This window comes from Longispora fulva (assembly GCF_015751905.1).
Classification (GTDB): Bacteria; Actinomycetota; Actinomycetes; order Mycobacteriales; family Micromonosporaceae; genus Longispora; species Longispora fulva.
Map to the genome: position 1 here is coordinate 5,479,409 of NZ_JADOUF010000001.1, position 230,686 is coordinate 5,710,094.

204 protein-coding genes, 3 tRNA genes and 7 pseudogenes (2 of these 214 cut by a window edge) are annotated in these 230,686 nt (G+C 70.8%); 89 read left to right on the plus strand and 125 right to left on the minus strand.

Annotation, left to right across the window (positions count from 1 at the left end; all coding sequences use genetic code 11):
- Together IW245_RS24665 and IW245_RS24670 are read left to right on the plus strand one after the other, a co-directional pair.
- On the plus strand, positions 1-132 hold the end of the coding sequence (locus tag IW245_RS24665) for a DUF1003 domain-containing protein (protein WP_197005539.1). The gene continues 342 nt to the left of window position 1, outside the view; the window shows 132 of its 474 coding nt (coding positions 343-474); the start codon falls outside the window, past its left edge; it ends in the stop codon at positions 130-132.
- Positions 133-184: 52 nt separating this feature from the next.
- Complete coding sequence (locus IW245_RS24670; RefSeq protein ID WP_197005540.1) at positions 185-976, plus strand: hypothetical protein; 792 nt, start codon at positions 185-187, stop codon at positions 974-976.
- A gap of 12 nt (positions 977-988) precedes the next feature.
- Here the strand turns inward: IW245_RS24670 and IW245_RS24675 are convergent, their stop codons facing one another.
- Positions 989-1,510 (minus strand): GNAT family N-acetyltransferase, encoded by a 522-nt coding sequence (locus IW245_RS24675; RefSeq protein ID WP_197005541.1) that lies wholly within the window; start codon positions 1,508-1,510, stop codon positions 989-991.
- A gap of 93 nt (positions 1,511-1,603) precedes the next feature.
- On the opposite strand from IW245_RS24675, the gene IW245_RS24680 reads away from it, so the two are divergent.
- Complete coding sequence (locus IW245_RS24680; RefSeq protein ID WP_197005542.1) at positions 1,604-2,746, plus strand: P-loop NTPase; 1,143 nt, start codon at positions 1,604-1,606, stop codon at positions 2,744-2,746.
- Positions 2,747-2,853: 107 nt separating this feature from the next.
- Here the strand turns inward: IW245_RS24680 and IW245_RS24685 are convergent, their stop codons facing one another.
- Positions 2,854-3,255, minus strand: coding sequence for a Sec-independent protein translocase subunit TatB (locus IW245_RS24685; RefSeq protein WP_197005543.1), 402 nt, complete (start codon positions 3,253-3,255; stop codon positions 2,854-2,856).
- Positions 3,256-3,331: 76 nt separating this feature from the next.
- On the minus strand, positions 3,332-4,564 hold the full coding sequence (locus IW245_RS24690; protein WP_233472913.1) for a S1C family serine protease: 1,233 nt from the start codon (positions 4,562-4,564) through the stop codon (positions 3,332-3,334).
- 237 nt (positions 4,565-4,801) lie between these two features.
- On the opposite strand from IW245_RS24690, the gene IW245_RS24695 reads away from it, so the two are divergent.
- Complete coding sequence (locus tag IW245_RS24695; protein ID WP_197008666.1) at positions 4,802-5,377, plus strand: O-methyltransferase; 576 nt, start codon at positions 4,802-4,804, stop codon at positions 5,375-5,377.
- A 22-nt stretch (positions 5,378-5,399) separates the two neighbouring features.
- Here IW245_RS24695 and IW245_RS24700 read toward each other — a convergent pair whose 3' ends face one another.
- Complete coding sequence (locus IW245_RS24700; RefSeq protein WP_197005544.1) at positions 5,400-6,836, minus strand: leucyl aminopeptidase family protein; 1,437 nt, start codon at positions 6,834-6,836, stop codon at positions 5,400-5,402.
- A 102-nt stretch (positions 6,837-6,938) separates the two neighbouring features.
- Complete coding sequence (locus IW245_RS24705) at positions 6,939-7,106, minus strand: DUF3117 domain-containing protein (protein ID WP_197005545.1); 168 nt, start codon at positions 7,104-7,106, stop codon at positions 6,939-6,941.
- Positions 7,107-7,288: 182 nt separating this feature from the next.
- Here IW245_RS24705 and IW245_RS24710 point away from each other — a divergent pair, with 182 nt between their 5' ends.
- From IW245_RS24710 to IW245_RS24730, 5 genes are all read left to right on the plus strand, one after another.
- Positions 7,289-8,080 carry a PaaX family transcriptional regulator gene (locus IW245_RS24710; RefSeq protein ID WP_197005546.1) on the plus strand — a complete coding sequence of 264 codons (792 nt, stop codon included), beginning with the start codon at positions 7,289-7,291 and terminating at the stop codon, positions 8,078-8,080.
- Positions 8,077-8,868: an enoyl-CoA hydratase/isomerase family protein gene (locus IW245_RS24715; protein ID WP_197005547.1), complete on the plus strand. Its 792-nt coding sequence runs from the start codon at positions 8,077-8,079 to the stop codon at positions 8,866-8,868. The genes IW245_RS24710 and IW245_RS24715 overlap by 4 nt, the downstream gene beginning before the upstream one ends.
- A gap of 100 nt (positions 8,869-8,968) precedes the next feature.
- Positions 8,969-10,153 carry a DUF1800 domain-containing protein gene (locus IW245_RS24720; RefSeq protein ID WP_197005548.1) on the plus strand — a complete coding sequence of 395 codons (1,185 nt, stop codon included), beginning with the start codon at positions 8,969-8,971 and terminating at the stop codon, positions 10,151-10,153.
- Positions 10,154-10,170: 17 nt separating this feature from the next.
- Positions 10,171-10,374, plus strand: coding sequence for a hypothetical protein (locus IW245_RS24725; RefSeq protein WP_197005549.1), 204 nt, complete (start codon positions 10,171-10,173; stop codon positions 10,372-10,374).
- Positions 10,362-11,540, plus strand: coding sequence for a DUF1501 domain-containing protein (locus tag IW245_RS24730; protein ID WP_197005550.1), 1,179 nt, complete (start codon positions 10,362-10,364; stop codon positions 11,538-11,540). Before IW245_RS24725 ends, IW245_RS24730 begins: the two co-directional genes overlap by 13 nt.
- Positions 11,541-11,575: 35 nt before the next feature.
- On the opposite strand, the gene IW245_RS24735 is transcribed toward IW245_RS24730, so the two are convergent.
- The 7 genes and pseudogenes from IW245_RS24735 to dapE form a co-directional block, all read right to left on the minus strand.
- Complete coding sequence (locus IW245_RS24735; RefSeq protein WP_197005551.1) at positions 11,576-11,965, minus strand: tautomerase family protein; 390 nt, start codon at positions 11,963-11,965, stop codon at positions 11,576-11,578.
- 2 nt (positions 11,966-11,967) lie between these two features.
- Positions 11,968-12,156, minus strand: a pseudogene (locus tag IW245_RS24740) (hypothetical protein); the annotation flags it as partial.
- A 197-nt stretch (positions 12,157-12,353) separates the two neighbouring features.
- On the minus strand, positions 12,354-12,917 hold the full coding sequence (locus tag IW245_RS24745) for a DNA-3-methyladenine glycosylase I (RefSeq protein WP_197005553.1): 564 nt from the start codon (positions 12,915-12,917) through the stop codon (positions 12,354-12,356).
- A gap of 99 nt (positions 12,918-13,016) precedes the next feature.
- Complete coding sequence (locus IW245_RS24750) at positions 13,017-13,484, minus strand: DivIVA domain-containing protein (protein WP_231398920.1); 468 nt, start codon at positions 13,482-13,484, stop codon at positions 13,017-13,019.
- A gap of 40 nt (positions 13,485-13,524) precedes the next feature.
- Positions 13,525-14,055, minus strand: coding sequence for an LOG family protein (locus tag IW245_RS24755; RefSeq protein ID WP_197005554.1), 531 nt, complete (start codon positions 14,053-14,055; stop codon positions 13,525-13,527).
- 4 nt (positions 14,056-14,059) lie between these two features.
- Complete coding sequence (locus IW245_RS24760; protein WP_197005555.1) at positions 14,060-14,800, minus strand: LOG family protein; 741 nt, start codon at positions 14,798-14,800, stop codon at positions 14,060-14,062.
- Positions 14,797-15,861: a succinyl-diaminopimelate desuccinylase gene (dapE, locus tag IW245_RS24765; RefSeq protein ID WP_197005556.1), complete on the minus strand. Its 1,065-nt coding sequence runs from the start codon at positions 15,859-15,861 to the stop codon at positions 14,797-14,799. Before dapE ends, IW245_RS24760 begins: the two co-directional genes overlap by 4 nt.
- Positions 15,862-15,880: 19 nt before the next feature.
- Here dapE and dapD point away from each other — a divergent pair, with 19 nt between their 5' ends.
- A complete protein-coding gene (dapD, locus tag IW245_RS24770) occupies positions 15,881-16,789 on the plus strand; it encodes a 2,3,4,5-tetrahydropyridine-2,6-dicarboxylate N-succinyltransferase (RefSeq protein WP_197005557.1) in 909 nt (302 codons plus the stop codon).
- Positions 16,790-16,829: 40 nt separating this feature from the next.
- Here the strand turns inward: dapD and IW245_RS24775 are convergent, their stop codons facing one another.
- Entirely contained in the window at positions 16,830-17,675 is an 846-nt protein-coding gene (locus IW245_RS24775; RefSeq protein WP_197005558.1) for an alpha/beta fold hydrolase, read from the minus strand.
- Positions 17,676-17,757: 82 nt separating this feature from the next.
- Between IW245_RS24775 and IW245_RS24780 the strand changes: the two genes are divergently transcribed.
- On the plus strand, positions 17,758-18,405 hold the full coding sequence (locus tag IW245_RS24780) for a TetR/AcrR family transcriptional regulator (RefSeq protein ID WP_197005559.1): 648 nt from the start codon (positions 17,758-17,760) through the stop codon (positions 18,403-18,405).
- On the opposite strand, the gene IW245_RS24785 is transcribed toward IW245_RS24780, so the two are convergent.
- The 3 genes from IW245_RS24785 to fdxA form a co-directional block, all read right to left on the minus strand.
- Positions 18,402-19,136, minus strand: a complete 735-nt coding sequence (locus IW245_RS24785) for a TIGR00266 family protein (RefSeq protein WP_197005560.1) — start codon at positions 19,134-19,136, stop codon at positions 18,402-18,404. The two genes, IW245_RS24780 and IW245_RS24785, sit on opposite strands and share 4 nt — an antisense overlap.
- Before the next feature lie 147 nt (positions 19,137-19,283).
- A complete protein-coding gene (gene dapC, locus IW245_RS24790; protein WP_197008667.1) occupies positions 19,284-20,363 on the minus strand; it encodes a succinyldiaminopimelate transaminase in 1,080 nt (359 codons plus the stop codon).
- Positions 20,360-20,689 carry a ferredoxin gene (fdxA, locus tag IW245_RS24795; RefSeq protein ID WP_197005561.1) on the minus strand — a complete coding sequence of 110 codons (330 nt, stop codon included), beginning with the start codon at positions 20,687-20,689 and terminating at the stop codon, positions 20,360-20,362. The genes dapC and fdxA overlap by 4 nt, the downstream gene beginning before the upstream one ends.
- 90 nt (positions 20,690-20,779) lie before the next feature.
- Between fdxA and IW245_RS24800 the strand changes: the two genes are divergently transcribed.
- Both IW245_RS24800 and IW245_RS42720 read left to right on the plus strand, forming a co-directional pair.
- Positions 20,780-21,748 (plus strand): GNAT family N-acetyltransferase, encoded by a 969-nt coding sequence (locus IW245_RS24800; protein WP_197005562.1) that lies wholly within the window; start codon positions 20,780-20,782, stop codon positions 21,746-21,748.
- Positions 21,749-21,762: 14 nt separating this feature from the next.
- Positions 21,763-22,416 (plus strand): annotated as a pseudogene (locus IW245_RS42720) (glycoside hydrolase family 25 protein); the annotation flags it as partial.
- An 87-nt stretch (positions 22,417-22,503) separates the two neighbouring features.
- On the opposite strand, the gene IW245_RS40935 reads toward IW245_RS42720, so the two are convergent.
- From IW245_RS40935 to mshB, 3 genes are read right to left on the minus strand one after another with little or no spacing between them, the layout of a single operon-like run.
- Entirely contained in the window at positions 22,504-22,965 is a 462-nt protein-coding gene (locus tag IW245_RS40935) for a hypothetical protein (RefSeq protein ID WP_231398922.1), read from the minus strand.
- Positions 22,966-22,972: 7 nt separating this feature from the next.
- A complete protein-coding gene (locus tag IW245_RS40940) occupies positions 22,973-23,449 on the minus strand; it encodes a DUF6113 family protein (protein WP_231398923.1) in 477 nt (158 codons plus the stop codon).
- Positions 23,446-24,240 carry an N-acetyl-1-D-myo-inositol-2-amino-2-deoxy-alpha-D-glucopyranoside deacetylase gene (gene mshB, locus IW245_RS24810; RefSeq protein ID WP_231400183.1) on the minus strand — a complete coding sequence of 265 codons (795 nt, stop codon included), beginning with the start codon at positions 24,238-24,240 and terminating at the stop codon, positions 23,446-23,448. The genes IW245_RS40940 and mshB overlap by 4 nt, the downstream gene beginning before the upstream one ends.
- 90 nt (positions 24,241-24,330) lie before the next feature.
- Here mshB and IW245_RS24815 point away from each other — a divergent pair, with 90 nt between their 5' ends.
- Entirely contained in the window at positions 24,331-26,379 is a 2,049-nt protein-coding gene (locus IW245_RS24815; protein WP_197008668.1) for a prolyl oligopeptidase family serine peptidase, read from the plus strand.
- Between the two features lie 34 nt (positions 26,380-26,413).
- On the opposite strand, the gene IW245_RS24820 is transcribed toward IW245_RS24815, so the two are convergent.
- Both IW245_RS24820 and IW245_RS24825 read right to left on the minus strand, forming a co-directional pair.
- Positions 26,414-26,620 (minus strand): DUF397 domain-containing protein, encoded by a 207-nt coding sequence (locus tag IW245_RS24820; protein WP_197005565.1) that lies wholly within the window; start codon positions 26,618-26,620, stop codon positions 26,414-26,416.
- 1 nt (position 26,621) lies between these two features.
- Positions 26,622-27,485 (minus strand): helix-turn-helix domain-containing protein, encoded by an 864-nt coding sequence (locus tag IW245_RS24825; RefSeq protein WP_197005566.1) that lies wholly within the window; start codon positions 27,483-27,485, stop codon positions 26,622-26,624.
- Between the two features lie 279 nt (positions 27,486-27,764).
- On the opposite strand from IW245_RS24825, the gene IW245_RS24830 reads away from it, so the two are divergent.
- Positions 27,765-28,097 carry a hypothetical protein gene (locus IW245_RS24830; protein ID WP_197005567.1) on the plus strand — a complete coding sequence of 111 codons (333 nt, stop codon included), beginning with the start codon at positions 27,765-27,767 and terminating at the stop codon, positions 28,095-28,097.
- Between the two features lie 65 nt (positions 28,098-28,162).
- On the opposite strand, the gene IW245_RS24835 is transcribed toward IW245_RS24830, so the two are convergent.
- From IW245_RS24835 to IW245_RS24870, 8 genes are all read right to left on the minus strand, one after another.
- A complete protein-coding gene (locus tag IW245_RS24835) occupies positions 28,163-31,216 on the minus strand; it encodes an AfsR/SARP family transcriptional regulator (protein ID WP_197005568.1) in 3,054 nt (1,017 codons plus the stop codon).
- A gap of 70 nt (positions 31,217-31,286) precedes the next feature.
- Positions 31,287-31,574, minus strand: a complete 288-nt coding sequence (locus tag IW245_RS24840; RefSeq protein WP_197005569.1) for a DUF1905 domain-containing protein — start codon at positions 31,572-31,574, stop codon at positions 31,287-31,289.
- Positions 31,571-34,588: an AfsR/SARP family transcriptional regulator gene (locus IW245_RS24845; protein WP_197005570.1), complete on the minus strand. Its 3,018-nt coding sequence runs from the start codon at positions 34,586-34,588 to the stop codon at positions 31,571-31,573. The genes IW245_RS24840 and IW245_RS24845 overlap by 4 nt, the downstream gene beginning before the upstream one ends.
- An 80-nt stretch (positions 34,589-34,668) precedes the next feature.
- Positions 34,669-35,700, minus strand: coding sequence for an ABC transporter ATP-binding protein (locus tag IW245_RS24850; protein WP_197005571.1), 1,032 nt, complete (start codon positions 35,698-35,700; stop codon positions 34,669-34,671).
- Entirely contained in the window at positions 35,697-36,740 is a 1,044-nt protein-coding gene (locus tag IW245_RS24855) for an ABC transporter ATP-binding protein (protein WP_197005572.1), read from the minus strand. Before IW245_RS24855 ends, IW245_RS24850 begins: the two co-directional genes overlap by 4 nt.
- Positions 36,741-36,754: 14 nt before the next feature.
- Positions 36,755-37,747, minus strand: a complete 993-nt coding sequence (locus IW245_RS24860; protein WP_197005573.1) for an ABC transporter permease — start codon at positions 37,745-37,747, stop codon at positions 36,755-36,757.
- Positions 37,748-37,899: 152 nt separating this feature from the next.
- Entirely contained in the window at positions 37,900-39,648 is a 1,749-nt protein-coding gene (locus IW245_RS24865; RefSeq protein ID WP_197005574.1) for an ABC transporter substrate-binding protein, read from the minus strand.
- An 84-nt stretch (positions 39,649-39,732) separates the two neighbouring features.
- The gene (locus IW245_RS24870) at positions 39,733-40,773 is read right to left on the minus strand and encodes an ABC transporter permease (protein ID WP_197005575.1); all 1,041 of its coding nucleotides are present in this window, start codon (positions 40,771-40,773) and stop codon (positions 39,733-39,735) included.
- Between the two features lie 440 nt (positions 40,774-41,213).
- Here IW245_RS24870 and IW245_RS24875 point away from each other — a divergent pair, with 440 nt between their 5' ends.
- The 5 genes and pseudogenes from IW245_RS24875 to IW245_RS24895 form a co-directional block, all read left to right on the plus strand.
- Entirely contained in the window at positions 41,214-42,650 is a 1,437-nt protein-coding gene (locus tag IW245_RS24875) for a TldD/PmbA family protein (RefSeq protein WP_197005576.1), read from the plus strand.
- Positions 42,647-44,008, plus strand: a complete 1,362-nt coding sequence (locus IW245_RS24880; protein WP_197005577.1) for a TldD/PmbA family protein — start codon at positions 42,647-42,649, stop codon at positions 44,006-44,008. Before IW245_RS24875 ends, IW245_RS24880 begins: the two co-directional genes overlap by 4 nt.
- A gap of 127 nt (positions 44,009-44,135) precedes the next feature.
- Complete coding sequence (gene sdhC / locus IW245_RS24885) at positions 44,136-44,936, plus strand: succinate dehydrogenase subunit SdhC (RefSeq protein ID WP_197005578.1); 801 nt, start codon at positions 44,136-44,138, stop codon at positions 44,934-44,936.
- A complete protein-coding gene (locus IW245_RS24890) occupies positions 44,937-46,817 on the plus strand; it encodes a fumarate reductase/succinate dehydrogenase flavoprotein subunit (RefSeq protein WP_197005579.1) in 1,881 nt (626 codons plus the stop codon).
- A pseudogene (locus tag IW245_RS24895) lies at positions 46,807-47,559 on the plus strand (succinate dehydrogenase/fumarate reductase iron-sulfur subunit); the annotation flags it as partial. The gene IW245_RS24890 and the pseudogene IW245_RS24895, both read left to right, overlap by 11 nt.
- Before the next feature lie 549 nt (positions 47,560-48,108).
- Here IW245_RS24895 and IW245_RS24900 read toward each other — a convergent pair.
- A complete protein-coding gene (locus IW245_RS24900; RefSeq protein WP_231400187.1) occupies positions 48,109-48,489 on the minus strand; it encodes a (deoxy)nucleoside triphosphate pyrophosphohydrolase in 381 nt (126 codons plus the stop codon).
- A gap of 217 nt (positions 48,490-48,706) precedes the next feature.
- Between IW245_RS24900 and IW245_RS24905 the strand changes: the two are divergent.
- The 3 genes and pseudogenes from IW245_RS24905 to IW245_RS24915 all read left to right on the plus strand — a co-directional run.
- Positions 48,707-48,976: pseudogene (locus IW245_RS24905) on the plus strand (4a-hydroxytetrahydrobiopterin dehydratase); the annotation flags it as partial.
- Positions 48,977-49,211: 235 nt separating this feature from the next.
- The gene (gene cspE / locus IW245_RS24910) at positions 49,212-49,418 is read left to right on the plus strand and encodes a transcription antiterminator/RNA stability regulator CspE (RefSeq protein ID WP_197005583.1); all 207 of its coding nucleotides are present in this window, start codon (positions 49,212-49,214) and stop codon (positions 49,416-49,418) included.
- A gap of 231 nt (positions 49,419-49,649) precedes the next feature.
- Entirely contained in the window at positions 49,650-50,279 is a 630-nt protein-coding gene (locus IW245_RS24915) for a ribonuclease FAU-1 family protein (protein WP_197005584.1), read from the plus strand.
- Positions 50,280-50,324: 45 nt separating this feature from the next.
- On the opposite strand, the gene ychF is transcribed toward IW245_RS24915, so the two are convergent.
- Positions 50,325-51,410, minus strand: coding sequence for a redox-regulated ATPase YchF (gene ychF, locus IW245_RS24920; protein ID WP_197005585.1), 1,086 nt, complete (start codon positions 51,408-51,410; stop codon positions 50,325-50,327).
- Positions 51,411-51,481: 71 nt separating this feature from the next.
- Here ychF and IW245_RS24925 point away from each other — a divergent pair, with 71 nt between their 5' ends.
- A complete protein-coding gene (locus IW245_RS24925; RefSeq protein WP_197005586.1) occupies positions 51,482-52,057 on the plus strand; it encodes a Uma2 family endonuclease in 576 nt (191 codons plus the stop codon).
- Between the two features lie 101 nt (positions 52,058-52,158).
- On the opposite strand, the gene IW245_RS24930 is transcribed toward IW245_RS24925, so the two are convergent.
- Complete coding sequence (locus IW245_RS24930) at positions 52,159-52,524, minus strand: PH domain-containing protein (protein ID WP_197005587.1); 366 nt, start codon at positions 52,522-52,524, stop codon at positions 52,159-52,161.
- Between the two features lie 75 nt (positions 52,525-52,599).
- On the opposite strand from IW245_RS24930, the gene IW245_RS24935 reads away from it, so the two are divergent.
- The 5 genes from IW245_RS24935 (at position 52,600) to IW245_RS24955 (ending at position 58,777) form a co-directional block, all read left to right on the plus strand.
- On the plus strand, positions 52,600-53,988 hold the full coding sequence (locus tag IW245_RS24935) for an AlkA N-terminal domain-containing protein (protein ID WP_197005588.1): 1,389 nt from the start codon (positions 52,600-52,602) through the stop codon (positions 53,986-53,988).
- Positions 53,973-54,467 carry a methylated-DNA--[protein]-cysteine S-methyltransferase gene (locus tag IW245_RS24940; protein ID WP_197005589.1) on the plus strand — a complete coding sequence of 165 codons (495 nt, stop codon included), beginning with the start codon at positions 53,973-53,975 and terminating at the stop codon, positions 54,465-54,467. The genes IW245_RS24935 and IW245_RS24940 overlap by 16 nt, the downstream gene beginning before the upstream one ends.
- Before the next feature lie 9 nt (positions 54,468-54,476).
- The gene (locus IW245_RS24945) at positions 54,477-55,088 is read left to right on the plus strand and encodes a hypothetical protein (protein ID WP_197005590.1); all 612 of its coding nucleotides are present in this window, start codon (positions 54,477-54,479) and stop codon (positions 55,086-55,088) included.
- 66 nt (positions 55,089-55,154) lie between these two features.
- On the plus strand, positions 55,155-56,939 hold the full coding sequence (locus IW245_RS24950) for an ABC transporter ATP-binding protein (protein ID WP_372445236.1): 1,785 nt from the start codon (positions 55,155-55,157) through the stop codon (positions 56,937-56,939).
- Positions 56,936-58,777: an ABC transporter ATP-binding protein gene (locus IW245_RS24955; RefSeq protein WP_197005592.1), complete on the plus strand. Its 1,842-nt coding sequence runs from the start codon at positions 56,936-56,938 to the stop codon at positions 58,775-58,777. Before IW245_RS24950 ends, IW245_RS24955 begins: the two co-directional genes overlap by 4 nt.
- A gap of 106 nt (positions 58,778-58,883) precedes the next feature.
- Here the strand turns inward: IW245_RS24955 and IW245_RS24960 are convergent, their stop codons facing one another.
- Positions 58,884-59,690 (minus strand): hypothetical protein, encoded by an 807-nt coding sequence (locus IW245_RS24960; protein ID WP_197005593.1) that lies wholly within the window; start codon positions 59,688-59,690, stop codon positions 58,884-58,886.
- A gap of 38 nt (positions 59,691-59,728) precedes the next feature.
- Here IW245_RS24960 and IW245_RS24965 point away from each other — a divergent pair, with 38 nt between their 5' ends.
- Positions 59,729-60,874 carry a DNA recombination protein RmuC gene (locus tag IW245_RS24965; RefSeq protein WP_197005594.1) on the plus strand — a complete coding sequence of 382 codons (1,146 nt, stop codon included), beginning with the start codon at positions 59,729-59,731 and terminating at the stop codon, positions 60,872-60,874.
- 44 nt (positions 60,875-60,918) lie between these two features.
- Here the strand turns inward: IW245_RS24965 and IW245_RS24970 are convergent, their stop codons facing one another.
- Positions 60,919-62,442, minus strand: coding sequence for an ABC-F family ATP-binding cassette domain-containing protein (locus IW245_RS24970; protein ID WP_197005595.1), 1,524 nt, complete (start codon positions 62,440-62,442; stop codon positions 60,919-60,921).
- Between the two features lie 388 nt (positions 62,443-62,830).
- Between IW245_RS24970 and IW245_RS24975 the strand changes: the two genes are divergently transcribed.
- From IW245_RS24975 to IW245_RS24990, 4 genes are all read left to right on the plus strand, one after another.
- A complete protein-coding gene (locus IW245_RS24975) occupies positions 62,831-63,889 on the plus strand; it encodes a helix-turn-helix transcriptional regulator (protein ID WP_197005596.1) in 1,059 nt (352 codons plus the stop codon).
- Positions 63,886-64,419, plus strand: a complete 534-nt coding sequence (locus tag IW245_RS24980) for a hypothetical protein (RefSeq protein ID WP_197005597.1) — start codon at positions 63,886-63,888, stop codon at positions 64,417-64,419. The genes IW245_RS24975 and IW245_RS24980 overlap by 4 nt, the downstream gene beginning before the upstream one ends.
- Before the next feature lie 452 nt (positions 64,420-64,871).
- A complete protein-coding gene (locus IW245_RS42345) occupies positions 64,872-65,816 on the plus strand; it encodes a helix-turn-helix transcriptional regulator (RefSeq protein ID WP_197005598.1) in 945 nt (314 codons plus the stop codon).
- Complete coding sequence (locus IW245_RS24990; protein WP_197005599.1) at positions 65,813-66,370, plus strand: hypothetical protein; 558 nt, start codon at positions 65,813-65,815, stop codon at positions 66,368-66,370. Before IW245_RS42345 ends, IW245_RS24990 begins: the two co-directional genes overlap by 4 nt.
- A 37-nt stretch (positions 66,371-66,407) precedes the next feature.
- Here the strand turns inward: IW245_RS24990 and IW245_RS24995 are convergent, their stop codons facing one another.
- A complete protein-coding gene (locus IW245_RS24995) occupies positions 66,408-67,394 on the minus strand; it encodes a 4-hydroxy-3-methylbut-2-enyl diphosphate reductase (protein ID WP_197005600.1) in 987 nt (328 codons plus the stop codon).
- 57 nt (positions 67,395-67,451) lie between these two features.
- Between IW245_RS24995 and xseA the strand changes: the two genes are divergently transcribed.
- Both xseA and IW245_RS25005 read left to right on the plus strand, forming a co-directional pair.
- Positions 67,452-68,663 carry an exodeoxyribonuclease VII large subunit gene (gene xseA, locus IW245_RS25000; protein ID WP_197005601.1) on the plus strand — a complete coding sequence of 404 codons (1,212 nt, stop codon included), beginning with the start codon at positions 67,452-67,454 and terminating at the stop codon, positions 68,661-68,663.
- Positions 68,660-68,854 (plus strand): exodeoxyribonuclease VII small subunit, encoded by a 195-nt coding sequence (locus IW245_RS25005; RefSeq protein ID WP_197005602.1) that lies wholly within the window; start codon positions 68,660-68,662, stop codon positions 68,852-68,854. The genes xseA and IW245_RS25005 overlap by 4 nt, the downstream gene beginning before the upstream one ends.
- Positions 68,855-68,858: 4 nt before the next feature.
- Here the strand turns inward: IW245_RS25005 and IW245_RS25010 are convergent, their stop codons facing one another.
- A complete protein-coding gene (locus IW245_RS25010) occupies positions 68,859-69,428 on the minus strand; it encodes a DUF4245 domain-containing protein (protein ID WP_197005603.1) in 570 nt (189 codons plus the stop codon).
- A 143-nt stretch (positions 69,429-69,571) separates the two neighbouring features.
- Here IW245_RS25010 and glpX point away from each other — a divergent pair, with 143 nt between their 5' ends.
- Entirely contained in the window at positions 69,572-70,579 is a 1,008-nt protein-coding gene (glpX, locus tag IW245_RS25015) for a class II fructose-bisphosphatase (protein WP_197005604.1), read from the plus strand.
- Between the two features lie 276 nt (positions 70,580-70,855).
- Here glpX and IW245_RS25020 read toward each other — a convergent pair whose 3' ends face one another.
- The 6 genes from IW245_RS25020 to IW245_RS25045 form a co-directional block, all read right to left on the minus strand.
- The gene (locus IW245_RS25020) at positions 70,856-71,641 is read right to left on the minus strand and encodes a serine protease (RefSeq protein WP_197005605.1); all 786 of its coding nucleotides are present in this window, start codon (positions 71,639-71,641) and stop codon (positions 70,856-70,858) included.
- Between the two features lie 138 nt (positions 71,642-71,779).
- Positions 71,780-72,463 (minus strand): aggregation-promoting factor C-terminal-like domain-containing protein, encoded by a 684-nt coding sequence (locus tag IW245_RS25025; RefSeq protein ID WP_197005606.1) that lies wholly within the window; start codon positions 72,461-72,463, stop codon positions 71,780-71,782.
- 107 nt (positions 72,464-72,570) lie between these two features.
- The gene (gene phoH2 / locus IW245_RS25030; protein WP_197005607.1) at positions 72,571-73,866 is read right to left on the minus strand and encodes an RNA 5'-3' helicase PhoH2; all 1,296 of its coding nucleotides are present in this window, start codon (positions 73,864-73,866) and stop codon (positions 72,571-72,573) included.
- A gap of 120 nt (positions 73,867-73,986) precedes the next feature.
- Positions 73,987-74,757: an isoprenyl transferase gene (locus IW245_RS25035; RefSeq protein ID WP_197005608.1), complete on the minus strand. Its 771-nt coding sequence runs from the start codon at positions 74,755-74,757 to the stop codon at positions 73,987-73,989.
- A 70-nt stretch (positions 74,758-74,827) separates the two neighbouring features.
- Positions 74,828-76,228, minus strand: a complete 1,401-nt coding sequence (locus IW245_RS25040) for a M4 family metallopeptidase (protein ID WP_233472917.1) — start codon at positions 76,226-76,228, stop codon at positions 74,828-74,830.
- A gap of 155 nt (positions 76,229-76,383) precedes the next feature.
- Complete coding sequence (locus IW245_RS25045; RefSeq protein ID WP_197005609.1) at positions 76,384-78,216, minus strand: phosphoenolpyruvate carboxykinase (GTP); 1,833 nt, start codon at positions 78,214-78,216, stop codon at positions 76,384-76,386.
- Between the two features lie 257 nt (positions 78,217-78,473).
- On the opposite strand from IW245_RS25045, the gene IW245_RS25050 reads away from it, so the two are divergent.
- Complete coding sequence (locus IW245_RS25050) at positions 78,474-79,052, plus strand: CGNR zinc finger domain-containing protein (RefSeq protein WP_197005610.1); 579 nt, start codon at positions 78,474-78,476, stop codon at positions 79,050-79,052.
- Between the two features lie 62 nt (positions 79,053-79,114).
- Here IW245_RS25050 and IW245_RS25055 read toward each other — a convergent pair whose 3' ends face one another.
- Positions 79,115-79,558: a pyridoxamine 5'-phosphate oxidase family protein gene (locus IW245_RS25055; protein WP_197005611.1), complete on the minus strand. Its 444-nt coding sequence runs from the start codon at positions 79,556-79,558 to the stop codon at positions 79,115-79,117.
- A gap of 87 nt (positions 79,559-79,645) precedes the next feature.
- The gene (locus IW245_RS25060) at positions 79,646-80,161 is read right to left on the minus strand and encodes a YdeI/OmpD-associated family protein (RefSeq protein ID WP_231398925.1); all 516 of its coding nucleotides are present in this window, start codon (positions 80,159-80,161) and stop codon (positions 79,646-79,648) included.
- A gap of 251 nt (positions 80,162-80,412) precedes the next feature.
- Between IW245_RS25060 and abmR the strand changes: the two genes are divergently transcribed.
- Positions 80,413-80,955, plus strand: a complete 543-nt coding sequence (abmR, locus tag IW245_RS25065; protein WP_197005612.1) for an ATP-binding transcription factor AbmR — start codon at positions 80,413-80,415, stop codon at positions 80,953-80,955.
- Between the two features lie 101 nt (positions 80,956-81,056).
- On the opposite strand, the gene IW245_RS25070 is transcribed toward abmR, so the two are convergent.
- The 3 genes from IW245_RS25070 to IW245_RS25080 form a co-directional block, all read right to left on the minus strand.
- On the minus strand, positions 81,057-81,710 hold the full coding sequence (locus IW245_RS25070) for a TMEM175 family protein (protein WP_197005613.1): 654 nt from the start codon (positions 81,708-81,710) through the stop codon (positions 81,057-81,059).
- An 86-nt stretch (positions 81,711-81,796) separates the two neighbouring features.
- Positions 81,797-84,124: an asparagine synthetase B family protein gene (locus tag IW245_RS25075; protein WP_197005614.1), complete on the minus strand. Its 2,328-nt coding sequence runs from the start codon at positions 84,122-84,124 to the stop codon at positions 81,797-81,799.
- A 144-nt stretch (positions 84,125-84,268) separates the two neighbouring features.
- Positions 84,269-86,266 carry a thioredoxin domain-containing protein gene (locus IW245_RS25080; RefSeq protein WP_197005615.1) on the minus strand — a complete coding sequence of 666 codons (1,998 nt, stop codon included), beginning with the start codon at positions 86,264-86,266 and terminating at the stop codon, positions 84,269-84,271.
- Between the two features lie 181 nt (positions 86,267-86,447).
- Here IW245_RS25080 and IW245_RS25085 point away from each other — a divergent pair, with 181 nt between their 5' ends.
- Together IW245_RS25085 and IW245_RS25090 are read left to right on the plus strand one after the other, a co-directional pair.
- Positions 86,448-88,319 (plus strand): hypothetical protein, encoded by a 1,872-nt coding sequence (locus IW245_RS25085; protein WP_197005616.1) that lies wholly within the window; start codon positions 86,448-86,450, stop codon positions 88,317-88,319.
- Positions 88,320-88,468: 149 nt separating this feature from the next.
- Positions 88,469-88,927: a carboxymuconolactone decarboxylase family protein gene (locus IW245_RS25090; protein WP_197005617.1), complete on the plus strand. Its 459-nt coding sequence runs from the start codon at positions 88,469-88,471 to the stop codon at positions 88,925-88,927.
- A 49-nt stretch (positions 88,928-88,976) separates the two neighbouring features.
- On the opposite strand, the gene IW245_RS25095 is transcribed toward IW245_RS25090, so the two are convergent.
- The 8 genes and pseudogenes from IW245_RS25095 to mca form a co-directional block, all read right to left on the minus strand.
- Complete coding sequence (locus IW245_RS25095) at positions 88,977-89,366, minus strand: VOC family protein (RefSeq protein WP_197005618.1); 390 nt, start codon at positions 89,364-89,366, stop codon at positions 88,977-88,979.
- 76 nt (positions 89,367-89,442) lie between these two features.
- On the minus strand, positions 89,443-89,841 hold the full coding sequence (locus tag IW245_RS25100; RefSeq protein ID WP_197005619.1) for a G5 domain-containing protein: 399 nt from the start codon (positions 89,839-89,841) through the stop codon (positions 89,443-89,445).
- 243 nt (positions 89,842-90,084) lie between these two features.
- Positions 90,085-90,933: an ABC transporter ATP-binding protein gene (locus IW245_RS25105; protein WP_197005620.1), complete on the minus strand. Its 849-nt coding sequence runs from the start codon at positions 90,931-90,933 to the stop codon at positions 90,085-90,087.
- The gene (locus IW245_RS25110) at positions 90,930-94,055 is read right to left on the minus strand and encodes an FtsX-like permease family protein (protein WP_197005621.1); all 3,126 of its coding nucleotides are present in this window, start codon (positions 94,053-94,055) and stop codon (positions 90,930-90,932) included. The genes IW245_RS25105 and IW245_RS25110 overlap by 4 nt, the downstream gene beginning before the upstream one ends.
- Positions 94,055-97,081, minus strand: a complete 3,027-nt coding sequence (locus IW245_RS25115; protein ID WP_197005622.1) for an FtsX-like permease family protein — start codon at positions 97,079-97,081, stop codon at positions 94,055-94,057. The genes IW245_RS25110 and IW245_RS25115 overlap by 1 nt, the downstream gene beginning before the upstream one ends.
- A 118-nt stretch (positions 97,082-97,199) precedes the next feature.
- Positions 97,200-97,988 (minus strand): annotated as a pseudogene (locus IW245_RS42825) (EAL domain-containing protein); the annotation flags it as partial.
- 724 nt (positions 97,989-98,712) lie between these two features.
- Positions 98,713-98,898 carry a hypothetical protein gene (locus tag IW245_RS25125; protein ID WP_197005624.1) on the minus strand — a complete coding sequence of 62 codons (186 nt, stop codon included), beginning with the start codon at positions 98,896-98,898 and terminating at the stop codon, positions 98,713-98,715.
- 4 nt (positions 98,899-98,902) lie between these two features.
- On the minus strand, positions 98,903-99,787 hold the full coding sequence (gene mca / locus IW245_RS25130) for a mycothiol conjugate amidase Mca (protein ID WP_197005625.1): 885 nt from the start codon (positions 99,785-99,787) through the stop codon (positions 98,903-98,905).
- Between the two features lie 79 nt (positions 99,788-99,866).
- On the opposite strand from mca, the gene IW245_RS41760 reads away from it, so the two are divergent.
- Positions 99,867-100,277 carry a DUF4307 domain-containing protein gene (locus IW245_RS41760; protein WP_197005626.1) on the plus strand — a complete coding sequence of 137 codons (411 nt, stop codon included), beginning with the start codon at positions 99,867-99,869 and terminating at the stop codon, positions 100,275-100,277.
- 55 nt (positions 100,278-100,332) lie between these two features.
- Entirely contained in the window at positions 100,333-100,827 is a 495-nt protein-coding gene (greA, locus tag IW245_RS25140; RefSeq protein WP_197005627.1) for a transcription elongation factor GreA, read from the plus strand.
- A 127-nt stretch (positions 100,828-100,954) separates the two neighbouring features.
- Here greA and IW245_RS25145 read toward each other — a convergent pair whose 3' ends face one another.
- The 4 genes from IW245_RS25145 to IW245_RS25160 all read right to left on the minus strand — a co-directional run bounded on the left by IW245_RS25145 (position 100,955) and on the right by IW245_RS25160 (position 104,566).
- Positions 100,955-102,205: a M48 family metallopeptidase gene (locus IW245_RS25145; RefSeq protein WP_197005628.1), complete on the minus strand. Its 1,251-nt coding sequence runs from the start codon at positions 102,203-102,205 to the stop codon at positions 100,955-100,957.
- Between the two features lie 138 nt (positions 102,206-102,343).
- The gene (ilvA, locus tag IW245_RS25150; RefSeq protein WP_197005629.1) at positions 102,344-103,555 is read right to left on the minus strand and encodes a threonine ammonia-lyase; all 1,212 of its coding nucleotides are present in this window, start codon (positions 103,553-103,555) and stop codon (positions 102,344-102,346) included.
- Between the two features lie 46 nt (positions 103,556-103,601).
- The gene (locus tag IW245_RS25155) at positions 103,602-103,799 is read right to left on the minus strand and encodes a hypothetical protein (RefSeq protein WP_197005630.1); all 198 of its coding nucleotides are present in this window, start codon (positions 103,797-103,799) and stop codon (positions 103,602-103,604) included.
- A 5-nt stretch (positions 103,800-103,804) separates the two neighbouring features.
- Positions 103,805-104,566 carry a DUF4328 domain-containing protein gene (locus IW245_RS25160; protein ID WP_197005631.1) on the minus strand — a complete coding sequence of 254 codons (762 nt, stop codon included), beginning with the start codon at positions 104,564-104,566 and terminating at the stop codon, positions 103,805-103,807.
- 87 nt (positions 104,567-104,653) lie between these two features.
- Between IW245_RS25160 and IW245_RS25165 the strand changes: the two genes are divergently transcribed.
- Positions 104,654-105,175, plus strand: coding sequence for a DUF2269 family protein (locus tag IW245_RS25165; protein ID WP_197005632.1), 522 nt, complete (start codon positions 104,654-104,656; stop codon positions 105,173-105,175).
- A gap of 69 nt (positions 105,176-105,244) precedes the next feature.
- Here the strand turns inward: IW245_RS25165 and IW245_RS25170 are convergent, their stop codons facing one another.
- Both IW245_RS25170 and IW245_RS25175 read right to left on the minus strand, forming a co-directional pair.
- Positions 105,245-106,600, minus strand: a complete 1,356-nt coding sequence (locus IW245_RS25170) for an amidase (protein WP_197005633.1) — start codon at positions 106,598-106,600, stop codon at positions 105,245-105,247.
- Positions 106,601-106,837: 237 nt separating this feature from the next.
- Complete coding sequence (locus tag IW245_RS25175; protein WP_197005634.1) at positions 106,838-107,977, minus strand: cystathionine gamma-synthase; 1,140 nt, start codon at positions 107,975-107,977, stop codon at positions 106,838-106,840.
- 88 nt (positions 107,978-108,065) lie between these two features.
- On the opposite strand from IW245_RS25175, the gene msrA reads away from it, so the two are divergent.
- The 6 genes and pseudogenes from msrA to IW245_RS25200 all read left to right on the plus strand — a co-directional run bounded on the left by msrA (position 108,066) and on the right by IW245_RS25200 (position 112,920).
- Positions 108,066-108,713 (plus strand): peptide-methionine (S)-S-oxide reductase MsrA, encoded by a 648-nt coding sequence (gene msrA / locus IW245_RS25180; RefSeq protein ID WP_197005635.1) that lies wholly within the window; start codon positions 108,066-108,068, stop codon positions 108,711-108,713.
- A pseudogene (locus tag IW245_RS42725) lies at positions 108,710-108,793 on the plus strand (DUF6980 family protein); the annotation flags it as partial. The gene msrA and the pseudogene IW245_RS42725, both read left to right, overlap by 4 nt.
- A complete protein-coding gene (locus IW245_RS25185; protein WP_372445313.1) occupies positions 108,784-109,305 on the plus strand; it encodes a DUF6980 family protein in 522 nt (173 codons plus the stop codon). The pseudogene IW245_RS42725 and the gene IW245_RS25185, both read left to right, overlap by 10 nt.
- 87 nt (positions 109,306-109,392) lie before the next feature.
- A complete protein-coding gene (locus IW245_RS25190; RefSeq protein ID WP_197005636.1) occupies positions 109,393-109,677 on the plus strand; it encodes a hypothetical protein in 285 nt (94 codons plus the stop codon).
- Between the two features lie 100 nt (positions 109,678-109,777).
- On the plus strand, positions 109,778-112,405 hold the full coding sequence (locus tag IW245_RS25195) for a right-handed parallel beta-helix repeat-containing protein (protein ID WP_197005637.1): 2,628 nt from the start codon (positions 109,778-109,780) through the stop codon (positions 112,403-112,405).
- 74 nt (positions 112,406-112,479) lie between these two features.
- Positions 112,480-112,920 (plus strand): MarR family winged helix-turn-helix transcriptional regulator, encoded by a 441-nt coding sequence (locus IW245_RS25200; protein WP_197005638.1) that lies wholly within the window; start codon positions 112,480-112,482, stop codon positions 112,918-112,920.
- Between the two features lie 45 nt (positions 112,921-112,965).
- Here IW245_RS25200 and IW245_RS25205 read toward each other — a convergent pair whose 3' ends face one another.
- Positions 112,966-113,385 (minus strand): ASCH domain-containing protein, encoded by a 420-nt coding sequence (locus IW245_RS25205; protein ID WP_197005639.1) that lies wholly within the window; start codon positions 113,383-113,385, stop codon positions 112,966-112,968.
- 180 nt (positions 113,386-113,565) lie between these two features.
- Between IW245_RS25205 and IW245_RS25210 the strand changes: the two genes are divergently transcribed.
- A complete protein-coding gene (locus IW245_RS25210; RefSeq protein ID WP_197005640.1) occupies positions 113,566-113,877 on the plus strand; it encodes a hypothetical protein in 312 nt (103 codons plus the stop codon).
- Between the two features lie 192 nt (positions 113,878-114,069).
- Here the strand turns inward: IW245_RS25210 and IW245_RS25215 are convergent, their stop codons facing one another.
- Entirely contained in the window at positions 114,070-114,447 is a 378-nt protein-coding gene (locus IW245_RS25215; protein WP_197005641.1) for a hypothetical protein, read from the minus strand.
- A 152-nt stretch (positions 114,448-114,599) separates the two neighbouring features.
- Here IW245_RS25215 and IW245_RS25220 point away from each other — a divergent pair, with 152 nt between their 5' ends.
- Together IW245_RS25220 and IW245_RS25225 are read left to right on the plus strand one after the other, a co-directional pair.
- Positions 114,600-115,400, plus strand: coding sequence for an alpha/beta fold hydrolase (locus IW245_RS25220; RefSeq protein ID WP_197005642.1), 801 nt, complete (start codon positions 114,600-114,602; stop codon positions 115,398-115,400).
- Entirely contained in the window at positions 115,393-115,956 is a 564-nt protein-coding gene (locus IW245_RS25225) for a TetR/AcrR family transcriptional regulator (RefSeq protein ID WP_197005643.1), read from the plus strand. Before IW245_RS25220 ends, IW245_RS25225 begins: the two co-directional genes overlap by 8 nt.
- A gap of 257 nt (positions 115,957-116,213) precedes the next feature.
- Here IW245_RS25225 and IW245_RS25230 read toward each other — a convergent pair whose 3' ends face one another.
- Positions 116,214-117,578: a cystathionine beta-synthase gene (locus IW245_RS25230; RefSeq protein WP_197005644.1), complete on the minus strand. Its 1,365-nt coding sequence runs from the start codon at positions 117,576-117,578 to the stop codon at positions 116,214-116,216.
- Positions 117,579-117,717: 139 nt separating this feature from the next.
- Between IW245_RS25230 and IW245_RS25235 the strand changes: the two genes are divergently transcribed.
- Together IW245_RS25235 and IW245_RS25240 are read left to right on the plus strand one after the other, a co-directional pair.
- Complete coding sequence (locus IW245_RS25235; protein WP_197005645.1) at positions 117,718-118,479, plus strand: SGNH/GDSL hydrolase family protein; 762 nt, start codon at positions 117,718-117,720, stop codon at positions 118,477-118,479.
- Between the two features lie 159 nt (positions 118,480-118,638).
- Positions 118,639-119,412 carry an SGNH/GDSL hydrolase family protein gene (locus tag IW245_RS25240; RefSeq protein ID WP_197005646.1) on the plus strand — a complete coding sequence of 258 codons (774 nt, stop codon included), beginning with the start codon at positions 118,639-118,641 and terminating at the stop codon, positions 119,410-119,412.
- 188 nt (positions 119,413-119,600) lie between these two features.
- Here the strand turns inward: IW245_RS25240 and IW245_RS25245 are convergent, their stop codons facing one another.
- The 3 genes from IW245_RS25245 to IW245_RS25255 form a co-directional block, all read right to left on the minus strand.
- Positions 119,601-120,845, minus strand: coding sequence for an acetyl-CoA C-acetyltransferase (locus tag IW245_RS25245; RefSeq protein WP_197005647.1), 1,245 nt, complete (start codon positions 120,843-120,845; stop codon positions 119,601-119,603).
- Positions 120,846-120,918: 73 nt separating this feature from the next.
- The gene (locus IW245_RS25250) at positions 120,919-121,716 is read right to left on the minus strand and encodes a Bax inhibitor-1/YccA family protein (protein ID WP_197008672.1); all 798 of its coding nucleotides are present in this window, start codon (positions 121,714-121,716) and stop codon (positions 120,919-120,921) included.
- 67 nt (positions 121,717-121,783) lie between these two features.
- Positions 121,784-121,864 (minus strand) — tRNA-Leu (locus IW245_RS25255).
- A gap of 200 nt (positions 121,865-122,064) precedes the next feature.
- Here IW245_RS25255 and IW245_RS25260 point away from each other — a divergent pair.
- The 6 genes from IW245_RS25260 (at position 122,065) to IW245_RS25285 (ending at position 127,130) form a co-directional block, all read left to right on the plus strand.
- Complete coding sequence (locus IW245_RS25260) at positions 122,065-123,657, plus strand: hypothetical protein (RefSeq protein WP_233472934.1); 1,593 nt, start codon at positions 122,065-122,067, stop codon at positions 123,655-123,657.
- 56 nt (positions 123,658-123,713) lie between these two features.
- On the plus strand, positions 123,714-125,051 hold the full coding sequence (locus tag IW245_RS25265) for an aminopeptidase P family protein (RefSeq protein WP_231400207.1): 1,338 nt from the start codon (positions 123,714-123,716) through the stop codon (positions 125,049-125,051).
- Positions 125,052-125,284: 233 nt separating this feature from the next.
- Positions 125,285-125,734: a hypothetical protein gene (locus tag IW245_RS25270; protein WP_197005649.1), complete on the plus strand. Its 450-nt coding sequence runs from the start codon at positions 125,285-125,287 to the stop codon at positions 125,732-125,734.
- A 22-nt stretch (positions 125,735-125,756) separates the two neighbouring features.
- A complete protein-coding gene (locus IW245_RS25275; protein ID WP_197005650.1) occupies positions 125,757-126,191 on the plus strand; it encodes a hypothetical protein in 435 nt (144 codons plus the stop codon).
- A gap of 27 nt (positions 126,192-126,218) precedes the next feature.
- Positions 126,219-126,656 (plus strand): hypothetical protein, encoded by a 438-nt coding sequence (locus IW245_RS25280; protein WP_197005651.1) that lies wholly within the window; start codon positions 126,219-126,221, stop codon positions 126,654-126,656.
- A gap of 33 nt (positions 126,657-126,689) precedes the next feature.
- Positions 126,690-127,130, plus strand: a complete 441-nt coding sequence (locus tag IW245_RS25285; protein WP_197005652.1) for a hypothetical protein — start codon at positions 126,690-126,692, stop codon at positions 127,128-127,130.
- An 87-nt stretch (positions 127,131-127,217) separates the two neighbouring features.
- Here IW245_RS25285 and IW245_RS25290 read toward each other — a convergent pair whose 3' ends face one another.
- From IW245_RS25290 to IW245_RS25325, 8 genes are all read right to left on the minus strand, one after another.
- Positions 127,218-127,415, minus strand: a complete 198-nt coding sequence (locus IW245_RS25290; protein ID WP_197005653.1) for a DUF397 domain-containing protein — start codon at positions 127,413-127,415, stop codon at positions 127,218-127,220.
- Position 127,416: 1 nt separating this feature from the next.
- Entirely contained in the window at positions 127,417-128,304 is an 888-nt protein-coding gene (locus IW245_RS25295) for a helix-turn-helix domain-containing protein (protein ID WP_197005654.1), read from the minus strand.
- Positions 128,305-128,568: 264 nt separating this feature from the next.
- Complete coding sequence (locus tag IW245_RS25300) at positions 128,569-129,882, minus strand: NAD(P)/FAD-dependent oxidoreductase (protein WP_197005655.1); 1,314 nt, start codon at positions 129,880-129,882, stop codon at positions 128,569-128,571.
- 4 nt (positions 129,883-129,886) lie between these two features.
- Positions 129,887-130,453, minus strand: coding sequence for a hypothetical protein (locus tag IW245_RS25305; RefSeq protein WP_197005656.1), 567 nt, complete (start codon positions 130,451-130,453; stop codon positions 129,887-129,889).
- 28 nt (positions 130,454-130,481) lie between these two features.
- Positions 130,482-131,810 carry a DUF58 domain-containing protein gene (locus IW245_RS25310; protein WP_197005657.1) on the minus strand — a complete coding sequence of 443 codons (1,329 nt, stop codon included), beginning with the start codon at positions 131,808-131,810 and terminating at the stop codon, positions 130,482-130,484.
- Positions 131,801-132,820: an AAA family ATPase gene (locus IW245_RS25315; RefSeq protein WP_197005658.1), complete on the minus strand. Its 1,020-nt coding sequence runs from the start codon at positions 132,818-132,820 to the stop codon at positions 131,801-131,803. The genes IW245_RS25310 and IW245_RS25315 overlap by 10 nt, the downstream gene beginning before the upstream one ends.
- The gene (locus tag IW245_RS25320) at positions 132,817-133,383 is read right to left on the minus strand and encodes a hypothetical protein (RefSeq protein ID WP_197005659.1); all 567 of its coding nucleotides are present in this window, start codon (positions 133,381-133,383) and stop codon (positions 132,817-132,819) included. The genes IW245_RS25315 and IW245_RS25320 overlap by 4 nt, the downstream gene beginning before the upstream one ends.
- Positions 133,380-134,087, minus strand: coding sequence for a DUF4129 domain-containing protein (locus IW245_RS25325; protein ID WP_197005660.1), 708 nt, complete (start codon positions 134,085-134,087; stop codon positions 133,380-133,382). The genes IW245_RS25320 and IW245_RS25325 overlap by 4 nt, the downstream gene beginning before the upstream one ends.
- 77 nt (positions 134,088-134,164) lie before the next feature.
- Between IW245_RS25325 and IW245_RS25330 the strand changes: the two genes are divergently transcribed.
- Positions 134,165-134,626: an NUDIX domain-containing protein gene (locus tag IW245_RS25330; protein ID WP_233472922.1), complete on the plus strand. Its 462-nt coding sequence runs from the start codon at positions 134,165-134,167 to the stop codon at positions 134,624-134,626.
- A gap of 27 nt (positions 134,627-134,653) precedes the next feature.
- Here the strand turns inward: IW245_RS25330 and IW245_RS25335 are convergent, their stop codons facing one another.
- The 4 genes from IW245_RS25335 to eno all read right to left on the minus strand — a co-directional run bounded on the left by IW245_RS25335 (position 134,654) and on the right by eno (position 137,997).
- Positions 134,654-135,565, minus strand: coding sequence for a Ppx/GppA phosphatase family protein (locus IW245_RS25335; RefSeq protein WP_197005661.1), 912 nt, complete (start codon positions 135,563-135,565; stop codon positions 134,654-134,656).
- Positions 135,562-136,146 carry a DUF501 domain-containing protein gene (locus tag IW245_RS25340; RefSeq protein ID WP_197005662.1) on the minus strand — a complete coding sequence of 195 codons (585 nt, stop codon included), beginning with the start codon at positions 136,144-136,146 and terminating at the stop codon, positions 135,562-135,564. The genes IW245_RS25335 and IW245_RS25340 overlap by 4 nt, the downstream gene beginning before the upstream one ends.
- 4 nt (positions 136,147-136,150) lie before the next feature.
- Positions 136,151-136,657, minus strand: coding sequence for an FtsB family cell division protein (locus tag IW245_RS25345; RefSeq protein WP_197005663.1), 507 nt, complete (start codon positions 136,655-136,657; stop codon positions 136,151-136,153).
- Between the two features lie 62 nt (positions 136,658-136,719).
- The gene (eno, locus tag IW245_RS25350) at positions 136,720-137,997 is read right to left on the minus strand and encodes a phosphopyruvate hydratase (RefSeq protein WP_197005664.1); all 1,278 of its coding nucleotides are present in this window, start codon (positions 137,995-137,997) and stop codon (positions 136,720-136,722) included.
- 133 nt (positions 137,998-138,130) lie between these two features.
- On the opposite strand from eno, the gene IW245_RS25355 reads away from it, so the two are divergent.
- Together IW245_RS25355 and nudC are read left to right on the plus strand one after the other, a co-directional pair.
- Positions 138,131-138,715 (plus strand): hypothetical protein, encoded by a 585-nt coding sequence (locus IW245_RS25355; RefSeq protein ID WP_197005665.1) that lies wholly within the window; start codon positions 138,131-138,133, stop codon positions 138,713-138,715.
- Between the two features lie 61 nt (positions 138,716-138,776).
- Positions 138,777-139,568, plus strand: coding sequence for an NAD(+) diphosphatase (gene nudC, locus IW245_RS25360; RefSeq protein ID WP_197005666.1), 792 nt, complete (start codon positions 138,777-138,779; stop codon positions 139,566-139,568).
- Between the two features lie 32 nt (positions 139,569-139,600).
- Here nudC and IW245_RS25365 read toward each other — a convergent pair whose 3' ends face one another.
- The 6 genes and pseudogenes from IW245_RS25365 to IW245_RS25390 form a co-directional block, all read right to left on the minus strand.
- On the minus strand, positions 139,601-141,184 hold the full coding sequence (locus IW245_RS25365; protein ID WP_197005667.1) for a DUF885 domain-containing protein: 1,584 nt from the start codon (positions 141,182-141,184) through the stop codon (positions 139,601-139,603).
- Between the two features lie 9 nt (positions 141,185-141,193).
- Positions 141,194-142,243, minus strand: a complete 1,050-nt coding sequence (locus tag IW245_RS25370; RefSeq protein ID WP_233472923.1) for an LCP family protein — start codon at positions 142,241-142,243, stop codon at positions 141,194-141,196.
- 96 nt (positions 142,244-142,339) lie between these two features.
- A pseudogene (locus IW245_RS25375) lies at positions 142,340-143,029 on the minus strand (nucleoside triphosphate pyrophosphohydrolase); the annotation flags it as partial.
- A 3-nt stretch (positions 143,030-143,032) separates the two neighbouring features.
- Complete coding sequence (locus IW245_RS25380) at positions 143,033-143,740, minus strand: hypothetical protein (protein ID WP_197005670.1); 708 nt, start codon at positions 143,738-143,740, stop codon at positions 143,033-143,035.
- A 38-nt stretch (positions 143,741-143,778) separates the two neighbouring features.
- Entirely contained in the window at positions 143,779-147,270 is a 3,492-nt protein-coding gene (gene mfd / locus IW245_RS25385) for a transcription-repair coupling factor (protein WP_197005671.1), read from the minus strand.
- A gap of 67 nt (positions 147,271-147,337) precedes the next feature.
- Complete coding sequence (locus IW245_RS25390) at positions 147,338-148,351, minus strand: S66 peptidase family protein (protein WP_197005672.1); 1,014 nt, start codon at positions 148,349-148,351, stop codon at positions 147,338-147,340.
- Between the two features lie 128 nt (positions 148,352-148,479).
- On the opposite strand from IW245_RS25390, the gene IW245_RS25395 reads away from it, so the two are divergent.
- Together IW245_RS25395 and ppc are read left to right on the plus strand one after the other, a co-directional pair.
- Positions 148,480-149,952 carry a hypothetical protein gene (locus tag IW245_RS25395; protein WP_197005673.1) on the plus strand — a complete coding sequence of 491 codons (1,473 nt, stop codon included), beginning with the start codon at positions 148,480-148,482 and terminating at the stop codon, positions 149,950-149,952.
- 132 nt (positions 149,953-150,084) lie between these two features.
- A complete protein-coding gene (ppc, locus tag IW245_RS25400; protein ID WP_197005674.1) occupies positions 150,085-152,757 on the plus strand; it encodes a phosphoenolpyruvate carboxylase in 2,673 nt (890 codons plus the stop codon).
- 4 nt (positions 152,758-152,761) lie between these two features.
- Here the strand turns inward: ppc and IW245_RS25405 are convergent, their stop codons facing one another.
- Positions 152,762-152,911, minus strand: coding sequence for a hypothetical protein (locus tag IW245_RS25405; RefSeq protein ID WP_197005675.1), 150 nt, complete (start codon positions 152,909-152,911; stop codon positions 152,762-152,764).
- Between the two features lie 207 nt (positions 152,912-153,118).
- Between IW245_RS25405 and IW245_RS25410 the strand changes: the two genes are divergently transcribed.
- A complete protein-coding gene (locus IW245_RS25410; RefSeq protein WP_197005676.1) occupies positions 153,119-155,473 on the plus strand; it encodes a choice-of-anchor D domain-containing protein in 2,355 nt (784 codons plus the stop codon).
- Between the two features lie 48 nt (positions 155,474-155,521).
- On the opposite strand, the gene cysC is transcribed toward IW245_RS25410, so the two are convergent.
- The 3 genes from cysC to IW245_RS25425 form a co-directional block, all read right to left on the minus strand.
- Positions 155,522-157,039: an adenylyl-sulfate kinase gene (gene cysC, locus IW245_RS25415; RefSeq protein WP_197005677.1), complete on the minus strand. Its 1,518-nt coding sequence runs from the start codon at positions 157,037-157,039 to the stop codon at positions 155,522-155,524.
- A gap of 111 nt (positions 157,040-157,150) precedes the next feature.
- Positions 157,151-157,621 carry a DM13 domain-containing protein gene (locus tag IW245_RS25420; RefSeq protein ID WP_197005678.1) on the minus strand — a complete coding sequence of 157 codons (471 nt, stop codon included), beginning with the start codon at positions 157,619-157,621 and terminating at the stop codon, positions 157,151-157,153.
- Between the two features lie 67 nt (positions 157,622-157,688).
- On the minus strand, positions 157,689-159,596 hold the full coding sequence (locus IW245_RS25425) for a DNRLRE domain-containing protein (RefSeq protein WP_197005679.1): 1,908 nt from the start codon (positions 159,594-159,596) through the stop codon (positions 157,689-157,691).
- A 210-nt stretch (positions 159,597-159,806) separates the two neighbouring features.
- On the opposite strand from IW245_RS25425, the gene IW245_RS25430 reads away from it, so the two are divergent.
- The 6 genes from IW245_RS25430 to IW245_RS25455 are packed head-to-tail and all read left to right on the plus strand — an operon-like array spanning position 159,807 to position 167,191.
- The gene (locus IW245_RS25430; RefSeq protein ID WP_197005680.1) at positions 159,807-161,171 is read left to right on the plus strand and encodes a Wzz/FepE/Etk N-terminal domain-containing protein; all 1,365 of its coding nucleotides are present in this window, start codon (positions 159,807-159,809) and stop codon (positions 161,169-161,171) included.
- Positions 161,168-162,514 carry a hypothetical protein gene (locus IW245_RS25435; RefSeq protein ID WP_197005681.1) on the plus strand — a complete coding sequence of 449 codons (1,347 nt, stop codon included), beginning with the start codon at positions 161,168-161,170 and terminating at the stop codon, positions 162,512-162,514. The genes IW245_RS25430 and IW245_RS25435 overlap by 4 nt, the downstream gene beginning before the upstream one ends.
- Positions 162,501-163,700 carry a phosphotransferase gene (locus IW245_RS25440; protein WP_197005682.1) on the plus strand — a complete coding sequence of 400 codons (1,200 nt, stop codon included), beginning with the start codon at positions 162,501-162,503 and terminating at the stop codon, positions 163,698-163,700. The genes IW245_RS25435 and IW245_RS25440 overlap by 14 nt, the downstream gene beginning before the upstream one ends.
- Before the next feature lie 9 nt (positions 163,701-163,709).
- On the plus strand, positions 163,710-164,579 hold the full coding sequence (locus IW245_RS25445; protein ID WP_197005683.1) for a sulfotransferase domain-containing protein: 870 nt from the start codon (positions 163,710-163,712) through the stop codon (positions 164,577-164,579).
- Positions 164,576-166,051, plus strand: coding sequence for a polysaccharide biosynthesis C-terminal domain-containing protein (locus IW245_RS25450; RefSeq protein ID WP_231398931.1), 1,476 nt, complete (start codon positions 164,576-164,578; stop codon positions 166,049-166,051). The genes IW245_RS25445 and IW245_RS25450 overlap by 4 nt, the downstream gene beginning before the upstream one ends.
- 3 nt (positions 166,052-166,054) lie before the next feature.
- Positions 166,055-167,191: a glycosyl hydrolase gene (locus tag IW245_RS25455; RefSeq protein ID WP_197005684.1), complete on the plus strand. Its 1,137-nt coding sequence runs from the start codon at positions 166,055-166,057 to the stop codon at positions 167,189-167,191.
- Between the two features lie 162 nt (positions 167,192-167,353).
- On the opposite strand, the gene IW245_RS25460 is transcribed toward IW245_RS25455, so the two are convergent.
- From IW245_RS25460 to IW245_RS25470, 3 genes are read right to left on the minus strand one after another with little or no spacing between them, the layout of a single operon-like run.
- The gene (locus tag IW245_RS25460; RefSeq protein WP_197005685.1) at positions 167,354-168,262 is read right to left on the minus strand and encodes a DUF6183 family protein; all 909 of its coding nucleotides are present in this window, start codon (positions 168,260-168,262) and stop codon (positions 167,354-167,356) included.
- 60 nt (positions 168,263-168,322) lie between these two features.
- A complete protein-coding gene (locus IW245_RS25465; protein ID WP_197005686.1) occupies positions 168,323-169,039 on the minus strand; it encodes a class I SAM-dependent methyltransferase in 717 nt (238 codons plus the stop codon).
- Between the two features lies 1 nt (position 169,040).
- On the minus strand, positions 169,041-169,766 hold the full coding sequence (locus IW245_RS25470) for a WecB/TagA/CpsF family glycosyltransferase (protein WP_197005687.1): 726 nt from the start codon (positions 169,764-169,766) through the stop codon (positions 169,041-169,043).
- Positions 169,767-169,847: 81 nt separating this feature from the next.
- Between IW245_RS25470 and IW245_RS25475 the strand changes: the two genes are divergently transcribed.
- Both IW245_RS25475 and IW245_RS25480 read left to right on the plus strand, forming a co-directional pair.
- Positions 169,848-170,753, plus strand: a complete 906-nt coding sequence (locus IW245_RS25475) for a sulfotransferase (RefSeq protein WP_197005688.1) — start codon at positions 169,848-169,850, stop codon at positions 170,751-170,753.
- 3 nt (positions 170,754-170,756) lie between these two features.
- On the plus strand, positions 170,757-171,668 hold the full coding sequence (locus IW245_RS25480) for a glycosyltransferase family 2 protein (protein ID WP_197005689.1): 912 nt from the start codon (positions 170,757-170,759) through the stop codon (positions 171,666-171,668).
- Positions 171,669-171,740: 72 nt separating this feature from the next.
- Here the strand turns inward: IW245_RS25480 and IW245_RS25485 are convergent, their stop codons facing one another.
- From IW245_RS25485 to IW245_RS25530, 10 genes are all read right to left on the minus strand, one after another.
- Positions 171,741-172,568: an SCO6745 family protein gene (locus tag IW245_RS25485; protein ID WP_443673915.1), complete on the minus strand. Its 828-nt coding sequence runs from the start codon at positions 172,566-172,568 to the stop codon at positions 171,741-171,743.
- Positions 172,569-172,650: 82 nt separating this feature from the next.
- The gene (gene cysN, locus IW245_RS25490) at positions 172,651-173,895 is read right to left on the minus strand and encodes a sulfate adenylyltransferase subunit CysN (protein WP_197005690.1); all 1,245 of its coding nucleotides are present in this window, start codon (positions 173,893-173,895) and stop codon (positions 172,651-172,653) included.
- A 1-nt stretch (position 173,896) separates the two neighbouring features.
- Positions 173,897-174,820 (minus strand): sulfate adenylyltransferase subunit CysD, encoded by a 924-nt coding sequence (cysD, locus tag IW245_RS25495; protein ID WP_197005691.1) that lies wholly within the window; start codon positions 174,818-174,820, stop codon positions 173,897-173,899.
- Positions 174,821-174,837: 17 nt separating this feature from the next.
- Positions 174,838-175,662 carry a 3'(2'),5'-bisphosphate nucleotidase CysQ gene (locus IW245_RS25500; protein WP_197005692.1) on the minus strand — a complete coding sequence of 275 codons (825 nt, stop codon included), beginning with the start codon at positions 175,660-175,662 and terminating at the stop codon, positions 174,838-174,840.
- Complete coding sequence (locus IW245_RS25505; RefSeq protein WP_197005693.1) at positions 175,662-177,098, minus strand: sugar transferase; 1,437 nt, start codon at positions 177,096-177,098, stop codon at positions 175,662-175,664. The genes IW245_RS25500 and IW245_RS25505 overlap by 1 nt, the downstream gene beginning before the upstream one ends.
- Before the next feature lie 51 nt (positions 177,099-177,149).
- Positions 177,150-177,737 (minus strand): aminoacyl-tRNA hydrolase, encoded by a 588-nt coding sequence (pth, locus tag IW245_RS25510; protein ID WP_197005694.1) that lies wholly within the window; start codon positions 177,735-177,737, stop codon positions 177,150-177,152.
- A 64-nt stretch (positions 177,738-177,801) separates the two neighbouring features.
- Complete coding sequence (locus IW245_RS25515) at positions 177,802-178,389, minus strand: 50S ribosomal protein L25/general stress protein Ctc (RefSeq protein WP_197005695.1); 588 nt, start codon at positions 178,387-178,389, stop codon at positions 177,802-177,804.
- 455 nt (positions 178,390-178,844) lie between these two features.
- Complete coding sequence (locus tag IW245_RS25520; protein ID WP_197005696.1) at positions 178,845-179,828, minus strand: ribose-phosphate diphosphokinase; 984 nt, start codon at positions 179,826-179,828, stop codon at positions 178,845-178,847.
- 153 nt (positions 179,829-179,981) lie between these two features.
- Positions 179,982-181,409: a bifunctional UDP-N-acetylglucosamine diphosphorylase/glucosamine-1-phosphate N-acetyltransferase GlmU gene (gene glmU / locus IW245_RS25525; protein WP_267920010.1), complete on the minus strand. Its 1,428-nt coding sequence runs from the start codon at positions 181,407-181,409 to the stop codon at positions 179,982-179,984.
- Positions 181,410-181,460: 51 nt separating this feature from the next.
- Positions 181,461-181,532: transfer RNA gene (locus tag IW245_RS25530), tRNA-Gln, on the minus strand.
- A 178-nt stretch (positions 181,533-181,710) separates the two neighbouring features.
- Between IW245_RS25530 and IW245_RS25535 the strand changes: the two genes are divergently transcribed.
- Genes IW245_RS25535 through IW245_RS25545 form a run of 3 tightly spaced genes read left to right on the plus strand, consistent with a single transcriptional unit; the run spans position 181,711 to position 183,818 of the window.
- The gene (locus IW245_RS25535; RefSeq protein WP_197005697.1) at positions 181,711-182,661 is read left to right on the plus strand and encodes an acyl-CoA desaturase; all 951 of its coding nucleotides are present in this window, start codon (positions 181,711-181,713) and stop codon (positions 182,659-182,661) included.
- A gap of 53 nt (positions 182,662-182,714) precedes the next feature.
- On the plus strand, positions 182,715-183,314 hold the full coding sequence (locus IW245_RS25540; protein WP_197008678.1) for a TetR/AcrR family transcriptional regulator: 600 nt from the start codon (positions 182,715-182,717) through the stop codon (positions 183,312-183,314).
- 45 nt (positions 183,315-183,359) lie between these two features.
- Positions 183,360-183,818 carry a DUF4383 domain-containing protein gene (locus IW245_RS25545; protein WP_197005698.1) on the plus strand — a complete coding sequence of 153 codons (459 nt, stop codon included), beginning with the start codon at positions 183,360-183,362 and terminating at the stop codon, positions 183,816-183,818.
- 97 nt (positions 183,819-183,915) lie between these two features.
- On the opposite strand, the gene IW245_RS25550 is transcribed toward IW245_RS25545, so the two are convergent.
- The 6 genes from IW245_RS25550 to metG form a co-directional block, all read right to left on the minus strand.
- Complete coding sequence (locus IW245_RS25550; protein ID WP_197005699.1) at positions 183,916-185,733, minus strand: ABC-F family ATP-binding cassette domain-containing protein; 1,818 nt, start codon at positions 185,731-185,733, stop codon at positions 183,916-183,918.
- Positions 185,734-185,878: 145 nt separating this feature from the next.
- The gene (locus tag IW245_RS25555; protein WP_197008679.1) at positions 185,879-186,787 is read right to left on the minus strand and encodes a 4-(cytidine 5'-diphospho)-2-C-methyl-D-erythritol kinase; all 909 of its coding nucleotides are present in this window, start codon (positions 186,785-186,787) and stop codon (positions 185,879-185,881) included.
- Positions 186,788-186,816: 29 nt separating this feature from the next.
- Complete coding sequence (gene rsmA, locus IW245_RS25560; protein ID WP_197005700.1) at positions 186,817-187,674, minus strand: 16S rRNA (adenine(1518)-N(6)/adenine(1519)-N(6))-dimethyltransferase RsmA; 858 nt, start codon at positions 187,672-187,674, stop codon at positions 186,817-186,819.
- On the minus strand, positions 187,668-188,546 hold the full coding sequence (locus IW245_RS25565; protein WP_197005701.1) for a TatD family hydrolase: 879 nt from the start codon (positions 188,544-188,546) through the stop codon (positions 187,668-187,670). Before IW245_RS25565 ends, rsmA begins: the two co-directional genes overlap by 7 nt.
- Before the next feature lie 2 nt (positions 188,547-188,548).
- On the minus strand, positions 188,549-189,709 hold the full coding sequence (locus tag IW245_RS25570; protein ID WP_197005702.1) for a hypothetical protein: 1,161 nt from the start codon (positions 189,707-189,709) through the stop codon (positions 188,549-188,551).
- Between the two features lie 125 nt (positions 189,710-189,834).
- Positions 189,835-191,601 (minus strand): methionine--tRNA ligase, encoded by a 1,767-nt coding sequence (metG, locus tag IW245_RS25575; RefSeq protein WP_197005703.1) that lies wholly within the window; start codon positions 191,599-191,601, stop codon positions 189,835-189,837.
- Positions 191,602-191,691: 90 nt separating this feature from the next.
- Here metG and IW245_RS25580 point away from each other — a divergent pair, with 90 nt between their 5' ends.
- Entirely contained in the window at positions 191,692-192,345 is a 654-nt protein-coding gene (locus tag IW245_RS25580; protein WP_197005704.1) for a hypothetical protein, read from the plus strand.
- A gap of 36 nt (positions 192,346-192,381) precedes the next feature.
- Positions 192,382-192,801 (plus strand): DUF2795 domain-containing protein, encoded by a 420-nt coding sequence (locus IW245_RS42350; RefSeq protein ID WP_197005705.1) that lies wholly within the window; start codon positions 192,382-192,384, stop codon positions 192,799-192,801.
- A 90-nt stretch (positions 192,802-192,891) separates the two neighbouring features.
- On the opposite strand, the gene IW245_RS41770 is transcribed toward IW245_RS42350, so the two are convergent.
- From IW245_RS41770 to IW245_RS25600, 4 genes are read right to left on the minus strand one after another with little or no spacing between them, the layout of a single operon-like run.
- A complete protein-coding gene (locus IW245_RS41770) occupies positions 192,892-193,026 on the minus strand; it encodes a hypothetical protein (RefSeq protein WP_267920011.1) in 135 nt (44 codons plus the stop codon).
- A gap of 37 nt (positions 193,027-193,063) precedes the next feature.
- A complete protein-coding gene (locus tag IW245_RS25590) occupies positions 193,064-193,432 on the minus strand; it encodes a hypothetical protein (RefSeq protein WP_197005706.1) in 369 nt (122 codons plus the stop codon).
- Between the two features lie 42 nt (positions 193,433-193,474).
- Positions 193,475-193,774 (minus strand): hypothetical protein, encoded by a 300-nt coding sequence (locus IW245_RS25595; RefSeq protein WP_197005707.1) that lies wholly within the window; start codon positions 193,772-193,774, stop codon positions 193,475-193,477.
- A complete protein-coding gene (locus tag IW245_RS25600) occupies positions 193,752-194,945 on the minus strand; it encodes a helix-turn-helix domain-containing protein (protein WP_197005708.1) in 1,194 nt (397 codons plus the stop codon). Before IW245_RS25600 ends, IW245_RS25595 begins: the two co-directional genes overlap by 23 nt.
- A gap of 239 nt (positions 194,946-195,184) precedes the next feature.
- Here IW245_RS25600 and IW245_RS25605 point away from each other — a divergent pair, with 239 nt between their 5' ends.
- Both IW245_RS25605 and IW245_RS25610 read left to right on the plus strand, forming a co-directional pair.
- The gene (locus IW245_RS25605) at positions 195,185-195,472 is read left to right on the plus strand and encodes a hypothetical protein (RefSeq protein ID WP_197005709.1); all 288 of its coding nucleotides are present in this window, start codon (positions 195,185-195,187) and stop codon (positions 195,470-195,472) included.
- Positions 195,460-195,771, plus strand: coding sequence for a hypothetical protein (locus tag IW245_RS25610; RefSeq protein WP_197005710.1), 312 nt, complete (start codon positions 195,460-195,462; stop codon positions 195,769-195,771). Before IW245_RS25605 ends, IW245_RS25610 begins: the two co-directional genes overlap by 13 nt.
- A 58-nt stretch (positions 195,772-195,829) precedes the next feature.
- On the opposite strand, the gene IW245_RS25615 is transcribed toward IW245_RS25610, so the two are convergent.
- From IW245_RS25615 to rsmI, 4 genes are all read right to left on the minus strand, one after another.
- On the minus strand, positions 195,830-198,475 hold the full coding sequence (locus tag IW245_RS25615; RefSeq protein ID WP_197005711.1) for a PKD domain-containing protein: 2,646 nt from the start codon (positions 198,473-198,475) through the stop codon (positions 195,830-195,832).
- Between the two features lie 142 nt (positions 198,476-198,617).
- Positions 198,618-201,263 (minus strand): right-handed parallel beta-helix repeat-containing protein, encoded by a 2,646-nt coding sequence (locus IW245_RS25620; protein WP_197005712.1) that lies wholly within the window; start codon positions 201,261-201,263, stop codon positions 198,618-198,620.
- 164 nt (positions 201,264-201,427) lie between these two features.
- Positions 201,428-204,064 (minus strand): PKD domain-containing protein, encoded by a 2,637-nt coding sequence (locus IW245_RS25625; protein WP_197005713.1) that lies wholly within the window; start codon positions 204,062-204,064, stop codon positions 201,428-201,430.
- A 68-nt stretch (positions 204,065-204,132) separates the two neighbouring features.
- Positions 204,133-204,969 (minus strand): 16S rRNA (cytidine(1402)-2'-O)-methyltransferase, encoded by an 837-nt coding sequence (gene rsmI, locus IW245_RS25630; protein WP_197005714.1) that lies wholly within the window; start codon positions 204,967-204,969, stop codon positions 204,133-204,135.
- On the opposite strand from rsmI, the gene IW245_RS25635 reads away from it, so the two are divergent.
- Positions 204,875-206,530 carry a dolichyl-phosphate-mannose--protein mannosyltransferase gene (locus IW245_RS25635; RefSeq protein ID WP_197005715.1) on the plus strand — a complete coding sequence of 552 codons (1,656 nt, stop codon included), beginning with the start codon at positions 204,875-204,877 and terminating at the stop codon, positions 206,528-206,530. The two genes, rsmI and IW245_RS25635, sit on opposite strands and share 95 nt — an antisense overlap.
- Positions 206,531-206,659: 129 nt before the next feature.
- Positions 206,660-208,597, plus strand: a complete 1,938-nt coding sequence (locus IW245_RS41775) for a glycosyl hydrolase family 18 protein (protein ID WP_197005716.1) — start codon at positions 206,660-206,662, stop codon at positions 208,595-208,597.
- 252 nt (positions 208,598-208,849) lie between these two features.
- On the opposite strand, the gene eccD is transcribed toward IW245_RS41775, so the two are convergent.
- Positions 208,850-210,232 carry a type VII secretion integral membrane protein EccD gene (gene eccD / locus IW245_RS25645; protein WP_197005717.1) on the minus strand — a complete coding sequence of 461 codons (1,383 nt, stop codon included), beginning with the start codon at positions 210,230-210,232 and terminating at the stop codon, positions 208,850-208,852.
- An 86-nt stretch (positions 210,233-210,318) separates the two neighbouring features.
- Between eccD and eccCa the strand changes: the two genes are divergently transcribed.
- The 3 genes from eccCa (at position 210,319) to IW245_RS25660 (ending at position 216,160) form a co-directional block, all read left to right on the plus strand.
- Entirely contained in the window at positions 210,319-214,275 is a 3,957-nt protein-coding gene (gene eccCa, locus IW245_RS25650) for a type VII secretion protein EccCa (RefSeq protein WP_197005718.1), read from the plus strand.
- 147 nt (positions 214,276-214,422) lie between these two features.
- On the plus strand, positions 214,423-214,995 hold the full coding sequence (locus IW245_RS25655) for a CGNR zinc finger domain-containing protein (protein ID WP_197005719.1): 573 nt from the start codon (positions 214,423-214,425) through the stop codon (positions 214,993-214,995).
- On the plus strand, positions 214,976-216,160 hold the full coding sequence (locus tag IW245_RS25660) for a class I SAM-dependent methyltransferase (RefSeq protein ID WP_197005720.1): 1,185 nt from the start codon (positions 214,976-214,978) through the stop codon (positions 216,158-216,160). Before IW245_RS25655 ends, IW245_RS25660 begins: the two co-directional genes overlap by 20 nt.
- Before the next feature lie 132 nt (positions 216,161-216,292).
- Here the strand turns inward: IW245_RS25660 and IW245_RS25665 are convergent, their stop codons facing one another.
- The 3 genes from IW245_RS25665 to IW245_RS25675 are packed head-to-tail and all read right to left on the minus strand — an operon-like array spanning position 216,293 to position 219,529.
- Positions 216,293-218,458: a heavy metal translocating P-type ATPase gene (locus IW245_RS25665; RefSeq protein WP_197005721.1), complete on the minus strand. Its 2,166-nt coding sequence runs from the start codon at positions 218,456-218,458 to the stop codon at positions 216,293-216,295.
- 1 nt (position 218,459) lies between these two features.
- Positions 218,460-219,332, minus strand: coding sequence for a DUF8832 domain-containing protein (locus IW245_RS25670; RefSeq protein WP_197005722.1), 873 nt, complete (start codon positions 219,330-219,332; stop codon positions 218,460-218,462).
- Positions 219,329-219,529 carry a heavy-metal-associated domain-containing protein gene (locus IW245_RS25675; RefSeq protein ID WP_197005723.1) on the minus strand — a complete coding sequence of 67 codons (201 nt, stop codon included), beginning with the start codon at positions 219,527-219,529 and terminating at the stop codon, positions 219,329-219,331. Before IW245_RS25675 ends, IW245_RS25670 begins: the two co-directional genes overlap by 4 nt.
- A 116-nt stretch (positions 219,530-219,645) precedes the next feature.
- Here IW245_RS25675 and IW245_RS25680 point away from each other — a divergent pair, with 116 nt between their 5' ends.
- Positions 219,646-220,626 (plus strand): C40 family peptidase, encoded by a 981-nt coding sequence (locus IW245_RS25680; RefSeq protein WP_197005724.1) that lies wholly within the window; start codon positions 219,646-219,648, stop codon positions 220,624-220,626.
- A 26-nt stretch (positions 220,627-220,652) separates the two neighbouring features.
- Positions 220,653-220,725: transfer RNA gene (locus tag IW245_RS25685), tRNA-Arg, on the plus strand.
- A 1,155-nt stretch (positions 220,726-221,880) separates the two neighbouring features.
- Here the strand turns inward: IW245_RS25685 and IW245_RS42355 are convergent.
- The 5 genes in view from IW245_RS42355 to IW245_RS25710 are tightly spaced (at most 56 nt apart) and all read right to left on the minus strand, a layout consistent with a single transcriptional unit that may run on beyond the window.
- Entirely contained in the window at positions 221,881-222,921 is a 1,041-nt protein-coding gene (locus tag IW245_RS42355) for an HNH endonuclease (protein ID WP_197005725.1), read from the minus strand.
- A gap of 56 nt (positions 222,922-222,977) precedes the next feature.
- On the minus strand, positions 222,978-224,075 hold the full coding sequence (locus tag IW245_RS25695) for a hypothetical protein (protein WP_197005726.1): 1,098 nt from the start codon (positions 224,073-224,075) through the stop codon (positions 222,978-222,980).
- The gene (locus IW245_RS25700) at positions 224,072-224,602 is read right to left on the minus strand and encodes a DUF4365 domain-containing protein (protein WP_231398933.1); all 531 of its coding nucleotides are present in this window, start codon (positions 224,600-224,602) and stop codon (positions 224,072-224,074) included. The genes IW245_RS25695 and IW245_RS25700 overlap by 4 nt, the downstream gene beginning before the upstream one ends.
- 1 nt (position 224,603) lies before the next feature.
- Positions 224,604-225,815 carry a DNA cytosine methyltransferase gene (locus IW245_RS25705; protein WP_197005727.1) on the minus strand — a complete coding sequence of 404 codons (1,212 nt, stop codon included), beginning with the start codon at positions 225,813-225,815 and terminating at the stop codon, positions 224,604-224,606.
- Between the two features lie 46 nt (positions 225,816-225,861).
- On the minus strand, positions 225,862-230,686 hold the 3' portion of the coding sequence (locus IW245_RS25710; RefSeq protein WP_197005728.1) for a DEAD/DEAH box helicase. Its footprint extends 527 nt past the window's final position; only the last 4,825 of its 5,352 coding nucleotides appear in the window; the start codon falls outside the window, past its right edge; its stop codon occupies positions 225,862-225,864.

The window sequence follows — 230,686 nt, forward strand, 5'->3', positions numbered from 1 at the left end:
ACGGCGCAGAAGGCCGACACGGAGTACCTGGCCAGGGAGATCGCGTCGTTGCGGATCGCGCTCGGCGAGGTGGCCACCCGCGACTTCATCCGCTCGGAGCTGGCCAAGCTCGCCGACGAGCAGCGCAAGTAAGCTTGCCCACAATCAACCCCATTTTCCGGGTACGCCGGGGCAGGGTTGTTCGATGGCGTCACCCAAACTGGAACTGAACCTCGTTCAAGTTGTCGCCGGTACCCTCGCGGCGGTCTCCGCGGCGTTCGCCCTGTCGAAGCTCGGGATCGGTGGCACCCTGACCGGTGCGGCCGTGGCCAGCGTGGTGGCCGGCATCGGCAGCTCCCTCTACCAGCACTCGATCCACCGAGCCAAGGAGCAGCTGAAACGGGTCATCCCCGTGACGGAGCTGGCCGAGCAGCACCCGGAGAGCTTCCCGACCGACGACGACGGCCCGCACACGGGGGCGTTGCCCGGCGCGCCCGGCCTCCGGCCCGACGGCTCCGTGCCCGTGATCGGCGGGCGGCCCGAGGACGGGCCCGAGACCCGGGTGATCCGGCCCGCCGCGGTCGGCATGGCCCGGGTCCCGACCGGCACCCTCTACGCCCCGGCACCGGCGAAGCGCCGCACGATACCGACGTGGGCGAGCGTCACGATCGCCGTCGTGTCCACATTCCTCCTGGCCCTGGGCACGATCGAGGTCGTGGAGCGGCTCGTGTTGGGCGAGTCGATGGCCAGCGTGTTCAACAAGAGCGACCACCGGGGCTCGACCCTGTTCGGCGGGACCAACCGGCAGGACCCGGCCCCGGCTCCCTCGCCGACCCCGTCGGAGTCCCCGCACGACCGGGAGCCGCCCCCGGAGTCCCCCGGCCCGTCGCCGTCGACGCCCAGCCCCACCCCGTCGACCAGCCCGTCGGGCTCGCCCAGCCCGTCGGCCACCCCGACGCCGACGCCGAGCGGGAAGTCGGCCACCCCGAAGCCGTAGCTAGCCCGCCGGCTACGGCAGCACCCTCCCGAACAGCGAGGACTCCCCGTCCAGGTCCTCCACGAGCGCCGACCAGCCCCGGTTGAGGTACAACCTCCGGGCCGGGGTGTCGAACCGCCACGTGCTCAGCACCGCGCGCCGGTGCGGCAGGCCGGCCAGCAGCGCGTCGTGCAGCGCAGCGCCGAGCCCGCGCCCCTGGTGGCCGGGCAGCACGGCCAGTTCGACGAACTCGAAGTGGTCGCCCAGCCACTCCGCCGACAGTTCGGGGGCGATGAGGGAGGCGACCCGGTCGGTCCACCACTGGCCGTACCCGCCGGTATAGCCGTAGCCGAAGCCCAGCACCCGGCCCTTCTCGCGGACAACGGCGCACCGGAACCCTTCCCGGCCGGTGTGCCGGAGCGTGAACGTCTGCCGCCACGTCTCGGCCTGTTCGGCGTCCTCGAAGTAGGGCTCGGTGCCGAAGGCCGCCGCGTACACCTCGCGGAACTCGTCGGCGAGGCGGACGGCCGCGCGCCTTCCGACCAGCAACGTCACGCCCCACAGCCAAGCAGGTGGTGTGCGTCACGTCCAGCCCCGAGTACCGGAGGCCCCGGGAGGTGGCGCGGGCTCCGACGTAGCATGAGATTCATGTCAGCCCCAGCGATTCAGCTCAAGGACGCGATCCGCGCTGCCCTCGCCACCGTCAACGACCCCGAGATCCGGCGGCCGATCACCGATCTCGGCATGGTCCGCGACGTCACGGTGACCGGTGACGGCCTGGTGACCGTGGGCATCGATCTGACCATCGCGGGTTGTCCGCTCAAGGACAAGCTGACCTCGGACGTCACGGCGGCCGTGTCCGCCGTCGCCGGGGTGACCGCCGTCAAGGTCGAGTTCGGCGTGATGACGGACACCCAGCGCAAGGAGTTGCAGTCCTCGCTGCGCGGCGGCGCGACGGCAGAACCGGTCATCCCGTTCGCCCAGCCGAACTCCCGCACCCGGGTGTACGCGATCGCGTCCGGCAAGGGCGGCGTCGGCAAGTCCAGCGTCACGGTCAACCTGGCGGCGGCGCTCGCGGCGAAGGGCCTGGCCGTCGGAATCGTCGACGCGGACATCTACGGCCACTCGGTGCCCCGGATGCTCGGCACGGACGCCCGGCCCACCCAGGTCGAGGACATGATCATGCCGCCGCAGGCGCACGGCGTGAAGGTGATCTCGATCGGCATGTTCACCCAGGGCAACGCGGCCGTCGTCTGGCGCGGCCCGATGCTGCACCGGGCGCTCCAGCAGTTCCTCGCCGACGTCTACTGGGGCGACCTGGACGTCCTGCTCCTCGACCTGCCCCCGGGCACCGGCGACATCGCGATCTCCGTCGCACAGCTGCTGCCGAACGCCGAGATCGTGGTCGTGACCACCCCGCAGGCTGCGGCCGCCGAGGTGGCCGAGCGGGCCGGGGCGATCGCCCTGCAGACCCACCAGCGGATCGTCGGCGTCATCGAGAACATGTCGTGGCTCGACCTGCCGGACGGCAGCCGGATGGAGCTGTTCGGCTCCGGCGGCGGCCAGCAGGTCTCCGACGCCCTGACCCAGATCATCGGCGCCCCGGTGCCGGTCCTCGGCCAGATCCCGATCGACACCCTGGTCCGGTCGGGCGGCGACATCGGCGAGCCGGTCACGCTGAACCCGAACTCGGTCGCCGGCGCGGCCCTGCGCAAGGTGGCCGACAAGCTGGCCGTCCGCCGCGAGAGCCTGGTCGGCAAGCCACTGGGTCTCTCACCTTCATCCCGCTGACCTGCACAGAAAAGCCCCGCGCGATCCAGCGCGGGGCTTTTCCAGATCAAGATCATTAATCGGCTACGAGTGGGCCACCGACCCAGCAGCGTCGGCCGGGGCCTCGCTCAGGTCGCGTCGGCGTCGAATTTCCGCGCCCGGGGCTCGGTCGACGCCGGGGTCTCGGCGACCACCGGCACGTACTCATCCATCCGGACGTCCTTGCGCGGGTCCTTCAGCGCGTCGTTCAGCTCGCGGCGCAGGTCCTCGGCGTGGTTGCGGAACAGCGACTGGTCTTCGTCGCTGAGCACGTGCTTGCGGATGAACGTCTTCGGGTTCAGGTCCTCGAGCTTGATGTCCGTGCCGATCTCGCGGCTCAGGTCGGACGTGGCGTTGGTGGCCATCGCCCGCACGTTGCGCACGAACTTGAGGCCGTCGTTGATCGCCTTCGGCAGCTTCTCCGGCCCGAAGATGAACAGGCCGACGAGCACCAGGACGACGATCTCCATCCAGCCGAGATTCTCGAACACCGTCCCACTCCCCTCTTAGCGCGCCAGCGCCACGGTACCCGGGTCCGGCGCACGGGCGCCAGCCACCGGATGGTGACTATTTGCTGTCGGCCGCGAGCGTGAGCTGGGCCGTGCGCTTCCCGCCCTCGCGCTGGAACTCGATCGCGACCACCGCGCCCGGCCCCTGCTTGGCGATCTGGGCGATCAGGTCGGGACCGTCCTGAACGGGACGCCCGGCGAACACCGTGATCACGTCGCCGCTCTTGAGCCCGGCCTTGGCCGCCGGGCCGCCCTCCGTGGCCCCCAGCAGCTTCGCGCCGCCGGACGCACCCTGGAAGGCCGGGTCGATCGACGCGCCGATCACGGTCCGCCTGGCGGCCCCCGTGGTCATGATCTCGGTGGCGACCCGCCGGGCCTGGTTGATCGGGATCGCGAACCCGATGCCGATGTTGCCGGAACCGGCCGCCTTGTCGTCCTTGCTGCCCGTGATGATCTGCTGGTTGACCCCGATCACCCGGCCGGCGGCGTCGATGAGCGGCCCGCCGGAGTTGCCGTGGTTGATCGCGGCGTCGGTCTGGATGGCGGCGAAGAAGGCCGAGACGCCGCCGACGTCGTTGGCCGGGGCCGGCCGGGCCCGGTTCAGCGCGCTGACGATGCCGAAGGTGGCGGTGCGCTCCTGGCCGAGCGGGGTGCCCAGGGCGATGACGGGGTCCCCGGCCGCGAGCTTGTCGGAGTCGCCGAACGTGATCGGGGTCAGCCCGCTCCGGTCGATCTTCAACACGGCGATGTCGGACACGCCGTCCATCCCGATCAGGGTGGCGGTCACCTCCTCGCCGCTGTCGAGCAGCACCGAGTACTTCCCCTTGGGGGTCTCGGACACCACGTGCTGGTTGGTGACGATGTACCCGTCAGGGGAGACGATGAAGCCGGAGCCGGTGCTCAGCGCGCGGGTGTCCTGCGCGTGCACCGTCACGAGGCTCGGCAACGCCCTCTTCACGGCGCCGGCCAGGGACTCCGGCGCGCGGTTGGTCACCGGGGCCGGCTTGCTGTCGGACTGGCCGACCAGGGCCCCGCCGCCGCCGACCCCGTTGCGGGCGGCGAAGACGTAGCCCAGGGTGCCGCCGAGCGCGCCGGCGAGCAGCGCGGAGATCAGGGCCACGGTGAGGATCAGGCCGAGCCCGGCGCGGGCGGTGCCCTGGCGGGCGGGCGCCGGTGGCTCGAGGGCCGGCGCCGTGGCTGTCGGATGTGCGATCAGCACGGCCGGTGTGCTGGCGTTGCGCCACGGATCGTGCTGGCCGTCGGACCACCAGGGTGATTCCGGGCCGTACACACGGGGCGATTCTGTGCCATTCGGTGTATTCTGCGGCGCAGTTCCGGAAAGGTGCGGCACCCCAACTCCTCCCCTCAACGCGATCCTTTCCAGCATCGCACGTGGAGTCCAGTCCAGGGCCGCTGGTTACCGCGAACCATCTAGGCTGGGTCCGACCACAGGAGGTGTGCCATCGACAGGACCGTGCTCGCTCGCGAGGCGCGCGAGTTCGCGGAGTCGTACGTTGTCGAGGATGCCGTGTTGGCCGCCGCCAGGGCAAGGGGCGCCGAGCTGGGTCTCACCCCGATCCAGCCGGGCGGCGGGGCGGCGCTGCGGGCACTGGCGGCCGCCGCGCACGCGAAGGCGGTCGTCGAGGTCGGTACCGGTACCGGTGTGAGCGGCGTGTGGCTGCTGCGCGGCATGCGCCCCGACGGCGTGCTCACCACGATGGACGCCGAGGCCGAGCACCAGCGGTATGCCCGCCAGGCCTTCCTGGAGGCCGGTTTCGCCCCGGGGCGCACGAGGTTGATCACCGGCCGCGCGCTGGACGTGCTGCCCCGCCTGGCCGACGCGGCGTACGACCTGGTGTTCGTGGACGGCGAGAAGAGCGAGTACCCGCAGTACGCGGACGAGGCGGCCCGGCTGCTGCGGCCGGGCGGCGTGCTGGCCCTGGACAACGCGCTGTGGGGCGGCCGGGTGCTGGACCCGGCGGCCCGCGACACCGAGACGGTCGCGGTGCGCGAGACGGTGAAGTGGCTGCGGGAGTCCTCGGAGTGGATCTCCGCCCTGCTCCCGGTCGGCGACGGCCTGCTCGTGGCCGTGAAGGCCCTCTGAGAAACCCAGAGGGCCCTTCCGGTCACGCCGCTACGGTCTCCAACCAGCGGAGGAGGGTGCGCACGCCCCAGCCGGTCGCGCCCTTCGACAGGTCCTTGTCGACGCCGTCCGACCACGCCACGGACGACATGTCGAGGTGCGCCCACCGGGGCCGCAGCGCGCCGGCGAACTCCCGCAGGTACAGCGCGGCCATCACCGAACCGGCACCGACCTCTGTGGAGTTCACCCAGTCGGCGACGTCGCTGACCAGATCCTCCACATAGTCCTCTGGCAGCGGCAGCCGCCACATCCGCTCGCCGGCCTCCGCGCCCGCGACGGTGAGCGCCTCGGCGAGTTCGTCGCTGTCGGCGTACAGGGCGGCGGTGCGCTTGCCCAGGGCCACGTTCTGGGCACCGGTCAGGGTGGCCAGGTCGACGAGGACGTCGGGCTTGAGCTTCTTCACCGCGTACGCCAGCGCGTCGGCGAGCACGACCCGCCCCTCGGCGTCGGTGTTCAGGATCTCGGACGTGCCGCCGCCGTAGTGCCGGACGATGTCGCCAGGCCGGAACGCCGTACCACTCACGGCGTTCTCCGCGAGGGGGGCCAGGACCGTCACCTTGACGGGCAGCCCGAGCTGGGCCGCGCCGAGCAGGGCGCCGGTGACCGCCGCCGCGCCGCCCATGTCCTTGCGCATCAGGAGCATGCCGGCCGCCGGCTTGATCGAGATGCCACCGGTGTCGAAGGTGATGCCCTTGCCCACCAGTACCACATGCTTCGTGGCGTTCTTGGGGTTGTACGTGAGCTCGACCAGCCGGGGGCCGCGGGCGGACCCGCCGCCGACGGCCAGGATGCCGCCGAAGCCCTCGTCGGCCAGCTCCCGGGGCTCGCGGATCCGGACCTTGACGCCGGCGACCTTGGCCGCGGCCTTCTCCATCCGGCCGGCGAGCCACGCCGGGCTCTTCTCGGCGCTGTGCTTGTTCACCCAGTCGCGGGCCAGGAGGGTCACCTCGGCGGTGACCCGCCCGGCGGTGACGGCTGCCTCGTCGGTCGGGCCCGCGAGGTGCACCCTGCGCAGCCGGGGGGCCTTGTCGGCCGGCACCGGGACCTCACGGAACCGGTAGGAGGCCAGGTGCAGGCCCTCGACCAGGGCCCGGAGCCGGTCGCCGTCGAGGTCGGCGGGCAGCTCGACCGTGACGGACGTCTCCCGGGACGCCGACCTGGTCACAGCGGCACCAAACGCCCGCCAGCCGGCCGGGCCGCCGTCGCCGATCCCGATCAGATACACCTTGTGGGGCTTGCGGAGGGGCCTGGGCAGTGCCGCGGTCTCACCCGGCCCGCCCTTGTGCTCGGCATCGTGGAGGAAGGCGTTGAGCTCGTCCTCCCCGGGCAGGTTCACCGACTCCCCCTCCCCGGGCGGGGAGACCGGCCGCACGAGCGCCCCCTGGCCGCGTGGGGTGGTGAGACGGACGTCGAGCTGCACAGGGCCTCCATCAACTTCGAGCCAACGTTGTCAAGTGCCGGCGGCCCCGGCTCGCCACAGGTGGGTGTGGCAGGCTCGGGGCCGATCAGCCTGAGATGGGTACTACCCCACCACGTCCCGCAGTGCCTCTCCGAGCGCCTTGGCCTCGTCGGGAGTCATCTCCACGACAAGCCGACCGCCACCCTCCAGCGGAACGCGCATCACGATGCCGCGTCCTTCCTTGGTGACCTCCAGCGGACCGTCACCGGTCCGCGGCTTCATGGCCGCCATGCTGTCTCCCCTCAATCAAGCCGCCTAGTACCGCACACGTGGACGGCCCCGTACCCACTGGGCGTGCCGGCACACGTGCCAACCAATGATTTTCCCTGATAACTGCCCCTGATCCCAAACCGCCCCAGCGCAAATGTGACAGAAGTTTGGATTTTCGGGCGTCTAACTGTCACACTCTGCGGATGCAAGCGCGCTCGGCGCTCTTCGATCTGTACGGAGACCACCTCCGGCCACGCGGCGGAGCCGCCCCCGTGGCAGCCCTCGTGCGCCTCCTAGCCCCCCTCGGCATCGCCGCCCCGGCCGTCCGGACCGCCGTGTCCCGGATGGTGCGCCAGGGCTGGCTGCAACCGGTCAAACTGCCCGAAGGGCCCGGTTACCGGCTCACCCACAAGGCGTCCCGCCGGCTCGACGAGGCCGCCGCCCGGATCTACCGCACCGAGCGGCTCGGCTGGGACGGCCGCTTCGACTTGATAATCATCACGTTGCCGCTGGACCGGGCCGAGCGCGGCAGGCTCGCCGCCGACCTCGGCTTCCTCGGCTACGGTGCTCTGGACCCCGGCACGTGGCTGTCCCCCCGCCCCGCGCCCGATGTCGACGCGCTGCTCACCGATGCCGGAATCCGTTATGAAAGGTTCACCGCCGAGCACTTCGCCGGGGCCGGAGGCGCGGCGGCCCTGGTCCGGCGGGCGTGGGACCTGGAGGACCTCGGGCGCAAGTACGCGGAGTTCGTGTCGGGGCAGCAGCCCATCGTCCGGCTGGGCCCAGAGGCCCCCGACGAGGCGGCGTACGCGGCCCGGTTCCGGCTCGTGCACGCCTGGCGTACTTTTCTCTTCCAGGACCCGCAGCTGCCACCGGCCCTGCTCCCCGAGCGGTGGACCGGCACGACGGCCGCGGCGTTCTTCGACCGACACGCCGGGCGGCTGCGCCCGGCCGCCGACCGATTCGTGGACACGTGCCTCCAGGAGCTCACATGACCGACCCGCTGCTCGTCGAGTACGCCGACGGGATCGCCACCCTGACCTTCAACCGGCCGGAGGCGTACAACGCGCTGAACCTGGCCCTCAAGGAGAAGCTGCGCCTCGTCCTCAACGACGTGGCCGCCGACCGGTCGGTGCGCGCCGTGCTGATCACCGGGGCCGGCAAGGCGTTCTGCGCCGGCCAGGACCTGCGTGAACACCTCGCGACCCTGGAGAGCGGCACCGGCAACCCGCTGCAGACCGTGCACGACCACTACAACCCGATCGCCCAGCGGCTCGCCAGCCTGCCCAAGCCCGTCGTCGCCGCCGTCAACGGCTCCGCGGCCGGGGCCGGGCTGTCGCTGGCCCTGCTGGCCGACTTCCGGGTCGGCGGGCCGAAGACCAGCATGCTGATGGCGTTCGCGAAGGTCGGGCTGGCCGCGGACTCCGGCTCCTCGTGGATCCTGCCCCGGATGGTCGGGCACGCCAAGGCCACCGAGCTGCTGATGCTCGCCGAGCCGGTGAACGCCGCCGAGGCGCTGCGGCTGGGCCTGCTCACCAAGCTCGTCGAGGACGACGCGGACGTGGTGCCGGCGGCCCGGGAGCTGGCGCTGCGGCTGGCCGAGGGGCCGACGATCGCGTACGGCGCGATCAAGCGGCAGCTGTCCATCGCCGAGGCCAGCGTGCTCGCCGACTCCCTGGCCGTGGAGGCCGAGGCCCAGTCGATCTGCGGCCGGACCGAGGACCACCGGGCGTCGACCATGGCGTTCGTGGCCAAGGAGAAGCCGGTCTACCAGGGCAGGTAGCCCGGCTGCCCGGGCATGAGGTCCGTGCCGCCGTGCGGTTTACCGAGGCCGACGGTTTTTCCCACCGATTTCCCAGGGTTCGGGGTCTACCGTCGGCCGCATGTCCACCAGGACCGAGATCGCACGACTGCTCCGGCGCGCCACCTTCGGGCCCCGCGCCACCGACGTCGACGCCGCCGAGCGGGTCGGCACCGCCGCCACGCTGGAGGCGCTGCTGCACCCGCCGGCCGTCGACCCCGGCGCCTCCAGGACCCCGGCGCCCGTGCTGAACCCGGGCACGGAGAAGAAGGACAAGGAAGCCGTCCGCCAGGTCGTCGCGTGGTGGCTGGACCGGATGGCCGCCGCCGAACACTCCGCCACCGAGAAGCTGATCTTCTTCTGGCATGGGCACTGGGCCACCAGCGTCAAGAAGGTCGGCCCGGCGCTGATGCTCCGCCAGCACGAGACCCTGCGGGCCAACGCCTGGGGCGACTTCCGCCCGATGGCCCGGGCCATGGTCACCGACCCCGCGCTGCTCTACTGGCTCGACGGCCAGCAGAACACGAAGAAGGCCCCGAACGAGAACCTGGCCCGCGAGCTGATGGAGCTGTTCACCCTCGGGGTGGGCAACTACACCGAGGACGACATCAAGGCCGGCGCGCGGGCCCTGACCGGGTGGAAGATCGACAAGAACTCCGGGGACGTGTCGTTGCTGCCCAACCAGCACGACCCGTCCCCGGTCACCATCCTCGGCCAGACCAGCGCCTTCACCGCGCAGTCCTATGTGGATCTACTGGTGGACCAGCCGGCCTGCGGCAAGCACCTGGCCGACCGGGTGGGCCAGTTCTACGGCGCGACCCCTTCGCCGGGTACCGACATCCGTGCGCTGCTGACCTCCGCGTGGACCCACCTCGCCGACGACCACGTGAAGACCCCGGTCGACTGGTTCGTCGGGGCGTGCCGGCAGCTCGGGGTGCGGCCCAGCTCGTTGAAGGGCAACCCGCTCGCGGCGCTCGGCCAGGTGCCGATGGCCCCGCCCAACGTGGGCGGCTGGGCGACCGGCGCCGCCTGGCTGACCACCTCGGCCGCGCAGGCCCGGCTCCAGGTCGCCGGCATGCTCGCCGAGGCGGCCGACCTGTCGGCGTTGGACGGCGTGTCCCCGGGCCAGCGGCCGGAGGAACTCGCCAGGACCCTGGTCGTGGACGCCTGGAGCGACCGGACCCGCACAGCCCTCGCCGGGGTCTCCGGCAACCCGCGCCGCCTGGTGACGGTGGCGCTGGCCAGCCCCGAATACCTGATCTCGTGACCGGCGCAGGGGGCGACATGCCGAACCCGACGAGGAACCCGGCGACCCGCGCGCGGACCGCCGATTCGCGCCAGCCGGCCGGCGCGCCCGCTGCCGTGACGCTCCGGCCGGCCGCCCGGGCGATCGACATCCAGCTCCGCACGGCCGGCCCGGAGGCTCGGGTGACCGGTGCCCGGCTCGTCCTGACGACAGTAGTGAGGAGTCCAGCATGGACACTGTGACCCGGCGCCGGTTCCTGATCGGCAGCGGCGTCGTCGCCGCGGGGGCCATCGCCGCCGGTGGGGCCGCACTCAGCCTGCCCGAGCTGCTGTCCACGGCGAGCCCGACCTGGCGTGGCGGCCGCACCCTCGTCGTGATCACCCTGTACGGCGGCAACGACGGCCTCAACACCCTCGTCCCGTACGCCGACGACGCCTACCACGCGGCGCGCCCCGACCTGGCCTACAAGCCCGACCAGGTGATCGCGCTCGACAAGGAACTCGGCCTCAACCCGGCGCTCAAGGGCTTCAAGAAGCTGTGGGACGCCAAGAAGCTCGCGGTCGTACGCGGGGTCGGCTACCCGCGGCCCAACCGGAGCCACTTCAGCTCCATGGACATCTGGCAGACCGGCTCCCCGGAGACCCCGGTCCGCACCGGCTGGCTCGGCCGGTGGCTCGACGTGACGAAGCGGGCGCCGGTCGACGCGATCTCCCTGGATCCGGTGCTGCCGCCGATGTTGGCGGGGGCGGGGGTGGCGGGGGGATCCGTACCCCTCAAAGGGTTGAAACTGCCCAAGGACCTGCCGGTGGCGGCGCTCGCCAAGGCCGCCCCCGGCGAGTCGCCGCTGCGGTCGCGCGCCGCGGCCTCCTACGCCGACCTGCTGTCCGTGAACGCGCTGGTCTCGAAGGTGCAGGGCACCGAACCCGAGGACCCGGACGCGCTCGGCGTCCAACTGGACCTCGTCGCGCGCTGCGTCGAGGCCAACATCCCCACCAAGGTGTACTCCGTGAGCCTCGACGGCTTCGACACCCACGCCGTGGAGCACAACGTGTCCGAACGGCTCCTCGGGGAACTCGACACGGCGGTGACGGCGTTCCTGGACCGGATGGCGAAGATCCCGGCCGGGGAGGGGGTCGTCGTGCTGGTCTACTCCGAGTTCGGCCGCCGGGTGAAGGGCAACGCGTCGGAGGGCACCGACCACGGGACGGCCGGGGTGGCGTTCGTGGCCGGCACGCCCGTGAAGGGTGGCTTCCACGGCCGGCAGCCGAGCCTGACCGACCTCGACAACGGGGACCTGCGGGTGAGCACGGACTTCCGCGACGTGTACGCGACGCTCCTGGCGGGGGTGCTCGACACCGACCCGGGGAAGGTGCTGGCGGGCTGGTCGGGGCGGGTGCCCCTGCTGTGACCTCCGGCGACCCCCGGCCCCGCCGGCGACTGCGGTCAGACGTTGACCGGGTAGTTCAGGGTCAGCTCGTCACCCGGCAGCCCCCGGATCCCCCAGTCACTCGCCGGCGTCTCGAACAGCGTGATCTCCACGTCGTCCGGCGCCAGCCCACACCGCTCGCCGAGCCGCTCGAACAGCAACCGGATCAGCGTCTTCTTCGCCTCGACGGACCGACCTTCGAACATCGAGACCTCAATGATCGTGTACCGGTCCGTCCGCGGCTCCGGGAACACGAAGTCCCCGGCGGCCAGCGGGATGAACCTCTGGAACTTCTTCGACTCGGGCATCGACAGGCCGTCGACGATGCACGAGTGCACAGTGTCGGACAGCTCGGTGCGGGCGGTCGCCAGGTGGGTGGCGTGCGCGTAGATCTTGACCTGCGGCACGGCTACTCCTCCTCGGGGTCGAGGTTGACCTCGACACCGGACACGTACGCGGCCATGGCGAGCTCGTCGTCGGCCGGCGACACGAAGACCGGCAGCTCCGAGGGCCCGAGCTCGCGCAGGTACGCCCAGAACTGCTCGACGGCCGCCGCCGGACTCTCCGCCTCGATCGGCAGATCAACACTCACCAACCAGGAACGCATGCCCCCACTCTAAGCCGCGCGGAAATCCAGTCGATCAAGCGTCACGACGTGACCAGCACCCTGACCACAGAATGTCCACCTGACCGAAACACCCCACCTGGGGACGATGCTAGCAATTTTTCCCGAAATCGGACCCGGCATCGACCCGGCTCAGCCCTCGAGCACGGCACCAACGCACCCTGCGGAACTCAGCCGGGGAGCTCGCAGCCGACCAGGTGGTCGTTCGTCATCCCCGTGGCCTGCATCAGCGCATACGCCGTCGTCGGCCCGAAGAACTTGAACCCGGCCTTCTTCAGCGCCTTCGCCATCGCCGTCGACTCCGGCGTGATCGCCGGGACATCCGCCCCGGTCGCCGGCCTGGGCCGCTCCACGGCGAAGCCCCACAGCAGCGCCGAGAGCCCCTCCGGCAGGTCGAGGGCGACCCGCGCGTTGTTGACCGCAGCCTCGATCTTCGCCCGGTTGCGGACGATGCCGGGGTCGGCCATCAGCCGCTCGACGTCCTCGGAGGTGAACGCCGCGACCTTCTCCATCGAGAAGTCGACGAACGCCGCCCGGAAGGCCGGGCGTTTGCGCAGGATCGTGATCCAGGACAGGCCCGACTGGAAGGCCTCCAGGGTCAGCCGCTCGTAGAGCGCCTCGTCGCCCCGGATCACCTGCCCCCACTCGGTGTCGTGGTATTCCAGGTATTCGGGTGCCGAATAGGCCCAGTGGCACCGGGCCCGACCGTCGTCACCGACAACCAGTGAAGTCATTCCCCGACGGTAGAGGAGGGGTCCGACAACTTCACGGAACCGGAGGTCCCGGCATTTCCGCCAACCCGCGAACCGGGCCCGGCCCGCGAGGCCGCCGGGCTACCCGGCCGCGGAGTCGGTCGACGCGGGGTCCTCGGCGGCGTCGGAACCTTCCGGCAGGGCGTCCGCATCCGCGTCCGGCACAGTCGCGACGGAGGCCGCCGACGACACCGACGACTTCTGCCGCGCGTCCCGCAGCGCGTCGGCGTCGGCACCCCGCCCGGCCCGCAACGCCGACACCTCGGACTCCAGGACGCTGATCAGCTCCTGCTTGTAGCCGACGTCGTAGCTGAGCCGTTCGATGGCCGCGTCGACCTGGTCCGGCCGGTACCCCCGCAGGCCGGTGTCGAAGCGCAGCTCCGACAGGTCCGGCTCGGCGAGCGGCCGGTCGCCGGGCAGCGGCACGGCGTGGCCGTCGGGGTCCACGTCGGCGAGGCCCGGGTCTGAGCCGGTCATCAGGGCGGCGACGCCGAACACGATGCCGCCGGCGACGAGCGCCACCACGAGAAGGAGCAGAAGCTGGCTCATACGGCTGATGCTAGAGGAACCGGGGCCCCGAACACAGCACTCACAACAGTGCCAGCGCCGCGTCCAGGTCACCGACGACCGTGACGGCCTTGACCGCGTCGGCCCGGACCATGCCGTCGGCGACCGCCCGGTCGAGCCAGGCGAGCAGCCCGTCGTAGAAGCCGTCGGCGTTGACCACGATGATCGGTTTCGGGTGGAAGCCCAGGCCGGCCACGGTCCACACCTCGAAGAGCTCGTCGAGGGTGCCCAGGCCGCCGGGCAGCACCACGAACGCGTCCGACCGCTCGATCAGCAGGGTCTTGCGGTCGGCCATCGTCTCGGTGACGACCAGTTCGTCGGCGTCGAGGTCGGCGACCTCACGGTCCTGGAGCTGGCGGGGGATGATCCCGACGGTGTGTCCGCCGGCGCCCCGGGCCCCGGCGGCGACGGCGCCCATCATGCCGACCCGGCCGCCGCCGGAGACCAGGACGTGCCCGGCCTCGGCGAGCGCTGCCCCGGTGGCGGTCGCCAGGTTCAGGAACCCTGGCGCCAGTGTCGTCGAGGACGCGCAGAACACGCAGATCGCGGCCACCGGGTCAGCCTCCGGCCGCGAGGATGTGCCGGACGGCGTCGCCCACGTCGTCGGTCAGGTGGATGAGGTCGAGGTCCCCGGGGCTGACCTTGCCGTCGGCGAGCATCGTGGCGCGCATCCAGTCCAGCAGGCCCGTCCAGTAGTCGACGCCCATCAGGACGACCGGGAACTCGGTGACCTTGTGCGTCTGGACCAGGGTCAGGGACTCGAACAGCTCGTCGAGGGTGCCAAGACCGCCGGGCAGGACGACGAACGCCTGGGCGTACTTCAGGAACATCACCTTGCGGGCGAAGAAGTACCGGAAGTCGATGCCGATGTCGCACCACTCGTTGAGGCCCTGCTCGAAGGGCAGTTCGATGCCGAGGCCCACGGACAGCCCGCCGGCCTCCGAGCAGCCCTTGTTGGCCGCCTCCATGACGCCGGGGCCGCCGCCCGTGATGACCGCGTATCCGGCGTGGGCCAGGGCGGCGCCCAACTCCTCGGCCATCACGCACTCGGGGCTGTCGGGCTTGCTGCGCGCCGAGCCGAACACGCTGACGGCCGACGGCAGCTCGGAGAGGGTGTCGAAGCCCTCGACGAACTCGGCCTGGATCCGCAGCGCACGCCAGGCGTCGCCGACCCGCCAGTCCTGCCTGCCCCGGGAGTCCAGCAGCCGCTGGTCGGCGGTGACGAGCTGGTTGGCGGCCTCGCGGCGCAGGGTGACCGGGCCCCGGTGTCGCTCGGGACCCTTGTGGGAGTTTGTCATTTTTCCTTACCCAACCAGTTCCGCAGCAGGGCCGCACCATCGATGATCTTCGGGATCTCGACGTTCTCGTCACGCTTGTGCGCGAGGTTCGGGTCCCCCGGGCCGAAGTTCACGGCCGGCACGCCCAGCGTGGCGAACCGGGCCACATCGGTCCAGCCGAGCTTGGCCCGGGGTTGCTGCCCGACCATCGCGATGAAGTCGGCGACGGCGGGCGTGGTCAGGCCCGGCATCGCGCCGGGGGCGGAGTCCGCCAGCTCGACCTCGAACCCGTCGAACACCTCGTGCAGGTGGGCCAGCGCGGCCCGCTCGTCGCGGTCGGGGGCGAACCGGAAGTTGGCCGTGACCACGCACTCGTCCGGCACCACGTTGCCGGCCACGCCGCCGGAGATCAGGACGGCGTTGAGGCCCTCGCGGTACTCGCAGCCGTCGATCACGACCGTGCGCGGCTCGTAGGACTCCAGGCGGCGGAGCACTTCGCCCATGCCGTGGATCGCGTTGACGCCCAGCCAGGACCTGGCCGAGTGCGCACGCCGCCCCGTGGTGGTGACCCGGACCCGCATGGTGCCCTGGCAACCGGCCTCCACCAGCCCGTACGTCGGCTCCAGCAGCACGGCGAAGTCTGCGGCCAGCCACTCTGGGCGCTCCCGGGCGATCACGTTGAGCCCGTTGCGCTCGGCCTCGATCTCCTCGCAGTCGTAGAAGAAGTACGTCACGTCGTGGATCGGCTCGGTCAGGGTCGCGGCGAGGTGCAGGGCGATCGCGGTGCCGGACTTCATGTCGGACGTGCCACAGCCCCACATCAGGTCGCCGTCGAGCCGGGACGGGAAGTTGTCGGCGTGCGGGACGGTGTCGAGGTGCCCGGCCAGCACGACGCGGGTGCCGCGGCCCAGTTCCGTGCGGGCCATCACGGTGTTGCCCAGTCTGCTGACCGTCAGGTGTGGTTTCTTCAGCGCCGCCTCCACCAGGTCCGCAATATCTCTCTCATCGCCGGACACGGACGGGATATCGACGAGGGCGCGGGTGAGCGCCACCGGGTCTGCGAGCAGGTCATCGGTCAGCACCCCCGTAGACTAGCCCGTCGTGAGCAGCGAATTCCTGAATGAGACCGCGTGGGGCGTCGGCCTCGCCACCGTCACCGCCGAGGGCCAGGTCCTGGAGGTGTGGTTCCCGAAGCTCGGGTTCGGCACGCCCGAGGACGTCACCCTGCCCGAGAGCGAGCGGGCGCTGGGCATGCGCCGGGTCCGGGTGACCGCGACCGCGAGCCTGGCGGAGCCGCCGAAGGACACGGCGGACGCGTACCTGCGGCTGCACCTGCTCTCGCACCGGCTGATCAGGCCGCACCAGGCGAACCTGGACGGGATCTTCGGGATCCTGCCGAACATCGCGTGGACCTCGGCCGGCCCGGTGCTGCCGGAGCGGGTGGACGAGCTGCGGCTGACCGTGGGGCACCTGACCGTGTTCTCTGTCGACAAGTTCCCGCGGATGGTCGACTACGTCGTGCCGTCCGGGGTGCGGATCGCCGACGCGGACCGGGTGCGGCTGGGCGCGCACCTGGCTGTCGGTACCACGGTGATGCACGAGGGTTTCGTGAACTTCAACGCCGGCACCCTGGGCCAGTCGATGGTCGAGGGCCGGATCGTGATGGGCGTCGTGGTCGGCGACGGTTCCGACATCGGCGCCGGCGCGTCGATCATGGGCACCCTGTCGGGCGGCGGCAAGCAGGTCATCTCGATCGGTGAGCGCTGCCTGGTCGGCGCGAACGGCGGGATCGGCATCTCCCTCGGCGACGACTGCGTGGTGGAGGCCGGCCTCTATGTCACGGCCGGCACGAAGGTCACCCTGCCGGACGGCACGGTCGTGAAGGCGCTGGAGCTGTCCGGTTCCTCCGGCGTCCTCTACCTCCGCAACTCGGTCACCGGGGCGGTCGAGGCCCGGCCGCGCACCGGCGGCGGCATCACGCTGAACGAGGCGCTGCACGCGCACAACTGACGGCGGCGGGCCGCCCCCGCGGGCGGCCCGACCCGACCGCTCAAGCCTGGGCCGCGAGGGCCCGGGTGCGCTCGACGATGTCGGGCCAGAGCGCTTCGGGGAGGCTGTGTCCCATGCCCGGGTACGCGACGAACGTGGCTCCGGGGATCTGGCGGGCCGTGTCCCGGCCGGCCGCGGGGCGGACCAGCGGGTCGTCGGCGCCGTGGATGACGAGAGTCGGCTGGCTGATCGTCCTCAGTGGCGGGACCTTGAACCGCCGGCCGGCCACGGTCTGGCGCTGGGTCGCGCCGAGGTCGCGCGGGGCCCGGTCGTAGCTCTCCCCCGCCGCCTCGCGGGCCCACGCCTCGGGGAACGGGTAGCCGGGGGACGACATGGCCCGGTAGACGGTGACCACGTTGTCGATCTCCTCCTCGCGGGTGGTCGGCTTCGGCAGTCGGGCGAGCTTGACGACGGTGCCGATCCGGATCTGGGTCAGGGTCTTCAACACGCCGGCGGTGGCGGGCCCGCCCATGCAGCTGACCAGCGAACGGACCCGCTCGGGGTGCAGCAGCGCGAGCCCCTGGGCGATACTCGCGCCGAGGGACGCGCCGAACACGTTGGCGCTCTTCCAGCCGACGGCGTCGAGGACGGCCACGGTGTCGGCGACCATGTCGTTGCCGCGGTAGGAGTCGCCCTTGGCGAGGTGGGTGGACAGGCCCGCGTCGCGGTTGTCGAAGCGCACGACAGCGAACCCGGCGTCGACGAGCTGCTGGCAGAACGCGTCGGGCCACCAGATCATCTGGAAGTCGAGCCCCATGATCAGCAACAGCGGCACTCCGGTGTTCGGGTCGCCCAGCACCTCGTAGGCGATCCGGACGTCGTCGTTGGTCGTGTAGCGCACCGTCATGTCTCCGCCTTCCAGTTTCGCAATGCGACCGCATTGCGACCGCGTTTTTATAATACACTCGCATGGTGAAAGGGGTGGACCGGTGCCGAAGAAGGTCGATCACGAGGAACGGCGACGGGCTCTCGCCGAGGCGGTCTTCGCGGTGATCGGCGACCGGGGCGTCGAGGCCGTCAGCCTGCGCGACGTCGCCCGGGAGGCCGACGTGTCGATGGGCGCGGTCCAGCACTACTTCGCCAGCCGTAAGGAGATGCTGCTCTTCGCGCTCGGACACCTCGGCGAACGGGTCGGACGTCGCCTACAGACCCGGATGGCCCAGCTGCCGCAGCCGGACAGCCGGCGCGCAGCGATCCATCAGCTGCTGTGCGCCGCGATGCCGGTCGACGAGCCCAGCAGGCAGGAGGCCGTCGTCAACATCGCCTTCTTCACGTACGCGACCGTCGACGCCGCGTACGCCGACCGGCTGCGCGAGGGCTACACCCGGATCCTGTCCCTGGTCACCCAGCGGCTGGCCGAGGCCCAGGCCGCCGGGGAACTGCGCCCCGGCGTGGACGTGGCGATCGAGGGGCCCTCGCTGTTCGTGCTCAGCCAGGGGTTCGTCGGCCCACTGCTGATCGGGGTGTTCACCCCGGCGGAGGCCGTGGCGCGGGTGGACCACGCCCTCGACCGGATCTTCCGCGCGGACCCGGCCCAGAGCCTGTCCGGCCGACAGGACGCCACCGCCGGGCCCTAGTCGCTCGACCCGCTGTTCCCGCTCGGGAAGAACGGCCGCAGCACCCCGGCGAGAGCCTCGATGTTGCGGGTCTGCATCAGCAGCGTCCCGGGCCCGGTGAACGTCGCGACCAGCCCCTCCCCCGAGGTCACCGACCGGAACAGGCTCTTCGTGGCCTTGTTGATCGTGTACGCCATCCCCGCGTGCCACGCCACCAGATGCCCCGTGTCCACGACGTAGCGCTCCCCGTCGGCGAGCACCCGCCGGTGCAGGGCCCCGAACGCCGTCACCAGCAGCACCCCGGTCCCGCTGACCTGGAGCACGAACGCGCTGTCGCTGCTGAAGAAGCTCCTCGCCCCGCCCCAGCCGGTCTCCACGCCCAGCGAGAGCTCGGCGGCGAGGTAGCAGGACGCGGCCACGTTGTAGGTGTCCCCAGCGACGTGCAGCGGCACCACATCCCCCGGGGTGGCCGGCGCCAGGGTGAGCTCGCCGGGCCCGCCGCGCGCCGTGTACGTCGACACGAACGCGCTGCGCCCGCCGACCCCGCGCTTGACGGCTCCCCACAGCCCGCCCTCCATCTTGGACGCCAGCTCCACGTTGCCGGACATGCTGACCATCGCGCCGGCCTCGGCCTTCACCGACTGCTCGGGGCCGAGTACGAGAGTGGCCAGCGCGAACGCCGGCCGGTAGTCGATCCGGTAGCTGAACGCCCCGGCCTGGCCGGCATCCGGCAACACGTTCAATTCGGTCATCCGCCCAGGGTAGTGCGGGCCGCGCGCCGAAGCGGCGGGTTCGCCGGAAGGAGAGGGCCGAGCAGCGCGCCCGGCCGGCAGGAGCACCCGGGGGACCGCTGCGCGCCGGGGACGCCCCACCGTAACCGGAAAAAGGGTGTTCGGGTTTTACGACAGCCGGGTGGCGACCGCGGCGAACTGGGCGTCCGTGCCGGTCAGCGCGACCCGGACGTGCCGGTCGCCGGTCGGGCCGTAGGTCGAGCCGGCGGCCACCAGGATGCCGTGGCCTGCGAACCAGTCCAGGGTGGACCAGCAGTCCTCGTCGCGGGTGGCCCAGAGGTACAGCCCCGCCTCGGAGTGGTCGATCCGGAAGCCCGCGCGCTCCAGGGCCGGCTTGAGGACGGCGCGGCGCGCGGCGTACAGGTCGCGCTGGGCGGTCACGTGCGCCTCGTCGCCCAGGGCCGCGACCATGGCGGCCTGCACCGGGCCGGGCACGATCATGCCGGCGTGTTTGCGGACCGCGAGCAGCTCGCGGACGATCGCCGGGTCCCCGGCGACGAAGCCGGCGCGATAGCCGGCGAGGTTGGAGCGCTTGGACAGCGAGTGCACGGCGAGCACGCCCGTGTAGTCGCCGTCGCAGACCGACAGGATCGACCGGGGCGTGGTCTCCCAGCCCAGTTCGAGATAGCACTCGTCGCTGACCACCACGGCTCCGCGCTCGCGGGCCCAGGTGACGACCTTACGCAGGTGCGCCTCGGGCAGCACCCTTCCGGTCGGGTTCGACGGCGAGTTCAGCCAGACGAGCGACACCCGCTCGGGGCCCGCGGAGGTCAGCGAGTCGGAGCGCAGCAGCCGCGCCCCGGCGAGCTTCACGCCGATCTCGTACGTCGGGTACGCCAGCTCCGGGATCATCACCGTGTCGGAGGCCCCGAGCCCGAGCAGGGTCGGCAGCCAGGCGACCAGCTCCTTGGAGCCGATCGTGGGCAGCACGTCGAAGCCGTCCACGGCCCCGCACCGCCGCCCCACCCAGTCGGTGAGGGCGGCGCGCAGCGTCGGCGAGCCGGTCGTCACGGGATACCCGTGCGCGTCGGACGCGTCAGCCAGGGCCTGACGGACCACGTCGGGCACCGGGTCGACGGGCGTGCCGATCGACAGGTCGATCAGCCCGCCCGGGTGGGCCCGAGCTTTCTCCTGGTACGGAATCAAGACGTCCCAGGGAAACTCGGGCAAACCCTGCGAGACGGTCAGTGTCCCTCACCCATCGGGGGAAGGGCCGCGATGAACGCCGCGTCCTTCTCGATCTTGCCGACCTTGGAGGCGCCGCCCGGGGAACCGAGCTCCTCGAAGAACTCGTAGTTCGCCGGGGTGTAGGTGCCCTGCCACTGCTTCGGGACGTCGTCCTCGTAGAAGATGGCCTCCACGGGGCAGACGGGCTCGCACGCACCGCAGTCGACGCACTCGTCGGGGTGGATGTAGAGCATCCGGCCGCCCTCGTAGATGCAGTCCACGGGGCATTCCTCGATGCACGCCTTGTCCAGCACGTCCACACACGGTTCGGCAATGATGTACGTCACGGTCGTCCTCTCCGCACTGAATCCACGGCTTTACCCGCCGACGAGTAAGCCTAAGGTGTCCCCGGCGGGCAATCCACCGGGAGGGGCACCGTGCTTTCGAAAGACGATGTTGGGCGGAGGGTCGTTATTCGCCGCAGGTTGCCAGAAGGCCAGCTTACTGATGCTCTCGGCGAGCTGCGCGGGGTGGTTGACCTTGGTCTCATTCTACGGATCGACGACGGGGAGCTCTTTGTCCCATTCGCGGATATCGTTGCGGCGAAGGTGGTTCCGCCCCGGCCGGTGAGGTACTCCGAGATCGCGGCCCTGGAGCTTTCCGCGGCGGGTGGGTGGCCCGCCCCGGAGACCGCCCGGCTCGGGGACTGGCTGCTGCGGGCCGGCGGCGGGTGGACGAACCGGGCGAACAGTGCGTTGGCCGTCGGGGATCCCGGGATCTCGCTCGAGGAAGCGGTGGACCGGGTCGCCGACTGGTACCGGGAGCGGGGGCTCGTGCCCCGGTTCGCGGTGCCGTTGCCTCTCGCGCGGCAGACGGACCGGTTGCTGGAGCGGATGGGGTGGGAGGCGTACACGCCGACGCTGGTGATGACCCGGGACCTCGCGCGGCCAACGGCCGGCGCGGCTCCGGCCGCAGGCCAGGACCCGGCGGGCGGCGCGGCGGCCGGGGAGCCGTTGATCCGGCTCAGTGCCACCCCGGACCCCGCCTGGATCGCGATGATGGCCGGGCACAAGGGCGCGCTCCCCGACGTCGCGGCCCCGATCCTCACCGGCCCGGACAAGGTCGCCTTCGCCGCCCTGATCCTCGACGGCGACCTGGTCGCGATCGGCCGGGGCGCGGTCACCGACGACTGGCTCGGTCTGTCCCTGGTCCAGGTGCTGCCGGAGCACCGCCGGCGGGGCCACGCGGCCCGGGTGGTGGACGCGTTGGCCGCCTGGGGTGGCACCCGGGGCGCGACCAGGGCGTACCTCCAGGTGGAGGAGGGCAACGCCGCGGCGGTGGCGCTCTACGGATATCTGGGCTTCCAGGTCCACCATAACTACATACACCGTAAAATAGACATTTAAGTTAATATCGGGCGATGGTGCCCGCCCTGTTGACTCTCGTCCTCGCGTTCGGGCGGATCCTCAGCCCCGTGGAGCAGTACCCGGTGGACGGCGTGGACGTCGCGAGCTGGCAGCACCCCTGGGGCGCCCCGATCGACTGGGCACAGGTGCACGACGCCGGGGTGGACTTCGCCACCGTCAAGGCCACCGAGGGCTCACCCTCCGACGGCACGGCGTACGTGAACCCGTGGTTCCGCACCGACTTCGACGGGGCCAGGGCCGCCGGACTGCCCGTCGCGCCGTACCACTTCTACCTGGGCCGCACCTCCGGCACCGGGTCCGGGCAGGCGGCCTTCTTCGTCGGAGAACTCCGCGCGGCCGGCTACACCGGGCAGGGCCCGCTCGAACTGCCGCCCATCCTCGACCTGGAGTGGGACTGGCGGGCCCGGAGCTGTCCGGCCCACGGCACTGTCGACGACGCGCTGGACTGGCTGCGGACGGTCGCGGACGCGTTCGGCCGGCCACCGGTGGTGTACACGAACCGGTACTTCGTCGCCGACTGCCTCGGGGGCGGCACGGTACTGGGCGGCTACCCGTTACAGATCGCCCAGTACGGCACCGCGGAGCCCACGGACCTCCCCGCCGGCTGGACAGACTGGCTGCTGTGGCAGTGGACGGCCCGCGACTCGGTGCCGGGCATCCCGTCCGACCGGGTCACCCGCAGCGTCTTCCGCGGCACCCGGGCGAACCTGGACGCGCTGGCGAACCTGGATGGACTAGCGCGCCGAGCGGTTCCGCCGGGCGTTGAGGCTGTCCTCGTGCCGCTTCCAGGCCCGGGTCTTCCAGTCCTTGCCGAGCGCGATCACCCCGAGGATGCCCAGGCCGGCCCCGAGGCCGGCGAGCGCCAGATACATCACGAGCTGGCCGAGGACCATGCCGATCCCGCCGTCGAACACCGCCTTGCCGCTGAACAGCGGGCCGATCACCACGGAGAGCAGGGCCGCCGACCCGCCGGCGACGAGCAGGTCTGCCGCGACCCTGTCCAGCGGATACCGCAGCGCCCACCAGGCGGCGGCCGCGACGCACAGCACGGCGATCGCACCGAACGTGATCATGCCGATCCGGGTCTGCTCGGCGTCCTTCGCGATGTCGGCCTTCCACACGATCAGCCTCGCCACGGCGTTGATGACGAAGAGCGCCGCGGCGAGCACGCCGACCGGCATCCATCGTTGTCTCATCGGGAATTCATACCCCATCCACCGGGTACCGCTCAACAGGCCGGGGCGGCAACGGCGGCATCACGACCTTGTACGCGCCGTACGCCGCGGCGGCCGAGCCGGCGATCAGGTAGACCAGCCCGGTCCAGCTCCCTGTGATCACGTGGTCCCCCTCGCGCGGGGTCGTCGACCAGTAGACGGCGACCAGCAGCCACAGGACCGCCGGGATCATCGACATCCGGCGCAGCCCGGTCACCCGGTGGGTCACCGTGGACAGGAACGGGGTCACGACCAGCGCGGCGACCGCCGACACCGGGAGCAGCACCCCGAACAGCCGGAACGGGGTGAAGAACGCCTCGGCCGTCGAGGTCACCACAGCCATCCAGCAGGCCACGATCACGACGACCGTGTCGTGGAACGGCCGCCAGAGGGGCCGCAGCACCTCGAGCGCCGTGGACCAGAAGGACCGCTCGGACAGGCCAGGGACATGCTCCGGAACGCTCACTCCGACAGGGTAACGCCCGCGAACAGGTCGTTCTCCCAGCCGTAGGGTCCGACGCCCGGGCCCTTCTCCCCGACCGGCAGGGTGTAGAACTCCACGCCCATCATGTCCGAGCCCGAGCCCGCGGCCAGCGTGAACATCCACGACGTGGGCGGCACCTGGGTGGCGTGCGCGCGCAGGGCCGCCATCTTCTCCTCCGCGTACGGCGTCGCGTCGATCCGGGCGGCGATCAGCTCGTCCGGGGTGCCGAACGGCAGGTCGTCCACGTTCTCCACGCCGGAGAACGGGTTGTCGGTGGAGCCGGAGAACTCGGCCATCCCGGCCTCCATGACGCTGCGGGGCACCGCCGTCCAGTACACCTTCTGCGGGGCGGCGTCGCCGGCCAGCTCGCAGGCGCGCATCGTCACCCGGTGGGCCTGGATGTGGTCGGGGTGGCCGTAGAACCCGATCTCGTCGTAGGTGACGACGACCTGCGGCCGGACCTCCTCGAACACCTTCACCAGGTGCCCGGCGGCCTCGTCGAGGTCGGCGCCCCAGAAGGCGCGCGGGTGGTTGTTGGCCGGGGTGTCCATCATCCCGGAGTCGCGGTAGCGCCCCGCGCCGCCCAGGAACCGGACGTCCGACACGCCGAGCGCCCGGCAGGCCACGGTCAGCTCGGAGACCCGGAAACCGCCCAACTGGTCGGCTTCGGCGGCGATCAGCCCGGCCAGCTCGGGGACGTGGATCTCGCCTTCCTCGCCCAAAGTACAGGTCACCAGCGTCACGTTCGCGCCCTCTGCGGCGTATCGGGCCATGGTGGCCCCGGTGCCGATGGTCTCGTCGTCGGGATGAGCGTGCACGAATACGATGCTGCGGGAGGTCACTCGGCTACTTTAGACCGTATGGTGGACTTTCCCGAGCTCGCCGCACGGACCCACGGGTTCAGCAGCGGCACGCCCCGCGCCGTCACCGTTTCCCCCGACGGCTCACGGGTCGTCTTCCTGAGATCGACGGGCCCCACTGATCCGTACGACCAGCTCTGGATCATGGATCTACCTGCGGGAACAGAGCGTCGGATCGGCCCGAGGGTCACCGAGGACGCGCCGACGGCCGCCGAGGCCGCCCTGCGCGAGCGGCTGCGCCTGAACACCCTGGGCATCGGGGCGTACTCGACGGACGCCGCCGCCCGCACCGCCGTCTACACCGCGGCCGGGCGGCTGTACCGGGCGGATCTGCTCACCGGCGCCGCCGAGGAGGTGCCCACGGCCGGCCCGGTCACCGAACCCCGGCTGGACCCGACGGGCCAGCGGATCGCGTACGTGACGGACGGCCAGCTCCGGGTCATCCACCCCGACGGCACGGACGTGCTGCTCGCCGGGGAGGCCAACGTGACCTGGGGGCTGGCGGAGTTCGTCGCCGCCGAGGAGCTGGGCAGGTCCCGGGGCTACTGGTGGGCCCCCGACGGCGAGCGCCTGCTCGTCGCCCGGGTGGACGAGAGCCGGCTGACCCGGTTCGTGCTCGCCGACCCGTCCGACCCGTCGGCCGAGCCCCGGGTGGTGCGCCGGCCGGTGCCGGGCGGCGACAACGCCCAGGTGTCGCTGCACGTCCTCGACCTCGACGGGGGCTGGGTGGACGTGCACTGGGACCGGGCCGCGTACCCGTATCTGGTCTCCGCCGAATGGGGCGCCTCCGGCCCGCTGGTCACGGTGCTCCGCCGACTGCAACAGCACGGCCTGGCCCTGACCATCGACCCCCGGACCGGCGAGACCCAGGTGCACGCCGAGCTGTCCGACCCGCACTGGGTCGAGCCGGTGCCCGGCACCCCGACCCGACTGCCCGACGGCCGGGTGCTGCTGTCCGGCGAGCTGGTCCGCGACGGCCTGGACGCCCGGTGCCTGTTCGCCGACGGCGCGCTGCTCACCCCGCCGGCGCTGTACCCGCGCTCGATCTGCGGGCTGCTCGACGACGGGCTGCTGGTGGCCGCGAGTGAGGGCGAGCCCAGTGAACAGCACCTCTACCTGGTCAGCCTCGCGCCGAGCACCGCCCCGCGCCGGCTGACGTCCGCGCCCGGCTGGCACACCGGGGTGGCGACCGGTTCCACGTACGTGCGCTGCTCCACCTCCCTGGACCACCCGCGGCCACGGTGGACCGTCGTCACCCCGACCGGGGAGCACGAGCTGCGCAGCCTGTCGGCGGAGCACCCGTACCCGGCCCGGCCAGCGCTCGCCCGGGTCACCGACCGGGAGATCCCGACCTCCGTGCTGTACCCGACCGGGCACGTGGCCGGCCAGCGCCGGCTCCCGGTGCTGGTGAACAGCTACGGCGGCCCGTCCGGCCAGATGGTGCTGGCCCGGCGGGGCGTGTGGCAGGAGCGCCAGTGGTGGGCCGAGCAGGGCTTCGCCGTGGTGACGATCGACGGGCGGGGCACGCCGGGGTGCTCCCCGCAGTACGAGAAGATCATCCACCACCGGCTGGCCGACATCGCACTGTCCGACCAGTGCGACGCCCTCGCCGCGCTCGCCGCCAAGCACCCCGACCTGGACCTGGACCGGGTCGCGATCCGCGGCTGGTCCTTCGGCGGCTGGCTCGCCGCGGCGGCCGTCCTCCGCCGACCCGACGTCTTCCACGCCGCGATCGCCGGCGCGCCGGTCACCGAGTGGGAGCTGACCGACACGGCGTTCACGGAACGCTACCTGGGCCTGCCCGAGGAACAGCCAGAGGTCTACGCCCGGCACAGCCTGCTGGCCGACGCCGAGGCCCTGTCCCGCCCACTGCTCCTGATCCACGGCCTGGCCGACGACAACGTGCACGTCGCGCACACCCTGAAACTCTCGGCTGCCCTGACGGCTGCCGGCCGCCCGCACTCGGTCCTCCCCCTGGTGGGCGCCACCCACATGGGCCTGAACACCCTCCCGCTGGAACTGGACTTCCTCAGAAGAGCTTTCAACCTCTGACGGCTACGGAGGGGCCCGACCCGGCGCGCGCCGGTCAGGCCCCGGGGGCCCGGTCGAAGTCGCCGGCCTTGACCCCGCCGAGGAAGGAGAGCCACTCGCCTGACGGGTAGGTGAGGAGTGGCCCGAGGCCGTGCTGTTTGGAGTCCCGGACAACGGCGGCGCCATCCACAGTGCGCGCGACCTCAACACAGCCGTTGGGGTCGTTGCCGCTCCTGGTCGACTTCTTGAAGTTCAGCTCCATGTCATCCCTTACTCAGCCGGTCGTGCTCGTCCGCCACCTCCCTGATCAGCTCGACCGACGCGCGCGGCGACAGGGCCAGCGCCTGGAGGTGTGCATGGAGAATCCTAAACTCCGAGTAGTCGGCTTCCTCGTCGGATATTGAGCCGCCGGCCACGCCCGACGCGTAGACGTAGCGGTCCTGTTCGCCGAAGACAGTGAGAGCACCGACAGTCGTCAGGAAGCCCGCCTCGAAGCGCACGACTTGCAGTAGGACTCTCGGTCGATCCACGAGCGCCAGCAGATGTCGAAGCTGGTCAGCCATGAGTGCATGACTTCCCACCACTCGGCGAAGCACCGACTCGTCGATCACCGCGAGGTACTCGGGCGGCCCCTCCTTGCCCAACACCGAGTCCTGCCGCGCCAGCCTGATGTCGACAAATCTCCGGGTCATTTCCTCGTTGCCATGTGGATATCCGGTCTCGTAGACGGCCAGGGCATAGGCCTCGGTCTGGAGCAGCCCGGGCACGACGACCCCCGAGAACTCCTGGATGACCGTGGCTTCAGCCTCGATGTCGCAATAGAGCGCGTGCGTCGAGGACAGCAACGCCGCGTGCTGCTCCAGCCAGCCTGTCTTCTTGCTGTCGCGGAGCATCTGCTCCACTTTCGAGCGAGTCGTCTCGTCCATGACCTCATACGTATTCATCAGGTCACGCAGCCCGGCACGGGTCAACCGGGAATGGCCGTTCTCGAAGCGGCTCAGAGTCAGTCGGGTGATGTCCAGCTTCTCGGCAGCCTGGTCCTGGGTGAACCCGGCATCCTCGCGGAACTTCTTCAACTCCGCGCCCAACCGACGGAGACGGATGTTCGGTTTGGGCACGATGATCACTCCTCGACTCGTCCTTCCTAGATCGACTATTTTCCTGCGTGTCAGGGCTTTACACAAGTACCTGATACGTATCACACTCATACGCATCTAGGTGACTCGCCGCGCACACCGTGATCACCTAGTGCGAGGGGCTGGGCCGGGGCGCTGTCTTCCCCCGCCCCGGTTCGGCCCCCGCCCAATCGCCCTCGATCAACTACACGTAGTTGCGGTTTTCGACCCCGAAAAAGTGCAACTACGCGTAGTTGATCACTCGGATGAGACCCGAACTCAGGAGGACCCATGTCTGTCGTCACCCGGATCGGCACTCTCGACACGCTGCAGGAGGGTTCGCTGTCGGCGATCCTGCAGCTGCGGCTGGAGAACGACGGCTACCACGACTACTGGCTGTTCGACGGTGACACGTACGTGCTGCGCCACGACGAGCACCAGTGGCGGGTCACCGGTGGATCGTGGTTCGAGGACGGGCACGTCTACCGGCTCACCCAGGCCGGCCGGCCCGTCGCCACCGTGCCGACCAGCGACGGGATCGGCAGCGTCCTGTTGCTGCGGCCGTTCGAGTACCTCTTCCACCAGGGCGGAAACGGGGACTGGCTCGTGTCCCAGTGCGTGTGAACGCGTCGGACCGGCGCGCGCCGGGGACACCCCGCCGTAACCATCTGATGGTCTTGACGTGAGGGTCAGAAGATGTGGTGGGGCACCTCGAGTTCGGCGTGCAGGGCCGCGCTCTCCGCCGTGTGCGCCGCGTCCCCGGTGGCTTCGCCGAGAACCGCCAGGCTCCGGGCCAGCCCGAGCCGGTATCCGATGGTCCGACAGCCCTCGACGGCCTGCCGGGCCTGCGCGGCGGACCCGGCCCGGTCGCCCGTGTCGAGCAGCACCCGCGCCAGGACGATACGGGCCTTGAACTGCTCCAGGGGCATCTTCCCGCCGAGCCGGACCGCCTCGACGGCCTCGGCCAGCGCCTCATCGTGCCGGCCGTGCGTGCGGTGCAACAGGGCGAGGACCACCCGGGCCTCGGACTCCAGGCCGGACGCCGGCATCCGGGCGCAGTGCCCCAGTACCTCGTCGAGGCACTGCCCCGCCCGCTCGTGCTGGCCGAGCCGGTGGTGCACGCACGCCATCGCGATCAGGATCGGCAGCTCGGCGGTCAGTCGATGCGTCTCCTTCACCGAGCGCATCGCGGCATCGAGATGCGCCAGCGCCTCGTCGTGTCGCCCCAGATCGATGTGGATCCACGCGAGATGCGTCGTGTGGATGCCCAGCAGGTGCGGCCCCAGCTCGGCGAGGGTGGCCAGCGACGCGGTGATCAGCTCCAGCGCCTCGGGGAACCGGCCCAGGAAGCGGTAGATGACGGCCAGCATGCTCTGGGTCACGGCGTACCCGTCGCGGTCCGCTTCGCTCAGGGCGAACAACGGCAGGGCCGCCGCGTACCTGCGGGCGGCCTCGTCCAGGTCACCGGTGTTCCGCAGGGACCAGCCCGACCAGATCAGGTAGATGGCCTCCGCGGTCGGTTCCCCGCTCCGGCGGGCCCAGTCGAGCGCCAGGTCGAAGTACCGCTGGGCGTCCGCGTAGTTCTCCCGCTCCTGGAGTTGCGCGCCGACGCTGAAGTGCATGGCCGCCTGGACCCGGGGGTCGGGGCTGTCCCTGGCGATGGCCAACGCCGCGTACGCCATCTCCAGGGCCTGCGCCATGTACACCCGGAGCAGGAAGTAGAACCGCACCCCGTCGGCGAGCAGCCACACGGCCTCCGGGTCGGTACCCTCCGGCGGGTCGGTGACCGCAGCGAAGAACCCGTCCCGTTCCATGTCGCACCAGGCCAGGGCCTGTTCCCGGTCCGCGAGCGCCACCGGCTCCGACGTGGTGAACGAGTCCGGGATCGGCAGGTGCAGCCGGTCGGGGGACAACAGCCAGGCCGCGGCGTCGGCCGAGCGCACGTACCAGTGGTAGAACCGGCGGAGCGCCTCGTCCCGCTCGGGGTCGGTGGCGACCTGGTCCGCCGCGTACAGCCGCATCAGGTCGTGGAAGCCGTGCCGGTCCGCGCCGCGCGGCTCGATCAGGTGTGCCGTGGTCAGGATGTGCAGCAGCCGGGTCGCCTCGCGCCGGTCGACGCCGGCGAGCGCCGCCGCGGCCTCCACCCCGAACTCCGGCCCGGGGACCAGCCCGAGCAGCCGGAAGAGTCGGGCGGCCTCCGGCTTGAGCCCGGTGTAGGAATGGCCGAACGCCACCCGGACCGAGGCGTCGTCGTCCTCCGGCAGCGCCAGCGCCGCGAGGCGGTCGCCGGCCTCCAGGTCCTCGACGTGCCGGGCGAGGCTCAGCTCCGGGCGCTCGGCGAGCTGGGCGGCCGTGATCCGGATCGCCAGCGGCAGCCGGCCGCACAGGTCGACGAGCCGGGCCGCCGCCGGGCGGTCCGCCGCGACCCGGTCCGCGCCGATCACCCGGGCGAGGAGGTCCACGGCCTCGTCGACGGGCAGGGATTCGAGGGTGAGCCTGCGAGCGCCGTCGAGGGCCGTCAGGCCGGCGAGCCGGTCCCGACTGGTGATCAGGGCTAGGCTGCCCGGGCCGCTGGGCAGCAGTGGCCGGACCTGGCCGGCGTACCCGGCGTTGTCGAGGACGACGAGCATCTGGAGGCCGGCGATCCGGCTGCGGTACAGCGCCGCGGCCTCGTCCAGGTCCGCCGGCACCTGCTCCGGGGGCACCCCGAGGGCCCGCAGGAACCGGCCCAGCGCCTCGGCCGGGGACACCGGGGCGGAGGCGGAGTAGCCGTGCAGGTTGATGTGCAGCTGGCCGTCGGGGTAGGCGTGCCGGGCCCGGTGCGCCCAGTACAGCGCGAGCGCGGTCTTGCCCACGCCGCCCACCCCGCCGATCGTGCTGATCACCACCGCGCCCGGTTGCTCCGTGAGCCGGTCGAGGGCCTCGAGCTGGTCCTGCCGGCCGGTGAAGTCCGGCACCGCCGGGGGCAGCAGGGCCGGCACGACGATCCCGGCTCCGGAGGGCGGCCCGGTCAGCGCGGGATCGGAGCGCAGGATCTGGGCGTGCAGCTCCCGGAGCCCCTGGCCCAGATCGTTCTCGCGGCGGGCCGCGGCGTAGGCGTCCAGGGCCTCCTGCCGGCGACCCGCCCGGTACAGGCCGAGCATCAGGAGTTCGACCAGGCGGTCCCGATCCGGATGTGCCGCCGCCAGGATCGCCAGCTCGCCCGTCACCTCGCCGTGCTGGCCCAACGCGAGCCGGGCCTCGAAGGACAGTTCCTGCGCCACCAGGTACAGCTCCTCCAGCGCCGGCACCACCACCCGGCGGACCTCGTCGGTGGCCGAGTCGCCCAGCGGCGGACCCTGCCAGAGGGCCAGTGCCGACCGGAGCAGCACGAGCCGGTCCACGGGGTCGGACACCCCCCGCGCCTGTTCGCACAGCTGGCGGAACCGGTGGGCATCGACCCTGGCGGGGTCGCCCTCCAGCACGTAGCCGTCGCCGCGGGTCAGGAGCCGCACGCCGTACTCCTCGGCGCCGGCCGCCGCCAGCCACGCCCGCAGCCGGGAGACCAGCACCTGGAGGGCCGCCTTCGACCGCTCCGGTGGCCGGTCGCCCCACAGCAGGTCCGTCAGCCGGCCGACGGTGACCCTGGTGCCCAGGTCGAGGAGCAGGATCCCGAGCAGGCAGCGCTCCATCCTGCGTCGGCTCAGCTCGACCGGCGCGCCGTCGACGTGGGCGAGCACCGGACCCAATACCTGGAACTGCATGCCGCGAGGCTAGCTCGCCACGGTGACGGTCCGCGCGGCCGTCCCACAGTGGACCGGCCCCGGTGGGGACTCAGCCCCCGACCGTCAGGCGGACGGCCACCGTGTCGCCCACGTCGATCCCCTCGGCCTTGCGCACCCACGCCTTCACCGGCACGATGTACTGCCCATCCTTCGGCCACAGCGACGTCGTCCACTCGGTGTCCCCGATCCGGACGGCGACCGGGATCATGCCCCAGCCGTAGGTCACCGACGCGGCCGTCGCGGCCAGCTCACCGCACTCCTCCGCCGGAACCGTGACGAAGTGCCACGGCGCCGGCCCCCGCCAGAACCACATCTCGCCAGTGAATTCCAGATTCATGCGAACAGGATAGGAGCCGGGGCCCCGTTGGCGCGGATGGCGGCGAGCACCGCGCTGGCCCTGGCCTCGCGCAGCGGGAAGTTCGCCTCCCTCGCCAACCGGACGGCCTCCTCCGCCGGCGCGGGATCGGGTCGCCCCAGGCTGAGGAGCGTTTCGGCCACCCCGGTCAGGGCGTCGATCTCGCCGTGCCGGATGTTGTGCTGCCGCGACAGCGTGCGGGCCTGCTCGTGGCGGGCCAGCGCCTCGTGGAACTGGCCACGGCGGTGCAGGATCGTGCCCAGTGCGACCATCGACTGCGCCTCAGCCCGGTACTCGCCGACCTTGCGGGCCAGTTCCAGTGCCGCGTTGGCGTCCGTCCACGCCTGGTCGAGCCGCCCGGCGTCGCGGTGGACCTCCGCGAGACCGCGGAGCGCTTCGGCCTGCGACTCCTCGCTGCCGACCTCCCGGGCCAGCGCCAGGCACTTCGTGTGGCACTCGACGGCCAGATCCAGTTCGCCGCGGGCGTGGTACAGCTCCCCGAGGTTGCCGAGGATGGCGGCCTCCATGAAGCGCGCCCCGGCCGCCTGCGCCAGGGGCATCGCCTCCAGGAGATCGGCGAGGGCGTCGTCGAGTTGCCCCAGTTTCGTGTTGAGGCCGCCGCGGTTGGTGAGGTTGATCGCCGCGCCGGTCTCCCGGCCGATCCTGCGGTTGATGCCCAGCGCCTGGGTGTAGTACCCGACGGCGTCGGCGAGCCGGCCGAGCTCGTTGGCGCTGGTCCCCAGCGTGCCCAACGCGGCAGCCTGGTACTCGGGCCACTCCTCGTGCTCGCTCAGGGCCAGCGCCCTGGTGCTGTGCGCGATCGCCTGCTCGTGCCTGCTGGCGCTGGCGAAGGCCAGACCGAGACTCTGGTGCGCGGTCGCCTGCCCCTTCGCGTCCCCCTCGGCCTCCGCCGCGGCGAGCGCCGCCTGGGCCGCTGCCAGCCAGTCGACGGTGTGCCGCCGGATCCAGAAGTACCCGCGGAGCGCGTCGGCGATCCGCCAGGCGGCCTCCCGCTGTCCCGACTCCGCTCCCCCGACGACGGCGGCCACGAGGTTCCCGCGTTCGCCGTCCAGCCAGGCCAGTGCTTCGACGTGGTCGGCGAAGGCGAAGCTGTCGGACGGCGCCACCGGCAGCCGCAGGTTGTGCGGGTACAGCTTGCGGGCGGCGGCGTCGACCCCGCACAGGTACCACTCCATCAGGCTGCCCATTGCCGACTGGGCCCCGGCTGGATCGGCCTTCTCCCGCGCGTACAGCCTGAGCAGGTCGTGCAACGTGTACCGGTCCGCCCCCGCGACCTCGACCAGGTGCGCGGCGAGCAGCCGGCTGAGGTACCGCCGGGCTTCCGGCACGTCCGACCCGGTCAGCGCGGCGACAGCCTCCGGAGTGAAGTCCTGCCCCGGCACCAGGCCGAGCAACCCGAACGCCCACGCCGTCGCGGGGTCCAACGCCGCGTAGGACAGCTCGAACGTCGCCCGGATCGAGCTCAGCTCGTCACCGTCGACGGCGAGCGCGGTGAGCCGGTCGCCGGCCCGCAACTGGGCCAGGTAGTCGGCGATCGTGCGGGTCGGGTCGTCGGCCAGGTGCGCCGCAGCGATGCGCAGTGCGAGCGGCAGGTGCCCACAGGCGTCCGCCAGGTCGGCCGCGGCCTCCCGTTCGGCGTCGAGCCGGCCCCGGCCCAGGATCCGGCCGAACAGCGCGAGGGACTCCGCGCCGTCGAGCACCTCGAGGTCCAACCGCCGGGCGCCGTCCCTGGCGACGAGCCCGCCGAGCCGACTGCGGCTGGTGATGAGCGCCAGGTTTCCCGCTCCGCCCGGCAGCAGCGACCGGACCTGCTCCGGGCTGTGCGCGTTGTCCAGCAGGATCAGCATCCGCTTGTCGGCGATCTGGCTCCGGTACATGCTGCTGGCCTCCTCGACGTCCAGCGGAATCTGCTCGGCTGGAACTCCCAACGCGCGCAGGAACCGGGCGAGAGCGTCGATCGGGCGGGTCACGGGCGCAGGGGAGAAGCCGTGCAGATTGAGGTAGAGCTGCCCGTCGGGGAACCGGTCGCGCACCTGGTGCGCCCAGTGCACGGCGAGCGCCGTCTTTCCGACCCCGCCGACCCCGCCGATGGTACTGATCACCACGGCACCGGGGTTGTCCAGCAACCCGTCGAGGAACTCGATCTGCGCGCGCCGCCCCGTGAAGTCGGGCACGGCCTGTGGCAGCTGCGCCGGGCCGGTCTGCCTCGGCGGCCCGGGGTCGACCAGGGCCGGGTCGGACCGCAGGATTCTGCGGTGCAGGTCCGCCAGTTCCGGCCGGGGATCCAGGCCGACGTGTTCGGCCAGCGTGCGGCGGGTGTCGTCGTATACCGCCAACGCGTCCTTCTGCCGGCCGGCCCGGTACAGGCTGAGCATCAACTGTTCGGCGAACCGCTCCCGGAACGGGTACTCGGCGACGAGCACGCTGAGCTCACCGACCAGATCCACGTGCTGTCCGAGCTCGAGCTGGGCGTCGAATCGCAGCTCGGTCGAGTCCAGGTAGAGCTCCTCCAACGCCTGCCCGACGGCCTGGCGCACATACTCGGTGCCGACATCCGCGATCGGTGGCCCGTGCCACAGGGCGAGACCCTTGCGGAGCAGCGCCAGCCGGTCGACCGGGTCCGACGCCGACCGGCCCTCCTCGCACAGCCGCCGGAACCGGTGCGCGTCCACCCGCTCCGGGTCGCCCTCGAGGACGTACCCGCCGGCCCGGGTGACCAGGCGCACGCCGTACTCGTCAGCCCGGTGGGCCGTCAGCCAGGCCCGCAGGCGGGACACCAGTACCTGCAGGGTGCTCCGCGACTGCTCCGGAGGGTGTTCACCCCAGAGCAGGAAGGTCAGCCGGTCGATCGTGACCGGCGCGCCGATATTGAGGAGAAACAGGCCGAACAGGCAGCGCTCCATCCGGCGTTTACCCAGTTCAAGGGATTCACCCTCGATGCGGACGCCGACAGAACCCAGTACCTGGAACTCCATGCTGTGAGGCTAACTGTCCGTCAGTCCGGGAACGACTGTGCCCCGGTCAGCCTGGGGCTGCCGGGGCACGATCGGACTGACTACGCGCGCTCGACCTCCGGGAAGTGGCACGCCGCGGCCTGGGCCGGGCCGCCGACCTGGAGCAGCTGCGGCTCCTCGGTCGCGCAGATGTCCTGCGCCTTCCAGCACCGGGTGCGGAACCGGCAGCCGGACGGCGGGTTCAGCGGCGTCGGGACGTCACCCTTGAGCAGGATGCGGCCCTGCGACGCGCCGAGCCGGGACACGTCGGGCACCGCGGAGAGCAGCGCCTTGGTGTACGGGTGCGACGGGTTCTTGTAGATGTCCTCGCGCTCGCCGATCTCGACCATCTTGCCGAGGTACATGACGCCGATCCGCTGGCAGAAGTGCCGGACCACGGCCAGGTCGTGCGCGATGAACACGAACGCCAGGTTGAACTCGCGCTGCAGGTCCCGGAGCAGGTTGATGACCTGGGCCTGGATCGACACGTCGAGGGCGGAGACCGGCTCGTCGGCGATGATGATCTTCGGCCGGAGGGCCAGCGACCGGGCGATGCCGATCCGCTGGCGCTGACCGCCGGAGAACTCGTGCGGGTACCGGTTGAAGTGCTCCGGGTTCAGACCGACGATCTCCAGCAGCTCCTGGACCCGCTTCTTCACGCCACCGGGCGGGTTGATTCCGTTGACCTCGAGCGGCATCGCGATGATCTTGCCGACCGTGTGCCGCGGGTTCAGCGACGAGTACGGGTCCTGGAAGATGATCTGCATGTCCTGGCGCAGGGCACGCATGCCCTGGTTACCGACCCGGGTGATGTCGCGACCCTCGAAGGTGATCTTGCCCGAGGTCGACTCCAGCAGCCGGACGAGCATCCGGCCGGTCGTGGTCTTGCCACAACCGGACTCACCCACGAGGCCCAGGGTCTCACCGGCGTTGACGTGGAAGCTGACCCCGTCGACGGCCTTGACGACCTGCTTGGAGCCGAAGAAGCCACCGCGCACCGGGAAGTGCTTGGTCAGGTTCTCGACCTTGAGCAGCGGCTCCACCGAGGAGGCCGGGACGACGGGCGCCGGGGCGCCGTTCTCGATGGTTGTCACTTCGCCACTCCCGTGTGTGCCACGTCGCGCTGGTAGGTCTCGACCCGCTCCTGCTCCGGCAGGTGGCAGGCCACGAGGTGACCGCGCTCCTGCACCTGGAGGAGCTGCGGAACCTCGATGTCACAGGGCTTGCCGTCGCCCAGCATCGCGTACCGGCAGCGCGGGTTGAACGCGCAGCCCGACGGCAGGTTGATCAGCGACGGCGGGTTGCCCTTGATCGGGACGAGGTCGTCGTCGGCGTCACCGGTCAGGGACGGCACGCTGGAGAGCAGACCCCAGGTGTACGGGTGCTGCGGGCGGCGGAGCACCTGCTCCACGGTGCCCTTCTCGACGGCGCGGCCGCCGTACATCACGAGGACGTCGTCGGCGATCTGGCTGATCACGCCCAGGTCGTGGGTGATCATGATGATCGCGGAGTTGAACTCCTTCTGCAGGTCCAGCAGCAGATCGAGGATCTGGGCCTGGACCGTCACGTCGAGCGCGGTGGTCGGCTCGTCGGCGATGATCAGGTTCGGGTCGTTCACCAGGGACATCGCGATCATGGCCCGCTGGCGCATACCGCCGGAGAACTCGTGCGGGTACTGGTCCGCCCGCTTCGCCGGCTGCGGGATACCCACCCGGTCGAGCATCTCGATGGCGCGCTTCTTCGCGTCGCGCTTGTTCACCTTGTGGTGGACCTGGTAGGCCTCCACGATCTGGTGCCCGATCGTGTAGAACGGGTGCAGCGCGGACAGCGGGTCCTGGAAGATCATGGAGATCTGCTTGCCGCGCAGTTCGCGGAGCTTCTCCTCCTCCAGGTTCAGGATGTTGCGCCCCTCCACGAGGACCTCACCGGTCATCGCGGTGCGCTTGCGGTTGTGCAGGCCCATGATGGACAGGCTCGTCACGCTCTTGCCCGAGCCGGACTCGCCCACGATGCCGAGCGTCTTGCCGCGCTCGACGGAGAACGACACCCCGTCGACGGCCTTGACGATGCCGTCTTCGGTCTTGAACTGCACGCGCAGGTCCTTGACCTGGAGGTACGGGTTCTGGTCAGCCATTGGTGTCACTCCTCTCAGGCCAGCTTGACGCGGGGGTCGATGACCGCGTACATCATGTCGACGATCACGTTGAACAGCACCACGAACACGGCAGCGAGCAGCACCGTCGCCATGACGATGGGCAGGTTGTCGTCATTGACGGCCTTGACCGACAGCTTCCCGATCCCGGCCATGTCGAACGTGGTCTCCGTGATCGCGGCGCCACCGAGGAGGCCACCGAGCTGGAGGCCGAAGATCGTGATGATCGAGCTGAGCGAGGCGCGCAGCGCGTGCTTGATGTTGACGGCGCGCGGGGTCAGGCCCTTGGCCCGGGCGGTGCGGACGAAGTCCTCGGAGAGGATCTCGAGCATCTCGGCGCGGGAGAACCGGGCGTAGGTCGCGGCGCTCAGGAAGCCGAGGGTGATCCACGGCAGTGACATGCCCATCAACCAGCCGCCGAAGTCCTCCGCGGGGCTCACGTACTTGGGCCGTGGCAGCCAGCCCATCTGGTACACGAGGACCATCTGGAGGAGCAGGCCGAGGAAGAAGATCTGGAGCGACGCGCCGGTGAGCGCGAAGCTGATGGAGAACTTGTCGAGCCACCCGCCACGCTTGAGCGCGGAGGCCACGCCGAGTCCGACGCCCATCAGGACGGAGATCAGGGCGCCGCCGATGGCGATGCTGGCCGAGATGGGCACGCCTCGGGCCAGAATCGTCGAGACCGGCTCGTTGCTGCGGAACGACACGCCGAAGCACGGCGCGGGGCACTCGATGGCGTCTGCGCCCTCACCGATCGTCCGACCGGTGAAGATGCCGCCCATGTACTCGGAGTACTGGACATAGAGCGGGCGGTCGAGGCCGAGCGACTTCGTGATCCGCTCGATCTTGGCCTGGTCACAAGCCTTGCCGCCACACATCGAGGCGGCCGGGTTCGCGGAACCGGCGAAGAACAACAGGAACGTCGTCACGGAGATGACCGCGAGGGTGATCACCGCGATCAGAGAACGCTTGATGAAATACCGCAGCATTGGGGGCCTTCCAAGGTCCTGCCCGGGCGTCCGGTCGGAGCGGAACGGGGTTGTGCTTGGCATGCCGCGGGCGACCGGTGTGATACCGATCGCCCGCGGCGTGCGGCGCCTCCTACTCGGAGGAGACGCCGCACACCAGGGTCACCGAGTGACTACGCCTTGACGTAGACGTTGGTGAGGTTGACCTGGGCGTAGTTGGGGCTGAGGAACGCCCCACCCAGCTTCGAGCCCACCAGGGTGTAAGCCCGGGTGTAGACCGTCGGGATCAGCGGCGCGTACTTCTCCATGATCTCCTGGTCGAGGTCACCGTAGGCCTTGGCGGCCTTGGCACGGTCGGGCTCAAGCGCGAGCTCCTTGAGCTTCTTGTTGACCTCGGCGTTGTCGAAGTAGGAGTAGTTCTGGTTGCCGTTGTCCTTGATCTGCGAGCCGTCCATCAGGACACCCAGCGTGGACTGGTTGTCCGGGTAGTCGGCACCCCAGCCAGAGGCCATCAGGTCACAGGTCGTGCCCTTCTTGCCAATGGTGGTGTAGTAGTCCTTGCGGTCGATCGGGTTCAGCGCGATCTGGATCAGGTTCTCACGCTCGAGGCTGGTCTTGACGATCGCAGCGGCCTTCTGACCGTTCGCCGTGTTGGCGAAGCAGTAGGACAGCTTCGGCACGGTCTTGCCCGCGAGCAGCGCCTTGGCCTTGGCAACGTCACCGTTGGGGCCGGCCTTGTAGACGTCGTAGTCCTTGTAGCCCGGGACGTTCGGAGCGGTGATCGTCGTCGAAGCGATGGCGACCTTGCTACCGCCGGCGTTCTTGATCGCCGCGTCCTTGTCGTACAGGTAGATCAGGGCCTTGCGAACGTCAACGTCGGTCACCTTGGTGGTGTTGATGTTGATGTAGTTGTCGTACGGCGTCCGACCGGACAGAACCCGCTTGGTCAGCTCCGGGTCGGCGGCGACGGTGGCGATGTTCTCCTGCGCGACGTTGGAGGTCATGGTCGCGGTCGCGTCCTCACCCTGGCTCGCGATCAGACGCTGGGTCTGGGTCGCGCGGTTCGGGGTGAAGTCAGCCTTGATGGTGTCCACGTACTGGTGACGGATCGGGTCCGTCTTCGGGTCCCAGTTCGGGTTCCGCTCAAGGATGAGGTAGTTGTCGATCTTGTATTCCTTGCGCTTGTACGGGCCCGAGGAGATCCACTCGGTCTCGTACTTGTCCTTCGTGTCCTTCGCGGCCGGGACCGGGGTGGTGGTCGGGAAGACCGCCAGCTCCGGGAACTCCGGGTGCGGGTCCTTCATCGTGAAGATGATGGTCTTGTCGTCCGGGGTGGTGATACCCGGGACGTCGCCGTCACCCTTCTCGTCCGGGCCCTTGTACTTGCGGTCCGGGTCCAGAGCGTTCTGGATGTACTGCGGACCCTGCTCGCCGTACTTGCCCATCGCGCGGGCGACGCCGTGCTTGATGTCCGCGGACTTGATCGGGCTGCCGTCCTCGTACTTGAGGCCGTCGCGCAGGGTGTACTTCCAGGTCTTACCACCGTCGGTGGTCTCACCGGCGTTGACCGCGAGGTCACCGACGACCTTGAGGGTGCCGCCCTCCTCCGTCGGCTCGATGTAACCGGTGAGCGTCCGGTGGAACAGGTTCGTGCTGAAGCTCAGCGCGTCCCCGACGTATTCCTGACCCGGGTCGAGGTGCTCGAAGTTGCCGTCCGCCAGCCACAGGACCTGGCCACCCTTGCGGGCGTCCTTGACCTCCGGCGCGGGCACCGGGGTGGTGCCCTTGTAGTCGATCGAGATCGACTGCTTCTGGTCCTTGGCGGCTTCCTCGCCCTTGCCATTTCCAGTCTTGCTGCAACCAGCGGCGGCGAGGCCGATGGCGAGGGCGCTGATGGTCAGCACCCGTACGCGGTGTCGCACGGTATCTCCTCTCTCAGGCCCGACACTCAGGGCTCGCCCGGAAGGGCCAGTCCAGGTGTGGGACGTCTGTGGGTGGTGCAGCCGCTACTTCGTCGACTTGGGGTCGAGCGCGTCGCGGAGTGCGTCGCCGAACAAGTTGAAGGCGAGCACCAGGATGAAGATCGAAATACCCGGGATGAGCATGTACATCGGCTGCTCGCGGTACCAGGCGACGCTGTCGTTGATCATGCGGCCCCAGTCCGGGGTCGGCTCCACTACGCCGATGCCCAGGAAGGAGAGCGCCGCCTCACCGGTCACGGTCGCGGGCACCGACAGGGAGAACGTCACCAGGATCGGGGCCCACAGGTTCGGGAGGAGCTGGCGGAACAGGATGTGGTTGACGCCGGCACCGGCCGCGCGGGCCGCCTCGACGTACTCACGCTCGCGGAGCGAGAGGACCTGGCCCCGGACGAGTCGCGCGGTGCCCATCCAGCCGAACACCGAGAAGATCACGATGATCGTCCAGATCCGGCTGGTCTCGGAGACCTCGCCCTTCTCGTCCGCCAGCCAGGTGTTGACGATCGGGATGGCGGCGAAGGCGAAGATCAGGAACGGGAACGCCAGCATGTAGTCGGTGAACCAGTTCAGGAAGGAGTCGATCCAGCCGCCGACGTACGCGGCGACGATGCCGATCACGACGCCGATGACCAGGGAGATCACGGTCGCCGACAGCGAGATGAGCAGCGAGGTGCGCGCGCCGTAGACCAGCTGCATGAACATGTCCCGGCCGGTGCCCGGCTGCACACCGAGGATGTGCATGTGGTTCGACGCATTGTCCGAGCTGAACGTGATGCCGCCGAGGTAGCCCAGCGGGAGGCTGTCCTCGTTGAGCAGGTGGGAGTTGTTCGTCGTCGGGCCGTACCCGTAGATCAGCTCCACGAGCGGGGCCAGCATCGACACGACGAAGAACACCAGGACGATGCCCAGCGAGAAGACACCGACCCTGTCGCGCCTGAGTCGCAGCCAGGCCAACTGGCCCGGGGAACGGCCGATGATCGCGGCCTTCTTCTCCGCGGGCTTGTCCGCCACCAGGGTCGCGCCGGACTCGGGGGCCTGCCCCGTGCCGGTCGACGTCGTATCGCTCATGAACGTGCCTCCTCCAAGCGGGTGGGCCCGTCTCGCCCTCCCACGTCGGAAAAGTAGCGGGCGTCACGGACTTCGTGGACGCCGCGCGGCATCGTTCCGATAACAGCTCGGTCACGCGGGCCCAAATACCCGGTTGATTGGACCGGTTTTACCCGCGAAAGGCAATTATAGGAGCTTTGAAAGAATAGTGGTGTACTGGTGGTTTGTCCTGATTTTGCGTCACCATCAGTAGTGTTCGCTGTGCGAGGGGTAGCGCAATGCGCTCACGTTGAATCACGAGCTGGCTAGTCGCCACCCCGCCCCGTCGGCTCGCCCCCGCGTCACCACTTTCTGACAGGAGACTTTGCCGAACTGGAGGGCCCCGCGCAAGGCAATACGGGTACCTGACGGGCTCCCGACCGTGCAACGCTGGTCACAACGTCCATGCAGGAGGTTCACATATGGCACTATTCGACGTCGCCACCGCGGCAGTCGAGGCCGCTCTGGCCGCCGGCGCGCGGTACGCCGACGCGCGGGTCATGAGTCGGCGTTACGAATCCATGTCCGCACGGAACGGGGAGATCGAGGATCTGACCCAGCAGGCGGACGCCGGGATCGGCGTCCGCGCCCTCGTCGGCTCGTCCTGGGGCTTCCAGGCCGTGCCCGACCTGACCGAGAAGGCCGCGCGGGAGGCGGGGAGCGCCGCGACCGCCATCGCGAAGGCCAGCGGCCTGGTCGCCGGCCCGGCGCTCGACCTCGTCCCGACCGAGACCCGCCAGGACGCCTGGACCGGGCCGTGCCAGGTCGACCCGTTCGCCGTTCCGATGTCAGTGAAGGGTGACCTGCTCGTCTCGGTCACCCAGACGATGCGGGACCACGGGGCGGACCAGGCCGAGGCGCTCTACCAGCTCTGGGAGCAGCGGTCCTGGTTCGTGTCCAGCGCAGGGCACCGCATCGAGCAGAAGATCGTGAAGTCCGGGGGCGGGATCAGCGCGACGGCGAACGGGGAGTTCGAGACCCAGCGCCGGTCGTACCCGTGCTACCGGGGGCAGTACGGCACGGCCGGTTGGGAGCTGGTCGAACAGCTCGACCTGCCGGCGCACGCCGCGCGGGTCGCCGCCGAGGCGCGCGAGCTGCTCACGGCGCCGGAGTGCCCGTCGACCACCACGGACCTGATCCTGGGTGGCGAGCAGCTGGCCCTGCAGATCCACGAGTCCGTCGGGCACGCCATCGAGCTGGACCGGATCCTCGGCTGGGAGGCTGCGTTCGCCGGCACCTCGTGGCTGGAGCTCGACAAGCTCGGCAGCCTGCGGTACGGCTCGGAGCTGATGAACATCACGATCGACCCGACGATCCCCGGCGCGCTGGGTTCGTTCGGCTACGACGACGAGGGCACCCCCGCGGTCGCCCGCGACGCGGTGCGCGACGGGATCTGGGTCGGCGTGCTCGCCGGCCGGGACTCCGCCGCCGTCGCCGGGCTGGACTACGGCGGCAGCGTCCGGTCCGAGGGCTGGTCCCGGCTGCCCATGGTGCGGATGACCAACGTGGGGCTCGAACCCGGGCCGCACACACTGGCGGAGATCATCGCGGCCACGGACGACGGCGTGATGATGGAGACCAACCGGTCGTGGTCGATCGACGACAAGCGGCTCAACTTCCAGTTCGGCACGGAGATCGGCTGGGAGGTCAAGAACGGGGCGCTGGGCAGGATGCTGCGCAACCCCACGTACACGGGAATCGGTCCGCTGTTCTGGCGGTCGATGGACATGCTGTCCTCGGAGTCGGTGCCCTGGGGCACCCCGAACTGCGGCAAGGGGCAGCCGGGCCAGACCGGCCACACCGGGCACCCCGCCGCGCCGGCCCGCTTCAAGGGAGTACGAGTAGGAGTGCGCTCATGACGAACCTCCTTGTCGAGCAGGTGCTCGACCTGGTCGGGGGCCGCGCGGAGGCCGACGTGCACGTCGACGACGCCGTCTTGTCCCTGACCCGGTTCGCGAACTCGTTCATCCACCAGAACGTCTCCGACCGGGCCGTCACCGTGCGGCTCCGGCTGCACCTGGACGGCCGGACCGCCGGCGGCACCACCACGATCACCGACCCGGCGGCGCTCGCCGAGTTCGTGGAGCGGACCATCGCCGCGGCCAAGCTGTGCCCGCCGGACCCGACGTGGCCGGGGCTCACCCCGCCGACCGCGCCGACCGGCACCGGCAACTACGACCGGGCCACGGCGGAAGCCGACCCGGCGAGCCGGGCCGGGGCGGTCCGGGCGTTCGTGGACGCGGCCGGCGGCCTGTCCACCGCCGGGTACTGCCGGACCACCGCCAGCACGGTCACGTACGGCAACACCGCCGGCCACGTGCTGACCGGGGCCATCTCCTCGGCGGCCATGGACGGCATCGCCCGGGCGCCGGGCTCCGACGGGGTCGCCCGGTGGAGCGGCGTCTCCCTCGACGGCCTCGACGGTGGCCGGCTCGGTGCGGTCGCCGCGGCCAAGGCCCGCGCCGGCGTGGACCCGGTCGAACTCCCGCCGGGCCGGTACGAGGTCGTGCTGGAGCGCGGCGCGGTACAGGACCTGCTGTTGTTCCTGTCCACGTACGCGTTCAACGGCAAGGCCGTGGCGGAGGGCCGGTCGTGCCTGCGCACCGGCGAGGCACAGTTCGATCCGGCGCTGACGCTGCTCGAGGACCCGGTCGGGCCGCTGTCGGTGGGCACGCCGTTCGACCTGGACGGGACGCCGCGCGACACCCGGTGGCTGATCCGGGAGGGCGTCTCCCAGGGTCCGCTGCACGACCGGCGCACGGCGGCGGCGGCCGGCGCGGCGAGTACCGGCAGCGCCGTCACGGACAGCGAGCGCTGGGGCCCGCGCCCCTCGCACCTGTCCCTGGCGACCGGAGCCACCCCCGAGGTGCGCTCGGACGGCCCGGTGTCGGACGACTCGGTCGGCGGCCTGATCGGCGGGGTGAGCAGGGGTCTGCTGGTCACTGACTTCTGGTACACCCGGGTGCTCGACCCGCGCAGCCTGGTCGTCACGGGCCTGACCCGCAACGGCGTCTGGCTGATCGAGGACGGCGTGATCACCCGTCCGGTGCGCAACCTCCGGTTCACCCAGTCCTACCCGGAGGCCCTGGCCCCCGGTGCCGTGCTGGGGATCGGATCGGTCGCCGAGTCCACGCCGGTCAGTTGGTCGTTGGAGTCGGTGACCGCGCCGGGACTGCGCCTCGGGTCCTGGAACTTCACCGGCGGCGCGTCCGGGTAACCGCTCCCAGCGGCCACGGCGTAACGTGTGCGGGCGCGGGCGACGTGTTGATGATCACTGGGTGATGATCGACACGCCGCCCGATCCGAAACACGCCGGAAGCGCTGAATCTCAGGGAGCGCAGGGAATGACGACTACGGCAACGACGCCGCCGCGGCCACGGGCCGCCATCGCGGCCAAGACGTTGCGGACAGACCGCTGGTGGCTGGCGCCACTGTTGACCGTCCTCGGACTCGTCGCGTGGGTCACCTACGCCACGGTCCGGGTGTTCCAGCAGGACAACTACTGGGTGGACAAGTACCACTACCTCACCCCGTTCTACTCGCCGTGCGTGTCGCACGGGTGCGTCAAGGCGTCCTCGGAGTTCGGACAGTTCCTGCCGGACCACCCGCTGCTGCCGTACGCGGCGCTCACCCTGCCGTTCCTGCTCCTCTTCCGGCTGACGTGCTACTACTACCGGAAGGCGTACTACCGCAGCTTCTGGCTGTCGCCGCCAGCCTGCGCGGTGCCGGACGGGCACAAGAACTACAAGGGCGAGACCAAGTTCCCGCTGCTGGGCCAGAACCTGCACCGGTACTTCTTCTACGCCGCCGTCGCGATCTCCCTCATCAACACCTGGGACGCCGTCGTCGCGATGCACTCGCCGGACGGTTTCGGTTTCGGCCTCGGCAACGTGGTGCTCTGGGTCAACGTGATCGCGCTGTGGGCCTACACCGCCTCATGCCACTCCTGCCGGCACATCATGGGCGGCCGGCTCAAGCACTTCTCCAAGCACCCGGTGCGCTACCGCGCCTGGTCCTTCGTGTCCAAGCTGAACACCCGGCACATGGGCCTGGCCTGGACGACCCTGGCCACGCTGGCGCTCACCGACTTCTACGTGATGGCCGTCGCCGCCAAGTGGATCACCGACTTCAGGTTCGTGGGATAAATGACCAACATTGAGAAGTACCAATATGACGTGGTCGTGATCGGCGCCGGCGGCGCGGGTCTGCGCGCGGCCATCGAGGCGCGACTGGCCGGCAAGAAGACGGCGATCATCTCGAAGTCGCTGTTCGGCAAGGCGCACACCGTCATGGCCGAGGGAGGCGCGGCTGCCTCGATGGGCAACGTGAACTCCAAGGACAACTGGATGGTGCACTTCCGGGACACCATGCGGGGCGGGAAGTTCCTGAACCACTACCGGATGGCCGAGCTGCACGCCAAGGAGGCTCCGGCCCGGATCTGGGAACTGGAGACCTACGGCGCGCTGTTCGACCGCACCCCGGACGGCAAGATCTCGCAGCGCAACTTCGGCGGGCACGAGTACCCGCGGCTCGCGCACGTCGGCGACCGCACCGGCCTGGAGATGATCCGCACCCTGCAGCAGAAGATCGTGTCCCTGCAGCAGGAGGACTTCGCCGCGACGGGTGACTACGACTCGCACATCCGGGTGTTCCACGAGACCACGATCACCGAGCTGCTGCTGACCGACGGAAAGATCTCGGGCGCTTTCGGGTACGTCCGCGAGTCCGGCGAGTTCCTGCTCTTCGAGACGCCGGCGGTCATCCTGGCCACCGGCGGGATCGGCCGGTCCTACAAGGTCACGTCGAACTCGTGGGAGTACACCGGCGACGGGCACGCGCTCGCGCTGCGGGCCGGCGGCACCCTGGTCAACATGGAGTTCCTCCAGTTCCACCCGACCGGCATGGTCTGGCCGCCGTCGGTCAAGGGCATCCTGGTCACCGAGTCGGTGCGCGGTGACGGCGGGATCCTGAAGAACTCCGAGGGCAAGCGGTTCATGTTCGACTACGTCCCGGACGTCTTCCGCAAGCAGTACGCGGAGACGCCCGAGGAGGCGGACCGCTGGTACAAGGACCCGGACAACAACCGGCGGCCCCCGGAGCTGCTGCCCCGCGACGAGGTGGCCCGGGCGATCAACTCCGAGGTCAAGGCCGGGCGCGGCACGAAGGCCGGCGGCGTGTACCTGGACATCGCCAGCCGACTGCCCGCCGAGGAGATCCGCAAGCGGCTGCCCTCGATGTACCACCAGTTCAAGGAGCTGGCGGACGTCGACATCACGGCCGAGCCGATGGAGGTCGGCCCGACCTGCCACTACGTAATGGGTGGCGTCGAGGTCGACCCCGACTCCGCGCAGGCCCGCGTTCCCGGCCTGTTCGCGGCCGGCGAGGTGTCCGGCGGCATGCACGGCTCCAACCGGCTCGGCGGCAACTCGCTGTCCGACCTGCTGGTGTTCGGCAAGCGGGCCGGCGAGCACGCCGCGGCGCACGCCACGGCCCACGGCCCCGCCACGGTCGCGCAGGCCGATGTGGACGCCGCCGTCGCGCACGCCCTGTCGCCGTTCGGCAACGACGGGGAGAACCCCTACGCCCTCCAGCACGAGCTGCAGGAGGTCATGGGCGACCTGGTCGGCATCATCCGCACCGCCGCGGAGCTGGAGTCGGCGATCGAGCGGCTCGCCGTGATCCGGGAGAAGGTCGGGCGGGTCAAGGCGACCGGCGGCCGGCGGTACAACCCGGGCTGGCACCTGGCCCTCGACCTGCGCAACATGCTGGTGGTCTCCGAGTGCACGGCCCGCGCGGCCCTCGAACGCACCGAGAGCCGGGGCGGGCACACCCGCGAGGACTTCGGGAAGATGGACGCCAACTGGCGCAAGGTCAACCTGATCTGCTCGCTCGACGGCGACAAGGTCGCCCTCAACCCGCAGCCGCTGCCGCCGATGCCGCACGAGCTGCTGAGCCTGTTCGACACGTCCGAGCTGAAGAAGTACATGACCGCCGAGGAACTGGAGGGGCTCACCGATGGCAACTAAGCGCCAGTTCCGGGTGTGGCGTGGCGACGACACCGGCGGTCAGCTGGAGGACTTCGAGATCGAGGTCAAGGAGGGTGAGGTCGTCCTCGACATCATCCACCGCCTCCAGGCCACCGAGGCCCCCGACCTCGCCTGCCGGTGGAACTGCAAGGCCGGCAAGTGCGGCTCGTGCTCCATGGAGATCAACGGCTTGCCCCGCCTGGGCTGCATGACCCGGATGTCCACCTTCACCGAGGAGGAGACGGTCACGATCACGCCGCTGCGCACCTTCCCGGTGATCCGCGACCTCGTGACCGACGTGTCCTTCAACTACGAGAAGGCCCGCGAGACCCCGGCGTTCGCGCCGCCGGTCGGGGTGGCACCGGGTGACTACCGGATGCAGCAGATCGACGTGGAACGCTCCCAGGAGTTCCGCAAGTGCATCGAGTGCTTCCTGTGCCAGAACACCTGCCACGTGGTCCGCGACCACGAGGACAACAAGGAGGCCTTCTCCGGCCCCCGGTACTTCATCCGCGCCGCCGAGCTGGACATGCACCCGCTCGACGCGCGCACCGACCGCAAGGACTACGCGGTCGAGGAGCAGGGCCTCGGGATGTGCAACATCACGAAGTGCTGCACCGAGGTGTGCCCCGAGCACATCAAGATCACGGACAACGCGATCATTCCGATGAAGGAACGCGCCGTGGACCGCAAGTACGACCCGCTGGTGTGGCTGGGTTCGAAGATCTTCCGCAGGTCTGAGGCCAACAGCTAGCACCGCACTGTCGACGGCCCTGCCTCCCCAGTGGAGGTGGGGCCGTCGGCGTCCGGGCTCCTCTGATCGGGCGGCGCAGGGAACCGACGCGGAGCCGCTCGCGGTCGGGTGGGATGGGCGACAGCCACCTGCCGAGGCACCTCGCGGTCAGGCCGGCCGGCGTTCGCCAGGGGGTCGGGGTGGGCCGCCGTGCCGTTCGGCGAGGGGTCGCCGATGGAACCCGGGTCGGACCCCTCCGTAATCGGATGATGCGTTTGATCTGTGGCCTCGACCCGGCGCGTCACCCGGCGGCCGGACCGTCGCTACTCCCTGTGAGGTCTGACGGCCACCCCGGGCTCCCGTGTCACCGCACCGGGGAGGCTCGGCGCGGCCATCGGTGATGGGCATCGGCGGCACCAGGATGCGCCGGTCGCACCCTCTGAGCCCGCGCGCGGAACCAGGGCGCGGATGACCTCGCCGGACGGCGAGCGACGTGCGGGGCTGCCCGGAGCCCGACGGACAAGGGCACGCCAGCGGTGGCGCTACGGTCACGGACGGTCAGGGCACCAGGTACCCCCTGAGCGCCTCGACGATCGGCGCGTCCGCCGGCAACCAGTCGACGCTGTCCAGCTCGCCGGCGGCCAGCCAGCGCAGCTCCTCGTGTTCGACGGCCTGCGGCTCGCCCTCGACCAGACTCGCCAGCCAGACCCGGAGCACGGCCTTGCCGTGCGGGAGCAGCACATCGGGGCCGACCCGCTCGCCGACCTCCACCTTGACGGCGAGTTCCTCGTCGATCTCGCGGAGCAGGGCGTCGACCTCGAGTTCCCCGGGTTCGACCTTGCCACCAGGGAATTCCCACCGGCCGGCCAGCTCCGGAGGCTCGGCGCGGGCACAGGCCAGCACCCGACCATCCCTGACAATTGCCGCACCGACGATCAGCTGAAGCACGGGTTCACTCTGCACGGGGCCCAAGAGTGCCAGATCCCGCGAAAGATTGTTGTGCAGCCGCGTCCGGAACATCCGGACGTGCCGAATTTGTGTCCGTAGACACAGGTGGCCGTGACCTGAAGACTCTAGGCACCGCTGATGTACCTGGGACGTCCCTTGGGTCACGAACCCACAACACCGGAGGTGGACCGTTCACCCGCTCGATCGCGCAGCGTTGCGTGACGCGCTCTCCCAGCTCGACGGCTGGCGGGGGGACGCCGACCACATCCAGCGCTCACTCCCCCTGAACGAGGCCCAGCACGCCGACCTCACCGAGCGCGTGAAGGTGTTCGCTGACGCGCTCCAGTTGCGCCCGGAGATCCGGCGCGCCGACGGACAGACGCATATCCGACTCCGGAGCCCGGACGGCGTGTTGACGACCTCCGAGGTGGCCCTCGCCGCACGCATCGACGTGGCGTACCGAGCGGTCACCGAGTGAGGTTCATGCCCTGTTCACACGCGGTGTCCCGGGCCTCTGACATGCGCGGCCACAAACCTCACCACTTCGGCTGGGGACGTGCTACCGTTGCCGTGTTACGCATTCAGTTGTCATGAGATTCATGTGCGCCTGTGGGAAGTGACCACAGGCGTTTTGTTTTCTTATATGGCCGCTGCGGTGCGTGAGTAACCGGGATCCGCGCAGAAGCGGAACCCACAAGATTTAGAGGAAAAACATGGCTGTTCAGGGCACTGTCAAGTGGTTCAACGCGGAGAAGGGCTTCGGCTTCATCTCTCCCGACGACGGCGGCGCCGACGTCTTCGCTCACTTCTCCGCCATCGCGACCAGCGGCTACCGTAGCCTGGACGAGAACCAGCGGGTTGAGTTCGAGATCACCCAGGGCCAGAAGGGCCCGCAGGCGGACAACATCCGCCCGATCTAAGGGCTTATGAGACTGGCCCGGTTCGCTCACGCGAACCGGGCCAGTTTTGTGTCTGCGGAGAGGTCGGGGCGCGCGTCAGACCGGTCCCGGTGGGCCGGACAGGTCGCGGCGGGACTGCGGGCGGCGGTGAGTGGCGGCGAGGCTGTGGTGGCTGAGGAACTGCGGGCGGCGGCGAGGCTGTGGGTGGTTTCGGGGCTGCGGGTGGCCGACATCCCGGCCTAGGCTCGCCCGATGACCTTCGAAACCGGACAGGACATCCTGCGACGGGACGTGCACCGCGACGGCAGGATCGCCTGGGCCCAGACCGCCCGGGTCGTCAGCGACGACGAGCGCGGCGTCCTGACCTGGACGGCGGCGGGCTCCGAGACCATGGTCCGCACCACGCTGGCCGGGGACCTGATCCGCAGGATGACCCTGGCCGAGCGGTCCGCCGTCCCCACCATGCTGAGCCCCCGACCGTGGCGGGACACCAACGTCCTGATCCTCACCCCGCCGGGCGTCGCGCACTCGATCTGGTGGTTCTTCGACCTGGCCGGCACGTTCCTCGGCTGGTACGTGAACCTCGAGTCGCCAGCCGTCCGCTGGTCCGGCGGACTGGACGCCACCGACTTCGCGCTCGACGTCCGCGTGGAGCCCGACAGGTCCTGGGCGTGGAAGGACGAGGACGAGTTCGCCGAGCGCACCGGACACCGGGCGTACTGGACCGCGGCCGAGGCCCCCGGGATCCGGGCGGAGGGCGAACGGCTCGTGGCACTCGCCGAGGCGGGGGCCTATCCGTTCGACGGGTCCCTGGTCGACTTCAGGCCCGACCCGTCCTGGAAGCCGTCGGTCCTGGCCCCGGACTGGGACATCACCGCCTGAGGCACCCGGGCCGCCCTTCCGGCGGACCCGCGTGCCGGGCGCGCCCTAGACGTTGAACCGGAAGTCGACCACGTCGCCGTCGGCCATCACATACTCTTTGCCCTCGATGCGCACCTTGCCGGCGGCCTTCGCGGCGTTCATCGAGCCGGCGGCCATCAGGTCGTCGTACGACACGATCTCGGCCTTGATGAAGCCGCGCTGGAAGTCAGTGTGGATCACGCCGGCCGCCTCGGGCGCGGTCGCCCCGATCGGGATCGTCCAGGCGCGGACCTCCTTGGGCCCGGCCGTCAGGTACGTCTGCAGCCCCAGGGTGGCGAACCCGACCCGGATCAGCTGGTTCAGGCCGGGCTCGTGCTGGCCGACGGACTCGAGCAGCTCGCGCGCCTCCTCCTCGGGCAGGTCGATCAGCTCGGACTCGATCTTCGCGTCGAGGAAGATCGCCTCGGCGGGGGCGACCAGGTCGCGGAGCGACTGGAGGAACTCCTCCTCGCCGAGTTCCGTCTCGTCGACGTTGAACACGTAGAGGAACGGCTTGGCGGTGAGCAGGTGCAGCTCGCGGAGGAGTTCGGTCTCGATGCCCTTGGCCTTCGCGCCCGCGTACAGCGTGGTGCCGTCGTTGAGCAGCTCGGTCGCGGCCTTGGCGGCGGCGACCACCGGGACCTTGTCCTTCTGCATCCGGGCTTCCTTCTCCAACCGGGGCAGCGCCTTCTCCAGGGTCTGCAGGTCGGCAAGGATCAGCTCGGTGTTGATGGTCTCGATGTCGTCGGCCGGCGAGACCTTGCCGTCGACGTGCACGACGTTCGGGTCGGAGAAGGCGCGGACCACCTGGCAGATCGCGGCGGCGTCGCGGATGTTCGCGAGGAACGCGTTGCCCCGGCCCTGGCCCTTCGACGCGCCCCGGACCAGGCCGGCGATGTCGACGAAGTCCACGGTCGCCGGCAGCAGCTTCTGCGAGCTATGGATCTTGGCCAGCTCGGCGAGCCGGGGGTCGGGCACGCCGACCACGCCGACATTCGGCTCAATCGTGGCAAAAGGGTAGTTCGCGGCGAGGACATTATTCTTCGTCAACGCGTTGAACAGGGTGCTCTTGCCGACGTTGGGCAGGCCGACGATCCCGATTTGAAGACTCACGGTGACCGAGTCTACGGGGTGCCACGCCCCGCACTACGGCCGTGTATATACCTTCGGAGGAGGTGTCGTCGATGACGCAACGCGTGTGGGACTTTGACCGGATCACCCCCGAGGCCGGTAGGGAGGCAGTCGCGTTGATCACTCGACGCTGGCGCCCCGAGGACCTCTCGGCCCTTCCCCGGACCGACGACCGGTACGAGATCCTGCGGGGCAAACTGCTCGTGACCAAGGCGGCCTCGGAGGAGCACCAGTCCTGGTGCGCGTGGGCGCACGACGCGCTGCGGGCCGCCGCCCCGCACGGCTGGCGGGTGCACTGGAGCCTGGGCATCGCCATCGACGACGACCGACTCATCCCGGACCTGCTGGTCCTGTCCCCCGAGGCTCCCGGCGCCCACCGGGCGTACAACCTCGTCACCCCGGCACTGGTCGTCGAGGTCGAGTCCGACGGGACCAAGGGCGTGGACCGGACCGGCAAGCACGAGGCCTACGCGTTCGCCGGTATCCGGGCCTACTGGCGGATCGAGCGCACCGGCGTGCTGCACGTCTACCGGCTCCAGGGTTCGGAGTACACAGAGGAGAGGGTTCTGCGACCCGGCGAGTCCGCCACCCTCGACTGGCCCTTCCCCGTCACGGTCTCGATGCCCTGACAACCCGACAACCAAAGATCAGACGGTTACACCGTGTCCCTCCCCCGACGCGCATCGGCACCGCCCAGCGGGGCAGGGCCCCGCAACGTCGAGCCGCCCGGTCACCGGGCGATGTAGTGCAGGATCACGTTGTGGGCGTGCTGGGACTTGTCCGCGCCCCGGAAGTCGATCTCGTAGGTGTGCGTCCCCACGTGCACGGCGATGGAGCCGGTCGAGAAGTACGACCCCGCCCAGGACTTGTTGCTGACCACGCTGACGCTGGAGATCTTCGAGTACGGGATCGAGGTGATGGCCACCTTCTTCCCCACGAACGACTTGTCCTGGATGATCACCCGGCGGTTGGTGAGCCCGATGAAGCCCGTGCCGACGCCGATCGCGTCGTACACCGCGATGATCTCCTCGCCGGGCATCAGCCCGCTCTGGATCTGGGACAGTTGCTCCTTGCGGTCGTACACGATGTTGGCCATGTCCCAAAAATAACCGGTCACGTCCACGTCCGTTTTCCGCGAGCCGCGGCCCCTGACCGGGGGCATCATGGTCACGTGGACCTGGATTTCGAGCAGTGCTACCGGACGATCGAGACGCGCGACGCGCGCTTCGACGGCTGCTTCATCCTGGCCGTGCGCACGACGGGCATCTACTGCCGGCCGAGCTGCCCGGCGGTGAAGCCCAAACGGCAGAACGTCTCCTTCTACCCCTCGGCGGCGGCGGCCCAGCGCGGCGGCTACCGGGCGTGCATGCGCTGCCGCCCGGACGCCTCGCCCGGCTCCCCGGACTGGGACGTCCGGGCCGACCTCGTCGGTCGGGCGCTGCGCCTGATCGGCGACGGCGTGGTGGACCGCGACGGGGTGCCGGGGCTGGCCCGCCGGCTCGGATACACCGAGCGGCACCTCAACCGGCTGCTCACCACCGAACTGGGCGCCGGCCCGCTCGCGCTGGCCCGGGCGCAACGGGCCCGCACGGCGCGGACCCTGATCGAGAACACCGACCTGGGCCTGGGCGAGATCGCGTTCGCGGCCGGGTTCGGCAGCATCCGGCAGTTCAACGACACGATCCGCGAGGTGTACGCGGTGGCGCCCTCCCACCTGCGCCGCGACCAGCGCGCCTCGGGCCCTGGCGGCCTGCGCCTGAAGCTGCCGTACCGGGAGCCGTTCGACGCGAAGGGCATGTTCGACTTCCTCGTCGGGCACGCCGTCGCGGGGGTGGAGTCCACCGAGGGCACGTACTCCCGGTCGTTGCGGCTGCCGCACGGTACGGGCCGGGTGGAGCTGGAGCCGGCCGACGGGCACGTGCTGGCGACGCTGACCCTGGCCGACCTGCGGGACCTGGCCCCGGCCGTGGCCCGCTGCCGCCGGCTGCTCGACCTCGACGCCGACCCGGCCGCCGTGGACGCGGTGCTCGCCGCGGACCCGGTGCTGGCCGGCTCGGTGCGCGACAACCCGGGGATCCGGATCCCGCGCGCCGTGGACGGCTTCGAGGTCGCGGTCCGCGCGATCGTCGGCCAGCAGATCTCCGTCGCCGCGGCGTGCGGGGTGGCGGCGAAGCTGGTCCGCGACGGCCTGTTCCCGGACGCCCCGGCCCTCCTGGAGCTGCCTGACGAGGCGTTCTCGATGCCTGTGAAACGTAGGGAGACCCTGCGCGCGCTCGCTCAGGCCGTGGTCGACGGCGACGTGGACCTGGAGCCCGGAGCGGACCGTGACGCCGCCGAGAGGGCACTGCTGGCCATCCCTGGCATCGGACCGTGGACGGCCGGCTACGTGGCGTTGCGGGCCCTCGGCGCCCCCGACGTACTGCTCGACACCGACCTCGTCATCCGCCGGACCGCCGAGCGGCTCGGCATCACCGACCTACCGACCCACGCGGAACGGTGGCGCCCCTGGCGCTCCTACGCGATGCTGCACCTCTGGAGGCTGTCATGGACTACACAGTGATCCCGACCCCCGCCGGCCCGTTCACCCTCGTCGTCGATGTCGACGGCGTGGTGCTGACCAGCGGGTTCACGACCGATCTCGGCGAGTTGTGGCCGCAGGTACACCCGAAGCTCAGACCCTCCGGGGACCTGCGCGAGCGGGCCGACCTCGGCGACCTGAACACGGTCGTGGACCGGTATTTCGAGGGCGAGGTCACCGCGATCGACAAGGTCGAGGTGCGCCAGCGCGGCGGCGAGTTCATCGGCGCGGCCTGGGACGTCCTGCGGACGGTCACCACCCCGGTGACGTACTCGGAGTTCGCCGCCCTGGCCGGCCGGCCGGCGGCGGTGCGGGCGGCGGCGCAGGCGTGCGCCCGCAACGCTGTCGCCCTGTTTGTCCCATGCCACCGCGTGATCCGGACCGACGGGAGCCTCGGCGGTTTCCGCTGGGGACTGAAAGTGAAGGAACAGCTACTTCACCACGAGGCTCAGATCAGGTAAGAAAGTGTCGTGTCCAGACTCAGAGTGGCCGCGCTCACACTCGCGGCGTTGATCCTCGCCGGTGGGGTGGTCGTCACCGCGATGCCGCGGTCGCGCGGCGTCACCCGGCTGTTCCCGGTGACGTTCGCGGCCGGCGGCGTCGACCAGCGCCGGGTCGCCGAGTCGGACGGGAAGGACTGCCTCGAGATCGCGGGGTACACGCCGGGGGCCCCGGTCTCCGAGCAGGTCCAGGCCGCGCTGAAGGAATCGGGCTGCCGGCAGGCGCTGCGGGCGGCGTTCACCAGGGACGGCGACGGCATCGTCGTCACCCTGGCCGCCGTCCGGCTCGCCGATCCGGCCGCTGCCCAGGCGCTGGCCGAGCGGCTCACGCCCCTGCACCCGGCGCTGAAGGGGCTCGCGCTCGGGCCGCGGCGGCTCGGGGCCGACGCGGGCAAGTACAAGATCCAGTATTCGGCGGACGGGGACAACGTCGTCGTGCCACCCCAGGCGGTCGGGGCGTGGCTCGTGCTGACCACGGCCACGTACGGTGACGGCCAGGACGACGGGGTGTCCACCGAGCCGCTGCGGGCCGCGACCGAGGCCATCACCTCCTACTTCACCCTTGCCATCAACCAAAGTTGAGGTTTCACACTCGGAGGCGTGAAAAAGGGACAGCGCGGCGCGGCCGGACGGGACTATCGTCGGGCTGTGCCGACTGATGACGTTACTCCCAGGAAACCAGTCCGCTCCTTACACAATCTGTGGCGCCTCCGGCAGTATGTGCGGCCGTACGTGCCGGTCATGGCGCTCATGGTGCTCGCAGGCCTCCTCGGTGTCGGCACCAGCATCATGGTCCCGCTCCTCGTCCGCCGGGTGGTCGACGGTCCCATCCGGCACGGCGACTCCGCCGGCCTGCTCTGGCTCGGCCTGCTGGCCCTGGCGTTCGGCGTCGTCGAGTCCGCGCTGATCCTGATCCGCCGGTGGACCCAGTCCGGCGTGACCCTGCGGATCGAGGCCGCGATCCGCTCGGACCTCTACCGGCACCTGCAACGGCTTCCGGTGTCCTTCCACGACCAGTGGCAGTCGGGCCAATTGCTGTCCCGGGCGACGAGCGACCTGGGCATCATCCGCCGGTTCCTCGCCTTCGGGATCATCTTCCTCGTGGTCAACACGGCCACGTTCGTGACGGTGGTGATACTGCTCCTCCAGCTGTACTGGCCGCTGGGCGTCCTCGTCGCCCTGTCGGCGATCCCACTGTTCCTGACCAGTCGCCGGTTCAGCCGCACCTACATCACGATGTCGCGCCGGGTCCAGGACCAGGGCGGCGACCTGGCCACCCTGGTCGAGGAGTCGGCGGTCGGCATCCGGGCGATCAAGTCCTTCGGCCGGCACAGGTTCATGGCCGACCGGTTCGACCAGGCCTCCGGCTCGCTGCGCAACACCGCGATCGACCGGGCCAGGATGCTGTCGCGGTTCTCGCCGACGTTCGACTCGGTGTCCGGGGTGACGCTGGGCGTCGTGCTCGTCGCCGGGGTGTACGCGGTGTCCGCCGGCCACATGACCATCGGCGGCCTGGTCGCGTTCGTGTCCCTGCAGCTCATGCTCGTCTGGCCGATCGAGACGATGGGCTGGATCATCGCGAACGGCCAGGAGGCGATGACCGGGGCCGACCGGCTCTACGACGTGTTCGACACGGTGCCGACGGTCGTCGACCGCCCCGACGCCCGCGAGGTGTCGCCGGCCGACGTCGAGGGGCACCTGCGCTTCGAGGACGTCCGATTCGGCTACCCGGGCGTCGACCAGCAGATCCTGCGCGGCGTGGACCTCGACATCCGGCCCGGGGAGACCGTGGCCCTCGTCGGGCTGACCGGCTGCGGCAAGACCACCCTGGTGTCCCTGGTCGGCCGGCTGTACGACGTGTCCGCCGGCCGGATCACCCTGGACGGCACCGACATCCGCGACCTGACCCTGGACTCGCTGCGCCAGTCGGTGTCGATGGCGTTCGAGGAGCCGACCCTGTTCTCGATGAGCGTCCGGGAGAACGTGACCCTCGGCGTGCCGGACGCGACCGACGACGACGTCGCCGAGGCGCTGCGGGTCGCGCAGGCCGAGTTCGTGTTCGACCTGCCCTGGGGCCTGGCCACCCGGGTCGGCGAGCAGGGGCTGTCCCTGTCCGGCGGCCAGCGCCAGCGCCTCGCCCTGGCCCGCGCCGTGCTCGGCCGGCCCCGGGTCCTGGTGCTCGACGACCCGCTGTCGGCGCTCGACGTGCACACCGAGGCCCTGGTCGAGGACGCGCTGCGCCAGGTCCTCACCGGCACGACGGCCCTGCTCGTCGTGCACCGGCCGTCGACAGTGGCCCTCGCCGACCGGGTCGCGCTGCTGGCCGACGGGCGGATCGTGGCCGTCGGCACCCACTCGGAGCTGCTGGCGACGGTCCCGGAGTACCGGGCCGTGCTGGCCTCCGCCGCGGACGAGACGGAGAGCGTGCGATGAGTATCGATGTCACCCAGTGGCGCGGGGTCGCCGCCGAGGAGGACGCGGAGCGCACCGCCGCCGAGAGCACCGACCGCGAGTCGGTGCGCAAGCTGCGCCTGCGGAGCAAGCTGCTGCTGCGCTCTCTGGTCCGCCCGCACCGGAGGATGATCGGGCTGGCCGTCGTGCTGCTGCTCGTGCAGAACTTCGCGGGCATGGCCGGGCCGTACCTGGTGAAGATCGGGATCGACACCGGCATCCCGCCACTGGTCCGGGGCGAGGGCCCGCAGGCCGTGATCGCGGTCGGGGTGGCGTTCGCGGTGGCCGTGGCGCTGGAGTACGCGACGAAGCGGGGCTTCCTCTTCCTGTCCGGCAAGATCGGCCAGTCGATCGTCTACGACCTGCGCCGCCGCGTGTACGACCACTTCCAGCGGCTGTCGGTCGGCTTCCACGAGAAGTACACGTCGGGTCGGGTCATCGCCCGGTCCACCAGCGACATCGACGCGATCTCCGAGCTGGTGTCCGGCGGCATCGACGACCTGGTGCTCGCCGTGCTGTCCGTGGTGAGCGTCGCCGGCGTGCTGATCTGGATGGACTGGCCGCTGGCCCTGGCCACGCTCGGCTCGTTCCCGTTCCTGCTGCTGCTGTCGGCGTGGTTCCAGCGCCAGTCGGTGATCGCCTACCGGCGGACCCGGGAGAAGATCGCCCTGGTCATCGTCCACTTCGTCGAGTCGATGGGCGGGATCCGGGCGGTGCAGGCGTTCCGCCGCGAGCCGCGCAACCAGCAGATCTTTGACGTGGTGAACGAGGAGTACCGCGACACCAGCAAGAAGGCGTTCCGGCTGATCGCGGTCTACGCGCCCGGCATCCAACTGATCGGCAACGTGACGACGGCCGTGGTGCTCACCTACGGCGGTTACCGGGTGCTGCACGGCCACGCCGACGTCGGGGTGCTCGCCGCGTTCCTGCTCTACCTGCGCCGGTTCTTCGCCCCGATGCAGGAGCTGGCCCAGTTCTACAACTCGCTGCAGTCGGCGACCGCGGCCCTGGAGAAGCTCTCGGGGGTGCTCGACGAGAAGCCCGGCGTCCCCGAGCCCACCGAGCCCACCCCGCTGCCGGCGGCGCACGGCGCGCTGCGGTTCTCGAAGGTCGAGTTCGCCTACCGCCCCGACCGCCCGGTGCTACACCGGCTGGAGCTGGACATCCCGGCCGGCCAGACCGTGGCGGTGGTCGGCGCGACCGGAGCCGGCAAGACGACGATCGCCAAGCTCGTGTCCCGGTTCTACGACCCGACGGCCGGCACGATGACCCTGGACGGCGTCGACCTGCGCCAGATCGGCACGGACGACCTGCGCCGGGCCGTGGTGATGGTGACCCAGGAGAACTTCCTGTTCACCGGCTCGATCGCCGACAACATCGCCTTCGGCAAGCCGGACGCGACCCGTGCGGAGATCGAGGAGGCCGCCGCCGCGATCGGGGCGGACACGTTCATCCGCGGGCTGCCCGACGGGTACGACACCCAGATCCGCAAGCGCGGCGGCCGACTGTCGGCGGGGCAGCGGCAGCTCGTGGCGTTCGCGCGGGCGTTCCTCGCCGACCCGGCGGTGCTGATCCTCGACGAGGCGACGAGTTCGTTGGACATCCCGAGCGAGCGGGCCGTGCAGCGGGCGCTGCGCACCATCCTCGCGGACCGCACGGCGATCGTGATCGCGCACCGGCTGTCGACGGTGGAGATCGCGGACCGGGTGCTGGTGCTGGAGGCGGGGCGGATCGTGGAGGACGGGTCACCGGCGGAGCTGATCACGGATGGTGGTCGGTACGCCACGCTGCACTCGCAGTGGGCGGATTCCCTGGTGTGATTGGACCCGCTGAGAGCGACGATGCGCGCGTTGTCGTGCCGGAGGCGTGCCAACATGCACAGCGCCTCCCCGCTCTCAGCGGGCCACTGCGCCTTAGATCAAGTTCTTAGAAGTCCCCGCCGCCACCGAAGTCGCCCCCGCCGCCCCAGTCCCCGCCGCCGCCCCAGTCGCCACCGCCGCCGGAGTCCGACCACGAGCCGATGTCCTGGCCGCCGCCGTCGCTGGGGTCGCCGCCCCAGTCGCCCTGGTCCTGGCCGGCTTCGAGGCCCTGCTGGTAGCCGTCGCCGTACCCGTCGCCGTAGGCGCTGTAGCCCGGGTCCGCGAACGCCGGGCTGAACAGCGCGTCCATGATCAGGATGGTGCCGAGGGTGCCGGCCCCGGCCACGAGGGCCGTCTTCCACCACGGGGTCGAATACCACCCGCCCGGGGCCGGCCGGCCGTTGACCATGCCGCCCGGGTAGTAGTAGGGCGTCTGCTGCCCGTACTGCGGCCCCGCGCGCAGCGTCTCACCGGCGACCTCGACCTCGCGCTCCTTGGTGATCACGCCGGTGCGCCGCTGGGTGGACAGCTGCGGCAGGTCCGGCCCCGGGTCGTAACCGAGGCCGATCCGGGCGGCCTTGACGTACATCAGGCCCTCCAGCGCAGTGTCCCCGGCGAGCTCGAACTGGCGGACCGACGTGGCCCGGGACAGCTGGCTGCCCGCCGCGTTGTACCGCTCGTTGGCGTCGAGCAGCGCCTGACGGGTCGGGTCGTCCGTGCCGGCCAGGTTCATCACCTGGCCACCGAGGCGCTCGTGCCACCTCTGGGCCTCCTCGCGGGCGTCCGCGAGCTGTTGTTTCTTCCGCTTACCGAAGATCCACACGACGCCCCCTGCTACGACCGCGAGCAACACCAGCGCAATAAGAAGTCCCACTCCTCGAAGGTACCCGAGACATGGTGCATCCTCGGTGCATGGAGATTGTGCTGCTTCTGCTGGGTCTCGGCATCGGTGTCGCGTTGGGCTGGTTCGCCGCGCGGGCCCGGGCCGCAGCCGAGACCGGCCGGCTGGCCGCTGCCCGCGACGGCGAGGGCCGGCTCGAACAGTCGCTGCGGGCGCTGACGGCCGACGCCGCGCGCGCCCAGCGGGAGAGCTTCGCGCACATCGTCGACCCGCTCCGCGAGAGCCTGGCCCGGTACGAGCAGCGGGTCGCCGAGCTCGAACACGACCGGCTCGACGCGTACGCGCAGCTGCGCACCCAGGTCGGCCAGATGGCCGTCGTGTCCGACCAGCTGCGCACCGAGACCAGCCAGCTGGTGGCGGCGCTGCGGGCGCCGCAGGTCCGGGGCCGGTGGGGCGAGCACCAGCTGCGCCGGATCGTGGAGGCCGCCGGGCTGCTCGAGCACTGCGACTTCTCGGAACAGGTGACGACCAGCACCGGTCTGCGGCCGGACATGGTGGTCCGGCTCGCCGGGGACAAGCAGGTGGTGGTGGACGCGAAGGTCCCGTTCAGCGGGTACCTGTCCGCGATGGAGTCCCGCGACGACGCCGAGCGCGCCGGGCACCTGACCCGGCACGCCCGCCAGCTCCGCGCGCACGTGGACTCCCTCGCCGCGAAGGAGTACTGGTCGGCGTTCGACAACTCCCCCGAGTTCGTGGTGCTGTTCGTTCCGGCCGACGCGTTCCTGGACGCGGCGCTGCAGCACGACCCGGTGCTGTTGGAGCACGCGTTCGCCCGCAACATCGTGCTGGCCACGCCCGCGACGCTGGTGGCGCTGCTCCGCACGATCGCGTACGCCTGGCGGCAGGAGGCCCTGGCCGCGAACGCGATGCACGTGCACCGGGTGGCCAAGGAGCTCTACAGCCGGCTGGCCACGATGGGCAGCCACCTGGGGAAGGTGGGCGCTTCGCTGGGCGGGGCCGTGACGGCGTACAACAAAGCGGTCGGGTCTCTGGAGTCCCGGGTCCTGGTGAGCGCGCGCAAGCTGGCCGACCTCGGGGTCTCCGGCGACGTGCTGGAGACCCCGGGCCAGGTGGAGTCCACCCCGCGCCAGCTCCAGTCCCCCGAGCTGGTGGCCAGCGAGAACGACCACCTCATCCCACTGGAACGCCGGGCCTGAGCCGGCCGCCGGGGGCGGGTGCCGGGCCCGGCACCCGGGCCCGGCTAGACCAGCACCGCCCGCCCCGCCCCCAGCTCCAGGCGCCGGGTGACCCCGACCGCCTCCGCGAAGTAGGAGTCGTGGGTGACCAGCACCAGCGTCCCCTCGAACGCCCGCAACGCCTCCTCGACCACGTCGAGCATGTCGAAGTCGAGGTAGTTCGTCGGCTCGTCGAGCAGCAGCACCCGCCCCGGCGTGTTCACCATGACGGCCAGCAGCAGCCGCCGCAGCTCCCCCGCCGACAGGGTCCGCAGCGCCGCACCCCACTCGTCGGGCCCGAACAGGTACCCGGTGAGCAGCGACTCCGCCTCGTCCACATACACCGGCACGTGCGCCCGGAAGTAGTCGAGCACGGCCACGTCGGTGCGCAGCTCGTCGTGCACCTGGGGCAGCAGCATGGCCCGGTCGGACTCCAACTGCCGCAGCAGCGTCGTCTTGCCCGCGCCGTTCGGCCCGGTGACGAGCAGCCGGTCGCCGGCCTCCAGCACCAGGTCCAGCCCCTCGAACAGCCCCGGGGCCGCGAGATCCGTGGCGTGCAGCACCGGTCCCTCTTCCGCCGGGAAGGCCAGGGTCAGAGCCGGTCGGGTCGACGGCTCGGCGATCCACCGGGCCGACGTGAGCTGCCTGGTCAACCGGCGCTGCCGGACGACGGCCTTGCGGGCCACCATCCGGGCGATCCGCCGCTTGTGCGGGGCCCGCGGGTTGGCGATCTCGTTGGCGAGGGACTTCTCCTTCATCTTCGCGATCTCCTCCTCCAGCTTCACCCGGTACTTCTCCTGCGCCTCGTAGTCGAGCAGCAGCCGCTGCCAGCGCCGGGACTTCTCGGCGCGGTAGGCGGTGTAGCCGCCCTCGTACACCTGGAGTTCCTCGTGGATGCCGTCCAGTTCGTAGATCCGGTTGGCGAACGCGTCCAGGAACGCCCGGTCATGGCTGATCACGAGCACCCCGCCAGCGAACGCCGCGAGGAACTCCCCCAGCCACGCCGCGCCGTCGGCGTCGAGGTGGTTGGTCGGCTCGTCGAGCACCAGCAGGTCAGGCTCGGTGAGCAGCACCCCGGCCAGCATCAGCCGGGCCTGTTCGCCGCCGCTGACCCGACCGAGCGGCCGGTCGTCGGGCAGGTGGTCGACGCCGAGCCGCTGGCGGACGTCGGTCAGCCGGGCCTCGAAGCCCCAGCCGTCCAACGCCTCCCACCGTTCCAGGGCCGCGCCGTAGCTCGCCATGTCCTGGGTCCTCGCGTGCCGGTCGAGCTCCGCCGCCAGCGCACCGAGGTCGCCACGGAGAAAATCACCCACCCTGAGACCCGGATCCGGTACCTGCTGGGCGAAGTAGCCGAGCCGCAGCCCCGGCGAGTACTCCACCTGCCCGGTCGTCGGCCGTTCCGCCCCGGTCAGGATCCGCAGCAGAGTGGACTTGCCCGCGCCGTTCGGGCCGACGACGCCGACCCGGTCGCCCCGGCCCAGGGTGAGGTTGAGGTCGGTGAACAGGGGCTCACCGTCGAAGGTCTTGCTGAGGGAAAGGGTTTTTAACATACGAGCCTCCGCACACCGGTACCAGAAAATGGACAGACGGCATGGATGCGCCAGAGGCTGAAAAAAGAGACCTCTAATCCGACAACGGGGCGAGCACCAACGGCTCAGCGCATCCGGCGGATTACAGGATCAACGGGCCACTCCGATCGGTCGACAACAGGACCCGACGCAACAGTGCCCTGTCCCGGGTGGATCCGCAACTGATTATCGGCGGCTGCATGTTCCTGCAATCCGGACCGACAATTCGGGCACGGCACTGACTGTGGCCCGCGCCGGTGGTGTGCTGTTCACCGGAAGGCAGCCCGTCGCCAAGTTGTAACGGGGGGCGACGGGCAGCCATCCGAAAGGGCATTGCCTATGGGGCTCGCCACCGGCAAGATTCTGAGTCATGGGGGATCTGAATCGGCTGGTGATGCCACGTGCGGCGGTGCCTCCGCTCACCCGGTGGGGCGTTTCGCCCACCGCCGACCTGGTGTTCCGCACCCTGACCGAATGTGGACCGAGCGTGATTGGAGTACTCGGCAAATCGCTGGGGTTACCGACCCGCCGGGTCCGGATAGCCCTCGACGAACTCAACTCTGTCGGGGCCGCCCGACCCGAGCGGATGGCGACGCCGACCGGCCCGGTCCGGGTGTGGCGCGGCGGGCAACCCGAGGCGGTGGTGACATCGTTGCGGGAGCGCACGGTGCACGCGGTCAAGGCCCGACACCTGCTCCGCCAGCGGCTCAGCGGGCTGGACCTGTCCGATGTCATGAACCATCCTGATCTGACGGCCGCCGACGCCGTCCGGCCACTGTACGGACTAGCCCAGGTCCGGGCCCGGTTCGTCGAACTGGCCCCGACGGCGCGCACGGAGGAAATGGTCCTCAACCCTGAGCCGGTGCTTCCCGAGAGTGCCGTCCGGGCCGGGGCGCCACTGGAGAGGGCATCCGCGCAGCGTGGCGTCTCGACGCTGTCGCTGGGCGTGCCGGCCGGAGTGGGTGACGCCTCGCTGTCGCTGCACTACGAGATGATCGCGCTGGGCACGAAATACCGCGAACTACCACAGCTTCCCGCCCGGATCCTCATCATCGATCGCCGCACCGCGATCGTCCCCATCGACCCCGCCATCCTCGGCAAGGGGGCGCTCGAAGTGACGGCGCCCGTCGTGGTGGACCAACTGGTCGGGCTCTTCCTCCAGTACTGGAGCAGGGCCAAGGCTCCGGAGCGGCCCATGCCAGCCAACCTGCCCCTCACACCCCGCGAACAGGCGATCATCGCGCTGCTGGCCACCGGCCAGACCGACGCGAAGACGGCCGAGCAGCTCGGGGTCAGCGTGCGCACGATCGCGTACACGTTGAGCGACCTGATGAGCCGATACGGCGTACAGAACCGATTCCAGCTCGGCATGGTGCTGGGCGCGCAGGGCGCCCGACCGACGACTATCCAGAAGGAACAGCAGAAATGACAGCACGACTGAGGACACTCTTGGCGGTCGCCGCCGGCTCCTTGCTCGCCGTGAGCATGACGACTCCGGCACACGCGGTGGTCAACCAGCCCGTCGCCGGCTACACGGCGTTTCTGGATTGCCCGTCCGGAACCGCCACCACCGGCTCGATGCTCCTCCTCACCCAGGGCACGATCAAGCCCTGCGCCACTCCCAGGTCGTATGTCTTCGCTCTCGCCGGCTACGGCAGCCGCACCGACTGGGGTGGCCTGACCGCCTATGGGACGCCGTACCACTTCATCACGGACACCGACCGGTACGGAACCGAGTTCACCATCAAGCCGGGCACCACTGTCGTGTGCCTCCTGGCCTCGCAGGACAAGAAGCTCGACTGCATCGAGGTCGTCTGGAACGCCGCCGGCCAGGCGACCGAGGGCGCACACGTCCCCGGCACCGACCCGCGCGTACAGATGCCGGCGGCGATCGACGGCTCGACCAACCCGACGGACCCGGGCTGCGTCTACTGCTGGACTGAGCCGAGCAACGACTAGTAGGCCCGCCGCATTCAGGTTTCCGCGACGGCGGTGTGTCGAACACATAGCTGACCACGGTCGGCCTGGCCTTCAGCGCGTCCATGACCAGCTCGTCTGGCACGGACCGCCGGGGATCGGGCCGGCCGTGTTCGCGTTTGCCCACCGGCGCGGACCGGCCACTGCATGATCCTGCAATCTGCGCGGACAAACCGGACCACCCCCTGACCTGGACGCCCCGAGCTGATGTGCTGTTCCCCGGAAGGCAGCCCGTCGCCGAGTTGTTACGGGGGGCGACGGGCAGCCGACCGAAAGGGCGTTGTCCCCGGGGCTGTTCACCGGCAGGATCCTGAACCATGGGGGATCGGAATGAGCTGGTGGTGCCACGGGTCACAGTGCCTCCGTTGACGAGGTGGGGCATTTCTCCCACCGCAGATCTGGTGTTTCGCACCCTGACCGAATGTGGACCGAGCGTGATCGGAGTACTCAGCAGATCGCTGGGCCTGCCGGCCAACAGGGTCCGGATCGCGCTCGACGAACTCAACTCCGTCGGGGCGGCCCGGCCCGAACGGACGGCATCGCCCACGGGACCTGTCCAGATCTGGCGGGGCCGGCGACCGGACGCCGTGGTGACCTCGCTGCGGGACCGGGAACTGCAGGCCGCCCAGGCCCGGCACCTTCTCCGCCGGCAGCTCACCGGCCTCGACCTGGCCGACATCATGAACCATCCCGACATGTCCGCGCCCCAGGCCGTGGTGACACTCAACGGCTGGCGTCAGGTGCAGGCCCGGCTCGGCGAGCTCACCCCGCGGACGCGGCAGGAGGCGCTGGCCATCATGCCCGAGGCGGTTCTCGACGCGCAGACCGTCCGGGCGGGAGCCGACAACGACCGCGACCTGGCCCGGCGCGGAATCCTGGCGCGGAGAATCGGCGTGCCGTCCGGGGTCGGCGACGCGTCGCGGGCCCTGCACGCCGAAATGGCCGCCCACAGCTTCAACCACTACCGACAGGTCGCGCACCTGCCCGCCCGGATCATCATCATGGACCGGCGAACAGCGATCCTGCCGATCGATCCGGCCCGGGTCAGCCGTGGCGCGTTGGAAGTGACCGCGCCCGCCGCCGTGGCACGACTGGTCGAACTGTTCCATACCTATTGGGACAAAGCCCTCCCGCCGGAGCAACCCATGTCCCCTGACATCGTCCTCACCCCCCGCGAGGCGGCGATCATCGCGCTGCTCACCGAAGGCCACACCGACGCCAGCGTCTCGGCGGAGCTCGGGATCAGCGTCCGGACCATCGCGTACTCGATCAGCGACCTGATGAGTCGGTGCGGGGTCCAGAACCGGTTCCAACTGGGTCTGGTCCTCGGCTCGCAGACCATCACGCCCCGCACCACGGAAAAGGAACCAGAACAATGACCTGGAAGTCCCGGCTGGTCGGCACTATCGCCGCCCTCTCCCTCGCGATGCTCGGCATGGCGGGCCAGGCCACGGCGAGCGGGTCCGTCCCTCAACCGCAGTGGATGAAGTGCCCCAGGCCAGTGGTCACCGGCGACGTGTACTCGATCACGGTGGGCCAGCAGGTCTCCGCCGGCTACTGGGACCTGTCCGTGGCCGGCACCGTGACGCCGTGCCACACGCCGGGCGAACTCGAATCCTTCACCGTCGTCACCTTCAGCAACGGACAGGACACCTCGGGCTGGGCCGACCATTACGCGGATCTGACGAACGGCAACCAGTTCGCGGGGGTGCACGTCGAGGCTCCCACGACGGCCGACGCGGTCTGCCTGGCCACGGCGCCGAGCACCAGGCTCGCGTGCTTCGCCGTCACCTGGCCCAACGGCACCGCGGCCGCACCCGTGATCGGCGACCGGATTCCGTTGGCCGTCACGGAGCACTGGGGCAACATGACCCTGCGGTGGCAGCCGACCAGCGGCCCGACCTGCGGCTTCTGCTGGCCGGTCAGCGGCTGACAGCGCCTCGGTCAGTGGCGCACCGGGCGGGTCGCGGTCAGCGGCCCGCCGCGCGCATGTCGCGCTTGAGCTCCTGCGGCAGCGAGAACGTCAGATGCTCCTCGGCCGTCTCGAACTCGGTGACGTCCGCGTACCCCCGCTCGGCCAGGAACGCCAGCACGTCCATGACCAGCTCGTCGGGCACGGACGCGCCGGACGTCAGGCCGACCGTGGTCGCGCCCTCCAGCCACTCCTCGCGGATCTCGTGCGCGTAGTCGACGAGGTAGCCGGCGCGGGCGCCCGCGTCCACGGCCACCTCGACGAGCCGGACGGAGTTCGACGAGTTGGTCGAGCCGACGACGAGGACGACGTCGCACTCGGGGGCCAGTTCCTTGACGGCGAGCTGGCGGTTCTGGGTGGCGTAGCAGATGTCGTCCGACGGCGGGGAGACCAGCAGCGGCAGCTTGGTGCGCAGCTTCGCCACGGTCGCCATGGTCTCGTCCACCGACAGCGTGGTCTGGGACAGCCAGACGACCCTGGCCGGATCGCGGACCTCGACGGCGTCGACGCCGGCCGGGCCGTCGACGAGCTGGATGCTGGCGGGGGCCTCACCCATGGTGCCGATGACCTCTTCGTGGCCTTCGTGGCCGATGAGCACGATGTCGTACCCCTCGGACGCGAAGCGTTTGGCCTCGTTGTGCACCTTGGTCACGAGCGGGCAGGTGGCGTCGATGGCGCGGAGGTTGCGCTGCCGGGCCTCCTCGTAGACCACGGGGGCGACGCCGTGCGCGGAGAAGATGACGGTCGCGCCCTCGGGGACCTCGTCGTTCTCCTCCACGAAGATCGCGCCCTGGTCCTGCAGCGTCTGCACGACGTGCCGGTTGTGCACGATCTCCTTGCGCACGTAGATCGGCGCCCCGTACAGCGCGAGAGCCTCCTTGACCGTCTCCACGGCGCGGTCGACCCCGGCGCAGTAACCACGGGGCTTGGCGAGCAGGACACGCTTCACAGGATCGGACACTCCCCCATCGTAGGCTTGCTCCATGACCGGACGCAGTGAGGGCATTGACGGCCGCCCCGCCATCGAGCGTAACGAGACGGCGTGACCGCGCCCAGGAGCAGCCCGGAGGAGCCGTGGCCGGTCCGGGTCGTCAGTAGCAAGATCGCGGAGTGGATCGCCCGGTTGGGTGCCGTGTGGGTGGATGGCGAGGTGGCGCAGCTCTCCCGCCGGCCCGGTCAGGGCATGGTGTTCCTCACCCTGCGCGACCCGTCCGCCGACGTCAGCCTGCAGGTCACCGCGCGCCGCGCTGTCCTGGACTCCTGTGACCCACCTCTCACCGAGGGCGCGCGGGTCGTCGTGCACGCCAAGCCCAACTTCTACGCCGCCCGGGGCACGTTCTCCCTCGCCGCCGACGAGATGCGCCAGGTCGGCCTGGGCGAGCTGCTCGCCCGGCTGGAGAAGCTGAAGAAGCTGCTGGCCGCCGAGGGGCTGTTCGACCGGGCCCGCAAGCGCAGGCTGCCGTTCCTGCCGAACCGGGTCGGGCTGATCACCGGCCGGGCCAGCGCCGCGGAGCGCGACGTGCACATGGTCGCCGAGCGGCGGTGGCCGGCCGTGGAGTTCGTCACGATCAACACGCCGGTGCAGGGCGGCAGCGCGGTGCCGGCGATCATCGCGGCGTTGAAGACGCTGGACGACGACCCGACCGTGGACGTGATCATCCTGGCCAGGGGCGGTGGCAGCGTCGAGGACCTGTTGCCGTTCTCCGACGAGGCGCTGTGCCGGGCGGTGTTCGCGTGCCGTACCCCGGTGATCTCCGCGATCGGCCACGAGCCGGACACCCCGCTGGTGGACTTCGTGGCCGACGTGCGGGCCGCGACCCCGACCGACGCCGCGAAGCGCGTGGTGCCGGACCTCACCGAGGAGCTGCGCGGCCTGGCGATCGCCCGGACCCGGCTGGACCGGGGCATCGGCACCATGCTGGAACGCGAGCAGCACCGGATCACCGCCCTGCGGTCCCGGCCGGTCCTGGCCCGGCCGGAGGTGATCGTCGACGGCCGGCAGTCCGACGTCGACGCGCTGCGGCACCGGGCGGCCCGGGTGGTGGCGCACCGGATCGACAACGCGCGCAACGAACTGGGCCACACCCTGGCGCGCCTGCGGGCGTTGTCCCCGGCGGCGACCCTGCAACGGGGGTACGCGATCGTCCAGCGCGCCGACGGCCACGTGGTCCGGGCGCCCGACGAGGTGGCGCCCGGCGATACCCTCCGGATCCGACTCAACGAAGGCGAACTGGCCGCGAAGGTGGAGAGATGAGCGCACAGCCCAGCTACGAGGAGGCCCGGGCCGAGCTGGCCCAGGTCGTGGAGCAGTTGGAGGCCGGCGGGGCGAGCCTGGAGGAGTCGCTGGCCCTGTGGGAGCGGGGCGAGAAGTTGGCGACGGTGTGCCAGACGTGGCTGGACGGGGCCCGGGAACGCCTGGACGCCGCGCGCCGCACGTCCGACTGACGCGCTACTTCAACGACCGCGCGAACTCCACCATCGTCGCGTCCGGCGCCTGGCCGGCGAGCACGATCGTCCGGCCGTTCTCGGCGAGCACGACGGCGCTGACGCCCTGGGCCCCGGAGTACCGCTGCCAGGTCCTGCCGCCGATCTCCGCCGAGCCGAGCAGGGTCGATCCGCCGCCCACCGCGGAGTTCAGCACCCCGTCGAGGGGCGCGCTGGACTCCGTGAGCTGCAGGAACTCCCCGTCCGGGCCGGCGTACCCGATCCGGAGCACCAGGTGCCCGTCCTGCTGGGCGGTCTTCGCGGTGGACGTCCGCCAACCGGACGGCAGGCCGGACGGCGCCCACACCTGGTACGACGCGCGGGCCCGGGCGTCGGTCAACGCCGCGCTCGGATCGACGGTCGTCGGGGACTCCCCGCCCAGAAAGCGGTAGAGCACCAGCATCAGGACAATCGGGATGAGCAGAGCCAGCATGGAGTACGCCAGGTCCTTGGCCCCGCGCGTCTTGCGGGCCTCCTTGACCGGGACGGCCGTCCCGCCGGAGAAAACGCTCACGGTTTCGCTGGTCTCACTCACCCCGCCATCCTCCCCGATGACCCAAGTCACGGCCCGACCAGGGCAACGTGAAAAGATTCAGGTTGCATCGCTCGGCCGTTCCACCACCCGGCGCTACCCGCCTGGTGATGTAGCGGCTGCACCCGTCGACGAGGAGGACACCGATGTCCGGAGCCCGCCGTACCGAGGAGCTTGACCGCAACCTCGCCCTGGACCTGGTCCGCGTGACCGAGGCCGCCGCCATGGCCGCCGGCCGCTGGGTCGGACGAGGCGACAAGGAGGGCGGCGACGGTGCCGCCGTGGACGCGATGCGGCTGCTGATCAATTCGGTGCCGATGCGCGGCGTCGTCGTGATCGGCGAGGGCGAGAAGGACAACGCCCCGATGCTGTTCAACGGGGAGCACGTGGGCGACGGCACCGGCGCGGAGGTCGACGTCGCCGTGGACCCGGTCGACGGCACCACCCTGATGGCCAAGGGCATGCCGAACTCGATCGCCGTACTGGCGGTGACCGAGCGGGGCGCGATGTTCGACCCGTCGGCGGTCTTCTACATGGACAAGATCGCGGTGGGCCCCGACGCGGCCGACGTCATCGACATCACGGCGCCCGTGGCGGAGAACCTGCGCCGGATCGCCAAGGCGAAGAAGGGCAGCCTGTCGGACGTGACGGTCTGCATCCTCGACCGCCCCCGGCACGACAAGCTCGTGCAGGAGGTCCGGGAGACGGGCGCGCGGATCCGGTTCATCTCCGACGGCGACGTGGCCGGCGCGATCAGCGCGGCCCGGGAGGGCAGCGAGGTCGACGTGCTGCTCGGCATCGGCGGCACCCCGGAGGGCATCATCGCCGCCGTGGCGCTCAAGTGCCTGGGCGGCGCGATGCAGGGCATGCTGTGGCCGCGCGACGACGACGAGAAGCAGAAGGCCATCGACGCCGGGCACGACCTGGACCGGGTGCTGGGCCTCGACGACCTGGTCAGCGGGGACAACATGTTCTTCTGCGCGACCGGCGTGACGACGGGCGACCTGCTCAAGGGCGTGCGCTACAAGGCCGGCGGCGCTTACACCCAGTCGATCGTGATGCGCTCGAAGTCGGGCACGACCCGCGTGATCGACTCCTACCACCGCCTGGAGAAGCTCCGCTCCTACTCCCTCGTCGACTTCGACGGCTCTTAGTGGGTGGGGCCCGCTGAGAGCGGCGATGCGCGCGTTGTCAGGAACCCGGCATACAACACCGGTATGCCGGAACCCTTCCGCCTTCGCCTCCCCGCTCTCAGCGGGCCAAGACGTTAGATCAAAAGCTAGATCATTATTTGATTACGGCGGGGCCTGATCGACACGCGTCGGCGGGGCCCAGCGGGTCAGTAACGGCGGCGACCTTCGAGGAGGTCGCCGCCGTTCCCGTTGGCCCGTGCCGGCGGTCAGCGCCCGCAGTCACCCGGGCGCCAGCGGTCACATGGCGGCGGCCGCCCGGGAGATGGCCGCCGCGAACCGCGACGCCTGGGTGTACACCCCGGGGAATCCGGCCCGCGCGCAGCCCTCGCCCCAGCTCACGATACCGACCTGCCGCCACGCCCCGGCGTCGTCCCGCCGGACCATCGGGCCGCCGGAGTCGCCCTGGCAGGAGTCGATCCCGCCGGTGTCCATCTTCCCGGCGCAGATCATGTCGCTGGCGACGAACCCGTACCCGGCCTTGCGGTAGGCGTCCCCGCACACCGCGTCGGACACGAACGGCACCTGCACCTTGCGCAGCGTCGCCGTGCCGGCGCCGCCCTCGCGGGTGGACCCCCAGCCGACCACCGTGAACAGTCCGCTGTCGGTGGCGGTGTCGGCCGCGACGGGCAGGGTGGCGCCGGTGAGCGGCCGGGCGAGACGGATCAGGGCCCAGTCGTTGCCCCCGGTGACGTCTGTGAAGCCGTCGGCCCGCTTGACCTGCGCCGACCTGACCCGTTGGGTCGGGTGGAACCGGTCGAGCCCGGTGGTCACCTCGATCGAGGAGTCCGAGCCGCTCCGCCCGACGCAGTGCGCGGCGGTGAGGACGACGGTGGGGCTGTAGAGCGCGCCGCCGCAGCCGACGGACAGGTGCACCGTCCAGGGGAACTCGCCGGCCCGCGCCGGGGCTCCCCCGACGATCTCGGGGTCGTCTGCGGACTTGTCGGTACTCGCGGCGGCCGGACCGGCCGGCAGCACGAGGCTGGTGGCGAGGACTACCAGGAGCAGGTACCAGCGACGCCGCATGAGAAGCCTCCCTTGCCAGACAATCAGGACAAGGCAAAGTCTATGAACATATTTCGCCCAGTGCGGCATTCTGGGAAAGTCGAGTCCCCGACAAGGCGAAAGGCCCGCTCGACACCGAGCGGGCCTTTTGCAACCGTTCTAGTACCAGCCGGTCGCCTTCGAATGCGACCACGCGCCGCACGGGTTGCCGTACCGGCCCTTGATATAGCCGAGGCCCCAGCGGATCTGGGTTTCCGCGCTGGTCTGCCAGTCCGGGCCGGCCGAGGCCATCTTGCTGCCCGGCAGCGCCTGCGGAATGCCGTACGCCCCGGAGGAGTTGTTCTTCGCCGCGGTGTTCCAGTGGCTTTCCTTGGTCCACAGCAGCACCAGGCAGGGCACCTGGTCGAGCCCGAAGCCCATCTCCAGCGTCAGGGCGCACCCGGCGGCCTGGTTGCCCGAGTACTCCGCGCAGGAGGCCGGGATCGGGCCGTCGTACGGCTTCGTCGGACCGGTGGTCGCGGCGGCCGTACCAGCCTTGGCGGCCTGAGCGTCGGCGTTCTTCACGGCGTCGGCCATGGCCTTGCCCGCCTCGTCGGCCTTGCCCTTGGCCTCGGTCTCGGCCTGTCGGACCGCCGCGCGGCTGGCCCGGTCGACCTCGCCGGTGCGCTGCCGCTCGTCCTGCAGCTGCGCCGTGGCGGCCACGAGGCTCTCGTTGGCGGTCTGCTTGCGCTCCCACTCCTGGGTGGCCAGGCCCATGAAGCCGCCACCGATCAGGGCCAGCACGAGGATGAGGCTCGCGAGGATTCGGATCGCTCCGCGTTGCACGCGCGAACTTCCTTCCATCGGGGACACACCTATCAGTCGCTCACTCTGACGCACCCCGGCCGCGGACACCAGTCCGCGGCCGGGTAATTGTGCTCCAGGTCACACTACTGTGAGTTACTCATCTATCACCCCGGCAGATCTTCGAGCAGGTCAGTGACTACCTCAGCAATTTGCGAACGCTCGGACCGCGTGAGCGTGACGTGCGCGAACAGCGGATGTCCCTTGAGGGCCTCGATCACGGCCGTCACGCCGTCGTGCCGGCCGACCCGGAGGTTGTCACGCTGCGCCACATCGTGGGTGAGGACGACCTTCGATCCGGTGCCGATCCGGGACAGGACGGTCAGCAGGACATTGCGCTCCAGGGACTGCGCCTCGTCCACGATCACGAACGCGTCGTGCAACGAACGGCCCCGGATGTGGGTCAGCGGCAGCACCTCGAGCATGCCCCGCGACATCACCTCGTCGAGCACGTTCTCGTGGCACACGGCGCCGAGGGTGTCGAAGACGGCCTGCGCCCAGGGCGACATCTTCTCCGACTCCGAGCCCGGCAGATAGCCCAGCTCCTGGCCGCCCACGGCGTAGAGCGGGCGGAACACGATGACCTTCTTGTGCCGGTGCCGCTCCAGGGTCTGCTCCAGGCCGGCGCACAGGGCCAGAGCCGACTTCCCGGTACCGGCGCGGCCGCCGAGCGACACGATGCCCACCGACTCGTCCAGCAGCAGGTCGAGCGCGACCCGCTGCTCTGCCGACCGGCCGTGCAACCCGAACACCTCGCGGTCGCCCCGCACCAGGCGGACCGACTTGTCCGGCTGGACCCGGCCGAGCGCGGAGCCCCTGGGCGAGTGCAGGACCAGCCCGGTGTGGCAGGGCAGGCCCTGGGCCTCGGCTATGTCGACACTCTCGCCGCCGTACAGCTGCTTGATCTCCTCCTCGGACACGTCAAGGTCGGACATACCGGTCCATGTTGGATCGGAGGCCTGCCCGTGCCTGTACTCGTCCGCCGGCAGACCGACCGCAGCCGCCTTGACCCGCAGCGGCATGTCCTTCGTGACCAGCACGACATCCTTCTTCTCCGCGAGCAGGCTGAGCGCCACCGCGAGGATCCGGACGTCGTTGCTGTCTGCCCTCAACCCCGGCGGCAACACCGTGGGATCGGAGTGGTTCAGCTCGACGACCAGGGTGCCGCCGACGTCGTTGACCGCAAGGGGCTGGTCAAGCCGCGCATGCTGGATGCGCAGGTCGTCGAGGAACCGCAGGGACTGTCGGGCGAACCAGCCGAGCTCCGGGTGGTGCCGCTTGGCCTCCAGCTCGGAAATGACCACGAGCGGGATGACGACCTCATGCTCGGCGAAGCGCAGGAACGCCGCCGGGTCAGAGAGCAGAACTGAAGTGTCAAGGACGAAAGTGCGTCGTGTGCTCACTCAGGCCTCCTGTATGACCCGGGCGCACCCCGGAGTCACATTTCGACGGTAGCCCCGAAAGTGGCCGACAGCTAGTCACAACGCGGTCAGGATTGAGTCATTCGCCGGCAGAATTGCAGGTCAGCCGCCAAAACGGCGCTGTCGGTCCGCGTAGGACCGCAGTGCGCGCAAAAAGTCCACATGCCGGAAGTCCGGCCAGTTTGCCTCGTGGAAATAAAACTCGGAATAGGCCGACTGCCAGAGAAGAAAGCCCGACATCCGCTGTTCACCGCTCGTACGGATGACGAGGTCGGGGTCCGGCTGGCCCTTCGTGTACATGTGCTCGGAGATGTGGTCGACGTCGAGCACCTCGGCGAGTTCCTCGATGGTCGTACCCGCCTCGGCGTGCTCCTGGAGCAGGGCCCGCACCGCGTCGGCGATCTCCTGCCGCCCGCCGTAGCCGACCGCGAGGTTGACCTCCGCCCCGGTGTCCCGGCCGACGGTGCGCTCCTCGGCGGCCTTGAGGGCCTGGGCGAGCTGGGCCGGGAGGATGTCGCGGTTGCCGACCACCCGCAGCCGCCAGGGGTTGCCCTCGTCGGCGAGGTCGGTGGCGAGGTCCTCGATGATCCGGACCAGGGGGTCGAGCTCCACCGCCGGCCGGTTGAGGTTGTCCGTCGACAGCAGGAACAGCGTGACGACCTCGATGCCGGCCTCGTCGCACCAGCGGATCAGATTCTCGATCTTGGCGGCTCCGACCCGGTGGCCGTCGTTGGGGTCGACGTACCCCATCTCCTTGGCCCACCGTCGGTTGCCGTCGACCATGACCCCGACATGGCGGGGGTGCGGCTTATTGGCGAGTTTGCCGACCAATAGCCGCTCATAGAAGGAATAGACCAGACTCCGTACACCCACGACCGCAGCCTAAACCCGGAAGCCCGGCCCGGGTACCCCCGGGCCGGAACCTCCACGGTTTCTCCTCTTTCTAGATGATGCCCCGCGCGTGGAACGCAGCCTTCACCGAGTTGGCGGCCGTGGTCCCGTACAGCGCCTGGGCCGTCGCGACGGTCTTGTTCGCCGCCGCCGGCATGCTGGTGTCGGGCGCGAACGAGAAGTGCGCCTCGAGGATCACCTTGTTGGCGTTGGTGCGGCCGAGGGCGATGTTGACGTCCTGGAGCGCCCGGGACCAGATCTCGCCGTCGTCGTGCACCTCGCCGTCGAGGTCACCGGGGTACATCTTGGTGCCGTCGGTGCGGCGCAGGCAGTGCGGGGTGCCCGAGGTGTAGGAGACCGAGTCCCAGTCGGCGATGCACGCCCACGGGGTCTTGGTCGTGTTCGGGCTGACCGCCTGGGACATCGTGTAGGCCCAGTAGTCGCCGAAGCCCTCGCCGATCGCGCCGGCCTCCTCGCTCATCCCGAAGTTCGGCACCTGCGAGTCCTGGATCGCGTGGCCGTACTCGTGCCAGATCACCTCGGCGTCCTCGGCGTCGTCCACGCCACCGGTGCCGAAGGTGATCTTGTCGACCGCCGGGTCGTAGAACGAGTTGTCGTCCGTCAGACCGGTGGTCTGGTAGTCCTGCGACTCGTTGTTCACGTTGGCGAACCCGAGGCTCTGGATGTACTCCTCGGCCGTCGTGATGTGGAAGTAGCCCTGGACCTGGGCGAACCCTGCCTGGGTCCGGTTGTAGGAGTACGTGCCGGAACTGGAGGACACCGGCTTCTTGCTCACGTTGTTGGCGTACCCGCCGACGAGCTTGTTCTTCGCGTACAGCCCGTTGAGGGTCACCGTGTTGTAGGTGAACGCCGAGTTCGGGCTGCTGTCCGTCAGCGTGTTGTTCTGCTGGGCGACGACCGGGTTGGGCAGGAACACCTTCCCGGTACCCGTCTCGTGCTTGACCAGGCTCGTCGAGGAGATGACCGCGCCGCTCGTCGCGTCGACCAGCGTGCTGACCGACCCGGTCGCCGGCTCGGTGTGCACCTGCCAGGCGAGCTTGGCCGCGCCACCGGGCACCACGACCAGCCGGGAGCGGTAGGCGCCCCCACCGGTCTGCTGCACGGCCGAGGCGTCGGCGCGGGCCGCGGTGACCGAAACGCCCCGCAGGCCGCGAGCGAGGCCCTGGACGGCCTTGCGCCCGTCGTCCACGGTGACCGCACCGCTGGCCTTGTCGACATGCTTGGCGTAGAAGCCGCCGAGGACCGGGTGGCCGTCGAACGTCTGCTCGTACCAGAAGTGGGTGCCGAGGAGGGAGTCCTGCACCGAGACGAGGGTCAGCCCCTCGGTCGCGTCAGGCTCGGAGTGGGCGGGCGTGGCCGCGAACACCGCGAGGAGCGCGGCGCCCACACCCAGTGTGCACAGGCGACGGACGGGGATGGCGAAGGACTTCACAGGCACCTCCGGCTGAGGGATATATGGCCGGAAGGTTAGTGCCCGATGACCGTTCGGGGGAAGAGATTATCCGGTGTGAATGCCTGTGGATAACAAAAATTTAAGGTGGGGACCCCCGGCCCGGGGTCCCCACCTGTCCTGTCGCCTGTGGTCGGTTACTCGACGCCGAGGCGGGCCTTCAGCGTGTCGAGCTCCGCGCCCAGCACCGCCGGGAGCTTGTCGCCGAACTTGTCGAACCACTCCTGGATCTGCGGGATCTCGGCCTTCCACTCCTCGACGTCCACCTTGAGGGCGGCCTCGAGGTCAGCGGCGGAGATGTCCAGGCCGGACACGTCGAGCGAGTCCGCGGTCGGCACGTAGCCGATCGGGGTCTCCACGGCCTCGGCCTTGCCCTCCAGGCGCTCCACGACCCACTTGAGGACGCGGGAGTTCTCGCCGAATCCGGGCCACAGGAACTGGCCCTCGTCGCCGCGGCGGAACCAGTTCACGTAGAAGATCTTCGGGAGCTTCGTGGCGTCGCCGTCGGAGCCCTTGCCCATCTCGATCCAGTGCCGGAAGTAGTCACCGGCGTTGTAGCCGATGAACGGCAGCATCGCCATCGGGTCACGCCGGACGACGCCGACCGCGCCGACGGCCGCGGCAGTGGTCTCACTCGACAGGGTCGCGCCCTGGAACACGCCGTGCGCCCAGTCGCGGGACTCGCTGACCAGCGGGATCGTCGTCTTGCGCCGGCCGCCGAACAGGATCGCGTCGATCGGCACGCCGTTCGGGTTGTCGAACTCCGGCGACAGGATCGGGCACTGCTCGATCGGGGTGCAGAACCGCGAGTTCGGGTGGCTGGAGACGCCCTCGGAGTCCGGGGTCCAGTCCTTGCCGTGCCAGTCGGTGAGGTGCGCCGGCGGCTCGCCCATGCCCTCCCACCAGATGTCCCCGTCGTCGGTCAGCGCGACGTTGGTGAACAGCGAGTTGCCCTTGGCGATCGTCTTCATCGCGTTCGGGTTCGTCGTGTGGTCGGTGCCCGGCGCGACGCCGAACAGGCCGAACTCCGGGTTCACCGCGTACAGCCGGCCGTCCTCGCCGAACCGCATCCACGCGATGTCGTCGCCCAGGGTCTCGACCTTCCAACCCGGGATGGTCGGCTCGAGCATCGCGAGGTTGGTCTTGCCGCAGGCGCTCGGGAACGCGCCGGTCACGTGGTAGACCTTGCCCTCCGGCGAGGTCAGCTTGAGGATCAGCATGTGCTCGGCGAGCCAGCCCTCGTCGCGGCCCATGACCGAGCCGATCCGCAGCGAGAAGCACTTCTTGCCGAGCAGCGAGTTGCCGCCGTAGCCGGAGCCGAAGCTCCAGATCAGGCGCTCCTCCGGGAAGTGGGTGATGTACTTCGTCTCGCTGCACGGCCACGCCACGTCCGCCTGGCCCGGCTGCAGCGGGGCACCGACGGAGTGCAGGGCCGGCACGAAGACCGCGTCGTCGCCCATCGCCTCGAGGACGTGCGCGCCCATCCGGGTCATGATCCGCATGCTGCACACGACGTAGGCGGAGTCGGTGATCTCGACGCCGAACATCGGGTTCTCCGCGGTCAGCGGGCCCATGCAGAACGGGATGACGTACAGGGTGCGGCCGGTCATGCAGCCCCGGTACAGATCCGTCATGAGCTGCTTCATGTCCGACGGCGCCATCCAGTTGTTGGTGGGGCCGGCGTCGGCCTCGTCCACCGAACAGATGTAGGTGCGCTCCTCGACCCGGGCCACGTCAGTGGGGTCGGTACGGGTCCAGAACGAGTTCGGCTTGATCTCGGGGTTGAGGCGGACCATGGTGCCGGCCTCGACGAGCTGGCCGGTCAGCCGCTCCCACTCCTCGTCGGAGCCGTCAACCCAGACGACCCGGTCGGGAGTGGTGAGCTCGGCGACCTCGCGCACCCAGGCCAGGAGCCGGGGGTGCTGCGTGGGGGCTGCGTCGAGCCCCGGAATGGTGGCCGGAGCGCTCATTCGAAATCTCCTCGTAGACGACAAAGCAGGCGCAAGCCCACTGGGTGGCATGAGCCTAAACCGACTGCTCACGGCGGTCATCCCGAACGCTTGTGAACAACTGCACAAGCGGCCGACAGGTACTGCATCCCTGCAGTTTCCTGCGTTGTCATGTCCGATTTGCGTCAAGTTTGCGCAGTCCCTGGACTTTTCACGGTCAAAATTGGCCCACGCCGGCGATTCTTTCTCACGCCTATACCCGTTATAAACTGGGTACCGTGCGACGGACGGACTACTCCAGGCTCGGCTGGCTCGGCGGCCCGCTGGCCCTCGACCTGGCGAACACCCTGCCCATGGCCCGCCCCGACACCCCGCTCGACCTGATCGGCACCGAGGAACAGTTGGGGCTGTGGCTCGCCCGGCAGGCGTACCGGTTGCCGGTCCCCCCGCCCGGCCTCGCCCGGTTCCACGGCTTCCGCCGGCTGCGGGACGCGTTGTTCGGGGCCTTCGCGGCCACGAGCGCCGGGCAACCACTGCCGCGCGAGATCATCGGCGCGCTCAACTCGGTCAGCAACCGCACGCCGGCCCAGCCCCGGTTGCTGGCGTTGCCGGACGGGCTGCAGGTGGAGTACCGGGGGGCGAATCCCGTCGACATCGCCCTCGCGCTGGTCGCGGCCTCCGGTGTGCGGCTGTTGGGCTCCGGGCTGGGGAATCTGCGCCGGTGCGGCGCGCCGGGATGCGGGCTGTTCTTCCTGGGTACCGCGCGGAAGAGATGGTGCACGGACGCGTGCGGCACCCGGGCCCGGGCAGCCCGCTACTACGGGCGAAACCAGGAGCCGGCCGGGGATGTCGGTTAGGCCTGGACCGTTTCCGGTACGGCGCCGTACGGCTGCGCGTGGGCCCGTCCCAGGGCAGGGCGCTACGTCAGCCACTCGCCGTCGATCATCAGATCCCGTCCTGCGATCTCGTTGACCTCGCGCCAGGCCTGGATCAGTTCGGGCCGGATCCGGAAGTACGGGTAGTTGCGCAGCTCGCGGGGGTCGAACCCGGTCTTGGCCGCGAACGCGTCGCCGACCTCGTCGGTGATCCCGTCGGCGACGACCGCGGATCCTTCGATCAGGACCACGTCGCGGGTCGGCCCGATCGCGAGCCGGACCCGGCCGCCGGCCCGGAGATTGCGGGCCGTGGGGTTGCCGGCCGCCGTCGAGATCAACAGGGTCTCGCCGTCCCAGAGGAACGACAGCGGCACCAGGTACGGCGTACCTACTCGGTCGGCGGTGGCCACCCAGGCGTCGACGTCTTCGTCGAGGCGGCGCCGGGCGTCCTGCGTGCGCTGGGCGAGGCGTCGGGGCGGGGCGGTCATCCTGTTTCGTCCTTAGAGGAGGTGGTGTGGGCAGGGTGATTCCTACGGATGGCGATCGCGCCGCAGCCGGAGTCGTGCTGTCAGGGGTCAGCCCCGCAGGGTGGCGATGGCCTGCTCGATCCGCCGCTGGCGCGTCTCGGGCTTCTTCGCGCTCTCGATGGCGCGGACGTGCTCGCGCTTGTGGCTGAACGCGAGGTTGTCGTACGCGGCGCGGGCGACCGGGTCGTCGTTGAGGGCCTGGGCGAAGTCCGCGGGCTCGACGACGACGCGCGGCTCGGTGTCGAGTTCGAGCTCGACCTCGATCTCCTCGCCGATCTCGACATCGGCGGCCCGCCGGTTGGCGTTGCTGAGGCCGAGCAGGTGGCGGCCCCGCATGATGGCGACCCGGCTCTTCCAGGAGTGCCCGTTGACGGTGATGGTCACCGGCGGCCGCGCGCCCCCGCCGAGCGCCTCCACCACCTCGGGCGGGACTTCCAGCCCCCGCATGGGCTCGGGTGGCTCCACGACGGTGCGAAACTTCACGGCGTACTCCTTGTCGATCTTGAAGCTCAGGTTCTCAGCGTAGAACCTCTCGGCGCGGTCCAGATTCTCAACGCCGGGCATGGTGGTGTTCATGGGCAGTGACACGGTTCGCTCAGTGGTCCCGCATCAGACCCTCGGCCTCGCCCACCCGTGACACCCCGCACCTTCGCCGAGTGAACTACGCGCCGCCGGAGCCCAGTGCCGCAAAGGCGGGCCGGCCGCCATGGAGCCGACACCCTCACCGTAGCCGTCTGATCTTGCTCTGGGGTTCTAGGCTGTCGGCGTAATCGGTCGAACTTGCGTTACGGCACTCACGGTGTAACGCTGTAATCATGCCTGGACCTTACGGATACCCGCGCACCGAAGCGCCCCCGACCGACGACGCCATCGGCTGGATCACCGGCCGCCTCCCCGAGGACTGGTTCGTCGGCCTGCAGATCTCGATCGACCGCGACGAGATCCTCATCGTGGGCCAGCTCCCCGAGCCGACCCTCCCCGAAGACGCCACCGAGATCGACAAGGCCGCCGCCGAGGCCGGCCGGATCGAACGGTTCCGCGAGCCCACCCGCGACCACCGGATCAAGCTCGCCCAGCAGATCGAGCACCGCTACCGGCGCAAGTGCAGCTGGGGCGCCACCTGCGGCGACACCAAAGAGCTGTTCACCACGCTGTCCGCGCCGGTGATGAGCCGGCTCAAGCAGAAGGACCGCCTCGTCCTCGACACCCTCGTCAACGCCGGGGTGGCCCGGTCGCGGTCCGAGGCGCTCGCGTGGTGCGTGCGGCTGGTCGGCGAGCACGCGAACGAGTGGCTCAGCGACCTGCGGGGCGCGATGGAGTCCGTGGACGAGCTGCGGCGCAAGGGGCCAGACCTGTAGGTCGGCGGGCGGGCCCGCACGATCCGGCACACGCCGGGGTCCGACGACAGTCGTCGCCGAACCCCGGCGTCGCGCGCTTTCGGTCCCGGCGTCGCGGTGTTCTACGCCGATTCCAGGCCGCTGGCCGCGCGTCGGCGGTCGTGGCGGCGGCCCAGTTGGGCGGCGACCGGCATCAGTACCGCGAGGGAGATCCACGACAGGCTGCACACCTTGGCGCTGACCAGGAACGCCAGCGGGATCGACAGGGTGAACACCAGCGCCGGCAGGCCGACCCGCTGGCGGAACTCGCGCAGCATCCGCGGCGGGGTGTCGTCGGCGAGGAGCTTGTCGCGGGCCACGCCGTTGAGCAGCAGGAGGAAGGCCCAGCCGACCCCGCCGAGGACGGTGGCGTAGATGACCGGGCCGGGCTGGGTGTCGTCGGCGTCGTTGAGGACCTTGCTCGCCCACGGGATGAGCGTGATGCCCAGCAGGCAGATCAGGTTTCGGAACAGCAGGCCGCGGCTCAGGTGGGTCACGTGCCGGAACAGGCCGTGGTGGGCCCGCCAGAAGCCGCCGATGATCAGGAAGCTGATCAGGAACATCAGGTACGCGCCGCCGGAGTCGGCCAGGCTGTGCCAGGCGGCTGCGTCGGAGGTGAGGTGCTCGGGCACCGGCAGTTCCAACGCGAGCAGCGTGATGGCGATCGCGATCACGGCGTCGGAGAAGAACACCAGTCGGTCGAGCTCTTTACGGTCGGGGGCCTCGGCATCGGTCACCGGGGCATCATGCCTGATCTTGGCAAGCCAGCCCAGCGGTCGGGGCCAGTCGGGAACCGGCGCCGGCGGCCGGGCGGACGCTGGGGCTAGCGGCGGGCTCCCGACGGTACCCCTCGACGGGTTTTGTCCTTTTTGGTGGGTCTGGTGGTGGGCGGCAGGGTCACCAGCGCCAGTGGGGTCAGCTCCCGGGCCGAGCCCAGCGGGTCGTCGCCGAGCGCCTCCGCCGGGAACTCCCCCGTGCCGGCCCAGCCCAGCACCCGCGCCCCGGAGACGATCGCGCATCCGCCCAGGGTCGCGTACGCGTCGGCGGGCAGGCCGGTTCGCAGCGCGCCGAGCAGCGCGGCGGCCACGGCGTCCGGGTCGTCCGGCGGCGCGATCACGGCGACGTCGGCCGGGAACACCGCGTCCTCGCGCGGGACGGCCACCGCCCGCAGCGCGGGTCCGCCCACCTTGTAGGCGAGCGTGCGCAGGCCCATCACCCGCAGGCCGCCCGCGCACACCACCCGGCCCAGGCCGGTCGCCTCGATCGCGAGCTGGGTCCGCCACGGGCCCCGGCGCACGCCGTCGCCGCGCGCGGTCAGCACCCGGGCGAACAGGCCGGGGACGATCTCCCACAGGTACCGGGCCCGGCCCTGCGCGACGGCCACCGGCTTGGCGGCGACCACCACGAACCACGGCGTGCCCAGCACCTTGCGGTAGTACTTGTCGGCGGCGAGGTGGCCGACGAACTCCGCGATGTGGTAGCGGATGTTGTCGGCGATCCGGTCGCCGGCCCCGATCATCGGGGTACGCACCGGGAACCGCAACCAGCCGCCCGACTCCAGCAGGTGTCCCGGATTGGGTTCGAGCGGGCCCCTGGGCATCGGGGCGGCCGTCGGGGCCTCCAGGAGGCGGAGCCAGCGTTCGACCAGGTAGAGCCGCCAGAAGTACTCGGCGTCGTTGCGGCGGCCGGCCAGCAGGGCCCCGAAGCCGGCGAGGGCCGCGCGCTGGTCGGCCCACGGCCGGGACGCGAACCGCTCCGACAGCAGGGTCGCGTAGATCCGGCCCCGGGACGCCGTCAGCAGTTCCCTGGTCGGGGCCGGGTGCCGGAGCTGGTCGGCCCCGGTCAGCTCCGCGGCGCGGGTCAGGCGGGCGAGCTCCCTGCGCAGGATGTCGCCGGAGCCGACGGCCTCCACGTACGGGGTGCGGACCGCCACGCCGAACCGGGCGGCGCACCGGTCGGCGACCCGGGCCAGGTACGCCGTCGCCGCGTGCCGGTGCGCGTTCGCCGGCATCCGGTCCCCCGCCATGAGCAGCAGGTTCGCGCCGGCCGGGTCGAGCAGCGCGTCGACCTCGCCGGCCGCGGAGCGGGCGGTCGCCCACACGAGGTAGCCGGTCGGGTCGGGCACCGGCTCTCCGAGGTCGGCGAGGAACGCGTCGAGGTCCCGCTCGAACTGGTCGGGGCCGGCGGTGACGGTCCGGTGGGTGGTGCGGTCGTCGGCGAGGCGGGACGCGTAGGCCTCCTCGCCGGTGTCGAGGGGGGCGAAGGTCGCGGAGTAGACCGGGATCGGGGCACCGCGATCCCGGCCCGCTCCCAGGTGGAAGGCACCGCCGGGCCGGTCGACCTCCGCTGGGTAGACGCCGGACTCCCGCCCGAAGAGGCCGGGCTCCTGATCGAAGGCACCGGAGTCCTGGACGAAGGGCCCGGGCTCCTGGGCGAAGGGGCCGGCCGCCGCTGGCCGCGCCGCCTCCAGCGCGACCGCGAGGACCGCCGCCCCGGCCACCCCCTCCGCGAGCCGCACCCCGATCCGGCCGGTCCGGGCAGCCGCCGTCAGGGTCGCCGTGGCCGGGGCGACGGCGCGCATCGGGGCCGGGCGGACCATGACCGGCTCGACCCCGTCGCGGGTGACGGTGATGACCTGGCCGGGGAGTACCCGTCGAATGGCGGTGTGGAAAGTGGCCTCGGTGTCGTCGCAGGCCCCGGTGGCCAGGAACCGGGCGACCGTCGCCGGGTCCGGGGTGGACGGCACCCCGGCGGCGAGCAGCGCGCCCGGCTCGGAGGCGACGAGCACGGTGTCGGGGAGGACTGCGTAGTACAGCGGCGCGCCGTCGCCGTTGCGGGCGAGGACCAGCACGCCCCGGGCGGGGTCGGCGAGGGCCATCGCGTACGGGTCGGTGCCGAGCAGGAGGGCGCGGGGGCCGTGGGCGGCGTACCGGCCGAGGAGCGTCGTCGCCTCCGCGATCCCGTCCAGGACGATCGCCGTGCCCGCCAGCACCTTGATCTCGGGCACGGCCGCGCGCAGCCCGAGGCCCAGCGCCGGCTGGCCGGGGGCGGAGTGCCAGGCGTTCGGGTCGCCGCCCCGGGGCGCGAGGGCGCGGGTGAGGTCGTCGAGGACAGCGGGCACTGACCCGAAGTACGCGGCAATTCCTGCCATCTCAGTCATCTCCTGCGGGCGGGATGACCGATCTTAGCGCTTCGTCTGAATTGCCCTGAAGGCACCCTGAAAAGGTGGCGGCCGGACCGGCGACCACCTCTCCACAGTCGACGATCGTTCCGTCGGATTCGCCCCGCCCGCGCTCTATCTCCCGGTCAGTCGGCGCACCAGGTCCGCCGGGTCGGTCACCGGCAGGTCACAGACAAAATCCTTACACGTGTACGCCGTCGCGACCCCGCCCAGCACCGGCCGGTCCGCCAACAACGGCACGCCCTCCTGATCCGGCACGCCGGCCACGATCACCGACCCGCCGGGCGCGTGCCGCCAGGCAGTCCTCAGCAGGTCACCCCCGCCGACGACGGCCACCTCCCACGGGCCGACCAGGTGCGACTCGGCCACGGCCGCGGCCCAGCCGGCGAACCGGGGGTACTTCGCGATCAGCGGCGCGGTCGTGGCCAGCGCGGCCTCCGCGGCCTCCCGGTACCGGCTCTCCCCGGTCAGCGCCGCGTACGCCGTCAACGCCCCGCACAGCGCCGTCACCCCGGACGGGCTCGCGTTGTCCGACGGGTCGCGCGGCCGGACGACCAGCGCCTCCCCGTCGGCGGCGGTGTCGAAGAAGCCGCCGTCGCCGTCGGTGAACTGCTCCAGGGCCACGTCGAGGAGCTGACCGGCCAGGGTGAGCCAGCGGCCCTCTCCCGTGAGCTGGTGCATCGCGCAGAAGGCCTCGGCGACGCAGCCGTAGTCGTCGAGGACGCCGGCCGGTGCGCCGACGACGCCGTCCCGGGACACCCTGCGCAGGCGGCCGTCGACGATGTGTCCGACCAGGTTCTCTGCGGCGGCCCAGATGTCGAGGGCGTTCCAGCCATGCTCGGTGAGGCCGCCTTGGGGGCCATGGTCCTCGACGATCGAGACGTATTCGATCAGCGCGGTGAGCGCGAGACCGTTCCAGGCCGCCACCACCTTGTCGTCCCGGGCGGGCTGCGGCCGGGCACTCCGCGCCGCCAGCAGCCTGGCCCGCGCGGACCGCCAGCGCGCCACGACCTCCGGGCCCGCCCCGTCGACGTCCATGCCGAGTTGGAGCACGCTCGTCCCGTGCTCGAAGGTGCCCTCCTTGGTGACCTTGAACAGATCGGCCGCCCAGGCCCCGTCGTCCGCGCCCAGGACCTCGACGAGCTGTTCCGGCGTCCACGCGTAGGTCAGGCCCTCGACGCCGTCGGTGTCGGCGTCCAGCGCGGCGGCGAACCCCCGCTGTGCCCACAGGCCGGTGGTCAGGAACTCGGCGGTCTCCTTGGCGACCCGCAGGGCGAGCTGGTCGCCGGTCACCTTCCACAGCTGGGTGTACACCCGCAGCAGCAGCGCGTTGTCGTACAGCATCTTCTCGAAGTGCGGGACCACCCACTCGGCGTCCACGGAGTAGCGCGCGAAGCCCCCGGCGAGTTGGTCGTACATCCCGCCCCTGGCCATCTGCTCGCAGGTGTGCCGGACCATCTCCAGCGCCTCGGCCGAGCCGGTGCGCTCGTGGTGCCGGAGCAGGAACGACAGCACCATGGACGGCGGGAACTTCGGGGCGCCGCCGAAACCGCCGCGCAGGTCGTCGTACCCGTCGCGGAGTTGACCCACGGCGGCGTCGAGCAGGCCGGCGGTGATCTCGCCCCGCCCGGAGGCCGCCGGCGCCAGCACCTCCACGATCGCGCGACCCTGGGCGAGGAGGTCGTCGCGCTGCTCCGACCAGGCCTTGCCGACGGCTTCGACGAGGGCGACGAAATGGTCGCGGGGGAAGTAGGTGCCGCAGTAGAACGGCTCGCCGTCCGGGGTGGCGAACGCCGTCATCGGCCAGCCGCCCTGGCCGGTGGTCGCCTGGGTGGCGGCCATGTACACGGCGTCGACGTCGGGGCGTTCCTCGCGGTCGACCTTGACGGGGACGGTGAGGGCGTTGACGACGGCCGCCACGTCCGGGTCCTCGAACGACTGGTGTGCCATGACGTGGCACCAGTGGCAGGCGCTGTAGCCGACGCTGATCAGGAGGGGGACGTCCCGGCGCTTCGCCTCGGCGAAGGCCTCCGGACCCCACTCCCACCAGTCGACCGGGTTCCCGGCGTGTTGCTGGAGATATGGCGACGTCGCGTTACCGAGCCGGTTCATGAGGCCACTCTCCCACACCCGCCGATTCCGACCCGATGGAGACACTCCAGGTGACCGGGCCACCCGTTCCGACAAGTACCCGATTGCAGCGGCCCGCCGACGCCCCTACTCTCGGCATTGATTTGCGTGAGTCACGCGGATGAAACGGGGAGAAATGTCCATTAAGGCTAGATCTATTGCCGTGCGCGGAGGTATCGCCGCGCTCGCGGTCACTCTGGGCGTCACCGGGCTGGCGGTGTTCGGCACCGCCGGGGCGGCCTCGGCCGCGCCGTACTACGAGTACGCGCCGGTCACGCAGTCCGGATACACCGACTCCAAGGACCCGCAGGCGACCTTTGACGGCGCCTCCGGGCAGGGGATGCCGATCGGCGGCTGGACCGACGCCGCCGGTGCCGTGCACAAGTCCCGGGCCTACATCACCTTCGACCTCGCGTCGTTCGGCAGCCGGAAGGTCAGCGGCGCGACGCTCTACTTCCGCGAGAAGAACGCGGCCGACTGCTCCAAGAGGGCCATCGAGATCTGGCGGACCAAGCCGATCGACGCCAACCCGAGCTGGTTCCGCTCGCCGGTGTCGATGACCAAGCTCGACGAGTCGCTGACTCCGGAGTACTGCCCGGCGCGGTTCTCCTCCGACGTGTCCGCCGCCGTCAACGACGCCCTCGCGACCCGGCAGAAGAAGATCACCATCAAGATCAAGGTGCCGGACAACCTCGAGGGCGACGTCAGCTACGGGCGTACGGTGGCCGACCCGATCCTGTCGGTGAAGTACAACTCGCTGCCGGTCGTCGACGAGACGCACCTGTTCAACGGCGGGCGTCCCTGCGCGACCAAGGCGCCGTTCCCCATCCTCGGCGGCTTCGGAAACATGCTCCAGGCCGTCGGGACCGACGCCGACGCGTGGGACTCGCTGCACCACGACTTCGCCGTGTGGCCGGTCGACAACCCGGCCGCGCGGACGGAGGTCGGGGCCGACTACGGCAGGTCCGGCCGGGTGAACACCGTCAACCTCCCCGCCAACGTGCTGGTCAGCGGCAAGACGTACGCGTGGCAGGTCCGGGTCTCCGACGGCACGGACACCTCGGCCTGGTCGAAGACGTGCACCTTCGCGTACGACAACGTGGCGCCGGCCACGACGCCCACCGTGACGTCCTCGAACTACCCCGCCGGTGGAGAGGAGTGGACGCCGCAGGGCGTTCCGGGCGAATTCACGTTCTCCGGTGGGGGCGACGCCGACGTCGCGGGCTTCGAGTACACCTGGGGATCGATCTTCGGCGTGCCCGGCTGCTCCTACAGCGGGGACGCCGGCCAGCTCGAGTGCGCGGCCGACCCGTTCGCCGGGCAGGGCATGGTCCGCGCCACCACGCCCGGCGGCACGGCGAAGGTCTCCCTGAGCCCGGTCGGGGACGGCCCGCAGCGCCTGATGGTGCGTTCCGTGGACCGGGCGGGCAACCGGTCCACCGGGCAGGCGGAGTACGAGGTGTTCGTGCGGGGCAGCGAACCGCAGGTCACGCCGGTCGGTACGCCCGAGTGGGGACAGCAGCTGACGCTGAAGTTCGCGCCGAGGGACGGGGTCGTGGGGGTCACCTCCTACGAGTACCAGCTCAACTGGGGTGAGGCGCGGCACGTGGCCGCCGGTCCGGACGGCACGGCGACTGTCTCCTTCCTCGCGGACAACGAGAACGGCTACACCGTCGCGGTGCGTTCGCACAGCGCGAACGGCTTCGTGTCCACCCAGGCGACGTGGGTGCACTACTTCGACCCGTGGCCGGGCGTCCGCTCGGACGTCTACCAGGCGACCGGGGAGCCGGTTGGGGGCGTCGGCGTGGCCGGCACCTTCACCTTCTCCCGGCCGGCCGGCTGGACGGCGGTGAAGGAGTACAGGTACTCGGTCAACGGCGAGGCGATGATCACGGTTCCGGCCGGCGCGGACGGGCGGGCCACCTTCACGTGGACGCCGACCGCCAGCGGTGACACCTACTTCGAGGTGTGGGCCGTGCGGCCGGACGGCACGGTGAGCGACTACTCGAACTCCTACGGGTTCACTGTCGCCTGACCAGCGAAAACGAGGGTGGGCTGAGACTTCGGCCCACCCTTCGCCGTCGGCGCGCGCAGGCGGCGCGGAGTGACGCCGGCCACAGTGGTCACATTCCCGGGACGGGGTTCGTCAGTGCTGTGTCGAACGAACTCCCGAGGAGAACAGTCATGCAGGCACGGATGAAGAACCCGGCGATGGTCCTGGCCGACGCTGGCAAGGCGATCAACGGGCTGTACAAGGTGGCCCACAGTTCCGGTGTCGCCCCGTCCACCCTGGAGCTGGTGCACCTGCGCGCCAGCCAGATCAACGGATGCAGCGCGTGCGTGTACGGCGGAACGCACAGCGCGAAGAAGAACGGCGAGACCGACGAGCGGCTGTTCACCGTCGCCGCCTGGCGCGAGGCCCCCTACTTCACGGACGCCGAGCGCGCGGCCCTGGCGCTGGCCGAGTACGCGACCCGGCTCGCCGACAACCCCGAAGGCGTCCCGGACGCGGTGTGGAACGAGGCCGCCGCGCACTACGACGAGCAGCAGCTGGCCGGGCTGGTGATGTGGATCGCCACCACCAACTTCTTCAACCGGCTCAACGCGACCACCCGGCAGCCCGCCGGTCAGACCTGGGGCTGAGCCCCTCCGACGGGTGGCGGCAGTCGCTGTCGCCACCCGGGTCGGGCCCTCAGGTGGGCAGCGAGCCCACGTTGATGATGTTGCCGTCCGGATCGGCGAACCACACGCCCCGCATGCCGTCCGTGATCGCGACGTCGTCCTTCCACGTGATGCCCTCGTACTCGAAGGTCATGAAGGAAACGCCCTTCTCGCGCAGTGCGTCGATCTCCGCGTCGAACTTCGCGTCGTCGACGCCGAAGGTGACCGCCGTGGCCTTGTTCGTGCCGGCGAAACCGGACACGTACACGAAGAGCATGCCGTCGCCGCAGGAGTAGAAGAGGCCACCGCCTTCCATCTCCTCGCGGAGGACCTTCAGGCCCAGCGTGCCCTCGTAGAACCGGCGTGCAACGGCCAGGTCCTTGACCGGCAGCGTGGCGGCCGGCATGAGCTCAGAAAACATGGCTTCGCCCCCTCTTGCTCATCTCCGACGCTACGCCTCGGTGCCCTCCACCGGACCGGATTCGCCGGGTACGCGGCTACTCGCAGCCGATGCCGTCGTGGTCGCCGTCGAGGCCGTAGATGTCCGTGCCGATCACGTAGACCGGGCCCCTGACGTATGCGGGGCCGTTGCCCTTGCCGCCCGCGCAGTCCACGTCACTGGCGATCGGGACGCAGGCCCCGCTGTAGTTCGGGTCGCACCGCTGGGCCGCGACCCTGGTGCCCACCGCCGTCACCTCAGCGACCGCCGGTGTCGTCACCACGTCACTGATCAGCTTTCGGCTCAGCTCGTGGCCGCCCGCGACTGTCACCGCATACGTGAGGGTCCGTTTCCCTTTCACGCCGGGGACCGTCACCAGGGTTGTGCCCTGGTCCAGCGACGGGTCGTCCACCGTAGTCCTCGCGAACGGGATGTCCTCGACCTCCCTGACGAGCACACAGGATGTGCCGCCGCGCGAAGGCGTGGGTCCCGCCGACGGGGACGCCGACGGTGCCGGGGCGCACGTTTCCGCCACGGACGGGGTGGGGGTGGGGGTTGGCTGCGCCAGGGCTGCCGACCAGAAACCCAGCACAAGCGCCGTCGCGGCAGCCGGAACTCCAAGCACACGAGCGGTGATCGACTGCATGGAGAGCCTCCCCCACAGCCTAACCCCGCAGCCCTCTCCCCAGACCGGTCCGAATCAGGCCGTTCCGGCGGGTTCCATCCGGATCGAGCCGTCGTCGAGCATCTCCACCCGCAGCAGCGTCCCCGGCACCACCTCGCGGAGGATGTCCGGCGGCAGGTGCACGGCCCCGTCGCGCGCGACGACCGCGAAGTCCTGCCCGTGCCGGCCCTCGGCTCCGACCCGGCCGTCGCGGATCGTGACCGTCCGGCCGAGGATCGCCCCGACGTCGGGGTCGTGGGTGACGGCGATGACCGTGGTGCCGGCCCGGTTGACGGCGGTGAAAGCCGCCAGGACCTCGTCGCGGGCGTCGTGGTCGAGCTGGCTGGTCGGCTCGTCGGCGAGCAGCAGGCCAGGGTTGGTGGCCATCGCGACGGCCACGGCGAGGCGCTGGCGTTCGCCCGGGGCCAGTTCGGCCGGTTTGGACCGGGCGATCCGGGACTCGTCGAGGCCGACGAGCGCGAGGACGTCGGCGGGGGCGAGCAGCTCGGAGCGCCGGTGCCGGGGCACGTCACTCTGCGCGAACGCGATGTTCTTCTCGGCCGTCAGGTACGGCAGCAGGTTGCGCGACGCGCCCTGCAGCACGACGCCCACGTCGAGCCCCCGCATCCGCTGCAGTTCGGCGTCGCTGGCCTTGGCCACGTCGTGCTCGCCGACCGTCAGCCGGCCGGCGGAGGGCTGGAGCAGGCCCGCCATCAGGGACAACAGGGTGGACTTGCCGGAGCCGGACGGGCCGACGAGCGCGACGGCCTCGCCGGGTTCGATGTCGAGGTCGACGCCGGAGAGGGCGACGACGTCGTAGCCCTCCAGCCGGTAGATGTAGACCAGGCCTCGGCAGGTGACCCGGATCCCCTTGCTGTCCGTCACGACGTTCCTTCCCGTAGACGCTGCGCGTGGCCGCGCCGCATCGTGGTTCGCATGGCGGTGACGGCGACCAGGCCGTACACCAGGATGATCGTTGCCAGGGCGACCGCGGCCTGGGCCGGGCCCGGCCAGTAGTCGACGGGCACCGCCGCCATCTGTCCGGCCGCCGGCAGCAGGTGCGGCAGGGTGAGCACGCCGGTCACCGTACCCGCGGCGATGCCGACCGCGACGGCGATCACGAGCAGCAGGGTGTACTCGCGCAGCACCGCCCGGCGCACCTGCCGCCCCGACAGACCGGCGACCCGCAGCGCCGCGGCCTCGTAGGCGCGGTCCTGGGCACCGGGGCGCGCGGTGAGCGGCACCCCGAGCATGCCGAGGAGCAGCGCCCCGACGGCGGCGATGACGTACAGCCGCAGGGCCACGGCCGAACCCTGTTCGTCGAGGGCCGACTGCCGGACCCCGAGCCGGTCGACGTCCATGACGACCAGCCCGACCGCGGTCAGCCGGGCCGCCAGGTCGGCGGGCGCGTCGGCACGGGCCCACACCATCGGGGTGGTGTCGGCGTCGATGGCGTACGTGGGCGCCGACCGGTCGCCGTAGGCCAGGTCGACGAGGATGCCCTGGCCGACGCCCGGCAGCACGGGGGCGGCCAGGACGCCGCGGTAGGGCTGTTCGACGCCGTACAGGCCGGTGCCGCGGAAGTCGCCGACCTTGTGGCGCGGGTCGGAGACGACGGCCGGCACCGGGTACGGCGCGTCGACGTGCAGCACCGACAGGTCCTCCCCCGGCGGGGCCGTGAACGTGATCCGCACCCCGCTCTCGCCGGCCACGACGGTGGCCACGGGCTGATCCGCCAGGATCGGCTCCGCGCCACGCCAGGCGGTGGCCGTCCGCAGTCGGTCGCCGAGGTCACCGGACGCGTCGCGCAGACCGGTGACCAGCAGGTCGCCCTGGAGCGTGGCGGTGGACGCGGCGCCGCCGGCCCGGTACACGTTGAATCCGACCAGGCGGCAGCTCGACCCGCAGTCGGGCACGTCGGCGGCGAACCGGTTGGGCCCGGACCCGATCTTCGTGAACGACACGGTCCGCCGCCCGGCCGGGGTGACCAGCTGCGCCCCGAACGTCAGCGACCCGGCGGGCTCCATGACCAGGGCGGTCACGTCGACCTCGATGTGCGGGCCGTGCAGCGTGATGGGCGCGTCGGCCGGCGGCCGGAGCAGGTCGGCGACGGTCGACACGTCGCTGCCGGCGGTGGCGGCGTTCCAGTAGCCCACGGCCGCCAGCCGGGTGGCGTCGACGCCGACGACGTGGGCGGTGTCGTCGCCGACGCCGATCATGGTGTCGACGGCGGCCATGGCGTACCGGCCCTGGGGGTCGACCTTCGCCACGGCGGCGAGCAGCTTGTCCGTGGAGACCGGTTCGAGGCGGTAGACGACGGGCGCTCCGGTGACGAAGCCGGCCCGGACCTCGCGGTTGTGCGCGGCCATCCCCCAGGAGAACAGCCCGTAGGCGCTCAGCGCCGTGGCGACCACGACCAGGGCGACCAGGCGTGGCCCGCCCTGCCTGCGACCGACGGCCGACCAGGCCAGCAGCGGCACCGGCCGGCCCCGGCGAATGGCCGCCGGTCCGCGCCGCCGGGCCAGCAGCGCGACGACCCGGCCGGCCAGCCCACCGGCGGCGAGCGCAGCCAGGCTGCCGGCGACCAGCGCGACATCGCTGTCCCCGGACCGGGTGACCAGCGCCCAGACGGAGAACCCGGCCACGACGAGCAGCAGCGCGTCGAGGAACCCGAACCGGCGGCGCAGCCCGGTGGAGACCCGCCGCAGCAGGCCCAGCACCGGGCGGCGCAGCGGGGCCGCGCTGGCGAGGACGGCCACGAGCAGCGCGCCGGCGAAGACAGCGCCCCCGGTGACGAGCATCGGCATCCGGTACTCGGCGCGCACGTCCAGCTCGCGCAGCTGCGCCCAGATCCCGCCCCGCACGGCCAGCCAGCCCAGCCCGGCGCCCACCGGCCCGGCGACGGCCACGAGCAGCACGGACTCGACCAGCCCGAACCGCAGTACCCGGGCGGCCCGGAAGCCGCGCAGCTTGGCGACGGCCAGCTCGGTGGAGCGGCTCTCGGCGAGGTTGGCCAGCACGAGGTAGACGACGAGCCAGCACAGCACCACGAGCTGGACGGCGACGAACAGCACCGAGCGCACGGCCACGGCCCGCTGCGCCGCGACGTCGAGCAGCACGTTGGACAGGTTGGTCTTCGCGGTCACCGTGGACAGCCGGTACTTGCGGTCGCACTCGGCGGCGGCCTCGGGACTCGGCTGCTGCCCCTGGCCGAGGAGCACCCGCGGACACGGGGTGTACCGCAGTCCGACCGGCCGCTTCAGCGCCGCGGTCAGGGCGTCGATCGTGGTGAGGTCGACCCTGGGCACGACCATCGGGTAGTCGAAGCTGGTCTCGGCGCCCTCCCTGCCCGCGGTCATCGGCGAGTACCTGGCGGCGCGCAGGGTGTCCTCTGCGGCGAACACCGAGCCGAAGTAGTCGCTGCTGCCTTGCTGGCCGACGGTGGCGTCGAAGTAGGATCTGGCCCCCCAGAAGGCCCGGTCGTTGGTGCCCTTGTACAGCCCGACGACCGTGCCGGTGGTGCTCAGCGCCCGGGACGCCACGGTGACCTTCGCGCCCAGGGCCAACCCGGATCCGACGGGTACCGCGAGCTCGCCGGCGACCTGCGGGCACCTGCCCACGGTGAGGACCAGTCGGGTGCACTGCCCCTCGCGGTACACGACCCGGCCGGTCACCGGATCGCCGCCGAAGTCGACCTTGCCCTCGAACCGGATCTCGCGGACGGGCGTGCCGTAGTACCGGTCGATGGGGTAGAACTCGCGGACCGCCCGGTCGATCTCCGCCGGGTCGGCGCCCTGGTTGTAGAACTGCGGGGCCGTCACGGTCAGCGTGGTCTGGGCGGGCAGGGCCGTGCGCAGCCCGTCCCGCAGCGACCACTGCTCCACGGCCCGGCTGTAGGCGGGCGCGAACACCGCGGCCGCCACCGAAATCGCGACGAGGAGTACCACAAGCAGCGAACTCGCCCTGCGGTGCCAGATCCCCGCGCAGGCCATCCGCAGCGTTCCCATCACTGGCCGCCGGTGCGCAGCAGCGCCGGGTCGGCCCGCCGGACGAGGCCCAGCACGAGCCAGACCACCCCGGCGAAGCCGAGCAGAGTGAGCGCCCCGGCGGTGCCCAGCTGGTACGGCGCCAGCTTGTAGACCGGCGTGATCGCGTCCTTCGCGGCACTGACCAGGGGAATCGCCGACACCATCAGCCCGGCGGACAGCAGCCCGACCACGCCGCCGACGACGAGCGGCACCCCGAGCAGGGTCGCGTACTCCCGCCGCACCCCGGCCCGCAGCGTGCCGGCCGGCAGACCGGCGATCCGCAGCGCCACCAGCTCGTACTGCCGGGCCCGCACCCCGATGTAGGCGTTGAGCAGCACCGCGCCCACGGCGAGCAGCACTGCGAGCACCCCGGCGGCCAGGTACAGCCACAGGGCGAGCGCCGGTGCCGCCCGGCTCAACCGCTCCAGCCGAGTGTCGCGGGACTGCACCTCCACGACCTGCACCCCGGCGGCGGCGAGCGCGGCGCGCAGGGTGTCCGGCGCGCCGGCCGCGACCCACACCTCGTAGGAGACGCTGCTGGAAGCGCTGAGGTTCGCGTCCACGGCGGCGGTCCACACCTCGGCCCGCAGGTCGACAAGGATGCCGTGCTCGCCGACCCGGGGCGCGAGCCCGGCCCGCTGGGCGACGTCGAACGGCTGCGGGTTGGCGCCGAGCGCGACGATGGAGAACTCGTCGCCCTTGCGGTTGGCGTCCGGGGTGGCCCCGGCGAGGACGGCGGGCAGCCGGTCGGGCAGGTCGGTGTAGCGCACCCGGTAGTCCTCCGAGCCGGAGCCCCGCACCGACACGGTCAGGCCGGGGGCGACGGTGCCCGCCGTCGAGTCGGCCGGCTTGACCTCCTGCCAGGCGCCGGCGAGGTCCAGGTGCGCGTCGACCGGCCTGGTGCCGTCGAGCAGCTTCGTGACGGTCAGGTCCACGGCGTACGGGGCCGACCGGCCCGGGAACCGCTGCACGATCAGGCCAAGGAGCCGGCAGCCGGCGGCACAGTCGGGCACTGCGGCCCGGTAGGTGCCGGTCCCGGTGCGCAGCGCGCCCATCGGCACCTCGCGCGGACCCTTGCCCGGGGTGGTGACCCACGCGGCGAGCTGCATCGGGTCGGTGCTCTCGACCTTCGTGGCGGTGACCTCGGCCGCGAACTCAGGCCCCTTGACCGTGATCGCCCGGGACTGGTCGACGGCGACCTTGTCCGCGACCTCCTGGGCGGTGCCGGGCTCGCCGTGCGGCCACAGTGCGACGTTCGGGAACCGGGTCGGGTCGATGCCGACGATGGTCAGGTTGTCGCCGGCGTAGAACTGGGAGACCCGGATCGCCGCCATCGCGTACGTGCCCGTCGGGTCGGCGCGCGCCACCCCGTCCATGAGGACCTGCGGGTCGGTGGCCAGCACCCGGTAGACGGTGGGCGCGCCGGCGTACGCGTCGGCGACCCGGACCCGGTTGTAGTCGGCCACGCTCCAGATCGCCGTGGAGAACCCCAGCAGCGACAACGCGACGGTGAGCACCATGCTCAACCGGACGGTGGACTGCCGCCGGCCCAGCTGGGCGCTGGCGAGCATCGCCGGCACCCGGCCGGAGCGCAGGGCCGCACCGACCCGGCGACGGCTCCACATCGCCAGGCCGCGGGCCACGCCGAGCCCGGCGAGCAGGGCCAGCAGCGGGGCGGCGAGCAGCGCCAGGGACGAGGTCCGGTCGCCCGCCGCGAGCACCTGGTACAGCGCGACGGCGGTGAGCGCGACGACGATCCCCTCGCCCACGGCGGCCTTGAACCGGGCGCGCGGCGGCACCCGGCGCAGCAGGGCCAGAGCCGGGGTGAGCAGGGTCCGCCGGGACGCCAGCCACACCGTGCCCATCCCGGCGACGACGGCGATCAGCGCGGCGGCGAGCAGCTCCCAGCGCAGCTCGACGATCACCCCGTCGGCGAGGATCGCCCCGGCGGCCAGCCAGGTGAAGCCGAGTCCGAGGAGCAGGCCGAGCGGGGTGGCGAGGGCCACCAGCACGAGGGCCTCGCCGAGCCCGAACCTCACGGTCCGGCCGGTGCCGAAGCCGCGCAGCTTGGCCAGCGCGATCTCCGGGCCGCGTTCCTCGGTGACGGACGCGACCGCCAGGTACAGCACGAACAGGCACAGCAGCAGGAGCGGCAGGGCGACCAGCGGGATACTGGCGGTCAGGGCGTCCTGCTCGGCGCGGATGTCGTCGAGCATCCCCGGCAGCAGGGAACCCCCGGCCTGGCGGGCGAGATCCTTGATGTCGGAGCCCAGCTGTCCGGTGTCGGAGAGGGCGACGGATCCACCCTTCAGCGGGTACTCCACGGTCACGCGCCGGTCCAGCGCCGTCACCTCCGCCGGGTTGCTCGTCAGCACCGGCGCGTCGAGCTTGTCGGTAGCCTCGGTGCCCGTACCCCCGAAGTAGTTGCTCCGGCCCCAGAACGGCGACAGCGTGTCGGTCGGGGTGTAGGTCCCGACCACGGTGCCGGTCCGGTCGACGGTCGTCCCGTTCACCACGACCTGGTACCCGAACGGCTGTCCCACCTTCGCGCCGACCAGCTCCGCGGCCTTGACCCCGAGCAGGATCTCGCCACCCCTGGTCGGGTCGGTGCAGGTGCCGGCCACGATCGTGACGTGGGCGCACACGCCCTGCCGGTAGACGTGCAGGGCCAGCGCGTGGTGCGGCCCGATCACGATCTTCTCCGAGGACCCGTCCACCCCGGTCGCGAAGTGCCGGCCGACCGCCGGACGTTCGGTCAGAATCCGGTCGGCGGCGGCGTGCAGGTCCGCGGGGCCCACCCCGCCCTGGGCCGCGGCGTCGAACCACAGCTCCGTCTGCCAGGACGCCGCGGTACTCAGCCCGTCCCGCAGCACCGAGTCCTGAGCCGCGCGGGTGTACGCGGGCACGAGCACCGCAGCGGCGGCTGCGAACACCGCGAGCACCAGGACGACCACGGAGAGTCCTCGCCGGTACCGGATGCCCTGCAGCGTGACGGAACTGGCCACGAAATGTCCCCTCGGGAGCGTCACTGGTGTCCCCGCACGCTACTGATCACGATGTCTATGGTTAGGCACCGCGAGGTTGCGGTTACGTCTCAGCGGTGTGGCCGGTCACATCCCGGCGTCACATCTCGGCGGCGCGCGCCAGTCCCACGAGAGCCGCGTTGGCCTTGTCCGGGAACAGCGGCGGGGAGAAATGGTAGCCCTGGGCCGCCGTGCAGCCCATCCCGATCAGGGTGGCCCGCTGCTCCGCGGTCTCCACCCCCTCGGCGACCACCCGCAGCCCGAGCGCCCGGCCCAGGTCCACAGTGGTCTTCACGATCGCCATCGCCTCCGGGGAATGCCCCATCTGCGACACGAACGCCCGGTCGACCTTGACCTCGTCCACCTGGAACCGGGTCAGCAGGGTCAACGACGAGTACCCGGTGCCGAAGTCGTCCACGGCGATCCGCACCCCGAGGGCGCGCAGGCCGATCAGCACCTCCTCGATCACCGGCGACTCGTCCATCATCACCGTCTCAGTGATCTCCAGGACCAGCCGGTCGGCCGGCACCCCGTACCGCGCGAGGGCCGCGGCCACCATCTGGGGCAGCTCCGGCTCCAACAGGTTGCGGGCCGACAGGTTGACCGCGACCGGCATGATCAGCCCGCCGCGCGCCCAGTCGGAGACGATCCGCAGCGCCAGGTCCAGGATGTAGCGCGAGAACGGCCCCACCAGGTCGCTGTGCTCGACCACCTCGATGAACGCGTCCGGCGCGAGCAGCCCACGACTCGGGTGGTGCCATCGGACCAGCGCCTCCGCGCCGATCGGGGCTCCCGTCGACAGCTCGACGGCCGGCTGCATCGCCAGGACCAGCTGGTCCTCGACCAACAGCGCCTCGCGCAGCTCCGCGAGCAGGATCATCCGCTCCGAGCCCACCGGCCCCTTGCGCGCGCCGGTCGGGTCGCCCTGGTGCAGCGCGTCGATCAGCTCGCGCAGCCGGCGGTGGGCCGCGACGTTGAGCAGCGCGGCGCCCAGCGTCCCCGCGTACGCCGACAGGGCCAGGTCCTCGCGCTCCGACATCGGCCCCGGGGACCGCAGCCACAGCCGCAGCTCGCCGATCCGGTGCGCGCCGACCCGGAGCGGGCGGGCCACTCCCCTGCCGCGCGGGCCCGCCGGGCCACTCGCGTAGACCCGCTCGGCGCCGTCGCCGGACCGGATGGCGATCTCCACCCGCTCCGGGGCGAACAGCCGACCCAGGCCGTGCAGCGCGGCGTCGACGACCTCGCGCTCGTCGAGCCGGAGCAGCCGGTGCGGGGCGGTGGCCAGCTCGCGCCAGATCCGGCGCTCCTCGAGAATCCTCAGCCAGTACCGGTAGGCCTGGTAGCACAGCCACAGGGCCGGGGCGGCGGCCAGCACCAGCCGCCACCAGGCCGGCCAGGCCGCGAGGGCCAGGCCGAGCACAGCGGCAGGTGCGGCGAAGCCGGTGAGCAACCAGCGACGACCCAACACCCAACCCCCCTCGCACAGCGAGCAGGGGACGCCCGGTGGCGGCCCCCTGAAGGCAAGGTTATGGGACATACCCAGGCCGCAACAGCCCTAAATGTGCGCTAGGTGCTCTACAACCGGTAGTCGAGAATTTCAAAAGCCGCGAAAACTACCGAGCGTTATCGTGCGGGCTCGGCGGAAAACGGTCGGGAAGCTTGCGGAGGTGGCGATTCATGCTCCGGTACAGGAAAAAGGTCGCCACGCCCAGCAACACGATGAGCAGCAACGCGAGCGGACCGGCGAGGCCGGGTCCCCGGGTGTCGCCGAAGTTGTTCTCCGCGAGGTACTGAAGCATGCCTCTACCGTACGCCAGCGAAGAGGTCACTCTCCGGCAGCGTGGTCGGAACGTTCGCCCGGACCAACTGGAAGTCCTCCGTGGGCCAGATCCGCAACTGGATCTCCATCGGGATCCCGAACCAGAAACCCTCCGGGTCCACCTGGGTCGCGTGCGCCCGCAGCGCGTCGTCGCGCACCCCGAAGAACTCGCCCGCGTCGACCGAGGTGGTGACGCGGTCGCCCTTGTCCTTCATCCACGCGCGGCCGCTGTCGATCCAGTCGGCGAAGGGCGACTCGAGGCCCTCGGCGAGCATCGCCTCGTGCAGCGCGAGCAGGCGCTTCTTGAAGAAGCCCATGTTGTAGTAGAGCTTCGCCGGGGTCCACGGCTCGCCGGCCTCCGGGTAACGCTCCGGGTCGCCGGCGGCGTCGAAGGCCACCATCGAAATCTTGTGGGTCATGATGTGGTCCGGGTGCGGATACCCGCCGTCCTCGTCGTACGTCGTCACGACGTGCGGGCGGAACTCGCGGATCAGCTTGACCAGGCGCTCGGCCGCCACCTCGGGGTCGACCACGCCGAAGCTGTCCTCGGGCAGCGCCGGGCGCTCCTCCTCCGAGGCCTCCAGGTAGCCGTCCGGCAGGCCCGAGTCGATGAACCCGAGCCACTCCTGGCGGATGCCGAGGATCTCGCGGGCGGCGTCCATCTCGGCCCGACGGATCTCGGTGATGTTCTCCCAGACCTCTGGCCGGTCGAGCTTCGGGTTCAGCACGCTGCCGCGCTCGCCACCCGTGCAGGTGACAACGAGGACGTCCACGCCCTCTTTCACATATTTCGCCATCACGGCGGCACCCTTGCTCGACTCGTCGTCGGGGTGTGCGTGTACCGCCATCATTCGGAGCCGCTCGGCCACCGTGACACTCCTCGTTCGGGTCCGGGATAATCGAATTCTTGCTGATGCCTATGACAAGAACACCGGAGTCCGACCGATCGTGACCGAGACCCACGCCACAATTTTCCCACCGGACCGCTACGGCCGGCGGCGGCAACCACGTCGTGCGCGACGGTGGCTACCCTTCGTGTTGGCCGCCGCGCTCGGACTGGGCGTAACGGGCATCGCGGTCAAGCTCTATCTGGCATACGGCGTCACGGACTACGCGGTGAATCTCACCTCGTACCACGACATCACGGACAATCAGGTTGTGCTCCAGTTCACGGTCACGAAACCCGAAGGCTCCCCGGCCGTGTGCGTGGTCCGGGCCCGGAACCGGGCCGGCGCGGAGGTCGGGCGGGCGGAGGTCGTGGTCCCCGAGCCTCCCAAACGGGTGGACGTCAGTTACACACTGTCAACAACCGGGCTCCCCGTCAGCGGCGAGACCGTAGGTTGCCGGGCCCAGCGCTGATATTCTCGTAGTTTCGCTTTTCTTAACCCTTGACCCGCCGTCTGAAGGAGTCGCCGTGCCCAACACCGACAGCAAGGCCGCGTGGCTGTCCCAGGACGCGTTCGACCGCCTGCAGGCCGAGCTGGAGAAGGCGATCGCCGACCGGCCCGCCGTCGCCGCCGAGATCAACGCCCGCCGCGAGGAGGGCGACCTCAAGGAGAACGGGGGCTACCACGCCGCCCGCGAGGAGCAGGGCAAGGCGGAGGCCCGCATCCGCTACCTCCAGGAGTTCCTGCGCACCGCCCGGGTCGGCGAGGCCCCGTCGAGCACGGTCGTCTCGCCCGGCATGGTCGTCACGATCCAGTTCGACGACGACCCGGACGACACCGAGACGTTCCTGCTCGGCTCCCGGGAGATCGCCGCGACCACGGACTACACCGTGTACAGCCCCGAGTCGGCGCTGGGCACGGCCATCCTGGGCTCCGAGGCCGGCAAGACCGTGACCTACGCGGCCCCGACCGGCGCGCAGATCACCGTGACCGTGGTCAAGTTCGAGCCGTTCTCCGGCTGACGCCCGCTACTCGAATCACGCCCACCGGGCCGCCTGCGGGCGGCCCGGTTCCGTGACCGGGGCCATGTCTCGGTTCCGGGCCCGGGTGGCCCGGTTCCTTGTCTGGGTTCCGGGTCTCGGTCTCGGTTCAGTGCTCGACCCAGCCGATGTCGCGGGCCTTTCGGCGGTAGAACCCGGCGAGTTCCTGGTCGATCCGGTCCGACTCCGCCTCCGACAACGCCACCCGGGGCTCCAGCCACGGACGCGACTCGACAAGCCGGGCCCGCATACCCGCCGGCGGGTGGCTGGCCAGGATCGACGTCTCGGTGCGGATGCTCAACTGGCGGAACCACGCCATCCTCGGGCGCATCGATACGCGCGCCTCGTCGGCGGCGGCCCGCCAGTCCCGGGGCTCGTCGCCGTTGCGGGCCGCCCGCCGGACCACCACGTCCAGGCCGGCCGCGCTCGCCAGCGAGTCGGTCAGGTCCCGGGCGGCCGAGCTGCCGGCGACCAGAACGGCGAGTTCGTCAGCGTGGTATTCGGCCCGCTGCGAACTGCGCTCGCCCACCATCGACATGCCGATGTGCACGAGCAGCAGGCTCCGACTGATCACCCACATGACCGGCCGCGCGATGAAGTCGACGAGCATGCTGAGGAAGCCGTAGACGTCACGGGGGCCCATCCTGGTCAGAGCCGCCAGGTTCCCGAACGTGGTCAGCGCCGGATAGGTCAGCAGACGGGTACGCGGGTCACCGTTCACGAAGTGGCCGAGTTCGTGGCCGAGGAGCGCGACCCGTTGCTGGGGCGGGAGGGCCGCCCACATCGGCAGCCCGAGGCACAGGACGCGGCGGCGTCGGAGCCCGTACGTCCGGGCGAACGCATTGAAGTCGGTGTCGACCGCGACGTGGTCGGGCACGGGCGCGGCGGCAGCGGCGGCCACCCGTTCGATCAGCGCGAACAGCGTCGGCGCCTGAGCCCGGTCCAGCAGCTCGAGGTCATCCGGCAGGCCGGGGAACTTGGGCAGCAGCACCCAGACCACACCGAGGGCGAGCAGGGCCACCGGCACGGTCACCCACGACGGATGCGCGACGACGAGCCAGCCGGCCAGGGCCAGTAGTCCGAGCATGCCAGCGAGCAGCAGAAGGGACACCGCGATCAGGAACACGCCGGCCAGCCCGAGCACCGGCCGGCCGATCGGGCGGCCGAAGAACTCCGTGAGCTGGGCGCGGTTGAGGCGGAACGCCGCCCGGTAGAGCAGCCGGTCGATCCAGCCGACGCCCGTCACGCTGTGGTCGGTGGGCTCGTCGATGCCCCACTCGCAGCTCGGACACCAGGGTTCGCCGGTGTCGGCCGAGGTCAGGGGGGTGTGGCAGTGGGGGCAGGCGGTTGCGAGGGACACGGTCGGGCATCCTGCCGGCGGACGGAGTGCCCGTCAACCGGGTTCCCCACAACGGTCCCGGACCGAGCCGTCCGAGGTCAGCTCCCCCAGACGCCACCCGGCGGTGGACCGTGCCGCCACGGCACGACGCGCGATCAGTCAGTCGAAGGTCACCGTGTGGCCGGCGGCGCGCAGCGCCGCGACCATCCGCTCCGCGTGGTCCTTGCCCCGGGTCTCCACGGAGAACGCCACCACCACCTCGCCCAGCGGCAGCCGCGCGTCGTAGCGCTCGTGCGCCACGTCGAGGACGTTGGCCCCGTTCTCCGCGATCAGGGCGAGCAGCCGGACCAGCTGGCCGGGGCGGTCGGCGCACCGGACCGTGAACCGCTGGTAACGACCGGCGGCGGCGAGGCCGTGCTCGAGTACCCGGAGCAGGAGGAGCGGGTCGATGTTGCCGCCGGACAGGACGGCGACGGCCGGGGTCTCGACCTTGACGACCTCGGCCATCAGGGCGGCGACCCCGACGGCGCCGGCCGGTTCGGCGAGCAGCTTGTTGCGCTCCAGGAGGGCGAGCAGGGCGCGGGAGATGTCCTCGTCGGTGACCGTGACGACCTCGTCGACGGTCTTCGCGATGTGCTCGAAGGTGAGCACGCCGGGGATGCTGACCCGGATGCCGTCGGCGATCGTGGAGGTCTCCGACAGCCGGACCGGGTGGCCGGCCAGCAGCGACGGTGGTACCGCCGCGGCGCCGGCAGCCTGCACCCCGATGATCCGGATGTCGGGACGCAGCGCTTTGGCCGCGATCGCCAGCCCGGAGATCAGCCCGCCGCCGCCGATCCCCGCGATGATCGTCTTCACCTCCGGGCACTGTTCGAGGATCTCCAGGGCGACCGTGCCCTGGCCGGCGATCACGTCCGGGTGGTCGAAGGGGTGGATGAACACGGCACCGGTACGCTCCGCGAACTCACTCGCGGCGACCAGCGCCTCCTCGACGGTGGCGCCGACGAGTTCGACGTGGGCCCCGTACCCCCGGGTGGCGGCGATCTTCGGCAGCGGCGCGCCGGTGGGCATGAAGACCGTCGACCGGGCACCCAGCGAAGTGGCGGCGAGCGCCACCCCCTGCGCGTGGTTGCCGGCGCTGGCGGCCACGACGCCCCGGGCCCGCTCGGCGTCGGACAACCGGGCGATCCGGACATAGGCCCCGCGTACCTTGTACGCCCCGGCCCGCTGCAGGTTCTCGCACTTCAGCCACACGGGGCCACCGAGCTGCGCGGACAGCGTGCGCGATGGCTCCATCGGCGTCTCGCGGACCACGCCCGAGAGCAGCTCCCGGGCGGCGCGGACGTCGTCGAGTGTGACCAGTGCCGTCATGCCCCAGATCGTGCCACCTCCTTGACCCGGCCGGTCAGCGGGCACGTTACCCCTGGGTACGGCTGGTCTGGGCTGCCGTGAGGACCCCGCCGGCCACCGCGATGGCCATCCCGACACAGGTGGCGATCACGAGGCCCCGTAGTGGCTTGAGCGCCGCCGGAGCAATCCCGACCTCGGAGTGGGCGCAGTTCTGGCACCAGGTCCAGGTGTCGGCCAGCGGGGTGTCGCACGTGGGGCACCGCACCGGTGTCACCATATCCGGGGCTGGCGGCTGACCTGGGCTGCCGTGATGCCCCGGATCACGATGACCGCCAGCACCCCCGCGGCGGTGAGCGCCACCAGGCCCGGCAGCCCCAGGGCGACCTTGGAGCCCAGCAGACCGGTGACCTTGTCGACGTCGAACGACTCGCCGGTCGAGTAGGGGGTGTAGAACTCCGTGTCGATCTCGCCGTCGTTGGCGTTGCCGAGCCGGGAGACGCAGTTGAACGCGAAGAACGTCAACCACCACCACGTGATCAGGGAGCCGGACACCTTCGTCCGGCCGCTCTCCGGGGCGGGCTCGCTGTTGAGTGCGATGTCCTTCAACGCCATCGGCACCAGGACGTACTGGGCGAGCGGGATGAACCAGCCGCCCACCGACATCCAGACGGGCTGCTGGGGCCAGGCATCCGGGATCAGGTCGGTGTTCTTCCGGGCCCGGTAGGTCCAGATCACCATGAAGACGACGCCGGCGACCAGGCCGAGAATCAACAGCAGATAGCCGGCGAGCTCGACCAACACTCCGTAGTTGAACTCCGCGTCGGACCGCACGACCGCGATCTCCAGCAGCGGCGACAGCGTCGCGATCAGCAGACCCACCAAGCTGACGGCGACCGCGACGTAGCTGCCGATGGCCGGGCCGGTCAGGGACAACAGCGGCCGGGGCTGCGCGACGAGGCCGGCCGGAAGGCCACAGGTGCGACAGGCCGGGTCGGTCTCGGACAGCGCGGCGTTGCAGGACGGGCAGTGCACGGGGGCTCCTGGGGCTTGAGGGGAGAGCACACGCTACGTGTCCCACTTCCGCCCCGCAAGGCCTCTAAATCGGCCTAGACTTTAAATATGGGTACATTTCTACGGCTGCTGCACGTACTCTCCGCCATCCTGATCATCGGGCCACTGGCGGTGATCCCCCTGCACGGCCTCCGCGGGCTGCGCGACCGGGACGTCGTCACCGTCCGCGAGGCCGGCAAGGCCGCCACCCGGCTCGGGTTCGCGTCGATCCTGGTGGCCGTGCTCGGCGGGATCCTGGCGAAGTACCTGAAGTACCGGACCGGCACGCCCTGGATCGTGATCGCCGCGACCCTGTACATCGTGCTCGTGGTCATCGTGTTGTTCTGGACCGCGCCGGCGCTCCGCAAGGCCGCGAGGACCATCGAGGCCGGCACCTTCGAGCTGCCGGCGCCCCCGGAGGGCGCGGACCAGCCGGCCACACCGGAGATGATGGCGGCGACCGGGAGCTATCTCACCACGAAGTCCGAGGTCGACAAGGCCGTCGGGCGGGTCGGCGCGGCCGCCGGGGTCACCCTGCTGCTCGTGGTCGCGATCGTGACGCTGATGGTGAGCAGGCCGTTCGGGCGCTGAGGGCGCTGGCGACCCCGGCCGGCACCCGGTGGGGCCGACGCTGCCGGTCACGCCCCACTCGTCACCGTCTCAAGATCTTGATCTTGGGGCTCTCGGCCAGCTCGGCGCGTGCCGGCGCCACGGGGCCGCCAGCTCCAGCAGCCCGGCCACGGCCAGCAGCATCAGCTCCGAGCCGGGCGGCCCGACCAGTTGCACGGCCGCCGGCAGGCCGTCGCCGCGCACCCCGGACGGCACCACGATCGCCGGCAGGCCCGCGACGTTCCACGGGGCGGAGTAGGGGGCGTAGCGCATGTTGGCCACCAGGTTCGCCCGCCACGGCCGGCGGGACCACTCGGCGGCCTCCAGCGGCGCCCCCGCCAGCGCCGGCGTGACCAGCAGGTCGTAGTCGCCCAGCCAGCTCAGAGCCTGGCCGCGCCACCGGGTCCGCTGCCCGGACGTGACCTCGGCCGTGCGCACCGCCTGCTCGCCGAGCGCCACGTGCCGCCGGGTGCGGCGTTGCAGCTCGGAGTAGTCCAGATCGCGGGAGTCCAGGTAGGACGAGGCCGTCCACGTCGCGAGAACCACGGCACCGAGCCTCTTCGGGTACGGCACCTCCGCCCGGATCGCCGAGTGCCCCGCCCCGACCAGCGACCGCACGGCCCGACTGACCGCCGCCCGGTTGTCGGCATCGGGGCTGACCCCGGGAATCGGGCTGTGCAGGGACACCGCCACCCGCAGCCGGCCCGGCTCGGTCAGCTTGTGCGTCCGCCGGCCGGCCAGCACCGCGAACCCGACCGCGGCGTCGGCGACCGTGGTGGCGAGGATGCCGTTCTCCGCCAGCCCGTACCACGCGTTGGCCCCGATCCCGGCCGGCACCACGCCCCGGCCCGGCTTCAGCCCGACGAGTCCGCAGCACGCCGCCGGGATCCGGATCGACCCCAGCCCGTCATTGCCGTGCGCGATCGGCACCAGCCCCGCGGAGACCGCCGCCGCCGAACCCCCCGACGACCCGCCCGGCGAGCGGTCCAGCCGCCACGGGTTGCGGGTCACGATCTCCTTGTCGTCGCACGTCCCCCACAGGCCCAGCTCGGGCATGCGGGACGTGCCCACCACGATCGCCCCGGCCCCGCGCAGCCGGCGGACCACCTCGTGGTCGGCGTCGGCCACGTGCGGCCAGTCGGCCCCCGACCGCTCACCGGCGACCGCGACGTTCTCCTTCACCGCCACCGGCACCCCGGCGAGGGGCAGGTTCGTCAGCTCCGGCAGCCCGTCCACGGCCTCGGCCTCGGCCAGCGCCCGCGGCCCCCGCAGTGCCCGGAACGCGCCCAGGTGCCGGTCCGTGGACCGGATGTAGTCCAGGTGGTCGGCCACCACCTCGGTCGCTGACGCATCGCCGCGCCGCACCGCCCGAGCGATCTCCCGCGCGGTTGCACCGACCCAGGCCATGACCGACCTCCTTCGTAAGTCGAATCCCTGCCCCGAGCCCCGGACCACGCCGGAGCCCGGAGCGCGGGATGCTGGCCGGCGCTCCGCTGTGGGCGGAGCGCCGGCGCGCGCGTTCCTGTGAGCCGGGCACCACTCGGCTCGTGCGCCGAGCACGACCCGGTGCGTTGGCCACGCGCGGCCCCTTCGCACGGGCCGAGCGCGACCCGGAGCTTGGGCCGTGTGCGGCCCGGCCCGGTTCTAGCCGAGTGCTTCGGCGAGGTCCGCGAGCAGGTCGTCGACGGTCTCGATGCCGACGGACAACCGCACCAGATCGGCGGGCACCTCCAGCGACGTGCCCGCCACCGAGGCGTGGGTCATCCGGCCCGGATGCTCGATCAACGACTCGACCCCGCCCAGAGACTCGCCCAGCGTGAACAGCGTGGCCCGGTTGCAGACCTCGACGGCCGCCTGCTCGCCGCCCTGCACCCGGAAACTGATCATGCCACCGAACCGGTGCATCTGCTTGGCCGCGATCTCGTGCCCCGGGTGCTCCGGGAGCCCCGGGTAGTAGACGGTGTGCACCTTCGGGTGCCGCACCAGGTACTCCGCGATCCGCTCAGCGTTGTCCGAGTGCCGCTCCATCCGCACGGCGAGGGTCTTGATCCCCCGCAGCGTGAGCCACGCGTCGAACGGACCGGCCACGGCCCCCATCGCGTTCTGGTGGTACGCCAGCTCCTCGCCCAGCCCGGCGTCCGCGGCGATCAGCGCGCCACCGACCACGTCCGAGTGCCCGCCCACGTACTTCGTCGTCGAGTGCACCACCACGTCCGCGCCGTGCGACAACGGCTGCTGCAGGTAAGGGGACGCGAACGTGTTGTCCACGACCAGCTTCGCCCCGCCCTCGTGCGCGACCCCGGCCAGCGCCGCGATGTCGGCGATCCCCAGCAGCGGGTTCGTCGGCGTCTCCACCCAGACGATCTTCGTCTCCGGCCGGATCGCCGCCCGCACCGCCGCCACGTCGGACAGCTTCGCCGACGTCCAGCTGATCCCCCAGCGCTCGGCGACCTTCGCGAACAGCCGGAACGTGCCCCCGTACGCGTCGTCGGGGATGACCACGTGGTCGCCCGGCTTGCACACGGTCCTGATCAGGGCGTCCTCGGCGGCCAGGCCGCTGGCGAACGCGAGACCCCGCTGCCCGCCCTCCAGCGCCTGCAGGCACTCCTCCAGCGCGGTGCGGGTCGGGTTGGCCGAACGGGAGTACTCATACCCCTCGCGCAGGCCACCCACGCCATCCTGCTTGTACGTGGACGTCTGGTATATGGGCACCACCACCGCGCCGGTGCGGGGGTCAGGCTCCTGACCGGCGTGAATGGCGAGCGTATCGAAGCCGTGTGTCATGACTCTGAGCGTAACCGTTGGCTCCGACAGACCGGCGGTAAGCACGTCGTAATGGGCAGGTGACCAGCGACTGCGGCATGCTGGTGTCATGCGCAGACCACGTGATCTCGACATCCCCACCGCTGAGCAGGCCCTGCCCGGCCGCGCGGAGGCCATCCGGGTCGCGGCCCGGCACACCGTCCTCGGTACCCCTCTCGTGGGCCCCTGGCCTTCCGGTTTCGAGGTGGCCATCCTCGGCCTCGGCTGCTTCTGGGGCGCGGAGCGGATCTTCTGGAGGCTCCCGGGGGTGTACTCGACCTCGGCGGGGTACGCCGGGGGACACACCCCGAATCCGACATACGAGGAGGTGTGCTCCGGGGGGACCGGGCACGCCGAGGTGGTCCAGGTCGTCTTCGACCCCGCCGTGATCTCCTACGAGACGGTGCTGAAGGAGTTCTGGGAGAACCACGACCCGACGCAGGGGATGCGGCAGGGCAACGACCTGGGGACGCAGTACCGGTCGGCGATCCTGACGACGACGGTGGAGCAGCAGGCGGTGGCGGAGGCGTCGCGGGCGGCGTTCGGGCCGGTGGTGGCGGGGGCCGGGCTCGGGGTGATCACCACGGAGATCGAGCCGGCGAGGGAGTTCTTCTACGCCGAGGACTACCACCAGCAGTACCTGGACAAGAACCCCGGGGGCTACTGCAACCACGGCCCCAACGGGCTGAGCTGCCCCATCGGCGTGGCCCGGGGGTGACCGCGCACTGCTGCGACACGATGGCCGTGCAACTGGCCCACGACTGCGACCTGCATCCGGACCCGTACGACTGTCCGGATGCGGTCGTGGTTTCGAGGCCGGGTGGCGGGCCTATGGCCTGCCCGTCCACGACGGCGGCGCGAGCTACATCGCCATCGTGCACTGTCCGTGGTGCGGGTCCCGGCTGCCGCAGACCGTCGAGGAGGAGTGGGAGGCCGCCGTCCGCGCCAGGGGGCTGGACCCCGACGCCGAGGACGACCTGCCGGCACACCTGGACTGGGAGCGCGCGGGATACCGGCGTGACTCGGCACTCCTGGCCGCGATCGGGGCGCATCTCGCTCCCCAGGTCAGTCGAATCAGTGTCCGACTGCCGCGCCAGTTGGCCGATGACGCCGTCGCCGCGTGGCATCGTGACGACGAGGGCGACATCGGCGAGGAGACACCGGAACAGGCCGCCGTGCGGGACCATGCCGCGTATCTGGCCCTGATCGGACTCGTCATCACACAGCGTGGCGTGGCCGACGGCGACGAGGTCGTGGTGGACCTGGACGTCACCCACGTCGGGGCCGCGCTACGAGCCGCAGAGGGCTGAGAGCCACATGCCGGACCGCTTGATTCATTATTCCGGATGGCGCGCGCGTGTCGGATATCTGAAGATCACGCCCAGTGGGGTAGCGCTGTGGTCGCGCTCAGGGTCACGGGCGGCAACGGCGTACCGGTCAACGGGGTGACGGCGGTGACGATGGACGTCACGGTCACGGCGCCGACCAGCTCGGGTTTCCTGAGCGTGGAGCCGCAGGGCGGCTGGGCCCGCGACGCGACGTCCAACCTCAACTGGGTGGCGGGCCTGACCGTGCCGAACCTGGTGGTCGTGCCGTCCGGGGACAATATGGTCCGGCTGCTCAACAGCGGATCCGGCACGGTGCACGTGGTCGCGGACCTCTACGGGTACTACACGGGCTGACCGGACACCGGGCCGCCCCCGCACGGGATCGACAAGACCCACTTCCGGAACCACAATGGTGCCCGGTAGACACCTCTCACGCTTCACGGGGATTTCAGAAGTGCGCAGACACCGCCTCATCGGCCTCGCCATGGCCACCCTCGCCGCGACCACGGGCCTGGTCGCCACCGCCGGCCCGGCCGCAGCGTCCAGCTCGATCTACGTCGACAATACCGGCAAGAACTATCCGTGCTCCGACTCCGGCGTCGGTGACGTCACCAGACCCTTCTGCACCTTGAACGCCGCAGCCGCGGTGACCGTTCCGGGCAGTGACGTCGTCGTCACGGGAACGTACGACGAACGGCTCACGATCACGAGGTCGGGCACGGCCGACCACCCGATCACGTTCTGGAGCAGCGACGGCACTCTGTCCGGCCCGCATGCCGCCATCGCGATCGAGGGCCAGCACGATGTCGGCATCGAGTTCCTGACGGTCTGGAACCAGGCCGACGTCCCGCCGATCGCCGTCAGCAACTCGACCCGGATCACCCTGGAGTATCCCCGGGTCAGCTCGTCCAGGGCCGCCGGAGTCCAGCTCACGGCTGTCACAAACTCCATGCTGAAGAACGTGCGGGTAGTGCAGGGCACGTCACCGGGGATCAGCCTGGACGCCGCGACCAGCGGGGTCACGGTCAGCGATGCGACGATCGAATCACCGGTCGCCACGTCCAGGGGAGCCGGTGTGCTGGTGCTCGGCTCCCACAACACGGTCACCCGGAACACGATCAAGGGGAACCGCACGGCGGGCGTCACGCTCGGCGCCGGCGCCACCGGCAACGCGGTGTCCGCTAACGTCATCACGCTCACGACGACCGACTCCGTGGGGGTCGACAACGCCGGGGCCACCGGCACCGGGATATCGAACAACGCCGTGACCAGCTCCTGCTCGGCGGCGATCCGGGTCGCCGACGGCTCGAGCGCCGTGTCCGTGCAGAACAACGTGGTGCGGGTCGGAGCGACCGGTACCTGCAACCCCGACAAGGCGATCGGCATCGGGGTGTACGGCACGGCAACGTCCACCACCACCGTCGACTACAACACCGTCCGCTCCGGCGCGACCAGCCGGCCGTACGCGTGGCCGACCACGGTCGCCTCGCTCGCGGAGTTCCGGTCCCTCTCGGGTCAGGGCGCGCACGATCTCGACTCCCCCGACGACGCGGTGAACATCGACTCGGCGAACTCGGCGGCTCCCGGCTTCCCCGAGGCAGACCTCCTCGGCCACCGCCCCCAGGACAATCCCGAGGTGACCAACTCGGGCACCGGCCCCGTCGGGTACGCCGACCGGGGCACCACTGAGCAGGTGAAGGCCCCGACGCTGAACGCCCGGCTGTCCGCGTCGGACCGGGGCCGGACGATCGCGGTCGACGCCAGCGGGTCCACGCCGGGTTGGGCGCCGATCGCGTCGTACACGTTCTTCTTCAACGACAACACCACGATCACCCAGGCCAGCCCGGTCGCCTCGCACACCTTTCCGCAGCGCAGCGAGCACGTACCGGTCACGGTGACGGTGACGGACACCAGCGGCCTGCAGGCCCGGGAGACCAAGCTCATCCAGCCCGGTGACAGCTATGTCCCGGTCCCGCCGGTCCGGGTGCTCGACACCCGGGAGCGGATCGGGGTCCCGACGACCACACCGATCGCTCCGGGCGGCCTGGTGACCCTGCAGGTGACGGACCACAACGGTGTGCCGGCGACCGGGGTCACGTCGGTGACGATGAACGTGACGGTCACCGAGCCGACGGCCTCCGGATTCCTGACGGCGTTCCCGCATGACATGTGGCCGGGCGGCGGGACGACGTCCAATCTGAACTGGGTGCGGGGCCAGACGGTGCCGAACCTCGTCGTGGTCCAGGTACACGACGGCAAGGTGGACTTCAGCAACTCCAGCAGCGGCACGGTGCACGTGGTGGCGGACCTGGTGGGCTACCACACGGACGGAGACGGCAGCAGGTATGTTCCGGCCAGCCCCACCCGGGTGCTGGACACCCGCGAGGCGGTCGGCAGGAACCCGGTTGCTCCCGGCGGCACGCTGACCCTCCAGGTCACGGGCGCGAACGGGGTGCCGGCCACGGGCGTCACCGCCGTCACGATGAACGTGACGGTCACCCAGCCGACGGCCAACGGCTTCCTCACGGTGTACCCGGACGGCCAGGCCCTGCCCAACGCCTCCAACCTGAACTGGACCCCCGGCCTGACCGCACCGAACCTGGTGGTCGTCCCCGTGGTCAACGGCAAGGTCGCCTTCCACAACACCAGCCCCGGCACGGTGCACGTCGTCGCGGACCTCGTCGGCTACCACACCACCGGTACCGGCAGCGTGTTCCACGCCTACCAACCGAAGCGGGTACTCGACACCCGGAGCCGGATCGGCACCGACGGCACCACGCCGGTCGCTCCGAACAGCGATCTGTCCCTTAACCTGTGGTCGCTGGCCGAACAGTCGGGTCCGATCACGGGCGTCGTACTCAACATGACCGTCACCGAGCCCACGGCGAACGGCTTCCTGACCGCCTACCCCGGTACGGCCCAGCAGCGGCCGAACGCCTCGAACCTGAACTGGGTTCCGGGGCAGACGGTGCCGAATCTGGTCGTCGTCCCGGTCGACAGTGACAACCAGATCCGGTTGTTCAACACCAGTCCCGGCACGGTGCACGTCGTCGCGGACGTCTACGGGTACTACACGAACTGATCACGGGCGGGGAGGGCGCGAGCGTGCCCTCCCCGTACACCGCTGAATAATTCTGACCATGTATGGTTAGAATTATGAAGAATGTCCGGATGGACGCCACGGTCGCCTTCCGGCTCAGTTCCCTGGCTGCCGCCGTCACCGACCAGTTCGCCGGCCGGATCGAGGGCCTCGGCCTCAAGCCCCGGCACGCCGACCTGATGGCGGCCGTCGCGGTCGGCGCGCCCCGCTCGCAACAGGACCTCGCCCGCACGATGGGCGTCGCCCCGAGCCTGATAGTCGCGCTCGCCGACCAGCTGGAAGACCTCAAAGCCCTTCATCGGGTACGCGATCCGCACGACCGCCGCCGCCAGGTCCTGACGCTGACCCGCAAGGGCCGAACCCTCCTGGCGGCGTGCACCGCGCACGCCCGGGCGGTAGACGCCGAGTTGACGGCCCGGCTGGTGCCGCTGGAGCGCGACATGCTGCACCACGTGCTCGGCACCCTGGCCCCCGGATCACCGCCGGCCGGCAGGTAGCAGTCGGCACCCGGCACCCGGCACCCGGCACCCGGCCAGGCTCCGTCAGAGCAGGCTGACGACCCGGAACCGTTGGGCGACCATCAGCGTGTCGTCGGTGATCGTGAACTCCGGATCGCCCAGCTCCTCGCGCACCTCGTCGCCGTGCCAGAACTTCTCGTGGTCCCGCCGCCACTCGGCCACGGTCGTGAACCCTTCCCCCTCGTCGATGGCGTGCTGGAGGTCGCAGTCGCCGACCCGCACGACCCGGACCTCCGTCATCTCGATCAGGGCGACGGGGCGGGCGTCGGAATCGATGAGCACGGCCCGCTCGCCTGGTTCCGGCAACGGACTGCCCTCCGTCTCGTAGTCGATGGCCAGGGCGCTGGTGGAGGTCTTCGCTCCGGACAGGACGGCGGCGACCAGTTGGTCGCGGAGGGGTCCGGGGAAGCCGAGTTCGAAAATCGGCAGCTCTTCGTGGGACATGACGCGACCGTAGCCGAGCCGGACCGGGATAACGATCCGAATTCGCCGCATCCGTACCGCCTGGCCCAAGGGCTCGCGTGATGAGACACGGGTTGCGCGCCGCCCTGGCACGAACTGTGGATACGAGATCTTGCCGGTGCCTTCTACAGTGTTGATCACACAGACACACGGAGGAAGACAATGAGCTCGGAGTTCTACGAGTCGGATGTCGACGGCGACGGCCACGCTGACACCATCGAGTACGACCAGCACGCCGACGGCAGCAGCGACATCCTCGTGGACACCAACCACGACGGCGTCGCCGACTACGAGGGTTCGGACACCGACGGTGACGGCCGGATCGACTACGTCGCCGCGGACACCGACCACGACGGCACGCACGACGTCGAGGCGTGGGACAAGAACAGCGACGGCAGCTTCGACTACGCCAACGTGGACACCAACAGCGACGGGGTGGCCGACTACTCGGGCAACCCGTGGGGTGCCGCGTAACCGAAGGACATGCGCTGGGGCCCGGAGACTGATCTCCGGGCCCCAGCTTTCTTTACCCTGTTCGCCGTGGGAGTCGCCACGCCGTCGGGGGGGAGACGCGCCACGCTCGGATGAGCTGGGCGAACCGGCGGGTCGGGCGTCGCGCCGCTGTCGGGGAGCGATGCTGCGCGATCGGCGTCGCAGGGTGGTCTACTAGAAGCGTGGACTCGGCCGGCGGTCCCTGCCGATGAACGTGTCCCGCCTGTTGGTACCGCTACTGGTGATCACTCCGGTCACAGCTGGCAGGTGCCCCCTCTCGTCGGCCGGCTCCGTGCTCCGCCACTCGGGCAGCGCGCGCATGCCGGCGATGTCGTGCCGGGCGGTCCACGCCTCACGCCACGGCTTGCGGGCAGCCGCAGCCGCGCGTTCCGCGAGGCGGCGCGGGGCGCAGGACCAGGCTCGGCCGCACCACACGCACAGTCCGCGCTCGTCGGGCCGCGAGTGCCGCCGGAGCATGAACTGAGCGTCGCGCCATAACAGAGGGTCCGTGACGTCCGCCGGAGTTTCCTCGGCCAGATCGACGGTGACCATCTTCTAACTCCCCCCATCGGGTGGTGACCCTCTGGAAGAACCTCCGGACACAACGTTATTTCTCCATCCCTCGCTGTCATCGGACAAGCTGTGCGATTTTCAAATTGGCACCCGGTTGACTTAGCTAAGCATGTTAGCTAAGGTCCTTAGTTATGACGACGACGAAGTTCCTGGACCTGACCGACGGCCGCCTCTCCTACGATGACCAGGGCGAAGGCCCCCTCGTGGTGTGCGTGCCGGCGATGATCGGGCTGCGCTCGGAGTTCCGCTTCACCACCCCGCTCCTGGTGGCCGCCGGGTTCCGGGTGGTCACTGTGGACATCCGCGGCATGGGCGAGTCGAGCGCCGCGTGGCCGGAGTACGGCAGCGGCCCGACCGGACACGACCTGGTCGCGCTGATCCGGCACCTCGACGCGGGTCCTGCGTTGATCGCCGGCTGCTCCTCCGGTGCGGGTTCCGCCGTCGTCGCCGCAGCCACGGCACCCGAGCTGGTGTCCGGGATCGCGCTGCTCAGCCCGTTCCTGCGGGACGCGAAGGGCGGGCTGGCGATGACCCTGGTCAGGGCGGCGGCCCGGGTCCCCGGCGTCGCGGGGGCGCTGTGGAAGAGCCACTACGTCCAGATGTACCCGGGGACGAAGCCCGCCGACTTCGCCGCCGAGCGCGCCCGGCTCGCCGCCAACCTGGCCCAGCCCGGCCGGGGTCGGGCCGCCAGGGCCTACATTTGCGACATGTCACACGCCGAGGCGGAGAGCCTCATCCCCCGGGTCACGGCCCCGGCCGTGGTCGTCATGGGCACCGCCGACCCCGACTTCCCCGACCCTGCCGCCGAGGCGAACTGGGCCGCGGAGTCGCTGCGCGCGGACCTGGTGATGGTCGAGGGCTCGGGACACCACCCGCAGGCGCAGGCGCCCGAGCAGGTCGTCGCGGCGATCCGCAAGCTCGCCGGTGTCTGAGTCGACGGCCGGAACCGGGTCGCGGTTGGGCCGGAAGGCCGGGCTGACCACCGGGAGCGTCATCGCCGCCGCCGCCGACCTGGCCGACGAGATCGGCCTGCACAACCTGACTCTCGCGGTCCTCGCCGACCGGCTCGGGGTCCGCTCCCCTTCGCTGTACCGGCACGTCAACGGCCTTCCGGAGCTGCTGTTCCAGATCGCGCTCCGCGGGGTCGAGGAACTCGCCGACGCCATGGCCGGCGCCCCGGACCTGGCGGCCGTCGCGCACGCCTACCGGAGGTACGCCGTGGCACACCCAGGCCGCTATGCCGCCAGCCTGCGGGCGGACCCGCGCCTCGACGAGGCCGGCGGGCGGGCGCTGGCCCCGATGTTCGCCCTGATCGCTTCCTATGGCGTGCCCGACGCGGACCGGGTGCACGCCGCCCGGATCGTGCGCAGCATGTTGCACGGCTTCGTGTCACTGGAACTCGCCGGCGGCTTCGGCCTTCCCGACAGCCTCGACGAGACGTATGAGCGGCTGATCGCCGCCGTGGAGCAAGGGCTCACGCGCAGCTGACGTGAGGGGAGGCTGCCGGGTTGGCTGTGGAGGGAGTCAAAGGCTCTTCTCCCTCCACAGCCAACCCGGCAGCCCGCCTACGCGCGCCGTGGGAGGGACGCGGCGTAATCAAAAAATGCGCTTGATCTGGCTCTTGATCTAAGGCGCAGTGGCCCGCTGAGGGCGAATCTGGCAAGCATCGCGGAGGGCCGCCAGGGCCCGCCCTGCGGCCCTCCGCGATGCGCAGTCCAGATTCGTTCTCAGCGGGTCCAAACGGCCTAGTCGGTGAGGTGGGCGAGGAGGTCCTGTCGGGTGACGACGCCCTGGGGCTTGCCGTCGATCAGGACCAGGGCCGCGTCGGCCTTCGCCAGCAGGCTCACGGCCTCCCCGACCGGCTCGCCGCCACCGATCATCGGCAGCGGGGCGGACATGTGCTGCTCGATCGAGTCGTGCAGGCTCGCCCGGCCGCTGAACACGGCGTCGAGGAGATCGCGCTCGACGACGGAACCGACGACCTCGGCCGTGACGACCGGCGGCTCGGCCTTGACGACCGGCATCTGCGAGACGTGGTACTCGCGGAGGATGTCGATCGCGTCGCGCACCGTCTCCGTCGGGTGGGTGTGCACCATGGCCGGCATCGCGCCGCCCTTGCCCGCCAGCACGTCCGCGACCGTCATCGAGGCGTCGCCGGTGCGCAGGAAGCCGTAGTGCGCCATCCACTTGTCGTTGAAGATCTTCGACAGGTACCCGCGGCCGTTGTCCGGCAGCAGCACCACGACCACGTCGTCGGGGCCGGCGTTGCGGGCCACCTCGAGCGCCGCCACGACGGCCATGCCGCAGGAGCCGCCGACGAGCAGGCCCTCCTCGCGGGCGAGCCGGCGGGTGATGTCGAACGAGTCGGAGTCGGAGACCGCGATGATCTCGTCGCAGACGTTCTGGTCGTACGCGGTCGGCCAGAAGTCCTCGCCGACGCCCTCCACCAGGTACGGCCGGCCGGTGCCGCCCGAGTAGACCGAGCCCTCCGGGTCGGCGCCGATCACCTTGACGTTCGGGTTCTGCTCCTTGAGGTAGCGCCCGGTGCCCGAGATCGTGCCGCCCGTACCGACGCCGGCGACGAAGTGCGTGATCCGGCCCTCGGTCTGGGCCCACAGCTCCGGACCGGTCGTCTCGTAGTGCGAGCGCGGGTTGTTCGCGTTCGAGTACTGGTCTGGCTTCCACGCGCCCGGGATCTCGGTCGCGAGGCGGTTGGACACGTTGTAGTACGACCGGGGGTCCTCGGGGGCCACGGCGGTCGGGCAGACCACGACCTCCGCCCCGTACGCGCGCAGTACGTTGATCTTGTCCTCGGAGACCTTGTCCGGGCAGACGAACACGCACTTGTAGCCCTTGGTCTGCGCGACCAGGGCCAGGCCCACACCGGTGTTGCCCGAGGTCGGCTCCACGATCGTGCCGCCGGGCTTGAGGAGACCCTCGCGCTCGGCCGCCTCGATCATCCGGCTCGCGATCCGGTCCTTGACGCTGCCGCCGGGGTTGAAATACTCCACCTTGGCGAGGACCGTTGCCGAGATCCCGTCGGTCACGCTGTTCAGCTTGACCAGCGGGGTGTTGCCTATCAGATCAACAACATTGTTGTAGTACTGCACGTCACGTGCCTTCCTGACTTGGGCGGTAGTCGTTACCCCGAGCGTACCGGGGGGCGCGTTCCCGGATAGTCGATGCCCGTTACCCGACGCTGCCCGTTATCCGCCGGGAATTGTCGCCGGAGCACGATAACCTCAGCCCATGAACCGGTTCGCGAAGGCGGCCGCATACGGCGGCGGTGGACTCGGCCTGGCGAGCGCCCTCCTGACGGGCGTGCTGTTCGGGCAGGTCCAGTGGGCCAAACGTGTCATCCCCCTGCCGGACGCCCCGCCACCGGACGGCAGCGGCTTCTTCCCCGGCGACGGGCCGACCATCCGGCTCGTCATGCTGGGCGACTCCTCCGCCGCCGGGCTCGGCGCGGACCACCCGGCCCAGACCCCGGGCGCCATGATCGCGGCCGCCATCGGACAACCGGTCGAATACCGCTGTCTGGCGGTCGTCGGCGCCGACAGCCGCCACCTCGCCCCCCAGGTCGAGGCGGCCCTCACCGAGCCCGTCGACCTCGCCGTCATGATCATCGGGGGGAACGACGTCACCCACGGCGTCCGGCAGGGCACCGCCGTCTCCCTGCTCACCACGGCCGTCCGCGCATTGCGGGAGCACGGCGCGCAGGTCGTCGTCGGCACCTGCCCCGACCTGGGCACCATCCAGCCCATCCGGCCCCCGCTGCGCTGGGTCGCCCGGCAGCTCAGCCGGCAGCTCGCCGTCGCGCAGACCGCGGCGATCGAGGCGGCCGGCGGGCACGCGGTGCAGCTCGGCACCCTGCTGGGCCCGGAGTTCGCAGCCGCGCCGGACGAGATGTTCAGCGCCGACCGGTACCACCCGTCGGCCGCCGGTTACGCCGCGGCGGCCAACGCCCTGTTGCCGGCGGTGCGGGCCACGTTGACCCGGGAGGCGGCGTGACCAGCGGGTTCCCCGAGCGCTGCCCAGACGTGGCGGTCCGACGGCCACGCCCGTCAAAGGGGCTGGCGTGAGCCGCGTCCAGGGGACGCGCGTGGTCGGCCCCGATCCCCGGAGGTCCCGGTGACCACGGCGCCCACCCCCCAGCAGCCAGGAGCAGTCGTGACCGCCAGGAGCAAGCTCGGATCGCTCGGCAGGGGCGCGACCCTCGCCGCGGCCGGTCTCGTCGGCCTCGTCGCGGTCGAGGCGGTGCTGGCCCGCAGCCGGCGGTACGCGCGGCCGCAGCTCAGCCTCGCCCTCCGCAGCAGCGTGGGACGCTCCGGCACGCCGGTGCGCCTCGTGCTGCTCGGCGACTCCACCGCGGCCGGCGTGGGGGTCGACCGGTTCGGCGACACGGTCGGCGGGCAGCTGGCCCAGCTCCTCGCCGACGACGGCCGCCGGGTCGAGCTGTCCAGCGTGGCCGTCGCCGGTGCCCGCTCGACCGAGCTCGCCACCCAGGTCGCCCGCGCGCTCCTCGGCCCGCACCCCGACATCGCCGTCATCCTGGTCGGCTCGCACGACGCCGTCCGGCCCGGGCGGATCGACAGCGCCGCCGCCCAGCTGGGTGGGGCGGTCCGTCGGCTCCGGCGCGCGGACGTGCCCGTCGTGGTGGGCACGTGTCCTGATCTCGGCGCGGCGCGGGCCATCGCCCAGCCGCTGCGGGCGCTGGTCAGCCAGCGGGGGCGGCGGTTGGCCCGGGCACAGGACGAGGCGGCGCGGGAGGCCGGCGGGGTGACCGTGGACCTGGCGGCCGAGACCGGGGTGCTGTTCCGGACGGACCCGGGGACGCTGTGCTGGGACGGGTACCACCCGTCGGCCGACGGGTACCGGTTGTGGGCGCACGCGCTGGCTCCGGCGGTGGTGGCGGCGCTGGGGACGCGCTCACCCCGGAGCTGAGGGCGGGCACGGCGGAACGTCGCGGCCGAGCGGCTTGCGGAGTCGAGACCATTCGAAGGTGGCCGACGTGCGGCTCGACGCGCTGCGGATCAGCCACTGGAGCCGAGGGAACCAGGGGCAGGTGTCGCCGTAACCGGATGAATGGGAAACGGCCGGCGGGTGCCCGCCGGCCGTGACCACGGTCGCCGCTAGGAGAGGCGCTCCAGCACGAGCGCCATGCCCTGGCCGCCGCCCACGCACATCGTCTCGACACCGATGGACTTGTCGTGCCAGTTCAGCGAGTTGAGCAGGGTGCCGGTGATCCGGGCCCCGGTCATGCCGAACGGGTGGCCGACCGCGATCGCGCCGCCCTGCACGTTGAGCTTCTCGATCGGGATGCCGAGGTCGCGGTAGGACGGGATGACCTGGGCCGCGAAGGCCTCGTTGATCTCGAACAGGTCGACGTCGTCCACGGTCATGCCGGCCCGCTTGAGGGCCTGCCGGGTGGCTTCGACCGGGCCGAGGCCCATGATCTCCGGGGACAGGCCGGTGACGCCGGTGGACACGATCCGGGCGAGCGGGGTGAGCCCCAGCTCCCGGGCGCGGATGTCGCTCATGACGACCACGGCCGCCGCGCCGTCGTTCAGCGGGCAGCAGTTGCCGGCGGTGATCAGGCCGTCGGGGCGGAAGACGGGCTTGAGCCCCTCGACGGCCTCCATGGTGACGCCGGCGCGCGGGCCGTCGTCGGTGCTGACGACCGTGCCGTCGGCGAGGGTGATCGGGGTGATCTCGCGGGCCCAGAAGCCGTTCTTGATGGCCTCTTCCGCGAGGTTCTGGCTGCGGACGCCGAACTCGTCCATGTCCCGCCGGGTGACGCCCTTGAGCTGGGCGAGGTTCTCGGCGGTCTGGCCCATCGTCAGGTAGATGTCGGGGAGTTCGCCGTCCTCGCGGGGGTCGTGCCAGGTCTGGCCGCCGGCCGCAGCGAGGTCGGAGCGCTCCTTGGCGCGCGCGAACGCCGGGTTCTGCCAGCCGCCGCCCACGGCAGCGGAGGCCGCGTCGGGGAGCCAGTCGGAGTTGCCGCGCGCGTAGCGGGACACGGCCTCGACGCCGGCGGAGATGAACACGTCGCCCTCGCCGGCCCTGATCGCGTGCAGCGCCATCCGGGTGGTCTGCAGCGAGGAGGCGCAGTACCGGGTGAGGGTGGCGGCGGGCAGGTTGTCGTACCCGAGGAGGATCGAGACGACGCGGCCCATGTTGAAGCCGGCCTCGCCACCGGGCAGGCCACAGCCCAGGTACAGGTCGTCGATGGTGTTCGGGTCGAGCTCCGGCACCTTCTCGAGCGCGGCCCGGATCGCGGTGGCGGCGAGCTCGTCGGGGCGGACGTCCTTCAGCGAGCCCTTGTGGGCGCGGCCGATCGGCGTACGGGCGGTGGCGACGATGACAGCTTCAGGCATGGCGACAGGTTACCCCTTAGTAACAAAGGGCGGGCCGTGACTCAGGTCACGGCCCGCCATCACAATCCGAAGGCTATCTGCGCAGGTAGCTGAGCATCCGGAGAACCTCCATGTACAGCCAGATCAGGCCGACGAGGAGGCCGAAGCCCATCGCCCACGCGTACTTCTCGGGCATGCCGTAGCGGATGCCCTGCTCGATCATGTCGAAGTCGATCACGAAGCTGAGCGCGGCGACGACGATCACGACGAGGCTGAACACGATCGGCAGCCAGCCGACCTTGCCGGTCATGCCGGCGCGGATGCCGATGCCGTTGTCGGAGAAGAAGTAGGCCACCAGGTTGACCAGCATCAGGCCGACGAGGCCGATCGTGGCGCCCACGATGACCTTGGTGAACCGGGGGCTGTTCCGGATGACCTTGAACTTGTACAGCATCGCCATGCCGAAGAAGATGCCGAACGTCGCGACGACGGCCTGCAGCACGATGCCGTGGTAGAACGACTCGAAGATCCGGCTGAAGATGCCGAGCACGAGACCCTGGGTCACGGCGTAGGCGCTGATCACGAACGGGTTGGTGACCCGCTTGAACGAGATCACCAGACCGAGGACCAGGCCGATGAGCGCCGCGCCGAGCACGACCGGCAGGGCCAGCGCGTCGGGGAGCAGGGTCCAGCTGAAGGCACCGGCGGCCCCGGTGACTGCGAGGAGGATCACCGTGCGGACGACGACGTCGTCCATGGTCATCGTGCGGACCTCGGGGGCGCCGTAGCCAGGCGCGCCGTACGGAGCCGGGTAGCCCGGCTGGGTGTAACTGTTGCGATCCTGGACCGCGCCAGCGACGACGCGGCCCAACGCACCGTTGGAACTCTTCAACTCTGGCCTCATAACCTCAAAGGGTAGCCCGATGTACCCAAGGGTAGCTGGGGTTGGCCGAGGTGGGTGCCCGGAGCGGGGGTCGAACCCGCACGCCTTGCGGCAGCCGATTTTAAGTCGGCCGTGTCTGCCATTCCACCACCCGGGCGCCGGAGCTCCCGGCAGGTCGCTCCGCTAGGGGCCACGGTAGCCCGAAGTGGCCCCTCCTTGGTACCCGCTTACTCCGTTAACGTGCTCCAGGTGACACGCAAATGGCCGCTGGATGTGGCGGCAGGGATGGGATATTTGGCGATTGCCGTATTTCTGACGGCAGGGCTGTGGTCGGATCCCAGTGCCCGTGCGTTGGGGGTGAATCCGGCCGACCAGACGTTGATCGAGTGGTTCCTCGCCCAGGGGTCGCGGTTCTGGCTGGGCGACCTGACGCTGGTCACCGACCGGATGAACAGTCCGGACGGGATCAACCTGCTGACCAACGCGACGAATCTGCTGGCCGGGGCGGTGCTGGCCCCCGTGACCTTCCTGTTCGGGGCGCCGACGTCGTTCGCCGCGCTGGTCGCGGGGAACCTGGCCGGCACGGCGCTGGGCTGGTATCTGCTGTTCGCCCGGGGCTTCGGGCTGCACCGCGCGGCGTCCGCGGCGGCCGGCGCGCTGTGCGGCTTCGCGCCGGCGATGATGTCGCAGTCCAACAGCCATACCCATATCACAATGCAATGGCTTTTACCCCCCATTGTGTACTGCCTGCTGCGGCTCACCCGGGCCCAGACCCCGATCCGCACCGGCCTCGCGCTGGGCGCCCTGATCACCGCGCAGTTCTTCGGCGGCCAGGAGGTGCTGTTCTTCGCGGCCATGACCCTGGGCCTGTTCACCGTGGGGTACGCGCTGTTCGACCGCGACCTGGTCCGGCGCGCCGCCCGGCCGGTCCTCCTCGGGCTGGGCGTGGCGGCCGGCCTGGCCGTGACGCTGCTGGCGTACCCGTTGTGGGTGGAGTTCAAGGGTCCCCAGTCGGTGCCCAACGGCCCGTTCTCCCCGGAGTACTTCTCCGCCGACCTGGCCAGCTACGCGAAGTTCTCCCCGCTGTCGTGGGCCGGCCGGAACGGCGACGGCGGCAACTACGCCCCGAACGCCACCGAGATGAACACGTTCCTCGGCATCCCCCTCCTGATCATGGCGGCGGCCTGCGTGGGCTACCTCTGGCGGCACCCGGCCGTCCGGGCCTCGGCGATCGTGGGCGTGCTGATGGCGTGGCTGTCGCTCGGCCCGACCGTGATCGTGTCCGGTGAGCAGACCGGCTTCCCCGCGCTGTACGGGCTGCTGCACGGCCTGCCGGTGATCGACGGGGCGCTGCCGAGCCGGTTCGCGCTCACCCTGCTGCCCCTGATCGCGACGGTGCTGGCCCTGGCCCTCGACGCCGCGCTGCGCGCCGGCGGCGTGGTGCGGTACGCGCTGCCGGCCGCCACCGCCGTCGCCCTCCTGCCGCTCCTGCCGCTCCCGCTGGACACGGTGCACCGGCCGGTCGTGCCGACGTTCTTCTCCGCCGGGCACTGGAAGACCTGCGTGCGGACGGGGGGCGTGCTCGTCCCGGTGCCCCTGCCGACCCCGACCGACCCGGAGCCGCTGCGCTGGGCCACCGCGGCCGACGTCGCGTTCGGGGTGCCGGAGGGCTTCTTCATCGGCCCGTACGGCGGGGAGGGCAAGGCCAGCATCGGGGTGTATCCGCAGCCGACCGCCGCCCTGCTCGGTGAGGTGCGCAGGACAGGCGTGGTGCCGCAGGTCACAGCGGAAGGCCGGAGGCTGGCACAGGCCGACGTTGGGCATTGGAATGCATCATGTATTACTCTCGGCCCCACAGTGCATCGCGACGAGCTGAAGGCGACACTGGACCTGCTGTACGGCCCCGGTGAGCGCGTCGCCGACGTCTGGGTGTGGAGGGTGAAACCGTGAGTGATTTCGTTACCGGCAGTCACGACTGGCCGGTTACCGAGGCTCTGACCGAGTTCATGAAGATCGGCTGGGCGGACTCGGAGCTCTCCCCCTCGCCGAGCGAGCAGGCGCCCTGGGCCGAGGCCCGGCGCAAGCGGCTCGCGGCGGCCTTCCCCGGCGAGCGGGTCATCGTGCCGGCCGGCCGGATGATCGCCCGCTCCAACGACCAGGACTACCGGTTCCGCGCGCACTCGGCGTACGTGTGGCTGACCGGCGACCAGACCTCCGACGGCGTGTACGTGCTCGAACCGTCCGGCGAGGGCACCCTCTACCTGCGGCCGCGCTCCAACCGCTCCGACGGCGAGTTCTTCACCGACCGCCGGTACGGCGAGCTGTGGGCCGGCCGCCGCCCCACCCTGCGCGAGTCCTCCGCGACCCTGGGCGTCGAGACCCGGCACATCGACGAGCTGGCCCTGTCCGGCCCGGCCCGGGTCCTGCGCGGCGTCGACGCCACGATCGACCACCTGGTGCCCGCGATCGGCGACGGCACCCGCGACCTCGAGCTCGCCGCCGTCCTCGCCGAGCTGCGCCTCGTCAAGGACGAGTGGGAGATCGCCGAGCTGCGCCGCGCCTGCGAGTCCACGGCCCGGGGCTTCGAGGACGTGGTCCGGGCGCTGGAGTTCGCCAAGTCCGGCGGCGGCGAGCGCTACCTGGAGGGCACCTTCTGGCGGCGGGCCCGCACCGAGGGCAACGACGTCGGCTACCACTCGATCGTCGCCGCTGGCTCGCACGCCACCACCCTGCACTGGATCGAGAACAACGGCCCGATCCTCGACGGCGACCTGCTCCTCCTGGACGCCGGCGTGGAACTACGCTCCCTGTACACCGCCGACGTGACCCGGGTCTTCCCGATCTCCGGCCGCTTCACCCCGCTCCAGCGCGACGTGTACGAGCTGTCCCGCCGGGCCAACGACGCCGCCCTCGGCGAGCTGCGGCCGGGTGCCGACTACCGCGACTTCCACCGGGCCGCCATGCGGGTGATGGCCCACGGGCTCGAGGACCTGGGCGTGCTCCCGGTGTCCGCCGAGCAGGCCCTCGACCCGGAGTCCACGATCTACCGGCGCTGGACGCTGTGCGGCTCCGGCCACATGCTCGGCCTCGACGTGCACGACTGCGCGCGGTCGCGGGCGTCGAAGTACCTGGACGGGAAGTTGGAGGTCGGCCACGTGCTCACCGTCGAGCCGGGGATCTACTTCCAGCCCGACGACCTGCTGATCCCGGCGGAGCTGCGCGGGATGGGCTTCCGGATCGAGGAGGACCTGGCGATCACCGCCGACGGGTACGAGATGCTGTCCGACCAGCTGCCGCGCACCGCCTCCGACGTCGAGGCGTGGATGGCGAACCTGGTCCGCTGAGCCGAAGGTGGCCCGTGCCCCTCATGTCCCCACGTTGGGGTGTGGGGGGCACGGCTCGTTGTCATGGCTTGGCCCCTTCAGGTGACCAGCCTCAATGTACTGACCTCCCCGCCATGACAGGCAGACGTAAGGGTGGGTGTGCATGATCGGTCGGGTCGGGGCGAGCACGGTGCGCCGACGGCCCGAGGCGTCCGTCCACAACGGCGTCACCTTCTCGATCATGGAGTGGCCCGATGAAGTCACTGATCATCCGGAGAGTCGTCGTGGTGGTCGCCGCGATGGGCGCGACGCTCGGCCTGCTGTCCACACCCGCCCACGCCGAGTCCGCGCCCGGCTGCTCCGACACCTTCCAGGTGTCCAGCACGGGATACATCGATGTGGACGGTCAGCGGGCCGCTTCCGTCAAGCAGTTCTGGTCGCCGAAGTGCCAGGCCAACTTCGGCTATCTCTACGTCTGGCAGTCCTTCCGGAACAGTCACCCGCACAGCGTCTGGACCGTGGACGTCGGTGTGACCTACCACGGCGGCCAGAGCGGGTCAGATGGCGGGTACTTCGAGAACACCTCGGGCAGTGACTTCTGGTCGGGTCCCTTCGCCGGTCGCGGAATCTGCACCGGCGTCACGGGGGAGTTCATCTTCAACGGCGTCGCCCATATTGCCGGCACCGGCGCGGCCTGCAACTGACCCGAAGAAAGGGATCTGAACTGTGAGAACTCTGACCCGGCTGGCCACGGTCAGCGCCCTGGCCACCTCGGCGCTGTTCGGCCTCAGCACCGCGGCCCACGCCGAAGCGGCCCCCGGCTGCTCCGACACGTACCAGTTGGGCTCCACCGGATACATCGACGTGGACGGTCAGCGGGCCGCTTCCGTCAAACAGTTCTGGTCGCCGAAGTGCCAAGCCAACTTCGCCTACGTCTACCTCTGGCAGTCCTTCCGGACCAGCCATCCCGGGAAGTGGACCGTACTGGTCGGATTGACCGTCCCCGGCCGCGATCCCGTGGGAATGAAGTACTACCCGGACACCACGGGCAGTGAATTCTGGTCGGCGCCCTTCGCTGGTCGCGGAGTGTGCACCTACGGCTACGCGTCCATCTACTACACGGTCGTCGACGCTGGCGACACCGACGGGCACTGTGGCTGATTCGTACCCCTCGAAAGGAACTGAGCTGTGAGAACTCTGACCCGGCTGGCCACGGTCAGCGCCCTGGCCACCTCGGCGCTGTTCGGCGTCAGCACCGCGGCCCACGCCGAGGCCGCGCCCGGCTGCGCCGACTCCTACCAGATCGGCACCACCGGATACATCAACTGGGGCGGTCAGCGGGCCGCTTCCGTGAAGCAGTTCTGGTCGCCGAAGTGCCAGGCCAACTTCGCATATGTCTTCGTCTGGCAGTCCTTCCGGGACAGCCATCCGGGCACCTGGGCCGTGTACGTCACCGAGGACATCCACGGCGGCGAAGCCGGAGGAGAAAGGTACTACCCACCCTCCCGGGGTTCGTACTTCTGGTCGGACCCCTACCCCGGTCTCGGAGTGTGCAGCTACGCCCTGGGGAACATCACCTATGCCGGCGTCCAGGCAGAGGGATTCACCGACGTGCGTTGCGGCTGATCCAGCCCACACCCCGAAGAGAGGAACTGAACTGTGAGAACTCTTACCCGACTGGCCGCGATCTGCGCCATGGTCGTGCCGGCACTGTTCGGCGTCAGCACCGCGGCTCACGCCGAAGCTGCGCCCGGCTGCTCCGACTCCTACCAGATCGGCCCCACGGCGCTCCTCTCCTGGAACGGAGAGAGTGCCGCCTCCGTGAAGCAGTTCTGGTCGCCCAGGTGCCAGGCCAACTTCGCATATCTCTACGTCTGGCAGTCCTTCCGGACCAACCATCCCACGGGGAACTGGTCCGTCAATGTCGGCGAGATCATCTGGGACGACGGGATGTCGGGGTGGATGAACTACTCCCCGAGCCGGTCCACCGACTTCTGGTCGAGGGCCGTCGCCGGCCTCGGACAGTGCACCCGCGCCTCGGCGGCATTCAACTTCAACGGCGTGTACGGCAATGCCACCACTGACCCGCGCTGCGGCTAAGCCCCTCCCCTGATCTCGGTGATCTTCATGCACCTCGGTAGTCATCGCTGCCCGGGCGCATGAAGATCACCGGTTGGGGGCCCCGGCCTAGGCCGCGAGAGTGCCCCGGCGGAGCGCCGAGGTGAACGCGCGCCAGTCGGCCGGGGCGAACGCGAGCACCGGCCCGGCCACGTCCTTGCTGTCCCGCACCCCGGTCACCCCGGACACCTGCGCGACCTCGACACACGATCCGGCGGCGTTGCTCCGACTCGACTTCCGCCATGCGGCGTCTGCCAATGCACTCATCTCAGTCGAACTCCTTCGCCATTCGCTCCAACAGCATCCGCGAGTCCGCCACGTTCAGCGAGCGGCCAACAATGTCGTCAAAAGCCTCCGAGAACTCGCCCACCTCGGCCGGCCTGTCAAGATAGAGATCGCCAGTGAAGCCATCCCTCATGACAACAGATGGTTCCCTGGCCCCCTGGGGTCCCTCAGGAAAGTCCAGGATCGAGAAGGCTGCGGTGTTCAGCCCAGCGTGCAGGCCGAACGCGAACGGCACGATCCTGATCGACACATTCGGCAGATGACTCATCCGGACAAGATGGCGTAGTTGAGCAGCCATGAGCGTCGGACTGCCGATCGGCCGGTGCAGGACCGCCTCATCCAGAACGGCGTCCACCTGCAGAGCTGTAGACGAAGTGCGGGTGAGAATCGCCTGGCGGGCCATGCGGACCTCAACCAGCCTCTTGAGCTCCTCGCCGGAGTATTTGGCTCCGATGATCTGCCTCGCGTAGTCGGGAGTCTGGAACAGGCCCAGGACCAGTTGCGCGTTGAACCACCGCATCCGCGAGGCCGCAGCCTCCAGGCTGACGTAGATCTCGTATTTCTCCATCAGCACGTCGCTGAAGGCGTGCCACCAACCTTTGTTCTTGGTTTCGGCGGCCAGGGAGACCATGCCGTCGCGGGTCGCCTCATCCACCTTGTACAGGCGGCACAGCGCCTCGATGTGCGACCGGCCGTACTTCACGCTCGAGTCGCCGTTCTCCATCCGCCACAGGGACTGGCGGGACACGTCGATCGCGGCGGAGACCTCGTCCGCGCGCAGGCCACGCTCGGCGCGCAGGGCACGCAGGCGGCGGCCGAGCTGGCGGCGGGGCACGGTGCTTCCCGAGCCCTCCGGCGTCGTACTCATCATGTGCAGCGGCTCCTCACCGGGCCGGCGTCCGCGTTCCAGAATAGACGCCGACGTAACCCGACGGCCTTCCTGGCTGGTTACGGAACGAAACAGTGGGTTCTTCCGAATCAGCCGAGAATTCTACGGTGCGCGCACGCGGGGGCCAGCGCCCGGGAGTCATAGGGTTCGATCGCCAGAGCTGTGCGTGACGCCCACCCCGGGAACGACGCGAGGCCCCGACCGGCGCGTGCCGGCGGGGCCCCACTCGTAACCGATAAAAAGGTTTTAGAAGCTGTCCTCGCGCCACTCGTGCTTGGGTGCCTGGAGTTGGCCCAGGGCGATGACCTCGCGCTTGAGGAACAGGGCGAGGGTCCAGTCCGCGACGACCCGGACCTTGCGGTTCAGGCTCGGGATCCGGCTCATGTGGTAGGTGCGGTGCACCCACCAGGCCGGCAAGCCCCGGATCTTGATGCCGAACAGGTAGGCGACGCCCTTGTGCAGGCCGAGGCTGGCGACGGAGCCTGCGTACTTGTGCCGGTACTCCTTCGGCTCCTGGCCGCGCACGACCGCCGCGATGTTGTCGGCGAGCCGGCTGGCCTGGCGCACCGCGTGCTGGGCGTTGGGGGCGCAGGTCGCGTCGGGGTCGTCGAGGGACAGGTCCGGCACCCGGGCGCAGTCGCCCGCGCTCCAGACGCCGTCGAGCGGCGCGCCGTTCTCGATGACCCGGAGGTACGCGTCGCAGGTGACCCGCTTGCGCTCGTCGCGCGGCAGGTCGGTGGAGTCGAGCATCGGGTGCGGCTTGACGCCGGCCGTCCACACGATCGTGTCGGACTCGAATGTGTCGCCGTCGGAGAGCACGACCTTGCCGTCGACGCACGACTCCAGCCGGGTCGACAGGCGCACGTCCATGCCGCGCTCGACGAGCTGCACCGCCGTGTACGCGCCGAGTTCCAGGCCCACCTCGGGGAGGATCTTCTCGGAGGCCTCGACGAGTACCCAGCGCAGATCCTTGCGGTCCAGTTCGGGGTAGTAGCGCAGGCCGTCGTCGACCATGTCGGCCATCTCGGCGAGGGCCTCGATGCCAGCGAAGCCGCCGCCGACGAAGACGAAGGTCAGGGCGCGCCGGCGGGTGGCCAGGTCGGCGGTGCTCGCGGCGATGTCGAGCTGGGCGAGCACCTGGTTGCGCAGCAGGATCGCCTCGCCGATCGTCTTGAAGCCGATCGCGTTCTCCTTCAGGCCCGGGATCGGCAGGGTCCGGGACACCGAACCGGGGGCCACGATGATGTGGTCGAACCCGGTCTCCCACTCCGGCCCGACGAGGGGCTGGATGGTGAGGGTCTTGGTCTTGGCAGACACGGAGGTCACCAGGCCGGTGATCACGTGACACTTGTTGCGGAGGATGCGGCGCAGCGGCACGACGGCGTGCCGGGGCGAGATGTTGCCGGCTGCCGCCTCGGGCAGGAACGGCTGGTACGTCATGTGGGGCTGGGGATCGATGACGATGATCTCCGCCTCGCGGGACTTGAGCTTCCTGGACAGCCTCAGAGCTGTATAAAGGCCGACGTGGCCGGCCCCGACTACGACAATCCGCTTCGCCATGTCCTCATGATGCGCCGCGCCGGGGGCTCCGTAGCGCCAGGTACGCCAATATCCCAGCAGCCAGAATGGCGCCGACCACACCGAGCAGCGGAAACACGAGCAAGGGGCTGGGTTTCGCACCCTCGGACAGCGTGACCACGACCACCCCGAGAACGCCCGTGATCAACATCACTCCGGCTGTTCGGGTAAACCACCGCAAAAGCACTGCTGGCAGAACCACGGCATCGAGGGGTACCGCGGCGGCCAGCGCGCACGCCGAGTGCTGCAGGTACAGCGCGCACGCCACCGAGATCAACGCCGTGGTGGACCGGCCGCCGCCGTCCATGGCCGTGCCGAGGAGCCACAGCACCACTGTGCCCAGCTGGACCATCGACACGAACGGCCCGCCCGGCGCGATCGCCGCGATGGCCGCCAGCACCGCGCCGGCCATCATCATCGGGCCGGTCAGCAACGAGCCCGGCAGCGCGATCCCGAAGGCCGCCACGCCGGTCGCGAGAACGATCGCCCGCAGCAGCAGCGGACCGGGGGCGGTCCGGGCCAGCGCCCGGGCCAGGGCCGTCAGGTTGTTCATCGCAGTCCAGCTCTCGGGGAGGCGTGGTTCATCGCAGTCCAGCTCTCGGTGCGGCGGCCAACTGGGACATGTCCCGCAGCACCTGGTCCAGGCTGCCGGCGCCCGCCCACGGAACCACCGGCACGCCGTGCTCCAGCAACTGGCCGATGATGTTCTCCCGCTCCAGACGCCAGATCCGGTACCCGACGTCGCCCCACTCGCTCGCCGTCGCCGGCCGGAGCATCGACGGCAGGGTGTCCACGGCGACCACGGTGCGCCCCGCCCGGGCCAGGCGGGCCAGCAGCCCGGCGCTGCGCACCTCCAGCAGCGGGGTCAGCACCACGAACAGCGCGTTGCCGGACCTCAGGTGCCGGCTGAAGATGCCGTCCAACGGGTCGTACTCCGTCCCGCCCGGCGCCACGTCCAACAGCCACTCCAACGCCGCCAGGTGGTGCCTGCGGCCACTGCCGGGTCGCAGCCACCGGGTGCGCGCGCCGTACTCCAGCATCGACACCCGGTCGCCGCAGCCCAGGTAGTGCTGGGCGATACCGGCCGCGGCGCGGACCGTCGTGTCGAGGACCGAGGCCCTGGTCGGGTTCCGGCCCTTCGAGGTGCCCTCGACCTCGTGCAGCACGTCGAGGACCAGCACCACCTCGGCGTCGCGGTCGGAGAGGGTGTGCGCGACGTGCAACTCCCTGGTCCGCAACGAGGTGCGCCAGTCGATCCGGCGCAGCCTGTCCCCGGAGGAGAAGGGGCGGATGCCGGCGAGTTCGCCGCCGTCGCCGTACCGGCGGGAGCGGTGCGCGCCGACCAGCCCGGCGGCCCGGGGCATCGCGTCATCGGCCTTGAACGGCTCCGTCTTCGGGAACACCCGCAGCAGCAGCGGCTGGGCCACGATCGGCCGGCTCTGCAACATCGCGTCACACGCCACGGCGTGCACCTCCAGCGGCCCGACCGGATGCCGGCCCCACCGCTCGGCCAGGCCGACCAGGTCCAGGTCGACCACGCCGAGCGCAGGCACCGGGGTCAGGAACGGCCGGTCGCCGTTGGGCACCTTCAGCCACGGCGACAGCTCGGTGCGGATCACGGCGATGTCGTACGGCGCGTGGTCGGGGTTGGCGACGCTGACCCGGACCTCGGCCTGCCCGCCCTCCGTCAGGTACGGCGCGGACGTGCCCACCACGGCGTCCGGCAGCTGGCGCGGCCGGTTGCGCAGGGCCACCGCCGCCCCGATCGCGAACGGCGAGGCCAGCACGATCAGATCCCACCGGCTGGTGACGGCGGCGGCGACCAGCAGGATCGTGGTCATGAAGACGGCCCGGCGCAGCGCCCGGGTGGGCACCCAGTCCGGGTCGTCGGAGGCGCGGGCTACTGCCATTGCCGGGCCTCGCCGACCGGCACCTCCTCGGTCGGATACCCGTACGTCGGCAACGCGCCGCTCGCCGGGGTGGGCACCGACTCCACGACCTCGCGGACCACGGTCTCCGGATCCACCCGGCGCAGCCACATCTCGGGCCGCAGGGTGATCCGGTGCGACAGCGCCGCCACGGCCACGCCCTTCACGTCCTCGGGCACCACGTAGTCGCGGCCGGCGAGGACGGCCCGGGCCCTGGCCAGCAGCAGCAGGGCCAGCGAGCCGCGCGGGGAGGCCCCGACGAGCACCCGGGTGTCCGAGCGGGTCGCGCCGACCAGCTCCACGACGTACCGGGAGATGGACTCCTCGACCGCCACGTACTCGATGGACTCCTGCATCGCCAGCAGCGTCGCCGCGTCCACGACCGGCTCGACAACGGCCTCCTCGCGGTGGCGGACCATGCGCCGGTTCAGCACGTCCAGCTCCTCCTCGGCGCTCGGATACCCGAACGACACCCGGAGCATGAACCGGTCGAGCTGCGCCTCCGGCAGCGGATACGTGCCCTCGTGCTCGATCGGGTTCGCGGTGGCGAGCACGTGGAACGGGGCGGCGAGGCGGTAGGTCGTGCCCTCCACCGACACCTGCTTCTCCTGCATCGCCTCCAGGAGCGCGGCCTGGGTCTTGGGCGGCGTCCGGTTGATCTCGTCGGCGAGCAGCAGGTTCGTGAACACCGGGCCCGGGCGGAACGTGAAGTCGTGGGTGCGCTGGTCGTACAGGAAGGAGCCGGTCACATCCGCCGGCAGCAGGTCCGGGGTGAACTGCAACCGGCGGAACTCGATGCCCAGCGCCTGGGCCATCGTCCGCGCGGTCAGGGTCTTGCCCAGCCCGGGCAGGTCCTCCAGCAGCACGTGCCCACCGGCCAGGATCCCGGCCAGCACCAACTCCAGCGAGTCGCGCTTGCCGACGACCACCGTGCCGACCCGGTCCAGGACAGCCCGGGCCAGCCGGCTGACCTCGTGCGGGGGCAGGTTCATAGCTCCTCCAACAGTTTCACGAGCTCCGACAGCTGGGCGTGGCTCGGTGCCCGCCGCTTCGGGGAGTCCAGGAAGTCAACGAGACGCGGGCCGAGCAACTCCGCCGCCCGCGCCGGGTGGGTGGCCCGGGTGATGCCGTGCCGCAGTCGCAGCCGCTCGTCGGCGAGCGCGGCGAACGCCGGCAACAGGGCCCGGTTGAACTGTTCGCCGTCGCCGCGCACCCAGTCCAGCCGGTCCACCCAGCGCTTGGCGTCGGCGAACGGCTTGTCCACGGCCCGGAAACCCGACTCCTCGCGGGGCGTGGGCCGGTACCTCGGGAAGGGCTCCGGCCGCAGCATCCCGCCGAGCCGCCAGCTGATCGCCACGGCCAGACACACTGTGAACACCAGGAGGAACGGCACGGAGTAGCCCGTGGCCGCGACCACCATCCAGAGGAACCCGGCAACCAGCGCCGCCCAGATCGCGGACCGCACCGTGGCCCCGAGCGGGGTCAGGCGCGCCTTCCGCCGCCGTGGCGCGGGCTCGGGCTCGCCGCCGAGCAGGTCGTCGATGCCGACGCTCACGCCGTCACCTCCCGGGCCAGCTCGTCGTGCAGCTGCGCGAGAGCCGAACGGGCCCGCAGGCGCATGTCCTCGTCGACGATGTGCGGGGCGTAGCGGGCGAGCCGGTACAGCTCCACGAAGTCGCCCAGCCCGCCGCTGCTCACGTGGTGCTCGGCCAGCAGCCGACCCACGAGCTCGGTGGGCGTGTCCCCGGTCTGACGGACCGTGCCCGCCTCGGCGGCGGCGGCCTCCAGGCCCAGCCAGCAGGCGATCACGGCGCGGCGCGGATCCCCGAGGTCGTCGAGCGCGTCCAGGCCGGCCCGCACGGCCGCCCGGACCTCCTCGACCCGCACCTCTGGCGCACCGTTCACCGGGTTCAGCGCCGCGTACGGCCGGACCCGGATCCGGATGTTGTCCTTCACCACGGTCCACAGCACGGCGACCACCACCGAGACCAGGATCGCGCCGACGATGCTCAGCAGAAGGATCCACACCCAGGAGGGCCAGCCTCCCGAGTCGGCCACCGCGCCGGCCGCGGGCTCGCCGCTCTGGATGGCTTTCTGCGGGATGTCCTCCGGCGGCGTGGGCGGCGGGTGCGTGAACATCGGCATGGGAAGCCGCGTCGCCTGCACGCTCGTCCGGGCCGCCGCCGTCGCGACCGCGCCGAGCAACGCGACCACGATCACCAGCGGCCCCCAGCGCCACAGCCCCCGCGCGATGTTCACGTGGTCACCCTATGCCCACGTTACTGGGAGTGTGAGGCACGGCACCGTAACAACTTGCGCTCTGTACAGTCGCGGTCGTGGAGACCGAACTGGCCGAGGCCCGGCTGGCCGCCGGAGCGCTGTTCCGCGACGCGTCGGGGCGGGTGCTGCTGGTGAAGCCGAGCTACAAGTCCGGCTGGGACATCCCCGGCGGGTATGTCGACGAGGGCGAGAGTCCGCTGCAGGCGTGCGTGCGGGAGGTCCGCGAGGAGATCGGCCTCACGGTCGCTCTCCGGGGGCCGCTGGTGGTCGACTGGTCGCCGAAGCCCCGGGCCGGGAACCGGGTGATGTTCGTGTTCGACGGCGGGTCGCTCACCGGCGGGCAGGAGGCGGGGATCCGACTCCAGAAGGACGAACTTTCCGGGTACCGGTACGTGGCGCCGGCCGACCTGGACCGGCACCTGGGCAAGCGGCTGCTGCCCCGGGTGCTCGCCGCGCTGGCCGCCCGGGAGTCGGGCACCACGGTGTACCTGGAGCACGGCCGGCCTCTGGCGGGGTGAGCCGGGTCCGGCTCGTCGGTCGCCGAGTCAGGCCAGGGACCAGGCGATCCCGTCGAGGATGTCGGACTCCGACGCGATCACCGAGTCCGCGCCCGTGCGCTCCATGATGGTCCGCAGGATCAGCGCCCCGGCCACGATCACGTCCGCCCGCCCCGGGTGCATCACCGGGATCGCCAGCCGCTCCTCGTGGTCGGCGGCGGCCAGCTCGGCGGAGACCCGGGCGACGTCGGCGTAGGGGACGACGGCGTGGTGGACGCGGGACGAGTCGTACCCGTCGAGGCCGAGGCTGATCGCCGTCACGGTCGTGACGGACCCGGCCAGGCCGACCAGGGTCACGCCCCGGCCGCCACCCACGTGCGCGAGCGCCCTGTCGACGGTGCCCGTGATGTCCACCAGGGCGGCGGCCAGTTCCGGCGTGCTCGCCGGGTCGGAGTGCAGGTGCCGCTCGGTCATCCGCACGCAGCCGACGTCCACGCTGATCGCGGCCTCGACGTCGGTGGACCCGACCACGAACTCGGTGGAGCCGCCCCCGATGTCCACCACCAGGTACGGCGGCTCGGCCGTCAGGCCCCGCGCCGCCCCGGTGAACGACAGCCGGGCCTCCTCGTCGCCGGTGACGACCTCCGGCTCGACGCCCAGCGTGTCGCGCACCATGGCGGTGAAGTCCGCGGCGTTGGCGGCGTCGCGGGACGCGCTGGTCGCGCACATCCGGATCCGGTCCGCGCCGAGCTCGGCGATCATCGCGGCGTACTCGACCAGGGCGACACGGGTGCGCTCGATCGCCGCCTCGGACAGCCGGCCGGTGCGGTCGACGCCCTCGCCCAGCCGGACGATCCGCATCTCGCGGCGCAGGTCGGTCAGGGTCTCGCCGTCGGTGTCGGCGATCAGGAGCCGGACGGAGTTGGTGCCGCAGTCGATGGCGGCGACGCGGTGGGTCACGCCGGGCCGTGCCGGTAGCGCTCGTCGGCCGCGATGTGGGCGGGATCGGTGGCACCCGTGGCGGGCGCGGCATGCGGGACGTCGCTCGCGGCGGGCCCGGGCGTGACACACGGCCCGGAGGCCCACCAGTCGCCCAGCCGCTCACGCACCTCGTCCCCGAACGGGTTCACCCCGGGACCGGCCGCCAGCGCGTGCCCCAGGTGCACGTGCAGGCACTTGACCCGCTCCGGCATCCCGCCGGCGGAGATCCCGGCGATCTCGGCGACGTGCTCGATGGCCTCGCGCCGGTCGAGGTAGTCCTGGTGCGCCTTCTGGTACCGCGCGGCCAGCTCCGGATCTTCGGCGAGCCTGGCCTGCTGGTCCTTCATCAGCCCCTCGGACTCCAGGCTGCTCGCGCCGGCCGTCGCCTTCGGGCACGTCAGGTAGAACGTGGTCGGGAACGGGGTGCCGTCGGGGAGCCTCGGCGACGTCTCCACGACGTCGGGGTTGCCGCACGGGCAGCGGTGCGCGACGGCCCGGGTGCCCCGGGGCTCGCGCCCGAGCTGCGCGGCGACCGCCGCCAGGTCCTGCTCGCTGACCATTGTTCTACTTTCGTCTGGGTTTGTCGGCTGCCTTGGTACTCGACCATAGCTTCCCGTACCAGGGGCCGTCGCTCGCAGCCTTGCCCCGGCTGGAGCCCTCGCCGTCCGGCGCGCCGCCGGCCACCGAGTCGGTCACCCGGTAGGCGGTGTCGCCGGGGAGCACGAGTTGCAGGCGCTCGCGGGCCTGCTGCGCGAAGTACTGCGGGTCGTCCCACTTCTTGCGTTGCAGGGACAGGCTGTCGATCCGGGTCTGCTGCGCGCGCAACTGGTCCTCGACCCGGGCCATCTCCGCGTTCTGGGTGAGATAGGTCCGCACCGGATACGCGTACGCCAGCACGAGGGTCGCCAGCAGGATGCCCAGGATCGCCGCGCGGCCGGTGAACTTCCGCTGCCGGGGTGGCCGGGTGCGCTGGGCCGCGCCGGGGGCCGCCGGGCGGCGGGCGGCGGCCGGGCGGGAGCCGGACCGGGTGGTCCGACGGCCCGGACCCTGCCGGCCAGGGGTGCGGCTCACGACACTCCTCAAGGGGGTGGGGTCCGACCCCGGCGCTGACGCGCCGGGGTCGGCAATCCCTTCTAGCCTCGCATACGGGGGAACGCCGAGGCACCCGCGTAACGCGCCGCAGAGTCCAGCTCCTCCTCGATCCGGAGCAGCTGGTTGTACTTCGCGACCCGCTCCGACCGCGCCGGGGCACCGGTCTTGATCTGGCCACAGCCGAGCGCGACGGCCAGGTCCGCGATCGTGGTGTCCTCGGTCTCGCCGGACCGGTGGCTCATCATGGTGCGGAAACCGGCCCGGTGGGCCATGTCCACGGCGTCCAGCGTCTCGGTCAGCGAGCCGATCTGGTTCACCTTGACGAGGACCGCGTTGGCGGTCTTCTCGGCGATGCCCCGGGCGATCCGCTCCGGGTTGGTGACGAACAGGTCGTCGCCCACGAGCTGGGTACGGTCGCCGATCAGGGTGGTCAGCGCGTGCCAGCCGGCCCAGTCGTCCTCGTCCAGCGGGTCCTCGATCGACACGATCGGGTAGCTGTCGAGCAGGCTCGCGTAGTACTTGGCCATGTCATCGGCCGACTTCTGCTGGCCCTCGAACGTGTACGAGCCGTCCTTGTGGAACTCGGTGGCCGCCACGTCCAGCGCGAGCGCGATGTCCGTGCCGAGCGCGTAGCCGGCGTTGCCGATGGCCTCGGCGATCAGGTCCAGGGCCGCGGCGTTGGTCGGCAGGTTCGGCGCGAAGCCGCCCTCGTCGCCGAGGCCGGTGGACAGGCCCTTCTTCTTCAGCACGGCCTTCAGCGCGTGGTAGACCTCGACGCCGGAGCGCAGGGCCTCCTTGAAGGTCGGCGCGCCGATCGGAGCGATCATGAACTCCTGGACGTCCACGTTGCTGTCGGCGTGCGAGCCGCCGTTGAGGATGTTCAGCATCGGGACCGGCAGCAGGTGCGCGTTCGGGCCGCCCAGGTAACGGAACAGCGGCAGTCCTGCCGAGTCCGCGGCGGCCTTGGCCACCGCGAGGGAGATGCCCAGGATCGCGTTCGCGCCCAGGTTCGCCTTGTTCGGGGTGCCGTCCAGGTCGAGCATCTTCTGGTCGATCGCGCGCTGGTCGGTCGCGTCGAAGCCGATCAGCTCCTCGGCGATCGTGGCGACGTTGTCCACGGCGTTTTCGACACCCTTGCCACCGTAACGACCGGTATCGCCGTCACGCAGCTCACATGCCTCGAACGCTCCTGTCGATGCCCCGGACGGCACGGCTGCCCGGGAAAACGTGCCGTCGTCCAGAAGTACCTCGACCTCGACGGTCGGATTGCCCCGAGAATCCAGGATTTCGCGGGCGGCGATGCCTTCAATCGTGGCCACGTGTGTCACTCCTCCGGTCGGGCGAATGAGGCCGCGCCGCTGCGGCCCAGGGCTGGTGAGACCCATCGCTGAGCGTAGCCACCCGCCGTGAACCGATTTGCAATGCCTCCCGCCACCAGGAAGGCTGGCGTCTATGCGTCGTTCGGCAGCCATACTTTTCGCGCTCCTGGCCCTCGCGGGGTGCGGCCGGGTCGCAGAGGCCGGCCCCACCGACCCCGCCAGGTTGATCAATTCTTTCGCCGCCAAGCTCGACGAGGCGACGAAGCGGACCTACACCGCCGAGTACCGGGTCGCCGACGGTGGGGCGGTGTCCGTCGCGCAGGCCCAGAAGCCGTCGCGGACCGCGTACACCCACCTCGGCGGGCGGGTGGTGATCGCACCGGAGGGGTTCACCACGTGTGAGGCCACCACGTGCGGCAAGCCGGTCCCGACGCCGGCTGCGGGCGTACCCGTCACGATTCCGGGGTTTCTGACCTCCGCCGACGCCCTGCGCGCGCTCAGCTCCGCCTCGCTCAACGACCGGGGCACCCTCACCTCGCACGACCGCACGGTCGCCGGCCAGCACGCGCTGTGCCTGACGATCGGGGCGCTGGACGCGTGCGTCACCGACCAGGGCGTGCTCGGCGCGTTCGTGGGCGAGGTCGACGGCGTCAAGATCGACATCATTCTCACCCGGTACGCCGAGTCGGTCACCGCCGACGCGTTCACGACCTCGTGACCAGCGTGGCGGCGCCCCGCTCGCGCCCGTCGGCCCGCGGCCGGCGCGCGGCGGTGACCTCGTGACCAGCCGGGCACCCGGCCCGCCCGGGGCGCGACTCGTCCCCGGCACCGTCGGCGACCTCACCCCGCACGTCGGCGACTGGCTGCTCCCGGTCTCCGGCGACCGCCTCGGCATGCCGACGGCCGTCACCGAGCCCACCGCCGACCTGCTCTACGTCGGCGAGTTCGACGGCCGGTCCGCGTGGGCGGCCGAGAGCCCCGAGGCGACCCTGCGCTGGCCGGAACTGGCCCAGCACCTCGACCGGGCCACCCTCGCCCTCGCCGGCCGCGCCCAGCAACTGGTGGCCTGGAAACGCACCCACCGGTACTGCGGCGCCTGCCGCGCCGAACTCGGCTACGAACCGCCCTACCCGTGGCCCCGGTGCACGGCCTGCGGCCTGCTCGTCCCGATGGCCCCGTGCCCCGTGGTGCTGGTCCTGATCCGGCGCGACGACCGGGTGCTGCTCGCCCGGCACTCCTACGCGCACAGCGACATGTGGGCGCTGGTCGCCGGGTACGTGGAGTACGGCGAGACGCTGGAGGAGGCCGCGCGGCGCGAGGTGTGGGAGGAGGTCGGCGTCGAGATCGACGACCTGTCCTACGTCGACAGCCAGCCGTGGACGCTGTCGGGGCCGGGGACACTGCTCGTCGGGTTCACCGCGCGGTGGGTCGCGGGGGAACCGACGGTGGACGGGGTGGAGCTGACCGCCGCCGAATGGTTCCCGGTGGCGGACCTGCCGGACGCGGTGCCGCCGGAGTACTCGCTGGCCCGGTGGATGCTGGACGCGGCCCGGGAGTCGGCCCCCCGCTAGGCAACGCGCGAGGGGCTCGGGGGCTCCGGGACTCAGACGCCCAGCAGGGTCCGCAGGTGCCTCGGGGCCGGGCTGCCGTGGCCGAGCATCGCGTCGTGCCACTCCCGCACCGACGTCCCCGCCGGCCGGGCCGCGGCGATCGACGACATCTCCGTGTACCCCACGAAGTAGGTCGACAGCTGGGTCGACGTCAACAGCGCCCGGCGCCACTTGCCGGCCGCCTCGCCGTCCTCCTGGAAGCCGCGCTCCAGCATCAGGGCCATGCCCTCGGCCTCGGACAGGTCCTCGCAGTGCGCCAGCTGGTCGAGGACGGCGTTGATCGCCATCCGGAGCTGCATCTTCAGCTGGGCCAGCTTCACCGGGTGGCCGCCGAAGCCGGCGTCGGCCATCAGCTCCTCGGTGTACACGGCCCAGCCCTCGGTGAACACGCCCGACCGGCACAGGGCCCTGGCCGGGTTGGAGCCCCGGAACCGGCGGCTGTGCGCGAGCTGCAGGTAGTGGCCCGGCATGGCTTCGTGCACCGCCAGGTTACGCAGCATGTGGTTGTTGTACTCGCGGTAGAACGACTCGACGCGCTCCGGGCTCCAGCTCCGCGGCGCAGGCGAGATCGCGAAGGTGGTCGGCAGTTCTGCGGTCTCGAAGGGGCCGACCGGCATGCAGTACGCCACGGCGACGCCGCGGGCGAACTCCGGCATCTCCTCGATCACCAGCGGGTCGGTGACCATGGTGACCAGGTCGTGCTCCCGGCAGAACTCCGTCGCCTCCGCCGTGAACCGCCGCGACAGCTCCAGGATCGTGGTGTTGTCGGGGCGGTCGGCGCCCAGGGCGTCGAGGGCCTCGCGGACCGGCACCCCGCCGCACAGGTCGACGAGCTGCGCCGTCGCGTCGTCGAGCGCCACCATCGCCCGGTCGAGCAGTTGGCTGGCCGGGAGCTCGGTGTCCAGCGTGTACCAGAGCTTGCCCTCCCAGAGCCGGCGGCCGAGCCTCGGGTCCCGCCCGGGCCGCAGCACCGCCTCGCGCAGCCAGCCGTCGAACTCGGCCAGCGCCGCCAGCGCGTCGTCGCGCGCCTTGTCGAGCGCCACGCCCGGGGCCTGTGCGGCGAACGCCGGCAGCTCGTCGCGGATCAGGGAGGCGACGCCGGCGAACTGGCCGATCGCCGTCTCCAGGTGCACGGTCGGGCAGTCCCGCAGGGTCTCGCGCGCCGTCGCCAGCGCGTCCGGCACGGCGGCGAGCCGGCCGGCGAGCACCTCGAGCCGGTCGGCGACCGGGGCGAACTCGCTCGTCAGCAGGCCGTGCAGCAGGACGCCCGGGTTGTGCGCCAGCGGGTCCCACTCGTGGTTGCGCACCTCGGTCAGGTCGAACAGCCGCCGGTCGACGGCGGTGCTCAACTGGGCGTGGTCGACCAGGTCCTCGGGCTCCAGCACGTCGGCGTCGACCTGTGCGAGGGCGTTGGCCGCGTCGTGCAGCATGGCGGTCCTGGCCGCGACCCCGCCGGACGAGAAGTCCGGCAGCCGGTCGTCCACCCGGTGGTCCCCGGCGTAGAACGCCGTGACCGGGTCGGACTGCAACAGGGCGTCGACGATGCGCCCGGCGAGGGCGGGAAAATCCTGGGACATGGGAGGACCCTACCTGTTCACCAGCTCCAGATGCCGCCCCACGAACGCGTCCACCTCGTCGGCGACGACGGCGGCGAAGAACTCGGCCGCGACCGGTTCGAGCTCCTCGCCCTGATAGCCGGCCCCGGTGCCGATGTTGTGCCCCGGGAGCTTGATCAGGGCGAGGCGGTCCTGGCCGATGCCGTGCAGGGCGACGGCGAAGTCGACGATGGACGCGCCCCTGCCGTCGAAGGTGAGCGCGTCGCCGGCCGCGCCCACCACCGCGCCGAGTTTGCCGGGGCTGGTCAGCACCGACAGGCTCGTCGCCTTCGCGACCAGGGCGCGGATGAACTGCTGCTGGTGGCGCTGGCGGGTGTAGTCGCCGCCCTCGGTGTAGCGCTGGCGGACGTAGTCCAGGGCCTCGGAGGCCGACAGGTGGCGCTGGCCCGGCTCGTACACCCGGTGCGGGGGGTCGCCGGGGATCTTCCACCGGGGCTCGCCGTCCGGGGTGAGGTGGATGGACTCGACGTGCTGGTCGATGTACATGTCCACACCGTCCAACTCGGCCACCACCTGCTGGAACCCGGCGAAGTTGATCACGAGCCCCGCGTCGAAGCTCGTGATCCCGGTGTACGCCGACACCGTCTTGGCCAGCAGCCCGAACCCGCTGGCCACGTCCGACGGCGCGCCCTCCCGCCGGGAGCCGTAGGTCATGGAGTGGGTCAGCTTGTCGTACCGGCTGCCGGCGAACTGGGCCCGCTCCCACGGCGGGATGTCGAGCAGCAGGTCACGCGGTAGCGAGAACAGGTAGGCCCGGTCGAGGTCGCGGGGCACGTGCAGGATCATCACCGAGTCGCCGTGCGGGGCCTCCTCCGGGTTCTCCGGGCGGGGGTCGATCCCGACGAGCAGGATGTTCAGCGGGCCGGTGATCCGCGCCCGGCCGCCCCGGTCGGCAGCCAGCTCCGGCAGCGGCCCGAACAGGTCCGCCGTGTGCACGGACCGCTCGATCTTCCGCTGGGCCTCATGGGTGACCACATACCCGCCGACGCTGGACAGGACGAGCACGCTGCCGAGAACCACGCATAACCACGCCCACGCCGGCCCCCGAGTTTTTCGCACACCTCCATGACGCGGCGCGGGCCCGAATGGTTGCACTCAGTCCGCCGGCGGCGCGTTCCGTTCGGCGTGCTTGATCAGGTTCCAGTTGGTGACGATGTCCTCGACGCTCGTCACCGTGACGCCGGCGAAGACGTGCGGGTTGCGCCGGACCATCTTGTCCACGAAGTCCCCGGCCACGTCGTCGATGCTGAACCGCTCGCCCTCGGGGAGTTCCTCGCCGAGCCGGGCGTGCAGCAGCACCTGCAGGAGCACGTCGCCCAGCTCGTCGCGCAGCGACTGCAGGTCGCCGGCCTCGATGGCGTCGACGGCTTCGCGGGCCTCCTCGAGCATGTACTTCGCCAGGCTCGCGTGCGTCTGCTGCCGCTTCCACAGGTCCTCGGCCCGCAGCCGGTCGGTGACCGCGACCGCGTCGAGGAGCCGGGCGCCCGGCGGGTCCCAGGAGCCGTAGCACAGCTCCAGGGTGGCCTGCTCGGGCTTGAGGAGCAGTTTGCGGCCGAGGGTCCTGGCGAAGTCGCCGTCACCGGTCGGCCCGGCCAGCCAGACGATCGTCTCGTCGAGGGCGAGCAGCGCGTCGAGGTCGGGCGGGCCGACCGTCAGCGTGACCCCGGCGTGCCGGAGCGCCTCGGTCTGGTCGGACTCCTGGCCCGCGTACACCGGGTGCGCGCGGACCAGGTCCCACGCCTCCGCCGTGAGCAGGCCTGCCGGCAGCCGGGGGGAGGTGACGAGCAGGACGATCCGGCGCGTCATCGGCTAGCCCAGCGGCCCGGGCTCGACCACCGGAAGGTCGGTGACCGCGGACCGGGTCGCGCCGAGCGGCACCTGGACGAGGCTGCCGGCGCCGTTCTGGAGCTGGAGCACGCCGTACGCGATGGGGCCGAACATCGGGTTGACGTCCGTCGTGTGCCGGGCCTGCGCGCCGAGCAGCAGCTGCTTGACGCCCAGCGCGGACGCCAGGGTCGCCGGCGGCAGGGCCTTGCGCATGTCGGCGATCTGGGCTGCCTCCGGGATGGCCTTGAGCTTGACGGCCTGCGCGAGCACCTCGGAGTAGTCCGCGTCGGTCGGCTGGACGGCCGGGGCCTTCACGATCACCGCCTGGTACGCCTTGAACTCGGCGATGATCCGGGTCAACTGGCTGTTCTCGGCAAGCCCGAACTGCTCGGCGCTGGCGGCGACGTCCACCTGAGCCGGCGGGAGCTTGCCCTCGGAGACGAGGTCCTTGCCCAGCTGGCCGATCACCCAGGAGCTGACGATCTGGGTACGCAGCCCGGCCTGGGCGACCTTGTCGTCCTTGGACTTCTGGGCCGTGGTGAACTCCTTGACCATCCCGTCGACCTGGGCGGTCGTCAGCCGCGCGTCGCCGACATACGCGGCGGTGTCGGGGCCCTGCTGGCAGCCGGTGAGCCCGAGGGCACCGACGGCGGCGATGGTGACGACGGCGAGTACCCGACGACGGTTCACGTGCGCTCCTCCCAGAGCGGAGATTGTCTACCCGCAGACTAGTCGAGCAGGCTGGACAGGAACTCCCGGCACCACCGCATCAGCGGCACGTCCCGCAGCGGCTCGCCGCCGACCCGGCGGGTCGAGGGCCTGGGCAGCGAGATCGTGTCCGCCGCCTGCTTGTACACGGCCTCCGGGTAGAGGCGCTTGAGGCGCATCTGCTTGGAGTCGGGGAGCACCAAAGGCCCGAACCGAACAAATTTTCCCTGTACCGAGATGTCGGCCAGCCCGTACTCGCGCGCGGCGAGCCGCAGGCCGGCCACCTCGACGAGGTTCGCGACCGGCTCGGGCGGGTTGCCGTACCGGTCCCGGAGCTCTGCCGTGACCGCTTCCAGCCCGGCGAGGTCGCGCACCTCGGCCAGCTTGCGGTACATCTCCAGGCGCAGCCGCTCGGCGGAGATGTAGTCGTGCGGGATGTGCGCGTCCACCGGCAGGTCGACCTTGACGTCGGCCGGCTCCTCCTCGGCCGTGTCGCCCTTGAACGACGCGACCGCCTCGCCGACCATCCGGATGTACAGGTCGAAACCGACGCCCTCGATGTGCCCGGACTGCTCGCCGCCGAGCAGGTTGCCGGCGCCCCGGATCTCCAGGTCCTTCATCGCCACGAACATGCCGGCCCCGAGTTCGGTGTGCTGCGCGATGGTGGCCAGCCGCTCGTGGGCGTGCTCGGTGAGCGGCTTCTCCGGCGGGTACAGGAAATAGGCGTAGGCCCTTTCCCTGCCCCGGCCGACCCGGCCGCGGATCTGGTGCAGCTGCGACAGGCCCAGCAGGTCGGCGCGCTCCACGATCAGGGTGTTGGCGTTCGGGATGTCGATGCCCGACTCGATGATCGTGGTCGCGATCAGGACGTCGAACTCCTTCTCCCAGAAGCCGACCATCACCTTCTCCAGCGCGTCCTCGCCCATCTGGCCGTGCGCCGTGACGATCCGGGCCTCGGGCACCAGCTCGCGGAGCTTCTTCGCCGTGCGGTCGATCGACTCGACCCGGTTGTGCAGGTAGAACACCTGGCCGTCGCGGAGCAGCTCCCGGCGGATGGTGGCCGCGACGGTCTTCTCCTCGTACGCCGCGACGGAGGTGAGCACCGGGTGCCGCTCCTCCGGCGGGGTGGCGATCGTGGACATCTCCCGGATGCCGGTGATCGCCATCTCCAGGGTGCGCGGGATCGGGGTCGCCGACATCGCCAGCACGTCGACGTTCGTGCGCAGGGCCTTGAGATGTTCCTTGTGCTCGACGCCGAACCGCTGCTCCTCGTCGACGATCACGAGCCCGAGCTGCTTGAACTTCGTCGAGGCCGACAGCAGCCGGTGGGTGCCGATCACGATGTCGGCGGAGCCGTTCGCCAGCGCCTCCAGGGTGAGGGTCGTTTCGCGAGGCGTCTGGAACCGCGACAGCTGCCTGATCGTCACCGGGAACTGGCTCATCCGCTCGGTGAACGTGTTGAAGTGCTGCTGGGCGAGCAGCGTCGTCGGCACCAGCACCGCGACCTGCTTGCCGTCCTGCACCGCCTTGAACGCGGCGCGGACCGCGATCTCCGTCTTGCCGTACCCGACGTCGCCGCAGATCAGCCTGTCCATCGGGACCTGCTTCTCCATGTCGCCCTTGACCTCGTCGATGGCCGACAGCTGGTCGGGGGTCTCCGTCCACGGGAACGCGTCCTCCAGCTCGCGCTGCCAGGGCGTGTCCGGGCCGAACGCGTGGCCCTTGGAGTTCTGCCGGGCCGCGTAGAGCTGGATGAGCTGGGCTGCGATCTCCCGGACCGCCTTGCGCGCGCGGGCCTTGGACTTCTGCCAGTCCGAGCCGCCCATCTTGTGCAGCGTCGGGTTCTCGCCGCCGACGTAGCGGGACAGCTGGTCGAGCTGGTCGGTGGGCACGAACAGCCGGTCGCCGGGCTGGTTCTTCTTCGTCGCCGCGTACTCGATGACCAGGTACTCGCGCTCCGCGCCGTTGACCGTGCGCTGGACCAGCTCGACGTAACGGCCGATGCCGTGCTGCTCGTGCACCACCAGATCGCCGGCCCGCAGTTCGAGGGGGTCGATGGTGTTCCGGCGGCGGGACGGCATCTTGACCGCGTCCCGGTTCGTCGCGCCCCGGCCGCCGGTGACGTCGTTGCCGGTGATGATCGCGAGCTTGTGCGCCTCGTCGATGAGGCCGTGTTCCAGGTTGCCGGTGGTGACCGTGATCCGGCCGCGCTCCGGCAGCGTGTCCAGGGACCGGGCGGACAGCGGGCCCATGTCGGCCTCGCGGAGCAGCTCCAGGGCGCGCTCGGCCGGGCCGTGGCCGGCGAAGACGAGCACGACCCGCCAGCCGTCGGCCGCCCAGCGGCGGACGTCGCCGAGCAGGGCCGCGCCGTCGCCGTGGTAGAGCGGGGCCGGCTGGGAGGTGGACTCCAGGCCGCCCAGGTCCGCCTCATCCACGATGCCGAACGGGCTCAGCGACCACCACCGCTGGCCCAGCTCGCGGGCGTGTTGGGCCACGTCGCCCAGGCTGCGGAAGGTCGCGGCGCCCAGGTCGATCGGCGCCTGGCCGCCGACCGCGGCTGCGGCCCAGCTCGCCTCCAGGAACTCCTCGGAGGTACGCACCAGGTCCGCCGCCCGGCCCCGGATCCGCTCCGGGTCGCACAGCACGACGGTCGTGTTGGTCGGCAGGCAGTCCAGCAGCAGCTCCAGCCGGCCGGCGCCGAGCACCGGGGCGAGGGACTCCATGCCCTCGACCGCGATGCCCTCGGCGAGCTTCGCGCACATCTCCGCCAGCCCCGGATACGCACCCGCCAGCTCGGCGGCCCTGGCCCGGACCGGGGCGGTGAGCAGCAGCTCGCGGCACGGCGGCGCGACCAGCACATCGGCCTTGTCGAGCGAACGCTGGTCGGCCACGGCGAAGTAGCGGATCTCCTCGACGTCGTCGCCCCAGAACTCGACCCGCAGCGGGTGCTGCTCGGTGGGCGGGAAGATGTCCAGGATGCCGCCGCGCACCGCGAACTCGCCGCGCTTCTCGACCAGATCCACCCGGTTGTACGCGATGTCGACGAGCCGGGTGACCGTGTCGTCGAGGTCGTAGCGCTGGCCGGCGCGCAGCTCGACCGGGACCAGGTCGCCGAGGCCCTCGAGCTGGGGCTGGAGCACGCTGCGCACCGGGGCGACGACCACCCGGACGTCGTTGGACCCCGCCAGGCGGCGCAGCACGGCGAGGCGGCGGCCGACCGTGTCCGACCGGGGGGACAGCCGCTCGTGCGGCAGGGTCTCCCAGGCCGGGAAGATCTCGACGGTGCCCTCGGGGAGGAGGTCGCCGAGGGCCGCCGCCAGCTCCTCGGCCTCGCGGGTGGTGGCGGTGACGGCGAGGACGGTGCCCTCTCCCGCCGCCGCGTTCGTCGCCGCAGCGGCCACGAACGGTCGAAGGGCCGGTGGGCCGGTCAGCTCCAGGTCGGTGCCGCCCTTGCGGGAGGCGGCTACGACGGGGTCGTCGAGGGTCGCGGCGAGCAGGCCGGCGAGCTGCATTGATCTACTCCAGGCACGGCGAAGATCCCAGCTCTGCGCGAACCGGGGGGACTTCAGCCTATCTCGGTCAGTAGCGGACGGTGACGCGTCGGGCGGGGCCGTCGATGGTGACGTGCCCGCCGTACGGCAGGAGGAGCTGCGGGTCGGTGTGCCCGATGTCCAGGTTGTGCACGACGAGCACGCCCGGCGCGTACTCCGCGAGGGCCCGGCGGACCGCCGCGCGCTGGGCGTCCGGGTAGTGCGGATCACGTCCGCGCAGGTCACCGGCCTTCGGGCGGCCCAGGAGCACGGCGGAGAACTGGCCGAGGATGCCGCGCTCGCCCATGCACATCAGCATCCGGTACACGTCCGTCGCGCTCGGGCGTTCCTCCGAGGTCTCCAGGAACAGGACGTGGCCGGAGTAGTCGGCGCCGATGTGGGTGCCCACCGCCAGGTTCCAGTCGAGGATCTCCAGGTTGCCGCCCCACAGCCGGCCCTCGACGACCCGGTCGGCGTTGTCCCAGGTCCAGCCGCCGCCCGGCATCAGGTCCGGCTCGGTCTCCAGGTGCTTCGGCTCCGCCCAGTCGCGGCTGACGTCGGTGAACCCGTCCGCAGGGGTCAGCTCGAAGTCGCCCCCGTCGAACAGGGCCGCGCGCCAGGACGCCTCGGTCAGCGGGTGCAGCGCGCCGCCCCGGCCCAGCTCGACCATCACGCTGCCGCCGTGCAGGCCGCTGACGCCCAGGGTGAACAGGTAGTTGAGGAGGTTGGTGTTGTCGGAGTACCCGATGAAGAGTTTGGGGGTGGCTCTGAGCAGCTCCGGGTCGAGGTGCCGCAGGAGGGTGATCTGGTCGTCGCCGCCGATGCTGGCGACCACGGCGCGGATGTCCGGATCGGCCCAGGCGGCGTGCAGGTCACGGGCCCGGTCGGCGGGCGCGGACCGCAGCACCCGCGTCGTCGGGTACTCCACCGGCACCAGGCCGAAGGTCTCCCGCAGCCGCCGGAGCCCCAGCTCGAACGGGTGCGGGAACAGCTCGGGGAGCCCGCCGGACAGGGAGAGGACGGCGACGCGGTCGCCGGGCTGGAGCCGGGCCGGGGTGATCATCCCCAGAGCCTGCCAGCCCGGATTCTCCCCCGCCACCGGTTTCCGGCGATCATGAAACGGGGCCAGCTGCGTGTTATTCCTCTTAACCGATATGTCAGCCCATAGGCTATCGGGGTGGAGGTGGCGAAATGAGCGACAAAAGCCCCAAGGGGAACCCGGGTCCCGCCGAGGAGCCGGCCGCTGCCTCCGGCGCTGGCGGGGCCGAGGCCGGGCCGGCCGACGCCGAACTGCCGTCCGTCGCCACCGACTGCTGGCCCACCGGGGAGAAGGTCGACCCCGCGGGCGGCACGAAGGATCCGGGCGAGGGCCAGGAGGCCGGCGGTGCGATGGCCGCTGCCGCGGGCTTCCCCGCCGAGGCCGGACCGCAGGACGGCGCGACCGGCACCGGTCCGCACACCGCCAGCGGATCGCACTTCGCCGGCGGCGACCCCGCCCAGGACGCCCCGACAGGGGCTTCCGCCGAGACTCCGGCCGACGCCGGCGGCTCCCACCGCAACGGCGCGAAGCGCGGCAAGCACGCCGCCCCCCGGCACCGGATCTGGCAGGCGCTGTGGTTCATCCCCGAGCCGGTCAACGACCGCTGGTGGCGCAGCTGGTTCTTCCGCTCCCTGCTCCTACTCACCGGGGTCCTGCTGCTCACCGGCCTGTTCATCGGCTCCTACGTCGGCGCGCTGCACAACCCCACCCCGAAGGACGTCCCGGTCGGGGTCGTCAAGGGCGACGCGACGGCGGCGTCCGTGCTGTCGCGGCTGCGGGAGGCGGGCGACACGCTCAAGGCCGTGGAGTACCCGGACGCCGCGGCGGCGACGTCGGCGCTGCAGAAGCGCCGGGTCTACGCGGTCCTCACGTTCACCTCCGACGCCACCGAGCCGCCGAAGGCCGACCAGCCGGCGCCGGCGACCGGGGCGGCGCTGACCGTGGCCACCGCGGCGAGCGCGTCGGCGGTCCAGGTGATCACGGGGGTACTGACGACGGCGCTGGACGCGGCGAGCGTACCCGTCACGGTCACCGACATCGCCCCGCTCGACGCCGAGGACCCGCACGGCCTGGCCCCGTTCTACCTGGTGGTGGGTTGGATCGTCGGCGGCTACCTGGCCGCGACCGTGCTGGCCCTGTCGACGGGCACCGTGCCGCGCAACTTCGAACGGGCGACCCTGAGGCTGGCGGCGCTGGCCGGCTTCGCTGCGCTGGCCGGCTTCATCGGGGCCCTGATCACCACGCACATCCTGGACATCTGGCCGGACCATCTGCTCGGGCTGAGCGTCGTGGGGGCGCTGGTCGTGTTCGCGGCGGCGGCGGCCGCGTCGGCGCTGTCGGGGTGGCTGGGGATGGCCGGCACCGGGGTCGCGATCCTGCTGTTCGTGATCCTCGGCAACCCGGGCTCCGGCGGCATCTACGCCCCGGAGCTGCTGCCGTCGTTCTTCCGGAGCCTGCACAACTGGGTACTCCCCGGCCTCGGCACCGACCTGGCCCGCTCCGTCGTCTACTTCGCCGCCAAGGGCCCCGGCCGGGCCGTCACCGGCCTGGTGGCCTACGCGGGGGTCGGCGTCCTCGGCCTGCTCGCCGCCACGGCGGTGCTCGGCAAGAAAGGTGACCGGTAAGTAAGAGACGCACGACACGGAGATCGGGGCCCGCACCTCCCGATAGGGTGAGGGCATTCCCGGACAGTGCGGTCAGGGGCCCCACCCACCGGAACCTCGCCGCGCCAGCGCGCCCGAGGGAAGGAGCCGTCCGTGCTCGAAGAAGACGCCGAACTCCGCGCCGACGTCCGCCGGCTGGGCACTCTGCTCGGCCAGGCCCTGGTCCGGCAGGAGGGGCCGGCGCTGCTGGATCTGGTCGAGGACGTCCGGGCCCTGGTCCGCTCCGACGCCGACGCGGCAGCCGCCCGGCTCGAGGCGCTCGACGTGGCGACCGGCATCCAGCTGAGCCGGGCGTTCGCGACGTACTTCCACCTGGCCAACATCGCCGAGCAAACCCACCGGGGCCGCGAGCTGCGCCGTCGCCGGGCCGCGGAGGGCGGCTGGCTGGAGCAGGTCGCCCGCGCGATCACGGCGAAGAACGTGCCCCGGTCCGAGATCGCCCGGGCCTCCGAGCGGCTCGCCGTGCGGCCGGTGTTCACCGCGCACCCGACCGAGGCGGCCCGCCGGTCGATCCTGACCAAGCTGCGCGCCGTGGCCGACATCCTCGACGCCGAGGCCGCGCAGCTCGCGCAGGGCTTCGCCTCCGACGCCGACGAGCGGCTCGCCGAGCAGATCGACCTGCTCTGGCAGACCGACGAGCTGCGGCTGTCCCGCCCTGACCCGACCGACGAGGCCCGCAACGCCGTGTACTACCTGGCCGACCTGTACGCGGAGGCCGCCCCCCAGGTGCTCACCGACCTGGCCGGCACCCTGTCGGGGCTGGGCGTCGAGCTGGCCCCGACCGCGCGCCCGCTGACGTTCGGCTCGTGGATCGGCGGGGACCGCGACGGCAATCCGTACGTGACCCCGCAGGTGACGCGGGACGTCCTGTTGTTGCAGCACGAGTACGGCATCCGGGCGGCGGAGAAGGCGATGGACGCGCTGCTCAACGAGTTGAGCGTGTCGCGACGGCTCCGCCCGGTCAGCCTCGACCTGGCCGCCAGCGTCGCCACCGACCTCGACCGGCTGCCCGAGCTGCCGGAGCGGGTCCGCCGGGTGAACGCCGAGGAGCCGTACCGGCTGAAGATCCGGTGCATCAAGCTCAAGCTGGCCAACACCCGCGAACGGCTCGCCGCCGGGGCTGCGCACCGGCCGGGCCACGACTACCTGGGCGCCGACCAGCTGATCACGGACCTGGAGCTGATCCGCGACTCGCTGGACCGCAACGGCGGGCACCTCGCGGCCACCGGCCGGCTCAGTTCCCTGATCCGGGTCGTCGCGGCGTTCGGGCTGCGGCTGGCGACCCTCGACGTGCGGGAGCACGCCGACGCCCACCACGGCGTGCTGGCGCAGCTCTACGCGCACGTCGGCGAGGTGGACTACAAGACCCTCAGCCGCGAGCAGCGCACGGAGCTGCTGATCGGCGAGCTGTCCTCCCGCCGCCCGCTGTCCACCCCGGACACCCCGCTCAACGCGGCCGGCACGAAGACCCTCGGCGTGTTCCGGGCGATCCGCGCGGCCAGGGACCTGTTCGGCCCGGACATCATCGAGTCCTACATCGTGTCCATGACCCAGGGCATCGACGACGTGCTCGCCGCCGTCGTGCTGGCCCGCGAGGCGGGGCTGACCGGCATCGGGTTCGTGCCGCTGCTGGAGACGCCGGCCGAGCTGTCGGCGGGCGGGGAGATCCTGGACGCGCTGCTCAGCGTCGCGCCGTACCGGAACCTGGTCGGCGACGTGCAGGAGGTGATGCTGGGCTACTCCGACTCGAACAAGGAGGCCGGCATCACGACGTCGCAGTGGGCCATCCACCAGGCCCAGCGCTCGCTGCGCGACGTCGCGGCCAAGCACGGGGTGCGGCTGCGGCTGTTCCACGGCCGGGGCGGCACGGTCGGGCGGGGCGGCGGGCCGACGCGGGAGGCGATCCTGGCCCAGCCGTACGGCACGCTCGACGGGGCGATCAAGGTGACCGAGCAGGGCGAGGTGATCTCGGACAAGTACACCCTGCCGGCCCTGGCCAGGGAGAACCTGGAGCTGTCGCTGGCCGCCGTCCTGGAGGCCTCGGTGCTTCACACCTCCCCCCGGCAGCCGTCGGCGTCGCTGGAGTCGTGGAACTCGGCGATGGACGTGGTCTCCGGTCGCGCGTTCACCACCTATCAGGGCTTGGTCAACGACCCGGAGCTGCCCGCGTACTACTGGGCGGCCAGCCCCACCGAACTGCTCGGCGCGCTGAACATCGGCTCCCGGCCGGCCAAGCGGCCCGACGCCGGCGCCGGGCTCGGCGGGCTGCGGGCCATCCCGTGGGTGTTCGGCTGGACCCAGTCCCGCCAGATCGTCCCCGGCTGGTACGGCGTGGGCTCCGGGCTGGCTGCCGCGCGCGAGGCGGGGCTGGGCGACTCCCTCGCCGAGATGTACGAGCGGTGGGACTTCTTCCGGACCTACCTCTCCAATGTGGAGATGACCCTGGCGAAGACGGACCTGGCGATCACCAGGCGCTACGTGACAGAGCTGGTCCCGGCGCACCTGCACCGGTTCTACGACCAGATCGTGGCCGAGCACGCCTCCACGGTCCGCGAGGTGCTCGCGATCACCGGCGAGTCGGAGCTGCTGGAGAACCAGCCGACGTTGCGCCGCACCCTGGTGGTCCGCGACACCTACCTGGAGCCGTTGCACCACCTGCAGGTCGCGCTGCTCAAGCGGCACCGGCAGAAGCCCGACCCGCTGCTGGAACGGGCCCTGCTGACCACGATCAACGGCATCGCGGCGGGGCTGCGCAACACCGGGTGAACCGCTACTGCGGCGTGGGCAGCAGGGCCAGCTCGGCGATCACCCGGACCCCGTAGCAGCAGGCCCCGGCCAGGCCGACCGCGACGAGCACCCAGACGAGGGCGAGCCACCTCGGACTCCGGGGTGGCTCCTCGTCGGCGTTCTGGTCCCACATCCGTTCAGGGTGCCACGGACGGCCGGGGCCGGTCCGGCCTGTTCGCGGGAAGCGCGACAACCGTCGACGATGTTAGATTCCTGTGCTCGTTTCGGTAGTCAGCAACATTCGGGGGTTTCGTTGCGCGTTCGTCGTGGCGTCTTGATCGGCGCCGTCGCATTCCTTGTCACAGCGGTCATTCCGCCCGGAACGGCCAGCGCGGCCCCGGTGCCGACCGCTCCCTACACCGCGTTCTCCATCGACGCCGGCGACAGCAACAACGTCCACGACCTCGGCGGATCGCAGCTGTACGACAGCAACAACGGCACCTTCACCGGCAGTTACACCAGCGCGAATGATGTCGTGGAACTGCGCGCGCGCGACAACGCCGCCACCGTGGGCTACACGTGGCGGGCGGCCCTGATGCCGCCGACCGGCTCGACGTGGGTGGCCGGTACCCGGTATCCGACCCAGAACGACCCGGACGCGACGCACGCCAGCCTGCACGTCCAGCCGGGCTCCGCCGTCTGCTCCGGCCCTGGGTCCGTCCTGATCCGGGAGGTGGTCCGCGACGGCGCGCAGAAGATCACCGCGTTCGCCGCCACCTACGCCGTCGACTGCTTTGCGGAGCAACCCCAGCAGCGCGTGACCGGTGAGCTGCGGTGGAACTCCAGCGTCGGCTACACCGCCGCGACGACCGAGAAGTGGGCCAAGTACTTCGGTAAGATGTACGCCGGGATGGACGGGCCGCCGCAGGCGATCACCCTCACGGCGAAGGGCACCGAGCCGACCACGTTCGGCGCGGTGACGTTCGGGGACCCAACGCTGTTCACCGTCACCGGCAACACCTGCTCCGGTGCGACGTTGGCGTACGGGGAGACGTGCGCCGTGACCCTGACGCCGCACCCGACCCAGCGGGGGTACCAGTACACCCAACTGTTCGTCGCCGACAACACGGCCGGTGGCCGCAAGGTCGTCCAGGTGAGCCTGGTCGGCCTGGACCCGCGCGAGGTCGCGCCGACGTACCTGGGGTCGTTCGGGCCGGTCGAGGCGGGGCATGCCGACGTCGTGCAGACCGTGACGGTGCAGTCCTACGGCATCCAGCCGACCCGGATGGGCAAGGCGTCGATCGACGGCGTGGCCCCGGGGTGGTTCACCATCACGGCCGACACCTGCTCGGGGACCACGCTCCCGGTCGGGGGCGCCTGCACGATCCAGGTGACGGCACACGGTCTCGAGGCTCCGTACCAGGATCGGACGCTGTTCATTCCGAACGACAGCCTGACCCCGCGCTACGAGGTGCGGCTGGGCGCGGACATCGGCGCCCGGGGCAGCTACTACCCGCTGACGCCCAACCGGATCCTCGACACCCGGGAGGGCAACGGCGCGCCCAGGCGGACGGTCGGCGGCGGCGAGACCGTCCATCTGCAGGTCAACGGCCGGGGCGGCGTGCCGGCCGCCGGGGTGTCGGCCGTGGTGCTCAACGTGACCGTCACCGAGCCGACCGCCGCGGGGTTCATCACGGTGTACCCCTCCGGCCTGCCGCGTCCCGTGGCGTCGTCGCTGAACCACGTGCCCGGCTGGACCGGGGCGAACTCCGTCACGGTCGGCGTGGGCGCCAACGGCCAGGTCGACCTGTACAGCCACGCCGGATCCACCCACGTGGTCGTCGACGTGGTCGGCTACTACGCGAAGGGCTACGCGGGGCCGGACGGTGGCCCGGCCGTCGGCGCCCAGTACGAGCCGATCGTGCCGCAGCGGCTGCTGGACACCCGCAGCGCCTGGGGCGACCCGCTGCCGGCCGGCCACTACGCCAAGGTGCCGGTCGACTTCGGGGCGAACGTCAACCCGCACATCCGGGCCCTGGCGGTCAACGTCACCGCGGTCGACCCGCGCGGGTCGGGCTTCCTGACCACCTGGGACGGGCAGGGCCCGCGCCCGAACGCCTCGACGCTCAACTACACGGCCGGCCGGAACGTGCCGAACATGGCGATCGTGCCCACCGCGAACTGCACCGACTGCGGCGTCGGGACCGGCCTGCCGTCGATCGGCGTGCACACGACGACGGACACCCACCTCGTGGTCGACGTGGTCGGGTTCTACGTCGACAACGGCGTGACGAGCGGACTGCGCTTCCAGCCGGTCAGGCCGACCCGGATCACCGACACCCGGCCGGACTACACCGGACCAGGCCTGCACGGTTCGATCGGCCCGGACTCCTCGGTCCCGGTCGCCGCCGACGGGGCCGTGTTCCCGGGCGCGGTCGCGGTGGGGCTCAACGTCACGGCCGTGGCGCCCACCTCGAACACGTTCCTGACCGTGTGGCCGTCGACGTATCCCGAGGTGGACCGGCCGGGGGTCAGCAACCTCAACCCGACCGCCGGGCAGGTCGTGGCCAACGCCGTGGTCACCGGCGTCGGCTTCAAGATCGGCTATGGCGGCGACCTGATGTTCAACGTGTACAACCTGGCCGGCCGGACCGACCTGGTCGTCGACGCGGTCGGGGCCTACTACTCCAGCACGACCGGCTACCGGCAGACCTACCTGCTCCTCAGCTACCCGCCGTCGACCCGGCACGGCTGACGAACGACGCCGCACCTCCGAGGGGAGGTGCGGCGTCGCCGTCGTCGGTCAGCGATGCGTGGGCTCCAGCCAGCCCTCGGCCGTCAGATACTCCAGGACCGTCGCCACCGCCTCGTCCACCGTGCCGGCGGTGTCCAGCGTCAACTCCGCGTCCGTGGGGATCTCGTACGGGTCGTGCACGCCCGTCATGTTGGTGATCTCGCCCGCGCGGGCCTTCGCGTACAGCCCCTTGCGGTCGCGGTGTTCGCACACCTCCAACGGGGTGGCGATGTGCACCAGGATGAAGCCGGCCCCGGCCTCGTGCGCGAGCTTGCGGGCCTCGGACCGCCCGTGCGCGTACGGCGCGATCGGGCAGCACAGCGCCAGCCCGCCGTGCCGGGCGACCTCGGCGGCCACGAACCCGATCCGGGTGATGTTCAGATCCCGGTCGGCCCGGGAGAAGCCCAGCCCGGACGACAGCAGCCGGCGGACGACGTCGCCGTCGAGCAGGCTCGCGTTGCGGTCCCCGCCCTCCAACAGCGCCTCGTGCACGCCCCGGGCGATCGTGGACTTGCCGGCCCCGGACAGCCCCGTGAACAGCACGACCAGGCCCCGCTCCCGGCGCGGCGGCCGGGACCGGCGCAGCTCGCGGGCCACTGCCGGCGGGGTGTGCCACTCGGGCAGGGTCACGCCCCGGTCCTGCAGGTCGGCGATCTCCCGGTTGGTGAGCGCGAGCCGGCGGGTGTGCGGGGGCACGTCGTCCCGGGAGCGCCACTGGCCGTCCCTGGCGTCGTAGGCCAGCTCACGGGGCAGCACCACGCGCAGCCCGCCGGCCGTGATGGTGGCCGCACCCGACAGCAGGTGCGTCACCCCGTAGGCCGCGGCGACCCGGCTGTGCAGCAGGGCGTCACGCACGTCGTCCCCGGTCCGGCTCAGCGGCACGGCGACGATGGTGGCCGCCGGCAGCCGGTCGCGGGCGGCGAGGACGGACCGGACCAGCGCCTCGGGCGGCAGGCCGTCCGGACCGGGGCCGCCGACCGGGACGATGATCAGCACGTGGCCGGCGATCGTACGGGCGGCGTGCGCGAGCTGGGCCAGCTGCGGCCGGTGCAGCGGCCGGTCGGCGATCACCCCGAGCACCCGCCCCGACGGCAGCACGTCGCGGACCTCCGCCGGGCCCATCCGGAGCTTCTTGAACGCGCCGCGCGGACCCTCGCCGAGCCGGCGGAGCTGCCCGGAGATGTACACCGAGCCGGCCCTGGCCTCCCAGGTCTCCGTGACGTCCAGGGCGGCGGCCGGCGCGGCCTCGGTGTCGGTGAGGACCAGGACCCGACGCATCGGGTTGGTCAGGTCGAGCTTCCCCGTGAGCTCGACCGGCACCTCCAGGGTGACCGGCGCCGACCAGGGGGTGCCGTCGGCGAGGCGTCCACGCCGGGTCACCGCCACCAGGTCGGCCCGGCTCAGAAAGCCCGTCAGCGGGGCGTACGCCCCGCTGAGCAGTAGTTCCAGATCGGCGAGTTCCCGTGGTCGGGGCGTGTACGTCGGTGCGCCCCGTAGTACTTCGTCTGGCAGAACCCAGCCGTTCATGACAGCCCCCTCCCTTGGCCCGTCGCCCCTGCGGGCCACATGGGGCCTGCGGCCCTGACAGTCTCCCAGCCTGTCAAGAAGAGGTCGAGCCGCCACCCAGGGCTGTCACTGTTACGTCAGATCGGCGGCCCCGAACGAGGCACTGAACCTTTTACACCAGATCGTCACACTCTTGTAGAGATCCAGGTCGGTGCCGGGCGGGATGTCGTACACCTGACTGCCCTTGTTGCCCTTGAGTCGGCCCAGCTCGACATGGCGCGAGGCATCGAGGTCCGTCACCGTCGCCGCCTGGTCGGTGATCCAGACCCGCAGGTCGGGGCCGTTGCTCGTGTCCAGGTCACGCAGGGCGAGCACGTGCCGGCCGTCGGCGAGCCGGACCAGTTCGGCGGATCCGGCCGTCGCGTGCTCGTGGCTGACGAAGCTCCCGTGGCGCACGACGGTGTCGGCGATCGTGGGCGCCGCCGCCGGCAGGGTCTCGTGCACCGTCCGGTCGACGACCAGCTTCCACGGCTGGAACCAGAACAGTCCGAAGGCGACGGCCACCGCGAGCGCGAGGCCGACGAGGACAAGTTTCTTCCGCATGCCCCTCAGCCTGCCCGCTCCGGGCCGATCCGCACCTTACGAGCCGGTTACCGGCCCCACCGGGCGGCTACCTCAGTCGGACGTCGAACATCCGGTTGCTCATCAGGTCCCGGAACGCCGCCGCCGCCTGCGGGGTCGCGTCGATCCGTGAGTCGCGGCCCTCGGCGTTCGGCGAGTCGAAGTACACCAGGGCCTTGACCCGGGGGAACAGCGCCATCTGGTCGGCGGTGGTCGCGAAGAACCACGGCTTGTGGCCCGGGTTCCCGCCCGACTGCCACACGCCCCACTCGGCGACCATCAGCGGCTTGTCCGGGAAGGTCCGCGCCGCCCACGAGTAGATGCCCGGCCAGGCCTTGCCGACCGAGGTGCGGTTGACCATCTCCACGAAGTCGCCGTAGCCGAAGCCGCCGTCGCTGTAGGCGTACACGTCCCAGCTGACCCAGTCGACCACGTCGTCGCCCGGGTAGAGCTCACCGAACCACGGCTGGACATTCCACGGCACGTAGGACATGTAGCACATCACCGTGACCGCGTTCGTCACTCCCTTGGCACGCAACCGCTCCACGACGTGCCGGTACATCGCGGCGTAGTCCCGGGCCGTCATGCCCGAGCCCGCGCCGGCGATCACGTCGTTCTCCGGCTCGTGGTGCACGGTCAGGTAGAACGGGTCGGTGTAGGTGGACGTGATGTGCGCGGCGAGCCGGTCGATCACCCGGTCGTAGTCCCCGGCGGCGACCCGGTCCCAGCGCATCAGGGGCTTCCAGTTCAGGAACAGCAGCCGCTCGTGGCCGGGTTCGCGGGCCAGCGCCACCTCCCACGGGGTCGGGAACAGCTCCTCGCCCCGGTGGTAGTGGTGGAAGATCTGCTGCCCCCGGCCTGCGGTCGCCTCGAACTCGCGGAGCGCCTGGTCCCGGGGCTGGCTGGTGTGTGCGGCCGGGGCGACGCCGGTGAGGATGCCGCAGGTGGGGACGAGCTTCGGGCCGACGACGCAGGGCGCGGCCGGCGGCTCCTCCGGGTCCTCGGAGGGCACGGCGGTCGGGATCGGGCTGACGGCGGGCGGGCTCGGCACCGCCGGGCTGGGCACGGTCGGGCTGGGCACCGTCGGGTCCGGCGGGACGGCGGTGGGCGCCGGCGGCGTCGGGGACGGGAGCTGCTGGCCGGGCGTCGACGGCACCGGCTGGGGGGCCGGCGGGCTCGGCTGCGGCGGGACCGGGCTGGGTTCCCCGCCGGACGGCGGGGTCGGCACGGGATCGGACGGCACGGGCACCGGATCGGCCGGGGGCAGCGGCGGCGGCACCGGGTCGGAGGCGGAGCCCGGATCGGGGCTGGGTTCGACGCTCGGCGAGGGGCTCCCAGGGGGCGGCGGCGTGGTGCCCGGGTCCTCGGCGGGCGCCGGCGACGCCGGATCCTGCCACCGGCCGGTGCGCGGGTCCTCCCGGGTCAGCCGCAGGGTCGGCGCGCCGGAGGGCGCCTCCGAGCTGCGGAACCGCTGCAACCGATCGGGGCTGGTCAGGGCGAAGGCGTACTTGCCGGTGGACTGCACCACCCGGCTCACGTCGAAGGTCAGGGTGGTGGCCGACGCGGTGACCGTGCTGGTGCCGAGCACCCGGCCGACCTGCGGCGCCCGGCTGGCCAGGGTGCGCTCGCTCCAGCCGGTGTCCGGCACCGAGACCAGCTCGACCAGGCCCGGCTTCGCCCCGGGCAGCGGGGTCAGGGTCAGCGTGCTGCGCAGCCGGCCGGTGCCGCGGGGCACCTCGCTGACCTGGAAGCGCAGGTAGGACACCATCGCCTCGGCGCCGGACCGGCCGGCGGCCAGCTCGGGGTCACGGGCGACGGCCGGGGTGCGGCCGTTGCGCAGGTACGCGTCGGCGGCCACCCGGACCAGAACGTCGGGCGTCACGGGCGAACTCGTGCAGGCGGCCAGTCCACCGCCCAGGCAGAGCACGGTGGTGACGAGGGCGACTCGACGGTCCACGCATCTCATACGTGCATATTTACAGTTTTTCGCGACACGAGGGGGTGAAAAACCGCAACTCGCCGCGCACCCTCGACCCCCCGCCGGTCGTTGGCCGTTTAGTCGGCCTGTGCGCATTGCCGCACATCGGAGGGAGGCCGGATTTGTTCTATAGTACTTTTTTCATAATTTGTCCTCGATTGTAACGATGCGAAAGGTCCCCGCATCCCCATGGACGTGTCTCGGCCGGCCACGTACGACCTCTCCGACTACCTCAGCGCCCTCCGCAGGAGCTGGTGGGTGGCCGTGCTGGCCGCGGCTCTCGGGTTCGCCGGGGCCACGGCGTTCACCATGACCCAGCACAAGCTGTACGAGTCCTCGGCCTCCGTTCTCGTCCAGCCCACCGGCGTCACCGACACGAACGTGACCGGCGGCCGGACCAAGGGCGACATCAACCTGGACACCGAGGCCCAACTCGTGAAGTCCACGGCCGTGGCCACCGACGCCGGGAAGCTGATGCGCAGCGCGAAGACCGCGCCGCAGCTCGCCCACCGGGTGTCGGTCGCCGTGCCGCCGAACACGTCGGTGCTGGTCATCACGTACTCCGAGCATTCGCCGCGCGCCGCGCAGGCCGGCGCGCACGCGTTCGCCGAGGCCTACCTCGCCAACCGCAACGAGAGCGCGAAGGCCGACCTGACCGGGCAGGCCGGCACGCTGGACCGCAAGATCAAGCAGGTGAACGCCGACCTGGCGAGCCTGCCGACCACCCTGGACCGGGCCCAGCCGGAGGTCGAGAGCCGGCGGTCCAACCTGTCCAACCAGCTCAACACGCTGACCTCCCGGTTGAACCAGCTCGCCACGACCACGGTCAACGGCGGCAAGATCATCAGCGACGCCGACCTGCCACACCAGGCCATCAAGCCCAGCGTGCCGCTCAACCTCGGCAGCGGAGCGCTCGCCGGACTCGTGATCGGGATCGGCATCGCCCTCGGCCGGGAACGCTTCGACCGCCGGGTCCGGCGCGGGATCGACCTGCCCCGGCGGGCCGGCGTGCCGCTGCTCGCCGAACTCGCCGAGATCGACGACCGGTACGACCCGGGCACGGAGAGCGGGCGCGCCTTCGCCCGGCTGCGCAACGAGATCGCGTGCGGGGAGCACCGGCTGATCGTGGTGACCGGGGCCGCCCCGGGTTCGGCGGCCACCCTGGTCGCGGCCAACCTGGCCGGGGCGTTCGCGCACGCCGGCAACAACGTCTCCCTGCTCACCCAGCACGCGCAGGACGCGACCGGGCAGCTGCAGGTCGAGTCCGTCCGCCGGACCCTGGACAAGCTGCGCGCCCGGGCCGACTACGTCATCATCGAGGCCCCGTCCACGGCCGCCAGCGCCGACGCCCAGAGCCTCGCCAGCCTGTGCGACGCGGCGATCATGGCCGTCGAGGCCCGCCGATGTACCCACGCCCAGGTCCTCGACGCCGCCGACCAGCTGCGCCGGGTGGACACCGCCCTGCTCGGCGGGGTGCTGACCCCGCGCCTGCGGGCCCAGGCCACCCGGCCAGCGCAGCCGGAACCGGTCGAGCCGCAGCCGCAGTTGACATGACGCTCACGACCGCCCCACCCTCCCCGCCGCTGGTGCGCCCCAGGGCGCCCCGCTGGCTCCCCCTGCCCCCGGCCTGGCCCCTGGTCGGGATCCTCGCCCTCTACCCGCTGTGGTGGGCGCTCGGCCTCGGCGTCCTGATCTTCCCGATGATGGCGCTGCCGATGGGCTGGTGGCTGCTGCGGAACCGGCCCATCCAGGTACCCCCCGGATTCGGTCTGTGGTTGCTCTTCCTGCTCGCGGTCCTGGGCAGCGTCATCGCGCTCGGCTACCAGCCGGCCGGCACCCTGCCGGGCGGCTTCGTCGGCCGGCTGCCCGGGGTGGGCTTCCGGGTGATCGAGTACGCGTCGCTGACCGTGCTGATGCTCTACGTCGGCAACCTGCCCCGGGCCGTGCTGCCGCAGCGGCGGATCGTGGCGCTGCTCGGCTGGCTGTTCGTCGTCACCGTCGGCGGCGGACTGCTCGGCGTGTTCGCCGGGCACTGGGAGTTCAACTCCCCGGTGGAGATGCTGCTCCCGCACAAGCTGCGCAGCATGGGCTTCATCAAGTCCCTGGTGCACCCGGCGGCCGCGCAGGTGATGGACGTGTTCGGCGGGATGGACATCCCCCGGCCGGCCGCCCCGTGGGGCTACACGAACACCTGGGGCAACAACTACTGCCTGCTGGTCGGCTTCTTCGTGATCTGGGCCTTCGCCACGAGACGCCGCTGGCTGGCCGCCGTGCTGCTGGTCGTGTCGGTGCTGCCGGTCGTCTACTCGCTCAACCGGGGCCTGTGGATCGGCCTCGGCATGCTGGCCCTCTACCTGGCCGCCCGGCTCGCCGCCCAGGGCCGGATGTGGCCGCTGTTCGGGCTCGCCGCCACCACGGCCGTCGTCGCGGTGCTGCTCGCCGCCAGCCCGCTCGGCACCCTGGTCAACGCCCGGGTCGAGCACGGCAAGTCCAACGACGTCCGGATGTACGTCACCGTCGAAGCGCTCCGAGGACTGCCCGAGTCCCCGCTGATCGGCTTCGGCTCGACCCGCAACACCTCGGGCGGGCGCAACTCGATCGCGGTCGGCAGCACCTCGGACTGCGAGCGGTGCGGCAACTTCACCCTGGGCGGCAACGGTCAGCTCTGGCAGACCCTGTACGCGCACGGGATCATCGGCACCCTCGCCTACTTCGGCTTCTTCGGCTACGGCATCTGGCGGTTCCGCCGGGACCGTACCGCGATCGGGCTCGTCTGCTCGGCCTGTCACGTCGTCAGCTTCTCGGCGATGTTCTGGTACAACGCGCTGGTCACACCACTGGCGTTCCAGCTGCTGGCCTACGCGCTGCTGTGGAGGAACACCCATGCCCACGAATAACGCGCCGGCGGCACTGACCGCCTCGGACTCCTCGCTGCGGGCCGCGTACCTCACCGAGGTGCTCGGGCTGCTGTACCCGACGGGTGAGGGGGCCGGGATCGAGTACCTCGTGGTGCCCGACGCGCGCCGGCCACGGCTCCTGGTACCCGCCAACGACCGCAGGCTCGCCGCGGCCGCCGTGCGCAGGTACGCCGAACCCACCTCCCGGCTCGCCCGGTTCAAGCGGGACGCCGTCGTCGCCGCGCTGCGCACCGGGGCCTCCGGACTGCTGCTCCGCGACCGGGTCACGGTGCGCGAGTCCGGCGGCATCGACGCGCACCTGTGCGAGGCGCTCGGCCAGCAGGTCCGGATCAGCGTGCACATCGGACCGGCCAGGGCCAACCGCAAGCCGGTCCTGCAACTGCTCGCCCCCGGCGGCACCACGGTCGGATTCGTCAAGCTCGGCGTCAACGAGCTGACCCGCCGGCTGGTCCGCGCCGAAACCAACGCGCTGGAGTCCCTGTCCTGCGCCGGGCTGCAACTGATCACCACGCCGTCCGTGCTGCACGCCGGCGGCTGGCGCGGCCACGAGGTGCTCGTCCAGTCCGCCCTGCCGATCTGGCGGCCCCGGGCCGCGGTCCGCGCCCGGCTGAACCCCGCGATGCGGGAGCTGGCCGAGGCGTTCGGGGTGACCCGGTGCCGGCTGTCGCAGAGCGAGTACCGGGGCCGGCTCACCACCCGGCTCGCCACGGTCAAGGTCTCCGACGACGGCCGGGTCCTCGAACGCGCCGCCGCCGAACTCCTCAAACGCGCCGGCAGCGCCCAGCTGTCCTTCGGCGCGTGGCACGGCGACTGGACCCCGTGGAACATGGCCGCCGTGCACGACACGCTGCTGGTCTGGGACTGGGAACGGTTCTGCACCGGGGTGCCCGTCGGCTTCGACGGCGCGCACTACGCCCTGCAGGCCGCCATCGTCACCGCCGGCCGGGAACCCGCCACGGCCGTCGACCAGGTGATCGACAACGCGCCGGCGCTGCTCGCCCCGTTCGGGGTCGGGGCCGCCGCCGCCCGGATCACCGTGCTGCTCTACCTCGTGGACCTCGCCACCCGGTACCTGACCGATCGCCAGGCGGAGGCCGGTGCCCGACTCGGGGTGCTGGGCACCTGGCTACTGCCGGCGTTGGTCCGCCGGGTTTCTCACCTATAGGAGAGGGTCGTGGACTCACACAAGGTCCCAGAGAAAGTCAAACAGTTGGTGCACTTCGGCTCCCGGTCACTCGGCCGGGCCACCGCGAACGCCCGACTGCTGCCGTCGTTCCTGCTGTGCGGGGGGCAGCGGTGCGGCACGACGTCGCTGTACCGGGCGCTCGCCGGGCACCCGGCCATCCTCAAGGCGGTGCTGCACAAGGGCGTGCACTACTTCGACACGTCCTACCACCAGGGATTCTCCTGGTACCGGGGCCACTTCCCGCTCCGGGTCAGCGCCCGACGCGTCGAGTCCCGGGTCCAGGTGCCGGTCCAGACGTTCGAGTCCAGCCCGTACTACATGTACCACCCGCACGCCGCCGAACGGATCGCCCGCGACCTGCCCGACGTGAAGCTCGTCGTCCTGGTCCGCGACCCGGTCGAGCGCGCCTACTCCCAGCACGCGCACGAGCTGGCCCGCGGCTTCGAACACATCGAGGAGTTCACCGAGGCCGTGGACCTCGAGCCGTCCCGGCTGTCCGGCGAGGCGGAGCGGCTGCGCACCGACCCGACGTACTACTCCTTCTCCCACCAGCACCACGGCTACCTGGCCCGCGGCCGGTACGTCGAATACCTCGAACGGCTCGCCGACATCTTCGGCCGGGACCGCATCCACGTCGTCGACAGCCACGACTTCTTCACCACCCCGCAGCCGGTGTTCGCCGACCTGCTGGGCTTCCTCGGCCTGCCGTGGCTCGGCGACCCGCCGTTCGAGCAGCACAACGCGCGGCCCAGGTCCACGATGCCGGAGTCGGTGCGCGAGGCGCTCGACGCGTACTTCGCGCCCCACGACGAACGCCTCGCCCGGTGGCTCGGCTGGACGCCCTCCTGGCGACGATGACGGTTCTCCAACAGCGCACCGCCTCAGACCGCGCCGACCTCGGTCGGGTGGCCCGGGGCGGCGTCCTCAACCTGGCCGGCGCCGGCTACGCGGGCCTCGCCGGCTTCGGCGTCACCTGGCTCGTCGCGCGCGGCCTGGCCCCCGCCGACGCCGGACGGTTCTTCGCGTCCACTGCGGCGTTCACGGTCGCCGTCACCGTCGCGAAGCTCGGCACCCCCACCGGCCTCGTCTACTGGCCGGCCCGGCTCCGCGACCGCCCGCACCTGCTCCGCCCCATGTTGCGCGCGGCGCTGAGCCCCGTCGCCGTCGCCGCTGTGCTCATCGCGGCGGGGCTGTGGGCCACCGGCAGACTCGGCCCCCTCGTCGTCTTCCTTCCCCTGGCCGCGCTCACCGACGCGCTGCTCGCCGCGACCCGTGGCTTCCGCAAACCCCGCCCAACGGTGCTCTACGACAAGCTGCTGCGGCCGACGTTGCAGCTCGGCGCGTTAGGGCTCGCGGTGTGGCTGGCGGGCGGGTCGCCGGGGGTGTTCACGGTGGCGTGGGCGTGGGCGTATCTGCCGGTGTTCTTCCTGGCCTGGCGGGCGCTGCCGACACTGCCCCCGACCGGGCCGAGTGACCCGATCGCCGGGCCGTTCTGGCGGTTCACCGCGCCCCGCGCCCTGGCCAGCGTCGCCCAGCAGGCCCTGCAACGCGTCGACGTCATACTGCTCGCCGCCCTGGTCAGCTTCACCCAGGCCGCCTACTACGCCGTCGCCGGCCGGTTCGTCATCGTCGGCCAGCTCGCCAACCAGGCCCTCGCCTACAGCGTGCAGCCCCAACTCGCGGAACTTCTCGCGGCCGGGGACCGGCCGGCCGCCCGCGCCCTCTACCAGTCGGCCACCGGCTGGGTGATCCTGCTGTCCTGGCCGGTCTACCTGCTGGCGGCCGTGTTCGCCCCGTTGTACCTGCACCTGTTCGGGCCGCAGTACCGGGCGGCCGGTGGGGTCGTCGTCATCCTCGCCGGGGCCATGATGGTCGGCTCCGGCTGCGGCATGGTCGACTCCGTGCTCGCGATGGCCGGCCGGACCAGCTGGAACCTCCTCAACGTCCTGGCGGCCCTCGGCGTCAACATCGGCGTGGACCTCGTGCTGATCCCCCGGTTCGGGGCGCTCGGCGCGGCCTGCGGGCTCGCGGCGGCCGTGCTGACCAACAACCTGGTGCCGCTCGCGCAGCTGGGCTGGGGACTCGGCCTGCACCCGTTCGGGCGGGGCACGCTGTGGGCGGGGCTGCTGACGTCGACGTGCTTCGGGGCGGTACCCGTCGGATCGGTCGCTCTGTTCGGCAGGGGCCTGCCCGGTCTCGCCGTGGCCCTCGGCGCCGGCGGCACCCTCTACGGCCTCGGCTGCTGGCGCCTGCGCCGCCCCCTGGCCCTGCCGACCGGCTCCGTCGCGCGGCTCCGTGGCCTCATCCGCTCCCTGCGCCGGAAGGTGTGACCGATGCGCCGCCTGCTCCTCGCCACCGTGCTCCTGTTGGCCGGCTGCACGGCAGCACCCCCGGACGAGCCCGGAACCCCGGACCTGGTGCCGGCGGCTCTGCAGCCCTCCGGCCCGGTCACCCTCCCCGACCGGGGCGCGCTGGTCGGCGCGTGGGTCCGCCCCGTCGACTACACGGATCTGGGCCGCACGGAGGCCGTCAGCGCCCTGGAGAAGGACCTGGGCCGCCCGCTCGACATCGTGCACGTCTACCACAAGTGGACGGACGACCTCATCGACCCGGCCGACAGGGCGTTCGTGAAGGCCGGCGCGACCCTGATGGTCTCCTGGGCCGGCGCGGACACCCGGATGGTGACGTCCGGCCGCCTCGATCCGGAGATCACCGCCCAGGCCGAGCGGGTGAAGAACCTGAAAAAGCCGATCCTTCTCCGGTACCGCTGGGAGATGGACCGCCCGAACCTGCGCGCCCAGATCTGGTCCCCCGAGGACTACATCGCGGCATGGCGACACGTCCGCGCGGTGTTCGCCACCGCCGGAGCCGCGAACGTGTCCTGGGTGTGGTGCCCCACCGCCGAGGGCTTCCAACGCGGCGACGCCGGATCGTTCTACCCGGGCGACGAGTCGGTCGACTGGACGTGCGTGGACGCGTACACGTCGGCGACCCTCAAGCCGCTGTCCGAGGTCGCGGCCCCGTTCCTGACCTGGGCGGCCACCCGCCCGAAGCCAGTGATCATCGGCGAGTACGGGGTCTCCCGCAAGTTCGCCCCCGAGCAACGCGCCTCATGGATGCTGGACGCGGCGCGGCTGTTCGAGGGCACGCCCAGAATCAAGGCGGTGAGCTACTTCAACTCGGACCCGGACGGCAACGACCGCGCGCACCAGTACGCCTTCGACCCGCCGACGCTCGCGGCGTTCAGGTCGATGGCCGTCCAGGACCACTTCCACCGGCCCCGGCACCCGTCCCCTTCGCCGTCGGCCTCCCGGTCCCGGCAGCGGCCGACGTCCCGGACGGAACCGTCGGACCCACCGTCGCCGTCGCCATCGCTCTCACTCCCGCCCTCGCCCTCGCCCTCGCCCTCGCCCTCGCCCTCACCCTCGCCGTCGTCCGCGCCCTCGTCCTCGTCCTCGCGGTGGCGTTGAGAGGATTCAGTCCTCGTTGACCCGCCACAAATCCCAGCCGCTGGCGGCGTCCTGGGCGATGTAGGTGTGGTCCGGGCGCCCCCAGGGCAACCGTCTGCCCGGCCTCCGCGAGTCGCCGGCCGCGTCGGCGTGGCCTGACGTCGCGGCAACGTTCCCCAATGGTCAGTCGGTGTCCGTAGCCGCCAGGATCGCCAGCCGTCGGCCGTCGGGTGAGAGGCACGCGAACCCGATGTCCCAGGCCACATGGTGGAACCACGTCGTGTTCGCCTCGAAGTGGTACCACTGGCAGGCAGCCACCCGCGCTTCGACCTCCGCGAACGACGACGAGGGGACGGCCCCCGACAGTCCGGCCAGCGACCGCCACGCCGCCAGGCGGCCGTAGGCTCCGTGCTCGCCCAGGTTGTACGCTCCACCGTTGGCCGCCGCATCGAAGAGTATCCGCCAGGCCTGGTCCGGCGGGCACTGCGAAACCGTCAGCGGGGCACGGGGGCCGCGCAGGCACTCGAGGTCCAGCGCGGTCAGGGTCTTCGGGACACCGTCGGTCACGAGGGGTTCGGAGGCGCTGAAGACCCTTGCTTCCACGCTGCCGTTGGACTGGTTGACCCAGTTGTCCACGGCGGCGGCGATCGTCTCCGCCGTGGCCGGCGTCGTGGTCTCCGTCAGGGTGGGGACCAGGGCCGCGGAGTTCTGCGGCACCGGCGTGGTCCCCGACGGCCCGGACAGCACCGTGCAACCGTGTCCCGTCGCGCTGTAGGTCGCCAGGTTGGGCTCGTTCTCGATCCGTACCAGGGAGAGTGGGAGCCAGCCCAGCGGGTGGTGGTGGGCGGACGTCGCCCAGCCCGCGAGGCCCGGTGTCGCCGCGACGTGAACGCCTCTCAGCGCCAGTTCGTGGGCGAGGCACGTTCGGAGTTCCTCCGAAACGCCGGACAGCGGCGATCCGAGGTCGAAGACGGCAGCCAACTCCGGCAGGGACCGGCTGGAGGCGAGCAGGGCCGCCACCTGGCGAGCCTGCCACTTGTCGCCGGTCACACCCGGTAGTGCCGCAACGATGTCCGTGATCCGATCCGCCATACACCTGAGCCTATGCCGGCCCGGACGGCACGCGGTGCCCCGCACCGACACCGGCCGGGGTCAGCCCTCCTTCTGGAGGACGACCAGGTACTCGGTGCGCAGCGCGTCGAGCTGGCCCAGGCTGGCCACCCGGGTCAGGCCCCGGGCCGCCCGCCACCCGACCCCCTTCAACCGCAGGATCTGGCGAAGCTTCCGCTGTTTGCTGTCCTCGAAGTATCCCTCGAAGGCCACAGTCAGCCCCAGGTCGACCGCCCGGCGCGCGAGATTGCGCGGCGCGATCGCCCGGCGCAGCGTCGTCGGGTACGGCCCGAACCCGGGCTTGCCGGCGTTCGCGGAGCCGGCCACCTTGCGGCGGAACCACACGTGGAAGCTGTGCGGCGTCCACTTGGTGACCAGCGACTTGGGGCTGCCCAGGTGCGGGACGGCCAACACCATGAGGCCGCCGGGGCGCAGCCAGTTGGCGAACCGTTCGATCAGCAGCTCCGGCCGGTCCACGTGCTCGAGGACGTACCAGCAGGTGATCAGGTCGAACGTACCGAATGGTGGGTTGTACTCCATCAGGTCGCACAGCACGCGCTCGTCGAGCCGGGTGTTCCACGCCAACGCGTCCGGGTCGGTGTCGACGCCGACGACGTAGGTGTCCGGGGGCAGGGACAGGCGGGTGCGTTTGCCCGCGCCGGCCTCCAGGGCCCGGGACCCGAGGTGCTCGCCGAGCAGCTCGTCCACCCGCGTTTGCAGCGCGGCGCAGGCGTCGGTGGGTCGGTCGAAGGTCAGCATCTCAGGCACGGTTCCTCACAGCGGAGCTCAGAAGGCGAATTGCGAAGGGCAGATCATGCATCAGGTACCGGCCGGCGAGCCGCCGCGGCTCGCTCAGCAGCCGGTGGGTCCATTCCAGACCGGAGCGTTGCATCCAGCGGGGCGCGCGGCGGAGTTCGCCGGCCACGAACTGCACGGAGGCGCCGCAGCCGACGAACCAGGCTCCGGGCAGTTCGGGGCGTAGCCGGTCGATGACGTGCTCCTGTTTGGGGAAGCCGAGGCCGACGTACACGATGTCGGGTTTCGCCTCTCTCACCCTGGCACACAGCTCGGCGTAGAAGTCGGTGTGTTCGAAGCCGAACGGCGGGCTGACGTGTCCGGCGATCCGCAGCCCCGGGCAGCCGGCCGCCAGGGTCGGGCCGGCCGAGGTGCCCGGGGTGCCGCCGATCAGGAACGCGGAGCGGCCGTCGAGGCCGGCACCCCGGGACAGGGTCCAGATCAGGCTGGAGCCGGCGACCCGTTCGGGCAGCGGGGTGCCGGCGAGTCTGGCCGCCCAGAGCAGGGGCATGCCGTCGGCGACGACAAGGCTGGCGTCGTCGAGGAAGCCGCGGGCCTCGGCGGCGCGCAGGGTGATGTCGACGTTGGGGGTGAGGATCCGGCCGCCCTCGCCCCGGTCGAGTGCCGCTCTGACGTGGGCGATCACCTCCTCCTCCGTGAGCGCGTCGAAGGCGATGTCGCCGACTGTCACTTTTGCTGCCAAAGCTCTGAGCCCCGTTCTCTCCGTAATGCTCGCTCGTTATAACGATCGGGCTGGTACAGGAGGGTATGAGTGGTTCGCGTAATTTTCATCGGCGCACTCGGCCGGAGCGGCACGACACTCCTGGAGCGGGTACTCGGCCAACTGCCGGGCGTCTGCGCCCTCGGCGAGGTGGTGCACCTGTGGGACCGCGACGTCCGCGACGACGAGCGGTGCGGGTGCGGGACCCGGTTCTCCCGGTGCGAGTTCTGGCAGGAGGTGGGCGACCGCGCGTTCGGCGGCTGGCACCGGCTCGACGTGCCCCGGCTGTTGGAGCTGCGCGACGCGGTCGAGCGGACCCGGTACATCCCGCGGCTCGCGGTGCGCGGCGGGGACGCCGTGTCCGACTACGCCTGGCACTACCGGCGGGTCTACCAGGCCGCGGCCGAGGTCAGCGGCGCGGAGGTCGTCATCGACTCCTCGAAGCACGCCGCGCTCGCCTACTGTCTGCGGTACTCCCCCGAGGTCGACCTGCGGGTCCTGCACGTGGTCCGCGACGCCCGGGGCGTGGCGTACTCGTGGACCAAGGAGGTCGCCCGGCCGGAGGCGGACGGGGACGCGATGACCCGGTACACCCCGACGAGGTCGGCGATGCTGTGGAACGCGCACAACGCGGCGTTCGCGGTACTCCGGCGGCGCGGCGTCCCCACCCGCCGGGTCCGGTACGAGAACTTCATGCGCGACCCGGTGGCCGTGACCCGCTCGCTCGCCCGGTTCGTCGGCGTGGACCCTGGGCCGATGGAGTTCCTGACCACCGACTCCGCCCGGCTGACCTCCTGTCACAGCGCCGCCGGGAACCCGATGCGGTTCACCGTGGGCCCGGTGCCGCTCCGCCGCGACGAGGCCTGGCGGACCTCGCTTCCTCCCCGACAGCGGCAGATCGTCCGGGCCCTGGCCGGGCCCCTGCTCAGCCGCTACGGCTACCTCCGGAGTCAATAACCCATGTACTGGCCGTCCATCGGTGTCGTCATCCCCACCCACCGCCGTCCCGACCAGCTGCGGGCGGCCATCGCGTCCGTGGTGGCCCAGGAGTACCCGGGCGAGCTGCGCGTCATCGTCGTCTACGACCGGGCCGAGCCCGACTTCATGGTCGCCAGGGGCGGAGACCGCCCGGTCATGGTCCTGTCGAACAACCGCACCCCCGGGCTGGCCGGGGCCCGCAACACCGGCATCCTGGCCCTCGACACCGACCTCGTCGCGTTCTGCGACGACGACGACGAGTGGCGGCCCGGCAAGATGGTCACGCAGTCGATGGCGCTGTGGCGCAAGCCGCTGGCCGAGTTCGGCACCTGCGCCATCGAGGTGGCCTACGACGGCCAGGTCAACGAGCGGCTCGCCGGCCGGACGGAGGTCAGCCACGCCGACCTGCTGGAGTCCCGGATGTCGATGCTGCACTCGTCGACGTTCGTGATCCGCCGGGCGGCGCTGATGGGCGGGCTGGGCCTGGTCGCCGAGGACGCGCCCGGCAGCCAGAACGAGGACTGGGACCTGCTGCTGCGCGCAGCGGCCCGGCACCCGATCGTGCACGTGGACCAGGCGTTGGTCCGGGTGGCGTGGGGGGTGGGTTCCCTGTTCGCGCGGCAGTACGACACGAAGATCTCGTCACTGCGGTGGATGCTGCACCGGCACCCGGAGATCGGTACCTGCCGGGCCGGCGCCGCCAGGGTCTACGGCCAGCTCGCCTGCTGGTACGCGGCGAAGGGCGACCGCAAGCAGTCGGTCCGCTGGGCGCGCGCGGCTCTGCGCCAACGGTGGCGCGAGCCCCGCGCGGCGATCGCCCTGGCTGCGTCGGCACGGATCGTCACGGTGGAATCGGTGGTCTCCGCGCTGCACAAGCGCGGCCACGGCATCTAGCCGGTCATCGTTCCAGCCGGTCGTCGTCCTAGGCGGTCGTCGTTCGCGGCCGGACGGCTCCGCGGACGGCGATCATGCCTGCTTCGTCAGGCCGATCGGGTTCGGGAACGGCAGCGCCTCGGCGGCGACGGCGGCCAGCGGGGCGAGCAGTTCGACCAGCCGCCCGGTGTCCACCCCGCGCCACACGTCGTCGGCGATCACATCCGTGCGCGCCTCCACCTGCGCGAACGCCGCCTCGCCGAACTCGGTCGGCCTGCCCGCCGCGTCGAGCCAGCCCTTCTCGACCAGCCGGCCCTCCGCCAGGGTCCATTCGTCGTCGGCCCAGCCCCTGGCCTGCTGCAACAGTCGGCGGTCGTTGTCGAGCGCCGCCCGCCACGCGAGGCTCTCGCAGCCGTCGAGCCCGGCGACCACGAGCGCCGCCACGTGCCCGTCGCCGCGGTGTTCGCGCAGCACGGTGGCGGCGTGCCACACGACGTCGAGCGGGTCGGTGGGCCAGGGCAGCGCGGCGTTGGCGGCGGCCAGGGGACGGCCGGCGGTGTCGACGGCCTCGGCCGCCTGCCGGAGCAGACCGGCGGCCTCGGCGAGGTCCCCGGCCGCCTCGGGCAGCAGCCGAAGCAGCGCGGCCCGCGCGCCTTCCGCCCGCGCCCGCAGCGCGACCTCCGGCGCCGCCAGCTCCCACAGGCCGGGCAGGGCCCGCTCCACCATCCGGGGCGCGAACCCGAAGAACATCGCGGCCACCGGCGCCGCCCCGACCGCCCCGAGCGGCGCGGACCGACCACCGAAGTAGCCGCGCCAGAAGCCGCGCAGCCCGGCCTCCTCGAAGGCGGCCCTGCACTCGGGCGCGAAGTACGTCACCGCGTGCAGCGGCTCGAACAGGGTCCACATCCGGCGTGCGATCATCGCCCCATCATGGTGCCCCGCGAAGAGCAAAACCATCATTTGTTACGGAGAAGACCGACCCGGCGCGCGTCGGTCCTCCCCCTCAGACGATGATCCCCGCGCCCACTGTCCGGTTCGTCGACTCGTCGATCACGATGAACCCGCCGGTCACCCGGTTGCGCCGGTACTCGTCGCACAGCAGCGGCACGGTCGTCCGCAGCCGGATCCGGCCGATCTCGTTGAGCCCGAGCGACGGCGCGGTCTCGTCCCGGTGCAGCGTGTTGATGTCGAGCCGGTAGTGCAGGTCCTTCACGATGGCCCGCGCGGTCCGCGTGGTGTGCTTGATCGCGTACTTCTTGCCCCGGACCAGTGGTGCCGTCTCGTCCATCCAGCACACCATGGCCTCGACGTCCTGGGACACCTGCGGCTGGTTGTTGGGCCGGCAGATCAGGTCGCCCCGGGAGATGTCGATCTCGTCGGTGAGCCGGACGGTCACCGACATCGGCGGGTACGCCTCGGCGACCGGCCCGTCGGCGGTCTCGATCGACGCGATCCGCGAGGTGAAGCCGGACGGCAGCACGGTCACCTCGTCGCCGGGCTTGAGCACCCCGGAGGCGACCTGGCCGGCGTAGCCCCGGTAGTCGCTGACGGAGGTGGACTGCGGCCGGATCACGTACTGCACCGGGAACCGGGTGTCGACCAGGTTGCGGTCGGACGCGATGTGCAGGTTCTCCAGGTGGTGCAGGAGCGCCGGGCCGTCGTACCACGGCATGTTCGTGGATCGGGTGACGATGTTGTCGCCCTTGAGCGCGGAGATCGGGATGACGGACAGGTCCGGCACCTCGAGCTTGGTCGCGAACGCCCGGAACTCGGACCGGATCTCCTCGAACCGCTCCTCCGACCAGTCGACCAGGTCCATCTTGTTGACGCACAGCACCATGTGCGGGACGCGCAGCAGGGAGCACAGGAACGCGTGCCGCCGCGACTGCTCGACGAGGCCCTTGCGCGCGTCGACCAGGATCAGCGCCAGGTCGGCGGTGGACGCCCCGGTGACCATGTTCCGGGTGTACTGGATGTGCCCCGGGGTGTCGGCGATGATGAACTTGCGCTTGGGCGTGGCGAAGTACCGGTAGGCGACGTCGATCGTGATGCCCTGCTCCCGCTCGGCGCGCAGGCCGTCGGTGAGCAGCGCCAGGTCGGTGTAGTCGTCGCCCCGGGCGGCGCTGGTGGCCTCGACGGCCGCCAACTGGTCCTCGAAGATGGACTTCGAGTCGTACAGCAGCCGGCCGATCAGCGTGGACTTGCCGTCGTCCACGGACCCGGCTGTGGCGAATCTCAGAATGTCCATCTTAGAAATATCCCTCGCGCTTGCGGTCCTCCATGGCTGCCTCGCTGACCCGGTCGTCGCCCCGGGTCGCGCCGCGCTCGGTGATCCGAGTGGAGGCGACCTCGTCGATCACCTTGGCCACGGTGTCGGCGTCGGACTTCACGGCCGCCGTGCAGGACGCGTCGCCGACCGTGCGGTAGCGGACCTGCTCCTTGAACGGCTTCTCACCGGCGCGCACCGGGAGGACGTCGTGCACCGCGTACAGCATGCCGTCGCGGTCGACGACCTCGCGTTCGTGCGCGAAGTAGATCGACGGGAGTTCGATGTTCTCCCGGGCGATGTAGTGCCAGACGTCCAGCTCGGTCCAGTTGGACAGCGGGAACACCCGGATCGACTCGCCCTGCTGGACCCGCGCGTTGTACAGCGACCACAGCTCGGGGCGCTGGTTCTTCGGGTCCCACTGGCCGAACTCGTCGCGGAAGCTGAACACCCGCTCCTTGGCCCGCGCCTTCTCCTCGTCGCGGCGCGCGCCACCGAACAACGCGTCGAACCGGTACTTCTCGACGGCGTCGAGCAGCACCGGGGTCTGGATCGGGTTGCGCATCCCCGACGGCGGCTCGACCACGAGGCCGGTGTCGATGGCCTCCTGCACGCTGGCGACGAGCAGCTGGCTGCCGAGCTCCTCGACCCGCTGGTCGCGGAAGTCGAGCACCTCGGCGAAGTTGTGCCCGGTGTCGACGTGCAGCAGCGGGAACGGGATCCGCCCGGGGGCGAACGCCTTCTCGGCGAGCCGGAGCAGGACGATCGAGTCCTTACCGCCCGAGAACAGCAGCACCGGGCGCTCGGATTCGGCCACCACCTCGCGGAACACGAAGATCGCCTCTGCTTCGAGGGCGTCGAGGTGCGTGACCGTATAACCCACTGGCGCGGTAGGGAATTCGGTCATTTATGTGCTCCGATAGACTAAAGGGACGAAATTGTGGCGAGCAGCCGGTGTGCGAGATCCTTGCGACAGACCAGCAGGTCAGGCAGCGTGGGGTCAGGCTGGTTGTAGTCCAGCACAGAACCGTCGATCCGGGAAGTATGCAGCCCCGTGGCCCGGGCCACAGCGACCGGGGCGGCCGAGTCCCACTCGTACTGGCCGCCGGCGTGCACGTACGCGTCCACCTCGCCCGTGACCACGGCGGACACCTTCACGCCGGCCGAGCCCATCGGGACCAGCTCGGCCCCCAACTCCTCGGCCAGGGCACTCAGGAAGGCCGGCGGGCGGGACCTGCTGCACGCGATCCGCAGGGTCTCGTGCGCGACGGCCGCCGGCGCCGTCCTCGCGCCGAGGACCGGAGCGCTCAGACTGCTCCGCAGCGGCGGGTAGGCCGGCGGGGCGTCGGTGCCCAGGATGATCCCCCGGGCCGGCATCCCGACCGCGCCGGCGACCAGGTCCCCCGGTCCGGGCCGGGCCAGGGCCCGCCGCCACAGCGCGACGTGCACGGCCCAGTCGGTGCGGCCCTCCTCGGAGAACTCCCGGGTGCCGTCGAGCGGGTCGATGATCCACACCCGGTCGGCGCCGAGCCGGGCCGAGCTGTCGGCGCCCTCCTCGGAGAGCACCGCGTCCCCGGGCCGCCAGCGCTCGAGAGCGCCCATCAGCAGCTCGTGCGAGATCTTGTCGCCCGCGTTCTTCAGCATCAGGGCGTCGTCGAAGCCGAGCTCCGCGCGCAGGGCGAGCAGGGCGTCACCGGCCGCCTTCGCCAACCAGCGGGCGAAGGCCGCATCTCCAGCCGGAGTGATCATCAGTACGCTCCCGAGGCCCGGCACACCGCAGTCAGTGTACGCAGCAGAATCACCAGATCCAATGACAGAGACCAATTCTCCACGTACCTCAGGTCAAGTCGGACCGCTTCCTCCCACGGGAGGTCCGAACGTCCGCTGACCTGCCACAACCCGGTCAGGCCGGGCTTGACGACGAGCCGGCGGCGCATGTCGTCCGGGTAGGCCGCCACCTCCTGGGGCAGCGGCGGGCGCGGCCCGACGAGCGACATGTCCCCGGCCAGCACATTGATCAACTGGGGCAGCTCGTCGAGGGAGAACCGGCGGAGGAACCGGCCCACCGGGGTCACCCGGGGGTCGTCGCGCATCTTGAACAGAACGCCGTCGGTCTCGCTGTCGAGGGCCGCCTTACGGGCCTCGGCGTCGACGTACATGCTGCGGAACTTCCACACCCCGAACAGCCGGCCGTGCTTGCCGACCCGCAGCTGACGGAACAGGATCGGCCCGCCCGGCTCGGCCCACCAGATCGCGAACCCGACGGCCATCCACAGGGGAGCGATCACGGCCAGGATCGCGAACGCGCCGACCCTGTCGAACAGCTCCTTGGCGAACCGCCGGGTGCCGGCGAGATTCGGATGTTCCACGTGCAACATCGGCAACCCGTCCACCGGGCGGATCGTCGTCCGGTCGCCGGCCACGTCGAGCAGCGCGCTGGCCACGATCAGGTCCACGTCGCCGCGCTCGAGCTCCCAGGCCAGCCGGCGCATCGCGATGCCGTCGATCTCGGGGCAGGACAGCACGACCACGGTGTCGGCCCCGGCGGCCTCGACCGCGCCGGCCACGTCGTCGAACGTGCCGCAGACCGGCACCTCCGCCGGCTCCGCACCCGGGGGCACGCACGCCCCGACCACGGTCAGCCCGTGGTAGGCCTCCCGGCGCAACTGCACCGCCAACTGCGCCACCGCGACACCGTGCCCGACCACGACGACCCGGCGCAGACACCGGCCGCGCTCGCGCAGCATGTGCAGTCCCCTGCGGACCAGGAAACGACTCAGAATTCCCGCCACGGTCGCCAATGGCAACACCATCAGGACATAACTGCGGGCGAGGGGAATCTCCAACGCGTAGGCCATCAGCGCGAGCCCGGCGGTCAGTCCCAGTCCGGAACGGAAGACCCTCTGATACTCGTCGGTGCCGACATACAGATAGCGTTTCTCATAGGCCCGGTTGAGGGTGAGCGCCGCGACCCAGGCGACGGGAAAGGCGAGAGAAAGAGCGAAATACCAGAGGTTGTACTCCGTGATCCGCTCCCCGAACCGCAGGCAGAACGCCACCCCGCCCGCGAGCAGCCCCACGGCCACGTCGGTGCTCAGCAGGTAGCGCAGATACCGCGACTCCCACGCCCTCGACGGCGCGGCAACCCGACGATCGTGCGCGAGATCGAGCTCAACAACCGCCATTGCCTTCCCCCCAGTGTCACCTACCGTGGTAACGAATTAGGGGTAAAACGGTCACGCTGCGTGGTAGGTATTCTGCGCCCACTCCACGCCATTGTCGGCGACCGCCTCAACGATGTCGGCCGTGCGGTCCACGAAATAGGGGAGTTCTTTTCTCTCCACTGAGGAGAAGTCACTCAGGACGAAATCGGCGGCGTCCTGGCGGCCGGGCGGACGGCCGATGCCGAAACGTACCCGGACATAGTCCTTCGTGCCCAACGACTGGCTCATCGAACGAAGCCCGTTGTGTCCGCCCTCCCCGCCGCCGATCTTGATCCGCAGCGACGTGAACGGCACGTCCAACTCGTCGTGCACGGCGATGATCCGCTCCGGCGGGATCTTGTAGAACCCGGCCAGCGCCGCCACCGGCGGACCCGACAGGTTCATGAACGTCAACGGCTTCACGAGCACCAGCTTCGGCCCGCCCGGCCGCACCCGGCCCTCGGCCACCTCGGCCTTCGGGGCCCGGGCGTGCCGGCCGAACTTCGCGCCCACCCGCTCCGCCAACAGGTCCGCGACCTGGAACCCGACATTGTGCCGGTTCCCCGCGTACTGCTTACCCGGATTGCCCAGGCCGACCACCAGGAACGTCTCGTCAGACACGCGGTACTCCTCAACGAAAACGACCCGGCTGATCGAGTCAGCCGGGCCGGAATTCTGCAGATGCTTACGCCTCGGCGGGAGCCTCGGCCGACTCGGCGTCAGCGGCGCTCGGGGTGGCCACGACGTTGACGATCAGGGTGTCGGGCTCGGTGATCAGCTCGGAGCCCTCCGGCAGCGCGATCTGACCGGCGGTCAGGTGCTCGCCGACGGCCAGGCCGTCCAGGGAGACCTCGATGCTGTCCGGCAGCTTCGTCGCGTCGGCGCTCAGCGACAGCGTGTTCAGGGCGTGCATGACCATGCCCGACTTGTCAGCCTCGCCGACGAAGTGGATCGGGACCTCGACCGTGACCTTCTCGCCGCGCTTGACGATCAGCATGTCGACGTGGTCGATCGTGTCCTTGATCGGGTCGCGCTGCAGGGCCTTCGGGAGCGCCAGGATCTTCTCGCCGGCGGTCGACTCGAGGGTGAAGAGCTGGTTGATGCCGCCACGACGGATCGCGTTGCTGAACTCCAGCGCCGGGAGGGCGATGTGCTTGGGGGCCTCACCGTGGCCGTAGAGCACGGCAGGAATCTTGCCGGCCCGACGGGTGCGACGAGCGCCACCCTTGCCGAACTCGGTGCGGGGCTCTGCGCTGATACGGACCTCGGACACGGGAGAACTCCTCCGGAAGGGCTTGGTCTTTTGTGCGAACATGTCATCGGTGTGCGGTGCCCGGTGCGGCGAGATGCACGGACGTCCTCGCCCAGAGCACCGCGTCGATGACGGAGCCCCCCATCAAAAGGGGCACCCTCGCCGTGGCAACCGCACCAGCCTACCGGAGCACCCCGGCGCGCGCTAAATCGGGTTGCCTACCACACAGAGATCCCCGGGCCTAGTGTCCAGGCTTGGCCGCTGTGTGGCGTTCACGCGCTGAGCACCCCCGAGGCTCCGACCGCCGCGCGCAGGGTGATGTGTCGCCGTAACCAAAAAATGATCTTGATCTGGCTCTTGATCTAACATCTTGGCCCGCTGAGGGCGGGGAGGCGAAGGCGGAGGTGCAGCCGCATACCGGTGTTGTATGCGGCTGTGCCGACAACGCACGCATCGTCGCCCTCAGCGGGTCCCCACTACCCGGAAAGGCCGCCGAAGAGGGTGGTTACCGATCCGTCGTCGAAGACCTCGCGCATCGCCCGGGCCACCATCGGCGCGATCGACAGCACCGTGATCTTGTCCAGCTGCTTCTCCGCCGGGATCGGCAGCGTGTTCGTCACCACGACCTCGCTGATCCGGCTGTTCTTGAACCGCTCCGTCGCCGGGTCCGACAGGATCGCATGCGTCGCGGCGACCACCACGTCCGTCGCGCCGCTGTCGAAGAGCACGTCGGCGGCCTTGCAGATCGTGCCACCCGAGTCGATCATGTCGTCGATGATCAGGCAGACCCGGCCCTCGATGTCCCCGACCACCCGGTTGGCGACCACCTGGTTGGGCTTCATCGGGTCGCGGGTCTTGTGCACGAACGCCAGCGGCACCCCGCCGAACTTGTTCGCCCACCGCTCGGCGACCTTGACCCGGCCGGCGTCCGGGGACACCACGGCCAGCGGCTTGCCCGCGTACTTCTCCAGCAGGTAGTCCGCGAGGGTGTCCATCGCGTACAGGTGGTCGACCGGGCCGTCGAAGAAGCCCTGGATCTGCGAGGCGTGCAGGTCGACGGTGAGGATCCGGTCCGCGCCGGCCGTCTTGAGCAGGTCGGCGACCAGACGCGCGGAGATGGGCTCGCGGCCGCGGTGCTTCTTGTCCTGCCGGCCGTACGGGTAGAACGGGAGGACCACGGTGACCCGCTTCGCGGAACCGCGCTTGAGCGCGTCCACCATGATCAGGGTCTCCATGACCCACTGGTTGATCGGCGTCGTCATCGACTGCACGACGAAGGCATCCGAACCGCGCACCGACTCCTGGTACCGGACGAAGGTCTCGCCGTTGGCGAAATCGTAGGCATCGGTCGGGGTCGGCTTGATCCCCAACTCCGATCCGATCTCCTCGGCGAGCGCGGGGTAGGCCCGGCCAGAGAAGAGCATCAGTGTTTTTCGGTTCTCCGCGACGATACTGCCCATCGGGTACGACCCTGTCTGCTCGTTAGTGACACAGCATTGGTGACACGGTGGTGGCGACACCACGTGCGGCTACGGACTCACGCCCAGTATCGCCGCTCGCGACCGTCCCGCGCCAAGCCGACCCGTACCTCGTGGCAAACTTCACGCCACCAGCTATTCAGCTGAACCGGACTCCTTGGCCCTCGCCGCCGCGGCGGCCGACTTCGTGCCCGCGCGCCGCCGCTCCACCCAGCCGTCGATGTTGCGCTGCTGCGGCCGGGTCACGCCCAGCGATCCCGCCGGGACGTCCTTGTAGATCACGCTGCCGGCCGCCACGTACGCGCCCGGGCCGACCTCGACCGGGGCGATCAGGTTCGTGTCGCAGCCGACGAAGGCCGCCTCGCCGACCGTGGTGTGGTGCTTGTTGACCCCGTCGTAGTTCACGAAGATCGTCGCCGCGCCGATGTTGGCGTCCGGGCCGATGGTGGCGTCCCCCGCGTACGTCAGGTGCGGGATCTTCGCCCCGGCCCCCACGGTCGCCTTCTTCGTCTCCACGAACGTGCCGATCTTCGCGCGCTCGTGCAGCACGGTCTCCGGCCGCAGGTACGCGAACGGACCCACCTGGGCCTTCGCCCCGATCACTGCCCCGATCGCGTGCGCCCGGATCACGATCGCGCCCTCGCCCACCGCGCAGTCCACCAGCGTCGTGTCCGGGCCGACCAGCGCGCCCGCCGCCACCGAGGTGCCGCCGCGCAGGATCACGCCGGGCTCCAGGGTCACGTCCGGCTCCAGGACGACCGTGACGTCGATCCACGAGGTCGCCGGGTCGATCATGGTCACGCCGTTGCGCATGTGCTCGCGGTTGACCCGGTCCCGCAGCAGGTAGCGCAGGTCCGACAGCTGGGCGCGGTCGTTGCAGCCGTACGTCTCCGTCACGTCCGGCGCGATATACGCCCCCACGGTCCGGCCCGACGCCACGAGCAGCCCCACGACGTCGGTCAGGTACTCCTCGCCCTGGTCGTTGTGCGCGGTCAGCACGCCGAGGGTGTCCCGCAGCGCCCCGGCCTCGAACACCATGATCCCGCTGTTGATCTCGCGGATGGCGCGCTGCTCCGGGGTCGCGTCGCGTTCCTCCACGATCCCGGTCACCCGGCCGTCGGCGTCCCGCAGGATCCGGCCCAGCCCGGTCGGGTCCTCCTGCGCGGCGGTCAGCACCGTGGCGGCGTCGCCGCTCGCCTCGTGCTCCGCGACCAGGTCGGTGATGGTCTCGGCCCGCAGCAGCGGGTTGTCCCCGAACAGCACCACGACGGTGCCCTCGACGTCCTTGAGCGCCTCGAACCCGACCCGGGCCGCGTGCCCCGTGCCGCCCTGGGTCTCCTGGAGCGCGGTGACCGCGCCCGGGACGGCGGTGGCGAGGTAGTCGGTGACCAGCTCCGAGCCGACCCCGACCACGACCACCGTGTGCTCAGGGTCGAGCGGAGCGGCGGCGGCCAGCACGTGGCCGACCAGGGGCCTGCCGAGGAGGGGGTGCATGACCTTGGGGAGCGCCGAGCGCATCCGCTTGCCCTGACCAGCAGCGAGAACGATGACAGTCCTGCGCACGCGCACACTCCAGGTAGTCGGCTTCGAGGGGGGCAGAAATCGAACCTGTAGCTGGGGTACCAGGATTCGAACCTGGACTGCGAGGCACCAAAGGCCTGCGGGCTGCCGTTACCCCATACCCCATCACCGGCTACCTTACCGAACGCGCGACACCCGTCATGACCCCCCGGACCGCGCCCCCCAGCTTCGCACACGCGTACCAAAATGTACGACAAGTCGGCACGTCCGACCGATGCGAAACTACGGGACCGTAGGTTACGGTGGCGTAGGTATGACCCCCCTGAACGTAGAGCGAGGCAGCATGACCCAGTCGACGACCGCCCAGGACCAGCTGCAGGGCGGCCCCAAACCGCTGACTGAGGGCTCACAGGGCACCGGGGTGATCATCGGCCTCTGGGCCTTCGTCGTGATCCCGTTCCTGGCCCTGCTCGCCGCGATCCCGTTCGCCTGGGGCTGGGGCCTGACCTGGACGGACGTGGTGATCACGATCGTGATGTACCACATCGCGGGCTGGGGCATCACCGTCGGTTTCCACCGGTACTTCACCCACGGCGGCTACAAGGCCAAGCGCTGGCTCCGGGTCACCCTCGCCGTCGCCGGCTCGATGGCCATCCAGGGCTCCCCGACCCAGTGGGTGGCCGACCACCGCCGGCACCACCAGTACTCGGACCTGGAGGGCGACCCGCACTCGCCGTGGCGGTACGGCTCCACGTTCAAGGGCCTGACCAAGGGCATGTTCCACGCGCACATCGGCTGGCTGTTCCACCGCGAGCTGTCGAACCGGGAGCGCTTCGCCCCCGACCTGGTGGCCGACAAGGACATCCGCCGGGTGGACGCGATGTTCGTGCCGCTGATCTTCACCTCGCTGCTGCTGCCGGGCGTCATCGGCGGCCTGATCACCTGGTCGTGGTGGGGCGCGCTGACCGCGTTCTTCTGGGGCGGCCTGGTCCGGGTCGGCCTGCTGCACCACACCACCTGGGCGATCAACTCCGTGTGCCACGTGGTCGGCAACCGGCCGTTCGAGATGCGCGAGGGCGACCGGGCCACCAACTTCTGGCCGATGGCGATCCTGTCCATGGGCGAGAGCTGGCACAACCTGCACCACGCGGACCCGACCTGCGCCCGGCACGGCGTGGACCGCGGCCAGCTCGACACGTCGGCCCGGGTGATCTGGGTGTTCGAGAAGCTGGGCTGGATCTCCAACGTGAAGTGGCCCAAGGCTGATCGCCTCGACGCCAAGCGTGTTAAATAAGCCTGGTGGTGGACACGGGGGACGCTAAGGCGACGACGCCGCGCCGGGTGAGGATGTCCTCGGCGCAGCGTCGTGAACAGCTCATCGCGATCGGCCGCCAGCTGTTCGCGGAGAAGGGCTTCGACGGCACCTCGGTGGAGGAGGTCGCGGCCCGGGCCAAGGTGAGCAAGCCCGTCGTGTACGAACACTTCGGCGGCAAAGAGGGCCTGTACGCGGTCGTCGTCGACCGCGAGGTCCTCGCCCTCCTCAACCGGGTCACGAACGCCCTCACCGGCGGCCACCCCCGCGAGCTGCTCGAACAGGCCGCGCTCGCCCTGCTCGACTACATCGAGTCGGACACCAACGGCTTCCGGGTGCTGGTCCGCGAGTCCCCGGTCGGCTCCAACAGCGGCAACTTCTCCAGCGTGCTCAACGACGTGGCGCACCAGGTGGAACACGTGCTCGCCGCGGAGTTCAAGAACCGGGGCTACGACCCGAAGCTGGCCGAGCTGTACTCGCAGGCGCTCGTCGGCATGGTGTCCCTCGCGGGCCGCTGGTGGCTCGAGGTCCGCAAGCCGCGGAAGGAAGCCGTCGCCGCCCACCTGGTCAATCTCGCGTGGAACGGGCTGAGCAACCTCGAGCCCAAGCCGACCCTGGGGCACGGCAGCCGATAGCGTAGGCGAGAATGCCGGTGGAGCGTTCAGACGAAGAGGGGCACGATGTCACACTTTCCGATCAACCACCACCTGCGGCCGGTGTACAGGGTCGTCACGGCTCTGATCAGCCTGTACTTCCTGGTGTTCGGCATCCTGGGCTTCGCGCAGACCACGGACCTGAGCTTCTTCGCCCAGACGGGTACGAAGATGGTGCTGGGCATGAAGGCGAACCCGGCGTTCTCGGTGCTGGCCATGGTGCTCGGCGCGGTGGGCCTGCTCGCAGCGGTGCTCGGCCGGAACATCGACGTCAAGGTCAACTGGTGGATCTCGTCCGTCCACCTGCTCGTCGGCACGGCGATGCTCGCGTTCCTGCGCACCGACCTCAACGTGCTGGGCTTCTCGATGTCCAACGTGATCGTCGTCTACATCGCCGGCATGCTGCTGATGGGCGCCGCCGTGTACGGCACGGTGGGCACCCCGGCCGAGGCTGAGGCCGAGGAGAGTTTCCGGCACTCGCACTAGTCGACTCGCGAAAGGCCCCGGGGAGATCCTCCCCGGGGCCTTTTCACGTTCCGGCCCAGCCCGTGGGGCCGGGCCTTGGCGCCCGGCCCGGGCCCGCTCAGCCGCCCAGTTGCTCCGCGAGCGCCAGCCACTGCTCCTCGGTGGACTCCTTCTCCGCCACCACCGCGTTGAGCTCCGCCTGCAACTCCGTGATCTTCGCGTAGTCGGTGGCGTGCTCGGCGAGCTGCGCGTGCAGCTTCTCCTCGCGCTGGTCGAGCTTCGTGATCGCCCGCTCCAGCCGGGACAGCTCCTTCTTCCCTGCCCGCGCCTCACCGGCCGACAGCCCGCCCGTCGTCGCCGAACCGCCGCCCGCGCTGGTCGGCATGTCCGCGGACACCGCCGACAACCGGCCGCCGACGTCGACTCCGGAGCTGACCCGGGTCAGGAACTCGTCGATGCCGCCCGGCAGGTGGGTGACCTTGCCGTCGCCCATCAGGGCGAAGACCTGGTCGCAGACCCGTTCCATCAGGTACCGGTCGTGGCTGGCGACCACGATCGTGCCCGGCCAGGAGTCCAGCAGGTCCTCCAGCGAGGCCAGCGTGTCGGTGTCGAGGTCGTTCGTCGGCTCGTCGAGGAGGAGCACGTTGGGCTCGGCCGCCAGCAGGCGCAGGAGCTGGAGCCGGCGGCGCTCGCCACCGGACAGGTCCTTGACCGGGGTCCACAGCCGGCGGTCGGTGAAGCCGAACTGCTCGGCCACCTGGCCGGCGGACAGCTCCTTGTCGCCGAGCACGATCCGCTTGGCGACCTCCTCGACGGCCTCGATGACCCGCAGGTGGCCGGGAAGCTCGGCCAGCTCCTGGGACAGGAACGCCGTCTTCACGGTCTTGCCGATCTTCACCTCCCCCGAGGTGGGCTTCGAGACGCCGGCGAGCAGCCGGAGCAGGGTGGTCTTGCCCGCGCCGTTGACGCCGACCAGGCCGATCCGGTCACCCGGGCCGACGTTCCAGTCGACGTGTTTGAGCAGGTTGCGGTCGCCCAGGGTGACCGTTGTGTCCTTGAGGCCGTAGACGTCCTTGCCGAGGCGCGCGGTGGCCATCTTCTGCAGGGACACGGTCTCGCGGACCGGCGGCACGTCCGCGATCAGCGCGTTGGCCGCGTCGATCCGGAACTTGGGCTTGGACGTCCGGGCCGGCGGGCCACGCCGCAGCCACGCGATCTCTTTGCGCAGCAGGTTCTGCCGACGGGCCTCCAGGGTCGACTCGACCCGCTGGCGTTCGATCCGGGCCAGGGTCCAGGCGGCGTACCCGCCGTCGTAGGCGCGGACCGTCGCGTCGGCGACCTCCCAGGTCCTGGTGCACACCGCGTCGAGGAACCACCGGTCGTGCGTGACGACCAGCAAAGCGCCGCGCCGGTTGTTCAGGAACTCGGCGAGCCAGGCGATGCCGGCCACGTCGAGGTGGTTGGTGGGCTCGTCGAGGATCAGCAGGTCCGTGGTGCGGATCAGCAGCGCGGCGAGGGCCACCCGCCGTCGCTCCCCACCGGACATGGTCCGCAGCTCGGCGTCGAGGCCCAGGCCTGGCATGCCGAGGCCGGCGAGGATGCCCCGGATCCCGGCGTCGGAGGCCCACTCGTGCTCGGTGGCGAACCCCTCGTCGAGCCAGCCGGTACCGAGGACGACGTCCTGCACCGTCACGCCCTCGGCGAAGGTGATCTGCTGGGGCAGGGCCGTGACCCGGGTGTCGCGGCGGCGGGTGACCCGGCCGTCGTCGGGTTCCACGGTGCCGAGGATCAGCTTGAGCAGGGTGGACTTGCCGGCCCCGTTGAGGCCGACGACGCCGATCCGGTCGGTCTCGTCGACGCCGAGGGACACGCCGTCGAAGATGGGGCCGGCGGCGTAGTGCTTGGAAACCTTGTCCAGGTTGACGATGTTCGCCACTACGACTCCTCGCTTCGCTCGGAGCCTCGTGCCGAGACGCCACTGAGTCTCTGGATGAGCTCGCAAGCTTCGCTCATCACGGCCACCCCACCGAGAACGGCCGTGCGACCGGTGGTCGGGCGGGCGGGGGTCAGGATCGCGCGGTTCATGCGGTCACCCGTGCCCCGGAGACCGGCCCGTGGGCGGTGCGGACGGTGCGGCACACCCCACGGCCAGCAAGGCTCGCCGCGAGGGTGTTAGCGTGCTCGGCGTCGCGCGCCAGGAACAGGCACGTCGGGCCGGAGCCCGAGACGAGGGCGGCGAGTGCGCCCTCGTCGATGCCGGCGTGCAGGGTGGTGCGGAGCTGGGGCCGTAGCGAGACGGCGGCCGCCTGTAGATCATTGGCTAGCACGGCGGCGAGGACCTCCGGGTCGGGTTGGCGGAGCGCGGCGAGCAACGGGTCGGGGCTGCCGGCGGGGTCAGGGGCGGTGCCGAGTTCGCGGAGACGGTCGATCTCGCGGTACACGGCGGGGGTGGACAGGCCACCGGCGGCGACGCCGACGACCCAGTGCCAGGTGCCTGCGGCGAGCACCGGGTTGACCTGTTCGCCGCGCCCGGTGCCGAGTGCCGTGCCCCCGAGGACGAGGAACGGGATGTCGGAGCCGAGCGTGGCGGCGATGGTGGCGAGCTCGTCGCGGGACAGGCCAGTGCCCCACAGCGCGTCGCAGGCGACCAGGGTGGCGGCGCAGTCGGCGCTGCCCCCGGCGAGGCCACCGGCGACCGGGATGTTCTTCGTGATGTGCAGCCGGGCGTGCGCGGGCAGGCCGGTGTGCGCGGCGAGCGCCTTGACGGCCCGGACGGCCAGGTTGTCGTCGTCCAGCGGCAGGCTGCCGGCGCCCTCGCCGTCGATGGTGAGCGCGAGGGTGTCGGAGCGGTGCGCGTGCACGTCGTCGTAGAGGGAGATGGCCTGGTAGACGGTCGCCAGGTCGTGGTACCCGTCGGCGCGCAGCGGCCCCACCCCGAGGTGCAGGTTGATCTTCGCGGGCACCCGGACCCGGACGGACCCGGAGGCCATGAAGTCGGGCTTCTCCTCGTAGGCGAGACTCACCCGGCCGCCACCTTCGCCGCGGCGATCGCGCAGAACTGCTGGATGTTGAGGGTCTCCGCCCGCGCGGTCGGGTCGACCCCGGCCGCCTGCAACAGCTCGGTGGCCCGCGCGGCGCTGCCGGCCCAGTCGGCCAGGGAGGACCGGAGCATCTTGCGGCGCTGGCCGAACGCGGCGTCCACGGCGGCGAACACGGCCTCGCGGGGGACGTCGGTGCGCGGGGGCTCGCGGCGGGTGAACGCGACGAGGCCGGAGTCCACGTTGGGCACCGGCCAGAACACGGCGCGCGGGACGGGGCCGGCCCAGTGCGAGCTGGCGTACCAGGCGAGCTTGAGGCTCGGTACCCCGTAGATCTTGGAACCGGGACCCGCGATCATCCGGTCGGCCACCTCGGCCTGGACCATCACGAGGCCCTTGGCGAGGCTGGGCAGCTCGGCGAGCAGGGTGAGCACGACGGGCACGGCCACGTTGTAGGGCAGGTTGGCCACCAGTGCGGTCGGCGGCGACGGGAAGTCGGCGGCCTTGACCTTCAACGCGTCGGCGGCGATCACGGTGAGCTTGCCGGCCTGGCCGGGGGCCTTGTCGGCGACGGTGCCGGGCAGCGCGGCGGCCAGCTTCGGGTCCAGCTCGACCGCGTGCACGGCAGCGGCATTGGGCAGCAGGGCCAGGGTCAGGGAGCCGAGCCCGGGGCCGACCTCCACGACGACGTCGTCGGGGGTGAGCCCGGCAGACGCCACGATCTTGCGGACCGTGTTGGCGTCGTGCACGAAGTTCTGGCCGAGGACCTTCGTCGGGGTGACCCCGAGGTCGGCGGCGAGCCGACGGATGTCCGCCGGGCCGAGCAGCTGGTCTACCACTGGCCGAACACCCGCTCGCCGTTGGCGGCCAGCGCCGTGCACATGTCCTCCAGGGAGTCCCCGCGCAGCTCGGCGAGGAACCGCACGACGTGCGGGATCAGGTAGGAGGCGTTGGGCCGGCCCCGGTACGGCATCGGGGTGAGGAACGGCGCGTCGGTCTCCACCAGGATCTGGTCGCGGGGCGCGACGAGCGCGGCCTCGCGCAGGTGCGCGGCGGACTTGAAGGTCACGTTGCCGGCGAAGCTCAGGTAGAAGCCGCGCTCGGCGCACTCGCGGGCGAACTCGGCGTCCCCGGAGAAGCAGTGCAGCACGACGGTGTCGGGCGCGCCCTCCTCCTTGAGGACCTTGAGCACGTCGGAGTGCGCTTCGCGGTCGTGGATGACGAGCGCCTTGCCGTACCGCTTGGCGAACGCGATGTGCGCGCGGAAGCTGGCCGTCTGCGCCTCGACCCCGCCCTCGCCGGTCCGGAAGTAGTCGAGCCCGGTCTCGCCGAGCCCGCGCACCCGGGGCAGGGCGGCCAGGGCCTCGATCTCGCGGAGCGCCTCGTCGAGGTCCGCGGTGCGGGGGGCCTCGTTGGGGTGCAGGGCGACCGTGGCCAGGACGTGCGGCGAGGCCGCGGCGAGGTCAGCGCCCCAGTGCGAGGACGGCAGGTCGACGCCGACCTGCACGAGCCGGGTGACGCCGACGGCGACCGCGGCGTCGATCTCGGCGCGGACCCGGTCGGCGTCGACGGTGACGGCGTCCTCCTGGGAGCCGTCGTCGACGTCACCCCGCCTGCCGACGACGATGTCGAGGTGGGTGTGCGAGTCGAGGACCGGAATCGGCAACGGCTCCGGGGCTGGCGGGCGCTCTTGGGCGTGGGCTCGAGACATCCCTACCAGGATAGGCGGTACGGAGTCTGGTGCTCCCGGACGTCGGTCAGCTCACTCCCGGGGGCCCACGCCTCGTAGACGCAGCGCTCCGCCGGCCGGGCACCGATCCGGACGATCGAGTCGGAATCGGGGCGGATCAGGCGGACCCGGAGCCAGTCGTTCTCGGCCCCGACGATCAGCACGTCCACGCCCCGCCACCTGCCGCGCACGTCCCGCCGGGCCAGTGACTCGACCGGATAGCGCGCCGCCCGGGTCTTGGCCAGCAGCCGGTACTCCCCCGGCGGGTCGGCCACGGCCTCCTGCACCTCGCCCTGGTAGCACCCGACGAGCCGGGCGAACGTGTCCGGCACCGGAATGAACTCCTGGTCGGCGTCGATCGGGGCCAGCAGCCTGCGCCACTGGGGCCCGGCCATCCGCGACCACGCCTTCTGCTCGGGCACGAAGTGGAACAGGGTCACCTCGGTGCCGTCGGGCAGGTACGCGATCAACTCACTGAACGCCGGCAGCGGCAGCTCCGCCAGGTCCGCGGTGACGAACTCGGGCACCAGGTGCTTGTTGCTCGGCGCGAAACCGGTGCCGAGCAGCGGCGGGCCGACCCGCTCGTGCGGCGGCAGCTCCATCACCCCGGGCAGCCGGGCGATCTCGTAGTCCTCGGGGCCGATGGCGCGCCAGCGCAGCGCGTAGACGGCGTCCTCGTCGTCGACCCCGAGGAACCGCAGATCGGCGGGGGTGCGCAGGTGCGCGATGTCGTGCTCGCGGTAGCAGCAGCCGTGCGGGAGCGCGCCCTGGCGGAGGTAGGCCCCGACCTGGGACGTGCTCAACGGCTTGATCATGCGGGTACCCGGCTTGATGGTCGCGGACTCGCGCACGGCGCGCACGTCCCCACCCGGGGTCTGGGAGAGGCGTTGGACACCCTCCCAGCTCATCGTCCTGGACAACGGAATGGTCAGGGGGGCGTCGAAGGGTTCGGCGCCCGGTACCTCCGAGGAGTGCACGAACATCCGGAACGGGTGCCGGGCCCCCGGTCGGGGGTTGGGCAGCGCACCGGGTTCGGGACCGTCCAGGTAGAGCTCGTACGCGGCTCCTCTGGCGAGTTCCTCGGCAGGGTACTGCTTTCCCGCGAACGTCACCGTCCGCTGCGCAGCTTCACCTACCAGGGTCATACCCGCCAACCTAGGGCCTGGCCCCGGACCGGCGCGTTAACAGAAAGCAAACAATCGCTCGCCGCCGCACGTTATCCACAACACAGGCCCGACCCGTGGAACGGGCCGGGCGGTGTATTGACAGGTCAGCCGGCCAGCCGGGCCAGCTCCTCGTCCACGACGGACGGGTCGAGCTTCTTGAAGATCGGCGTCGGCGCGGTCAGCGGCACCCCGGCCGCCAACGGCGCGGACTCCCACGCCGGGAACGCGTAGTCGCCGGTCAGCACCGGGTAGTCCGGCCCGCCGTCGAGGTCGGGCACCACCCGGATCTCCGGCATCGGGGCGAACACGCCCTCGCCGCCGAGCAGCTCGTGCACCTGCTGGGAGGAGTGCGGCAGGAACGGCGACAGCAGCGTCTTGCAGTCGTTGATCACCTGGAGGGCGACGTAGAGGACCGTGCCCATCCGGCTCTTGTCCTCCTTGAGCTTCCACGGGGCCTGGTCGGACAGGTACTTGTTCGCCTCAGCCACCACCCGCATCGCCTCGCCGATCGCGGCCTTCTGCTTGTGGTGCTCGATCAGACTCCCGACCGTGGCGAACGCTTCCTTCGCGACCGTCAGCACCGCACGGTCGTCCTCGGTCAGCTCGCCCGGGGTCGGCACCGCGCCGAAGTTCTTCGCCGCCATCGACACCGACCGGTTCACCAGGTTGCCCCAGCCTGCGACCAGCTCGTCGTTGTTGCGGCGGAGGAACTCCGTCCAGGTGAAGTCCGTGTCGTTGGTCTCCGGGCCGGCGACGGCGATGAAGTACCGCAGGGCGTCGGCGTCGTAGCGCTCCAGGAAGTCGCGCACGTAGATCACGATCTTGCGGGAGGACGAGAACTTCCGGCCCTCCATGGTCAGGAACTCACTCGACACCACCTCGGTCGGCAGCCCCAGCTCGCCCAGCTCGCCCGGCTTGCCGCCCTTGTCGCCCTTGCCGTCGTAGCCGAGCAGGATCGCCGGCCAGATCAGCGAGTGGAAGACGATGTTGTCCTTGCCCATGAAGTAGTAGGCCTTCTTGTCGGCCCCCTGCCACCACTGGCGCCAGGCATCCGGGTCGCCCGAGCGGCGGGCCCACTCGATCGACGCCGACAGGTAGCCGATCACGGCGTCGAACCAGACGTAGAACCGCTTGGTGTCCCAGCCCTCGCGCGGGATCGGCACGCCCCACTCCAGGTCCCGGGTGATCGCCCGGGGCCGCAGGTCCTCGACCAGGTTCTTCGAGAACTTCAGCACGTTCGGCCGCCAACCCTCGCGGGTGTCCAGCCACTGGCCCAGCGCGTCGGCGAACGCCGACAGGTCGAGGAAGTAGTGCTCGGTCTCCCGGAACTCCGGCGTCTCCCCGTTGATCTTCGACTTCGGGTTGATCAGGTCCACCGGGTCGAGCTGGTTGCCGCAGTTGTCGCACTGGTCGCCCCGCGCGCTGCCGTACCCGCAGATCGGGCAGGTGCCCTCGACGTACCGGTCCGGCAGGCCGCGCCCGGTCGACGGCGAGATCGCGGCCATCGCCACCTGGGACACGATGTAGCCGTTCGCGTCGAGCGCGTTGAACAGCTCCTGCACGACGGCGTAGTGGTTGCCGGTCGTGGTCCGGGTGAACAGGTCGTAGGACAGGCCGAGGGCGTGCAGGTCCTCGACGATCACCCTGTTGTACTTGTCCACCGCCTCGCGCGGCGTCAGCCCCTCCTCGTCGGCCTGCACCTGGATCGGCGTGCCGTGCTCGTCGGTGCCCGAGACCATGAGAACGTCATGCCCGGCCATCCGCATGTACCGGCTGAACACGTCGGACGGGATGCCGAAGCCGGAAACGTGGCCGATGTGGCGCGGGCCGTTGGCGTAGGGCCAGGCGACCGCGGCGAGAACGTGACTCATACGTGCAGAGTAGTTGGTCGCCCGGAACCAATTTCGACACGCCGCCGCGTTCCCACCCGACAAAAGCGTAGACAATGGTCAAATATGTCTATGACCGGAATAACCGCAGGTGACGACGCGGAAGCCCTGGCACCGCCCGCCCAGCGGATGCGTCCCGAGTCCGCGCCCGAGCCGCCAGAGGTCGACCACGCCTTCTGGCCCGACAGCAGCACCACTGCGGCCCCGCCCCGCCGCGCCCGGATCAAGCCGCCGAAGGACGGCCGCCGCCCGGCACTCGGCCTCCCACTGCTCGTCCTCTTCGCCCTGTGCGCGGCGTTCTTCGCCTGGGTCAGCGCCGACCCGATCTGGCTCGCCCTCGGCCACGGCGACCAGGGCACCCTCACGGTCACCGAGTGCGCCGGCAGCGGCCTCGCCGCCCGGTGCGAGGGCCGGTTCGTCGCCGCCGCCGGCTTCAGCGTCGAGAAGGCTGCGCTCGCCGGCGCCGCCGACGACGAACACCACACCGGCGACCAGCTCACCGCCCGCATGGTGTCCGACACGTCCAAGTTCGCGTACGCCGGCGACACCACCGGCCTGCACCTGCGCTGGTCGATCGGCCTCGGACTCCTGCTGCTCTGCGGCGCGGGCATCGCCTGGGCGACCGGCGCACTCCGCCTGCACGGCCGGGCCCGGGTCACCGTGCTGGCCCTCAGCCTGGGCGCCCCACTCCTGCTCCTCCTGGGCAACCTAGCCCTGACCTGGTAAAAGACCGGGTTTCGGATATCCAGACGAACTCACGCCGTGAGAAATACCCTGAACCTGGGTACGACCCACGACAAGGAGGTCGCAACCATGGAGCACGGGATCGACAGGCACGGAATGAACCTGGACCAGCAGCTCGCCGTGGAAGCCCGCGAGCTGATGACCGCGTGGCGGGACCCGGACCTCGGCGAGCCGGACGGCCGGGACCCCAGGGCCGCCGCCGCACCACGCGGAATGACCGAGTCCGACGTCAGCGGCCGGCACCAGCTGGCCCGCCACCTGCGCCGCAGCGAGTTCCCTGCCAACGCCGACCAGGTTCGCGCGATGGCCCGGGACGCCATGGCCCTCGACAACGTCATGGAAGAGCTGTCCCGGCTGCCCTCGGGCACCTACAAGAACATCAGCGAGGTGTGGTCCGCGCTCGGACACGGCGTCGAGGAACCCCGGGCACGGGGGTGAGCACCTCTGGGTGAGTGGCACCATAAACCCAAATCCGACGGTTACGCCACGTCCCCGACCCGGCGGCGTCGGCCGGTCCGGCCGGTGGCTCTAGGCGGTCAGCGCCAGGCTCCGGTCGATGTCGTGAGCCAGCTCGCGCATCTCCGGCCGGTGGGCGTGGGCGGCCGCCGCGTTGCGGACCCCGCACAGGTCCTCCCGGATCCGGACCGACCGGACGCCACCCACGGTCGCCAGCGCTGAACGGGCACGCAGGTCGTGATCGTCAGACGTCCACTGGCTTGGCCAGGTAGAGGAGGTCGAACTTCCGGCCGTCCCAGCCCTCCCCGGCGCTGCCGACGTGAATCCGGGTGACGATGTGGGAACTCTGCTCCGGCCCGCCGCCCAGAAACGCCTCGAGTTCGAACACGATGTCGTCGATATCCTCGACCACCTCGGGTGTCTCCCGGGTGACCGCGACATGCAGCACGATGGAGCCTGGTCGCGGTTCGACCGCGATGCCCTCGATCTCGCGACCGATGAGGCCAAGAGCTGCCTGGCCCACCTGGAGGAGCAGGTAGTTGCGCCGCTGGAGCGTACGCAGCTGATCAGGGGTCAGGTCCAGGTTGACATATTCCGGCACGGACTCGGTCACGCCCACAGACTACGGCCGAATCCCCACTCCCACGCGACCGAGTTATGCGACGTCCTGGGCAGGACGGGGCGGGAAGGTCATCACCTTCCGCACGGCGACCAGCGCGTCCACCCGCTGCCGGATCAACCCGGCCATGTCGAGGGCGTGTCGCTCGGCGAGCGCGTCGAGGTGCGCGGCATGGGCGTCGGCACCAGGAAGCTTGCCGAGCAGGATGCGCAGCTCGGTCTCGGCGAACACCAGCTTGCCGCCCACAGCACGGAGCGCAGGGTCCTCGGGGTCGGCCGCACCGAGTTCCGTCAGGCGGGCGGTGACCCTGTGCTCAAACTCGGGAAGGATGCTCATCGAGACCGCCAATCCTGCGCAGGTGGGCCACGGAATCAGCGTGGCGACCGTCCGGTATCGCGGAGCATATCCCTTCCAGGAGCTGCCGCATGGTCTGGGTGTGTTGCGCGGATGGGGTCCGTTCCACGGCGTGAACAGCGCTGTCGACAGCGCTCCTGGAGTCGCCACTGTGGCCGAGGGCGAGTGCTCTGTTGAGGTCCACCTGGACACCCCACCGGGTCAGGTTGGCTGGCCGCGCGGCGGCAACCTCGCCCAGCACCCGGTCGACGGTCACCGTGTCTCCAAGAGCCGCGTGGACGTATGTCTCGCGCAGGGCATAGCGCCACGCGGGCAGGTAGTACATCGACTCGGCCTCGTCCACGACGGTCAGCCTTTCATAAGCCCGGCGGGCCTCAGCCAAGGCGGCATGAGCACTCGACCGCTCTCCGAGCCTCGCGTATGCCCTGGCCACGGCCACCATGATCTCCATCCGACCGACCGAGGGACCTTCGGTCATGCCGGCGCTCAGCTGGGCGGCCTTCAGGATCGACCCAGGAGTGCCGTACCCGTCGTAGTCGCTGCGGAGCACCTCCCTGCCCCTGATCCAGGCCATCAGCGTGACGTCCCTGGTCGTCGCCGCCATTCTCTTGGCGGTCCGATACCACCCAGGAGCCGCGCGGATGTCACCCGCGCTGGCGGCACTCATCGCCATCAGCGTCGCCAGGCGTGCCGCGACGCTCCGCAGTTCTTCGTTGTCGCGGTCGGTCAGCTGATGCCGGAGGACGAGGAGGTCTCCGGTCAACCGCTCCAGCATGGCGGCAGGCGGAGTCGTCATGCAGTCGCGGCCGTGGGCCTCGCAGATCTCCTGCCAGTCGTCGACCGTGGCGGACTCGCCCAGGCCTGAGACGAGGCTCTTCCTGATCACCTCGGTCAACAGCGACGGCGCGAACGGACCAACGGGTAGAGCTGCAATCAGCGTTCGGCGTTCCATGGCGTCTCCGGGCACCTCGAAGCCGAGAACCTTCTCGTAGGCCTCCACGACCTCGATTGTCGCGGTCTTGCGGCCGTTCTCGACATTGCTCAGGTACGGCTTCGTGAAGTGGGTCCGCCGCTCCATCTCGGACAGGCTGAGACCGGCCGCGTCGCGTGCGGCCTTCAAGATGGCGCCCACTGCAGGCTGAGAATCGCTCATGACCTCATACGGAAACCCGGGGATACGGTCAGATACTTCAACGATCGTGTCCCATGGATGACGCTGTGTCCAGAGCGTCCCCCGTCGGTCGGGCAGGCCGGGTCCAGCACCGCCGACAGCCCTTAGCCGCAGGTGACAGCAAGGCGCCGGCGGGGGCTCGCTCACCCATTTCCAGACGAGGGGGCAGGGAGCTTCTGACGGCTCTCGCCCTGCCCCCTCTGACCCGAAGGGCTGAAACCATGCTCAAGACATCGCCGGCGCAGGTCAAGGAGTTGGGCGAGCGGATCGTCAGTTTTCTCGACAGTTACGGGCCAGCCGACGGGGACGCCGTGTTGTTCGTGGACGACGAGGGGCGGTTCGGCTTCGACGCGGGGCCCGACTGCCCCGCCGGTTGTCGGACGGTCATGAACCGGGCGGGGGTCGACCGGCTGATGGTGCTGCACGGGTACCTGCCGCAGGATCTCGGCCGGGCGGACACCCGTGCGGCGTTCGCGGAGCTGATCGGGGAGAACGCGTGGCTGTCGTGACTGCCGGTCCGACCCGGGAGCTGCCGGTCCTCCGGGACGGTACCCGCACCTGGCGAGGGGGCTGTCCGCGCTGCCGGGAGGGCATGGTCGCGCTCGACGACGCCGAGGCCACGCTGGTCATGGAGCTGTCCGGCGGCCGGAACGGCGACTGGCGTGCCGACCGGTGCGCGGACCGGTGCGCGGACCGGCGCAGCTGGCACCTGGTCAGGCGGACCCACCACGGGCGGCCCCGGGGAAGCCAGGCGTGGGCGTGGGTACTCGTCGTCGCGGCAGCACTGGTCGTGCTCGCCCTGATGTGACCGGGAACGAGTTCGGGGAGGGTCCGCCGCCCAGGCGGACCCTCCCCGATGGGGTGGCTCAGCGACTGTAGAAGCCCACCACGTCGGCCACGATGTGCACGCTGCCGGAGCTGGTGTTGTAGAACCGGACCCTACCGTTCTCCGGGTTCAGAGGGACCACTACCAGGTTCGGCACCGTCTGGCCGGGGCGCCAGTTCAGGTTCGACGCGTTCGGTTTCTCCTGCCTGAAGTCGCCCGTGACAGTCAGGAAGCCGAAGTCCTTCGGCTCGGTCACCGTGACGTTGAGGACGACAGCGGTCGCGCCGTCCGGGGACAGGCCGCCGACACCCAGTTCGTACAAATCGCCAGGCCCCACCGGATTCCCGCTGGGCCCACTCCGGGTGTCCAGTGCCCGGTACGGCGATTGGGCGTGGAAGACCGCGCCGTTGCCGGCGGTGGTGTAGTAGCCGACGAGGTCGGCGACGACATGCACCGTGCCCGGGCTGGTGTTGTGGAACGCCACCTTGCCGTTGACCACCGGCACCACGACCAGGTTCGGTGCGGTCAGGCCCGGGGTCCAGTTCAGGTTGGACGCGTTCGGCAGGGCCTGCCCGTCCGGGTACACCGTGAGGAAGCCGTTCGCGGCCGGTTGGGTGACCGTCACGTTCATGGTCACGGCCGTGACGCCGGTGGCCGGCACCCCGTTGCCGCCCGTCACCTGGAGGGTCAGAGTGCCGCCCGGGGCGATCGGTGTGGTGGTCGGGATCCCGATCCGCTCCCGGGTGTCGAGCACCCGGACCGGGCCGAGCGGGGCGAAAACACTGCCGCCGGCCGAGCTGTGGTAGCCCACGAGGTCCGCGACGACGTGCACCGTGCCCGGGCTGGTGTTGTGGAAGTCCACCTTGCCGTTCACGACCGACACCACGACCAGGTTCGGCACGGTGAGGCCCGGGGTCCAGTTCAGGTTCGACGCGTTCGGCAGGGACTGGCCGTCCGGGTACACCGACAGGAAGCCGTTCGCGGTCGGCTCGGTCACGGTGACGTTCATGGTCACCGAGGTCACGCCGTCGGCAGGCAGTCCGTTGGCGCCGGCGACCTGCAGAGTCACCGTGCCGCCGGGCGCGACCGGGGTCGTCGTGTCCACCCCGATCTTCGCCCGGGTGTCGAGCACCCGCACCGGGCTGACCGGGACGTACCCGTCGCCATCGGTGATGAACTTCTTCGCGCCGGTGTTCAGGTCGCCGTTGTCGTCCTTCACCGTCAACTGGACCGCGTGCTCGCCCCGGACCGTGAACGTGTGGTGCGCGACCGGGGTGGCCTGGGTGACGACAGTGCCGTCGCCGAAGTCGAATGTGTAGGACGTGATCGGCAGCCAGCCCGGCCGCGAGCCGGACGCGTCGGCGGTGACCTCGCTACCCGGCCTCTGAGTGAGCGCGAGCACGGCCGAGGGAGTCCGGGTCAGCTCCCGCGCGCCCCGGTCGGCGTAGGTGATCGGGCCGCTGCCTGTGTTGGGCACGTCGGGGTCGTCCACCGGGAACTTTCCGAAGTAGTCGAGTTGCCTGCCCGGGGCGGCGGAGTTGCCGGAGTCGATTCTCGCGTCGGGGTCGGTCGAGTCCAGGTCGTGGGCGCCCTGACCCGAGACCGCCCGGAACGCCTCAAGCGACGCCACCGGGGTCGTCCAGGCGTACAGAGACTTGCCCGTGCGCGGCTCCACGATGTTGTAGTCGACGGTAGTGCCGGACACCGCAGCGTCGTACACGCCCACTCCGACGCCCGTGGCCGCCGGGTCGCAGCCGTTCGGGTTCGCGTCATTGCTGTAGACGACGTTGTTCTGCACTGAGACGCCGGTGGACGCGCCGGACACCCGGATGCCGGTCGAGCACGGGTTGGCCACGTTGTTGTTGGTGATGGCGGTGCCGCTGGCCCCGGCGTTGTCGATGGCCGTGCCGAGCGCGCCGGTGACATAGTCACTGGCCAGCACGGTGCCTGTGGCCCCTGCGCCGACCAGGATGCCGGTGTCGACCGAGTAGTAGACCACGCTGCGGACGACGGAATTGTGCGGGCCGAGGATCTCGATGCCGCCTGGGTGCAGGCTGCCGTCGTTCACCCGGACGTACGCGGAGGTCACCACGACGCCGCTGGTCGCGGCGTCCATGGCGATCGCCGGGCGCACGTCGCGTTTGATCCGGATGCTGCGGAGTGCCGAATCCGTCACGGACGCCAGCCGGACGCCGGCGGTGGCGGCAGCCGAGACGCCGGAGTCGAGCGCCGCGAGTTCGATCCGCTCGATGGTCACCCGGGTGGAGTTCGCGACGTCCACGGTCGTACCCGTCGGAACGCCCTGGATCTGGAAACCGATGATCGTGACGTCGTGCTGGCCGGAGACGGTGATCCCGGCGTTGGTGCCGGTCAGCGCCACCCACGACGTGTCGCCGTCGACGGCCGGGCGGAAGGTCACCGGACTGCCGGCCGTGCCGGACTTCCCGATCGTGAGGTGCTCGGCATAGCTGCCGGTGACGCGGACGGTCTGCCCGGCGGTCACGGCCGCCGCACTGGCCGACAGGGTGCAGAACGGCTGGGCCGCGCTGCCCGGGCCGGCATCCGAACAGGAGACGGTGTTGTTGACGAAGAGTTCGGTCGTGGCGGCGTGCGCCGGGGAGGCGGTCGCGCCCACCCCCGCGAGGAGCGCGACCAGGATTGTGCCGAAGGAAACGGGTCTACGCACGGAAAACGTCCCTGAGGAGTAGGGGTGGGCCGAGTGCGCCGTCACCCTACAGAGTTTCCCGCGCGCCATGGGGGCACGCAGGTCTCACGGCACCCGGACACGGGTTCGGGGAGGTCCCGCAGGACCTCCCCGAACGAGTGGTTCAGTTGCCGTAGTAGCCCACGACGTCGGCGACGACGTGGACGCTGCCGGAGCTGGTGTTGTAGAACCTGGCCGTGCCGTTCACCGGGTTCAGCGGGACGACAACCAGGTTCGGCACCGTCTGACCGGGACGCCAGTTCAGGTTCGAGGCGTTCGGCTTCTCGTGGCCGAAGTCGCCCGTGACCGTGAGGAAACCGGACGCCTTCGGCTCGGTCACCGTGACGTTGAGGATGACGGCGGTCGCGCCCTCCCGGGCCATGCTCATGAGGTTCAGGTCGAGCCAGCCACCGGGCCACACCGGGGTGTTGGCGTCCGCGCCGATCCCGCTCCGGGTGTCCAGCACCCGGAACGGCGAACGGTCGTGGAACACGCTGCCGGCGCCGGTGGTGTGGTAGCCGACGAGGTCGGCGACGACGTGCACGGTGCCGGGGCTGGTGTTGTGGAACGCGACCTTCCCGTTGACCACCGGCACAACCACCAGGTTCGGTGCGGTCAGGCCGGGGGTCCAGTTCAGGTTGGAGGCGTTGGGCAGGGCCTGGCCGTCCGGGTACACCGTGAGGAAGCCGTTGGCCGTCGGGTCGGTGACCGTGACGTTCATGGTGACCGAGGTCACGCCGGTGGCCGGCACGCCGTTGCCACCGAGGGCCGGCAGGGTCAGGGTGCCGCCCGGGGCGATGGGGGTCGTGGTGTCGACTCCGATCTTCGCCCGGGTGTCGAGCACCCGGACCGGGCCCAGCGGGACGAAGACACTGCCGCCGACCGCGCTGTGGTAGCCCACGAGGTCCGCGACCACGTGCACCGTGCCGGAGCTTGTGTTGTGGAAGTCCACCTTGCCGTTCACGACCGACACCACGACCAGATTCGGCGCCGTCAGGCCCGGGGTCCAGTTCAGGTTGGAGGCGTTCGGCAGAAACTGGCCGTTCGGGTACACCGTGAGGAAGCCGTTGGCCGTCGGCTCGGTCACTGTGACGTTCATGGTCACGGACGTCACCCCGGTGGCCGGTAGTCCGTTGCTGCCTGCGACCTGCAGGGTCACCGTGCCGCCCGGCTCGACCGGGGTCGTGGTGCCGACGCCGATCTTCGCCCGGGTGTCGAGCACCCGGACCGGGCTGACCGGGACGTACCCGTCGCCGTTCACGAAGCCCTTCACCTGAATGCCCTGATCACCGTTGTCGTCCTTCACCGTGACCTCGACCTGGTGCAGACCCCGGTCGGCGTAGGTGTGGTGCGCGACCGGAGTGGCCTGGGTGACGACGGTCCCATCGACGAAATCGAAGGTGTACGACGTGATCGGCAGCCAGCCCGGCCGCGAGGTGGACGCGTCGACGGTGACCTCGCCGCCCGGCTTCTGGGTGATGGTGAGCTCGGCCGAGGGCGCCATGGTCAGCTCCCGCGCGCCCCGGTCGGCGTACGTGACCGGGCCGCTGCCCGTGTTGGGCACCTCGGGATCGTCCACCGGGGACTTTCCGTAGTAGTCGAGTTGCCTGCCCGGGGCGGCGGCGTTGCCGGAATCGACGTTCGCGTTGACGTCGGTCGAGTCCAGGTCGTGGGCACCCTGGCTCGAGGCAGCCCGGAACGCGGCGAGCGAAGCGACAGGGGTGGTCCAGGCGTACGGGGACTTGCCCGGATTCGGCCGCACGGTGTTGTAGTCGACCGTGGTGCCGGACACTGCGGCGTCGTACACGCCCACTCCGACGCCCGTGATCCCGTTGGCGCAGGTGGTCGAGTTCCCGCCGTAGCCGTAGACGAAGTTGTTCTGCACGGACACGCCGCTGGACGCGCCGGACACCCGGATGCCTGCCCCGCACGGGTTGGCCACGTTGTTGTTGGCGATGGCCGTGCCGCTGGCCCCGGAGTTGTCGATGCCCGTGCCGCCAGCGGTGCTGATGATATTGCTGGCCAGAACGGTGCCCGTGGCCTCGGCGGCGACCAGGATGCCGGTGCCGACCGGCCTGAGCATCGCGCTGCGGACCACGGTGTTGTGCGGCCCGAGGACCTCGATGCCGCCCGGGTGCCGGGCGGTGTTGCTCACCGCGATGTACGCGGAGGTCACCACGACACCGCTGGTCGCGGCGTCCAGGGTGATCGCGGGGTTCACGTCGCGGAACACCCGGATCTTGTTGAGCGCCGAGTCCGTCACGGACGCCAGGCGCACGCCGGCCCAGGCGGCGGCCGAGCCGGAGTCGAGCGGCAGGAGCTCGACGCGCTCGATGGTCATCCGGGTGGAGTTCACGACGTTCACGGCCGGACCCGCCGGCGCGCCCTGGATCTGGAAGCCGAGGATCGTGACGTCGTGCTGCCCGGAGACGGTGATCCCGGCGCTGGTGCCGGTAAGCTGCACCAACGAAGTGTCGCCGTCGGTGGCCGGGCGGAAGGTCACCGGGCTGCCGGCCGTGCCGGACTTCGCGATCGTGAGGTGCTCGGCGTAACTGCCGGTGACGCGGACGGTCTGCCCGGCGGTCACGGCCGCCGCACCGGCCGACAGGGTGCAGAACGGCTGGGCCTGGCTGCCGGGGCCGGCATCCGAGCAGACGACGGCGTTGTTGACGAAGAGGTCGGCGGGCGCGGCGTACGCCGGGGCAGCGGTCGCGCCCACCCCCGCGAGGAGCGCGGCTACCACGGTGCCGAAGGACACGGATCTACGCACGGAAAACGTCCCTGAGGAGTAGGGGTGAGCCGAGTGCGCCGTCACCCTACAGAATTTCCCGCAGGCCGTGGGGGCACGCGCGTCCCGGCATCGGCATCCGGACACCGGCCGACGCGTGGACCCACCACAGGGGAGGCCCAGCAGGACCTCCCCGAGGGAGCGGTTCAGCTGCCGTAGAAGCCCACCAGGTCTGCCACGACGTGCACCGTGCCCGGGCTGGTGTTGTAGAACCGGGCCGTGCCGTTCGCCGGATTCAACGGGACCACCACCAGGTTCGGCACCGTCTGACCCGGACGCCAGTTCAGGTTCGACGCGTTCGGCTTCGGCTGCCCGAAGTCACCGGTGACCGTGAGGAAACCGTCCCGGGTCGGTTCCGTGACCGTGACGTTGAGGATCGCGGCGGTGGCGCCCTCGTAGGTCAGGTGGCTGAGGTTCAGGTCGATCCAGCCGCCGGGCGACACCGGTCCGGGGCCGTTCGGGTAGGTGCCGATCGCGCTGCGGGTGTCGAGCATCCGGTACGGGCCGCGCGGGTGGAAGACGTCGCCCACGCCGCCGGTGTGGTAGCCCACGATGTCCGCTACCAGGTGCACGGTGCCCGGGCTGGTGTTGTGGAACGCGACCTTGCCGTTGACGACCGGCACCACGACCAGGTTCGGCACGGTGAGGCCTGGGGTCCAGTTCAGGTTGGAGGCGTTCGGCATGGTCTGGCCGTCCGGGTACACCGTGAGGAAGCCGTTGGCGGTCGGCCCGGTCACCGTAACGTTCATGGTCACGGCGGTCACCCCGGTGGCCGGCACCCTGTTCTGGCCGGCGACCTGCAGGGTCAGGGTGCCGCCGGGTGCCACCGGGGCGCCGGCCGCCTCCCGGGTGTCCAGCGCCCGCACCGGGCCGAGGGGCCGGAACGAGCCCCCGACCCCGGGCGAGTGGTAACCGACCAGGTCGGCGACCACGTGCACCGCGCCGATGCTCGAGTTGTGGATGTCGACCTTGCCGGCGGTGACGGAGGCGACCACCAGGTTCGGGACGGTCTGGCCCGCGACCCAGTTCAGGTTGGAGGAGTCGGGCAGGGTGCCGGAGTGCGGGTACACCGACAGGAAACCGCTGCTGGTCGACCCGGTGACCGTGACGTTCATGGTCACGGAGGTCACGTCGGCCGGCACCCCGTTGTGGTCGGCGAGGTCCAGGGTGAGGGTGCCGCCGGGGGCGACGGGGGTGGTGCCGGCCGTGCCGATCGCCGCGCGGGTGTCGAGCACCCGGACCGGCCCGACGGGGACGTAGCCGTCGCCGGGCGTGTGGCTCCTGGTCAGGGTGCTGGTCAGGCCGTTGATGTCCTGCACGGTGACGGTGATCTGGAACTGCGCCGACCGGGTGTACGTGTGGCTCGCGACCGGCCCGGGCTGCGTGACCACGGTGCCGTCGCCGAAGTCGAAGGTGTACGTGGCGATCGGCACCCACCCCGCGACCGAGGCGGACGCGTCGACGGCGACCACGCGACCGGTCCGCCCCGCCGCGGTGAACAGCGCGCTCGGCCCGAAGATCCGCTCCCGGGCGCCCCGGTCGACATAGCTGACCGCGCCGGCCCCGGTGTTGGGGACGTCGGGGTCGTCCTCGGGCGCGTAGCCGTAGTAGTCGACCGGCAGCCGGCCCGGCGCGGCGGCGTTGCCGGAGTCGACGTTGACACTGCCGTCGGCGGAGTCCAGGTCGTGGGCGCCCTGGCCCGATGCCGCCCGGAACGCCGTCAGCGAGGCCACCGGGTTCGTCCACGCGTACGGCGGGTTGTTCGGGGACGCGCGCACCGTGTTGTAGTCGACGGTGGTCCCGGAGACCGCCGCGCCGTACACGCCGAGGCCGACCTTCTCGACGAGCGCCGGGTCGCACGGCGGGGTGGCCGGGCCGCCGTTGCCGTAGACGACGTTGTTCTGCACCGAGACGCCGGTGGACGCGCCGGACACCCGGATGCCGGTCGAGCAGTTGTCGTAGGCGGTGTTGTTGGTGATCGCGGTGCCGGTCGCCCCGGCGTTGTGGATGCCCAGGCCGCGGCTGGAGCCGACGAGGTTGCCGGCGACGACGGTGTCCGTGGCGGTGGCGCCGACCAGGATCCCGGTGCCGGCCGCGCCGGTGACCGCGCTGCGCACGACGGAGTTGTGGGAGCCGTACACCTCGATGCCGGCCGAGTGCTTCGGGCCCGGCGTGGACAGGTAGGCGGAGGTCACCACGACGCCACTGGTCGCGGCGTCCAGGCTGATCGCCGGCGCCAGGTCGCGGAAGGTCTGCACGTTGCGCAGGGTGGAGTCGGTGACGGCCGTCAGCCTGACCCCCGGCACCGAGCCGGCGTTGAGCCCGGGGATCATCACCCGGTCGACGGTGACCCTGGCCGACTGGTTGATCGCCAGGATGGGGTCGGGGCCGACGACCATGGTGATCCGGAACCCGACGACCGACACGTCGTGCTGGCCGTCGATCGTGATCCCGGCGTTGTTGCCGACCAGGGCGGTGTACTTCTCGACGTCCGGGCTGGCGTTGCGGAACGTGATCGGGCTGCCCGGGGTGCCGGACCGCGCGATCGTGAACCGCTCGTTGAAGGTTCCGGTGGTCAGGACCGTCTGGCCGGGGTTCACGACGGCCGCCGCGGCCGCCAGGGTGCACAACGGCTGGGCCTGGCTGCCGGGGCCCGAGTCCGAGCAGGAGACGGTGTTGTTGACGAAGAGGTCGGCGGGGGCGGCGCTGGCGGGCACGGCCGTGAGGCCCACCCCCGCGACGAGCGCGGCCAGGACCGTGCAGATCGACGATGTTCTACGCACGAGGGCATCCCTGGGTGGTAGGGGATCGAGGCGAGTGCCCGTCACCCTACCGAAAACCGCCGGCTTCCTCAGCCCGCGCTGACCACCAGGTTGTAGACCTCGCGCCGGGACAGGCCGTGCAGCGAGGCCACCTCGGCGGCGGCGTCCCGCTTGGACGTTCCCGACGCGACCCGCTCGGCCACCATCGCCAGCAGCTCCTCGTCCGAGGGCCGGCCGGTCGAGCCCACGAACCCGGACACCACGAGGGTGATCTCGCCGCGCGGGCCGTTCTGCTCCGCCCAGGTGGCCAGCTCGCCGAGCGTGCCGCGGCGTACCTCCTCATAGGTCTTCGTCAGCTCCCGGCACACGGCTGCCTGGCGGTCCGCGCCGAACGCCCCGGCCAGGTCGCGCAGCGCCCCGGAGATCCGGTGGGTCGACTCGAAGAAGACGAGGGTGCGCTCCTCGGTGGCGAGCTTGCCGACCACCGCGCGCCGCTCGGCCATCTTGCGGGGCAGGAAGCCCTCGAAGCAGAACCGGTCGCACGGCAGCCCGGACACCGCCAGGGCGGTGGTCACCGCGCTCGGCCCGGGGGCCACCGTCACCGGGATGCCGGCGTCGATGGCGGCCCTGACCAGGCGGTATCCCGGGTCGGACACGCTCGGCATGCCGCCGTCGGTGACGAGGGCCACAGTCTGGCCTGCGACCATGGCCGCGGTCAGGTCGGGGGTGCGCAACTCCTCGTTGCCCTCGAAGTACGAAATGATCTTCGCCTTGAGTTCCACCCCGAGATCCTTGGCCAGCCTGAGCAGCCTGCGGGTGTCCTCCGCGGCGATGACATCAGCGTGCGCGAGGGCGTCGGCCAACCGTGGCGACGCGTCCCCCGTGTTCCCTAGCGGCGCGCCAACCAGGACAAGTCGACCATTCACCCGTAACCCCCTGCTGTTGTACTCCCCAACGGCCCCACCCACAGCCTACGATCGTGCGGTGGCAGTGACCGAGACGACGCCCCCCGCCGACGAACAGGCTCTGCCTGAGGCCGTCCGCAGGCGTCTTACCCCGCTGATCCCCCGCGACCCGATCTCGTGGGTCTGGACGGCGGCGGTGGCGCTCGTCGCCGCCGTGCTCCGCCTCGTGGGGCTGACCACCCCGAGAGGCAAGATCTTCGACGAGGTGTACTACGCCACGGACGCCCACAGCCTCCTCGAACACGGCTTCGAGTGGGACGACAAGAACAACTCCCCGGCGTTCGTGGTGCACCCGCCGCTCGGCAAGTGGTGCATCGCGATCGGTGAGAAGCTGTTCGGCGACGACGAGTTCGGCTGGCGGATCGCCTCGGTGGTCGCCGGGGTCGCCGCCGTCGTGGTGATCACCCGGCTGGCCCGGCGGATGTTCGGCTCGACGGTGCTGGGTTGCGCGGCCGGGCTGCTGATGACGCTCGACGGGTTCCAGTTCGTGCTGGCCAGGACGGCGCTGCTGGACATCTTCCTGCTCACGTTCGTAGTGGCGTCGTTCGCGTGCCTGGTGGCGGACCGCGACCAGCGCCGGGCCCGGTGGGTGGCGGCGCTGGAGGCCGGCAGGAAGCGGCCGGCGTTCCAGATCGCCTGGTGGCGGATCGGCAGCGCCGTGCTGCTGGGCTGCGCGCTGGCGACCAAGTGGAGCGCGGTGTGGTTCGCGGTCGCGTTCGTCATCATGATCGTGTGCTGGGAGGTGAGCGCCCGGCGCTCCGGCGGCGAGAAGCAGCCGCTGGTCGAGGGCCTGCTGTCCGGGATCGCCTGGGCCGCGACCTACACGGTCGTCACCATGACGGTGTACGTGGCCTCGTGGACCGGCTGGCTGAGCAGCGACAACGCGTACGACCGGCACTGGATGGCCTCGCAGGGCAAGTCGGAGTCGGACTGGCCGTTCGTCGGCGCGCTGTACAACCTGTACCAGTACCACCGGGCGGCGCTGGACTTCCACACCGGACTGGAGGCCTCACACCCCTACCAGTCGTGGCCCATGCAGTGGCTGCTGCTGAGCCGGCCGGTGGCGTTCCACTACTCGGGCGACCCGGGGTGCGGGGCGGCGCAATGCTCGTCGGAGGTGCTGCTGCTCGGTACCCCTCTGCTGTGGTGGTCCTTCGTTCCGGCCCTGTTGGGCGTGATCTACCTGGGGATCAGCCGGCGCGACTGGCGGGCGTGGCCGATCGTCGCCGGCGGCCTGCTGGGCATCGTCCCGTGGCTCTTCTTCGGCAACCGGACGATGTTCTACTTCTACGCCGCCCCGAGCGAGCCGTTCCTCATTCTGGCCGTCACGTTCGTGCTCGGCGCGATCGTCGGATCGGGCGCGGCGACCGCGACGAGACGCACGGTCGGCGCCATTGTGGCCGGCGGTTACGTGGGCCTGGTGGCGATATGTTTCGCGTACTTCTATCCGATCTACACCGGACGGTTGATCACGTACGCGTCCTGGTGGGCCCGGATGTGGCTCGGTAATCACTGGGTGTAGCTCCACGATAGGCAGCGCGTCGTCCCCTTGAGGGGCGGCGCGCTTTTTCGTGCCACTTTCATTGCCTCGACATAGGGATACGTGTATACCTTTCAATACTTAGGTTTCTTAACAGTTAGGGACCGGCACATGAAACTTCATCAGCGGCTCGCTGTTGCGGTTGCGGCAACCCTCGCCCTCCCCCTCGGGGCGGCCGCCGCACTCGCCAGCACCGTCCCCTCGGCGGCTCCGGCCGCAGCGGCCCCGACCAGTGGTGGAGTGAAGTTCGCGTACTTCACCCAGTGGGGCATCTACCTGAACGGCTTCTACCCGAAGAACATGCAGACCTCGGGTGCCGCAGCCAAGATCGACTTCATGAACTACGCGTTCGCCAACATCCACCCGACGAACCTCACCTGTTTCGAGGCCAACAAGGCGGCGTCGCAGGACGAGAACAACCCCAGCGCCGGGGACGGCGCCGGGGACTCGTTCGCCGACTACGGCAAGAGCTACGGCGCCGACATCAGCGTCGACGGCGTCGCCGACACCTGGAACCAGCCCCTGGCCGGCAACTTCAACCAGTTGAAGAAGCTCAAGGCCAAGAACCCGAACATGAAGATCCTGATCTCGATCGGCGGCTGGACGTACTCGAAGTACTTCTCCGACGTGGCGGCCACCGACGCGTCCCGGAAGAAGTTCGTCACCTCCTGTATCGACATGTTCATGAAGGGCAACGTGCCCGCCGACGGCGGCTACGGCGGCCCGGGCACCGCCGCCGGCATCTTCGACGGCATCGACATCGACTGGGAGTACCCGGGTTCGCCGGGCGGGCACCTGGGCAACCACACCAGCCCGGCCGACAAGGCGAACTACACCCTGTTGTTGAAGGAGCTGCGCACCCAGCTCGACGCGTTCGGCGCGGCCAACGGCGGCAAGAAGATGTGGCTGACCGCCGCGACCCCGGCCGGCCAGGACAAGATCGCGTACATCGAGACCGACAAGATCGGCGCGTACCTGGACTACTCCAACCTGATGACCTACGACATGCACGGCGGCTGGGAGGCCACCGGGCCGACCAACAACCAGTCCCCGGTGTACGAGGCCCCGAACGACCCGATGAACCCGGTCCCGCCGGGCAACCTGAAGTACTCGACCGACACCGCGGTCAAGGCGTGGACCACAGGTCTCCCCGCATACGGCATCCCCGGCGGCTTCCCGGCGAACAAGCTCACCATCGGGTACCCGTTCTACTACCGCGGCTGGACCGGCGTCCCCAACAACGGCAAGAACGGGCTCTACCAGACCGCGACCGGCCCGGCCCCGGGCGGCCCGCTGTCCGGCAGCGTCGCCGGCGTGGCCTACTACAAGGAACTCAGCGGCTTCGTCGACAACCCGTCGAAGACCTTCTGGGACCCGGCCTCGCAGAGCGCGTACTTCTACGACGGCAACGTCTTCTGGGGCGGCGACTCCAAGCAGTCCGTGCACGCCAAGGCCGACTACGCGCACTGCCAGGGCCTGGCCGGCGGCATGATGTACTCGATGGAGTCCCTCGACGCCGGCATGACCCTCTTCAACGAGGCCGTCAGCGCGATCAACGGCTCCACCCCGGGCTGCGTGGCCCCGACCACGGCGCCGCCGACCAGCAAGCCGCCGACGAGCGCTCCTCCGACGAGCCAGCCCCCGACGAGCGCGCCGCCCACCAGCAAGCCGCCGACGTCGGCTCCCCCGACCAGCCAGCCGCCCACGACCCAGCCCCCGACCTGCTCGGTGGCCGCGTGGAACGCCGCGACCGTCTACACCGGCGGGCAGCAGGCGTCGTACAACGGCCGGATCTGGAAGGCCAAGTGGTGGACCCAGGGCGAGACCCCCGGCGTCGCGGCCGTGTGGGAGAACGTCGGGGCCTGCGGGCCGGCGACGACCGCCCCGCCCGGCACCTGCACCGCTGAGGCCTGGAACTCGGCCACCGCCTACTCGGGTGGGGCGCTGGTGTCCTACACCGGGAAGAAGTACCGGGCGAAGTGGTGGACGCAGGGCGAGACCCCCGGCTCGGCGGCCGTGTGGGAGGACCTGGGCGTCTGCAACAGCTAGGTGATCTGACCCGCGCCGCCGGTCCCTCACGGTGGTGTGTGGCGCGCGTGGCATGACGTGCGAGGTGGCTCCCGGGATCCGTCCCGGGGGCCACTGCCGTCCGGGCCCGGACGCTCGGCAGATGACGGCGGGTGGTGGTCCGTGATACACAGAGGAGTCGAGAGTGGGGCCCCGGGTGTGCCCGGCGCTCGACGGACCGGGTGCGGGTGGAGGCGCCAACCGATGGCCCGCCCCGGTCGCCTCCCCTGGTGGTCAGCCCCTGATGGCCAGGATCCAGGAGTAGAGGCCCCAGACCCACGCGGCGAGCGGCACCACGGCCAGGATCAACAGGATCTCGACGACGTCCAGGACCCGGCCCCACACCGGGGAGATCCGCCGTCCGGCGACGCCGAGCCCGTACCCCAGGCTGACCCCGGCGACGACCAGCAGCCCGACCAGGACCCCGGCGAGCCGGAGCTGCACCGAAGCCGCCGCGAACGTGGCCACCGCGACCAGCCCCAGCCCGACCGCGCCGGCGACCAGCAAGGGCACCCGCTGCGCCCAGCCGGGGAACACCCGCGACTGGGTGAGCAGCACCAGGGACACCACGAGGCCGAGCAGCACGCCGGGCGGGCCGCCGCCGAGCACCACCAGGCAGAGGACGCCGAGGCCGGTGGCGGCGACCCCGCCGAGCAGCCCCGCCAGGTACCGGTCGGCGGAGTCCGCGCCCCGGCGGACCCGCGCGCCGTCCACGGTGCCGGTGTCGTCGCGCAGGTCCGCCGGCCCGGTCGGGACGGACGGCACGGGCAGCCTCGCGAGCCGGTACGCGTTCATCGGCAGCGACGGCAACGCGAGCACCAGGATCGCGGCCACCATGGCGGCACCCCCGGCGGCGGTGACCCCGCCGAACAGCACCCCGGCCAGCGCGCCGGTCAGAAACATGACAGCGACGATCCCCGCTCCGGCGAACACCGGCGCGACGTCCCCGACCGCGATCGCGGCGAGGAGCACGAACAGCACCATGGCCGCCGCGCCGACCAGGGCGTTGAGCGCGGTGAGCCCGCCGACGGACGGGGCGAGGAGCAGCAGGCCGCCCACCGCGCCGTACCCGGCGGCGACCAGGCCGCACACCGCGCCCACCACGCTGTCCCCCACGGCGCGGGACAGCGCGGCCGCGAGCACGAGGAGCAGCACGCCCAGCCCGAGGCCGACCGCGCCGGCCACCAGCGTCGCGCCGGAGAACAGCAGGACGAGCAGCCCGCCGGCGAGGGCCGCGACGCCCAGGCAGACCGCGTAGCCGCGGGTGTGCGGGAGCCGCCACCGGCCGGACCGGTCCACTGTGGCGCTGGCGACGGCGTCGACCGCGTCGTCGTACACATAGTCCGGGGCGACCTGGGAACGTGGCGTCAGGTAGAGGATCTCCCCGTCGCGCAGCTCCAGTTGGGTCGCCGTGCGGCCGCTGTCGAGCACGTCGCCGCCGAGCCGGGACAGCACCCAGCCGCCCTGGGAGGAGCCGTCGTCGGCGAGGTCCGATCCCGCGTACCGCAGCAGGGTGGGCAGCATGTCCGCGAACGGGACGTCACCGGGCAGCGAGACGTCCAGCCGGGAATTCGGAGCCTTGACGGTGATGCGACACAGCCCCGCCGTGACCGCCATCGATCCCCACTCCATTCCGCGCGCACTCCCGTCCGTCGGCCTGACTTGCCGAGAGTACCTAGTATGTCCAAGTCCGAGGAGGTGGCATGGGGACCGTCCTGTTCCGTAGACCGGCGCGGCAGGCCGGGCCGCAGATCCCGCGCGGGGAGCTGGTGCTCGAGGCCCCGCCGGACCTGCCGGCGCCCAGTCAGAAGGGGCTCGGCCAGATCCTGATGATCCTGCCGATGCTCGCCGGCATGGGCGCGATGATGTTCATGTACGCGGGCAGGGGCGGCGGCAACTCCGCCATCCCGTGGATCACCGGCGGCCTGTTCGGCATCTCGATGCTGGGCATGGGCATGAGCCAGTTCACGAGTGGCGGCGGGGAGAGCAGGGCCGCGCTCAACCATGCCCGGCGCGACTACATGCGCTACCTGGCCCAGATGCGCAAGCGGGCCCGCAAGGCCAGTACCCAGCAGCGTGAGGCCCTGCGGTGGCGCCAGCCGGAGCCGGATTCCCTGTGGTCGATCGCCGCGTCCTCGCGGCTTTGGGAGCGCCGGGCCACGGACAGCGACTTCGGCGAGACCAGGGTGGCGGTGGGCCCGCAGAAGCTCGCCGTCCAGCTGGTCACGCCGGAGACCAGACCGGTCGAGGACCTGGAGCCGATGAGCGCGATCGCGTTGCGCCGGTTCGTCCGCACCCACGCGACGGTGCCGGACGTGCCGATGGCGCTGTCGGTCCGGTCGTTCAGCCGGCTGGTGTTCCGGGGCGAGCGCGCGGTCTCGATGGACCTGGTCCGGTCGATGCTGTGCCAGCTGGCGACGTTCCACTCGCCGGAGGACCTGCGGATCGCCGTCGTGACCAACACCCAGCGGGTCGCCGAGTGGTCGTGGGTGAAGTGGCTGCCGCACGCGCTGCACGAGGGTCGCGGCGACGCCGCCGGCCCGCTGCGGACGGTGTTCAGCAGCCTGGAGGAGCTGGAGGACCTGTTCGGCGACGAGGTGTCCGGCCGGCCGCGGCACGCGCCGGACCAGAAGCCGATCACGACCCAACCGCATCTCGTCGTCGTCCTCGACGGCGGGGACTCCCCGCCGAGCTGCCACCTGGCCGGCCGGGGCCTGAAGGGCACGACGGTGCTGGACCTGTCGGGGGCCACCCCCCGGCACGGCTGGCCCGGCCTGCTGCCGCTGGACGTGACGGCGGCCTCGGTGCAGGGGGTGCGGGGCGAGCGGGTCATCCCGCTGGGCGTCCCGGACCGGATGACGCTGGCCCAGGCGGAGGGCCTGGCCCGACAGCTCGCGCCGTACCGGCTGTCGTTCCAGACCGCCGGCGGGCGGGGGGACGAGGCGCTGAACGTGGCGACCGAGCTGCCGGACCTGCTCGGCGTGGCCGACGCGGCCAAGGTCGATCCGCGCCGGAGCTGGCATCCCAGGCCGAACCGCGAGAAGCTGCGGATCCCGCTCGGCGTGGGCCCCGACGGCGTCCCGGTCGACCTGGACATCAAGGAGGCAGCGCAGGAGGGCATGGGCCCGCACGGCCTGATCATCGGCGCCACCGGATCCGGCAAGTCGGAGCTGCTGCGCACGATCGTGGCGGCGCTCGCGATCAACCACTCGTCCGAGGAGGTCAACTTCGTCCTCGTCGACTTCAAGGGCGGTGCGACGTTCGCGTCGCTGGACGTGCTGCCGCACACCAGCGCCGTGATCACCAACCTGTCCGACGAGTTGGCGATGGTCGACCGCATGCACGACGCCATCGCCGGCGAGATGACCCGGCGGCAGGAGCTGCTGCGCTCGGCCGGCAACTACGTCTCCCGGTACGAGTACGAGAAGGCCCGCCTCGCCGGTGAGCCCCTCGCCCCGCTGCCGACCCTGTTGATGATCTGCGACGAGTTCTCCGAGATGCTCGCGGCCAAGCCCGACTTCATCGACCTGTTCGTCCAGATCGGACGGATCGGCCGGTCGATCGGCGTGCACCTGCTGCTGGCCTCCCAGCGGTTGGAGGAGGGCAAGCTGCGCGGCCTGGACACGTACCTGTCGTACCGGATCGGGCTGCGGACCTTCTCCGCCGTGGAGTCCCGGATCGTCCTCGGCGTCAACGACGCGTACGAGCTGCCCAACGCCCCCGGCCACGGCTACCTGAAGTCCGACACGACGACGATGCACCGTTTCCGCGGCGCGTACGTGTCGGGGCCGTACCGGCCGGCCGGCGCGCGGGCCCGGTCGCACACCCAGCTGCACCGCCGGATCGTGCCGTACGACGTGGCCTACGTGCCCGTCCCCGACCCGCCGGCCGACGTGCCGGCGCCGTTCGAGGCGGTGGCGGCGCACGGCAAGGAGACGTCCATGCTCGACGTGATCGTGGACCGGTTGCGTGGCCAGGGCCCGCCAGCCCACCAGGTGTGGCTGCCGCCGCTGTCGGAGCCGCCGACGATCGCCGAGCTGCTCCCGCCGCTGGTCGCCGACCCGCTGCGCGGCCTGGCCCCGGCGGAGCGGACGCCCCGGCTCGCCGTGCCGGTCGGCATCGTGGACAAGCCGTTCGAGCAGCGCCGCGACCCGATGTGCCTGGAGTTGGACGGCGCGGGCGGCCACGTGGTCATCGTCGGCGGACCGCAGTCGGGCAAGTCCACGATGCTGCGGTCGCTGCTGGTCTCGCTGGCGTTGACGCACACCCCGCGCGAGGCCCAGTTCTACTGCGTCGACTTCGGCGGCGGCACCCTGACGACGTTGCGGGACCTGCCGCACGTCAGCGGGGTGTCCACCCGGGTGGACGTCGACGGCATCCGGCGGACGATCGCGGAGGTCACCTCGCTGCTCGACGCGCGGGAGGCCCGGTTCACGGCGGCGGGCGTCGACTCGATGGCCACGTACCGGCGGCGGCGCGACGCCGGCGAGTTCGCCGACGACCCGTTCGGGGACGTGTTCCTGGTGGTGGACGGCTGGGGCGCGTTCAAGCAGGAGTACGAGAACTTCGAGCAGACCTTCGCCAACCTCGGCGGCCGGGGCCTCGGCTTCGGCGTGCACCTGGTGCTCACCGCCACCCGGTGGGCCGAGGTGCGCCTCGCGATGCGCGACCTGTTCGGCACGAAGGTCGAGCTGCGGCTCGGCGACCCCGGCGAGTCGGAGCTGGACCGCCGGGCCGCGGCGAACGTGCCCGAGCGCTCCCCCGGCCGCGGCGTGACGAAGGAGAAGCTGCACTTCCTGACGGCGATTCCGCGGATGGACGGCAGAAGGGCCGTCGACGACCTGGCCGACGGCGTGGCGGGCCTGGTCGCGGCTGTCCGGGCGGCGTGGCCCGGCCGGACGGCCCCCAAGGTCCGGCTGCTCCCGGAGCGGCTGCACGTCTCCGAGCTGCCGACCGCGCGGGCCGGGGAGGGCATCCCGATCGGGATCAACGAGACGGCGCTCGCCCCGGTGCTGCTCGACATGGCCGCCGAACCGCACCTGATCGTGTTCGGCGACGCCGAGTGCGGCAAGAGCAGCCTGCTGCGCCTGATCGGGCAGACCGTCACCCGGCAGTACCCGCCGGAGCGGGCGCGGCTCATCGTCGCCGACTACCGGCGGTCCCTGCTCGGCCAGTTCAACCCCGACCACCTTCTGGGGTACGCGCCGTCGGGCACCGCCCTGACCGACATCCTCGGCTCGGTCAGGGCCGCGATGGCCGACCGGCTGCCCGGCCCGGACGTCACCCCGCACCAGTTGCGCGACCGCAGCTGGTGGCACGGGCCGGACGTCTACCTGCTCGTCGACGACTACGACCTGGTCGCCGGGGCCGGCGGCAACCCGTTGACGCTCCTGTCGGAGTACCTGCCGCAGGCCCGCGACCTCGGGCTGCACCTGATCATCACCCGCCGGATGGGCGGCGCGAGCCGCGCGCTGTACGACCCGGTGATCCAGCGGCTCCGCGAGCTGGACTGCCCGGGGCTGATGATGTCGGGCAACCGGGACGAGGGCGCGCTGTTCGGCAACCTGAAGCCGAGCCAGCTGCCCCCGGGCCGGGGCACGCTGATCCGCCGCCGCGACGGCGCGAACCTGATCCAGACAGCGTGGTCCGACCCCTCGTAAGGTTTTGATCTAGACATCTTGGCCCGCTGAGGGCGGGGAGGCGAAGGCTGAGGGGTTCCCGCATACCGGTGTTGTATGCGGGGTTCCCGACAACGCACGCATCGTCGTCCTCAGCGGGCCCCGTCCACCCCTGGCTACTCTGGGGGGATGACCAGTAACGTTCCTGACCGGCTGTGGCTTGTCGAGTCGTTGCTGAACTCCGTCGAGATCTACGAGACCGGAGCGGACGATCTTCGCGATCTCGGAACTTTCCGACAGTGGCTGGGCGCGCACGCGGCACTCGCCGCCGAGCGCGGCCGGCCCGACACCGCCGCTCGGCTGGCCGCCGAGCCGGCCGAGGCCGACCTGACCCTGGCCCGCCGGCTGCGCGACGAGCTGCGCGCCGAGGCGCTCACCCACCACCGGGGCGGACCGGCCCGGGACCAGGCCGGGTTGCGCGCCGTCGCCGCCGAGCTGCCGTTGGTGGCGCACCTCCCTTTTCTGGTACCGGCAGGGGAGGGCACCCGGGCGGCCCTCGCCGAGGTGCTGGCCGATATCGTGCAGTCCGGCCCGGAATGGCACCGGGTGAAGATCTGCCCGGCCGACGACTGCCAGTGGGCGTACTACGACGCGTCGAAGAACTCCTCGCGCCGGTGGTGCTCGATGGAGATCTGCGGCAACCGGAACAAGACCAAGAAGTACCGACAACGACAGGCCGCACATGCCCCAGCCACTGACTGACGTCCTCGACGAGCTGCACGGGCAGCTCAGCGACCCCGATCGGCTGGTCAGGGCGGTGGCGGCGGGCAAGCGCCGGTCCGGTACCCCGAAATGGGTCCGCGCCGAGCTGCGGCCCGTCACACTCAAGGGCGTCCGCCGGCTCCAGGTCGTGGTGACCTCCGACCGGCCGCACACCCGCAACGTCGACTTCACCGACCCGGTCGTCGCCGAGCTGCTCGCCGAGCCGTTCGGCAACTGGCACGTCGAGACGGTGTCGGAGACCATCCAGCTCCGGGTGACGAAGAAGGGCGAGGCCCAGGTGTCCCGGCAGGCCGCAGCGCACACCGCCGTGACCAGCCACGACCGGGCCAAGGAGCACCTTTTGGCCCCCGACGACCCGATCTACCGACTGATCGGCGGCAACGCGGCCAAGCGCCGCCAGGTCGACGCGTTCCTCCGGGCGCTCGACGCGACCCTGGGCCGCCGCGCCACCCACGACCAGCCGTCCGCGGCGCCCAACGGCCCCGTCGCGCCCGGTGGACCCGCCGGCGATGTGCCGATCCGCGGCGAGGACGTTCGACCGTTGCGGATCGTGGACCTGGGCTGCGGGAACGCCTACCTGACGTTCGCCGCGTACCGGTACCTCACCTCCCAGGGCATCGCCGCCGAGCTGATCGGCGTGGACGTCCGCGCCGACCAGCGCGACCGCAACACCGCGCTCGCGGCGGAGCTCGGCTGGGCGGACAAGGTCCGGTTCGTCGCCGGCACCATCCTCGACGCCCCGGTCGAATCCGCCGATGTCGTGCTCGCGCTGCACGCCTGCGACACGGCCACCGACGAGGCGCTGGCCCGGGCGGTCGGCTGGGGGGCCGAGCACATCCTGGTCGCCCCGTGCTGCCACCACGACATCGCCACCCAGCTGCGGAAGCACCCGTCGCCGCTGGTCGGGCAGCCGATCCTCCGGGAACGGTTCGCCGACGTGCTCACCGACAGCCTGCGTGCCCTGATTCTGCGCCAGCGGGGGTACAGGGTGGACGTCACCGAGTTCGTCGACTCCGCGCACACGCCGCGCAACCTGCTGCTCCGGGCGACCCGGGCGGGGGCGGCCACCGGGGGTGGCGAGTATGACGCGCTCGTCCGGGAGTGGGGCGTGACCCCGCACCTGGCGAAGCTGCTCGCGGAGTAGACCCCGGGTCACCCCGCCGGGCGGGAGTGGGCGCTGCGGCGCGGCCCCAGGTCACCCCGCTGGGCGGGGCCGGTGCTGCCGGGTCGGGCTCCTCCGTCATCGGATGATGGGGTTGATCTGGATCTGCGGGGGTCAGGCGCGCGGGGTGAAGCGGAACAGGCGGAGGCTGTTGCTGACCACCAGGACGCTCGACAGGGCCATCGCCGCGGCCGCGACCACCGGCGTGACCAGGCCCGCGACGGCCATCGGCAGCGCCACGAGGTTGTAGGAGAAGGCCCAGAACAGGTTCCCCTTGATCGTGCGCAGCGTGCTCCGGGACAACCGCAGCGCGTCGCCGGCGACCCGCAGATCGCCCCGCACCAGGGTCAGGTCGGCAGCGGCGATCGCCGCGTCGGTACCGGTGCCCATCGCGATGCCGAGGTCCGCCTGCGCGAGGGCGGCGGCGTCGTTGACCCCGTCACCGACCATCGCGACGACCTTGCCGGCCGCCTGGAGCCGCCGCACCTCCGCTACCTTGCCCGCCGGCAGCACCTCGGCGATCACGGTGTCGATCCCGACCTCCGCTGCGACCTTCTCGGCCGTGGCGCGGGCGTCGCCGGTGAGCAGGACGGGGGTGAGGCCGAGGGCGCGCAGGTCCGCGACCGCCCGGGCCGAGGTGTCCTTCACCCGGTCCTCGACCGTGATCGTGCCCTGGACTGCGTTGTCCCAGGCGACGAGGATGCCGTCGGCGTCGGTGGGGATGCCGTGGTCGCGGAGGAGCGCGGCCCGGCCGACGAGGACGCGGTGACCGTCCACTGTGCCGATCGCGCCGAGGCCCGGGAGGGACTGGAAGTCGGTGACCGGGTCGAGGAACGCTTCCTGGGTCGCCGGCACGTCGCTCACCCGGGCCGCCGCCCGCTTCCCGGCCTCGGCCGCGATGGCCCGCGCGATCGGATGCTCGGCGGCGTGTTCCACCGCCCCCGCGTACCGCAGCGTGTCGGGGTGCCCGGTCACCGACGTGACCGTCATCTGACCGGTCGTGACCGTGCCCGTCTTGTCCAGCAGCACGGTGTCGACCCGCCGGGTGGACTCCAGGATCTCCGGCCCCCGGATCAGGATGCCCAACTGGGCGCCCCGCCCGGTGCCCACCAGCAGAGCCGTCGGCGTCGCCAGCCCGAGGGCGCAGGGGCAGGCGATGATCAGCACGGCCACGGCCGCGGTGAACGCGCCGGTCAGTCCGTTGCCGCTCCCCCACCAGAAGCCCAGGGTCGCTACGGCCAGCACCAGGACCACCGGGACGAACACCGCCGCGACCCGGTCGGCGAGCCGCTGCACCGGGGCCTTGCCGCTCTGCGCGTCGGCGACCATCCGGCTGAGCTGGGCGAGCTGGGTGTCGGCCCCGACCCGGGTGGCTCGGACGACGATCCGGCCACCGGCGTTGACGGTCGCCCCGATGACGGTGTCGCCGGGCCCGACCTCGACGGGTACGGACTCCCCGGTCACGGCGCTGTTGTCGACGGCGCTGCCGCCCTCGGTGACCGTGCCGTCGGTCGCGACCTTCTCACCCGGCCGCACGACGAACAGGTCCCCGACGGCGAGCCGGTCGATCGGCACGGTCGAGCCGTCGAGCAGGGTGGCCTCCTTGGCGCCCAGCTCGGCGAGCGCCCGGAGCGCGACGCCGGCCTTCCGCTTGGCGCGGTGTTCGAAGTACCGGCCGGCGAGCAGGAACGTGGTCAGCGCGGCGCCGACCTCGAGGTAGAGGTGACTGCCGGTCGCGTCCCAACTCATCGACATCGTCATGCCGGATTCGCCGGCCCCGCCGAGGAACAGCGCCCACAGGCTCCAGGTGTAGGAGGCGACGACGCCGACGGAGATCAGGGTGTCCATCGTGGCCGCCGCGTGCCGCAGGTTGAGGAACGCCGCCCGGTGGAACGGCCACGCGCCCCAGGTCACGACCGGGGTGGCGAGGGTCAGGGCCGCCCACTGCCAGTAGGTGAACTGGGCGGCCGGCACCATCGACAGGATCAGCACCGGGAGGGTGAGCAGGGCGGAACCGATCAGACGGGTACGGCCATCGTCGGGCGTCCGCTCAACCGCTTCGGGGACCGGCGGCGCGGGCTCCCGGGCTGTGTACCCGGTCGCCTCCACGGTCGCGACCAGCTCGGCCACCGTGACCGGCGCGTCGAAGGACACCTTCGCCTTCTCGGTGGCGTAGTTGACCTGCGCGGTCACGCCGTCGAGCCGGTTGAGCTTCTTCTCGATCCGCGCCGCGCACGCCGCGCAGGTCATCCCGCCGATGTCGAGCAGAATCTCGGACATGTCAGACCACCACCGTGAACTCCGCGGTGCGCACCGTGCCGCCGACCTGGAAGTCGAGGAACGCACGGTACCGCCCGGGACCCGGCGCGGTGAACCAGAACTTGATCGCGCCTCCGGACAGCTCCGGCTCGGGGTGCGCGTGCACGTACCCCACGTCGCCCTCGCGGACGATGATCAGATGCCCGTACGCGCCCAGGTACCGCTCCAGGTTCGACACCGGCGCCCCGGCCGTGAACACCCGGAACATCAGCGGCTGACTGGCGCCGATCCGGGGCGTGCCCTCGTACGTCACGTCGAGGCCGCCGACCTTCGCCTCGCGCGCCGCCGCCGGTAGCGGGGTGGGCGTGTAGGAGCCGGCGACGGTCAGGTCCGCGCCGAGCACCAGCGCGATGGCGTTCGTCGTGAAGTCGGCAAACATCCGGTAGGAACCCGGCTCGCGCAGGGTCAGCGGCAGCTCCCAGGTCCCGTCGGCGCGCATCGTCGGGTGCACGTGCTGGTAGCCCGACAGATCGCGGCGCACCACGATCATGTGCAGCTTCTGCTCGTGCACCTGCGCGAACTCGGTGACCACCTTGCCACCGGGCCCCACGATCGTGAACGTGAACGGCCCGCCCTCCCCGGCGACCAGCTCGGCCCGCCCCGGCACCAGCGTGTACCCGAGGGAGCTGATCGCCAGCCCTGTCGCGTCGCCCGTGGTGCCGCCGTGGGTGTGACCGTCGCCGGCCGCCGCCGTCGACGTGCCGTGCACGTGCGGTGAGGCGCTGGCTGGCACGTTCTTCGGCCCGGCGACCTTGCCGATCAGAAAGCCGGAGAGCAGCGCGACACTCAGGCCGCCGATGAAGACGCCGAGCCGGACGGGCGGGCTGCTGGTCATGACAGCTCGTACCCGGCCTCGTCGACGGCGGCGCGGACCAGATCGAGCTCCAGCGGCCCGGCACTGGTCACGGTGACGGCCTTACTCTCGAGGTCGACAGCCACATTCTGCACGCCGGGGAGCTTGGTCAGCTCGGCGCTCACCGCGGAGACGCAGTGGCCACAGGTCATGCCGGCGACGGTGTAGGTCGTGTTCATGACCCCACCGTACCCCCGGGGGGTATGTTTCGCCAAGTCGCGTGTCCGAGTTGCCCATATTGTAGGTTTTTCCTATCCTCAAGCGTCTGGTTCACCCTGCTGTGGGAGGTTTCGGCATGCGCCTGACGGCCCTTCTCCTCGGCGCCCTCCTGCTCGCCCCCACCCCGGCATCGGCCGACCCGACAGCCAGTCCATCCCCGGCCACCGGCCCTTCCGCCGACGCCGCCACCGACGCCCAGCTCGACCAGACCCTCGCCCAACTCGAAACCATCATCGACAAGTACGACACCGCCCGCGAACAACTCACCACCACCCGCGCCCAGACCACGGCCCTCGCCGCCCGCCTCGCCCCCCTCCGCACCCAGGTCGCCACCCTCAACGCCGAAGTCGGCCGCCTCGCCTCAGCCCTCTACCAGGGCGGCTCCGCCAGCACAGCCAACGCCCTCGTCAACGCCACCTCCCCCGACCAGTTCGCCTCCAGACTCGCCATCATCGACCACCTCGCCCACCGCAACCGCCGCCAGATCGAAGCCCTCAACCAGGCCAAAGCCGGCCTCGAAACCCAGAAGAAGGCCCTCGACTCCGCCCTCCAGCAACAGACCCGCGCCGAACGCGAGATCGCCGCCAAGAAAGCGCACATCGAACAACAACTGACAGCGCTCACGGCCGCCCGCTGGGGATTCAACCGACTGGAAACCCGCGACAACTACGTGCCACCGTTCAAGCTGGGGCGGGGCGGGGCGGTGGTCCAATACGCGTACGGGGCGATCGGTACCCCCTATGTCTTCGGTGCCGAGGGCCCGGACGCCTACGACTGCTCCGGGCTGACCATGGCAGCCTGGCGCGCGGCGGGGGTGTCGTTGCCGCACAGCGCGGAGCTGCAGCGTTCGGTGACCGAGAACGTGCCGGCGTCCGACCTGCGACCCGGCGACCTGGTGTTCTACTACCCGGACGTGCACCACGTCGCGGTGTACGCCGGGGCCGGGCGGGTGATCCACGCGCCGCAGCCGGGGCAGCGGATCACGATGGCGCCGATGAATCAGATGCCGGTGCACAGTTTCGGGCGGCCGGGGGTGCGGGGTGGGCGTGCGGGGTGAGGGGGGTTCGCTAGACTCTCAGGGCCGCCCTCGTAGCTCAGGGGATAGAGCATCGGTTTCCTAAACCGTGTGTCGCAGGTTCGATTCCTGCCGGGGGCACCCCAGATTGACCACGCAAACAGGCCCTTGACCAGGGGATACCCCGGTCAAGGGCCTGAGTCTTTCTACCCGGCTGTACCCGGCCACCCGTGCCGGACCCACGCGACACGCACGCGTGCAGCATTGAACAGGGAATCTGGCCAGGGTCGAGGCGTAGACGGTCGGGCCTTCGAGGCGTTCCATCTGGCGTTGGGCTGCGACAGCTTCCGTTTGATCACACACCCGATATCCTCCAGCACGGCTCACCGGGCCATCGTTCTGCTCTACGAGGAGCTCCAGCCGGTTTCCCAGTGGTCCCCGTAGCCGGATCACTCTGCCCGTTCGACGGCGGGTGATCAAAGCCTGACACCTTCGTGCCGGGCATGTCGGGGCCAGCCTGCAGCTCGTGACAGCCCCACTGGGCTGCGGCAGGCTCATCCACATCGGAAGCGCCGCCCCGGACGAGGGCGGAAAGGCCGGAAAGTCAATCATTTAGCATTAAGCTAACGAGCGGAGTCTGCTCATGTCCAGGTTCGTCGCACTGATCCTCATCGCCGTGCCCCTCACCGGCAACAGCATCTGCGCCGCCGCGGCAGGCCAGGACAGCCGACGGTACTCGCCGACGGCGACAGCTGGGGCTGACATGACCGAGCGCAGGCTCCTACACTGGCTCTGGCCAGCTGGTTCTTCGAAGGAAACCCGTGAAGAAGCACATCAGACCGGTACTGGCCGGCGTCGGCGCGCTGGCCCCTACCGCGTGCGGCTCCGCCGCCGCCCGTCGACCGTACCGTCCGGAACGCCGACGGTAGCCCCCGCGACTCCCGCCAACCGTAACCACCCGAGAGACGGCGCCCCGCCGACCTACCGGCGGGCACATCCAGGCACACCACGGGGGCCCGGTAACGACTCCAGCGGCTGCGTGAGGTCTGCGAACTCAGCATCCGGCAGCTGGCTCCGCTCCCCGATCGGGGGTCATGCCCGGCCTGGACAAGACCGCCAAGACCCGGTCGTTGAAGATCAGCAACCTCCGCGGAGCCCGGCTGGCCCCGCGTTCGTCCGGTCGTACCTGCAAGCGTGCAGCGGCACGCCCGAGCAGGTCGATACGTGGCTGGGCGCCTACCGGCGTATCTACCCGGCGCAACGCACGGCCATGGCCGCATGCGTTTCCGTAAGTGACTAGTCTTCGGCATCCCCAGTTTCACCGTCAGGACCAGAGGTTGACCGAAGTCTTTGTTCACTGATCACGCTCGCGAGCTGCTCGATAGTGAGCCAGTCGCTGGCATTACGGTGGATCATGCGGTGACAGTTAGAACAAATGAGCGCGAGGTCCTCCAGCCGGGTCTTTGTGGGACCGCTCACCGACAATGGCGTGCGGTGATGGCACTCGATGTAGCCTTCACCCCGCGGTCCATATGTGCGAAAGAAATCAAACCCACACACCTCGCAGGCGATGGCGACCCCTAGGCGTCTAGCTGCCGCTAACTTGGCGGCTTTCAGCTTTGGGTCGCGTTCGCGGCGGAGGTGCCGGCGCTGCAGCACTCGCCCCTCGTCCGCCGAATGACCATCAAGGTCAGGGTCCACAACGGGTGATTGCCCTATCGAATCGCCCGCTTCGATTTCGGCGCGAAGAGCTTCGGCGTATGCGTGCATCTCCTCTGGGCGAGCAAGGAATTCTGACAATACCTCCCCATCGACTTTGTTTCCGTGCGTCGGCACACCGGCATAGCTGGGGTGACGGGTCGCAATGTCGGCGGTCTTGCGGACGACTCCGGCAGGATTGCGGAACCTCTCGCCGCGCACCTCAATGGGGTGGATCGCTGAGGTCTGCAACAGCTCTGATAGGTCCAGCACGCGCGGATCGTTGACTCCGACCACTTTCCAGTCGTTGGTCACCACAAGATCGCAGGCCAATACGATCTCATCGCGGGTCCAGTCGGGGTTGCGGATCTGTCGCACAATGAAGCCAAGGCTCCGAAGAAGCGTCGCTACCGTCTTGTCTCCACCGGTAAAGTCGCCAGGAAGAAGTTGGACATGTTGGCTAACTCCGTGGGCGTATCCAACGATGGCCTTGGAGTCATACCTCTGACCGTTGTGTTCGATGAAGTATTCACGGGCCGTGCCGAAGCCAGTCGACGCCAAGAATTCCTCCCGGCCAAGCCGATCAAACTCCGCGATGGCCTTCAACACATCCTGAGCAGTCACGTCTGCGAGTGTCACGACCCCACCTTAGGGCGAAACCTCGAAGCTCATCGACCCCGAACGCACCAGACCATCTAGTCGAGTAGCACCACCGACTGCACTGTGCTCATGTGATTGCCCCTCAGCTGTCCGGAGACGCGCAGCTGGCGACTCGCTCGATGGGCCTCGACCGCCTGCTCGTAGAGCGCCGGCGACAGGTTGGCGGTGAGTCGTGCCCCGACCCGTAGCAAGCCTGCTGGAGCCCGCAGCCGCAGGGTGACTCTGCCGAAGCCACGGTCGATGCGGTCCAGTTGGACCACCTGGACGATCAGTTGTACGTCGCGCTCCGCCACGAATCGTGGCAGCTTTCGCGCCGCGTCGCGTATGACGTCCACGAGATGCCGGTCGAATCGGAATCGGGGCAACGTCACCGCCGCCGGCAGAACCTGAGCCCAGGCGAATCTGAGGTCAAAGGCCTGTTGCCTGCCGATCATGGCGACGGCGTCACAGAGGTCGGCTGAGACGCCTTCAGGTGCCAGCCTCGCAAACGGTTCGACGCCGCCTGTTCGGAGTGCTTCGCCGGCCGCACGGTGGGTGGCGCTGATGGCGCGGTGCAGCTGAAGTACCACGTGACGGTTGAAGGGAAGCGTGCCCTCGTCCGGAGCGGACATGGGCGCAACCACCGGGACCTGGACGGAGAGCACGAAGCTTCCTGCGGACGGCGCCACCAGACGCGTGGTCTGGACGAAGCGGATCGCTTCGGGCGCTAGTTGAGTGGGCTGGACCAGCGCCGGTTGGCCTGTTGTCGCAAAGTGCGCAGCGGCGAACATGAGCTTGCGAACGCCGTAGAGCGCGGTGGAGCCCTCAATGAGGCCAATACTCCCCGACGGCAGGTCGGGCAACAGCCGGAAGTGTTGGGTGTCCACCGCGACCGCGGAGATGTCGCTCAGAATCGCCCCGGGTTCCCGGTCCTCCGCGAGCGCCAGGGTGCATATCCCGTCCCACAACCGGGACCTGTAGTCCCGGAAGGAGGCGTCGAGCGGCACGAGCAGTTCGAGTTCGTCGTCCGCGACTCCGAGTGTCCACACCGAAGCATGGGGCGCTCGGCTCTGCTCGGTCCAGCCTGCGCTGCGCACGTACCGCTCGACATTTTCGGGGTCGAGCGCGTCGAGGTCGTCGAGGCGCGGGATCACAGGGACCTCCGCTGGAGGGGCATCACGACGGGAGAGGCGGGAAAGAGGTGGTGGATCGAGTGTGCGGTCAGCAGATTGTCCTTCGGTACATCCACTGTCACCGAACCGGCGTCGGTGACCGGAATCTGGTTCCTGAACGAGGCCCAGTAACCGGCGTGGTGCAGTCGAAGCGCGTCACGGTCCGCCCGCGCATAGGAGTCCTCGTCCGGTGGAACGACAATCAGGAAGAGGAATCGAGGCACATAGAATTCGGTGCCGGCCAATTCGTTGAAGTGTTCGGCCCGCATGCGAAATCGCCATGCGTTGTCGTTGCCCTTCGGAACGCTCCAGGACTTGACCTGCACCTCGATCTTGGGATATCGAACAGCGTTCCGACGACCCGGATACCCGATGATGAAGTCCTCGCCGGTGACATCGACTTCCATCCGGGCGACGACCAGCCCTGAAGCAGCCGCTAGGACCCGCACGAAGGCTTCTCCGTAATACCCCTGTCGCATCTGGGGATTGAGGCCGGTGGCCGATCTCATCTCACGCCTCGTTTCCCTCGGTCTGGCGGGGCGCCGGACCCTTTCCCACGCCGAGATGCGCCGGCTTCTCGCCGACCATGGCGCTGAAGCGGGCAGGAACCGGCACCGGTGGCACAGCTTGGGGGGCCGAATCCAACCGCGGCCTCAGCAACGCCGGGGCAGCAGGGTACTGGGCGCCAGGCACCAGCACCTGGCCGACAAGTGCCCGGGCTATCACTTCGCCTAGAAGAGGCGGCGTGGCGTTGCCTACCTGCTTGACCTGCTCGCCGAAGCGGCCCACCGGTTGCCAGTCGTCGGGGAAGCTCTGGAGCCGCAGTCGCTCCCGCACGCTGAGCGGTCGGTTGTCCCAGTGGAAGGGGCCGGTCGAAGGGCCAGGGCTTGCCGGCAGCGTCCAGGCGGGCTTGTCGCGCGCCAGTTTGAGGAGGAAGGACCAGTAGCGCGTCCGATACCCGAATAGTTCGCTACCCCCGCCGCGAGCCGTGAGGTACTGATAGTTGGACCCCTCCGGTATCGAGGGCAGCAGATCGGACCAGCCGCCGCTTCCAGACGGAACAACAGCCTCGCACAGGTCGCCCATCGCGTCCCATGCGGTCATTCGCTCCATGGCATGCGTGGGTGCGGGAAGCGCGAAGGCACTCCCGTCCCTGGTTGCCACCGCAATGACCCGCCGGCGATGCTGCGGCACGCCGTAGTCCGCAGCGTCCACGATCTCAGCCTGTAGCTGATACGAGGTACCGTGCCGCTTGTTGATCTTGTTGAGGCGACCTTCCACGAAGGGTTGTGCGGAGATCTTTCCTCGCAGAAAACCGGCCACGTTCTCGATCAGCAACACCCTGGGCAGGAATGCCTCTACCAGGTCCAGCATAGCGACCACCGTCTGTGCGCGTTCGTCGTCCATGCCGCGCCGTCCACTGCTGGTCCATTGCCCGGCCACCGAGAACGGCTGACATGGCGGGCCACCGGCGATCACGTCGAGAGCTCCGCTGCCGAGGCCCAAGTCGCGCGGGCGCAACTCGGTGGCGGCCTGAAGCACATCCGCGCAGTCGAGCAACTTCCAACCGGGGCGGTTCTCCTCCAGGGATCTCCGGCACAGTTCGTTCAACTCGACACAGCCGACCGTCTCCAGCCCGGCGGCTTCCAGACCACAGTCGAGGCCTCCGGTACCGGTGAAAAGCGAAAGGACGGTGAGTCGGGGTAATTCTGGAAGGGTCACTGGGCTGGTCTCCGGTTGATCTGTCGTCGCATTGTCAGGCAAACCCTCAGTGGCTCATCAGGCCAGCCACCAGCGCCCCGGGGCGTCGGAGCAGCTCGAAGGTCGACGTAAACGTGGTCTGTGGATACTGCTGAACCAGGCTGACGACCCGGTCATTCACCGATCCGTCCTCCAGATCCGCGAAGGGATGCATGATCGCCAGTCGACGACCACTGTTCCCGACGATCACCGGAGCCTCGTCCATGTCGTCCACGACGAGCCCGAAGTCCTTCGCGAACTGGGCGGCAGCGCTCCTGTCCCTCGCACGGGATCGGTCGACCAGTAGCGGTCTACCCCGCATCAGGTCCAACAGGTCGGCTGCCAACCGCCAGTCGAGGAGCGGGTGCCAGGAGCGGTTGCCATAGTCGCGCAGGCAACGGTGGCAACTGGAATCGCACGGATCCCCACCGTGCTTCTGCAGGCGTGCCATCCACGCGTCGGCCTCATCGAGGAGTTCCTCGAACTTCTCCCCGAACCGTGCGGCATATCCGGCCCCATTCTCCAGACTGTCCGCGATGAAGACCTCGCCGAGCAGGATGTCCTCACGAAGCTGCGGATGCACGCCGACCTGAATCTCATCCGGACCGATGTCGAGCCATGGCGCGGCGGCGTCACGCAGGAGGTAGCCGAGAGACGCCCAAGCACCCCGTCCAGAGGGGGCCTTCGGGCTAATCTGAAGGCCAGGGTCGAGATGGTCGAGACCGAGCACCAGGACATCCGTTCGCCGACGGGCCGAGATCGCGACCAGCTCCGACGACGCACCGGTGGGGGTATGAAAGGTTAGCCCGGCGCGGGCCTTCGACTGCGCCTCGGCGAGCAGGCCACCCTCCAGCAGCCCTGGCGTCAGCTCCTCTCTGCCCTGCCGGCTCCGCCATGTCGCGGTGGTGAACGCGTACAGCTTGCCGTTGTTGTCGTTGATAGCCAGGATCTCCCCGGAAACCGACCTTATGAGCGCATTGCTGTCCCGTCGTTCGTACTCGCCGCTCACCAGTGAGAGCCTCGGCTGGGACGCCTGCGCCGTCGGCTCGCCGAGCTGTTCATAGTCCCGGGACTGGAACGACGTGCGGTAGCCGGCAGGCTCTGCGAGGTCGACCTGCATGAAGTCCTCGTCACTACCGCACGTGGGGCAGCTGACCGCTGCCTCGTTGTCGGTAACACCGAGGCATGCCCGGCAGAGCCCTGCCCGGGACCGCGGGCCTAGCGGACTGTTGCCCTGCCCCCACCTGCCGTTGGGATGTTGGATGTAGTCGACGACACCGACGGCGGTGTGCACCGCCTTGTCCTTCACCACCTCGGCACCGGGCCCGAACTCCGAAATCGCCATCCCGGCGTCGCGGTCCAGGGTCCTCGGTTCCTGTCCGAATCGGGGTTGCTCGGTGTAGAGGACCCGTGACTGGGTGGGGAAGCCGAACATGGGCAGGACGCCGGCCTGGGCGAGCGCTTCCGACAGGTGAGGCACTCGACTCGTGCCGGCAGCCAGGTCGATGACGTCAGCGAGGTCCCCGCTGGCCCAGTCGGCGAGCTCGCGCTGGTCAAGTTTCGTCACCTGGGTGTCGACGAGCAGATGTGCCGCAATGTCCTCCCACATCGTGCGGCGCTCGGCGAGTATGGCCCTGACCGTCGCGGCGATCTCAGGGCGGTGCTGCCAGTCGACGACTGTGCCGAACTCGCCGTGCACGCTGCGGCCACCGATGAAGTCGTCCACGCGGACAGCAGTCTCACGGAAAACCCGAGTCAGCACCTCGGCCGCGAACGCACGTTGGAGAATGGGGGCGGATCGCATGTCCAGGAACGGCTGCGGCGGCAGGTCGCCGGTGATCGAGCCGGGGTTGGCGAAGTAGTGCTCGTCGTGACTGCGGGCACCGCGGCAGACGGTCAGGGCGACCGCGAGGTGCTCACTGCGTCGCCCTGCCCGGCCGACCCGCTGCTGGTAGTTGAAGCGCTGCGGCGGCATGTTGGCCATCACCACGCCGCGGAGGGCCCCGATGTCCACGCCCGCCTCCATGGTGGTGGTCACCGAAAGTACGTCGATCTCGTCGACGAGGGGCTGCTCGTCGCCATCAAGGAAGACGCCCTGGAACCGGGCCTGTCGCGCTTGCCCCTCCAGCGGGTCCGTCTGCCCGGTGAGTTCCTCGCAGTGCATGCGGTAGACACCGCCATCTTCCTTCGCCAGCCAGCTGTAGTAGTCCTGGCGAATCGCGGCCACCGGCTCGGCACTCTCGCTGAGCGGCCGCGAGCACGTGACACAGATGCCCGCACTGCGATGGAGGTGCTTCGTCCGGCACACGCCACAACGCCAGAAGCACGGCTCGTGCACCTGCAGGAGGCGCACCTGCGCGGGGTCTACCTGAAAGCCGGTCGACGCCCGGACGCCGATCCGTTCGCCGAGCGCCTCCAGCAGCGTCGGGCCCTCGCCTTCCCGGCCGTGGAACTTCGCGACCGCGGCCGCGTAGTCGCGCACCACTCTGGGCCAGTTGTCTTCCGGCTTGAGTGCCAGCATGCGCCGCTTGCGCCCGAGAAGGCGCAACACCGAGCAGGCGAACTGATCGGCGGCGCCCTTATCGAGCAGGCCGATCGTGACCGGCGCGGCCGGAACCGCATGGGCGATGCCGATCGACTCCATATCCCGGTCGCCGCCGGCGAAGACCGTCCGGACGATCTGGGTGCCCAGAGCCATCTCGATGTCGCTGCGCAGGTCACGAGCCGGGTTGTCGAGGACAGCCGCGTCCCGGCCCCGGATGGTGACGACGCTCCACTCGTACAACGTCGTCCAGGGCTTGTCGTTTGTCGTCTTCTGCTTCCCGGGACCGGGGCCGGCGGGGTTGACGCCCAGCCGGAGTAGCCGGGGCCCTACCTGGTGAGTGAGGTCGAGCATGCTGGGCCGGCCGCCAAGCGTTTCCGCGGCGGCGGCGAGCGCGGCCTCGTCTCCGTCGTCCAGCGGGAGGCCCTGCCGCTTGGACTCGATGGCGATCAACGCGGACGGGTGGCTCGCCTTGAGGCGGTTGCGGAGCGCGAGAACCTCAGGGCTCTGGTCGCCCTCGAGCAAACTCTGTAGGAGAATGCCATCCGTCGACAGGTCCGTGAGCGTCTCCACCACCATGGCTCGGACCAGGTCGAGGTAGTGCGCGAGTTCCAGGTTTGCGGAGACCCGCGCGGCGCCCTGTCGGCTGTCGGAGAAGACCACGAGACGCGAACCGAGCCGCCGCTTGAGCGCGCCGGTGAGCACCTGGTTCGCCCGGTCGAAACCAACGCCCTGTGTCCGGATCGGCGAGCGGGACCGCTGCCTGTCCTCCACCTTTCCCTTGCTCACATACTCCCAGTCGTCCCCGCAGGACGGGCACTCCGTCGGCAACGCTGGCATCCGGTCCTCGGCGCCGCCCCCGTCCAACTCGTACCGGTAGCCCGTGGCCCGCTGTCCGGTCTTGGCCTCCAGAAGTCCCGTGCCCGGCGAGAGGCGGACCCGCACGAAGCGCATCTTGTACTTGGGCGCCTTCGAATCCGTCGAGAGTTTCGTGCCGGTGTGCGACCAGGGCTTGGTCACGACGGGAGGCCGATCCGTCGGCCAGTACAGCCGGTAGCCAGCGGCATTGTTGCCACCGATCACCCTGTCGGGCAGCTGGTCCAACGCCGCGATGGTGGAGACCAGGAATTCCTTCGAACCCGAGAGGGCGACGTAGCCCCCCAGCATGCTCTCGCCGCAGGACTGGCAGTACAGCAGCTCCAGCACGCGTGAGCCGCACTCGCAGGTGAAGCGCGGAGTCGCGTACAACATGCCGATGCGACGGGTGGGGGACCGGAACTCCGGGTCGACAGCGGCGCACTCGGGGTCAGAGCAAGCCCAGAGACCTTGAAGGGTACGCACGAACATGTGACCCCGAAGCCGGGCGCTCGGCTCCTCCTGTCGTTCCAGCAGTGCGACCAGAGAACTCAGCGCCTGCCGGGCTTGGCCGCCGGGAAGCTTGGGGAAGACTCGCTCCGCCACTGTCCCTAGTGGCCGCGGGCGCAGGCCGTCCTCCTCGGTGAGCGCGCGAGCCAGCGCCCGTTGAACGGTGCCGTCAGCGGGCAACACCGACGGGTCGGCGTCGCCCACCAGCAGTGTCTCGGCGAGATTGGTTAGGTCGTCGTCACCCTCCGGGACGACGTGTTCACTATGGATGAACGTGAACCCCGCTCCCTCCGATCGCGCGAAGAACTCGCCCAGGAAGGCCCTGCCCTCATCGTTGTCCTGGATACTGGCCGACGTGCCGATCACACGCAACTGGTCGGGGCGCTGGTCCAGCCCCAAGGCCGCCATCAGTCGGCGCAGCAGATAGGCCACCTCGGTGCCCGCCGTGCCCCGGTACATGTGTAACTCGTCCACCACCAGGGTGAAGCAGTGCTCGGGTGACGCCTCGAGCCAGCGCCGGGTCGCCTCGATCATCGGCGCCTCGTCGGACCGAGCCAGGGCGATGGACAGCATGCTGTAGTTGGTGATGAAGATGTCCGGCACTGACCGCTGCATATCCCACCGGGACCGCATCTCGGCGCCGTCCATCGCAGGCAGGAAGTACCGGGCCGACTCCTGGATCTCTTCGTCGGCGATCCGCGCGAGTAGATTCGCGTGCCTGCGCTCCGCCTGAAACATCAATTTGCGCAGCCGGTCGACCTTGTCTGCCTTCGCGGTCTCAGCGGTGCCCGGAAGTGGGGTTCGTCCCGTGTATCGGCCGAAGTAGAAGCGGTGGCCGGGACGGTGCTGGTCGAACCACGCACGGGCGGCCGGCGAGTCCAGCGCCACGCGGAGCCGGACCATCTGGTCCTCGACAAGCGCATTCATCGGGTACAGCAGGAGTGCT

Bases quoted from the DNA above. Each gene is read 5' to 3' on its own strand.
- IW245_RS25545 (WP_197005698.1), top strand. From the start codon at position 183,360: ATGTCACACTTTCCGATCAACCACCACCTGCGGCCGGTGTACAGGGTC.
- IW245_RS24940 (WP_197005589.1), top strand. From the start codon at position 53,973: ATGGACTACACAGTGATCCCGACCCCCGCCGGCCCGTTCACCCTCGTC.
- IW245_RS24995 (WP_197005600.1), bottom strand. From the start codon at position 67,394: ATGGAGCAAGCCTACGATGGGGGAGTGTCCGATCCTGTGAAGCGTGTC.
- IW245_RS24830 (WP_197005567.1), top strand. From the start codon at position 27,765: ATGTCTGTCGTCACCCGGATCGGCACTCTCGACACGCTGCAGGAGGGT.
- IW245_RS25635 (WP_197005715.1), top strand. From the start codon at position 204,875: ATGACATCAGCGTGCGCGAGGGCGTCGGCCAACCGTGGCGACGCGTCC.
- IW245_RS24915 (WP_197005584.1), top strand. From the start codon at position 49,650: ATGACCTTCGAAACCGGACAGGACATCCTGCGACGGGACGTGCACCGC.
- IW245_RS24845 (WP_197005570.1), bottom strand. From the start codon at position 34,588: ATGGAGTTCCAGGTACTGGGTTCTGTCGGCGTCCGCATCGAGGGTGAA.
- IW245_RS24975 (WP_197005596.1), top strand. From the start codon at position 62,831: ATGGGGGATCTGAATCGGCTGGTGATGCCACGTGCGGCGGTGCCTCCG.
- IW245_RS25270 (WP_197005649.1), top strand. From the start codon at position 125,285: ATGAAGTCACTGATCATCCGGAGAGTCGTCGTGGTGGTCGCCGCGATG.
- IW245_RS25210 (WP_197005640.1), top strand. From the start codon at position 113,566: ATGAGCTCGGAGTTCTACGAGTCGGATGTCGACGGCGACGGCCACGCT.
- msrA (WP_197005635.1), top strand. From the start codon at position 108,066: ATGCGCAGACCACGTGATCTCGACATCCCCACCGCTGAGCAGGCCCTG.
- IW245_RS25500 (WP_197005692.1), bottom strand. From the start codon at position 175,662: ATGATCACTCCGGCTGGAGATGCGGCCTTCGCCCGCTGGTTGGCGAAG.
- IW245_RS24745 (WP_197005553.1), bottom strand. From the start codon at position 12,917: ATGACTTCACTGGTTGTCGGTGACGACGGTCGGGCCCGGTGCCACTGG.
- IW245_RS25605 (WP_197005709.1), top strand. From the start codon at position 195,185: ATGCTCAAGACATCGCCGGCGCAGGTCAAGGAGTTGGGCGAGCGGATC.
- IW245_RS25460 (WP_197005685.1), bottom strand. From the start codon at position 168,262: ATGGCGGATCGGATCACGGACATCGTTGCGGCACTACCGGGTGTGACC.
- IW245_RS25680 (WP_197005724.1), top strand. From the start codon at position 219,646: ATGCGCCTGACGGCCCTTCTCCTCGGCGCCCTCCTGCTCGCCCCCACC.
- IW245_RS25670 (WP_197005722.1), bottom strand. From the start codon at position 219,332: ATGACCAGCAGCCCGCCCGTCCGGCTCGGCGTCTTCATCGGCGGCCTG.
- ilvA (WP_197005629.1), bottom strand. From the start codon at position 103,555: ATGACGGCACTGGTCACACTCGACGACGTCCGCGCCGCCCGGGAGCTG.
- IW245_RS25095 (WP_197005618.1), bottom strand. From the start codon at position 89,366: ATGTTTTCTGAGCTCATGCCGGCCGCCACGCTGCCGGTCAAGGACCTG.
- IW245_RS24875 (WP_197005576.1), top strand. From the start codon at position 41,214: ATGGCACTATTCGACGTCGCCACCGCGGCAGTCGAGGCCGCTCTGGCC.
- IW245_RS24775 (WP_197005558.1), bottom strand. From the start codon at position 17,675: ATGACGGTGCGCTACACGACCAACGACGACGTCCGGATCGCCTACGAG.
- IW245_RS24820 (WP_197005565.1), bottom strand. From the start codon at position 26,620: ATGGAGCTGAACTTCAAGAAGTCGACCAGGAGCGGCAACGACCCCAAC.
- IW245_RS25215 (WP_197005641.1), bottom strand. From the start codon at position 114,447: ATGGTCACCGTCGATCTGGCCGAGGAAACTCCGGCGGACGTCACGGAC.
- eccD (WP_197005717.1), bottom strand. From the start codon at position 210,232: ATGGCGGTCACGGCGGGGCTGTGTCGCATCACCGTCAAGGCTCCGAAT.
- cspE (WP_197005583.1), top strand. From the start codon at position 49,212: ATGGCTGTTCAGGGCACTGTCAAGTGGTTCAACGCGGAGAAGGGCTTC.
- IW245_RS25060 (WP_231398925.1), bottom strand. From the start codon at position 80,161: ATGCCCGGCGTTGAGAATCTGGACCGCGCCGAGAGGTTCTACGCTGAG.
- IW245_RS24720 (WP_197005548.1), top strand. From the start codon at position 8,969: ATGTCCACCAGGACCGAGATCGCACGACTGCTCCGGCGCGCCACCTTC.
- IW245_RS25455 (WP_197005684.1), top strand. From the start codon at position 166,055: ATGCGCCGCCTGCTCCTCGCCACCGTGCTCCTGTTGGCCGGCTGCACG.
- IW245_RS25090 (WP_197005617.1), top strand. From the start codon at position 88,469: ATGCAGGCACGGATGAAGAACCCGGCGATGGTCCTGGCCGACGCTGGC.
- IW245_RS25245 (WP_197005647.1), bottom strand. From the start codon at position 120,845: ATGCCTGAAGCTGTCATCGTCGCCACCGCCCGTACGCCGATCGGCCGC.
- IW245_RS25675 (WP_197005723.1), bottom strand. From the start codon at position 219,529: ATGAACACGACCTACACCGTCGCCGGCATGACCTGTGGCCACTGCGTC.
- IW245_RS25005 (WP_197005602.1), top strand. From the start codon at position 68,660: ATGAGCGCACAGCCCAGCTACGAGGAGGCCCGGGCCGAGCTGGCCCAG.
- IW245_RS25125 (WP_197005624.1), bottom strand. From the start codon at position 98,898: ATGCTTCAGTACCTCGCGGAGAACAACTTCGGCGACACCCGGGGACCC.
- IW245_RS24890 (WP_197005579.1), top strand. From the start codon at position 44,937: ATGACCAACATTGAGAAGTACCAATATGACGTGGTCGTGATCGGCGCC.
- IW245_RS25365 (WP_197005667.1), bottom strand. From the start codon at position 141,184: ATGTCCCAGGATTTTCCCGCCCTCGCCGGGCGCATCGTCGACGCCCTG.
- IW245_RS25660 (WP_197005720.1), top strand. From the start codon at position 214,976: ATGCCCCAGCCACTGACTGACGTCCTCGACGAGCTGCACGGGCAGCTC.
- IW245_RS25485 (WP_443673915.1), bottom strand. From the start codon at position 172,568: ATGATCGCACGCCGGATGTGGACCCTGTTCGAGCCGCTGCACGCGGTG.
- cysD (WP_197005691.1), bottom strand. From the start codon at position 174,820: ATGACCGAATTCCCTACCGCGCCAGTGGGTTATACGGTCACGCACCTC.
- IW245_RS25075 (WP_197005614.1), bottom strand. From the start codon at position 84,124: ATGGCAGGAATTGCCGCGTACTTCGGGTCAGTGCCCGCTGTCCTCGAC.
- IW245_RS24785 (WP_197005560.1), bottom strand. From the start codon at position 19,136: ATGACCGAATTGAACGTGTTGCCGGATGCCGGCCAGGCCGGGGCGTTC.
- sdhC (WP_197005578.1), top strand. From the start codon at position 44,136: ATGACGACTACGGCAACGACGCCGCCGCGGCCACGGGCCGCCATCGCG.
- IW245_RS24840 (WP_197005569.1), bottom strand. From the start codon at position 31,574: ATGAATCTGGAATTCACTGGCGAGATGTGGTTCTGGCGGGGGCCGGCG.
- IW245_RS25220 (WP_197005642.1), top strand. From the start codon at position 114,600: ATGACGACGACGAAGTTCCTGGACCTGACCGACGGCCGCCTCTCCTAC.
- IW245_RS24930 (WP_197005587.1), bottom strand. From the start codon at position 52,524: ATGGCCAACATCGTGTACGACCGCAAGGAGCAACTGTCCCAGATCCAG.
- IW245_RS24715 (WP_197005547.1), top strand. From the start codon at position 8,077: ATGACCGACCCGCTGCTCGTCGAGTACGCCGACGGGATCGCCACCCTG.
- IW245_RS25570 (WP_197005702.1), bottom strand. From the start codon at position 189,709: ATGACCCTGGTAGGTGAAGCTGCGCAGCGGACGGTGACGTTCGCGGGA.
- IW245_RS24880 (WP_197005577.1), top strand. From the start codon at position 42,647: ATGACGAACCTCCTTGTCGAGCAGGTGCTCGACCTGGTCGGGGGCCGC.
- IW245_RS25430 (WP_197005680.1), top strand. From the start codon at position 159,807: ATGGACGTGTCTCGGCCGGCCACGTACGACCTCTCCGACTACCTCAGC.
- cysC (WP_197005677.1), bottom strand. From the start codon at position 157,039: ATGAACGGCTGGGTTCTGCCAGACGAAGTACTACGGGGCGCACCGACG.
- IW245_RS24730 (WP_197005550.1), top strand. From the start codon at position 10,362: ATGGACACTGTGACCCGGCGCCGGTTCCTGATCGGCAGCGGCGTCGTC.
- IW245_RS25205 (WP_197005639.1), bottom strand. From the start codon at position 113,385: ATGTCCCACGAAGAGCTGCCGATTTTCGAACTCGGCTTCCCCGGACCC.
- IW245_RS24760 (WP_197005555.1), bottom strand. From the start codon at position 14,800: ATGACAAACTCCCACAAGGGTCCCGAGCGACACCGGGGCCCGGTCACC.
- mshB (WP_231400183.1), bottom strand. From the start codon at position 24,240: ATGGCCCGATACGCCGCAGAGGGCGCGAACGTGACGCTGGTGACCTGT.
- IW245_RS25420 (WP_197005678.1), bottom strand. From the start codon at position 157,621: ATGCGGAAGAAACTTGTCCTCGTCGGCCTCGCGCTCGCGGTGGCCGTC.
- IW245_RS25395 (WP_197005673.1), top strand. From the start codon at position 148,480: ATGAGCGACAAAAGCCCCAAGGGGAACCCGGGTCCCGCCGAGGAGCCG.
- IW245_RS24750 (WP_231398920.1), bottom strand. From the start codon at position 13,484: ATGAGCCAGCTTCTGCTCCTTCTCGTGGTGGCGCTCGTCGCCGGCGGC.
- IW245_RS25055 (WP_197005611.1), bottom strand. From the start codon at position 79,558: ATGACCGCCCCGCCCCGACGCCTCGCCCAGCGCACGCAGGACGCCCGG.
- IW245_RS25480 (WP_197005689.1), top strand. From the start codon at position 170,757: ATGTACTGGCCGTCCATCGGTGTCGTCATCCCCACCCACCGCCGTCCC.
- metG (WP_197005703.1), bottom strand. From the start codon at position 191,601: ATGAGTCACGTTCTCGCCGCGGTCGCCTGGCCCTACGCCAACGGCCCG.
- IW245_RS25595 (WP_197005707.1), bottom strand. From the start codon at position 193,774: ATGAGCATCCTTCCCGAGTTTGAGCACAGGGTCACCGCCCGCCTGACG.
- IW245_RS25290 (WP_197005653.1), bottom strand. From the start codon at position 127,415: ATGAGTGCATTGGCAGACGCCGCATGGCGGAAGTCGAGTCGGAGCAAC.
- IW245_RS25505 (WP_197005693.1), bottom strand. From the start codon at position 177,098: ATGGCGGTTGTTGAGCTCGATCTCGCGCACGATCGTCGGGTTGCCGCG.
- IW245_RS25165 (WP_197005632.1), top strand. From the start codon at position 104,654: ATGGGTACATTTCTACGGCTGCTGCACGTACTCTCCGCCATCCTGATC.
- IW245_RS25020 (WP_197005605.1), bottom strand. From the start codon at position 71,641: ATGCGGCGTCGCTGGTACCTGCTCCTGGTAGTCCTCGCCACCAGCCTC.
- IW245_RS25535 (WP_197005697.1), top strand. From the start codon at position 181,711: ATGACCCAGTCGACGACCGCCCAGGACCAGCTGCAGGGCGGCCCCAAA.
- IW245_RS25555 (WP_197008679.1), bottom strand. From the start codon at position 186,787: ATGGCCTCCGGGTCCGTCCGGGTCCGGGTGCCCGCGAAGATCAACCTG.
- IW245_RS25390 (WP_197005672.1), bottom strand. From the start codon at position 148,351: ATGATCACCCCGGCCCGGCTCCAGCCCGGCGACCGCGTCGCCGTCCTC.
- IW245_RS25170 (WP_197005633.1), bottom strand. From the start codon at position 106,600: ATGGCCTGGGTCGGTGCAACCGCGCGGGAGATCGCTCGGGCGGTGCGG.
- IW245_RS25665 (WP_197005721.1), bottom strand. From the start codon at position 218,458: ATGTCCGAGATTCTGCTCGACATCGGCGGGATGACCTGCGCGGCGTGC.
- IW245_RS25025 (WP_197005606.1), bottom strand. From the start codon at position 72,463: ATGGAAGGAAGTTCGCGCGTGCAACGCGGAGCGATCCGAATCCTCGCG.
- IW245_RS25045 (WP_197005609.1), bottom strand. From the start codon at position 78,216: ATGAGCGCTCCGGCCACCATTCCGGGGCTCGACGCAGCCCCCACGCAG.
- IW245_RS40935 (WP_231398922.1), bottom strand. From the start codon at position 22,965: ATGAGACAACGATGGATGCCGGTCGGCGTGCTCGCCGCGGCGCTCTTC.
- IW245_RS25565 (WP_197005701.1), bottom strand. From the start codon at position 188,546: ATGTCTCGAGCCCACGCCCAAGAGCGCCCGCCAGCCCCGGAGCCGTTG.
- IW245_RS25235 (WP_197005645.1), top strand. From the start codon at position 117,718: ATGAACCGGTTCGCGAAGGCGGCCGCATACGGCGGCGGTGGACTCGGC.
- IW245_RS25315 (WP_197005658.1), bottom strand. From the start codon at position 132,820: ATGAACCTGCCCCCGCACGAGGTCAGCCGGCTGGCCCGGGCTGTCCTG.
- IW245_RS24835 (WP_197005568.1), bottom strand. From the start codon at position 31,216: ATGCAGTTCCAGGTATTGGGTCCGGTGCTCGCCCACGTCGACGGCGCG.
- IW245_RS24870 (WP_197005575.1), bottom strand. From the start codon at position 40,773: ATGAGCGATACGACGTCGACCGGCACGGGGCAGGCCCCCGAGTCCGGC.
- IW245_RS24710 (WP_197005546.1), top strand. From the start codon at position 7,289: ATGCAAGCGCGCTCGGCGCTCTTCGATCTGTACGGAGACCACCTCCGG.
- eccCa (WP_197005718.1), top strand. From the start codon at position 210,319: ATGGGGACCGTCCTGTTCCGTAGACCGGCGCGGCAGGCCGGGCCGCAG.
- IW245_RS24955 (WP_197005592.1), top strand. From the start codon at position 56,936: ATGAGTATCGATGTCACCCAGTGGCGCGGGGTCGCCGCCGAGGAGGAC.
- cysN (WP_197005690.1), bottom strand. From the start codon at position 173,895: ATGGACATTCTGAGATTCGCCACAGCCGGGTCCGTGGACGACGGCAAG.
- IW245_RS24990 (WP_197005599.1), top strand. From the start codon at position 65,813: ATGACCTGGAAGTCCCGGCTGGTCGGCACTATCGCCGCCCTCTCCCTC.
- IW245_RS25200 (WP_197005638.1), top strand. From the start codon at position 112,480: ATGAAGAATGTCCGGATGGACGCCACGGTCGCCTTCCGGCTCAGTTCC.
- IW245_RS25435 (WP_197005681.1), top strand. From the start codon at position 161,168: ATGACGCTCACGACCGCCCCACCCTCCCCGCCGCTGGTGCGCCCCAGG.
- IW245_RS41775 (WP_197005716.1), top strand. From the start codon at position 206,660: ATGAAACTTCATCAGCGGCTCGCTGTTGCGGTTGCGGCAACCCTCGCC.
- IW245_RS24680 (WP_197005542.1), top strand. From the start codon at position 1,604: ATGTCAGCCCCAGCGATTCAGCTCAAGGACGCGATCCGCGCTGCCCTC.
- IW245_RS25655 (WP_197005719.1), top strand. From the start codon at position 214,423: ATGACCAGTAACGTTCCTGACCGGCTGTGGCTTGTCGAGTCGTTGCTG.
- IW245_RS25300 (WP_197005655.1), bottom strand. From the start codon at position 129,882: ATGGCGAAGCGGATTGTCGTAGTCGGGGCCGGCCACGTCGGCCTTTAT.
- IW245_RS25405 (WP_197005675.1), bottom strand. From the start codon at position 152,911: ATGTGGGACCAGAACGCCGACGAGGAGCCACCCCGGAGTCCGAGGTGG.
- mfd (WP_197005671.1), bottom strand. From the start codon at position 147,270: ATGCAGCTCGCCGGCCTGCTCGCCGCGACCCTCGACGACCCCGTCGTA.
- IW245_RS24860 (WP_197005573.1), bottom strand. From the start codon at position 37,747: ATGCTGCGGTATTTCATCAAGCGTTCTCTGATCGCGGTGATCACCCTC.
- IW245_RS25080 (WP_197005615.1), bottom strand. From the start codon at position 86,266: ATGAACCGGCTCGGTAACGCGACGTCGCCATATCTCCAGCAACACGCC.
- IW245_RS25540 (WP_197008678.1), top strand. From the start codon at position 182,715: ATGTCCTCGGCGCAGCGTCGTGAACAGCTCATCGCGATCGGCCGCCAG.
- IW245_RS25110 (WP_197005621.1), bottom strand. From the start codon at position 94,055: ATGGGAACGCTGCGGATGGCCTGCGCGGGGATCTGGCACCGCAGGGCG.
- IW245_RS25520 (WP_197005696.1), bottom strand. From the start codon at position 179,828: ATGGGCAGTATCGTCGCGGAGAACCGAAAAACACTGATGCTCTTCTCT.
- IW245_RS25175 (WP_197005634.1), bottom strand. From the start codon at position 107,977: ATGACACACGGCTTCGATACGCTCGCCATTCACGCCGGTCAGGAGCCT.
- IW245_RS25450 (WP_231398931.1), top strand. From the start codon at position 164,576: ATGACGGTTCTCCAACAGCGCACCGCCTCAGACCGCGCCGACCTCGGT.
- IW245_RS25600 (WP_197005708.1), bottom strand. From the start codon at position 194,945: ATGAGCGATTCTCAGCCTGCAGTGGGCGCCATCTTGAAGGCCGCACGC.
- IW245_RS25305 (WP_197005656.1), bottom strand. From the start codon at position 130,453: ATGAACAACCTGACGGCCCTGGCCCGGGCGCTGGCCCGGACCGCCCCC.
- IW245_RS24670 (WP_197005540.1), top strand. From the start codon at position 185: ATGGCGTCACCCAAACTGGAACTGAACCTCGTTCAAGTTGTCGCCGGT.
- IW245_RS24725 (WP_197005549.1), top strand. From the start codon at position 10,171: ATGCCGAACCCGACGAGGAACCCGGCGACCCGCGCGCGGACCGCCGAT.
- IW245_RS25265 (WP_231400207.1), top strand. From the start codon at position 123,714: ATGAAGATCGGCTGGGCGGACTCGGAGCTCTCCCCCTCGCCGAGCGAG.
- IW245_RS24855 (WP_197005572.1), bottom strand. From the start codon at position 36,740: ATGGCTGACCAGAACCCGTACCTCCAGGTCAAGGACCTGCGCGTGCAG.
- IW245_RS25700 (WP_231398933.1), bottom strand. From the start codon at position 224,602: ATGAGATCGGCCACCGGCCTCAATCCCCAGATGCGACAGGGGTATTAC.
- IW245_RS24705 (WP_197005545.1), bottom strand. From the start codon at position 7,106: ATGGCGGCCATGAAGCCGCGGACCGGTGACGGTCCGCTGGAGGTCACC.
- glpX (WP_197005604.1), top strand. From the start codon at position 69,572: ATGTCCGGAGCCCGCCGTACCGAGGAGCTTGACCGCAACCTCGCCCTG.
- IW245_RS24970 (WP_197005595.1), bottom strand. From the start codon at position 62,442: ATGTTAAAAACCCTTTCCCTCAGCAAGACCTTCGACGGTGAGCCCCTG.
- IW245_RS24980 (WP_197005597.1), top strand. From the start codon at position 63,886: ATGACAGCACGACTGAGGACACTCTTGGCGGTCGCCGCCGGCTCCTTG.
- IW245_RS24965 (WP_197005594.1), top strand. From the start codon at position 59,729: ATGGAGATTGTGCTGCTTCTGCTGGGTCTCGGCATCGGTGTCGCGTTG.
- IW245_RS24925 (WP_197005586.1), top strand. From the start codon at position 51,482: ATGACGCAACGCGTGTGGGACTTTGACCGGATCACCCCCGAGGCCGGT.
- IW245_RS25340 (WP_197005662.1), bottom strand. From the start codon at position 136,146: ATGGTCAGCGAGCAGGACCTGGCGGCGGTCGCCGCGCAGCTCGGGCGC.
- IW245_RS25580 (WP_197005704.1), top strand. From the start codon at position 191,692: ATGACCGGAATAACCGCAGGTGACGACGCGGAAGCCCTGGCACCGCCC.
- abmR (WP_197005612.1), top strand. From the start codon at position 80,413: ATGCCTGGACCTTACGGATACCCGCGCACCGAAGCGCCCCCGACCGAC.
- IW245_RS25310 (WP_197005657.1), bottom strand. From the start codon at position 131,810: ATGGCAGTAGCCCGCGCCTCCGACGACCCGGACTGGGTGCCCACCCGG.
- IW245_RS25440 (WP_197005682.1), top strand. From the start codon at position 162,501: ATGCCCACGAATAACGCGCCGGCGGCACTGACCGCCTCGGACTCCTCG.
- IW245_RS25355 (WP_197005665.1), top strand. From the start codon at position 138,131: ATGCGTCGTTCGGCAGCCATACTTTTCGCGCTCCTGGCCCTCGCGGGG.
- IW245_RS25465 (WP_197005686.1), bottom strand. From the start codon at position 169,039: ATGCTGACCTTCGACCGACCCACCGACGCCTGCGCCGCGCTGCAAACG.
- IW245_RS25295 (WP_197005654.1), bottom strand. From the start codon at position 128,304: ATGATGAGTACGACGCCGGAGGGCTCGGGAAGCACCGTGCCCCGCCGC.